The sequence below is a fragment of the Falsiruegeria mediterranea M17 genome, from assembly GCF_900302455.1.
GTDB lineage: Bacteria > Pseudomonadota > Alphaproteobacteria > Rhodobacterales > Rhodobacteraceae > Falsiruegeria > Falsiruegeria mediterranea.
The window spans coordinates 167,730-392,493 of the sequence record NZ_ONZG01000002.1; the positions used below are offsets into that span (position 1 = coordinate 167,730).

Genomic DNA, 224,764 nt, shown 5'->3' on the forward strand with positions numbered 1-224,764 from the left:
CACGGCCTCGGGCAACACTGTCACGGCCGGGGATTCGGGTGAAACCCAAGCCGACCAGGCCGGATCCGTTCTGGTCGAGATCGCGGGCCCCGTCTCGGAAATCGAGATCGTCTATGAAAACGCCCTGTCCGGCACCCAGGCAATCTGGGTCACCGACGTCTTTTTCGAACCCATTCCCCTGACCGGAGGCAACGACACCCTGAACGGCGGCAGCGGCAATGACACCATGTTCGGCGAAGACGGCGACGACGTGCTCAACGGGGGCCGTGGCGCAGATGCCGCTGATGGCGGCGCCGGAGACGACACCTTCAACACCGCTCAGGGAGACACGGTTCAGGGCGGTGAAGGCGACGACACCTTTGTGCTGACCGATCTGGGCGAGGCGGGCAGCGCCAGTATCCAGATTGACGGTGGCGAAGGCGATGAAACCGACGGCGACCTGCTGGACTTCAACGGCCTGGCCGTCGATGGCACACTGAACTTCACCTCGACCACGCCCGGTGATCTGGCCGGTACGGTCGAGATGACCGACGGCTCCATCGTCACCTTCCAGAACATCGAGCGCATCATCTACTTTACCCCAGGCACGTTTATCGACACCATCTACGGCCTGCGCCTGATCGAGGATCTGCGCCCCGGGGATCTGATCGTGACCCGCGACCACGGCCCGCAGCCGCTGCGCTGGATAGGACAAAAGACGGTAGAGGCCACCGGCGCCAACGCGCCCGTCGAATTGCACCAGTCCCTGCTGCAAGGCGCGACCGCACCGCTTTTGGTCTCGCCCCAGCATCGGATGCTGTGGTCAGGTTCACGCGCACAGATGTTGTTTGGAGACAGCGAAGTCCTGGTTGCCGCACAACATCTGCTGAGCAACCCGGGCGCGCGCCGAGTCGAGGGCGGCGACGTCACCTACATGCACTTGATGCTGGACCAGCATGAGGTCATTTATGCCAACGGCGCTCCGACCGAGACCTTTTTTCCCGGCGACGCCGCGCTTGACGCCTTGACCGGCCAGTGCCGGGCCGAGATGTTCTCGATCTTTCCGGAACTGCGCAGCCATCACGGCTCTTTTGGTGAAACCGCCCGGCTGTGCCTGCGAGCGCATGAGGCCCGCGTGCTTGCCGCGTAACTTACGCCGATTTTTGCAGTGACGGCCCCTTGCCCGCGCAGGCCCAGGACCGCACCGCATCCCCAAACGCCTGAAACAGCGGGCGCGACACCGGATCATTGGCCGCGTCCCATTCGGGATGCCATTGCACCGACAGGGTGAACCCCGGCGCGTCCTTGACATAGATCGCCTCGGGCGTGCCGTCGGGCGCGTAGCCGTCGATCACGATCCGCGCGCCAGGGCGCTTGATCCCCTGTCCGTGCAGCGTGTTGGTCATCACCTCTTGCGCGCCAAACAGGCGATGGAATGGGCCGTTCTCGGACATCTCGACCGTGTGGCGCAGCGCAAACTTTTCTTCCAGCGTTCCATCCGGGGGCATCCGGTGGTTCATGCGGCCCGGCAGATCGCGGATTTCGGGATAGAGCGTGCCGCCCATGGCGACGTTCACCTCTTGAAACCCGCGGCAAATACCCAGAAACGGCTGGCCGCGTTCGACACAGGACCGCACCAAAGGCAGCACAATCGCATCGCGTGCCCGGTCAAACGCACCATGCGCCTCGGTCTCGGGCTCGCCGTATTCTTCGGGGTGTACATTGGGCCGACCGCCGGTCAGCAGAAAACCGTCGCATGTGTCCAGCAGCTCGTCCACGGACAGAAACCGTGGATCCGCCGGGATCAGCAAGGGCATACACCCGGCCACATTAGCCACCGCGTCCGAGTTCATCGTCCCCCCCGCGTGGGTGGGATATTGATCATTCATCAGATATGAGTTGCCGATGATACCAACGACCGGTCGCGACATGGGGTCTCCCTAAGCTGAGCGTCACGGGCAAACCTATCGAGCTGATCCAACCTCTGCAACAGCGCACGACCTGCACCATGGCGCAGGTCGTTGTTCAGTGACGCACAGGGCTAGGCTCAAACCTCGCCCGTCAGTCCAACCGCCTCGATCGCAGCCAGAGCGGCTGTCGCGTCGTTGTCCGATGTATCGCCGGTCACACCTACAGCGCCGATCACGGTGCCCTTTTTGTCGCGCACCAGCACGCCGCCCGGCACCGGGATGACCTGACCACCATAGAGGCCGTTCACTGCTGCCATGAAATAGGCCTGCCCTTCGGCCCGCGCCATCTGCGCCGTACCGGCCATGCCCAGCATGACCGAGCCATAGGCCTTGCCATGCGCAATCGCGAACCGCCCCGGTGCCGCGCCATCCTCACGACCCTTTTCCAGCGCCTTGCGAATGATCGTCCGCGCCCGTCTCAGTGAAAGTGCCATCCCTGCTTTTCCTTTGCTTACCTTGTTCAGGGAGCGAGGCTTGGCCTCGTCCCCCCCTTTTGTCTTCACGCGCTCAAGCTGGCCTTCAGCTCCAGACGTCGTGCATGCAATACCGGCTCTGTGTAGCCCGAAGGTTGCACACGCCCCTTGAACACCAGATCGCAAGCCGCCTGAAACGCAATCCCGTCAAAACCGGGCGCCATTGCGCGATATTCCGCGTCACCTGCATTTTGCTCATCGACCACGGCAGCCATCTTCTGCATCGCGTCCATGACCTGACTTTCTTCGATCACACCATGGTGCAGCCAGTTGGCCAACGCCTGAGACGAAATCCGGCAGGTAGCCCGGTCTTCCATTAGACCCACATCGTTGATGTCCGGCACTTTCGAGCAGCCGACGCCCTGATCGACCCAACGCACCACATAGCCCAGGATGCCTTGCGCATTGTTCTCGATCTCGCGCGTGATCTCGTCATCACTCAGGTTGCGCCCACCAAGCAGCGGCACGGTCAACAGATCAGCCAGCGTACCGCGTGCCCCGCCTGCGGCGAGTTCGTCCTGTCGCGCCAACACATCAACCTTGTGATAGTGCGTTGCGTGCAGTGTTGCAGCGGTCGGCGACGGCACCCAGGCGCAGGTTGCACCGGACTGCGGGTGGCCGATCTTGACCTCCAGCATCTCGCCCATGCGATCGGGCATGGCCCACATGCCCTTGCCGATCTGCGCACGGCCTTTCAGGCCACAGGCCAGACCGATGTCGACATTGCGATCCTCATACGACGCGATCCAGGGCGTGTTCTTGATATCACCCTTGGGCAGCATCGGGCCTGCTTCCATCGAGGTATGGATTTCATCCCCGGTGCGATCCAGGAAACCGGTGTTGATAAAGGCAACACGGCTCTTGGCCGCGCGGATACATTCCTTGAGGTTCACAGACGTGCGGCGTTCCTCATCCATGATGCCCAGCTTTACGGTGTTATGCGGCAGGCCCAGGATGTCTTCGACCATGTCAAAGATCTCGACCGAGAAGGCGACCTCTTCGGGGCCATGCATCTTGGGCTTCACCACATAGACCGAGCCATGGACCGAGTTGCCCCCTTCGCGCTGCAGGTCATGCATCGCGATCATAGTGGTGCAGAGAGCGTCCAGCAGCCCCTCGCCGACCTCATTGCCTTCGCTATCCAACACAGCGGGGTTGGTCATCAGGTGGCCCACGTTGCGCACCAGCATCAGCGACCGGCCCTTGAGCAAACCTGCACCGCCATCAGCAGCGGTGTAACTCAGATCGTCAGACAGGGTGCGAGTAAAGGTCGAACCGCCCTTGGTCACCTCTTCGGCCAGATCGCCCTTCATCAGGCCCAGCCAGTTGCCATAGGCCAGCGCCTTGTCTTCGGCATCAACGGCCGCAACCGAGTCTTCGCAATCCATGATGGTCGACAGCGCCGATTCCAAGCGCACGTCGGCAATGCCCGCCGGATCACTGGACCCAATGTTCGAACTTGCATCGATCATGATCTGAATGTGCAACCCGTTGTTCTTGAGCAGAACAAAATCCGGCTTATCCGCCGACCCGCCATGCCCCACAAATGCGCCCGCATCTGTCAAAGCCGGAACCAGCGCGCCATCAACAACGCTCACGCCCCCAACATCGCTCCACGACCCGCTGGCCAATGGTGCTGCATCGTCCAGGAACCGTTTGGCCCAGGCAATGACGCGTGCACCGCGCGCAGTGTCATAGCCACCAGCCGAAGGTAGATCGCCCATGGCGTCGGTGCCATAAAGCGCATCATAAAGGCTGCCCCAGCGGGCGTTGGCCGCGTTCAGAGCAAAGCGCGCATTGGTGATCGGCACCACCAGCTGCGGGCCAGGAATATACGCGATTTCAGGGTCGACATTGGCCGTGTCGATGGAAAAGTCATCACCCTCTTCAACCAAATAGCCAATCTCGCGCAGAAACGCCTCGTATGTAGCGGCATCCGCGTCGCGGTTGGCCTGATGCCAGGCGTCTACACGGCTCTGAATCTCGGCGCGCTTGTCCAGCATGCTGCGGTTCTTTGGCCCAAGCTCGACCATCATGCGCGCCAGACCCGCCCAGAATTCCCCCGCCGGGACACCTGTTCCAGGCAAGGCCTGCGCCTCGATAAACTCCACGAACTCAGGCGCAATCTGCAACCCGGACTTGTCCACTCTTGCTGTCATGTCAGACATCCTCATCCCGACGCGCCACGCCTGTATGCAATGGCATTCAATTCAAAGTTGGACATTAATTAGAACAGTTGTTTCCGATAGGCAACAAAACCGGTAAGATGGCTTTACCAATCCGCCTGAAACTGTTTTCGGGATTTCAAGAAGACCGATTGCGGCGACATCGCTCGGAACAGTAGCGGACGTCATCCCAAACCTTGGCCCATTTCTTGCGCCAGCTGAATGGGCGACCGCAGGTGCGGCACTGTTTTTGCGGCAAATCGGATTTCCTGCGCGATCTGGGCATCAAAAATCAAACCCCAACTGTCTCTGATCAACGCGGGTTTGTCTGGTTTTGGCCGGTCTTGGCGGACGCTTGCGTGATGCGTGACGATCGACCAGCCGGTGGGCCGTATCACGAAAACCCTGCCCCTTCCGCACCGCCCAGATCCCCTCTCGTGCATGGCGTGCAGCTGTCTGCGGCTCGACCAAGGGCTGGGGGTAACGCAAGCGCGTGGCCCCCTCCCATTTCCAGGGCTCTTGCAGAAATTCATCCGGCACCTCACGCAACTCGGGAACCCATCGCCGCGTGAATGCTCCGGTGGGATCCTGATCGTGGCCTTGCTTGACCGGGTTGTAGATCCGGATGGTATTCATACCCGTGGTGCCCGATTGCATCTGCACCTGCGGCCAGTGAATCCCCGGCTCGTAATCGGTGAACATCCGCGCCAGATGCTGCCCCGTGGCGCGCCAGTCCAGCCAGAGATGATACGACGCCACGGCCATCACCATCGACCGCATGCGAAAGTTCAGCCAGCCCGTTGCAGCCAACGAACGCATGCAGGCGTCCACGAACGGCAAGCCGGTCTGCCCTTCGGCCCAGGCCTGTCGACGTGTGGCATCATCTTCGCGCAGCCCCTCATACGCGGGATGAAGGCATTGCCACTCCAGGGGTGGCTCATCTTCGAGCTTCTGTATGAAGTGGTCACGCCAGGCGAGCCGTGCCTGAAATGACTTGAGCGACCCGGACCAGCCGGTGCGCCCTCCCGTGATTTCGCGTTGCCGTACGGCAGTGGCCTGTGCCACCTCGCGCCCCGAGAGGGTACCAAAAGCCAGATGCGGCGAAAGGCGTGAACAGGCCGTCGCCCCCTCGAGTGGTGAAGACATGGCCTTGCGATAGGTCCGCCCGCGCTCAGTCAGAAAGCCACCAAGCAATAGCAGACCCTCTTGTCGCCCGCCCCACTGACGGCTTGGGCAATCGTCCTGCAGCAGATCAGGCCACGGGTGCGAGGTTGCAGTGATGCCCTGTATCGCTGGCAAACTCAGCAAAGGGTTCCGCAGATAAGCGTTGCGTTTTTTGGCCCAACCGTCGCGCCCGTTCATCCGTCGGATCACACCGGATTGGGCCAATTCCTGCCACTGCACCCCTTGGCTACGTGCCCAATCTGCCACCGCGCGATCACGGGCAAAGGTCCAGGCGTTTCCTGTTTCCTCGTGGCTGACCATATGCTGCGCGCCGGTCTCTTGCCGAAGCGCCTCAAGCTCTTGCACCGCATCGCCGACACGCACGCACAGCGTCAGACCCACCTCGGCCAATTCCCGATGCAGATCTCGCAGGCTTTCGCGCAGAAAGGCAAACTGTCGCCCGGACATGTCGGGCTGCTGCCACAGCGCAGGCTCCAGCACATAGACCGGCAACACAGGCCCCAGCTCCGCCGCCCGCGCAAGGGCCGCGTGATCATGAACACGCAAGTCTTTCTTGAACCAACAGATCACCGTCATAGGGGGAGAGCTAGCGGAATAAGCCGCGCGGGAAACCCCGCTTGCAGCCCCCAGCCATTGTTTCTAACGTCACCCCAAATCGGACCAACAGGACCACTCCCATGCGCGACGCTGCCCCCACGACCATTTACCTCAAGGATTACACGCCGTTCGGATTTACCGTCGACGATGTGCATTTGACGTTCGACCTGTCCCCAAATGCCACGCGCGTCACCTCGCGGATCACATTCAGCCCCAACCCTGATGCCGCTGACCACACGTTCTTTTTGCATGGCGAAGAACTGAAGCTCATCCGCGCCAGCATCGACGGCCAACCCGTTTTGCCGAATGTCACCGACAAGGGCCTGACCTGCGACGTCCCCAACGCGCCGTTTGTGTGGGAGGCCGAGGTCGAGGTTGACCCGGCCGGTAACACCGCTCTTGAGGGGCTCTATATGTCGAACGGCATGTATTGCACCCAGTGTGAGGCCGAAGGGTTCCGCAAGATCACTTACTACCCCGACCGTCCAGACGTCATGAGCACATTCACCGTGCGCATCAACGGCACCGAAAAGGTCATGCTGTCGAACGGCAACCCCACCGATCAGGGGGATGGCTTTGCAGAATGGCATGACCCATGGCCGAAACCGGCCTACCTCTTTGCACTTGTGGCCGGAGACCTGATCAACCACCCTGATCGTTTCACCACCAAATCCGGCAAGGATGTCGAGCTGAACATCTGGGTTCGTCCGGGCGATGAAGGCAAATGTGCCTTTGGCATGGAAGCCCTGAAAAAGTCGATGACCTGGGACGAGGATGTCTACGGCCGCGAATACGATCTGGACGTGTTCAACATCGTGGCCGTTGATGACTTCAACATGGGCGCGATGGAGAACAAGGGGCTGAACATCTTCAACTCGTCCTGCGTTCTGGCCTCTCCCGAGACCTCGACCGATGACAACTTCGAACGGATCGAGGCGATCATCGCGCATGAGTATTTCCACAACTGGACCGGCAACCGCATCACCTGCCGCGATTGGTTCCAGCTGTGCCTGAAAGAGGGTCTGACCGTGTTCCGCGACGCGCAATTCACCGCCGACATGCGCAGCGAGCCCGTGAAACGCATCCGCGACGTGATCGACCTGCGCGGACGGCAGTTTCCTGAGGACAACGGCCCGCTGTCGCATCCGGTACGCCCGGAAAGCTTTGTTGAGATCAACAACTTCTACACCGCCACTGTGTATGAAAAAGGCGCCGAGCTGATCGGCATGCTCAAGACGTTGGTGGGGGATGAGGCTTACGCCAAGGCGCTGGATCTCTATTTCGACCGCCACGACGGCGACGCAGCCACGATTGAGGATTGGTTGCAGGTGTTCGCGGATGCAACAGGCCGCGATCTGAGCCAGTTCAAGCGCTGGTATTCTCAGGCGGGCACGCCAAGGGTGGCGGTATCCGAGGACTACTCCGAGGGCATCTACACCCTGACCCTCAAGCAATCGACGCCCGCCACGCCCGGTCAGGATACCAAGCAACCGCAGGTGATCCCGGTCGCTGTGGGGCTGCTAGGACCAAACGGGGATGAGGTGGCCGAGACACGCATTCTGGAGCTGACAGAGGCCGAGCAGTCGTTCACCTTTGATGGGCTGGCCGCAAAACCCACCCCTTCGATCCTGCGCGGCTTTTCTGCGCCTGTGATCCTTGAGCATGACACCAGCAGCGCCCAGCGCGCCTTTTTGCTGTCCCATGACACCGACCCTTTCAACCGGTGGGACGCCGGGCGGTCGCTGGCGCGCGAAACCCTGCTGACCATGATCACCGATGGTGCAGCACCTTCGGGTGCTTATCTCGACGGAGTACAGGCGGTGCTGCGCGATGACACACTCGACCCCGCTTACCGCGCGCTGATGCTGGGCCTGCCGGGGCAGTCGGAACTGGCCGCCGCTTTGCACGATGGCGGCACCACCCCCGATCCGCAGGCGATCTGGTCAGCCACCGAAACCCTGCGCCAGGCACAAGCGCAGCACATGCAGGATCTGCTGCCGCGTCTGCATGGCGAGGCACAGGTTTCGGCCCCTTACCTTCCGGATGCGGACCAATCCGGCCGTCGCGCCTTGGGCAGTGCGGCGCTGTCGCTGATCACTCGTTTGGATGGCGGCGCATTGGCGGCTGCGGAATATGCCAAGGCCGACAACATGACCCTGCAACTGTCGGCGCTTGGGTGTCTGATCCGCGCGGGTAAGGGAGAGGCCGAGCTGCAGGCGTTTTATGATCAATGGAAAGACGACAGGTTGGTGATCGACAAATGGTTCGGGCTGCAGGTTTCACTGGCCGATCCCGAACACACAGCAACGGTCGCCCAGACCTTGACCCAGCATGCCGATTTCAACTGGAAGAACCCCAACCGCTTCCGTGCTGTCTTTGGCGCTTTGGCGATGAACCACGCCGGGTTCCACCACGCCAGCGGCACGGCCTATGAGCTGCTGGCCGAATGGCTGATCCAACTTGACCCGGTCAACCCGCAAACCACCGCGCGCATGTGTTCCGCGTTCCAGACCTGGCGGCGCTATGACGAGGGGTGCCAAACCCTAATCGGCGCGCAGCTCGACCGTATCGCTGCAACACCCCAGCTGTCCCGTGATGTCACCGAAATGATCACCCGCATCCGGGGGGCATGAACCATGCGTAAAACCCTACTCATCACCGGTGCCAGTGCTGGGATTGGTGCAGCCACAGCGCGGCTCGCTGCCGAACGGGGCTATGATCTGGCGCTGAACTATCGCAGCGATCATGCGGGCGCGTCTGCCGTGACTGAGGCTGCGCAAGCGGCAGGCGCGCAAGTTGTACTGTGTCAGGGCGACGTGGCCGAGCCGGACGACATCGCCCGGATCTATGCTCAGGTGGACGAGGCGTTCCCCCGCCTCGACGGGCTGGTGAACAATGCAGGCATTGTCGACATGACCGCCAAGGTCACCAATCTGACCCACGACCGCCTTAGGCGGATGTTCGACATCAACGTGATTGGGGCGATACTGGTCGCGAAAGAGGCCGTGCTGCGGATGCAGGCGCATGGCAACGGTGGGTCCATCGTCAATATCTCATCCGCTGCGGCACGCCTAGGGTCGGCCAACCAATATGTGGACTATGCCGCCTCAAAGGCCGCAATCGACATATTTACCAAAGGGTTGAGCGATGAAGTGGCGGCCGACAACATCCGCGTCAACGCGATCCGCCCCGGCCTGATCGAAACCGACATCCACGCCAAGGGCGGCGAGCCTGGCAGGGCGAAACGTTTGTCGCATATGGTTCCAATGAAACGCACCGGATCTGCGCAAGAGGTCGCCGATGCGGTGCTCTATCTGCTGTCGGATCAGGCGTCATATGTCACCGGCACCTGCCTGGACGTCTCGGGCGGGCGGTGATGGCAGAGCCCTATTCGTTCGAGCGTCATCAGCGGCAACCCAGGACGGTAACGATCCTGATCGCGGTCTATGCCGGTTTGATTGCCTTGATCATCCTGTTCAACGCAGCCTGGTGGATCATGGCCGGGCTGGCGTTGTTCACCCTGCCGACCCTGTGGGATCTGGTCAACGATGCCAAAGCCGGGCTGACATTGGACAACCAAGCCCTGTCCTGGTTCAGCGGTCGCCACTCGGCCGAGGTGCGTCTGGATGAGATCGACTATCTGCGCTTTGACACCCGGTGGGACTTCTCCGTCCGGGTCACCATCTACCTGACCTCTGACAAGCGTGTGCGGCTGCCCTATGACAGCCTGCCGCCGCACCGCGTGTTCGAGGATGTCCTGCAAGCACACGGTTTGCGTGTGGAACGGCATCATTTCACCATTCTTTAGGGAATGTGGCACGTAACTCTGCCCAACTCCCAAAAAGCTGTCCCGAAACATCCCAGCTTGGACACGTTTGTGCCGCAAATTAGCGTCAACTTGAACGGACTAAGGTCAGAGAACCCGTTTCGGAGCTGTAATGTTTTATCGTCCTCGTTTTGTTTCCCGCCACCTACTGCCCCATTTGGCAGGTCTGTTTTCGAACCGACGTCTTGCGCCCGATACAACTCCCCCCATTGCACCAAAGCGCGAGCCTTTCCGGGCGGAAGATTGGCTGAGCATTCCCGTCGCCAACCGCTCGGTCGGCGAAGTCTTTACCCGCGAGCAGCAAAATCGCGGCCAGTTTCTGACCCGCCAGGATCGGTGGGACGAGCTGGCAGCCGAAATGGCCGCAGCTGATACAGCACGAAAGGTCGCGCCCAATGGAACGCCTGTGGCGGATCTGCTGGCCTACGGTGCCCGCTCTGACGTCATCCAGGCCGTTGAGCACGCTCTGGCCGAAGAGGTTCCAGCAAATGCAGCATCGCTGACGGAGGGCATCAGCGGGCTCGAAGAGGTTCTCAAGGATCATCCCGGCGACGCAATGCTGACGGCAGTGGTCGCGCTGACCCATATCGATGTCGGTTGGGCCTGGCGCGGAACGGGTTGGGATTCGATCGTGCCGCGCCTGAACCGCGAGCGTTGCGCCGCGCATTTTGACCGCGCCGCCGATCTGCTGACCCCCTTCGCCGACGAAACCCGCTCCAGCCCGTTTCTGATGGCCGCCCGCTGCGCGCTTTTTGCCGGGCGCCGGATCAAGAACGCGCGGATTGCAGATGAATACGAACGGCTCATTGATCTGGCGCCGAGCAACCAACGCCACATGCGGGCGATGGGGACACAACTCTTGCCGCGCTGGTTCGGGTCTTATGAAGAGTTGGAGCTGGAAGCGCGTCGCACGGCATCACGCACTCAAGACATCTGGGGTGCCGGTGGGTACACTTGGGTCTATTTCGACGCTATCGCCATGGACGAAGAGGCCTGCGCCCGCGTCGATGTTGGGTTTTTCGTCGACGGGTTGCGCGACATCATCAAGGCCCGCCCCGAACAGGAGATGGTCAATTTGTTGGCCGCCTATTGCGCGGTTGCCCTGCGCAACGGCATGGGCCTGGACGAAGGAGCCGATTTTGTCCGCGCTCAAATCTGCAGCAATGACCGCTGGTTGATCCGCGACCACATGACCGAGATCCACCCTCTGATCTGGGCCCACGCGGCCGACGGATTCGACAACAATGCGCGCATCACCTCGCCCAGCCGGTTTGCCGCACGCGGCCGCGCCGATGCCCTGCACGTGATCGCCCACCTGTTCCGGGACGAAATCAGCCGTGGCCTGCGCGTCACCTTTACCCCCGACGGTCCCCGGGTCGAGGCCTGACCACTTACACCGGTTCTGGCTCTTTGCCCTCTTGCCCCCCCAGCCGACCTCCCCTAGAACGCGCTGGATACCTTGCGGACAAGAGGCACACCCATGCTGGACCTGACCTACGAGACACCCAAAGTCAAAACCATCGCCGGAGCCAAGCACGATTGGGAACTGGTGATCGGGATGGAGGTCCATGCCCAGGTTTCATCGAACGCCAAGCTGTTTTCCGGCGCGTCGACCCAATTCGGGGCCGAGCCGAACTCGAACGTGGCGTTTGTGGACGCGGCAATGCCCGGCATGCTGCCCGTGATCAACGAATACTGCGTCGAACAGGCGGTGCGTACCGGTCTTGGGCTGAAGGCCGACATCAACCTGAAATCGGCGTTTGACCGCAAAAACTATTTCTACCCTGACCTGCCGCAGGGCTATCAGATCTCCCAGCTGTATCACCCCATAGTGGGCGAAGGCGAAGTGCTGGTTGAAATGGGCGACGGCACTGCCCGTCTGGTTCGCATCGAGCGTATCCACATGGAGCAGGACGCAGGCAAGTCGATCCACGACATGGACCCCAACATGTCCTTTGTCGATCTCAACCGGACCGGCGTCTGCCTGATGGAGATCGTCAGCCGCCCTGACATTCGTGGCCCTGAAGAGGCTGCCGCCTATATCGCCAAGCTGCGCCAGATCCTGCGCTACCTGGGCACCTGCGACGGCAACATGCAGAACGGCAACCTGCGCGCGGACGTCAACGTCTCGATCTGCCGTCCCGGTCAGTATGAGAAGTACATGGAAACACAGGACTTCTCGCATCTGGGTACCCGTTGCGAAATCAAAAACATGAACTCGATGCGCTTTATCCAGCAAGCGATCGAGGTCGAAGCCCGCCGTCAGATCGCCATCGTCGAAGGTGGTGGCAAGGTCGATCAGGAAACCCGCCTGTATGACCCAGACAAAGGCGAAACCCGCTCGATGCGATCCAAGGAAGAAGCGCATGATTACCGCTACTTCCCCGACCCTGACCTGCTGCCGCTCGAAATTGAGCAGGCCTGGGTCGATGACATCGCGAACACCCTGCCGGAACTGCCGGACGCCAAAAAAGCGCGCTTCATCGCGGACTTTGGCCTGACCGATTATGACGCCTCGGTCCTGACGGCCGAAGTGGAATCGGCAGCCTATTTCGAAGAGGTCGCCAAGGGCCGCTCGGGCAAGCTGGCGGCGAACTGGGTCATCAACGAGCTCTTTGGTCGCCTGAAGAAGGAAGACCACGAGATCACCGACAGCCCCGTGTCCCCTGTCCAGTTGGGCGGCATCATCGATCTGATCAGCTCGGACGCGATTTCAGGCAAGATTGCCAAGGACCTCTTTGAGATCGTCTATACCGAAGGCGGCGATCCAGCGGAAATCGTCGAAGCACGCGGCATGAAACAGGTGACTGATACCGGCGCCATCGAGGCCGCACTGGACGAGATCATCGCGGCCAACCCCGCACAGGTCGAAAAGGCAAAAGTGAACCCCAAGCTGGCAGGCTGGTTCGTCGGCCAGGTGATGAAAGCGACCGGCGGCAAGGCCAACCCCAAGGCGGTCAACCAGCTGGTGGCACAGAAACTGGGCGAGTAACGGCTGCTCAGCGAGAGTGTCAATTTTGGAATGGGCGGCGCATCTGCGCCGCCTTCTTCTTTGCAAGCTGACATCTGAACTTGTTCCATACCGTCGCTGATGCGGCATCTTGGAGGCTTCAGCTCTTTACTGACATATCTAAACCAGTTCACCGCTCTTGGGATCCTCCCCGACACATTGTCCCTAAAGCTGCTGCTCGACCGGCAGCAGCGCGGTGATACCCACTAATAATTGCTTCCAGAATGTGGCGCCCGGCTCTTGCTGTTTCACCGTGATCAGGTCGGGCTGCTCATAGCGCCACTGCAATCGCTCATTGTCGTCCAACGAGATGCGATAGGTATAATCGACAAGCCCTTGTTCCAGGTCGATCAGGATGTCACGCGCGAACCCTTGGCTTGCCATGAAAAGCCCCAACTCGGTGTTCTGCTTGATTGACCGAGGATCCAGGTTCAGCGAGCCGACAAACACGGTATTGTCGATCACCGCCAGCTTGGTGTGCATCACGACGCCGATCTCAGACTCGGCCGGGACCAGCCCCAGTTCTTGCAGCGAATCCGCTCGCAACTCATAAAGCTCAACGCCCGCCTTCAATAGGTCCGCGCGATGTCTGCGGTACCCGGCATGTACATAAGGATGATTGGTCGCCGCCAGCGAATTGGTGACGATCCGCACCCGCACCCCGCGTTGCGCCAGATCGGACAACAGCCGCGCGCCGTAATCTTCGGGCACGAAATAGGGCGTCAGCAGAATAACCTCGCGCTTGGCATCGCGCATCCGCGCCAGCAAGGTCTCGGCCAGGGGCCTGGGGCCTCCGCGCACGGGTTGCTTGAGCTTTTTTGGCGGGTCAACCACCAGCTCGGCCCGCCCGCGATAAAGCGGAACCGCCGACGTGCCGATTTGCCTGATGTAGCGGTTTTCGACTGCATCATCATAGACTTGGCGCGCAGGTTGCAATTCTGCGGTTAATTCTACCCGGGCTTCACGCAGCTCCTGCGCGGTTGCGGGTTGACCGAGGCTGCTCAAGGGCACCGCCCAGCCGTCGTTCCAATACCGGTCGAATGCTTGACCGATTTCCTTGACCGGCGGCCCGACGACCAACAGATCGAAATCGGCAAACTCGGAACTGGTGTTGAGCTGGAAATACTCATCCGCAATATTGCGCCCGCCGATGATGGCAAAGGCCTGATCCGCGGTGAAGGACTTGTTGTGCATTCGCCGGTTCACGCGCGAGAATTCCAACGCCATGCCCACCGGTTTTGGCCAGGGCCGGGCCGCCGGGTTGTAGATACGGACCTGAATGTTGTCATGCGCATCAACAAGGGCAAGGCTGCCGTCATCCACGGTGGTAAAGAAATCATCCAGCAGAAACCGCACCCGTACCCCGCGATCGGCAGCCCTAAGCAGCGCGTCGGCGATCAAGGCGCCCCCTAAATCCGGTTTCATCAGGAAATACTGCAAATCCAGCGTGTCTTGTGCCCCTTCGATCAACCGCAACCGGGCGCCAAGGGCCTGATCCCCATCAGACAACGGCACAAACCCCGCCTGCCCATGAGACAGCTCACGCGCAGCAGTCACAAGAGTGGATTGTGGCGCCAGACGCGCCTGGGTGACGGGCGTGTCCTGATCCAGCGGCGCGCCGGTGCAGGCCTGCAGAAAGAAAAGGACTGCGCCGATCACAACGCTTCGATTGGACCCTGATTTTTGCGCCATGTCCTCGTCCGTCACCCCGCCCTTACTCGTTCGAAGGGATCATTGATGTCACCCTAGACCAGCCCTTTCCCCGCGAACAGGTCTTTTACCTGCGCGTTAACCTGCTAGATTGCCGCGACACGAAGTTCCGGGAAACACCATGCACCGCTACGAATACAAAGTCGTTCCTGCGCCATCCAAAGGCACCAAAGCCAAAGGCGTGAAGACCCCCGAAGGGCGCTTTGCCCTGACCGTCGAACAGTTGCTCAACCAGATGGGCGCCGACGGGTGGGAGTTTCAGCGCGCCGAGTTGCTGCCCAGTGACGAACGCTCGGGCCTGACCGGATCGGTTCAGAACTGGCGCAACATGCTGGTGTTTCGCCGTGTGCTCGGTAGCGATGACACAATCGAAGACATCGTAGCAGACGCTACCACGACCGAAGATGACATGGCCGCTACACCGGTGCCCGACCCAAAGTCTGAACCTGCACCTATAGCCGCCCCCGCGCCAATCTCGGCCGAGGTCAACGATCCACCCATGGCAAGTGGCGCCGAGCGGATGCTCAAGGACAATGGCGTCGAAGAGTTGAGCGACGTGTCAGGCATGACCGAGGCCTTGAAAGCCCGCGCCGAACGTCAGGCCGACGAAGAAGCCGAGCCTGACGAGACAGCCAAACGGGACTAAACGTCGATGTCCAGGGCCAAGGCGTGAATCCGCGGGACAACGTCGCCCAAAGCCGCGTGAACCGCGCGGTGACGCGCCACACGTGACTTTCCTTCGAAAGCCGCGGCCCGGATTCGCACGTTGAAATGGCTTTCCCCGCCTTCTTGGTATCCTGCGTGGCCGCGGTGGCTCTCGCTGTCGTCCACAACCTCCAACTCGGTTGGACTAAAGGCGGTTTCCAGCCGATTGCGGATCTCTTCTGTCATGCTCATTTGCGTCTTCTTTCCTGTTGTCACGGTTTTTTTCACCGTGCCCTCTTCTATCTGCCGCCACTTAGATTAAACTCTGGCCTCCGAGTCGAGAAGTTGCGTTCGAAAGGTATCCATCATGGCTAAGTCAGATCCCTTTGGGTTCGATATGTCTGTCTCCTCCGCAAAGAAAAAGAACCCGCGCGGACGTCGGGGCATGTCGGGCGCATCCGAAACATCGGTGCGCGTCTGCGAACATCCTGGCTGCGAGGAAGCAGGCAAGTTTCGCGCGCCAAAGGCGCCGGACGTCCTGGATGATTTCTACTGGTTCTGCCAGCAGCACGTGCGCGAATACAATCTCAAATGGAACTTCTTTGACGGCACCACCGAAGCCGAACTGAACGCACAGCAATCCAAAGACAAGGTTTGGGAACGCGAGACCAAACCCATGGGTGATCCCGAAGCCCGTGCCTGGGCTCGCCTGGGCATCGAGGACCCGCATCAGGTATTGGGCGCCAACGGCACCCAGAACAAGGGCCGCACATCCGGCGGCGGCGGCAAACGCCTGCCACCCACCGAACGCCGTGCGATCGAAATTCTCGAGGCAAAGGACAGCTGGACCAAGGCCGAGGTGCGCAAGGCCTACAAGAAGCTGATCAAGGTGCTGCACCCGGACATGAACGGCGGCGACCGCAGCCAGGAAGAGCAGCTGCAAGAGGTCGTCTGGGCCTGGGATCAGATCAAGGACAGCCGCAACTTCAAGTAACCGGCTGGGGACTGCGGACCGGTTTTGCATCCCGACGGAACAGGTGTTGACCCTTACCGCCCAAGGGTGGGACGGTGCAGGCACCGCAATGTTCATAGGTCGGGATCTTCGTCACAATGAGAACGCTTGTCTTCTTGGGATCTGTGCGCGAGAGCAGCCCTCCTCAACCCAAGCGCTTAGGTGCCCGCGTGGCGCAGGCCTGTGCGCAAAATTTGGCGGCTGCCGGCATCGAGGCAGAGATCATCGACCCGCTCGATTATGATCTGGCCCAGCGACTCAAACCCCATTTCTCCTATGCGCCCTCACGGGTACCCGGCGATCTGGATGATCTGGCCCAGCGCATTCGGGCGGCGGACAGCTATGTCGCGGTCAGTCCGGAATACAACCACTCCATGAGCCCTGCCCTGGCAGATCTGCTGAACCACTTCGGCAGTTCACTGTTTTCGTTCAAACCAAGCGCGATTGTCACCTATTCCGCCGGCCAATGGGGCGGCACTCGGGCAGCCGTCAACATGCGCACGTTCCTGAGCGAGTTGGGCTGCCTGCCCGTCTCGGCAATGATCCACGTTCCACATGCACAGGACGTGCTTGAATCGAACGGCAACTTCGCCCAAGGCGTCGATGCCGAACGCTGGTCCGGATATTTTGGCCGAACGTTCCAGCAATTGGCCTGGTGGAGCGCGGCCGCCAAGGCGCAGCATCAACTGGCTTCCCCAACCGCGCCGTTCAACCGCGCGCCCTCCCAACGCAACGCGCCCTAGCCCCAGGGGCCCTCCCGCGCCCGAGCAGACCTGACTTCGTCAGCCCCGCCAACGGCCTTGGGCCGGGCGCCTCGCTTAACGCTCGGCGCGGTCGCGCGTGAAACGCCTGTGCTGATAAAAGCGCCAACCGCCGCGCGCCGCGCGGCCGGGCCCAACGGGAGGCGGGCATCCTTGATGCCCAAACGACCGGCGGGAGCGCCCCCTTATCACCCTCCCAAATGACAAAAGGGCGCGCCAGACCACTGCCTGGCACGCCCTGATCTCGTCTCGGACAGAACGTTAGGCTCTACCCGCCCTGGTTCCGTTGCAAGCTCTCTAGAACTTGGTCAATTGAGAAGCTCGCTGGTTTCTGACGTGGCGGGTAGTCCTGGAACGTGGCCAGGAACTGCGCCACGAACGCTTGGGCCGGCACCAGCAGATAGGTGCGATCCAGACGCCATTTCGAGTACCCGATCGACTCATGCTCGGCCCGCTCGAACGGGTCCGTATAGAGATCGATGATCTTGGGCAGCCTCAGGAAGGTCAGTGGCTCCTGCCAAACGTCGAACCCATGTGCCCGCTGTTCGGCGAACACCACTTTCCACCGATTGTAGCGCAGGTTCATCAGATCCCCGCCATCCGAAAAATACAGGAACTCGCGCCGCGGCCCCTCTTCCGCCTCACCCCGGAAGTACGGCATGAAGTCATAGCCATCCAGGTGCACCGGTTCATTCGCCTCACCAAAGGGCGCCTCGGTCAGCATTCGCTCTTTCATGTCACCATCGCCAAGCGCTGACATAAACGTCGGGAACCAATCCAGATGGCTGATGATCTGGTTCGACCGGCTGCCGGGGTCGATCACGCCGGGCCATTTGATCATCATCGGAACGCGGAACCCGCCTTCCCAATTGTCGTTCTTCTCACCCCGGAATGGCGTCGTGCCGCCATCGGGCCAACTGAACACCTCGGCGCCGTTGTCAGTCGAATACATCACCACTGTGTTGTCGGCGATGCCAAGCTCATCCAGCTTGTCGAGCATCTGACCGACCATCTTGTCATGTTCGACCATGCCGTCCGGATAGACGCCCAGACCGGTCACACCCTCGCTCTCTTCCTTGAGATGGGTATGAATGTGCATCCGGGTGGTGTTGTACCACAGGAAGAAGGGCTTCTCCTGATCGGCCGCGCGAACGATGAAATCCAGAGCCCCGGCAGTGACCTCTTCATCAATCGTCTCCATCCGCTTGCGGGTCAGCGGCCCGGTGTCTTCGACACTGCCATCGGCCGAGGATTTGATCACCCCGCGCGGACCGAATTGTTCACGAAAGGCTGGGTCTTGTGGATAGTCCGCGTTTTCCGGCTCTTCTTCGGCATTCAAGTGATAGAGGTTACCAAAGAACTCATCAAACCCGTGATTTGTCGGCAGGTGCTCATCCAGATCGCCCAGATGGTTCTTGCCGTACTGCGCCGTCATGTAGCCCTTGGATTTCATGTATTCGGCAATCGTGGGATCTTTTTCGCTGATCCCCTCTTTGGCGCCGGGTAACCCGACCTTCAGCAACCCGGTGCGAAATCCCGATTGCCCTGTCACAAAAGATGCGCGCCCTGCGGTACACGATTGCTCGCCATACCCGTGGGTGAACAACATCCCCTCCTTAGCGATCCGGTCGATGTTGGGGGTCTCATACCCCATCATGCCCTGATTATACGCGCTGACGTTCCAGTACCCGATGTCATCGCCCCAGATGATCAGGAAATTCATCGGCTTTTCTTGGGCCAAGCCGGCCCCCGTCCCTGCAAGGCCAATGGCACCTGCCAGCAACGTCTTTCTCAAATGGCTTAGTCCAGTCATTTTTCTCCCCAAAAACAACATGTGTTGGAATTCAGGGTCGCCGGCGTAGTCGTATCAAGGCGACCCGGTTCAATATATATAGTATAGCGCGCATCGGGCGAGGCGTCCCATTGTTTTCGCTCGCCATTGGCTGCTCTGGTCCATGCCACGTCAAAACCCGGCAGAATTGGCGCAAATGACGCGCGCCATAAGTCCAGTTCACAACCTTTTTTCAGCACAACTGAAAGGAACGTCCGGTTCCCCTTGCCCTTGCCCCAAAGATGTTGCACCAAACGCAGGTTCATGCCCCGCAGACAGGGGCCGAGAGGATAAGGACGAACGGCATGGCTGACGGTTTGATCGACATCAACGCAAAACCCACCGAAGAAATCTCGGTCCGTGAGGTGTTCGGTATCGACACCAACATGACGATCAAGGGATTTGCCGAGAGCTCGGACCGCGTGCCCGAAATCGACCACACCTACAAGTTCGACCCCGACACCACGATGGCGATCCTGGCCGGATTCAGCCACAACCGTCGTGTCATGGTTCAGGGCTACCACGGTACGGGCAAATCGACCCACATCGAACAGGTCGCCGCGCGCCTGAACTGGCCCGCCGTCCGTGTGAACCTGGACAGCCATATTTCCCGTATCGACCTGATCGGCAAGGACGCGATCAAACTGCGCGACGGCAAGCAGGTCACCGAATTCCACGAGGGCATCCTGCCCTGGGCCCTGCGCAACCCGGTTGCGATCGTGTTCGACGAATACGACGCAGGCCGTGCTGACGTGATGTTCGTGATCCAGCGCGTTCTGGAACATGACGGTAAGCTAACGCTGATGGACCAGAACGAGATCATCACGCCCAACCCGCACTTCCGCCTGTTTGCCACCGCAAACACCGTGGGTCTGGGTGACACCACCGGCCTCTATCACGGTACCCAACAGATCAACCAGGCCCAGATGGACCGCTGGTCGCTGGTCGCGACGCTGAACTACCTCAGCCACGACGCCGAGACGATGATCGTCCTGTCGAAGGCACCGCATTACAACACCGCCGATGGCCGCAAGACCGTCAGCCAGATGGTCACCGTTGCCGACCTGACCCGGACCGCCTTCATGAACGGCGATCTGTCGACCGTCATGTCGCCCCGGACGGTGATCAACTGGGCGCAAAACGCCGAGATCTTCCGCGATGTGGGCTATGCCTTCCGCCTGTCGTTCCTGAACAAATGCGACGAGCTGGAACGTCAGACCGTGGCCGAGTTCTATCAGCGCTGTTTTGACGAAGAGCTCCCCGAAAGCGCCGCCAGCGCGAGCATGGGGTAAGCCCCGCGCTCCCCATACGGCGTTCGCAAAAGGGGGGACGTGATGCACATCGGTTTGATCGGAGGCATTGGCCCGGCAGCCACGGCAGCTTATTACCTAAAGCTGTCGGATCGCTGTCGCGCAGCGGGTGTTCCACTTGACCTGACCATCGTCAACACGGACATTCAGGTGCTTGCGTGCAATGCGCAGGCATACCGTCGCGACGATCAGGCACGCGTCTATGCAGATGTCATCACCCGCCTTGCCGCCTCCGGCGCTGAGGTGGCGGCTATCACCTCGATCGGTGGCAGCTTTTGCGAGGATGAAACCCGCGCAATGTCTTCGCTGCCTTTGATCAGTGCGTTTGGGGCCTTGGACGATCACTTTGCCAATCAGGGGATCGCCAGCGTCGGCATCCTGGGCACCGAGACTGTCATGCAAAGCCACCTTTATGGGCGGATGGAAAAAACCCGCACGGTTGTGCCGGACGGTCAGATCGCCGAGGTCGGCCAGGCCTATGTAGAGACCGCCCTAGCGGGGCGTGCAAACGATGCTCAACGAGACTTGTTTTTCACTGCAGGACGCAGAATGGTTGATGAAATGGGAGCAGATGCCGTGGTGTTGGCTGGCACCGATCTGGGACTGGCCTTTGATGGTCAAGACCCCGGTTATCCGGTCATCGACACGATCGACGTGCATGTCGATCAACTCTTCCTTCTTGCCTCTGGCGCCCTGAAACTGCAGGATTTGTCCCTATGAAAAAGCCCAACGACAACCCCGCCGATCCGTTCAAGAAGGCCCTGGCCGAGGCGACCAAGGTCATGGCCGACGATCCCGAGCTGAACGTCAGCTACACGGTTGATCCCTCGGGCGTCTCGGGCGACTCGATGCGGCTGCCGCAGGTCAGCCGTCGCATGTCCCGCGAAGAGGTTCTGCTGGCCCGCGGCACCGCTGACGCTCTGGCCTTGCAACGCAAGTATCACAACGCCGAAACCCACGCCCGCTATGCCCCTCCGGGCAATATGGCGCGCGATCTCTATGAGGCGATGGAAACCGCCCGGTGCGAGGCCATGGGCGCGCGCGACATGCCGGGCACGGCATCCAACATCGACGTCAAGATCACGCATGAGGCACTTCGCCGGGGCTATGACCAATGCACCCAGGCCGCCGATGCCCCCCTGCCCGTCGCGGCCGGTTACCTGATCCGCCATCTGGCCACCGGGCGCGACTTGCCCCCGGCTGCGGCCAACGTGATGGAACTGTGGCGCGGCTTCATCGAAGAGCAGGCAGGCGGCACGCTGGACAACCTCCAGGACATGCTCAGCGATCAGGCCGAGTTTGCCAAATTCGCCCGCCAGGTGATCGAGGATCTGGGCTATGGCGATCAGCTGGGCGATGACCCCGACGAGCTGGACGAAGACCAGGAGGATCAGGCCGAAGACGACGCCGAAGAGCAGCCCGATCCTGACAGCACCGGTCAAGATGATCAGGATCAGGAAGACGCCGACGCCAACCCCGAGCAGTCTCAGGAAGAGCAGCAGGACCAATCCCAGGCCCAGGTCTCGATGGACGAGATGGCCGATGAGGAGTTGGGTGAAGAGGCCGAAATGCCCGAGGGCGAAGCTCCGCTGGAGCCGCCCGCGCCGCAACCCGTCTCGGACGCGGACCCGGACTATCTGGTTTATCTCTCTGAACACGATGAAGAAATCGCCGCCGAAGATCTGGCCGAACCTGCCGAGCTGGAACGCCTGCGCGCTTATCTGGATCAGCAGCTGGAGCCACTCAAGGGCGCGGTAAGCCGTTTGGCCAACAAGCTGCAGCGCCGCCTGCAGGCACAGCAGAACCGCAGTTGGGAGTTCGACCGCGAAGAGGGCATCCTGGACGCGGGCCGTCTGGCACGTGTTGTGGCCAACCCGACCACGCCGCTCAGCTTCAAGGTGGAAAAAGACACCGAATTCCGCGACACCGTGGTGACGCTCCTGCTGGACAACTCCGGCTCGATGCGCGGCCGCCCGATCTCGATCGCGGCGATCTGTGCCGATGTTCTGGCCCGCACGCTGGAACGCTGCAACGTCAAGGTTGAAATCCTGGGCTTCACCACTCGTGCTTGGAAAGGCGGTCAAGCGCGCGAGGCGTGGCTGAACGACGGCCGCCCACAACAGCCCGGCCGCCTCAATGACCTGCGTCACATCATCTACAAAGGGGCCGACTCGCCCTGGCGTCGTGCCCGTCCCAATCTGGGCCTGATGATGAAAGAGGGTCTCTTGAAGGAAAACATCGACGGCGAGGCGCTGGAATGGGCGCACCGCCGGATGATGGCACGACGCGAGCAGCGCAAGATCCTGATGGTGATCTCGGACGGCGCGCCGGTCGATGACAGCACGCTCAGCGTCAACCCCGCCAACTATCTGGAAAAACACCTGCGCGACGTGATCGCCATGGTGGAAAAGCGCAAGATGGTGGAACTGCTGGCCATCGGCATCGGCCACGACGTGACCCGCTATTATGACCGCGCGGTAACCATCACAGACGTCGAACAGCTGGCAGGTGCAATGACCGAGCAGCTCGCCGCGCTCTTCGACAGCGACCCCCGCGCCCGTGCCCGTGTCATGGGCATGAAGCGCGCAAGTTGATCTGAGCCGGGGCGGCATAGCGTCGCCGCCCTATTTCACCCTATTAAAATACACCGGGGGAGTCGCGCAGCGACGGGGGCAGCGCCCCCTTACTGCTCCAATATCTCGCGGAATGCCTGATAGTCCTCGCCGTAACAGTCCGAGATCAGGCCAGTCACATTGCGGGTGCTCACAACCTCGGTCCCGTCTTCGTTCAGAGTGACCTCCCAATAGGTCCGTCCGATGTAGGTGCCGCCTGCGGTGTGCGAATCCGTCACCGAGCACAGGGTCGGCCGCCCCTCTTTCGAGAACAGCCGTGACACCCCGGCCTGTCCCGGATTGGACGGCTCACTCATGCTCTCGGCTATGGCTTCGGCCGCGGTTTGACGGGCCCGCTCCACAAACTCCGACTGCTCCTGTGCGACGGCGGGACAGGCAAGACATAGGATCGCGGCAAGATATCGTATCATGCGGCCACCTTACCCCAGACCCAGCGATTGCCAAGACCGGGCTTTCCCGTCTGGACTTTTCCCGCCCGCCCCCTCACCTTTCGCCTCGACACACGACAGCACAGAAGAGGCCCCCATGTTTCAAAGCTTTGAGGTCACCGCCCGCCCCGAGCAAGGCCCTCCGCGCCTGAGCGCACTGCGCGCCGAGATCGCCAAACAGGGCTTGAACGGCTTCCTGGTGCCCCGCGCCGATGCGCATCAGGGCGAATACGTCGCGGCCCGCGACGAACGACTGGCTTGGCTGACCGGCTTTACAGGCTCGGCAGGGTTTTGCGTGGTGCTGGAGCAAATCGCAGGCGTTTTCATCGACGGGCGCTATCGCACCCAGGTCAAGGCGCAGGTGGCTGCGGAATACACCCCAGTCCCCTGGCCCGACATTACCCTGTCAGTCTGGTTGAAAGAGAAGTTGCCAAACGGCGGCAAGGTTGGTTACGACGCCTGGCTGCATTCCGCAGGACAGATTGCGCAGGCCGAAAAAGAGCTCAACGGCACGGGCATCGAGCTGATCCGCACGGAAAACCTGGTCGATGCGACTTGGCAGGATCAGCCTGAACCACCCATGAACCCGGTCAAGGCCCATCCGCTTGAGTTTGCCGGCGAAAGTGCAGCTAAGAAAACGACGCGACTGGCCGCAGATCTGGCGAAAGCAGGGCATAGCTCCGCCGTGATCACCTTGCCGGATTCGATCATGTGGCTCTTGAACATCCGCGGCGCCGACATCCCGCGCAACCCGGTGGCGCATGGCTTTGCCATCCTGCACGACACAGGCGCAGTGGATCTGTTCATGGCCGCCGAAAAGCTCAAGGAACTGGGTGATCATTTCCCCGACACGGTGACCATCCAAGATCCGACGGACTTCCTGAATGCTGTCAATACGCTCGCTGGCCAGGTCCAGGTCGACGCGGGAACCGTGCCGCAAAAGGTGGCCGACATCCTGGGCGACCGGATGGTGGATGCGGGCGATCCCTGCGCCCTGCCCAAGGCGCGCAAAAACGCTGCCGAAATCGAAGGCTCGGCCGAGGCGCATTTACGCGACGGGGCGGCCATCGTCGAACTGCTGGCTTGGCTCGACGCGCAAGAACCCGGCACCTTGACCGAGACACAGGTGGTCACCGAGCTTGAGGCCCGTCGCCGCACCGACAACGCTCTGCAGGACATCAGTTTCGAGACGATTTCCGGCACCGGTCCCAATGGCGCGATCATGCATTACCGCGTGACCGAGGAAACCGACAGCACGATCCAGGATGGCCATCTGCTGGTTCTGGACAGCGGCGGTCAGTATCTGGACGGCACCACCGACATCACCCGCACCATTGCGATTGGCGAGGTCGGCGACGAGGAGAGGGCCTGTTTCACCCGTGTCCTCAAAGGCATGATCGCCATGTCGATGCTGCGATGGCCTGCGGGCCTTGCGGGCCGTGACATCGAATGCGTCGCGCGCATGCCGTTGTGGCTGGCGGGGCAGGATTTCAACCACGGGGTCGGTCACGGCGTTGGTGCCTACCTGAGCGTTCACGAAGGCCCGCAGCGTCTGGCCCGCACCAGCCACGTGCCGTTTGAGCCGGGCATGATCCTGTCGAACGAGCCGGGGTATTACCGCGAAGGGGCCTTTGGCATCCGCATCGAAAACCTGGTGGTGGTGCAAGAGGCCCCGGACCTTCCGACCTCGGACCCGGAACGGGCGATGCTGTCGTGGCGGACTTTGACCTTTGCCCCCATTGACCACCGCCTGATCGTCGTGGATATGTTGTCCGCCGAAGAACGGGATTGGCTGAACGCCTATCACCGCGATGTGGCCGACAAGATCGGCCCGCGTGTGGGACCCGAGGCGCGCCAGTGGCTGGAGGCCGCAACCGCGCCAGTTTGACACAAGAGGTCTGACACAAGGCTGTTACACGGGCGGGCGACAAGACCGCCCACCACTAAGACGATGGGGAAGGAGACAATATGACAGATCACATCAAGATCCGAAGACCGGGCGGCAAATGGAGCGTACGTTCCGGTGGGGCCATCCTTGGCGAAAGCAGCGAGGTGCTGGAACTGAGCGAAGGCGACATGGATCCGGTGATCTACTTCCCCCGCAAAGACATCGCCATGGCGTTCCTCGACGCCTCGGACAAGACCACGCACTGCCCCCACAAGGGCGATGCCACCTACTACTCGATCGTAAATCGCTCGTCCGTCACCAAAGACGTGGCCTGGTCCTACGAGGCCCCGATCGAAGCCGTGGCCGAGATCAAGGACTATCTGGCGTTTCACCTGCGCGATGGTGTGACCGTCGAGCAGCTCTAGGAACAGACCTCAAACTGTATTGAAAAAACAAACGGGCGCGTCACATGGATGACGCGCCCGTTTGCAATTTATCCCTGACAGCCCGCCCCGTGGCGATCGGCAGTTGAGCCTATCCGTCAACTTTCGGATAAATGAACCCATTCACCGGATAAAACTTGCCATACCGCCCTGGCTGGCTTTCGACCCGGACCAGCGTCCAGTCGTTGTTTTTCGAAACGTCTTTGACGCCCATTTTCAACGACACCTGATTGCGGTTCCAATTGGCGTGATTGACGATGATCTCGCGGTCGCTGATAACGCCGGCCACAACGGCCACATGGCCCAGGGGCATCCCGCGCGTTGACCGAAACGACATCACCGAACCGACAACTGGTTCAGAACCGCGCTCATATGTGCTGCGGGCCTTGCCCCACCAGTCCTTGGCGTTGCCGCGAATTTGGATCCCGCTGAGGTTACGTGCGTAGGGCACACACCACACCCGTTGTCCCCGCGCCTGCTTTTGCTCAACCTCCAAGAGCGCCATCGACTGACGTTCTGGGTCAAGTGTCAGGTACGTCGGGCCCTTGGCGCAGGCCGCAATAAGACCGACGAACCCCAAAGCAAGCGCGACCCGAACGCTCCCGAACCGGCGTGGTTTGATCGCATCTGTTGTGTAGGCGTTGTCCTGCAAGACACGTCCCCCCCATTTGAACGTTCCCGAGGTTCTACGGCGATATCATTGTTTGTGAAAAGTGGCTTGCCTTACCCGTCGGCAAGATTTCGCCTGTTCCTGCTGCACCACCAGGGCAAAAGGTCAAAAATTGGGCGCCTTTCTACGGCTTGGCTTGGGGAACCAACTAAATGACATCAGCTTTTTGGGCCAGAGCCACCCGGCGATTGTCGCCCACATAGGCCACTTGCCCCATCGGGCACACAGTCACGAATGCTCTTCTGCCGCCGTCGCCGCCAGCGCCCGGTTATATGCCTTGAGCGCGTCTATGTGGAACAAGGCCCCGACGAGCTTGGGTGGCATGTTTTCTTTGTGCACGACAACCGGAACAAACGGCACATCGGCCCGGTCGAAATACGGCATCGCGGCCTCAAGCGTGGCAGTTGCTTCGACACATAGACCCTCGCCGATCAGTTGCTCGCAGGCATCCACATCCGCGCAACGCGGATCATCCAGAGGCCGCATCACGGTCGAGCATCGCATCATCGCCAGCAGGTAAGCCTGTGGTCCGGCGGCAAGGTGGATGTTGCGGCGTTCCAGCTGCGTCAGGAAGAACGAGCGATCCACAAGGCGTGAAGCAAGGGCCGTGGACATCGAGACAGAGACCATCACCGCGATCCCGATCTGCCAATCCCCGGTCAGTTCGAACACGATAAGCGTTGTCGAGATCGGAGCGCCCAAAACGGCAGCGGCCACCGCGCCCATCCCGGCAAAGGCATAGAGCGTATGGGTGCCCGACACATCCGGCAGCAGACCGGTGGCGATCAGGCCAAAAGCCAGACCCGACAGGGCGCCAATCATCAAAGAGGGCGAAAACACCCCTCCCCCCATGCGTCCGCCAAAGGTGATGGCCACAGCAATGGTTTTGAGGACGGCAAAGATGATCGCATTGTGCAAGAGCAGATCACCGCTCAACGCGAGGGTCGTCGTTTCATATCCCACGCCGATAATGTGCGGAAACCAGATCGCCAGCCCGCCCAACATAGCCCCCGAGATCGCGGGACGAATCCAACGCGGGATGGTGAATTTCTCTTGCAGGTGATTGGCCAGATCCTCGGCCAGAAAGATCGACCGCATCAACACGACGGCAATCACACCACACAATAGCCCAAGCAGCAGGAACGCCGGTAACTCGACGTAGAATTGTAGCGAACCCGGGGTATTAAGGACAAATTCGGTGACGTCCCCAAACTCCAAGCGGTTGATCACCGTTCCGGCAACCGAGGCAATCACGATGGGGGCAAAGGCGTGGACCGCAAAATGTCGCAACACGACCTCGAGCGCAAAAAGCGCCCCGGCAATGGGTGCGTTGAAGCTGGCCGAGACGGCCGCAGCCACAGCACACCCCAACAGGTCGCGCCCGGTGATCCCATCGGCATTGATCCGATCGCTGACCCAGGTCGACACCACGCCCGCCATATGCACCACCGGCCCTTCGCGGCCTGTTGAGCCGCCCGAGCTGAGCGTGATGAGCGAGGCAAACATCGAGGCGATCCCGGCCTTGGTTTCGACCCGGCCATCGGTCATCGCCGCCCCCTCGATCACGTCCGCGACCGAGCGCACACGACCATCCTCGGTGAAATTGTGCAGGATGATCCCCACGATCAGCCCACCCGCAATGGGGATGAGAAGCACCCAGTACCACGGCAATTGTTCGGCAAAGCTGTGCAGGAATTGCACATCCTCGGTGCCATAAAGCGCCGCCTGCAGCGCGTGGATGCCTTTGCGGAAGAACAGCGCGGCAAACCCGGCCACGATCCCGATGGCAAGCGCAATGAACCAGAACTGGATCTGGCTGGGGCCGCGATGACGCATCACGCGCCAGCCGTCTTTTACAGCGGCCATGGCCTGGGTGATCTGCTGTCGCAGAAGCGCGCGGGTAGATGGGGTCATGCGTGACCTCGGGTCGTCAGTTTCCCCTGTGTAGGACACTCAAGGTAAACAGAAAAGGCGCATTCCCGCAGGAAGCTGTGGGAAAGGCGTCATATTTTCGCGATGATGCACGCAATACCCGAATTTGTGGATCTCAGCGGTGCGCTGGTTGACGGGGCACTCCCGCCCGTCGGGACATGCATCAAAGATGCATACCCTCCCGTTGGGCCGAGCCTCGCTGCGCTCGGCGGTTGGTACTTGTGGCAAACCAGATGCTCCAAGCGGGACCGCGCCGGGCTTTGCCCGGCGCCCGGCCCAAGGCCGTTGGCGGTGCTGACGCAGTCAGGACCGTCCGGGTGCGGGAGTGCCCCCGCCCCAATGCAGAACATTTCAGGATGTAAGAAGGGCCTTTGCCGCGGCGCGTGCTTCATCGGTGATGGTGTCGCCAGCGACCATGCGGGCGATCTCGTCTACACGGTCGTCCGCTGACAGTGGCACCACCGTCGACAACGTCGTGTTGTCCTCGACCTGTTTCTGCACCCGCCAGTGATGCTGACCCCGTGCCGCGACCTGCGGCGAGTGGGTCACCACCAACACCTGGCCACCGCTTGCAAGAGCCGCCAGACGTCGGCCAACTGCATCTGCCGTTGCTCCACCAACGCCACGGTCAATCTCGTCAAAGATCATCGTGCGGGCACTGTCGTCGCCAGTCAGACACACTTTCAGCGCCAGAAGGAACCGGCTGAGCTCGCCGCCAGAGGCGATCTTGTTGAGCGGACCGGCGGGCGCGCCCGGGTTTGTAGCCACGGTAAAGGCCACCATATCGCGGCCCTCCGGCCCCGCTTCACCCTCGGTCATCTTGGTTTCGAACACCGCGCGCTCCATCTTGAGCGGCGCCAGTTCCGACATCACGGCCGCATCTAGTCGCCCTGCCGCCTCAGACCGGGCCAGGGACAGGGCAGAAGCTGCCGCATCATAGGCCGCTTGCGACGTCGCCAGATCCGCCTGTTGCTGCTCAAAGTCCGCATCGCCTGCGTCCAGAGCAGCCAGCTTGCCGCGCAGAGTGTCGGCGTAGTCGCCAAGTTCGTCGGGTAAAACATCGTGCTTGCGCGCCAAGGCTCGGATCGCAAATAGGCGTTCCTCGGCCGCTTCCAACTCAGCCGGATTGAACTCCAGCGCGTTCAGGCAGCGTTCCACCCCGTTCTGCGCCTCTCCCAGTTCGAGCATCGCCCGCCCAAGGGCCGCAATCGGCTCTTCCAACTGGCCGCCAGCCTCGGTTGTGACCCCTTCGAGCCAGCGCATTGCATCGCCCATGGCACCTTCGGCCCCGTCGCCGCTCAACAGGGCAAAGGCACGGACGACATCGTCACGGATCTTTTCGGCGCCTTGCATCAAGCGGCGGCGGGCGTCCAACTCAGCGTCTTCGCCCGGCATCGGGTCCAGTTGATCCAATTCGGCCACGGCGTGGCGCAAAAACTCTTCTTCGGCGCGCACCGTCTCCAACGCGGCTTGGGTCGCCTCGACCGTTTTGCGCGCCTTGGCAACCTGGACCCAGGCCGCGCGCGTGTCCGCCAGCATCCCATCCAGCCGCGCAAAGGCATCCAGCATCGCCCGATGCCCGCGTGGGTTCAACAAGCCACGGTCGTCGTGCTGCCCGTGCAACTCGATCAGGGTTTCAGACAGGGCGCGCAGCACGTCGCCAGAACAGCGACGGTCATTGACCCAGGCCGTCTTTCGACCATCGGCGCGATTCACCCGGCGCAGTATCAACTCTTCGCCTCCCGGCAGTCCTGCCTCGACGAGAATGCCATGGGCCGGATGCCCCTCTGGCAGATCAAATTCGGCGACCACCTCGCCTTGCTCCGCGCCTTGGCGCACCAGTTCGGCCCGGCCCCGCGAGCCCAGCACAAACCCCAGCGAATCCAACAGGATCGACTTGCCTGCTCCGGTCTCACCCGTCAGCACATTCAAACCCGGCTGGAACATAAGCTCCAGCCGGTCGATGATCAGCATGTCCCGGATATCAAGCGCGCGCAGCATGTTCAGATCCCGTTTGCCCGGGCTTTACAGCCACTCGCCCTTGACCGATTGGCGATAAATCTGGCTCAGCCAGTTGTTGCCGCGATCCTTGAGTTTGAGACCCGCAGCCGTCAGCAGTTTGTAGCTGCTTTCGTACCATTCGGACGACTGATAGTTGTAACCCAAGATGGCCCCCGCGGTCTGCGCCTCGTTCACCAGACCAAGTGAAAGATAAGCCTCGACCAGACGGTGAAGCGCTTCGGCGGTGTGCGACGTGGTCTGGAAGTCCTCGACCACAACGCGGAACCGGTTGATGGCAGCGGTATAGTGATCCCGACGCAGGTAATAGCGTCCGATCTCCATCTCCTTGGCCGCCAAATGATCAAAGGCCAGGTCGAACTTCAAAATCGCCGACGTTGCATACTCGCTGTCCGGATAGACCTCGATCACGGTGCGCAACGCTTGAAGTGCCTGAAAGGTCAGGCCCTGGTCACGTCCCACTTCGTCGATCTGATCATAGTAGCTGAGCGCCAGAAGATACTGGGCATAGGCCGCATCCTCGTCCGCCGGATAAAAGTCGATATAGCGTTGCGCGGCTGCGCGGCTTTCGGGATAGTCCTGGCCTGTGTGATAGGCAAAGGCCTGCATGATCAGCGCGCGTTTAGCCCAGTTCGAATAGGGATAGAGTCGCTCAATTTCCGAGAAATACCAAGCAGCGTCATCTGTCCGCGACTGTGCAAGCTCAAACTCACCCCGTTCAAAGATCTGCTCGGGTGAAAACCCATCCAAGTCCTGGGTTCGATCGGCTGAGTTTCGCAACCCACCGCTACAAGCGGCCAAAAATGCCGCCAGAATAAGTGCACCAACAACCCTGGCCCCCACCTTGCCGCCGATCATACTCGCTCATCCTTGTCGTCTTGCCGTGTCGGTTCCCCCGACTGAGCTTCGGTCTAGCACAATAATTTCCGCTGCAAAACGTCTTAACGACCTGTTGAGAAAAAGAGCCGCGATCCGTGATCAAAACCGGATTGGCGGGTCAAGCGACCTGGGGAATTTCAGCCCAGATCAGACCCTGGCCGGGCAGACGCTCGGCCGTTTCAGGGTCACACAACACCGGGCGCACGGCGCCGGGGGTTGCAAACAGTTCGCGCAGCAGCGTGTTGGTCAGTGAATGACCTGCCCTCTCACCAACGTACCGCCCCAGAAGCGGGCCACCCGCAAGATACAGATCACCAAGCGCGTCCAGCATCTTGTGGCGCACGGCCTCGTCCGCGTGGCGGAACCCACCGGGGCTAAGAACTTCGTCGCCATCCACGACAACAGCGTTGTCCAATGTGCCACCCAGGGCCAGACCGTTTTCATGCATCGCATCCACATCCGCCTGACGGCAGAAAGTGCGGCTGTCGCTCAATTCGCGGGCGAAGGTGCCGTTGCGCATGTCCAGCACCTTGCTCTGACGACCGATTGCGGGGTCGGCAAAATCAATGTGGAATTCAATCTCCAGACAGTCGGACGGCAGCAGCGTTGCCTTGGCACCGTCCTTTTCGACTGTGATCGGCTTGAGCACTTCATAGGCCAGAACAGGAGCCGCCTGCTGGCGTACGCCCTTGGCCATGATACCGCGGACAAACTCGATCGACGAGCCGTCCATGATCGGAACCTCGGGGCCGTCGATCTCGATCAGCGCGTTGTGGATGCCGCAGCCCGCCAGGGCCGCCATGATGTGCTCGACCGTCGAAACGGTGACGCCTGCGCCATTCACCAGCTTGGTGCACAGCGGCGTGCGCTCCACAAGATCATAGATTGCGGGAACCATTGCATCGCCCACCTGGATATCGGTCCGCTTGAACCAGATACCATGCCCTGCTGCCGCGGGCTTCAGAACCATCTTCACCGATGCACCGCCATGCAGGCCAACACCTTTGAAGGTTACCGAGGTTTTGAGCGTATTTTGCAAGCTGTGCCTCATAGAGCAGTGTCCAGCGTCCCCATGCGCTGTGTTGAACCTGAGGTAAGCGAGGCAGGCCTTGGGCTCAACTCAATCTTTGTAACCGAATGAAACATCAATGTAACAGATAGGCGAAACCCTGCTTATTAACCCCTAATAGGCTGTAATAAAAAAGAAAAAGGCCACCCGAAGGTGGCCTGTTTTACCATTTTTGTGACCGCTATCAGTTGGCCTGACGGCGCAGGAAAGCGGGAATTTCGATGCGGTCCTGCTCGGGGTCGTTTTCAACCGGAGCAGGTGCCGTAGCGTCAGCTTGGCGCATCATGGGTTGTTGGCGAACCTGCGCGGCCGGGCGTTCGACCGGCGTGTCAGCGGCGTGTCCGGTCATTCGGTCAATCAGGCGATTAAAGCCGAAACGACCCTTTTCCTGTGCCGGAGCCGCCGCGGGTGCCATACCCTGCTGCGGGGCCGACGGGGCCTTTTGCGCTGCGGCCTGCAGGCGCTGCATCGCTTCGGGCGACGGAGTTCCCGGGGCCGGTGCACGCGGCGCGACAAAGGCTTCGGCCTCGGTTTCCACCTCTTCGTGGCGCGGCTCAAAGGCTGCGACCTGGGGCTGGTACGCCGGGGGCGGCAGACCGTCGTCGTTCTGCAGTTCGGGCTCTTCCGCCTCAAAGATATCCTCCCCCAGGTCTTGGGCGGCCACTTCTTCAACGCCCATACCCGAGAAGAGGCTCGGCTCTTCGGCGGCTTCAGCCACCGGGGCCGGTGCAGGAGTATCCAGTGTCAGCGGAGCTTCGGTCACCGGAGCTGGAGCTGCGGTGGGAACCGGCTCTTCCGCAGAGACTTTTTGCTTGAGCGGTGCAGCCATCGGACGACGCGGAACTGGCATGTCGGCCTGAACATCCGTGGCGTCGATACCGGTTGCAACAACCGAAACGCGCATGCCGCCTTCCATTGCGGTGTCCAGTGTCGAGCCGACGATGATGTTCGCCTCCGGGTCCACCTCTTCGCGGATGCGGTTGGCGGCTTCATCCAGTTCGAACAGGGTCAGGTCGTGCGCACCGGTGATGTTGATCAGCACGCCTTTGGCGCCACGCAGGCTGATTTCGTCCAGCAGCGGGTTTGCAATGGCTTTCTCGGCGGCCTGGATGGCGCGATCTTCGCCCTCGGCCTCGCCGGTGCCCATCATCGCCTTGCCCATCTCGTCCATCACGGCGCGAACGTCCGCAAAGTCGAGGTTGATCAGGCCCGGACGTACCATAAGGTCGGTGACGCCTTTGACACCCTGATACAGAACGTCATCTGCCATCGAAAACGCCTCGGTAAAGGTCGTCTTTTCGTTGGCCAGACGGAACAGGTTCTGGTTCGGAATGATGATCAGCGTGTCGACGACCTTTTGCAGCGCCTCGACGCCATCTTCGGCCTGACGCATACGCTTGGCGCCTTCGAACTGGAACGGCTTGGTCACGACACCAACTGTCAGAACACCCAGTTCACGCGCGGCTTGCGCAATGATCGGGGCTGCGCCGGTTCCGGTGCCACCGCCCATACCGGCGGTGATAAAGCACATGTGTGCGCCCGCCAGGTGATCAACGATCTGTTCGATGCTCTCTTCGGCAGCTGCCGCCCCAACGCTGGCACGGGCGCCTGCACCCAGACCCTCGGTGACTTTCACACCCAGCTGGACGCGGCTTGTCGCCTGGTTCTGCTGCAACGCCTGCGCGTCGGTGTTGGCCACAACGAACTCGACTCCGTCGAGTTCTTTTTCGATCATGTTGTTGACTGCGTTGCCGCCTGCGCCGCCGACGCCAAAGACCGTGATCCGCGGCTTCAAATCGTCCTGACCGGGCATCGAAAGGTTCAATGTCATGCTCTGTCCGCCTGTTTTACGTGCCCGCTTTCGCGCGCTTTTTTCTTACCTATCCACAGACGACTCTACCGTGATCTGTGAAGGGCGTCATTAAAAAAACGTAGAAAAACCCCAAAATATCGAGGGTACGTAAGCGATATCAGCAGCATTTCGCCGGCATCCCCAAGATATTGCGGGCGAACATGCGCACAGCACAAAACACCCCACTCGGCTGCCACAATTACGTCTGAGGCACCGGTGGACGCGTGTAATACTCATTTTGGGCGACTGCTCATCCTGCCGCCGGGTTTCTGATGAACCTTGTGGACAGTTTGGGGGATAACTCTGTGGTCCGCAAGCAGCTTTTTCAACTCATGGGCAGAGTTTCACATGTCAGAGGCTCGTTCGAAATGCCCTCGATCCGCTGCATCCCTCGCGTGAATTCACCGACAGGACGCACGATGATCCCACCGTCATATTCATAAGGCCACCAGCAAGCAGGCATATCGCCACGAATGTCCTCATAGACAAAGCACACGCGCCCGCGATCCACATAGAGCTGCCCGGTGACGCAACCGTTTTCCGGTGTTTTCCAGATGGTCTGTGTTCGGCTTACGAACTGCTCATCTCCGACCAACCTGCCCGAATTCAAGTTTACAAACCGCAAGGTCTTGCCAAGAGCTAAGTCTATGAAGACCTCGGCAGGCATGAGGGTTTGCGCCGACAAAGGCGACGCAAACATCCATGTTGCCAATGCGATGACGCGCCACATCAGCGATCACCAATTGTCGCGGAACCACTTCACCGCCCGCTTGAGCGAACGCCCCGCATAGCGGTCGATCGGGATCTCAAAATCCCACCATTCGTCCTGCGGATGCGCTGCAAAGAGGCTGAGACCCACGGCACTGGAAAAACCCGGCCCGGTCGCCGACTGCGGCAAGCCATGTACGCGCAACGGACGCCCCAAGCGCACACGTTGGCCCAGGATACGGCTTGCCAGCCCATCCAGCCCCATGATCTGGCTACCGCCGCCTGTCAGAACGATCTGCTGGCTGGGCAAATGATCAAAGCCTGCGGCGTCCAGACGGGCACGCACCTCCTCCAGGATCTCTTCGACCCGGGGGCGCATGATACCGATCAACTCGGCCCGGCTGACGGTGCGGCGGTCGTGTTCCCAATCGCCGGTATCTCCGCCAATGTCGATCATGTCACGATCATCGGCGCCGGTTGCATGCACGCCGCCACAGAACGTCTTGATCCGCTCGGCATTGGCCATCGGCACACCCAGCCCCATCGAGATGTCGCTGGTGACGTGATCGCCGCCCATACGCACGCTGTCGGCATAGATCATGTGCTTTTTCAGGAAGATCGAAATGCTGGTCGATCCGCCACCCATGTCGATACAGGCCGCACCCAGTTCCTGCTCATCCTCGACCAGTGACGAGATGCCGGACACATAAGCCGACGAGGCAATGCCCGCGAGTTCCAGATCGCAGCGCTTGATACAGTGGATCAGGTTCTGGATTGCGGCACCATCCACGGTCAGCATATGCATGTCCACGGCCAGGCTCTGCCCCAACTGCCCACGCGGATCGCTTAGGCCCGAGCGGTGATCGAGGGCAAAGTTCACTGGCTGCGCATGCAGCACCTCGCGCCCCTCGCCATATTCCGGCACATCGCAGGCGCTCAGGACACGGGCCACTTCGGCCTCGTTCACCATCTGGCTTTCCAGCTCGATCTGCGCATCCAGGCCATACGAGCGCGGGTTCGCGCCAGAGAAACAGGCGATCACATGGTCAACGCGGATCTCGGCCATCTTTTGCGCCGCCTGCAGCGCGGTGCGGATGGCGCGCTCGGTCTCTTGCATGGCGTTGATCTCGCCAAACTGCACCCCGCGTGAACGCGTCGTGGCGGCCCCGATCACCCGGAACCCGGTCTGCCCCGCCATCGAGCCGATGGAGTTGTCTTCGCTCAACCGCCCCGTGCCGTCAAACCGCAGCACCAGGCAGGAGATTTTGGAACTGCCAACATCCAGAATAGCAACAACACCGCGCTGCATCGCCTGCCGTCGCATCTGCCGCATCGCGCGCTGAGACTGATAAAGATCCGCCATCATGATTTACTGTCCGTTCCCGCTTGCTTTTCTTATCCGCCACCATTCCTCGATGGCGTTTTCCGTCATTCTGATCGTCGGCCGGTTGCCCAGGCGCATGTCCACGGCGGCCACATCGCGTTCGAGCAACTCTTGCACCTCGTTCACCGCCAGCACCCGTTCAAGGGCGCGCACCGGGCGTTCAGTCGGCAGCATGATGCGTTGCCCGCGATCCAGCACCACGTCCCAGCGGCGCTCGCCAATCCGTGCCAGCCCCCGCAGTCGCTTGCCCAAAGGCTGCGCCGCATGCAGCAAGGCCATCGCCTCGGTCACGGATTTGTCCGCCGCGTCGCCCACGATCAGGGGCAGATCGGCACGATCGGACCGCGCCTTCAGGTCGTCAACATGGGCGCCCGTTTCATCCAGAATTTCGATCCCTTCGCGCGTGCGCCAGACCACGACCGGCACCCGCTCGACCACGTCGACCTGTAGGATACCACCGGGCCGAATACGCACAGTCGCCGATTTCACCGGATCAAGGCCCACGACGATCTCGCGGATCTGTTCCACATCCAGATCAAACGAGCTGGTGGGGAAATCAAACGGCACGACCTCACGAATGTCCGCCGACAGGCTGTCGCCTGCCCCGTCGATGGCCATCAGGTTGACCATGAATTCCGGCCGCTCCTGGATCGAGGCGCGAACGTCCGCCACAAACATGTTCAATGCATCACGGCGCTTTTCGCTGGACAGAAATGCACTGCCAATCGCAAAGGCCAGGCAAAACGGCACCCCGATCCGCAAGCCCAGGCGAATACCTGGCGTCAACATCCAGCGTTGCAGACGATAGCTCCACCGCGATGGGGCCGGGTCCGCGCGCTTGCCCGACAGACGAATGCGCCCTGCCCCTTCCAGTGGGATGCCGTGCCCCTGCGGGTCGTGGTCCCCACTGGCAAAGTCCGCGTCCTGTGCGGCAGGCACCTTGGACCGGAACAGCACCGGCAACAGGCGGTTGCGCTTTACCGATTGCACGAGGCATCCTCCACCATCCAGGCGCAGAGCTGACCGAATGTCATACCCAACTCGCCCGCCTGTTCCGGCACCAGCGAGGTCGGCGTCATGCCGGGCTGCGTGTTTGTCTCCAACAGGAACAACCCGTCAGCGCCCTTGCTGTCATCCCAGCGAAAGTCCGTCCGACTGGCACCGCGACAGCCCAAAGCCTGATGGGCGCGCAGGGCATAGTCCAAGCAAAGGTCAAAGATGTCTTGCGGGATGTTGGCGGGCACCTCGTGGCGCGAACCGCCGGGGGAATACTTGGCCTCGTAGTCGTACCACCCATCGGCAAAGATTTCCGTCACGGTCACCGGCTTGTCGCCCACTACCGTGGTCGTCAATTCGCGCCCCGGCACATATTGCTCGACCATCACCTGCTGCGGCATGGTGGATTCCAGTTGTGGCGGGCTGTTGGCGGCCTCGTGCACGATATAGATCCCGACCGAGGACCCTTCGTTGTTGGGTTTGACCACGTAAGGCGGCGCCAGCACATGGCGCTTCTTCACCTCATCGCGATCCGCAATCACGCTCTCGGCCACCGGCAGACCAGACGCGCGAAACATCTCTTTGGCGCGGTCCTTATCCATCGCCAAGGCCGACGACAGCACGCCCGAATGCGTATAGGGGATGCCCAGCCATTCCAGCAAACCCTGGACACAGCCATCTTCGCCCCAGCGGCCATGCAGGGCGTTGAAGACAACATCCGGTTTGATCTTTTGCAGACGTTCGGACAGGTCTGGACCGGCGTCCAGCTCAATCACGTTATATCCTTCGCCCTTCAGCGCGGCGGCGCATTCACGCCCACTGGACAGGGAAACCTCGCGTTCAGCCGAAGGTCCGCCCATCAATACCGCCACTGTCCGGGGTGCCCTGCTCGACTGACCCACAACACGTGCCTCGAATTTTTCGGACCTTATTTGGTGGTCCGTGTCTGCTATTTGCCGCCGTTTCCGCCTGTTTTATTGGCCTGATCAGGTTCGGAAACGGGGTGTTATTTATCCAGCGGCTCACCGACCCGCATGATTTCCCATTCTAGCGTGATCCCGCTGGAATCGTAAACCTTTTTTCGCACCTCTTCGCCAAGGCCCTCGAGGTCTGCGGCAGTTGCGCCACCGGTGTTGATCATGAAATTCGAGTGTTTTTCGCTCATCTGAGCGCCGCCAACCCGTGCTCCACGCATGCCCGCGTTGTCGATCACCTTCCACGCTTTCAGGTCATGCACGTCATCTGCGCGCCCCGTGGATGAGAACCCGGCGGGGTTGCGAAAGGTCGATCCAGCGCTGCGGTCCTTGGTGGGCTGCGTCTCGTCACGCTTTTGCAGCTGCGCCGCCATGCGGGCGTGCAGCTCTTCAGCCTCGCCCGGCACCCCCTTGAGCGTGGCCGTCACCAATACCGCGCCCTCGGGCATATCGGTTTGACGATAGCGAAAGTTCAGCTCGTCAGGCCCAATCTCGCGCAGCTCTCCCTGCCGCGTCACGATAAGACCGGATTGGAACACATCCGCCGTATAGCTGCCATAGCAACCAGCGTTCATCCGCACCGCGCCGCCGATGGAGCCGGGGATGGTGCGCAAGAACGTCAGATCAACCCCCTCATCCGCTGCCTTGCGCGCCACATGCGCATCCAGCGCTGCGGCGCCTGCGGTGACAGTCAGCCCATCAACCTTGATCCCGTTGAACCCGCGCCCCAGACGGATCACCACGGCGCGCAGACCACCGTCGCGCACGATCAGGTTCGAGCCGACACCCATGGGGAATACATCCACATCATCAGGCAGCTGTCGCATGAAATCCCGCAAATCCTCGACATCGGCAGGCTGAAACAGATAGTCCGCCGGACCACCCACCCGCAGCCACGTCAGATCGGAAAGCTCTCGCTGGGGGGTCAGTTTTCCGCGAAGTGCGTCAGGTGAAATCATGGGGACATCCGGTTTGCAAAGTTGCTTGTCGCATCTAGCCCAAGCCGCCCCGATTTCACAATGCCTTCAACGACGGTGAAGCAAGCCCCATAGAAACCCCAAAAGCGTCCCCACACTTAGTCCAGCTATGGAAGGAAAAAGGACAATATAGAACATGGCCGCCATCAGGTAATCTCGTCCAGTTGGCGCACCATCGGACTTGAACGCAAAGATCAACGCGGAAGATACGCCCAAAAGGGCCAATGTCCAAAAGGAACGGCTGTATAGGTTCCGCCTTGCAAATCGGAACCCAACAAAGGCCGTCACTATGAGAACAAACGAGGGTATGAACAGGTAAATGGCCATGTAAGGGTCAGGCGTCAGCTTTTTCCCCGCACCCAACGCCCAAGATAGATCACTGGCCAACGCAGCACGGACATGCCGCCCAGCAACACGAACAACCCGACCCAGGGGCCGTTTTCATAGGTGACGTATCCCAACAGCGGGATGCCGATGGCGATAAGAACATAGGCGTTGCGCCAGTGGTTGTCTTTGCTCGGCGTCATCGCCAGCACGTTGGCAACGATGGCCCAAATGCAAACAAGCGCAATCGACAGCATCAGTCCCGCCCCTTGATCAGTTCCTCGACGTCCCCACCCGTCCATTTGCGCCAAAAATAGCGCAGCGGGTTGCGGAACATCGAGATAAACGCGGCAGCGGCGGCCAAACCAACAACCCAGCCGAACTCGCGCCCCAAAAGGTAAATCAAAACCGGCGCTGCCAGCATTAAGGCAACACCCGGCACGTATTGACGTCGCAGCGGCAACATCGCGACACCTGTAGCGGCCAGAACCCAAAGGGCGGAAACTGCAATCAGCAGGGTCATGCCACCTCTCCTTTTGTCGCGTTAACCCAAACGTGCGGGCAACCCATTGGCCCAGGCACTGATCGTACCTGCGCCCAGGCAGACCACCATATCACCCGGCTTTGCCTGTTCACGTACAAGACGTTCCAGATCATCCTCGTTCAGGATGGCGCGTGCATGACGGTGGCCATGACGAATGAGCCCCTCGACCAGAGCGTCGCGATCCGCGCCCTCGATCGGGTCTTCGCCCGCCGCAAAAACCTCGGCAATCGCCACAACGTCGGCCTCGTTGAAACAGGCGCAGAAATCATCGAACAGGCTGTGCAAACGCGAGTACCGGTGCGGCTGATGGACGGCGATCACCCGCCCCTCGGTCGCCTGACGCGCGGCTTTCAGCACGGCTGCAATCTCGACCGGGTGGTGGCCGTAATCGTCGATGATGGTCACACCGTCGACCTCGCCCACCTTGGTGAAGCGGCGGTTGACGCCCCCGAAGTCGGCCAGCGCCTGCCGGATCTCTTCTGCCTTCATGCCCAGATGACGGGCCACGGCAATGGCTGACAAAGCGTTCGAGACGTTGTGATCGCCCGGCATCGGCAGGGTGCAGCCCTCGATCACCATGTCTTCGTGCTGCAGATGCACATCGAAATGGGCCACCCCGCCTTTGTAGGTCAGGTTGACAGCACGGACATCGGCCTGCGCGTTGAAGCCATAGGTGCGGACGCGGCGATCGGTAATGCGACCCACCAACGACTGCACCTCGGTGTGATCGGTGCAGCAGACGGCCAGCCCATAAAACGGAAGGTTCGAAACGAACTCATAGAACCCATCGCGCAGCGTGTCGAAATCGCCCCAATGCTCCATGTGCTCGGGGTCGATGTTGGTGACAATGGCAATGGTTGCAGGCAGACGGTTGAACGAGCCGTCGCTCTCATCCGCCTCGACCACCATCCATTCGCCCTGTCCCATCCGCGCGTTCGAGCCATAGGCGTGGATGATGCCGCCGTTGATTACGGTGGGGTCAAAGTCCCCGGCCACCATCAACTCGGCCATCATGGTCGTAGTAGTTGTTTTGCCGTGGGTGCCCGCAATCGCGATGTTCGATTTCAACCGCATCAGCTCGGCCAGCATGTCCGCCCGGCGCACCACCGGCAGGCCTTGTGCCCGCGCGCCGTCCAGCTCGGGGTTGCCCGGTTTGATCGCAGTGGACACCACCACAACTGCGGCCCCTTCGAGGTTCTCGGCGCTTTGACCGACAAAGATGCGCGCACCCAGTTCCGTCAGACGGTCGGTGATTTTCGACGCCTTCAAGTCCGAGCCCTGCACACTGTAGCCCAGGTTCAACAGAACCTCGGCAATCCCTGACATGCCAATCCCACCTATACCCACAAAGTGGATCGGTCCGACGTCAGTGGGGAGCTTGGTTGCAGGGGTCATCAGCTATCCTTTCAGGCCGCACCTTGGGCCAGATCTTCGACTAGGGTCACCAGACGCTCGGTTGCGTCCGGGACACCAACGCTCAGCGCGGCATTGGCCATCTGCTGGGCTGCGCCTGGGTTGGTGAGAACCGCCGCCATCTGCTCTGCCAACACGGCAGAGTCAAGGCGGCTTTCGGGGATCATGATCGCGCCACCGGCCTCGACCAGCCCGCGCGCATTGGCGGTCTGTTCGTCGCGAATGGCCGCCGCCAGCGGCACCAGGATCGAGGGACGGCCAATGACCGACAGATCCGCAATGGTGGATGCACCCGCACGGGTCACCACCAGCTGCGCCTCGGACATGCGGCGGGGCACGTCGTTGAAAAACGGTTTCACGTCGGCGCTGATGCCATGTTCGGCGTAGAATGCCGTCACGCGGTCTTCGTCCTCGGGGCGGGCCTGATGGGCCACGCGGATGTATTGGCGCAAATCGTCGGGCAATGCTGCAATGGCGGCGGGCACCACATCCGACAGGATGCGTGCGCCTTGGCTGCCGCCCATGACCAGCACCGACATCGGGTAATCGCCGGGCGTGATGTATCCTGCGCCAGCCCGCTCCAGGATCGCGGCACGTACCGGATTGCCGACGTGACCGGCCTCGACGCCTTCGGGCACTTCGGTCGGCCAGGTGCCACAGGCAATTCCCGCAACCCGCTTGGCAAAGAGCTGATTGACCCGGCCCAGAACGCCGTTCTGCTCGTGGATCATGCGGGGCAACCCCAGCAACGTCGCCGCGCCAAGCGCCGGGATCGACGGGTAACCGCCAAACCCCACGACCACATCCGGCGTATCCCGCTTCATCTGCCAGGCCATGCTGGCGATGCCGGTTGCAATCTTCGGTGCCACCAGCGCCTTGGCCAGCATACCACCCCGCGCAAATGTTGCGCTGGACGCCTCGACAATCTCGGTCGTATGCGGAAAGCCGCCCGTGTATCGCGCACCGCGCGCATCCGTAGACAGGCGCACGCGCCAACCCTTTTTAAGCATCGCTTCGGCAAGCGCCTGCGCGGGGAACATGTGCCCCCCGGTGCCGCCCGCCGCAATCAGCAGATAGTTTTGCGTCATCATCCCCGTCCGCGCAAAATGTCCCCAAACTCACCCTGAGGTCGCGTTCTTGTAAACGCCAGCAGCATCCCCAGAGCAATTCCGCCTGCAATCAGCGACGATCCACCGTAGCTGACAAAGGGCAGTGTCATACCTTTGGCGGGCAGCAATCGCACCGCCACACCCATGTTGATCATCGCCTGAACGCCAAACATGCAGGCCAAACCAGTTCCCGCCAGGCGGATGAACGGATCGCGTTCCCGCATCAAACGCAGAAGCGAGCGCACCACGATCGAGGCATAGAGCAGGATGATGATCATAACCAGGATCAACCCATACTCCTCGGCGGCCACGGCGATGATGAAATCCGTGTGCGCATCCGGCAGCGACCATTTCACCTGCCCCTCACCGACACCCACGCCAAACAAACCGCCCTCGCGGATCGCGTTGGTGGCATAGCCAAGCTGGGTTGTTGGATCCACATCGGGGTTCAGGAACCCATCGATGCGGCGCGCAAAGTGTTCCGAGTTGGAGTAGGCCACCATGCCGCCCAGAACGACAACACCGGCCATGCCCACCAAGAGCAGCATCGGCGCACCGGCTACAAAATACATCACGCCCCAGCCAAAGAGCACGAGGCAGGCCTGACCAAAGTCAGGCTGCATCACCAACATCGCCACAATCGACATGCATAGCGCAAAGGACCACAGTCGCCCCGGCGGGCCGTTGATCTCTTGGCTGGCAGCAAACAGCCAGGCGACAACCACCACAAAGCCTGGCTTCAGAAACTCGGACGGCTGTACCGAGGCAAAGCCCAAAGAATACCAACGCACGGCACCCTTGCCGAAATCGGTGCCAAAGACCGGCAACAGCGCCAACGCCACAAAGGAGCAAAGAAACCCAAGAACAGCCAATCGCCGCACCAAAGTGGGCGACATCATCGACGTCAGCAGCATCGCAACCAGTGCAGCCCCGCCAAAGATCGCCTGCCGTTCGACATAGTGGAACGGATCAAACCCGTTTCGCGCAGCCAGGGGCGGCGACGCCGCCAGCCCCAACAGCAAGCCGATCCCAAACAGGATCAACACACAGGACATCGACCATTTGTCGAGCGTCCGCCACCATTTCGGAAGAATTGGCTCGCCACCCTGCGCGGGCACGGCACCATACACCATCTCAGTCATGAGATTACCGCCACTGATCTGCCTCGTTGATGTCCCTTTTCGGGATCTGAAGCCGACTCTACAGGCAAAAAGGGAATCAGGCCAGCCCTAGTACGGCACAGCAGCGAATACCTGCCCGTATCCAATTTCACTGATTTGCTGTATCGTAGCGCTATTTTGAAACGCATTTTTATTTGGAGTTACTATTATGCCTTCCAATTGGGAGCAGTTGATCCACACCTATGCTCAATCCACAATCCCCGCCCCCGACCTGAAACTCATCACGCTGGCGCAATGGGCGCTGGAATCAAATTTTGGGACCAGCAAACTGGCCACTGAGCACTTGAATTTTGCAGGCCTCAAATTCCGCGCCCGCATCAACCGCGACCAGCACTATGCTGAACCGGTTGATTATCTGGCGCACGATGGGTGGGACACCTATTGCAAATTCGCTTCGCACCAGGACTTGATCGGCGGATACTGGGCCTTCATCAACAATGGCGCCATGTACGATGGGTGGGACGCCTATGCCGAGGATCCGGCAGGCTATATTGGTCATTTACAGCGCGGTGGCTACGCGGAGGATCCCAATTACCTGTCCAAAATTCGAAGTGTTCTGCCACGCATTCGTCAGCAGGTAGATGACCTGGGTCATGCCGCCCTGCTGCAAGCCGGAGCCCTTCAACCGCGAGCCAAGTTCCGTCTGGCAGTTCTGATCGGGCACAACAGCCACGCCAAAGGAGCGCACTCGGACCATCTTATGGTATCGGAATGGCCCTATAACCAGCGGGTCTATCGGCACATGGCCGAACTTGCTCCTGAATTTGAGATCGAACCGAAACAGTTCTTTCGCCACCCCGGCAAACCCTACGAAGACGAGATCAAGGAAGCCTACGCTCTCGTCGATACCTGGGGACCGGACGCCATATTGGAACTCCACTTCAATTCCGGGGGCGGCCGAGGCACCGAAACTCTGTACTGGGGCGGATCGGCCAAGGGCGAGGTTCTGGCTCGCGCCGTGCAACGCGCCCTACTGACAGAGTTGGGCCTCTCCAACCGCGGCATCAAGGATCGCCGGACCGGACGGGGTTCGTCCTCACTGGGTGCTTCAGCCCACCCGACAATTCTCACCGAGCCGTTTTTTGGAGACTCGGCCAATGACTGTGCCAAAATGGTTTCCGTGGGTGAAGACACTCTCGCCCGCGCCTATCTGATCGGTGCGCGCGACGCGATGGAGGAATTCTGACGCCGTGGCGGCGGGCATGTCTCTCACTGCCGGGTCGAACTGAAACTGCTTGCCTTTGCCCCCAAGCTCTGGCTTTGGGGGCATATGGACTTTGACACGATTATACTTGGCGCCGGCGCTGCCGGCATGATGTGCGCCACCCGTACGGGCGGACGAACGCTGGTGGTGGATCACGCCAAAAACCCGGGCGAGAAAATCCGCATCTCGGGCGGCGGGCGGTGCAATTTCACCAATATGTATGCCGAGCCCCGGAACTTCCTGTCGCAGAACCCGCATTTCTGCAAATCTGCGCTGGTGCGCTACACCCAATGGGATTTCATCGAATTGGTGGACCAGCATGGCATCGCCTGGCACGAAAAAACGCTGGGGCAGCTCTTTTGCGATGGCTCGTCCAAACAGATCATCGCCATGCTGGTGAGCGAGATGGAGCGCGCAGGCGCTGAACTCTGGCTGAAAACCGCGCTGGTGGATTTGGCAAAGACCGAAAGCGGCTACCGCCTGACCCTCGACAAGGACGGAAAACGGGTCACGGCCTCTTGCCGCAACTTGGTGCTGGCCACTGGTGGCAAGTCGATCCCCAAGATGGGCGCCACCGGCCTTGCCTATGAGATTGCACGCCAGTTCGACATCCCCGTGACCGAGACCCGTCCCGCTTTGGTCCCCTTCACCTTCCCCGAAGGCCGCTTCAAACCGCTTGCTGGTGTCGCCACACCAACGCGCCTCAGCAACGACCACGCCAGCTTTGACGAGGCACTGCTGTTCACCCATCGGGGCCTCAGCGGGCCTGCCGTGCTGCAGCTGTCGTCCTATTGGCGCGAAGGAGAGGAAATTCACGTCAACCTCGACCCTGAGGGAACCCTGCTCGATGCGCTGCGCAACCAGCGCCAAAAATCCGGCCGCAAGGCACTGACGACGGAATTGTCAAACCACCTGCCCGCCCGCCTGGTCGACGCACTGAAGACAGACATTGAGATGGACGGCAATCTGGCCGATCAGTCCGACGCCAAGCTGCAAGTGCTCTGCGCTGCGCTCGCGGATTGGCGCCTGACCCCTTCGGGCACCGAAGGGTACCGCACCGCCGAGGTGACCTTGGGTGGCATCGACACGAACGCCTTGTCGTCGCGCACGATGGAGGTCACCTCCGTCCCCGGACTCTACGTCATCGGCGAAGCCGTCGATGTCACCGGCTGGCTCGGTGGGTTCAACTTCCAATGGGCATGGTCATCTGGCCATGCAGCCGGAACCGCCATCGCCGCGGCCTGACGCAGGTCTCAGATCGGTTCAAGGAAGCGAGAAAACAACGAGGCAGGAACACCGAAACTGACAACGTCGTCGCCAACACTTGAGAGCTGGGACAAAATCCCGATGACCTTGAGCTTGTCCCCGTCGATCATCAACAGCGGCGCTCCGGAATCTCCGTTCATCGCCGAGCATCGCTGAATGATCAGTTCCTTAAGTCGGCTGGGTTCCGGCGCACCACAGTCCACGGCAAGTGAAAGAACGTTCTTGCGCAACCCAGCATAACCCGCCATCGCGAAGTTCGCTGTCGGGTTTATGTCCGATTGTACGTCCAGATACCCGATGCTCTTTCCGAGTGGCTTGTCCAACACGAGCAGGGCCCAATCAGAGCCCGGGTGTCGTTTGAACACACGCGACTTGGTGTCGTGGATGTCGGGCAGTATGTACCTTGTCACGCTGGCAACAGCTGCGGCCTCACCGCGTTGATACCCCGCAACAAACCGTATCGACGTCGGCGGAATCCAAGATTTGCGAGGCCCGTTAAACAAACAATGCGCTGCAGTCAGGACCAAGTGTTCTGCAACAAGGGTTCCGGTGCAATATCCAAGGATCTGGCGGCTGGCGAAATTGACGCGACCAATGGCGCGCCAGGGGACGCTGGATGCATCCAGTATGTCACGCGCCCGAATTGCGGCGCATCCATGCTCGAGCTTTTGTCCAAGAGCGCAAATCCCATCGAGTTGATCGATATGAAGTTGGGCCTTGATCAGCTGTTCAGATGGACGGGATGCATCATTGGCAACGGCTGCAATCGCCGTACAAAAGACTACCAGAATTGCAAAAGGAAACGCCCGCACAACGAACCCTTATCTGTCAGACAACCTGTCGTGAACTTCGCTTACAAAATCTTCGCCACGTTGCTCGAAATTGTCATATTGATCAAAGCTGGCAGCCGCAGGCGCCAGCAAAACTGTGTCTCCCGGCTGTGCGTCGGACATGGCCCGCTCGACGGCCTGTTCCATAGTTTTGCAGACCTCGGCTTCGACATCCAACTGCATGGCAAAACCAGCCGCTTCACGCCCGATGACATAGGCTTTGATCACGCCCCCCGCCGCGTCGTTCAGCGCAGACAGGCCGCCATCTTTCTCCAATCCGCCACAGATCCAGCGGATCTTCTTGAAGGCACTGAGCGCCTTGACCGCCGCATCCACATTGGTGGCCTTACTGTCATTCACGAACGTCACACCGCTCGCCTCGGCCACGATCTGACTGCGGTGGGGCAGGCCCGGGAAGGTGTGCATCGCATCCTCGATCACCCGCGGCGCCAGCCCCAGCGACCGGCAGGCCGCATAAGCCGAGCAGGCGTTCTGATGGTTGTGTGCGCCTGGCAAACCCTTGACCCCGCGCAGGTCGATCGCTCCTGCTTGCCGCCCCTTGCGGTACTCGCTCAGGAACCCCTTGCGGGCAAAAACCTGCCACCCTGGCCCACTCAGCTTCTGCGCTACAGACACCCTGATCACCCGATCATCCGCAGCGCCTTCCGACAGCTGCCCCGCCAGAAACAGCCCCTCGGGCTCATCAATTCCGATGACAGCACGATCCGGCCCGCCCTCGGAAAACAACCGCCGCTTGGCCGCGAAATACCCGCCCATGCCGCCATGCCGATCCAGATGATCAGGGCTGAGATTGGTGAACACAGCCACATCCGGCGTCAATGAGCGCGCCAGTTCAGTCTGATAGCTCGACAGTTCCAACACGACGACCGATCCATTTTCGGCCGGATCGATGTCCAGAACCCCACGCCCGATATTGCCCGCCAATTGCGAGGGTCGCCCGGCCTCGGTCAAAATGTGATGGATAAGTGCCGCCGTGGTGGACTTCCCGTTGGATCCGGTGACCGCCACCACCCGCGGCAGGGTTTCGAAATTATGCCAAGTGTTGTCCGCAAACGAGCGAAAGAACAAACCGATGTCATTGTCCACCGGCACGCCTGCCTCAAGCGCGGCGCGCACTACCGGGTTCGGCGCAGGATAGAGGTGCGGAATACCGGGGCTGACAATCAGCGAGGCGACACCTTCGAAATCCCCCGCCCGACGCAGCTCGACGCAGTCAAACCCCTCGGCCTCTGCCGCCTCTCTCGCGGCCGGATTGTCATCCCAACAGAGCACATCCGCCCCGCCCGCCAGCAAACTGCGCGCTGCCGACAGCCCAGACCGCCCCAACCCCAGAACGGCCACTTTCTGGCCCTTGCACCCTTTGACCGGGATCATGCGCTACCCTCGTGAAGTCTTGTCATTTGATCGACACCCTGCCCGCAATTCAAGACCCTGTGCAAGCCACCAAATAGGCTCGCGCGTCAGCGGGAGCCGGGCCCAACAGGGTGCAGGCGGGCAAAGCCCACCGTGACCCTGGCGGGAGCGCTTGTTATCTGACTTTCAGGGTCGCCAGTCCGATCATCGCCAGGATCAGAGAAATGATCCAGAAGCGGATCACGATGGTGGGTTCGGCCCAGCCCTTTTTCTCATAGTGGTGGTGGATCGGGGCCATCAGGAACACACGCTTGCCGGTGCGCTTGAAATAGAGCACCTGGATGATCACGCTCAACGCTTCGACCACGAACAAACCACCGACAATGGCAAGTACCAGCTCGTGCTTGGTGGCCACCGCGATGGCTCCCAGAGCACCGCCCAGGGCCAGCGAGCCGGTGTCGCCCATGAAGACGGCCGCAGGCGGGGCGTTGTACCACAGGAAGCCCAGACCGCCGCCAAATAGCGCAGCGGTGAAGATCAGGATCTCACCGGTGCCAGGCACATAATGCACGTCGAGGTATTCGGTAAAGTCGACCCGCCCCACCGCATAGGCGATCACGCCCAGGGTTGAGGCCGCGATCATCGCGGGCATGATGGCCAGCCCGTCCAGGCCGTCGGTCAGGTTCACCGCATTGGCTGCGCCGACAATGACGCAGATCGAGAAGGGAACGTAGAAAAGACCCAAGTTGATAAGGGTATCCTTGAACACCGGCAGAGCCAGTTGGTACTGCAACGCCTCTGGGTGATTGTAGGCCGCCCAAACAGACGCGATCACGGCAATGATGATGCCCAGGGCCAACCGCAGCTTCCCCGGTACGCCCTTGGTGTTCTGTTTCGACACTTTGGCATAATCGTCGGCAAAGCCGATGGCGGCGTAGGACAGTGTCACAAACAGCACCAACCAGACAAACGGGTTGTCGAGCCGCGCCCACATCAGGGTCGACGAGATGAGCGCACCCACAATCAGCAACCCGCCCATCGTGGGCGTGCCCGCCTTTTGGAAATGCCCTTCGGGACCGTCATCGCGGATCGGCTGGCCCTTGCCTTGCTTGCGGCGCAGCACATTGATCAGTGGGCGTCCGAACAGAAAACCAAACAGCAGAGCCGTCATGAATGCCCCGCCCGCGCGGAAGGTGATATAGCGGAAGAGGTTCCAGAAATCCCCTCCGTCCGACAGCGCGGTCAACCAATATAGCATCTGCTCTTGCCCCTACTCGTCCGTGTTCTCTTGCGATCCGGCCCCTTGGCCCATTTCACGCAGCCCGTCAACAACCCGCGCCAATCCCATGCTCAAAGAGCCCTTGGCAAGCACGATATCGCCGGTTTGGATCAGTTCCGGCAGCTTGGCCGCCATTTCAGCGCTAGTCTCAGTCCATGCGCCCCGTTTGCCCTTGGGTAGGGCGTCATGCAACGCCTGCATCAACGGGCCGATACAATGGACCTGCGCGATGGTGTTAATCGCGTCCAGATCGGCCAGGCCCGCATGCAGCGCATCAGCCTGCGGCCCCAGTTCCTTCATGTCGCCGACAAACGCGATCCGGCGTGGCCCTTTGGCCGCCGCGAGCACCGCCAATGCTGCGGCCATCGAGGTCGGATTGGCGTTGTAGCTGTCATCGAGCAACTCGATGGAGCCTCCGGGAACAGCCAGCGTTTCGCGCACGCCTCGTCCTTTGAAGGGGGTCCAGGTGCCAAGCCCCTCGATCGAGGCGTGCAAATCGGCGCCAAGCGCCCTGGCCGCAGCCAAAGCTCCTAAACCATTCATCGCAAAATGCGCACCAGCCGATTGAATTTCAAAGGTAATCTCTTGCCCATCAATTTGCGCGTGCGAAGTTGTCAGATCGCCTTCCAACCCAACGCTCAGCAAGTGATACTCTCGCGCCTTGGTGCCGAAAGACAAGGTTTCCGCCTGAGCAGCGTCCGCAGCATCGCGCAGAACCTGCGCATCATCGATGTCGGCGTTGACGACGGCCACACCGCCCGGTTCCAGCCCTTCGAAAATCGAGGCCTTTTCTCGAGCAATCGCCGTGACACTCTCGAACGCCTCAAGGTGCGCCGCAGCAACGGTGGTCACCATCGCAACATGCGGGCGCGCCTGTTTGGCCAGGGGCGCAATCTCGCCAGGGTGGTTCATGCCGATCTCGATCACGGCAAACTCGGTGTCGCGCGGCATCCGCGCCAACGTCAGCGGCACACCCCAATGGTTGTTGTAGCTGGCGACACTGGCGTGAGTCTTGCCCTGTCTGCCCAGCATCGCAGCCAGCATTTCCTTGGTCGAGGTTTTGCCGACCGAACCGGTCACGGCCACAACACGTGCCTCTGTCCGGGCACGGGCGGCGCGGCCCAGATCCTCAAGCGCGGCTTGCACGTCATCGACCAGCAACAGCGGAGCATCACCGGGCAAACCATTGGGAATATGGGATACCAAGGCCGCTCCGGCCCTTTTTTCAAGAGCCTGCGCTACAAACTCATGCCCGTCGCGCGCCGCCTTCAAGGCCACAAACAGATCGTCGGCTTCAATGGTACGGGTGTCGATGGACACGCCGTTGACCGCCCAATCGCCAATGGCGCGCCCGTTGGTGGCCGCTGCGGCCTCGGTTGCGGTCCAGAGCGTCATGCCAGCCCCCCGTCCAATGCGGCCACGGCGATGCTGGCCTGTTCCACGTCATCAAAAGGAAGCACCTGATCGCCAACGATCTGGCCGGTCTCATGCCCCTTGCCGCAAATCAGCAAGGCGTCACCCGGCTGCAAGGCGTCCACTCCGCGCAAGATGGCTTCGGCCCGGTCGCCCACTTCGGTCGCATCGGGTGCACCACCCATGACAGCGGCCCGGATGGTGGCCGGGTCCTCGCTGCGGGGGTTGTCGTCGGTGACAAAGACGATGTCGGCGTTTTCTGCCGCCGCCTGGCCCATCAGCGGGCGCTTGCCCGCGTCCCGGTCCCCACCCGCACCAACAATGGCAATGAGGCGCCCCATGACATGAGGGCGCAGGGCTTTGAGCGCAGTCGAAACCGCGTCAGGCGTATGCGAGTAGTCGACAAAGACCGAGGCGCCATTGCTGCGGGTCGCGGCCAGCTGCATCCGACCGCGTACAGTGGTCAGATGCTCCAGCGTTTCGAATACGCGCTCAGGCTCATCCCCGCTGGCGATCACCAGGCCACAAGCAAGCAGGATGTTTTCGGCCTGAAACCCGCCAATCAGGTTCAGGCGCGTCTGATAGGGCTTGTCGCGCCACGAAAACCGCAAATCCTGCCCCGTGGCATCGAAGCGTTGATTCAGCAGGCTCAGATCACCGTTTGCGCGACCTACAGTTAGCACCTTTTGGCCCCGTGCCGCTGCAATCGCGCGCATTTCGGTGCCCTTGGGATCGTCCATGTTGATCACTGCGGTGCCGTCTTGGGGCAAGACACGACGAAACAGGCCCGCTTTGGCTGCAAAATACGCCTCGAACGTATCGTGATAGTCCAGATGATCCTGGGTGAAGTTGGAAAACCCGGCAGCTGTCAGATGCACGCCGTCGAGGCGGCGCTGTTCCAGACCGTGGCTGGACGCCTCCATCGCGGCGTGGGTCACCCCGTTCTCTACCGCCTCGGCCAAAGTGCGATGCAGCGTGATCGGTTCGGGCGTGGTATGAGCAAGCGGCGCGGTCCAGGTGCCTTCGACGCCGGTGGTGCCAAGGTTGATGGCGGAATGATCCAGCTCGGCCCAGATCTGACGCACAAAGGTCGAAACGGATGTTTTGCCGTTGGTGCCAGTGACCGCGATCATCGTCCTGGGCTGTTTGCCGAACCAGAGCGCCGCGGCTCCGGCCAAGGCCTGTCGCGGGTCTTCGGCGACAACAACCGCAGCATCTGATTGCGCCAGTTCATCTGCCGCAATCTCGGCTCCTTTGGCGTCGGTCAGGATGGCCGTGGCCCCCATGCGCAGCGCGTATGTGATGAATTCCGCCCCATGCACCCGTGTGCCGGGCATGGCGCCGAACAGAAAGCCGGGTTTGACCTCGCGGCTGTCGACGGCCACGCCTGTGACTTCGGGGTCCAGACCACCACGCGCGGTCAGGGCCAGCTGGCTGAGTTTCTTTGCCGGTGTGCCCATGACGCCCCTGCCCAATTGGTTAGTTTGAGGTCAGCGTTATACCAGCGGTTTCGCCGGGCTCAACCTGTGGCCTGAGGCCCAAGAGCGGCGCGACGCGGCCAATCATCTCGGCCGCCACCGGAACCGCGGTCCAGCCCGCCGTCCGGCGCTTTTCGCCGTAAGCCAGGATCGACGGCTCATCCAGCGTCACCACCAGCACGTATTTCGGGTCGTTTGCCGGGAAAAGCGTTGCGAACGTGGCGATGACCTTGTCCTCGTAATAGCCGCCGCGCGGCTTGGGCTTGTCGGCTGTGCCCGTTTTGCCGCCAACCGCATAGCCCGGAACCTCGCCAAAGCTGGCCGTGCCGCTGGTCACAACCTTGCGCAACATCTTGCGCGCCTGACGCGCCGCTGTCGGCGACATCACGCGCGGGCCATATTGCGGCCCCTTCTGGCGCAGAACCGTCGGGCTGACGTAATGCCCGCCATTGGCGATGGCCGCATACCCCGCTGCCAGATGCATTGGGCTGGTCGACAGCCCGTGCCCATATGAAATGGTGACGGTGCTCAACTCACCCCATTGTTTCGGCAACAGAGGCTGACCGCCTTTGGCCTCGACGATTTCGAACGGTGTCGGATCGAACATGCCCAAAGAGTTCAGGAAGTCCTTTTGCCGCTTGACCCCGATCTGCATCGCCAGCCGACCGGTCCCCCGGTTCGAGCTTTTGACGATGATGTCGGCGACGCTCAGCTTTCCGTAATTCTTGTTGCGGAACTCACCAATCGGAAAGCCCCCCACCCGCATCGGGCCGGATGTGTCGATGATGGTTTCGGAATTGACCAACCCCAGGTCAACCGCCTGCGCAGCCGTAAAGATCTTGTAGACCGAGCCCAATTCATAAACACCCTGCACCGCACGATTGAACAGCGGGCTGTCCGAGGGGTCAAATCCGCTGGTGGGTGGTCGTGGGCGGTCGTTTGGGTCGAATGCGGGCAATGAGGCTACGGAAATAACCTCGCCCGTGTGCACATCCATCAGAACCGACGAGGCCCCTTTGGCATTCATGATCTTCATGCCACCCAGCAGGACACGCTCGGTCGCGGCCTGGACAGTCAAATCCAGTGAAAGCTGCAGCGGCTTGGCCCCATTGGCCGGGTCGCGCAGGTAGCCGTCGAACTGTTTTTCCACGCCAGCGACGCCGATCACTTCGGCGGCGTTCACGCCTTCCTTGCCAAAGCCCGCGCCACCCAACACATGGGCGGCCAGCATGCCGTTGGGGTACAACCGCATTTCGCGCGGTCCAAAGAGCAGACCGGGATCGCCGATGTCATGCACCGCCTGTTTTTGCTCGGGTGAGATGCGTTTCTTGATCCAGATGAATTTGCGCTTGCCGGTGAAGTCCTTGATCAGACGCTCTTTATCCAGGTCCGGGAACACTTGCATCAACCCTTCGGCGGCGGCGATCGGGTCCACCATCAGCGGCGGCTGAGCGTAAAGCGAGTGCGTTTCAAAGTTTGTCGCCAGAATACGCCCCTCGCGGTCGACGATGTCGGCGCGTTGGGTGGCGATGTTGGCACCCGTGGCACTGGCCAGCGGTTCTTGCGCCTCGGATGTGGCCAAGAGCCCCATGCGCGCACCCACGACCGAAAAGGCACAGAAAAAGAAGACACCCAGAACCAAAAGCCGCCCCTCGGCACGGGCGCGGGCACGGTCCTGCATCTCTTCGTGGCGTTGGCGGATGTTCTCACGTTCGATTGCGTCGGGGTTTTCGCCCTTGCTGCGGGCGTCCAGAATGCGGGCCAGCGGGCGCAGAGGGATACGGCTCATGGGAATTGCTCCCCATTCAGGGTGGAAACATCAACTGCATTTGTGATCGGTGGCAGAGGCGCCGGGGGATAGGCCACCTCATCCACGCGGCCGAACTGATCAGGGCGCAGGGGCAAAAGCCCGAGGCGGTCAAAGTTCAGATCGGCCAGCTCGCGCAGCCGGTCGGGACGGTTCAGATAAGCCCATTCGGCCCGCAGAACGCTCAACCGGATCTGAGCGGCACCAATCTCGCGTTGCAAACGCTGGGTGTCCTTCAAAACCTGCTGCGTCTTGTAATTTTCCTGATAGGCCCAGAGGGCAAGGCCAAAGACCGCCAAAGCAGTCAGGACATAAATGATGCTTCTCATCGCTTCCCCCCTTTCAACATCGGCATGCCGATGCTCTTGCCATCGACGGGCCCGGCAGGTGCGTCAGTGCGAATGGCCACACGCAGCTTGGCAGAGCGCGAACGCGGGTTTTCTTCCAGCTCTTGCGCATCGGGTCCAACGGCCTTGCGCGTTTTGATGGTGAACTGCGGCGCACCCTGCGCGATCTCGGGTGCATATCGGTTGGCGCGCCCGGTCTTGCCCGCCCGCGCCTGCAAGAAGCGCTTGACCATCCGGTCTTCGACAGAATGAAACGTGACCACAGCCAATTGCCCGCCGGGCTTCAAAGCCCGTTCAGCTGCCATGAGGCCGCGAAAAAGCTCGCCATATTCGTCATTCACTGCGATCCGCAGCGCCTGAAAACTGCGCGTGGCGGGATGCGATTGGCCGGGCTTGGGGCGCGGCAGGCAGGATTCGATGATCTTTGCCAAATGCAGGGTCGTCGTGATCGCAGCCACTGTCCGCTCTCGCACGATGGCCTTGGCGATCCGACGGCTGGCACGTTCTTCGCCATAGTGGAATAGGATGTCGGCCAGATCCTCTTCGCTGGCCTCGTTCACCAGATCAGCGGCCGAGGGGCCATCCTGCGACATGCGCATGTCCAGCGGGCCATCCTTCATGAAGGAAAACCCACGCTCGGCCAGATCCAGTTGCATCGACGAGACACCCAAATCCAGCACGACGCCATCCAGATCGCTGGCATATTCATCCATGCGCGAGAACACACCGGCCTGCATCACCAGACGATCGCCATAGTCGCCGGCCCAATCGGCGGCCATCTCAAACGCCAGCGGGTCGCGATCGACGCCAATGACCGTGTCCGCGCCTGCGGCCAGCAAACCACGGGTATATCCCCCTGCCCCAAAGGTGCCATCCAGCCACCGCCCCGACACAGGGGACACGGCAGCCAGCAAAGGACGCAACAATACAGGGATGTGAGGGTCTTGATCGGGGTTGGCCGCAGCAGCCATGCCGTTACGCGCCCCCCGCGCCATCAAGGAAGGCCATCGGATCAAAGTCGTCTGGCAGCTCGTCCAGCCACTCTTCGGCCTTGGCCAGTTCTTCGGTCTCGTATGTCTCGGGCTTCCAGATCTGGAAGGTGTCACCGGCCGCGATAAAAAAGGCTTCTTTGTCCAGGTCGATTTTCTTGCGCAGCTTGGCGGGCAGGACCAGACGGCCAGTTTCATCCACGGCTGTGGGAAACGACTGACCGTGGAACATGCGCTGAAGCATCTTGCGCTCCATCGAGCCGCGCGGCAGCGCGTCGATCTTGGCATCGACCTCGTCGATCGCCTCCATCGTGTAGCATTCCAGGAACTTGCGGCGGTGGTCGCCGTAGACAATCACAAGCTCGGGCTGATCGCCCGACTGCCAGTTCGGGTCGCCAGCCTCCAGAACACGACGAAACGAGGCAGGAATCGACACCCTGCCTTTCGTATCCACCTTATTCTGGCTCTCGCCTCTGAACCTGCGCGCCAAAACGACTGTCCCTTTCGCTATGCGCCAACTTGCTTTTCGCCCCCAGAAAGTAGAAACGGCGGGTTGATCTGCTGCCACTGATCAACCCGCCGCCTGATCCCGCTGTGCGGGGATGTCCGACTGCGCGCGCCACCTGGGGGGATGTCTGCTCGCTCGCGCGCCGGATCTCTTGGTTCTGATGAAAGCGAAGCGCCTGTATGAAACCTGCTTATTGTTGGTTTGGGGTCGTTTGCTGCCCCTGCTGTCTCGTTCTCATCCGATGAACAAGGGATGCCATGGGAATTCATGGAAATCAATAGGAAATTTTGGAGGGATTCGGGAAACTGAGTAAAACTGCTTACAGAGTCAATCCCCCAATAGCCAAGTTATCCACAGCATATAGACAATAGTGAAACCAAGGCACCCACATATAGACAAAATGATGCCTTTCAAAAATATCCCATCTATTCCCAAAAAAGTTCTGCCATCGGGGACTGAATAGCAAGAAAGCCACGGCAATCACCGAAAACACGCGAAATCATCTACTTCTCAAACGCCATCCGAGCCTGCGAAAACAAGCCATCCCATGGTTTCCCACAGCTCCCATGCAATCCCGTACCATACATTCCCACCTCTACCCTGGGCAGCTGCATGGCCGGGCGCATCCATCGCCACCGCCCCTAGTAATCGAGTCGACGCCCCCACGCGACCGCGGTTTTTTTCAAGAGCCAAAACCGCGTCACGCTGCGTAAAAAAACGGCGTTCAATCATGTGTGACAAGAATTCGCCCGCCGCAGGAACGTATCAGGCACATCGAAACCCCAATAAAATATGTGTCTTTCGCGAAGTCCGTGATTTTGTGGGACAATCCATGCAATTGCTGCATAGCAGCATTGATCCGGTAAGCTATTGTGCAATTGCAGCATTTGCTTATTTTCAGTCTCAAGCAAACGCCGCACCGACGCGGCAGAGACGATACGACGATAGGTAAAGATCATGGCTGTCACCAGCGACTACACCGCCGCAAAAGGCGCAACATTCTTCGGCTTCTCCTCGCTGATCGAGGCCGCAAAAACTCGCTACATCCGCAACCGGATGTATCGCCAGACTGTAAATGAGCTGAGCGCCCTGTCGGCGCGTGAACTGGCCGATCTGGGCCTGCACCGCTCGATGATCAAGCGCGTAGCACAGCAGGCTTCGGCCGAATACACCGCACGTTAAGCGGAAAAAAGATACTGAATTCAGACTCCTCTCCTCCTCCCTGGGGTCTGAGTTAAGCGGCGGCATCTTCCTCCTCCCTGATGTCGCCGCACCCAAATACCGGCCTTTGATGCCGGAACGCAGATACATCCGGGTCTCTCCTCCTCCCTGACCTTGGATGTTGAAAGCACGCGGTGGCTTCCTCCTCCTCCCTGAAGCCGCCGCGACCTCATACCGGCCTTGGACGCCGGAACGCGGATACATCCAGGTCTCTTCTCCTCCCTGACCCTGGATGTTGAAAGCGCGCGGTGGCTTCGTCCTCCTCCCTGAAGCCGCCGCGACCTCATACCGGGCTCAAACCCGGGTTCGAATACATCGGGGCTCTCCTCCTCCCTGTCTCGATGTTGTCATGAACGGCGGTTCCCCTCCTCCTCCCTGGGAACCGCCGTTTTTTGTTTTTGAGCAAGAGTGGTAGACTGGCGGTATCTGCAGCCAGGGAGTTCAAGATGCCCGCCTATTTCTTTGCACAGCTGAACATCCACGACCCCGAAGGGTACCAGGAGTACCTAAAGGGGTTCATGCCGATCTTTGAGCGACACCAGGGGCGCATGCTTACGGTTTCATCCAAAACCGTCGACCGTGTCGAAGGGGAATGGCCCGAGGGCGGTGTGGTGTTGATGGAGTTTCCAGACCTGGAAACCGCCTATGCGTGGAAAAACGACCCCGAATATGTCAAGCTTGCGCGCATTCGGCACGCAACGGCTTCAACCAACGCAATCATAGTAGACGGGCTTTAGAACGGCACATCGTCGCTGGCGGACAGGAACTTGGCCACGACCTTTTTGGTGCCTGCCTTTTCGAAATCGATCTCAAGCTTGTCGCCCTCAATCCCGATCACCGCGCCGTATCCAAATTTCTGGTGAAACACGCGCTCGCCAAGCGTGAAGCTGGATACCGCGTTCAGATCAATCACCGTGTTACGGCTTTCCTTGGGTTGCGACAGGCCCCGCTGCCCCTGCCGGGCCTGCAGGCGCTTCCAGCCCGGAGAGTTGTAGACATTCGCCTCGGCCGCGCGCGTTTCGATGCCTTGAGAACTGACGCCGCCCGCACCACCACCATACAGGCCGGATGGGGTTAGGACATCAACGTGATCCTCTGGCAGTTCATCGACAAATCGCGATGGCATGGAGTTCTGCCATTGCCCGAACACCCGCCGATTGGCTGCGAAGGAGATCGTGCACAACTCTTCGGCGCGGGTGATGCCCACGTAAGCCAGGCGGCGTTCCTCTTCGAGGCCCTTGAGACCGGATTCGTCCATCGAACGCTGCGAGGGGAACAGGCCATCCTCCCACCCTGGCAAAAAGACGGCCGGGAATTCCAAGCCCTTGGCCGCGTGCAGGGTCATGATCGACACCTTGGCGCCATCTGATTCCTGCTCGTTGTCCATCACCAGGCTGACATGTTCCAGGAACCCTTGCAGGTTCTCGAAATTGTCGAGCTGGTTCACCAGTTCCTTGAGGTTCTCCAGCCGCCCCGGTGCTTCGGGCGTTTTGGTGTTCTGCCACATGGTCGTATAGCCGGATTCGTCCAGGATGATCTGGGCCAGCTCGATGTGGCTGACCTCGGGCTGGCCAAACGCCAACTGCGGCTCGACCCCGTCGTCGATCACCTCATCTTCATTGGCCTCGATCACAGGTCCGCGGGTCATCGACCGCCAGCGGGCCAGATCTTCGACCAGTTTACGCAAGGCACCTGCGCCCTTGCCCTTGATCAACCCTTGCTCCAGCGCAATCCGCGCGCCATCGACCAATGACACCCCGCTTGAGCGCGCTGCAATCTGAATGGTTTGCTGCGCCTTGTCGCCCAGGCCACGCTTGGGTGTGTTGACGATACGTTCGAATGCCAGATCATCGTCGGGCGAGACCACCAACCGGAAATACGCCATGGCATCGCGAATCTCCAACCGCTCATAGAACCGCGGGCCGCCGATCACCCGGTACGGCAGACCAATGGTCAGAAACCGGTCCTCGAACGCGCGCATCTGGTGCGAGGCGCGCACGAGAATCGCAATATCATCCAGGCTGAAAGAGCGCATGCCGCGGGTGCCGCCTTGCATGGCGTCAATCTCTTCGCCAATCCAACGCGCCTCTTCCTCGCCGTCCCAATGGCCGATCAGACGAACCTTTTCGCCCTCATCGGCTTCGGTCCAAAGCTCTTTGCCCAATCGGTCCGCGTTGCCGCGAATGACGTTCGAAGCAGCGGCCAGGATATGCGGGGTCGATCGATAGTTCTGTTCCAGCCGCACCACGTGGGCGCCCGGGAAGTCCTTTTCAAAGCGCAGGATGTTGCCAACCTCGGCCCCACGCCAGCCATAGATCGACTGATCGTCATCGCCGACACAACAGATGTTCTTGTGTGCCCCCGCCAGCAGCCGCAGCCACAGATACTGGGCCACGTTGGTATCCTGATATTCGTCCACCATGATGTAGCGGAACCAGCGCTGATACTGCTCGAGCACGTCCGGATGCGCTTGGAAGATCGTGACGACATGCAAGAGCAGATCGCCGAAATCGACCGCGTTGAGCTCCTTCAGGCGGGTTTGGTACTGCGCGTATAGTTCCACGCCTTTGTTGTTATAGGCCGCGGCATCACCTGCGGGCACCTTGCCCGGTGTCAGTGCGCGGTTCTTCCAGCCGTCGATCACATTCAACAACAGCCGCGCAGGCCAGCGTTTGTCGTCGATCCCTGCCGCCTGCACCAGCTGTTTGATCAGGCGCAGCTGGTCGTCGGTATCCAGAATCGTGAAGTTCGACTTGAGCCCCGCAAGCTCGGCATGGCGGCGCAGCAGCTTGACGCAGATCGAGTGGAACGTGCCCAGCCACGGCATCCCTTCGGCCGGTTGCCCCAGCATACGGCCAACGCGGTTCTTCATCTCGCGCGCGGCTTTATTGGTAAAGGTCACCGCCAGAATCTCGTTCGGGCGCGCCTTGTGCGTGTTGAGCAGATGCACGATGCGCGTGGTCAACGCCTTGGTCTTGCCTGTGCCGGCACCAGCCAGCATCAGCACCGGTCCATCCAGCATCTCGACCGCTTCGCGCTGCGCCGGGTTGAGGTCGTCCAAATACGGCACAGGCCGCGCGGCCATGGCGCGCGCGGACAAGGATGGCTGCTGTGCGGCGCCTTCAAAGGCGTCCATTTCATCGAAACTGCTCATACCCGCAAAGTAATTCGGAATTTACCAGAGGGAAAGGGTTTGTTCACGTCCTGTTCGCAATAACCGTGCAATTTATGCAGAATTTGCACGATCCTGTGTTCCGGTGAGAGCGGGCTACAGGCCGATCGTTAACCTCATATCAATCTCTGTTTCACATGGTCTCAGATGGAAATACGGGAGCGCGGAACGATGACGACGGAATACAAGGCTTTGGCTGCACAGCAGTTGAAGTGGGCCAGCGCGGGCATTTTGCTAATTGCAATGATCGTGACGGCCGCATGGGGTGTCTACACTCTACCAACCCCGATCGTCGACGGCATGCTCGAAGCGGACATTCGCAAACAGTCCGAAATGTGGAAGCGCCGTGTGTTGCTGCATATTGAAAGCCCCGAGGCAACGTTTCAAACCAGTTTGATGGATGCTCATGATCAGGAGTTCCTGGAACTCATGCCCGAAGCTTCGGATGTGTACCGGTTCAAACTCTTCCACGCTGACGGCACTGTATTCTGGTCCACCCGGCCGTCGGACATCGGCTCGACCAACACCAAATCCTACTTTTCCAGCACTTTGAAGAACGGCGAGGTCTACTATACCCATGAGGAGGTACCGGCCTCGGAAATCGACGATTTGATCCTGCATTCCGGCCTGGTTGATACGAGAATGGATCACCATGTGGCCGAAGTGTTCGTTCCAGTCATGCAAAACAACAAATTTCTGGGCGCGATCGAGTTCTACACCGACATCACTGAGCTGCGTGAAACCTTCATCTGGCGGGTTCGATTGCTGCTTGGCGCGTTGTGCGGTGTCGCTCTGACCGCGATGACCATTGTGACTTTGGTGCTGTTTCGCACCAACCGCAATCAGGTCAACGCGCTGCGTGCCCGCTCACAAAACGAACGCGAGCTGATGGACGAGCAACTGCGCCTGGCGCGCGAGGTTCGTCTGTTGGGAGAGTTGAATGAATGGCTGCAATCCAGCCGATCTCTGGAAGAGCTGTTCGACATGGTTGCCAAGTTCATGACGCATATTCTGCCCGATGCCGAGGGGAGTGTTTACGTCTACTCCAACTCACGCGACGTGTTGGACGGCAGCGCCAGTTGGAATGGCGGCACGCATAAGGACCATATCCATCCCGATGGCTGTTGGGGGCTGCGTCGCGGACGGACCTACGAGTATGGCGCCACCGAGGTGGATTTTGTCTGCGAACACGCCGAGCCGCACGATGGTCGACCCTACTTCTGCTTTCCGATCCTGGCGCATGGGGAAACTGTTGGCCTGATGCATTTGCGGTCGCAACATGACAGCGAAGAGCAGTTTGCCCAGAACAAGAAACTGGCCCAGATGTGCGCGGAACAGATCAGCATGGCCATCGCAAATGTGCGGATGCGCGACCAACTGCACGACCAATCCGTGCGGGACCCGCTCACCGGCCTGTACAACCGACGCCACATGACCGATCAACTGCGCAAACTGATTTCGCGCAGCCAGGCCAGCGGAGCGCCGGTCAGCTTGATCGCGGTCGACGTGGATCACTTCAAGAAGTTCAATGACAACCACGGTCACGATGCAGGCGACATGGTGCTGCGCGCCGTGGGATCGGTACTGCAGCAATCCTGTGACGGCGATGAAATTGCGTGCCGCATGGGCGGTGAGGAATTCACCCTGATCTTGCCCGGCAGCAGCCCGTCCGAAGTGCAGGGCCGCGCCGAAAAACTGCGTAAAGCGGTCGAGGACATCGCCGTACGTTACGGAGAGAAGACACTGCCGCGCATCACGATTTCCCTTGGGATCGCGCATTACCCGACCCACGGCACCATGCCTCAGGACCTGATGCGCTCAGCAGATGACGCGCTTTATGACGCCAAGGCCAAAGGGCGCAATCAGGTGCGCATCGCGGCCTTGGCGCATCAGGCCGAAGACAACAAAGAACACCCTCAAATCGCGGCGGAATAAAGCCAGGCGCTTGCAGAATCGCCCGTTGCAGCCGATCAATCGGCATGGATCTGCACAGCACCTATCCCGGCGTCATGGACTTGAAGTGGCGCGCCAAGCGCAGGCTTCCCAAGTTTGTTTGGGAATACCTGGACAGCGGCACGGGGGGCGAAGCCACCAAAGCCCGTAACCGAAAGGCGCTCGACCGGATCGGGTTTGATCCTTCGATCTTGCATGGCGCCCTGGAATGCGACCTGTCGACCCGCCTGCTGGGGCAGGAGTTCCACCTGCCCTTTGGCGTCGCCCCGATCGGCATGTCCGGCCTGATCTGGCCCGGGGCCGAACCGCTGCTGGCGCGGGCCGCCGCCCAGGCCGGGGTGCCCTATACGCTGTCGACCGTGGCCAGCCGCAGCCCCGAAGAGCTGGCGCCGCACCTAGGATCGCATGCCTGGTTCCAACTGTATCCGCCCAAAAGCCCCGAAATCCGCCAAGATGTCTTGAACCGCGCCCGTGATGCAGGGTTTTCTACGCTGGTGCTGACCGTGGACATACCGGTTGCTTCGCGCCGCGAACGTCAGACGCGCTCGGGGCTGACACAGCCGCCCAAGCTGTCCCCGCGCCTGCTGGCCCAGATCGCACGGCGTCCCGCCTGGGCCATAGGCATGATGCAAGAAGTGATCCGGGATGGCATGCCGCGTATGCGAACACTGGACAAATACGTCACCAAGCAGCTGAACCTGCCCCCCACTGCGCACATCGGATACCTGCTGCGCACCTCACCGGACATGGACTACGTCAAATGGCTACGCGATCATTGGGACGGTCCATTTATCATCAAGGGCGTGATGCGCGCCGAGGACGCCGAGCCTCTGGAGCGTGCAGGCATCGATGCCCTATGGGTGTCAAATCATGCGGGCCGTCAGTTTGACGGGGCTCCTGCTTCGATTGAAGCTTTGCCTGCAATCCGGGCCGCGACACAGCTGCCGCTCATCTTTGACAGTGGTGTCGAGAGCGGCTTGGACATCCTGCGCGCCATCGCCTCTGGCGCCGATTTCGTGATGCTGGGGCGAGCGGTTCACTTTGCACTTGCAGCATTGGGCGCATGCGGACCGGCCCATGTGATCGATGTGCTGAAACAGGACCTGATCGCCAATATGGGCCAGATCGGAGCGCCCTCCCTTTCGGATTTGCCACCACACCGAATCCTTCCAGAGCTGACCTGAAGACGAAACCAATCACTGCACTGCAGAAAAAACGGCGTTTGCGAGCGATAACATGCCGGTTCTACCCAGAACTACCCATATACGTATGCTTATTGTCCGCCTAAAACCCACGCCCAACGAAGAGAGCCGGGACTTGCCATGACAGACTTTAGAAAAATCCTGATCGCGAACCGCGGGGAGATTGCGATCCGCGTGATGCGGGCCGCCAATGAGATGGGCAAGAAGACGGTTGCCGTCTTTGCCGAAGAGGACAAGCTGGGCTTGCACCGGTTCAAGGCGGATGAGGCCTATCGCATTGGTGAGGGCATGGGGCCGGTTGCCGCGTACCTGAGCATCGACGAGATTATTCGTGTGGCCAAAGAAAGCGGTGCGGATGCGATCCACCCCGGCTATGGCTTGCTGTCGGAAAACCCCGACTTCGTGGATGCCTGCACAAAGAACGGCATCACCTTCATCGGGCCGAAGGCAGAAACCATGCGCGCGCTTGGGGACAAGGCCAGCGCCCGTCGCGTTGCCATTGAGGCAGGTGTTCCGGTCATCCCGGCGACTGAGGTTCTGGGCGATGACATGAATGCGATCCGGGCCGAGGCGGCCGAGGTTGGCTATCCGCTAATGCTGAAAGCGTCCTGGGGCGGTGGTGGTCGCGGCATGCGTCCGATCCACGGGCCGGATGAGTTGGAAGAAAAGGTGCTTGAGGGCCGCCGCGAGGCTGAAGCCGCCTTTGGCAATGGCGAGGGCTATCTTGAAAAGATGATCACCCGCGCCCGCCACGTCGAAGTGCAGATCCTGGGCGACAAGCATGGCGAGATCTATCACCTTTATGAGCGTGACTGTTCGGTTCAGCGCCGCAACCAGAAGGTGGTTGAGCGCGCACCTGCCCCGTATCTGACCGAAGAGCAACGCGCCGAGATCTGCGAACTGGGCCGCAAAATCTGCGCCCACGTGAACTATGAATGTGCGGGCACTGTAGAATTCCTGATGGATATGGCCTCGGGTAAGTTTTACTTCATCGAAGTAAACCCCCGCGTGCAGGTGGAACATACAGTCACCGAAGAGGTGACCGGCATCGACATCGTGCAGGCACAGATCCTGATTGCCGAGGGCAAACCCCTGGCCGAGGCCACCGGCAAGGCCGCACAGGATGAAGTCCAGTTGAACGGCCATGCCTTGCAGACCCGTGTGACGACCGAAGATCCGCTCAACAACTTCATCCCCGATTATGGCCGCATCACCGCTTATCGCTCGGCCACCGGCATGGGTATTCGCCTGGACGGAGGCACCGCTTACGCGGGCGGCGTGATCACACGGTATTACGACTCGCTGCTGACCAAAGTCACAGCCTGGGCCCCGACGCCAGAAAAGGCGATTGCCCGGATGGACCGCGCGCTGCGCGAATTCCGCGTACGCGGTGTCAGCACCAACATCGCCTTTGTCGAGAACCTGCTGAAGCACCCGACCTTCCTGTCGAACGAATACACCACCAAATTCATCGACGAGACGCCGGATCTGTTCGACTTCAAACGTCGTCGTGACCGGGGCACCAAGGTGCTGACCTACATCGCCGACATCACGGTTAACGGACACCCCGAAACCAAGGACCGCCCTCTGCCCGCCGCCGATCTGAAGATCCCGCGCTCGCCGGAACGCCGTGCCGAGCCGATGATGGGCACCCGCAACCTGCTGGAACAGAAGGGCCCACAGGCGGTGGCCGACTGGATGAAAGCGCAGCGTCAGCTGTTGATCACCGACACCACCATGCGGGACGGGCATCAGTCGCTGCTGGCAACGCGTATGCGGTCGATCGACATGGTCCGTGTGGCGCCGACATATGCCTCGAACCTGCCGCAGCTCTTCTCGGTCGAATGCTGGGGCGGCGCGACCTTCGATGTGGCGTATCGGTTCCTGCAGGAATGCCCCTGGCAGCGTCTGCGCGATCTGCGCGAGGCGATGCCGAACCTGATGACGCAAATGCTGCTGCGCGGGTCAAACGGTGTGGGTTACACCAATTATCCCGACAACGTTGTGCAAGCCTTCGTCAAGGAAGCGGCCAAGAACATTGACGTTTTCCGTGTCTTCGACAGCCTGAACTGGGTCGAGAACATGCGAGTGGCGATGGACGCAGTGATCGAGCAGAACAAGATCTGTGAAGGCACCGTCTGCTACACCGGCGACATCCTGAACCCCGAGCGCTCCAAGTATGACCTGAAATACTATGTCGCCATGGGCAAGGAACTGCGCGATGCCGGGGCGCATGTTCTGGGCCTGAAAGATATGGCCGGTCTCTTGAAGCCCGCCGCTGCCCGCGTGCTCATCAAGGCGCTGAAAGAGGAAGTTGGCCTGCCTATTCACTTCCACACGCACGACACGGCGGGCATCGCCTCCGCGACCATCCTGGCTGCCGCAGAGGCGGGCGTGGATGCGGTCGATTGCGCGATGGACAGCTTCTCGGGCAACACCAGCCAAGCGACGCTGGGATCTGTGGTCGAGGCGCTGCGCAACACCGACCGCGACCCTGGGCTGGACATCAAGGCGATCCGCGAGATCAGCGACTACTTCGAGGCCGTGCGCGGCCAGTACGCGGCCTTCGAGTCGGGACTGCAGGCACCGGCCTCCGAGGTTTATCTGCATGAGATGCCCGGCGGTCAGTTCACCAACCTCAAAGCGCAGGCGCGCTCGCTGGGGCTGGAAGAGCGCTGGCATGAGGTGGCGCAGATGTATGCGGACGTGAACCAGATGTTCGGCGATATCGTCAAGGTAACGCCCTCGTCGAAGGTCGTGGGCGACATGGCACTGATGATGGTGAGCCAGGGGCTGAGCCGCGATGACGTCGAAAACCCCGGCACTGATGTGGCCTTCCCGGATTCGGTGATCGACATGATGCGCGGCAATCTGGGTCAACCTCCGGGTGGCTTCCCCGACGCCATCGTAGGCAAGGCGCTGAAGGGCGAAGCGCCCAACACCGAGCGTCCGGGCAAACATCTAGAGCCCGTCGACCTGGATGCGCTGCGCGCCCAGATCTCGAAAGAACTGGAAGGCAAGGTGGTCGATGACGAGGATCTGAACGGATATCTGATGTATCCCAAGGTCTTCATGGACTACATGGGCCGCCATCGCACCTATGGGCCGGTGCGCGCCCTGCCAACCAAGACCTTCTTCTACGGCATGGAGCCGGGTGAAGAGATCACGGCGGAAATCGATCCGGGCAAGACGCTGGAAATCCGACTGCAAGCCTTGGGCGAGACCGACGAGAACGGCGAAGTGAAGGTGTTCTTTGAACTCAACGGCCAGCCCCGCGTGATCCGGGTGCCGAACCGACTGGTCAAATCCTCGACCATCCAGCGGCCCAAGGCCGAGGCGGGCAATGCCGACCACATCGGCGCGCCAATGCCGGGTGTTGTGGCCAGCGTTGCGGTGCAGGCAGGCCAGCAGGTGAACGAAGGCGATCTGCTGCTGACCATCGAAGCGATGAAGATGGAAACAGGCATCCACGCCGAGCGGTCCGCCACCGTCAAGGCGCTGCATGTACAGCCAGGTGGCCAGATCGACGCAAAGGACCTCCTCATCGAACTGGAGTAATCCAGATCAACTCGATTGCGCGCTGTCCCGGTCTTTGACTGGGGCAGCGTTTTTTGTTTGCGCACTTGAGACTTAGGACAGCACTGAGACCTTGATTGCAACAGGAGGCTGAAGGATCGGCAAATCCTCGGGCTGGGTGGCATCCTGGGCCGGATTGAACGCCGCGAAGGAGCCGATTGCGGCCAACAGCCCCGCTGTCATGAAGAATTTTCCCGAAACCATGGGAGACCTCGTCCAACTGTGAAAGGGGTTGGTTCAGTTTGGGTGAAACGGGTGAACAAAGCCTTTCCGTCGAAACGAATAATTTTGGCTTTTCTTCACTTTTGCTCTTGCGGTGCGGCCCCAGAAATTCTAATTCACGCCTCACTCAAGGAGGCGGGCGTAGCTCAGGGGTAGAGCATAACCTTGCCAAGGTTAGGGTCGGGCGTTCGAATCGCCTCGCCCGCTCCATTGAGAACCGGATCACCCATCCGGGCACAGACTTGATAGTGCGGGCGTAGCTCAGGGGTAGAGCATAACCTTGCCAAGGTTAGGGTCGGGCGTTCGAATCGCCTCGCCCGCTCCATCAAGATCCGGATCACCCATCCGGAGACAAAAGATATAGGTTGCGGGCGTAGCTCAGGGGTAGAGCATAACCTTGCCAAGGTTAGGGTCGGGCGTTCGAATCGCCTCGCCCGCTCCAATATCTTCTCTCTCTTTCACTTGATTGGTGACTTGGCGGCGACAGACGTTTTGCGTCATGCTTGGGGCGTTCAATCCTCAAGGTGCTTTCAATGTCCACAGACTATGCCATCCGCCCCCTTACCCCTGACGAAGTGCTGATCGCCGTGGATTGGGCCGCGCGCGAGGGGTGGAACCCGGGGCTGTCAGATGCTCGGTGTTTTCTGTCCGTAGATGCGGACGGGTTCTGGGGTGGATTTCTGAACGGAGAATTAATCGCCACGATTTCGGTGGTGAATTATGACGCTCAATTCGCCTTTCTGGGTTTCTATATCGTGCACCCCGATCATCGTGGACAAGGGTACGGACTGCGCCTGTGGCAGGCTGCAACAGCGCATGCGGGCGACCGTCTGATTGGCCTGGACGGTGTACAGGAAGAGCAGGCAAACTATGCCAAATCCGGGTTTCAGCTGGCCTATCGCAACATTCGCTTTGGCGGGCCGATCCGAGAGGCGCTGAAGGGCTTACCGGACGGGGAGCAATCAACTTCTTTGAACGAATTGACGGCAGAGGTGGAGGCGTTTGACCGGGCGGCCTTCCCTGCCCCGCGCTCGAAATTCCTGAGCCATTGGCTGACTGCCGAAGGCCATGTTGCACGGGCGCTCTACCTGGATAACGAACTGCGTGGCTATGGCGTCATTCGGCCCTGCCGCAGCGGTTTCAAGATCGGGCCTGTGATTGCGGATGATGCAGAGATCGCGCGCGCGCTTACGAGCGCGCTCCTACGGGCTGTACCTGACACAGTTCACGATCAGGACGTGTTTCTGGACGTGCCGGAACCGAATTCTGCAGCGGGTGAGCTCGCGCGAGACATGGGCCTGACGCCTGTGTTTGAAACCGCGCGCATGTACACAGGTCCGGCCCCAAAGATTGCTGTGGACCGGATCTTTGGTGTGACAACGTTTGAGTTGGGATAAGCCTTAGAACGCTTTGAACGTCATCGTGGTCAGGGACCGTTCGATGTTTGGGATCACCAACAGGTGTTCGTTGATATAGTGGCCCACGTCCTGGTCCTCGGGGATGTAGAGCTTGAGCAGCAAGTCGTATTCGCCGCTGGTCGAATAGAGCTCGGAGTGGATTTCGCGCAGGGCGATATCCTCGGCCACCTTGTAGGTCGAGCCTGGTTTGCAGCGGATCTGGATAAAGACACAAGTGGCCATTTGGGCGCCCTTTTTCGGGGGATTTGTTCTGCCGCCAAGCTGCCATGCGGTGCAGGCAGGCGCAATCCCCTGCTGCCGCGGTGTTTTGCGCAACACTTGTGTCGCAGGTCGCGCGCGCGGGGTGGCAATGCGCGCCCTGTTTTGCCTATAAGCGCCTCTGTGATCATCAGGGAACAAACGCCATGCGCCGCGCTACCATCACCCGCCAGACCGCCGAGACCGAGATTTCGGTCGAGATCAATCTTGACGGCACCGGAGCTTATGACAACCAGACCGGCGTCGGGTTCTTTGATCACATGCTGGATCAGCTGGCGCGTCATTCCCTGATCGACATGACGATCCGCGCCAAGGGTGATTATCACATCGACGATCACCACACGGTCGAAGACACCGGAATTGCCCTGGGTCAGGCTTTGACCGCCGCACTTGGCGACAAGAAGGGCATCAATCGCTATGGCGAATGCCACCTGCCGATGGATGATGCCCAGGTGCGCTGTGCGCTGGATCTGTCGGCGCGCCCCTTTCTGATCTGGAACGTGGACCTGCCAACGCAGAAAATCGGCGCGTTTGATACCGAATTGGTGCGGGAGTTCTTTCAGGCCTTCAGCACCCATGGCGGTATCACGCTGCACATCGATCAGTTGCATGGGTTCAACAGCCACCACATCGCCGAGGCCGCGTTCAAGGCGGTGGCGCGTGCGCTCCGCATCGCAGTCGAGACCGATCCGCGCAAAGCGGATGCGATCCCATCCACCAAAGGTGCGTTGTAAGTGCGCACAGCGCGCTGAATTTGGAACAACAAGAAGAACTGGGACCACGTGATGCTGACCGCGATCATTGATTACGAATCGGGCAACCTGCATTCGGCGGAAAAGGCGTTTCAGCGTATGGCCCGCGAGACGGACGCGGGCGAGGTTGTGGTGACCTCGGACGCCGACGTCGTGGCGCAGGCCGATCGGCTGGTATTGCCCGGCGACGGTGCGTTCCCGGCCTGCGCTGCCGAGCTGCGTGGGCACAAGGGCATCTATGACGCCATGGTCGAAGCGGTCGAGATCAAGGGCCGCCCCTTCCTGGGCATCTGCGTGGGCATGCAACTGATGGCCTCCAAGGGACATGAGTACCGCGAGACCGACGGTCTGGACTGGATCGCAGGCGATGTGGTCAGGATCGAACCTGCGGATGCATCGCTGAAAGTGCCTCACATGGGGTGGAATGATCTGGTCATCGATCATCCCCACCCGGTGTTTGACGGTGTTGAAACCGGCGATCACACCTATTTCGTTCACTCCTACCATTTCCGCGTGACCAACCCGGCCGAGCGTTTGGCCCATGTGGATTATGCGGGCGATGTGACGGCGGTGATCGGTCGGGACACGATGGTGGGCATGCAGTTCCACCCCGAGAAAAGTCAGGCCACAGGCCTGCGCCTGATCGCGAACTTTCTGAACTGGGCGCCTTAAACCCCGACCTGCGTGAACTTTACACTTTGGATGGCGCTGATTCTGCGCCTAGGGTTGCGCATTGGAATGCCCAAGGACCAAAGTCATGTTCAAAAAAGCCATTTTCGCCACCACTTCTGCGGCGTTTCTTGCTGGATGCCAGCCCGATGCCGAAGGGATCGAAGATGTCATCAACGGCTACAACTTCATCAGGCTGAACCCACCCACAACCCTCTATCAACCCGGCAGTCTGGTCCATCGCGTCAACTATGACCCGCGCGACCGCGCGCCGGATGACGCCTCTCTCGGGTTTTTGTGCAATCCCAAGTATTCAACCGATTTGTATGAGGACGCGCCATTGCGCAGCGAGACGGAATCCAAACAGGTTTCGCGCCGCTTGTCGGGCTCATTCTCGGTCTCACCGGTGACTTTGGGCCAGGTGTTCAATCTGGGCGCAACGGCGGCTGCGGCAAAAACGGTCCAAGTCTCGCTCAGGGATGCCACGGTGTCGACCTATGCTCTGGACGATCTCGCCCGCATCAGGGCAGGCCTTGGCCCCCATTGCCAGGCAACCCTGCAAAAGAACATCCGCAAACAGAACGCCTATCAGATCCAGAAGATTCTGACCGCCAATGTCAGCTTCAAGGTCACGTTCGACACCAGCCTGAGTGCCGAGGTTCGCGCCGCCGCGATTGCGGAACTGGGCGAGATCGGCGCCACCCTGGAAAAAAGCGACGAGGTCGAGGTTACGGGTGACGCGCTGATTTATGGGATCCACTGGGAGCACCTGGCCCCGCCAGTGGAGGGGTGAAGGATCACTTCACCCGCTTCCAATCTTGACCGCGGCAGATCAGGCCACCCGCAACGCAACCTTTGACGGTCAGCGTATTACCGCTGAGTGACATCTTGGAACTGTAGGTCTTGTCCGAATCCGGGGCCCAGATCTTGCCACCGGAATATGCGCCGCCACCGTCGGCGGTCATGTCCCAGATGATCTGCTTACCCAGATTTTCATATTCAGGAGACATGTTGCCGTTTGCGTCAAAGGCAGTGTTGATGGTGCCGCAGATGGCGCTGCCACAGGGCGCGATACCGACGTGCAGATATCCGCCCTCTTCGCCCTCGGCGGTTTTCCAGATGCCAGCAACCGGATCAGCTGCGGCCATACCAGCCAGCCCCAGCCCAAGAGCCATGCTCAGGATCAGTTTCTTCATGATGCGTTTCTCCCTGTTTTGCCTGACTGTGGCGCGCCTGCCCTGCGTCTGGCAAGCTTGACTTTGGGTCGCGTTGCATCCACCGGCGGTCTCATGCCATATCGCCGCCAAACGTGATGCGAAAGGCTGCCCTCTCATGATCCTCTACCCTGCCATCGACCTCAAGGACGGCCAGGCCGTGCGCCTGCTGCGCGGCGAAATGGAAAAGGCGACCGTGTTCAACGACGATCCTGCAGCGCAAGCGCGTGCGTTTGTGGACGCGGGCTGTGAATGGCTGCATCTGGTGGACCTGAACGGCGCCTTTGCGGGTGAGCCCGTGAATGCGGCCCCGGTTGAGGCGATCCTGGCCTCTTGCGACGTACCCGCCCAGTTGGGTGGCGGCATCCGCGACATGGCCACCATCGCAACCTGGATCGAAAAGGGGCTGGCCCGCGTGATCCTGGGCACCGTGGCGGTCGAAAACCCCGATCTGGTGCGCGAGGCCGCACGTGAGTTTCCGGGCAAGGTTGCCGTCGGCATCGACGCGCGCAACGGCATGGTTGCAACCAAAGGCTGGGCCGAAGAGACGGACGTGCAAGTGACGGATCTGGCAAAGTCGTTTGAGGACGCGGGCGTGGCCGCCATCATCTACACCGACATCAACCGCGATGGTGCAATGCAGGGTCCAAATATCGACGCCACCGCTGATCTGGCCCGTGCAGTATCGATCCCTGTGATCGCCAGCGGCGGCGTCAGCTCGCTGGCCGATCTCATCGCGTTGCGCGATTGCGGCGTTGAACTGAACGGCGCCATCTCGGGCCGCGCGCTTTACGACGGTGCGCTTGATCTGAAAGAGGCTCTGGCCACGCTCAAGGGTTAACCACCCGCAGGTTCTACAATGGTCCAGACGTTGGGCAGTTTCTGCTGCCCGACATAGGGCTGCAACGTCGTCTCGTCGACGCGCTCAATGCGCCAGCATTCGGACCGGTTGCTCCAACTTTCGCACCACAGGTCCTGCCGGATTGACCAGGAACTGGTATAGACCCGCTCACCGAAGGTGCCCTCTCCTGTCCCGGACGTCTCTCCGGGGTCATAGGTCTGGACCCAGCGGGTGGTGTAATCCTCATTCGAAATCCCTGACAGGGTCGCGCCGGGGATGGTTTGCCTCAGATCTTCGGCGCTCATCATCTCGGCCGCATGACCGGGTACAGCGCAGACCATCAGGGCAAATGTGGTCTCTTTCAACATCGGGTTCCCCCTTCATGCACAGTCTAGCACGAAGGGAGGGTTTGCCCGAATCCCTATCAGCCGGGTTACTCTGCCGCTGCAGTTGTCAGTTTACTCAACGCACCTTGCATCTTTTCGATCACCGGCGCGTCGCTTACGCGATCCAGATCGCTCATCGTGTGCTTTGGGTCCTCATACGCCAGCCAGACCTGACCCTCGGCATCCTGATAGGCTAGCACTTTGAGCGGTAGGAATAGACCGGCCAGCGGATCAACCTGCATCGCTGGCGTGCCCAGCTTGGGACTACCGAACACCAACAGCTGGCTGTCGGCCAGCTCCAGGTCCACCTTAACTGCCCCTGCTGCGTGATCCACGCGCGCAAAGACGGTCGCGCCTGCGTTGCCAACCACGGTTTCCAGCGCATCCATCGCGCCTTGCACCGTTTTGTCGGTCTTTACCTTGATGATGTCCTGAGCCATTGCTGCCCCACCTGTGATTGCCAGAAGTCCTGCCCAAATCAGAGCGCGCATTTTCAAACCTCCTTTGATTGAATTCACGCATCAGATTTCACACCTGCGGCGCTTCATCCAATCACGACTCTGGCATCGGCAGGCCTTTGCCGCTACACGTGCCCCGACCCAGAGGAATGCCCATGCTCAAGACCCGTATCATCCCCTGCCTTGATGTCGCCGACGGCCGTGTGGTCAAGGGCGTAAACTTTGTTGGCCTGCGCGATGCAGGTGATCCGGTGGAATCGGCCAAGGCCTATGATGCGGCCGGCGCCGATGAGCTGTGTTTCCTGGACATTCACGCAACCCATGAAAACCGCGGCACCATGTTCGACGTGGTCCGACGCACGGCCGAGCAATGCTATATCCCGTTGACTGTGGGAGGCGGTGTGCGCACCAAGGAGGACGTGCGCGATCTGTTGCTGGCAGGCGCCGACAAGGTGAGCTTCAACTCCGCCGCCGTGGCCCGCCCGGATGTGGTGGCCGAGGCCGCAGATCAGTTTGGCAGCCAGTGCATTGTCGTGGCCATCGACGCCAAAACCGTAAGCCCCGGCAAATGGGAGATCTTTACCCACGGTGGGCGCAAGGAAACCGGCATCGACGCAGTGGAATTTGCCAAAACCGTGGTCGCCAAAGGCGCAGGAGAGATCCTGTTGACCTCTATGGATCGTGACGGCACCAAGGCGGGTTTCAACCTGCCCTTGACCCGTGCGATCAGCGATGCGGTGGATGTGCCGGTGATTGCCAGCGGCGGTGTCGGCAACCTGGATCACCTTGTCGAGGGCGTGACCAAAGGTGGTGCAAGCGCGGTGCTCGCGGCCTCGATCTTTCACTTTGGCGATTACACCATTCAAGAGGCCAAGGAACACATGGCCGCTGCTGGCATCCCGATGAGGCTGACATGAGCATTCTGCACGACCTGGCTGCGATCATCGACAGCCGCAAAGGCGCGGACCCCGACGGCAGCTGGACCGCCAAACTGCTGGCCAAAGGCCCCGAGAAATGCGCCGAGAAATTCGGCGAAGAAGCGATCGAGGCGATCATCGCCGCCGCCAAGGATGACCGCGAGAACCTGACCTATGAGGCAGCGGATGTGCTCTATCACCTGCTGGTGATGCTGGCCGCGCGCGACATTCCGCTGGATGACGTGCTGAACGAACTGGCCCGGCGCCAAGGCATCAGCGGAATTGCGGAAAAGGCCGCGCGCGATACCTAATCAGGGGTTCTCAGGCCGCTGCGAAGTTTGTTAACGTTTTGCCAGAGTATCCAGTCAACTGCGGGACCGTTTTGACATGAAGACCTTGTTTGCCGTTCTCGCGTGCTGCGCCGGCCTGATCTTGAGCGGCTGCTCGGCGACACCGCCCAGCTACACCCAAAACGATGTGACCAAGCTGGCACAGACCCTGACCGCGCTTGGCCCCGAGGTCGATCCGGCAGAGGCCACCCGCGCCGCCCAGATCGCCTTTTCCTATTCCAAGCAACTGGCCACCGAATATGGTGTGACCACCTCGCCCATCATCCACAATGTGCGCGTCAACGAAGGCGACAAGGAACGTGGCCTGTGTGTGCATTATGCCGAAGACATGCAACGCCGCCTGAACCAGGAAGGGTTCAAGACGTTGCAGATGCACCGCGCGATCGCCTTGCCCAAAACGCCGTTCAACATCGACCACAGCACCGCCATCATCAGCCGTCGGGGGGATGACATGTACGCCGGTGTGATTCTGGACCCATGGCGAAATGGAGGCGATCTGTTCTGGTCACCAACGCAGGACGACACCCGCTACAACTGGCGCCCCCGGATGGAAGTTCTGGAAGAGCTGCATCCCGAAGAGTTCGCAGCAGCACGGGCGGCGGGCCTTTTACCCCAACTTTGACGAGATGATGCCGGTTGCAAAACCACCCATGCGCAGCTCGCCGAACAGGCGCTGATACTCGATCTTGGGACAGCGGTTCTGGATCACATCCACCCCCTGCTCCTCGGCCCTGGCAGCGGCTTCGGCATGTTCCACGCCGATCTGCATCCAGATGGTCTTGAGCTGAGGAAACAACTCCAGTGCCTCATCCACAATCGGCGGCACCGCCTCGGACCGGCGAAAGATGTCGACCATGTCCACAGGTTCGGAAACCTCGCTTAGTCCAGCGCGCACCGTCTGACCAAACAGAACCTTGCCCGCATGGCCGGGATTGACCGGTATCACGGTGTAACCTTTGAGCCCCAGATAGCGCGCCACATAATAGCTGGGTCGAACCGGGTTCATGGAAACACCCACCACGGCGATAACCTTGGTGCGTTTCAGAATGGTGGTGAGATGGTCGTCAGAATAGCTGGTCATGACCGCACCCTAGCCATGTCTCTGGAAAGAAAAAAGCGCCCATGGAACGATGCCATGGGCGCGAGGTATGGAACGAGGGACAGTGAAATGACCCGCGGCAGTTCCGTTCCGCGGTCACTGTGTTATTTAAGCCCGAGTCAAGATAAAAAAAGGGGTAATGGTCAATTTTTTTAGTGACACCGGCATTTTTTAGAAATCTTACGGAAATTCGGCGAGTTTCGGCTAAACCACACAAAAAAAACAAGAACGCCTCTCATGCGCCATTGCAGTGAGGGGTGATTCGCAATCGGAAAGTTTGATTCGGTCAGTCGCGCAGGACCTGAGGCCAATGATCCTCGGCCATTGCGATGTTGCCCTGCACATCCCGTTCCCACATCTTTTCGATGGATGAAGAGTGAACAAGGTACAGTTTGTCGTCCACGATCTGCCACACCATGGGATCGGTACCGACCGTATAGCCGCGCGACACCGCATAGGCACAGTAACCGCCGAACTGCGGCGCATAAGCATGGGGATTGGCCTCAAAGGCTTCGCGGTTCTCGTGGCTGGAGAAATACCAGACCGCCCCTTTCCACATCACGGCAATTTCGGGGTTCCCGCGCATCGGCGCGTCACCCATGAAATAAGAAACAGTGTCATAGCCATCAATCGCCGCGCCATCATCTGCATAGAAAATCTGGATCTGCTCAGCGTGAACCGCCGGGGCAGATAAAGTCAGCGCGCTGATGGCGCATGCAAGGATGGTGCGTCGGTCGAGCATTTCAGTCCGTTTGGTCATGTGTGTGCTGCACAAAATGACCGTAACGCACGCCCGAGCCAAGCCCCCCTGACGGGGATGTGATCAGACTGTGTCATGTGGTTCGCGGTGCCGTGATCCGGGGATCAGTCGAAAATGTCCTCAACCGCGTCCCAGGCCTCGTCCAGAAAGCGGCTCATCAGACCTTTGCGCTTTTTCACCTTCTTGGGTTTGCTGCGCGGCTTCTCGTACCAATCCGACTTGCCTTTTGTCTTTTTAGGCTTCCTGGCCTTGGGCTTGGGCAGATGGCTGACCGCTGCGTCCGGTTTGGCCTGACGCAGCATCTTGAGGTCATGCAAAGGCGCGCCACAGGCAGAACAGCTCAGCTCGTGGCGGCCATCTTGGCGCAGCACCAGCGCCGCCCGTGTCCCGCAGTAACTGCAGGTGGCAATCTTGGTCGGATGGGAAATGGCTGCCTCCTGTCAAACGGGCCTGTGTTAAGTGGCCTGTTCAGTGGGCCTTTGATGCATATAGGGCAATCGCCGCCGCATTTGAGACGTTGAGCGAGCCAAATCCGCCTGCGGCATCAATTTTCACCAACTGATCCACGGTTTCCTTGGTCTTTTGCCGCAAACCCGGCCCCTCGGCCCCCAGTACAAGCGCCACCGGGTGATCCCGACGCCCGTCCAGGGCGGTCTCGATCGTCTCTTCGGCCTCGCCATCCAGCCCCAGCACCAGGAACCCCATCCGTTGCAGTTCAACAATTGTGTCGGCCAGGTTGCGCATTCGCAGATAGGGTTGACGCTCCAATGCCCCACTGGCGGTTTTGGCCAGTGCGCCGGTCTCGGGTGCCGAGTGATGCCGGGTACCGATCACGGCGCTGGCCCCAAGAACCTCGGCCGAGCGCAGAATCGCGCCCACATTGTGCGGATCGGTGACCCTGTCCAACAGAATCACGCGGGGCGATTCTGCTCCGATACAATTTTCCGAGAGGCTCCCCCAGTTGAGCGGCTTCACCTCCATCGCGGCCCCCTGATGCACCGATCCGGAATCGATCGGGGCCGAGAATTTACGCGGATCAACCACCTCGGGTTCAATCCCGCCCTGTGCAATGGCATCGGCCAGCTTGTCGTAGGCGTTTTTGGTCACAATCAAGCGCAATTTCTCGCGTTTCGGGTTCAAAAGCGCGTCTCTGACAGCATGCAATCCGAACAGCCAGACGGTCTCGGACCCCGTTGCCTTGCGCGCCTGTTCCTTTTCAACGACCCATTTGGGTTTCTTCATTTGACCGGCCTCCGGGCCTTGAATTCAGTTTCCTGCGCCCAGGTGATATTTTCCTGTTGACGCTCCTTTGGGGTGCTTGTAATCACGCCTCCACAGCAGGCGCAACGCCTGAAAGTGGGCGACAGGCCGCAAGGTGTGGCAGGGGACTGTAACTCCCTCGCGGAGACGCACGCCTGGTTCGATTCCAGGGTCGCCCACCACTTTCCCAAAACGAAATCGCTTTCAAGTGAGTGGTATAGCAAACCCGCCTGCTCTGCCCAAAGGGTTCTTGTAACCCGCGACCAGAATGCACCCGGAATGTGCGCCACGGAGTGTCTTGTTTCTTAACGCAGGTGGTTCTGTCGGGTTGTTTGGCTATTCACACAGTTCGGTAATCGATTGAAGCCGACATTGGTCAGGGCCAACAAAGGCGCCAGACAGGTCAAGCACGTGTCGCCGCGTTTCAAGTTTGAATGATCAGTTTCCTATCACAGCAGACTGGCAACGGAATGCCTCAGGCATCCCAAGACGTGCAGATGCCAGTCAGAACGCATTTTCTCTGAGCCAGTTGGCTCAAAGGATCAGGTCACCATCCGCGAACTGAAGGATATCGATGTTACCTAGAATGTCCGTGCCGTCGCCAACGCCAGGTCCGATGTACTTGACCACGGCATAACTGGAATTTCCGGTGACTTCATATTGGTCGCGATCGTAGAAATAAACGGCCGTATCCTGCCCTGCCCCCCCATTGAGATAATCATCGCCGGCTGCACCGGTCAGTGTGTCATCACCATGAGCTCCGTAGAGGGCATTTGCCCCGCGGTCACCGATCAACGTATCATCGCCGCTCCCACTGTCGATGCGCTCCACATTGCGAAAGCGATCGCCCGCTGCGTCACCTTCCCATCCACGGCCACGCAAAAGCGACACGTGAATTCCGTCGGTCGATCGAGTGTAATCCAAAACGTCTTTGCCGGCACCGCCGTCAAAGAACCCAGTGCCAGCGTGCATTTTTGCAAAATCTCGCGAGCCGAGGCCCCGGAAATAAAACTCGTCGGTGCTGTTGAACAAATCCGTTTGGCTGGTACCGGTGATCCCCTCGATCCCAAGCAGCACATCATTGAACTGCACCCCACCAGGTGCGAATCTATTCCAAACGCTTGTACCGGCAGCGCTCTGCGCAAAGTAAATGCCCGATGTGGTGATGTTGGCATAGCTGGCAAAATCCCAACCATCACCGCCGTCCAGAGTGTCATCTCCCAGGCTTCCCAGGATCCAGTCGTTGCCGCCAAGTGCAGAGATCTGGTCCAAACCATCCGTGCCGAAGAGAACCTCATTTGCGTCAGTGCCAGTTATCCTTCGGGGGACCATCGCCTCTAGCTCGGCATAACTCAAAAGCGTCGGATTGCGGGAAAACGTATCCAACTCCAGAAACTCCACATCATTCTGCAGAGTGAACTGGTTTCTGCCTGACGACAAAAGCAAACCGTTGACGACTTCGGCGACGGTCAGATTGCCCAGTTCGATACCCTGGTCGGTCCCTTCTGTATTAAATATGTCAGTGCCCGGACCACCGCTGACAAGAACCGGGCCGCTTGATGCTCCGTTGATCGCAAAGAGGCGATCATCGCCGGCTCCACCAAACAAATCGACGTCTCCGCCATAACTTTGAATTGTGTCATTCCCGGCACCGCCATAAATTTCGCCCTGTCCAAATTCCAAAGAAAGAAAATTGTCCTGCGCATCCCCCCGGATCAATGCACGATTGTCGAAATTGATGACATCAACTCTCTCGACACCTGCTATTTCAAACGAGGTCCCAACACCCCCGGGAACCCAATCTCCCGGCTCGACACCCAGACCAATTGCACCAAAACCCGCTTCCAGCTCGACTGCGAAATTGCTTTGGTTCAGCTCGACATAAAGCCCATCTATGCCAACAAGCCCATCTATGCTGTCCATCCCACCTGCGCTGCGCTCAAGCAAAAAGAACCAGTCATTTTCATTTGTTCCGGTGAGCGTGTCATTTCCGCTCGTAAATTCAAATTGTGCCATAGCGATCTCACATAAAAAATTGGATTATTGGTGTTCATAGAAATAGATACTTATGCGTGAATGTTGCCCTTGATTTACAACCCAATCAACCAGTTTGAATAAATCGCGCCAATTCGCGATCATTTCCGCGCTTTCGTTGGACAGCATTACAGGGACTTCCACCTCGGTAGGAAACCGATTTCGTGGCGTTGGCTTCCTTGACCTACGCGGGATGAAAGGTTCGCCTTTCGGCCAATGTGGCCCCTGCGGAACAACGACATGCGCAATCCAACGCACTGTCGTTAGCGCATTTGTGCGCAGAATGGACGTCATCACAGTATCAAAGGAAGAGACCTGAGCCACCAAGCGCCTCTGCGCTCGTTTTTGCTCATGCCTTGGTGCGGTCGAGAAGACTCGAACTTCCACGGGTGTTACCCCACAGCGACCTCAACGCTGCGCGTCTACCAATTCCGCCACGACCGCACTGTCTAGGCTTGGTGAGGCCGGGGTCTAACGTGAAGCGCTGCCGTTGTGAAGAGGGAAATCACAGAAAATTTCAATGCTCGCTGCTTGGTATCTGCTTGACGATATCCTTTGACATTCTGGCGCACGGATTTCGGTTCGATGCCCGCCTGCCCCTTGAATTCGCGCGCAAGACACGCACCTTGGTGGGACAGCAAAACAAGGACGATCAAAATGCCCAACGACCCGACCCGCGCCATCGTTCAGGTCGATATCGTGTCAGATGTAGTCTGTCCTTGGTGCATCGTAGGCTTTCGCCAATTGGATCAGGCGCTGACGCGCTCGGGTTTTCTGGCCAACCTGCGCTGGCATCCATTTGAGCTGAACCCGTCAATGCCACCCGAAGGGCAAAACCTGCGCGAGCATATCACCGAAAAATATGGCACCACCGCCGAGCAGAGCCAACAGGCCCGTGATCGGCTGAGCGCACTTGGGGCTGAATTGGGCTTTGCCTTCAACTTTACTGACGACAGCCGCATGGTGAACACCTTCAAGGCCCATCAACTGTTGGATTGGGCCGAAGATCAGCAGCTTCAACATCCTTTGAAGATGGCGCTGTTTGATGCGTATTTCACCCAAGCCCGCGACGTGTCCGATGCACAAGTGCTTGCCGATGTGGCCCAGTCTGTCGGCTTGGACCGTGATTCTGCCACGCAGGTTCTGGACAGTGGCGAACGTCGGCAACAGGTGCGGGAAAAGCAAGGGTTCTGGACCAGCCGGGGTATCTCGGGCGTGCCTTCGATGGTGTTTGGTGGCAAATATCTGGTGACCGGGGCCCAAGGCGCCGACACCTACGAGCAACTGTTGCGACGCTGCGTGGAAGAAGCCGCCTGAGGCCTCTTCCCCTGCCCCACACAGACACCTATAGAGCACGCCATGGAATGGATCACATCAGACGAGTTGGTCGCCTATCCCGACGCGGTCGCGTTCATGGAGGACCGTGCTGCCCAGATTGCGGCCGGAACAGCGGATGAATGCATCTGGCTGGTCGAGCATCCGCCCTTGTACACCGCGGGTACATCGGCCAAACCCGAAGATCTGACCGATCCCGACCGGTTTGAGGTGCATATCAGCAAACGTGGCGGACAATACACCTATCACGGGCCGGGCCAGCGTGTGGTCTATGTGATGTTGGATGTCGGCAAACGTGGCCGCGACGTACGCAAGTTTGTCGAACAGCTCGAAACATGGGTGATTGCCGCATTGGCCGAGTTCAACGTGCGCGGCGAGATTCGCGAAGGGCGCGTTGGCGTTTGGGTCGAACGCGACGACAAACCGTTGGCCGCATCAGGTGCCCGAGCCGAAGACAAGATTGCCGCGATCGGCATTCGCCTGCGCAAATGGGTCAGCTTTCACGGCATCTCGATCAATGTAGAGCCCGACCTGGACCATTTTGGCGGCATCGTGCCCTGTGGAATTGCGGAACACGGGGTGACATCTCTGGTGGACCTGGGATTGCCTGTGACCATGGATGACGTGGACCTGGCTCTCAAGCGGACCTTTGATCAAGTGTTTGCAGGCAATAGCTGACGGCGTCACCGACACCCTGCCTCGTTTGTTTCAAGCGCCTCGCAGCAACAGTTCCCGCCGCAAACAGTGCCTTCGTTCAGCCAACACCGAGCATTGCCAGATCATCAATTGCGGTCAAAACCGCTTCGGGGCGCTCGTAGATCAGGAACTGACCTGTGTCCTGAAACAGACGAATTGACATGTTGTCATACCCGCTGACGAACTGTTGCGTGGCGCAGGCCGGAATGACCGGGTCCAACTCACCATGCAGGTGATAAATCGGCGTGGTCGTCCCTTGGATCATCGGCAACCAGTTGCGCACCATCAAGTGACCATCCGCCGTGAAACCCGCCGCCCCTGCCTGAGCCGCGAAACGGTATCCGGCGTACATCAGCTCGGCCAAGCCAAGGCGATCGACCACGTGCCGTTCATGGCTGCCCGGTTTGTAAAGTGTATCCATGAATTTGGGCACATCGTCACTGTCGACCAAAGCAATGCCCGCACGCACAAAGAACGGAAGTAGAGCCGGAGCAAACCGCGCAGTATAGGCCATAACCCGCTGGCGTGGTGCCATTTTCGAGATCTGTTTCATCCGCAGCACAGGCCCGCCCCCGGCAACCGCGACCATCCCGCGCACGCGCCCCTGCAAGGAGTTGCAGGCCACATGACCGTGCAATGCGCCAGCCATATGGCCCAGGATCACGGGCTGCTTCAGCCCCATGCAGGCAATCAATTCGTTGATATGGGCCACGCCGGAATTCAACGCCTCTTCGGGACTACCGACCGTTTCGGACTGGCCATAGCCGGGCCTGACCGGCGCAATCACGCGATACCCGCGTAACAGACCTTGCGTTTGCAAGTAATAGAGCGGCGCCATGCCATCCAGCATCCCGTGCAGATAGATCACCGGATACCCATCGGGATCTCCGCACTGAAACAACTGCATTTGCAGCCCGGTCTCCATGGGCCGCAACTCGCTGTGAAGTTCAACAGCGCCCGGGTGATCGGCCATGCTTGGGCCTTCGTTGCCGACGAGAAAGGCCACCAGTCTAATCAGGTCCACCTGCCCCGGCGCCCCTGTCTTTGCCAGCACAGATTTAGCCTGGTTGCGCACCGTGTGCTCGGACCGATCCGACAGAGCAGCCATTTCCCTGAGGCTGCGCCCGGCCATCAAGTTCCGAACCACCTCGACTTCGGCACGGGACAGACCAAACGAGGTGACAAGCAATTGCTCGGCCTCACCGGTCCAACGATAACTCAGCCCCTCGATCACCAAACGCAGTTCGCCGTTGTCTTCGGCAATGCGTGCAATCAAATGGCGCGGCGTGGAATCCGTTGTCAGAACCGCCGCGTCCGAGGCGCCATTCCCCCCTTGGGCGGCGCGCTGCAAGTCGTCGAGCATGCTGACGGATCCAGCCGTCAACCGATCGTTCAATGCGTCAAGCCTGGTCGATTGCTTCAGAAACTCATCCGTTCCCTTGCCCTGCGCCAATATGCGCCCGTCGGGCGTAGCCAAAACAGCAAAACCATCGAGGGCTGCAATCCGGTCCTGCAGTGCTGTCTTTGGCACCTTGCGGCCGATCTGATTCAGAATGTCGTGAGCGCGGGTAAAATGCGCCTGCAGTTCGGGATCAATCTCTATACCGCCCTGAACATCGCGCCCATCCAGGCGCAAGGCCACTTTGGGTTCACTCAGAATCTGGGTGATATGCTCCTCCCAGGCCTCCATGAATGCCTCATAGAGTTCAGGCCGCAGCACCGTTTCATAGATGGCTGCGATGACCTGATCCCGAGTGATCTCGCCCGTGTGATTCAAAACTGTCCCTGCGTCTGGTTGTCGGACCAAGAAATCCGTTTCCCCCAAATTAGGTGAGCGTGCCAACAAATCCAGCCAAAATTGCTAATCAAATGGCACAATTAACCCATCTGGGTCATGTCGCGGTATCGCGTCTGATGCACACAGAACAGGCCGTTCTGTGAGTGAGTGGTACATTTTAGCTATCTGGCGAAGGCGAACTCTGGTTCGTTTTTGCCATTTTTATGTCGATCTGCCGCCCCGGTTCCCATCTCGGGGCGGTAATTTTTTGCCCGCTTTCATGTTGCGAAAGCCGCGCACTGACCCCATCGTGTGATTTCAGCTCAGAACCGCCCTGATCTTGTCCGCATGCTCGGCAATGAGGTCAAAATCGCCCATCTTGCCCGGCGCGCGTACGGAAACGCCCTCATGTCGTGGCAGGACGTGGAAATGCAGGTGAAACACCTCTTGGCCGCCAGCAGCCTCGTTGAACTGCTGAATGGTCACCCCGTCCGCGTCAAAGGCTTCCTTCACCGCCCGGCTTAGTTTCTGCACCGTGGCAATGACGGCGGACAGCTGCGCGGGAGTGGCATCCAACACGTTGCGACAGGGTGTCTTTGGGATCACCAACAAATGCCCATCGGCCCGCGGCATGATGTCCATGAACGCCAAGGTTTCCTCGTCTTCGTAAACTCGGTTCGACGGGATCTCTTCGCGCAGGATCTTTGCAAAGATGTTGTCAGGATCGTATGTCATGGGTGACCTCAAATGCTGCGACTGTCCCGTTTGTTGCGCCCCAAGCGATCCAAGGTCAACCCGACAAAGGGAAAGCCGGCTCACCCACCCGCCTCGAAACGCCCCCGCCCGCGGAATTTGCCCCTTTTGTTCAAGGGGGGTGCGGCTATTTATCTTGACCTAGATCAAACTCCGCCATTGAAGGCGGTCCCGCTGCACTCTAAAACCAGCAGGAATCCGCGCGGCCCGGAGAGGTCCGGCTGCGCGTGCAGTTTCAACAGGAGGCACCTAAATGGCAGACGCAGCCATTCATGGTCACGAGCATGAAGACAACCGCGGTTTCTTTACCCGCTGGTTCATGTCGACCAACCACAAGGACATCGGGATTCTCTACCTGATCGTCTCGGCCCTGGCAGGCCTGATCTCGGTCATGCTGACCGTTTATATGCGACTGGAGCTCATGGAGCCCGGCGTTCAATACATGTGCCTCGAAGGCGCCCGTTTCCTGGCAAGCGACGAAGTTTGTACGCCAAACGGTCACCTTTGGAACGTGATGATCACCTATCACGGCGTTCTGATGATGTTCTTCGTCGTCATTCCGGCACTGTTTGGTGGGTTTGGCAACTACTTCATGCCGTTGCAGATCGGTGCGCCGGACATGGCGTTCCCGCGGATGAACAACCTGTCGTTCTGGCTCTACGTGGCCGGTACGTCGCTGGGTATCGCTTCGATGCTGACCCCGGGCGGCAACGACCAGTTGGGCTCGGGTGTTGGCTGGGTTCTATATCCGCCGCTGTCGACCACCGAAGGTGGCATGTCGATGGACCTCGCAATCTTCGCTGTTCACGTATCGGGCGCCTCCTCGATCCTGGGCGCGATCAACATGATCACCACCTTCCTGAACATGCGTGCCCCCGGCATGACCCTGTTCAAGGTGCCGCTGTTCTCATGGTCGATCTTTGTCACCTCGTGGCTGATCCTGCTGTCCCTGCCGGTTCTGGCGGGCGCGATCACCATGCTGCTGATGGACCGCAATTTTGGCTTTGCGTTCTTTGATCCGGCCGGTGGCGGTGACCCGATCCTGTATCAGCACATCCTTTGGTTCTTTGGTCACCCCGAAGTGTACATCGTGATCCTGCCTGGTTTCGGCATCATCAGCCACGTCATCGCGACCTTCTCGCGCAAGCCTGTCTTCGGCTACCTGCCGATGGTCTGGGCGATCATCGCGATTGGTGTTCTGGGCTTCGTCGTTTGGGCGCACCACATGTACACCGTCGGCATGTCGCTGAACCAGCAGGCCTACTTCATGCTGGCCACAATGGTCATCGCGGTTCCGACAGGCGTTAAGGTCTTCTCGTGGATCGCGACCATGTGGGGCGGCTCGATCGAGTTCAAAACCCCGATGCTCTTTGCCTTTGGCTTCCTCTTCCTGTTCACCGTCGGTGGTGTGACCGGGGTGGTTCTGTCGCAGGCTGGTGTGGACCGGGCGTACCATGACACCTACTACGTGGTTGCACACTTCCACTATGTTATGTCGCTGGGTGCGGTGTTTGCGATCTTTGCCGGTGTTTACTTCTACTTCGGCAAGATGTCGGGCCGTCAGTATTCCGAGTTCTGGGGCAAGATCCACTTCTGGATGTTCTTCATCGGTGCAAACCTGACGTTCTTCCCGCAGCACTTCCTGGGTCGTCAGGGCATGCCGCGTCGTTACATCGACTATCCGGAAGCTTTCGCCTACTGGAACAAGATCTCGTCCTATGGCGCGTTCATCTCGTTCGCTTCGTTCCTGCTGTTCTTCGGCATCATGTTCTTCGCGCTGACACGCGGGGCACGCATCACCCAGAACAACTACTGGAACGAATATGCCGACACGCTGGAGTGGACCCTGCCGTCGCCTCCGCCGGAGCACACGTTCGAGATCCTGCCCAAGCAGGAAGACTGGGACAAAGGCCCCGCGCACTGATCCCGTCTAACTAAGACCTAAGAAAGCCCCGGCATCGTCCGGGGCTTTTTCTTTTGGGCAGTCGGACCAATTGTCACGATGCCGAAGACCAAGGCCAAAAGGTTTTGACCCGATGCCAGAGCCATCCTAGGTAACAGGCCATGCCGTACGACTGGACAGAAAAGGCCGAGCACGCCCACACATTGCGCCTTTGGCCACACAACTCGCTGCCGCCGCGGGGGGCCGCCGCTTGGGTTCTGATGATCTTTGGTTTCGCAACGATCCCGCTGATTGCCGTGCTTGGGTCGGTGCTGCTGTGGGGCCTCTTGCCGTTTGTGCTGCTGGCCGTGGGGGGCATGTGGCTGGCGATCGAGATGAACTATCGCCAACGCCGAATTCTCGAAGTGCTGACGCTGTCAGACACGCAGGCGCATCTGGTGCGGCACAATCCCAAGGGTGCGCCGCAAGAGTGGAGCTGCAACCGCTATTGGGCGCAGATAGAAATGCACCCAGACGGGGGTCCTGTGCCGAACTATGTCACTTTGAAGGGGTCAGGGCGCGAGGTCGAAATCGGAGCATTTCTGTCCGAGGACGAACGCGTCGCGCTTTACGACGAGCTGTCCGTCAAACTGCGCCCGTAGTCGTCAGCACTGACCGCCAGAGGCCGCGCAGAGCTGATCTTTGACCATCGGGCCGACCTTGCCGAAATCCATCTGGCCAGTATAGCGGCCCTTGAGCTCGCCCATGACCTTGCCCATGTCCCGGATCGACGCCGCACCAGTGGCGGTGATCGCCTCGGAAATGGCCTTGGTCACCTCGCCGTCATCCAGAGCCTTGGGCAGGAATTCCGAGATGATCTCGACTTCTTGCTGCTCACGCTCGGCCAGATCCAGACGCCCACCCTCTTCATAGGCGCGCGCGCTTTCCTGGCGTTGCTTGGTCATTTTCCCAAGAATGGCAAGGACTTCGGCATCGCTGATGCAACCTGCCTCTTCGCCGCCCGCCGTGCGCGCCGCGATATCCTTGTCCTTGATCGCAGCATTGATCAGACGCAGGGTCGACAGCCGTTGGGCCGCCTTGTCCTTCATCGCCTGTTTCAGGGCGGTATTGACGCGAGATCTCAGATCCATTTTCTGGTCCATCCCCATGGAAACACAAGTCCCCGAACATACCGAAAGAAAAACCCTGGCACAACAGGGGACGAAACCACCTAAGTTATTGAAAAAAAACAATAGCCCAAAAATTGATCACCCGTGTCCTGCCCTTGACCCAGCGGCCTATCCCTCTTAGGTATGCGCCGGTTTACCCTGCAGGAGAGTCGCGCCATGACACAGTCCGCCCCGTCCAAGCCCACCGCATGTCTGGCGTTGGCAGATGGAACCCTTTTCTACGGCGTGGGATTTGGCGCCACGGGTCAGACCACGGCCGAGTTGTGCTTTAACACCGCGATGACCGGCTATCAGGAAATCATGACCGATCCGTCTTATGCCGGGCAAATCGTGACCTTCACCTTCCCCCACATCGGCAACGTTGGCGTCACGCCCGAAGATGACGAAACCGCAGATCCCGTGGCGGCTGGCATGGTGGTGAAATGGGACCCGACGCTGGCGTCGAACTGGCGCGCGACCGAAGAGCTCAAGACTTGGCTGGAGCGCCGGGGTCGGATCGCCATCGGCGGCATTGACACGCGCCGCCTTACCCGCGCCATCCGCCAACAGGGCGCACCGCATGTGGCACTGGCCCATGACCCCGAAGGCAACTTTGACATCGAGGCTCTGGTCGCCGCAGCGCGCGGCTTTGCGGGTCTGGAGGGCATGGACCTGGCCAAGGAAGTCACCTGCGCCCAAAGCTATCGCTGGGACGAGATGCGGTGGGCTTGGCCCGATGGCTATCCCAAGCAGGATGCCCCTCGTCACAAGGTCGTCGCGCTGGACTATGGCGCGAAGCGCAACATCCTGCGTTGCTTGGCAAGTGCCGGCTGCGATGTGACCGTCCTGCCCGCGACCGCAACCGCAGCCGAAGTGCTGGCCCATAACCCCGATGGTGTGTTCCTGTCCAATGGTCCGGGTGACCCGGCGGCCACTGGCGAATATGCCGTGCCGATGATCAAGGAAATTCTGGACACCACACAGTTGCCGGTTTTCGGCATCTGCCTTGGACACCAGATGCTGGCACTGGCGCTTGGGGGTCAGACCGTCAAGATGAACCACGGCCACCACGGCGCCAACCATCCGGTCAAGGATCTGGATACCGGCAAGGTCGAGATCACCTCGATGAACCACGGCTTTGCGGTCGACGCGCAAAGCCTGCCCGCTGGTGTCGTGGAAACCCACAAATCGCTCTTTGATGGCTCGAACTGCGGTATCCGCATGACAGACCGCCCCGTCTATTCGGTCCAATATCATCCCGAGGCCTCGCCCGGTCCGCAGGACAGCTTCTACCTGTTCGAGCGCTTCTCGGCCGCGATGGATGAACAAAAAGCGCAGGCCTGAACTTATTAAGTGCAAGGTTAACTTTCTATTAACCTTATGATTGCAATCCTGACCCGGTGCTGGACATCGGGCGGGATGCATGAGCGATCAGATTTTACGGTTGACCTCGGCGGCACCGGCTTGGCCGGAGCAGCAACAGCACATGCCGCTTGGCCGTTATCTGGTTCGCAGCGGTATCATTACCCAAGATCAACTGGTTCACGCGTTGCAGATGCAATTGCAGTTGAACGCGCCGATCGGCGAGATCCTGGTGGCCGAAGGCTGGGCCAAACCCGAAGAGATCCTGACCGCCCTTGCCTTGCAAAACGGCGTGCAACTGGCAGACTTGGAAAAACAACTGCCCGAACCGGACCTGTGCGACCTGAAACCCAGCGATTTCTGGCTGTCTCATAACGCCATTCCCTGGGTGCGGCTGGGGCCGATGGTTCTGATCGCCACCTCGCGCCCGGACAAGTTCGATACTATTCGTGCAGAACTATCCGAAAACGGTGTTCTCGTGATCCCCGCACTCGCAAGCGAAGGGCAGATTGACGCGGCCTTGGCCAGGCAATTTGCCCCGACGCTCGCCAAAGCCGCTGAAACGCGCGTGGAGCCCCATTATAGCTGTCGCAACAGGCGCATTATCACGCGCATGTCCGCAGTTTTATGTGCCCTTGCAATCATTGCTATCACAGCCCTTGCGCCGGGATGGTCGCTGGCCCTGATGTTTCTGTTGGCCATCGGCACGCTGTCGCTGTTTGCCGCGCTCAAGTTTGTGGCGTTTATCACCCATCTGCTCAACCAGTCCCACCTGACGGCCCCTCGACCATCTGATCCACCGCCTTCGATCGGGTTCAAATACCCCAAGGTGTCCGTTCTTGTGCCGCTCTACAAAGAGCGCGAGATCGCATCGGCCTTGATCCGCAGGCTCAGCTGCCTGACCTATCCCAAGGCTCTGCTGGATGTCATCCTCGTGCTGGAGGAAGAGGATGAGGTCACCCGCCAGACCGTTGCTGAAACCGATCTGCCGGGATGGATCCGCGTGATCCAGGTGCCCGCGCACGAAGGGTTGACCACAAAGCCGCGCGCGATGAACTATGCGCTGGATTTTTGCCGCGGTGACATCATCGGAGTCTGGGATGCCGAAGACGCACCCATGGCCGATCAGATCGAACATGTGGTGAGCAGGTTCGCCCGCGCGCCTGACGATGTGGTCTGTTTGCAGGGCATTCTGGACTACTACAACCCACGCAGCAGTTGGCGCGCGCGCTGTTTCACCATCGAATACTCCAGCTGGTTCCGCATCATCCTGCCCGGAATTGCCCGCCTGGGCCTTGTGGTTCCGTTGGGTGGCACGACGCTGTTTTTCAAACGCAGGGAACTTGAGGAGCTGGGCGGCTGGGATGCCCACAATGTAACCGAAGATGCCGATCTGGGCGTGCGCCTGTGCCGGGCGGGATATCGCACCGAGCTGATTGATACCGTGACCTATGAAGAGGCAAATTTTCGCGCCTGGCCTTGGGTGAAACAGCGCTCACGCTGGCTCAAGGGTTTCATGGTCACCTACCTGGTGCACATGAGATCGCCCAAGCAGCTGTGGCGTGACTTGGGGCCCGCGCGGTTTCTGGGCGTTCAGGCATTTTTTCTGGGTACCTTGGGGCAGTTCCTGCTCGCCCCGATCCTGTGGTCGTTCTGGCTGGTGTTGCTGGGGTGGTCACACCCAGTGGACACCGTCTTGCCCGCGACCGTCATCGACGCCTGCATCGTGCTCTTTGTGATAACCGAGTGCCTGGCTCTGACGGTTGGCATGGCCTCTGTCTCGCGGCGGGGGCGGCGGTTCCTGATGCCCTGGACCCTTATGATGCCGCTCTATTTCCCGCTCGGCGTGCTCGCCGCCTACAAGGCCCTTTACGAACTCGCCGTGGCCCCATTCTTTTGGGACAAGACGCAACACGGCCAAGTCGACGAAGACCTGGCCACAACGCAAGCCTAGCTGCGCTCGCGAATATCCGCGTCCTGCTTGAGCCGGGTCATGAAAGCGATCGAGATGTGATCCTTGAGCGCGGCCTCAGCCGCGTCCTCGTCCCGCGCCTCGATGGCCTCTACGATACCCTTGTGCTCGCTCTGCGCAATCTCACCTCGTCCCTGCACCGCCAGAGATGTGGTGGCCATCAGTGCCATGGTGCGGTGCACCAGGTCCAGCTGCTGCACCAAATACCGGTTGTGCGACGCCAGATGGATCTGCACATGAAAGCGGCGGTTTGCCCGGCTCAATGCTTGCGGATCATCGACCAGCGCATCATCGGCGGTCACCATGTCGCGCAGCACCTTGACCTCTTCTTCGGTGGCATGGCGCGCTGCCAGCCGCGCGGCCAGCCCCTCCAACTCCCGCCGCACCTGGTACAGTTCAGACATCTGATTGTGATCCAGCGAGGCCACGATCAGCGACCGCCCGTCCCGTTCCAGCAGCGATTGCGTCTCAAGCCGCTGCAATGCCTCGCGGATCGGGGTGCGCGACACGCCAAAGCGCTCGGCCAGATCGCTTTCGACCAGCCTGTCACCGGGTTTGTAAACCCCAACGTCAATCGCCTCGAGGATCAGGTGATAGGCGTCTTTCTGCGATTGCCTGCTTTGGCTCATGTGACCTCTAGGCCTCCCTTGTGTCGGACTTGTCTACCCCTGTGACGCCACAGCAATCAAGTCTGGGCGTTGATTGCTGCTCTCGCCTGCCCTAGATAGCGGATCATGGTCAAAGATGCGTTCACAGAAGTTTCCCAATGGGTGTTCGATCTGGACAACACCTTATACCCACCGCAGATGGGGTTGTTCGATCAAATCGAAGTAAAGATGACCGAATACGTCATGGCCGCACTTGGCCTTAGCCAGGTCGAGGCTGATCGGCTACGCTCAAAGTACTGGCGCGAGCATGGCACCACCCTGGCCGGGTTGATGCGGGAACATGACATCGACCCCAATCCCTATCTGATCGCCGTTCACGATGTGGACATGACCCACATGACGCCGACCCCTGGCCTGGCCGAGCGTATCCACGCCCTGCCCGGCCGCCGCATCGTTTACACCAATGGCTCGGCCCCTTATGCCGAACGTGTTCTTGCCGCGCGGGGATTGAGCGGGCTCTTTGACGCGATCTATGGGGTCGAACACGCGGATTTTCGCCCCAAGCCAGAACGCGCCGCGTTTGAGCAGGTGTTCGACCGTGACGGCATCACGCCCAAGCGAGCCGCGATGTTCGAAGATGATCCCCGAAACCTGGCTGCCCCGCACGCTATGGGAATGCGCACGATCCTGGTCGCACCCGAGCGCCATGACGGCGACCATATCCACCACCAAACCGTTGATCTAAAAGAGTTTCTGGATCTTCTGGATTAGCACGCAAACTGCGACGAAAACGCACCTAAAAGATGCACCATTGACCCCATATATGCGGGTCAGATCCACATCACACAGGAGCGTTTTCCATGGCCGCAATCGACATGCCCCCCCGCCTTCCATTTTGGCAGCGCGCGGTGTTTTCGGTGCCGATCTTCGGCCGAATGGCGCGCGAAGTGGCCTATGGCGACGACGAAAACCTGCTCTATGCCGCCATCGCATTCATCTGCGGTTGGGGTTGTTCGATCATGCTCTTTGGCCTGCCCGGTCTCTACCTGCCCGCCCTGGCGCTGGTGCCGGTGATGTTTCTGGTGCTGATCGTTATCTCGCGGGGGTGATAAAAGACAGGATGTCGCTTGGCCTTCCCCCGGTATCGGCACTAAGTTGCGCCTAAGAACAAGAGGCGCACCATGACTGACACTTGCGACATCCTGATTTCCGGCGGCGGCATCGCAGGTTTGACGGCGGCGGCCGCCTTTGGCCATGCGGGGTTCAACGTTGTCTGCGTCGACCCTGCTCCGCCAATCACCGAGCGTGACGTTGACGGCTCGGACATGCGCACGACGGCCTTTCTGCAACCGGCGCAGACGCTGTTGGAAACTTGCGGCCTGTGGGCGCGCCTGTCGGATCATGCGGCACCCTTGCAAATCATGCGCATCGTGGATGCGGGCGGCGAATTGCCCGAACCGCGTATCGTGCGGGATTTCAACGCTGCCGACATCTCGGACATGCCCTTTGGCTGGAACCTGCCCAACTGGCTGTTGCGACGCGAGATGGTGGCCCGCCTGGCCGAGCTGCCCAATGTCGACTTTCGTCCCGGCACGGGCACGTCCGGCCTGTTCACCCGCACGGGCGAGGCTCGCGTCACACTGTCTGACGGCACCCGCGTGCGCTGCAAACTGGTGCTGGCCGCCGACGGGCGCAATTCCCCCATGCGCGAAGCTGCAGGAATTGACGTCAACACCATACGATATGGCCAAAAGGCGCTGGCCTTTGCTGTCACCCACCCGATCTCACACCAGAACGTCTCGACCGAGATTCACCGCTCGGGCGGCCCGTTCACGCTGGTGCCTCTGCCCGACTGGCAGGGCTCGCCGTCGTCTGCCATCGTCTGGATGGACCGCGGTGCAACCGCGCAAGAGCTGCTGGCGATGGAGCCCGAGGCGTTCGAGGCGGCGATGACCGAACGGTCCTGTGGTCTCTTTGGTCCGCTCAAACTCGCCTCACGTCGCACCATCTGGCCCATCATCAGCCAATCGGCCGAACGGTTGAACGGTGAACGCGTGGCGCTGATGGCCGAAGCTGCCCATGTGGTGCCCCCCATCGGCGCGCAGGGGCTAAACATGTCCTTGGGTGATCTGGGGACCCTGTTGGAGCTGGCACAAACCCGCCCCGAGGGTTTGGGTGATGCTCAGATGCTCGAGGCTTATCACAAGGCCCGTCACAACGAGATTGCGTTGCGGGTCAAGGGCATCGACATTCTCAACCGCGCCTCGATGGTGGAAACCCGTGCGCTGCGCGACGTACGCGCCGCCGGGCTGAATGCGCTTTATTCGCTGGCGCCTGTGCGCAAAACCCTGATGCAGATGGGTCTGGGCGTCCGGTGAGCAGGCTGGTGGCCCATCTGCGTGGCCATTGGCAGTTGATTGTCCTGACCGTGCTGCTGTTCGCCCTTTGGCAAACGTCGGTGGTGGCACCGCTCAGGATCCTGATCGTTTATCTGCACGAGCTGTCCCATGTCATCGCGATCCTGGCCACCGGCGGTTCGGTTGAAGGCCTGACCGTCAACGCAAACGAAGGCGGGTTGGTCATCTCGCGCGGTGGCAACCGCTTCCTGAGCCTTAGCGCAGGTTATTTGGGCTCGCTCTTCATCGGCGCGCTGCTTTTTTTGGCAGCCGTCCGCACCCACGCCGATCGCGCCATCTTGGGAATTCTCGGCGGTATTATCCTGCTGACAACCGCGCTTTACAGTCGAGAGTTGTTTGCTGTGGGGTTTGGCCTGATCACGGGCTTTGCCATGCTCGCCATCGCACGCTTTATGCCGCGCGATTACAGCGATCTGATCCTGCGCGTAATCGGCCTGGCGAGCATGATCTACGTACCCTACGATATCTTTAGCGATACGATCCAACGCTCGTATCTGCGGTCCGACGCCCGCATGCTGGCCGAAGAATTCGGCGGTGCCACAATGATGTGGGGCGGGCTCTGGAACGTGCTCAGTCTTGTCGTGCTGGCGCTCTGCCTGCGCTATGGTCTGGGGGCGGACAGCAACATCCGCCCCGCAAACAAGTCGCGTTACAGAACCTGATCCAGCGCGCGTTTCAGCCGTCGGATGGTGCCGTCGACATCATAAAGCTTGTCCAGACCAAAGAGGCCAAGGCGGAAGGTGCTGAAATCCGCAGGCTCATCACATTGCAGCGGCACACCGGCCGCAATCTGCATCCCCAGGGCCGCAAATTTCTTGCCATTCTGCACTTCGGGGTCATAGGTGTAGCTCACCACCACACCCGGCGCGCCAAAGCCATCAGCTGCAACCGAAACGATCCCCTTGTCAGCCAGCATCGCCCGGACACCGTTGCCAAGCGCCCACTGTGCATCGCGCAGCTTTTCAAAGCCATACTCGCGCGTTTCCACCATCGTATCGCGGAACGCCCGCAGCGCATCTGTTGGCATGGTCGCGTGATAGGCATGGCCGCCGTTCTCATAGGCCTGCATGATCTGGCGCCATTTTTTCAGGTCGATGGCAAAGCTGTCCGAGGTGGTCTCCTCCAGCCGCTGCTCGGCGCGCTCTGACAGCATCACCAGACCGGCGCAGGGCGATGCGCTCCACCCCTTTTGCGGAGCCGAGATCAGCACGTCCACGCCAGTGGCCTTCATGTCGATCCAGGCGCAGCCGCTGGCGATGCAGTCCAGCACCATCAGCGCCCCCACCTCATGTGCGGCAGCCGCCATCGCAGTCACATAGTCATTTGGCAAGATCACACCTGCGGCGGTTTCTACGTGCGGAGCAAAAACGATATCCGGCTTCTGCTCACGGATCGCGGCCACAACCTCGTCAATCGGGGCAGGCGTGAACGGCGACGGGCTGGAATTGCCGGTCTGGCGCGCCTTCATCACCTGGGTGCTCGCGGTCAGATCGCCGGTCTCGAAAATCTGGCTCCAGCGATAGGAAAACCAGCCGTTGCGCACCACCAGCACATTGGCCCCACGCGCGAACTGGCGCGCTACGGCCTCCATCCCATAAGTGCCGCCGCCGGGGATCACGACAACACCATCGGCGCCATAGACGTCTTTCAACATGTCCGAGATGTCGCGCATCACGCCCTGAAAGGTGGCGGACATGTGGTTCAGGGACCGGTCGGTGAAAACCACCGAAAACTCTTCGAGCCCGTTGGGGTCAACTGTTTCTAACAAGGCAGGCATGGGGAGGATCCTTTTGTTCACGTCGAAGGAACCTTGCCGCTCCATACCCGCTCCGTAAAGCGGCAAACCGACACAGAACAGATCAGAATCCGACGCCCCTGCTTCTTCTTTGCACAAATACCCGGTGGTTTGGGGGCAGAGCCCCCATCCCGTCCTTACAATATGCCCGGCAGGTTCAGTTCATGTTCCCGTGCGCAATCCTTTGCGATGTCATACCCCGCATCCGCGTGGCGCATCACACCGGTGGCCGGGTCGTTCCAAAGCACGTTGGCAATCCGGCGATCTGCATCCTCTGTCCCGTCACAGCAGATCACCATGCCCGAATGCTGGCTGAACCCCATGCCGACACCCCCGCCATGGTGCAGCGACACCCAGGTCGCACCCGAGGCGGTGTTCAAGAGCGCGTTGAGAAGTGGCCAGTCCGAAACGGCGTCCGAGCCATCCATCATCGCCTCGGTCTCGCGATTTGGCGAGGCGACAGAGCCGCTGTCGAGGTGATCACGGCCGATGACAACAGGCGCCTTCAGCTCGCCGTTGCGTACCATCTCGTTGAACGCCAGGCCCGCCTTGTGACGGTCGCCCAGGCCGATCCAGCAAATCCGTGCAGGCAAGCCCTGGAACGCGATCCGCTCCTGCGCCATGTCCAGCCACCGGTGCAGGTGCTCGTTCTCAGGGAACAGCTCTTTCATCTTGGCGTCGGTCTTGTAGATATCTTCCGGATCACCGGATAGCGCACACCAGCGGAACGGGCCGATGCCCTTGCAGAACAGCGGCCGGATGTAGGCTGGCACAAAACCGGGGAAGTCGAACGCGTTCTCGAACCCCTCGTCCAGAGCCACCTGTCGGATGTTGTTGCCGTAATCCAGCGTTGGAACACCAGCGTTCCAGAAATCAACCATCGCCTCGACATGCACTTTCATCGACGCACGCGCCGCCGCCTCGACCGCCTTGGGGTCGCTTTCGCGTTTGGCACGCCATTCGCCCATGGTCCAACCCTGAGGCAGGTAGCCATTGATGGGATCGTGGGCCGAGGTCTGGTCGGTGACAATGTCGGGACACGCCTCGCCAGCTTTCATCCGGCGCACCAGTTCGGGGAAGACATCCGCCGCATTGCCCAACAGGCCGACGGACTTGGCTTCGCCCGCTGCCGTCCAGCGCTCGATCATCTCAAGCGCCTCATCTAGCGTCTCAGCTTTCTCATCCAAGTATTTGGTGCGCAATCGGAAATCAATCGAATCCGGGTTGCACTCCACGGCCAGACAGCAGGCCCCGGCGAACACAGCCGCCAGCGGCTGCGCGCCGCCCATGCCGCCCAGACCGCCCGTCAGGATCCACTTGCCGGTCAGGTCCCCGCCAAAGTGCTGACGCCCGGCCTCGGCAAAGGTTTCGTACGTCCCTTGCACGATGCCCTGGGTGCCGATGTAAATCCACGATCCGGCCGTCATCTGGCCGTACATCGCCAAGCCCTTCTTATCCAGCTCGTTAAAGTGGTCCCAATTCGCCCAATGCGGCACCAGGTTCGAGTTTGCGATCAGAACGCGCGGCGCATCAGAATGAGTGCGGAACACGCCCACCGGCTTGCCGGATTGCACCAGAAGCGTCTGATCTTCTTTCAGATCTTTCAGATTGGCTACGATCTTGTCGAAATCCTCCCAGGTGCGCGCAGCGCGGCCAATGCCGCCATAAACCACCAGCTCATGTGGGTTTTCGGCCACATCCGGGTGCAAGTTGTTCATCAGCATCCGCATCGGCGCTTCGGTCATCCAGGACTTGGCCGTGATCTCCGGGCCGGTGGGCGGAAAGACATCGCGGGAGTTTTTGCGGGGATCGGTCATGCGGGGCTCCATTGTTTGAGCAGGGTCAGAATGTCGGAAAGATGGACGCGCAGGGCATCGGCCCTGGCGGGCAGATAGTCCCAAGGCGCGGCCTCGGTCATGTAGGTGGATTGCGCCAGTTCCATCTGGATCGCGTGCAGGTTGTCAGCCGGGCGACCATAGTGGCGCGTCGTCCAACCGCCCTTGAAGCGTCCGTTCAGGATGTGCGTGTAACCCTCTGCTTTTTTGCAGATTTCATAGGTTTCACTTTCAACCCTTGGCGCGCAGGTTTCACCCAAGTTGGTTCCGATGTTGAAATCGGGCAGCACGCCGTCGAACAGAAACGGGATGTGCGAGCGGATAGAGTGGCAGTCATAGAGCACGGCAAACTCATGGATGTCCTTCACACGCTGCAACTCGGCCTCAAGCGCCGCATGATAGGGCGCATGATAGGTGTCACGGCGGCGGGTGATCTCAGCCTCGTCTGGTTCCATCCCTTCGCGGTAAATCGGCAAACCGTCGAAATCGGTTGTCGGGCACAAGGTTGTGGTGTTCTGCCCCGGATAGAGGCTCACCCCGGCAGGGTCTCGGTTCACGTCGATCACGTAGCGATGCACCGGCGTGCGCACGGTGGTGATGTTGTCGACCAGCCCGGCATAGAGATCATGGATGTGCCAATCGGTGTCGGCCAGCGCTTGGCCGGTCTCGTTCAGCGTCTCCCAGATCTCGGGCGGCACATCCGTCCCGGTGTGCGGCAGGCCCAGAACCAGCGGGCTGTTGCCTTGGTTGACTTCGATCATGCTTGCACCTCCAGGCCTGCGACCTGAGCCAGTTCGCCAGAGCGGACCATGGCGGATGCAGCCTCGATATCGGGTGCAAGATAGCGGTCCTCGGCCAGTGTTGGCACCGTGCCGCGCAGATGGGCGATCACCGCTTGCAGGCCGGTCGAGGTGACCAAAGGCGCGCGCGCTTCGACGCCTTGCGCGGCACAGAGCAGTTCGACGCCAAGAATGACCGACAGGTTGTCGTTCATCCGCCGCAGACGCAGCGCACCATGGGCGGCCATGGACACGTGGTCCTCTTGGTTGGCCGAAGTGGGTGTGGAATCCGTGACACAAGGGTTGGCCAAGTGTTTGTTTTCACTCATCAAGGCCGCTGTTGTGACCTCGGCAATCATGAAACCCGAGTTCAGACCCGGATCAGGGGTCAGGAAGGGCGGCAGGTCATAGCTGAGCGTTGGATCAACCATCAGCGCCACCCGGCGTTGTGCAATCGCGCCGATCTCGGCCACGGCCAAGGCAATCTGATCTGCGGCAAAGCCCACGTATTCGGCGTGGAAATTACCACCCGAAACGATCCGCCCCTCGTTCACCAGCACAAGCGGGTTGTCGGTGACGGCGTTTGCCTCAATCTCCAGCGTTTTGGCGGCCATGCGCAGCACGTCCAGCGCCGCGCCAACAACCTGCGGCTGGCAGCGGATGCAATACGGGTCTTGCACGCGGGTGTCATCCTCACGGTGGCTTTCGCGGATCTCGGAGCCGTCCATCAGCGTGCGCATGCCCTGTGCCACATCGATCTGACCGGCATGACCGCGCAGAGTGTGGATGTCGGCCAACAAGGGCGCAGTCGAGCCCATGATCGCATCCGTCGAAAGCGAGGCGATCGTCATCGAGGCTTCGACCATGCGCCAGGCATCGAACAGACCGGCTAGCGCGTTGGCAGTGGAGAACTGTGTGCCATTGATCAGGCCAAGCCCCTCTTTGGGGCCAAGCACAACCGGGGTCAGGCCTGCTTTGGCCAAAGCCTCGGCCGCAGGCATACGCGCGCCTTGATAGGTCGCCTCACCCGCGCCGATCATGGCAGCGGCCATGTGGGCCAGTGGGGCAAGGTCACCGGATGCTCCGACCGAACCCTGTTCGGGGATCACAGGCGTCACGCCTGCTTCGAGCATCGCTTCGATCAGTGCGATTACCTGCCACCGGACGCCAGAGGCGCCGCGCCCCAGCGACAGCAGCTTGAGCACCATCATCAGGCGCGTGCGATCCTCGGCCAGGGGCTGGCCCACGCCGCAGCAGTGCGACAGGATCAGGTTGCGCTGCAAAGTTGCGGTATCCTCGGGCGCGATTTTCTTGCTGGCCAGTTTGCCAAAGCCGGTGTTGATGCCATAAACCGCCGCCTCGCCAGCGGCGGCATCGGCCACCATCTGTGCCGCCGCCTCGACAGCGGGACGCGCCGAGGCGTCCAGTTTGGCGGGTGCCATTTGGCGGTAAATCTCGCGCAGCGTGGCCAGGTTTACGGCCCCGGGGGTGAGAGAAATCATGCAGTATCTCCGTTAAGACGTTCGTGGAGAGGGTTGAAACCAATGCGATAAGACAGCTCCGCTGGTGTTTGGACATCCCAGATCGCCAGATCGGCTATGTACCCCTCACGCAACTGACCGCGATCTGCCAGGCCAAGCGCAGTGGCCGCGTTGCGGGTCACACCTGTCAGCGCCTCAAGCGGGGTCATGCGAAAGAGCGTGCAGGCCATGTTCATCGCCAACAGCAGTGAGGTCAGCGGCGAGGAGCCGGGGTTGCAATCGGTCGCCAAGGCCATCGGCACGCCATGGGCGCGGAAGTGATCAATGGGAGGAGCTTGCGTCTCGCGGATCGTGTAGAATGCGCCTGGCAGGATCACCGCAACCGACCCGCTGGCTGACATGGCCCGCGCGTCCTCTTCGGTGGCATATTCCACGTGATCCACCGACAGTGCGTTATAGCGCGCCGCCAATTGCGTGCCGCCCAGATGGCTGAGCTGTTCGGCGTGCAGTTTGACGGGCAAGCCCAGCTCTTGTGCCACCTTGAACACCCGTTCGATCTGCGTGGGTTGAAACGCGATCCCCTCGCAGAACCCGTCGACCGAATCCACCAGCCCCCCGGCGTGGGCGGCGTGCAGGGCGGGAATGCAAACGTCATCGATATAGGCGTCGTCCTGCCCCGCGTATTCGGCGGGTGTCGCATGCGCTCCCAGAAAGGTTGTCTTGATCAGAACCGGGCGCAGATCCTGCAGCTGCCGTGCGGCGCGCAACATGTTCAGTTCGGTCTCACGATCCAACCCATAGCCGGATTTGACCTCAACCACGCTCACACCCTCGGCCAACAGCGCGTCCAGACGCGGCAGGGCCAGTTGAACCAACTCGTCGACGCTGGCGGTGCGGGTGGCAATGACGGTCGAGACGATGCCGCCCCCGGCACGCGCGACCTCTTCGTAGGATGCACCGTTCAGGCGCATTTCAAACTCCATTGCCCGGTCGCCGCCAAAAACGATATGCGTGTGGCAGTCGATGAACGAAGGCGTCACAAGCCGCCCCCCGGCATCCCGCCTGGGCAGATCGGCATAATCAGCGGGCAGGTCACTGCCAATCCATGCGATTCGACCATCCCGAACCACCACAGAACCTTCAACCAGCCCGTAACCTTCTGAGTTTTCGTCCATTGTCGCCAGTCGGGCGTTCAACAGAACATAATTGAACTTGTCGCTCATCAGCGTCCACTTCCCTCTTGATACGGCAAAACGTATGGGATTATAAAGCTTATGTCTATACATATGAGGAAGCGATGCAGAGAATTTTCGCGAACCGCGCCCGCACCCCCGAAGGTTGGCTTCAGGACGTCATCGTGACTGTCGAAGACGGCCGGATCGCTTCAATCAAGGCGGGCCAATCCCCGCAGGCGCAGGACACACGGGTAGACATTCTGCTACCATCCTTGGGGAACCTGCATTCCCATTCCTTCCAGCGCGCGATGGCGGGCATGACCGAAGTGCGTGCCGCTGGCAAAGACAGCTTCTGGACCTGGCGCACGCTGATGTACCGCTTCATGGAGCGCATAACGCCCGAGCAGTATGAGGCCATCGCGGCCCTGGTGTTCATGGAGATGCTCGAGGCAGGCTATGCGTCTGTCGGCGAATTCCACTATGTGCATCACCAGCCCGGTGGCGCGCGGTTCGACACGATGACCGAGCTGAGCGACCGGGTGTTTGCCGCGTCCCAGACAACCGGCATCGGCCTGACCCATCTGCCAGTGCTTTACACCTATGGCGGTGCGGGCGGGCAGCCACTCAGCGGCGGGCAGACCCGATTTGGCAACACTGTGGACAGCTTTGCCGAGCTGGTGACGCAAGCGCGCGCGCACGCTGCTCGCAGCCTGCCGGGGGACGCCCGCGTCGGTATCGCGCCCCATTCGCTGCGCGCGACCTCTCCTCGGGATCTGGCAGAGGCGCTGATGCTGAAGGATGAAAACCCGGTGCACATCCACATATCGGAACAACCAAAGGAAGTGGCGGATGTTCAAGCCTGGCTCGGTGCGCGACCGGTCGAATGGCTGCTGGACAATGCGCAGTTCGATGCCTCCTGGTGCCTGATCCATGCCACCCACATGACAGACAAGGAAACCCGGGACATGGCCAGATCTGGCGCTGTCGCCGGCCTGTGTCCGATCACCGAGGCAAATCTGGGCGACGGTCCTTTCAATGGCCCGACCTTTTTGGCCGAGGGCGGCGCTTATGGCGTTGGATCGGATTCCAACGTGCGGATCTCGCTGACCGAAGAACTGCGCACGCTGGAGTATTCGCAGCGCCTGCGGGACTTGCAGAGAAACGTGATGATCCCGGGCGAAGGTTCTGTCGGGGCGACGATCTATCTGGACGCAGCCCGAGGAGGGGCACAGGCGCTTGGACGGCTGGCCGGGCAGATCAGCACTGGCAACCTTGCCGATCTGGTGGCCCTGGATGGCGCGGACACGGCGCTGTGCGCTGTAGAGGGTGACCAACTGCTGGATGCTTTGGTGTTTGCCGCAGACGACAACGTTGTCACCGATGTCTGGTCTGCGGGCCGACATATGGTCCAAAATGGGCGCCATCTGGAGCGGGAACAGATCGTTTCGTCATATACTCGGGCCATTCGGTCGCTCATTGACGCCATTTGATGCTAAACCGAGTCAGCTTCCCTTTACTCTTTTGGTTGAATCTGGGCAGATAAACGCACTCACTCAGGAAACAGGAGTCGCTCAGTTTTGCAGACCCCGAAACGAACCACCTTTCACGCCGTGCGTGACGAGGTCAAAAGACGGATCGAGGCGCGGATCTGGCCTCAGGGGGCTTTGCTCCCGACCGAAACCGAATTGGCCGAGGAATTCGGTTGCGCCCGCGCCACGGTGAACCGGGCGCTTCGGGAATTGGCGGATCAGGGCTTTGTCGAGCGGCGGCGCAAAAGCGGGACGCGGGTGAAGACCGCCCCTGTCAAACACGCCAAGATCGAGATTGCGGTCGTTCGCCAGACTGTGGAAGAGCAGAACGCCGTCTACCGCTATGCCCTGGTGGAACGCTCGGTCTCGGAGGCGCCCGCCTGGCTGACGTCCCAGCTGGGGCTCAAGGCCGGGACGCGGGTCCTGCATCTGCTGTGCATGCACTACGCCGACAACCGGCCCTTTCAGTTCGAAGAACGGTGGATCAACATTGCCACCGTGCCGGACATCGAGCATGCGGACCTGACAACGGTCGGACCCAACGAGTGGTTGTTGAACGCGGTGCCGTTCACAGACGCCGAGATTACATTCTCGGCCGTGTCGACGGATACAAAGCTGTCAGATTTCCTGGCCACAGCCGTGGGGACCCCGGTGATTCAACTGGAACGCACAACCTGGCTGCAGGGAGAACCGGTAACCTACGTCCGCATGACCCATCACCCAGGCTATCGGTTCCGCACACAATACTGACCCTTTGATTTCAAAGACGGGGACGCTCCCGCCCGGCGTCAATGCCCCTGACGGGACATCTCCTCCCGTTGGGCCAGGCTCACGCGGGCTTTGCCCGCGTGAGCCTGGCCCCCTGCCGTCCGCAGGACGCAAGGCCGACAGGCCGCGCAGGTGGGTAGCTTTGCTTACCCGATTGGACCCGGCAGCCGCTCTTCACTCAGAAGCACGTTGGCCTCGACATCCCCTGCCCCGGGCAAAGTCATGATCCGCCGTCGCAGCACTCGTTCAAAATCTGGAAGGTCGCGCGCAACCACCCGCAAACGATAGTCATAAAGTCCCAACACATGCTCGACGGTTTGCACCTCAGGGATCGCACTGACAGCGCGCTCGAAATCTTCGAGGCTCACCTGGCCCTTCCGGGCCAGTTTGACTCCCAGAAACACCGTCACCCCAAATCCAAGCATCTCTGCATTCAACCTCAGCCGCCGCCCCTTGATCACTCCTGCCTGTTCCAGGCGCTTGATCCGCCGCCATGTTGCAGGTTGCGACAGACCGAACCGGCGCCCCAAAGCGCCTGCGCTCAAACCCGCGTCCTGCACCAGAGCCCGCAGAAGACTGCGATCCATTTCATCCAGCTCGATCATAGGGGCAGCCCCTCGGCGCTTTTGACGCGCGCGATGTGCATCAGGGCCTCGATGTCGGCGATATGCGGCAAGGTCAGGATGCGATCACGATAGAGTTGCTGATAGTGTGCCATGTCGCGTGCGATCACCGAAAGGCGTACATCGACCCGGCCCAGGAATGTCTGTATCTCGATCACCTCAGCCACCTGGCGCGCCGCTGCCGTGAATTCGTCAAAGGCCCGCGCCTGCGTCTTGTCCAGAGTCACGCGCAACGACACCTCGACCGCATAGCCCAAAGCCCCCCAGTCGATCACCGCCTCTTGGCCTTGGATGATCCCTGCCGTCTGCATCTTTTCAATCCGTCGCCAGCACACGCCCGATGTGATGCGGCACAGGTCCGCCAGATCGGCCGTACTAAGGCTTGGATCAGCCTGGTAATGCCGCAAGATACGGCGGTCGATGTCATCGAGCATGATTCTTCTACCAAACTGAATTTTGACGAATTATCCTTCGCCCAATCCCCAAATACTCGACCTCAAGCCCCTCGCCAATCCCCAAAGCGCCCGGTACAACCAACCCAGTTCAATTCTGCAAAGGACCGCCGACATGCGCGTTTACTATGATCGCGATTGCGACATTAACCTGATCAAAGACAAAAAAGTGGCCATCCTGGGCTATGGCTCGCAAGGTCACGCGCATGCGCTGAACCTGCGCGACTCGGGTGCCAAGAACCTGGTCGTCGCTCTGCGCGAAGGCTCGCCCTCGGCCAAGAAAGCCGAAGGTGAAGGCCTGCAAGTCATGGGCATCGCCGAAGCCGCAGCCTGGTGTGACGTGATCATGTTCACCATGCCCGACGAACTGCAGGCGGAAACCTACAAGAAATACGTCCACGACAACATCAAGCCGGGTGCTGCCATCGCGTTTGCCCACGGCCTGAACGTGCACTTTGGCCTGATCGAGCCCAAAGAAGGCGTCGACGTCATCATGATGGCCCCCAAAGGCCCCGGCCACACCGTACGTGGCGAATACACCAAAGGCGGCGGCGTGCCCTGCCTGGTGGCGGTTGACCGCGACGCATCCGGCAAGGCGCTGGAAATCGGCCTGTCCTACTGCTCGGCCATCGGTGGCGGCCGCTCGGGCATCATCGAGACCAACTTCCGCGAAGAATGCGAAACCGACCTGTTCGGCGAACAGGCCGTTCTGTGCGGTGGCCTGGTGGAACTGATCCGCTGCGGCTTTGAGACCTTGGTCGAAGCGGGTTACGCACCCGAGATGGCCTATTTTGAGTGTCTGCACGAAGTGAAGCTGATCGTTGACCTGATCTATGAAGGCGGCATCGCCAACATGGATTACTCGATCTCCAACACTGCGGAATACGGCCAGTACGTCACCGGCCCGCGCATCCTGAAGTACGACGAAACCAAAGCGCGCATGAAAGAGGTGCTCAACGACATCCAGCAGGGCAAATTCGTCCGCGACTTCATGCTGGAAAACGCTGTGGGTCAGCCGACCATCAAAGCGGCCCGCCGCCACAACGACGAGCACATGATCGAAGAAACCGGCGCCAAGCTGCGTGGCATGATGCCGTGGATCTCGGCTGGAAAGATGGTCGACAAAGAAAAGAACTGATCCTTCAGATCTTTGCCAAATCCGGGGGCGGAGCAGCAATGCTTCGCCCTTTTTCGTTGCGCGAACGCAGGCCCTGTGCATCGTCTCTTGGCCGTGGCATGCTAAGTTTTGAATTCAAGCAATCCGCGTGGAGGATTGAACCGTGGCATGTATACGCGCGTTGATGATCGGACTTTTGGGATTTGTGGCCTCGGGCTGCGAACCACCGCAGAATATTTCGCCAGAACAGCGAGACTATCATAAAGCCAACAGGGCCTCTTACATGTTTCAGGGGCGGTGATATTTAGGCAATGGTCCGCATCGGGTTAAAGTTTCTTGTCGCGCCCCTTTAATTTGTCCTATTGGACAGTTAACTGAGTGCCAGCAAGGAAAGGATTCCCCATGCCAGCGCAAATTCTGCCGAAAGAGGCCTATTATTCGCCCGAGTGGTTTCAGCGGGAACAGGAAACCCTGTTCACCAAAACATGGCAGCTTGTGGCCTATGAGAGCGATTTCAACGACACCGGCGATTATGTCACGGCCCGCATCGGCGTGCAGCCGATCGCCGTGGTTCAGGATGCCGAAGGCAATCTGAACGCATTCAAGAATATCTGCCGCCACCGGGGGACCGAACTGCTGGAGGGGCGCGGCAATGCAGGCAAGACGCTGGTCTGCCCCTATCACCGTTGGACCTTTGGCCTGGACGGCCGGCTGCGCGGCGTGCCGGATCGCTCCGAATGTTTCCCCGACCTGGATCGAAAATCGCTGAACCTGCACGATGCTTCGATCGGGCGCTGGAAGGGGATGATATTTGTCAATCCGGACCCAGATGCCAGTTTTGCAGACTGGATCGCACCGCTGGATGCGGCCCCCTTTCCGCATGACATCACCGACCCCAAGCTGCAGGCCAGCAAAGAGTTTGTCTATAAACTGAAGTGCAATTGGAAGGTGTTCTTCGAGAACGCGATAGACGGATATCACCTGGCCTATCTGCATGAAAACACCCTGGGCGGGCCAAAAGTTGGGGTAAACGTCTGGGACCAGCATGGCCAGCACATGGTCTGGTACTCCACGGAGCGCGACGGGATCAAGAACCGCATCCCGGTCTTTGTAGAACAGCAGACGCGTGGAGCTGGCATGACCAAGATCGAGGGCGCGGGAGATCCCGGGTATGGCGGCGTCTACATGATGTTCCCGACGACGATGATCGTCCCCTCGCCCTGGTCTCTGACCATTTCCACGATGGAGCCAGTGGATGGAGACACCACAATCCTGCGGTCGCGTACCTGGTCGCCCAAAAGCTGGTGGAGCTACAAGGAACCGCTCAAAGGGACTCCTGGATATGACCCCGAGACCGGGCTGATCGAATCCAGGAACTGGACCCAGCACCCGCTTGAAACCGGTGATTTCCAGACCGAAGATGTCTGGGTTTGCGAAAAGATGCAGCGCTCGTTGCGTTCGCCGGATTATTCTGTGTCTGCCCTGGCCGAAGGGTTGGGCGGCGAGGTCATGCTGGCCGAGTTCCAGAAGATGGTCCGCGACGCCTGCGCCTAGGAAACGCATACAAACTCCCGGGGTGCTCCCGCGCCCGAGCAGACCTGACTACGTCAGCCCCGCTAACGGCCTTGGGCCGGGCGCCTCGCTTCGCTCGGCGCGGTCCCGCCTGTGGCACTTGCTGCGGGTGAATCACCACCGACAAAGCAACCGTGTTTCGATGATCGCGAGGTCTGCACCAAGCGCCAACCACCGAGCGAAGCGAGGCCCGGCCCAACGGGAGGTGGCGCCCCGCAAGGGGCGTCTCCGACGGGCGGGAGCGCCCCCTCCTCTTTCTGACACGCGGGCGTATCTTGCGCTTGACCCCGTCGATACTTCGAGGTCAGGTCGCGGAATGACCAATTCTCCTGACATCTCCCGCCGTGATTGGCTCATGGTTGCGGCCTTGGGCGTCATCTGGGGTTCGACCTTTCTGGTGATCGAGATCGCCTTGCGCGGCATCACGCCCTTTTGGCTGGCGTCCGCCCGGATCGTCTTTGCCTCGGGTCTTGTCGGGTTGATCTGGCTTTTCAAGGGCGCGCGCCTGTTCGCGGATCCCGTCAATGCGGGAACCTGGGTGTTGCTGGCCGTTACGGGCGCCCTGTCCACCGCTGTTCCGTTTCTCCTTATCAGTTGGGGACAGCAGTATGTCACCAGCGGCTTTACCGGCGTCTCGATGGCATCCGTTGCCTTGATGGTGCTGCCGCTGGCCCATTTTCTGGTACCAGGGGAGCAACTCAGCTGGCGCAAGGCGCTTGGGTTTGTCGTGGGGTTTGCAGGGGTCGTCGTCCTGATCGGTGGACAGGCCTTTGAAAGCAGCGGCACCGAGGATGAGATCTGGGGCCGCCTCGCCTGCCTGTCGGCCGCGGCCTGCTATGCGGTCAGCTCGGTCATGCTGCGCAAGTTGCCCAAGGCGGACCCAGTGGGCTTGACCGCCGTCACCTTGTTCATCGGCCTGGTCCCAGTGTTGACCGTGGCCCTTGCCATCGAAGGCCTGCCGCCCGCTGTCGATGGCCCCACCTTTGCAGCGCTTGCGGTGCTGGGGCTGATCCCAACGGCCGGAGCCTTTCTTTTGCGCATCATGGTGGTGCTCAGTGCCGGTCCAACCTTCATGAGTCTGACTAACTATCAGGTGCCGATCTGGTCGGTGATCATGGGATGGCTGGTCCTGAGCGAACCCCTGCCCCCATCACTGATCTGGGCGCTTCTGCTGATCCTGGGCGGCGTAGGCCTGAGCCAATATGGTGCGCTGACCCGACTGTTCCGGCGCTAGCGCACGGCCTGCCACAACCGCAGTGCCTGCGCCGTCTCAGCCACATCATGAACGCGCAGGATCTGAACCCCCTGCGCTGCCGCCGCCAAAGCGACCGCAATCGAACCCGGCGCCCGCGCATCCGCCTGCGGCTCCTGCCCGATGGTACCTATGAACCGCTTGCGCGACGCGCCCAGAAGGATCGGGCAGCCAAGCCCGTGAAACATCGACAGGGTCTTGAGCAGAGCCAGATTGTGGTTCTGCGTCTTGCCAAAGCCAATGCCGGGATCAACGATGATCTGACTGCGGTCCAAACCAAGCGCCTCGAGCCGCGTCACCTGCCCATCCAGAAAACGGTAGACGTCCAGCACGACATCCTCGTACTGCGGGTCGTTCTGCATGGTCGCCGGATCGCCTTGGGCATGCATCACGCAAACCGGAACGTTCAGATCGGCACACAACGGGGCCAGTTCCGCGTCAAAGGTAAAGCCAGAGACATCGTTGACGATGGTCGCCCCTGCCGTGACAGCCGCCTGCGCCACAGTTGCCTTGCGGGTGTCGATGGAAATTGCCGTCTGTGTCTCGGCCCGGATCGCCGCGATCACTGGGGCCGTCCGCGCGACCTCTTCTTCAGCGGGGACAAAGGCGGCACCCGGTCGGGTGGATTCGCCCCCCACATCCAGAATTGTCGCGCCCGCAGCCACCATGGACTGCGCGCCCAGAACCGCCGCCTCGGCCCCGGCATGAACGCCGCCGTCCGAGAAGCTGTCGGGCGTGGTGTTCAGAATGCCCATGATATGGGGCTGGTTCATGTCCAACCCCGCCAAGGGCGCGCGCGGGGCGATCAGGCGTGTTGCGACGTCGGCAGGCAGCTCCGCCGCCTTGATCATTGCGGGCGCGCGGCCACGCTCCAGAACCTCAACATCGGTAAACCAGTGATCGGTCCCGACCAAAGGCATCGCGCCATCCGGACGCGACGCGCCCGATTGAGCCAATGGACGATAGCAGAGTGTCACAGGGTCGCCTGCTCCGCCGAAACAGCACGCAGGGGCACGCTGGCGTCATCCGGCAAATCAGCTCCGATCACCAGCATTTCACCCGCCTCGAATGTCGCCGCGAACCAAGCCGCCAGAGCAACGGATTCGGACGGTGCCGCCGACGTGCCATCGACTGCGTCCAGCACAATCTTGGAGGGGGCCCAAACGCAGATCTGGCCGTTCTTCATACCCCAATCCAGCTCGGTCCGAGTCGAAACGACGACGCAGCGGTGATCGCGCGCGGCAAGGGACCAGGCGTTTTGTTCGATGGCCAGCAAGTCAATCCGGCGCTGCGTCATCGCGTGACCGGTTTGCGGTGCAGCCAGATCCGGCGCGCCGACACAAATGATCAGCGGACGCTCGCGGGTTTCAAGTTGGTCGATCCAGCCGCTCAGGTTGTCCGAGGCAATGGCCGTGTTCGACAGATAGGCCAGACGCGGGTGCGGGCGCTCTTCTTCGGTGACCTCGTGATGCAGCATGTCCTTGCCGCGCACGATCTCGACCCCGAGGGCACCGGGACCGCGGTCCAGCTTTTCAATGCGGACAAAGGCGCGCACCGCCTGCGGTTCCAGCAGGATCCGCTCGGCAACGCGTTCGGCCAGTGTCTCCAGCAGGTTCAGGCGTTCCTCGGACAGCTCATGGGCAATGGCTTCGGTCACGCGGTCATAAGACAGGATGCGATCGACGTCGTCGTCGATGGGCCCGGTCAGCGGCTGAACCTCGACCACCACGTTGAAGCAGATGCGCTGCGTGGTCCCCCGTTCAGCCTGGAACGCGCCGATTTCGACCTCGACAGTGTGATCACGCAACGAGATGCGATCCAGCGGACCGCGCGCAGCGGTGGCTTCGGACCGTTCCGAGGGGTGCGCAAAGGCTAGACGGATTTCAGAGCTCATTTGGGTGCCTTCCACGGGGCCGGGACAGTGAGATACCATCATACGCGGCTGACGCGCCCATAACAGAACCGCAAACGCCATACCAGCGGCCGAATGCGTCGCCCAGCGATGTTGAGCGCAAAAAAATGCGCCTTACCCTGATCTCTGCCGTCAAAACATCAGTTGCTGGCGGTGCGATAGTTGTGGCGATAAAAGATGTGCACGCCAATCTTCGCGGTGCGCTTGTAGACCCGCGACCAGCTGGGGCGAACTGCTGTCGTATGATAATGGGTCGCCCCATTGGTCAGCTCTTGCGACACGCCGTCGATGATGACGCGCGCTACCTTGGACACCCGTTCAAACGCCTGCTTCTCGGCAATGACTTCCTTGCGGCCGTCACAGGTGTAGGTGAACTGACACTGGTACTTCTTGCCCGTGCCTTGGCGGATCACACCGCACAGCGAATTGGGAAAGCGGCTGCTTTTGACCCGGTTCATGATCACCTCGGCCACGGCGAATTGGCCTTTGACGGTTTCACCGCGGGCTTCGAAATACAAAGCTTCGGACAAGCAGCGGAAATTCTCGTCGCCTTCCGGCTTGGGCTGATCGTCTAGCCATGCGCGAGAGTAGGTCACCTCGACCGGCTTGGGCTTGGGACGAAACGATTTGAGGTACTGACGGAACCGCGAACCGGGTTGCGCGTTCAGGGATGCCTGCTCGCGTTCAATCACCATGTTCAATCCGGTGTCTGCAATGGCCGATTTCGACCCAAGAGCAGCCAAGATAACGGCTGCAGCCACAAAGAAACGTCTCATATCAAAAACCCCAAACGGCACTCGCACGCCAGACCCTCCCCCGACGGGCGCAGGCTGCCATTTAGCGCAGCTTGCGGCAAAGGTCCAGTTTTTCGCAAAATGCAAGTAGAAATGCGTAGATGTCCGCCAGGTCTTGCAACGGCGTTAACGCATTGAAACACAAGATATAGTGGGTTCAGAGGGGGCTTTCTCCCAGCTTATGGGCGATCGCCAATTGGGCAGCGGCAAGTCGTGCAACCGGCACCCGGAACGGCGAGCACGACACATAATCAAAGCCCGCATCCCGGCAAAAAGCGATTGATTCGGGGTTTCCGCCGTGTTCGCCACAGACCGAAAGTGTCAGACCCGGCTGCGCCGCGCGTGCGCGGGCCGCCCCCAACTGCAAAAGCTCTCCGACCCCGTCGGTATCCAATACGTGGAACGGGTCTTCGTTAAAGACGCCCTGCTGAACATAGGCCGACATGAAACGCCCCGCATCGTCGCGCGACAGTCCATAAGTCATCTGCGTTAGGTCGTTGGTGCCAAAGCTGAGGAACGCGGTGTTCGGCGCGATCTCGTCGGCGCGCAAACAGGCACGCGGAGTTTCCACCATCACCCCTAGGCGATAGTCAAAGTCCTGACCGCGCTCTTGGGCCACAGCAGCTGCCACTGCATCAATGCGCACCTTGACCAACTCAACCTCGCGTTTGGCACTGACCAAGGGGATCATCACTTCTGGAACAACCGGGGCGCCGTCGCGGCTGGCTTCAATCGTGGCCTCGAAAATGGCACGAGCTTGCATGTCGTAGATTTCCGGCACCGTAACACCCAGACGAACGCCACGCAGGCCCAACATGGGGTTGTATTCGCTCATCGCCTCGACCCGCCGGGTCACATCGCTGACGGGAATATCCAGCGCCTCGGCCAGCTCGCGCTGACCGGTTCGGGTGGTGGGCAGAAATTCGTGCAAGGGTGGGTCGAACAGGCGGATGCAGACCGGTTTGCCCTGCATGATACGGAACAGCTGCGTGAAATCCTCGCGCTGCATCGGCAAGAGCCGTTCCAACGCCGCCGCTCGGCCCGAGGGTTCATCGGCAAAGATCATCTCGCGCATCACTGTCAGGCGACCAGGATCAAAAAACATATGCTCGGTTCGACACAGCCCGATGCCCTGCGCATCGAAATTGCGCGCCGTCTGAGCATCTGCAGGCGTGTCCGCATTGGCCCGGATGCCAATGTCGCGGGCTTGGTCTGCCCACCCCATCAACGTCTGAAAACACTCATCCAGCGCCGCCTCGAGCATGGCGGGCTGCCCCGCCAGCACCTGACCCGAGCTGCCGTCGATGGTCAGCGTATCGCCGGTCTTGAATACGCGCCCATCCGGGGCGGTCAGCGTTTTCTTCTTGGTCTGGAACGTCATGTCCGATGCCCCGACGATGCACGGCAGCCCCATACCGCGACCGATCACGGCCGCGTGGCTGGTCATCCCGCCCTTTTCGGTCAACACGGCCACCGCCGCATGCATACCCCGCACATCTTCGGGAGAGGTCTCGCGACGCACCAGAATGCAAGGTTCCGAGCGGGCTGCACTGGCTTGCGCCTCAGCGGCAGTGAAAACGATCTTACCGGTTGCTGCCCCCGGGCTTGCGGCGATACCGGTGGTCAGCACATCGCGCGTCGCTTCTGGGTCCACCTGCCGGTGCAGGAGCTCGTTCAGTGAATGCGGCTCGATCCGCATGACGGCCTCTTCCTGAGGGATGATGCCATCTTCGGCCAGGCGCACAGCAATCCGCACCGACGCGCGTGCACTGCGCGGCACCCGGACACCGTCCAGAATATGCGCGTGTCCGCTTTCGATCACAAATTCGACCTGCATCTCTTCGCGCAGTTTGGCACGCATCAACGCGGCATGCGTCTTGAGCTCTTCAAACGCCTCGGGCGCCAGCTCTTCCAGCGATGGACCACGTGCATCCTTTTCCAGATACAGTGCCCCGGACCCTGCTCCAAGCGCATCACGTCCCTGACTTTGGCTCAGGTAGCGACCAGTGATTTGCGGCATCCCCGTTGATCTGTTGATCAGTTGAAGCACACCCGAACCGCACTCCCCCTGCCCCACACCCGGGATCATCTGCTGCACCACAAGGCCCAGCCCCGCATCCGCTGGCGCCCCCTTGGCCTGCCGCAACAGGCGGGCGGTGGTGCCTTCCCATGCGCGGGCCATCGATTTCAACACCTCTGACAGCTGCTCTGCCGGGTCTTGCGGAAATTGCTCGTCGGTTTCCGCCTCATAGGCATGCAAAACTTCGCTCAGGCCCTGGGGACCTTCATCCACCACGTCCTCGAAGACATCCGGGTCCAGACGTGCGACATGCACGGCATAGTTCTGCACAAACCGCAGATAGAGCGCCGCCGCAGCATCGGCCCCCATGCTGTCGGACAGTTCGACATAGCGGGCGTCGTTCATTCCGATGTTCAGGATCGCCCCCGGACCGCCCCAATCGGGGTCCTCGGAACTGGGCCGCACGCACAACAGATCAGTTTCGTCGAACTGCTCAAGAACCGCTGCAATGTCCGGCATCTGCCCCTCGGCGATGTCATGTACGGCACCAAAGGACAGCGCGACGGTGCGCGGCACAGGCAGCTCCAGACGCACCAGACGTTGTAGGCACTTTGCGCGCCCGCCATGGGTGTTCGCCGCCACAGGGGCGGTTGCCGTGATGAGGGTGGTGTTGGGATTATTCTGCACTGCGGCACCTTTTGGTTTCACCGCAGCATAAGAAGGTTTCGGCGTGGCGCAAGGGTCTCGCCGCCTTAAAAACAGGCATTCAGACCCTTGCCAGGGCTTTAGCCTTCGACCTTTGTCAGGTCCGCCACGCTGGAACAGATGGTGCGGATCTGGCTGAGCAGGTTCAGACGGTTGCGGCGCAGGACATCGTTGTCAGTGTTGACCTGCACCTCTTCAAAAAAGGCATCCACAGGCGCGCGCAATGCTGCCATCGCAGCCATCGCCGCCGGGAAATCCTCGGCCTCCAGCGCCGGAGCGATCTGGCCTTCGGCCTCGCTCAGCGCAGCAAAGAGCGCCTTTTCGCTATCCGTCTCGGCAAACTTCAGGTCCGCACCGTAAGAGTATTCGACGCCATCCTTCTCCTCTGCCTGGGTCAGGATGTTGTTGGCACGTTTGAAGCCCTGCACCAGGTTCTCGCCATCCTCGGTCGCGATCACGGCATTCAGGGCACGGGCACGTTTGACCAGCAGGTTTAGGTCATCGTTGCCCTCCATCGCGATGCAGGCATCGATCACGTCGTGGCGAATGCCTTCGTCACGGAGAAAGACCTTGAGGCGGTCGTGGATGAACGACAGCAGATCGTCAGACAAGCTGGGCAGAGCCTCGCCAACCGCGTGCAACAAAGCATTTTCACCATCTGTGTACTTCTCACGCACAACTCTCAGCGCGGCACCGAACACACCGTGATCCGCGATTTCGTCCAACAGATCAGCCAGTGCTTCGACCTCTTTGCTTTCCGCGTGGCCGTTTTCGTGGATCTTGTGCTTGAGCAGTTGGCTGCCGATGGATTTGCTCAATGGCATCCGCAGATCGTTGGTAAGCACCAGGCGGATCACACCCAAGGCAGCACGTCGCAGTGCAAAGGGATCTTTCGAGCCCGTGGGTTTTTCGTCTATCGCCCAGAAGCCAGTCAGCGTGTCCAGCTTGTCAGCCAGTGCAACAGTCGTTGACAAAGGCGTGGTTGGCACATCGTCGGACGGGCCAAGCGGCGAGTAATGCTCTTCAGCCACGGCGGCCACGGCGGCCTCTTCACCAGCGGCCTCGATGTAGTAGCGGCCCATCAGGCCCTGCAGCTCAGGGAATTCATAGACCATTTCCGAACTCAGGTCGGCCTTGGCCAGCTTCGCGGCCTTCTCGGCCTGATCCACGTCTGCGCCGGTGACAGGTGCCAAGGCGCGTGCCAATGCGGCGATGCGACGGATGCGGTCGCCCTGGCCGCCCAGCTTGTTGTGGAAGGTCACGTTTTCCAGCGACCCGGTCCAGACACTCATGTCCGACTTGGCAATGCGCAGGTCGTTCTCCCAGAAGAACTTGGCATCGGCCAGACGCGCCGACAGAACCTTTTGGTTACCCGCCAGAATGGTCGCGCCGTTATCCGTGGTTTCACGGTTGGCCACAGTGATGAAGCGCTCGATGCGGCCCGTCTTGGGGTTCTTGACTGAGAAGAACTTCTGGTGCTCTTTCATCGAGGTTTGCAGCACCTCAGGCGGTAATTCCAGAAAATCGTCGTCGATCTTGCCCATCAGCACCACGGGCCATTCCACAAGGCCCGCAACCTCGGCCAGCAGGCCCTTGTCGTCGACAACTTCCAGACCGGCAGCAAAGGCCTGATTGGTGGCGTCGTTCCAGATGTGTTCGGCGCGCTCGGACGGGCTCAGCACCACAAAGGCGCGTTTCAGCTTGGCCTCGTAATCCTCGAACGAGGTGACGGCAAAGCGGCCCGGCGCCATGAAGCGGTGGCCCTCGGTTGTGTCCCCGGATGTGATGCCTTCAACGGTGAGCGGCACCACTTCGGTGCCTGCCTCATCGCTCAGGATACACAGGATCGAATGCAGTGGGCGCACCCACCGCATCGCACCACTGCCCCAGCGCATGGATTTCGGCCAGGGGAAGTTGCGGATGGTACCGTCCAGCACCTCGGCAATGATCTCGGCCGCCGGGCGCCCAGCTTTTTCGATGGTGGCGAAATACACGGCCCCCTTGGGCGTGTCGCGCTCTTCGAGCTGGTCGCGGGTGACACCCGCGCCACGCAGGAAGCCCTCGATCGCTTTGTCGGGCGCGCCTACTTTGGGGCCTTTACGCTCTTCGCGCACTGTCGGGCTTTCCGCCAGCAGGCCTTGCACCGTCAACGTCAGACGGCGTGGCGTGGTCAGCACCGCGGCCCCGGCATAGGTCAAACCAGCCTCGACCAAACCATCGGTGATGCGCTTTTTCAGATCCTCACCAGCGCGGGTTTGCATTCGCGCGGGGATTTCCTCGGAAAACAGTTCGATCAGCAGGTCGGGCATGGTCGGTCCTTAGAAGTTCACAATCGTCTGGATGACGATGGCATTGGCGATATCCACGAAGAAAGCGGATACAAGGGGGAGCACGATAAAGGCAATAGGCGAAGGGCCATATCGCTTGGTCACGGCGGTCATATTCGCAATTGCGGTTGGGGTGGCCCCCAAGGCGAAGCCCCCGAAGCCCGCCGCCAGCACAGCGGCGCGATAGCCGCGCCCCATGATGGGGAAGAGGACAAAGATGACAAAGGCCACGGTGAATGTGGTCTGCGCCAGCATCACAACGGCAATCACAGCGCCAAGTTCGGCAATGGTCCACAGTTGCAGCGTCATCAGCGAGATTGCAAGGAACGCGCCAAGCGCGAATTCCGAGATCATCGCCAGCGCAGGCGTGCGCGAGATGGGTTTGGCATTGGGCCGGAATGCGCTGCGGACGTTGGCGATCACGATGGCCATGATCAGGCACGGCACAAAGAGCGGGAGTTTGAGCCCGGCGGCCTCGATCACTTCGGACAGGGCATAGCCCAGGATGATCGCGATGTTCAGGAACAACAAAACACGCATGACCGAGACATGATCGATGGCCCTCTTGTCTTGGGCTTCGCCGTCAGGAACGCCAATTGTGTGGCCTTCGTCGGGTCGGCTTGGGGTCAGGTTGTGCGTTTCGATCAGGTATTTCGCCACCGGACCGCCCACAAGTGCGGCCAGCACCAGCCCCAGGGTCGCAACGGCCACACCCAGTTCGGTGGCACCGATCAAGCCGGTCGCATTGGAAACTTCGGGCGCCCAGGCGATGGCCGTGCCATGCCCGCCAATCAGCGAGGCCGAGCCGAAGAGGACACCGGATTGCCACGGGTAGCCAAAGAAGGAGGCCCCCACCGCGCCGATCACATTCTGGATCAGGATGGTCGCCACCGTCAGGACAAGCAGCAGCAGCAGAGGCTTGCCCCCCGCGATCAGATCCGACAGCCGCGCATTCAGGCCGATGCCTGCAAAGAACAACACCAACAGGAAATCCCGCGTTGCCATTTCGAACGCGAATTCCAGATCAAACCCCAGATAGAGCCCCAGCACCACCAGCGAGGCCAACAGCCCCCCTGTCACCGGCTCGGGGATGTTGAACTGCCTCAGCACTGCGACCCGTCCGTTGATCTCGGCCCCAAGCAGATAGACCGCAAAGCCAAGCGTTGCAGTCACAAAATCCGGTATCACGTATGCTTCGACCATGAGCGGCCTCCTGATTGTGGATCAGTTGGTGGGTCGTTCCGGGCAGGTCTCGCCGACCACGGTGCCGTCATATGCTTTTTCGCCGCAGTCGTTGAATTCGTGCCAGACATAGCCCTTGCCGTCGTCGGTCACCGCAACGATCCGGTCGACGCCGAAATGGATGTTCTTGGCCGCCAGATAGGTGCGCGCGCGCCCTTCGCCGATCGCCGCACCAATGGCCTGCGCATCGAAGCAATCGAACCAATCCGGCGCCACGCGCGGCTCTGTCTTGTCGGATTCGACATAAGCCGCGGACAGATCATCCAGCGACAGATCGGTGCTGAAGCACGCGCGGTAGCGGATTGGCGAGCTGTCGGCGTCGATCGCCTGGAAGTCCGTATAGGCGATCGGCTGCGCCTCGCGCGTGTCCTGCGCCATCACCTGCACGGCCCGGCCCGGCTGATCCTCGACCGTGTAATAGAACCCGTAGATCTGGAGGTAGTAGAGCGCCGCCCCTGCAACCACGGTCGACAGAAGCAAAGCGATCACCAGCAGTTTGCCCGCCATAGATTAAATCTCCTTCATACGGAGAAACACCTCTTTCGCGTGCTCCGTGTTTACGACAGGGTCGTCGTAACAGAGGTCACAGGACAGCGACAACCATGGACACCACATTTATCGTCACCTTTTTCGGCGCCTTGTTCGCGATCATGAACCCGATCAGCAATCTGCCCATTTTTCTGAGCGTCACCGCAGAGGCATCTGTAGCGGATCAACGCAAGATTGCGATCAAGACAGCCTTCTACTGCCTGATCCTGGGGGGGTGTTTTGCAGTCGCAGGCAGCCAAGTGCTGCACCTTTTTGGTATCAGCGTCGACGACTTTCGTGTGGCCGGGGGATTGGTTGTCCTGCTTCTGGCGCTGAACATGCTGAGCGGGAACGAAAGCAGCGCCCATCACGGCACCGAAAGCGAAAAGGCGAACTACCCTGCCCCGGAAACCGTTGCCTTTTATCCCCTGACCTTTCCCATACTTGTCGGTCCCGGAACCATCACGACGCTGATCGTCTATTCACACCAGGTGACGGACACCGCCCATGCGATCGCTTATGCAGGTGTCTTTGCAGGCATGGTGGCGTTGCTGGCGCTGACCTTTTGGAACGCACCACTGCTGGCCAAGCACCTTTCTGGCACGGCCCGCGTGATCATGAGCCGCCTGATGGGCATGATCCTGGCCGCCATTGCAATCGGAATGATCAGTCAGGGATTGAAGTCCCTGTTGCCGGGCCTGGCTTGACGCCTGCCGGACCAAAGGTTCGGACCTCGTTCAAATCCAGTCCAGGTTCACTTTGCTGGTGGAGTATTTCTCGGCCACCCGGGACTTGAGCGCGCGGAACCGCGGACGCAGATTTGGAAATTTGCGTTCGTGGGTTTCAACCAGAGTAACCCGGATCGGATCAAACAAAGCGCGCTGGTCCATCACTTCGATGATGTCCAATTCGGCACCTTCAATGTCCATCTTGAGCATAGCGATATCGCCATGCTCTTTGATCAGGCCATCAAGAAACGCAGGAAAATCAATCACCTCAACGTCGATCACTCCATCGGCTTCGGCACTCATGCCGCGGCCACCCGGCAAGGTCGTACTCATCACCGAATTGCCTTTGGGATCATCGTCGAAACTGGCGGACCGCATCAGACCGATAGTCCCGGCCTCGATCCCAACTGCCTTGTTGTGCATGGTGACATTTGGCGTTTCGGCGAAACGGTTGTGCAGCATGGAAAAGGCATAGGGGTCCGGCTCGAAGCAATGCACCGTTGCGCCGGTCGCTGCGAGTTCTGCGGTCACATCGCCCACATTTGCACCGCAGTCGATAACTACATCCCCGGGGCGCAGCATGGCGGCCGCCCCCAACATGAACCCCTGACTATGAGCATCTCGCACGTGCCGCTTCAGCTTGCGACGCAGTTTCCGCAGCTTTTCTTCATAGCCCTCCTGGGTTGCCTGATCCATTCCGTCGCCCCTGCCTCTTGCCTTTAGGCGGCAGCATAGCCTCCAGCTTCGGTTTGGACAAACGCATCTGCGCATTGCTTGGCCAGCGCCCGGACGCGTCCAATATAGGCCTGACGCTCGGTGACAGAGATCACGCCGCGCGCGTCCAGCAGGTTGAAGATGTGGCTGGCCTTGATGCACTGATCATATGCGGGATGCGCCATCACGATGCGCTTGCCGGTCTTGGGATCGTCTTGCTCTTGCGCCAGGATCGCGGCACATTCGACCTCGGCCTCTTCAAAGTGACGCAGCAGTACTTCGGTGTTTGCCACATCAAAGTTCCAGCGGGCGTATTCCTCTTCGGTCTGTTTGAAGATGTCGCCATAGGTCAGCGGGCTGGGGGATTGCGGGTCGTTGAACGGCATGTCCATGACATGGTCGATGCCCAGGACATACATCGCCAGACGCTCCAGGCCATAGGTCAACTCGCCGGATACAGGCGTGCAATCGTGGCCGCCCACCTGCTGGAAATAGGTGAACTGGCTGACTTCCATCCCGTCGCACCAGACCTCCCAACCCAAACCCCAGGCGCCCAGTGTCGGGCTTTCCCAGTCATCCTCGACAAAACGGATGTCGTGCAGGTTCATGTCGATCCCGATCGCCTGAAGCGAACCCAGATAAAGCTCTTGCAGATCCGGCGGGCTGGGTTTGATCAGAACCTGGTACTGATAGTAGTGCTGCAACCGGTTGGGGTTTTCGCCGTAACGACCATCAGTCGGGCGGCGCGAGGGCTGCACATAAGCCGCTGCCCAGGCCTTTGACCCAAGCGCGCGCAGCGTTGTCGCGGGGTGGAAGGTACCGGCGCCCACTTCCATGTCATAAGGCTGCAGGATCGCGCACCCTTTTGAGGCCCAGTAGGTCTGGAGCCGCAGGATGATCTCCTGGAACGAACGCGGGGCGTTGGTCTGATCGGTCATGGCATTCCCTTCCAGCGCGCGTGCAAGCGCATGGGGTTTTCAACTTGGCTCTTTCCTATGCCGCCCACCCCAAAGGGTCAACGCCACTTGTGCCAGCCGCATTCGCTTTGCCCTGTCGTGTTATCGACACACCTTTGTCATCACCCCTGCGGGGGCATGGCGTTTGCACTGAATTCCTGATTATGCTGCCTCCAGAATACCGATTTCAAAGGCAAGAGACCCGACAATGATAAGAGTCTTCACCGCGTTCATTTTCGCGATCCTATTTTCCCTGAACCCCGCCCACGCACAGCAAGCCGGAGGCGACGTGGTCTGGGTCCAGATCGAAGCGCATCCCAGCCTGCGCGTGGCTCAGCAACGGGCGCAGATCTATGCGGACGCCCTGCCGGATGTGAACGGGTTTTCCCTGGGCGGCAACTGGTATGGAATTGTCCTTGGCCCGTACGCACCCGAAGATGCCGAGCGTGTCTTGCGCGTCTATCGCAACGAACGTCAGATCCCGCGGGACAGTTTTGTGACACAATCCAACGCCCTCGGTCAGCAATACTGGCCCGTGGGTGCCAACATCCTTGACCGGGGCGTGGTCGCGGCGCCGGTTCTGGGCAATGACCGGCCCCAGGTCGCCGAACCCGTGGTGCAACCTGAACCGGCGGATGAAACCCCTGCCGAGGCGCGCCGCAGCGAGCGCCTTTTGTCAGCGCAGGAACGCAAGGACCTGCAGATCGCACTGCAGGCGGCGGGTTTCTACAGCGCCGCTATCGACGGGGCCTTCGGCGCGGGCACGCGTCGGTCGATGGGCGAATGGCAGCTGTTCAACGGGTTCGAGCAGACCGGCACCCTGACAACCAAGCAGCGCAAGGCGCTGATGGATCAATACAACGAGCCTCTGATCAGCACGGGAATGCGCGCTCATAGTGACCGCTCGGCCGGCATCGACATGGATCTGCCGCTGGATGTGGTCCGCTTTTCGCGATACGAGCCGCCGTTTGTGCATTTCGACAGCGCGACCGATCTGGGCGCGCGGGTTCTGCTGATCAGCCAGCCCGGCGATCAGGCAACGCTCTTTGGCCTCTATGACATCATGCAAACACTCGAGATCGTGCCCCTGGAAGGACCACGCGAGCGCAAGAAAGATCGCTTTACACTTGAGGGCCGTGGAAACGGCATCGTTTCCTACACCGAGGCGGCGCTTAAGAATGGCGAGGTCAAAGGCTTCACCCTGATCTGGCCCGAAGGGGACGACGCGCGGCGCGCCCGTGTCCTGGCTGCGATGAAAGCAAGCTTTGCGCGCACCGATGGCGTATTGGATCCTGGCGCAGGTGGCGATGCGGCACAGTCCATCGACCTGATCTCGGGCCTGCAGGTCCGCCGCCCCCGCGTCTCACGCTCCGGTTTCTTTGTGGATGGCAAGGGCACCGTGGTGACCGTTTCGGAGGCCGTCGACGGTTGCACGCGGATCACCCTGGACAATGATTATACCGCCGATCTGATCAGTTCGGATGCTGGCTTGGGCGTTGCAGTGCTGCGGCCCCAACAGTCCCTGGCACCGATGGAGGTGGCCCAACTCAGCGTCGAACCGCTGCGCCTTCAATCAGACGTGACCGTAGCTGGCTACAGCTTCGAGGGTGTTTTGGGCGCCCCGACCCTGACCTTTGGCAAGCTGTCGGACGTCAAGGGGCTGCGGGGAGAGACCGAGCTGTCCCGGTTGGAACTATCGGCGCAATCCGGTGACGCCGGTGGCCCGGTGTTTGATCCGGCTGGTTCGGTTGTGGGCATGCTGTTGCCAGCGGCCCAATCGGGTCAGCAACTGCCCCGAGGCGTCAGCTTTGCCGCCGATGCCCAGGCCCTGCGTGACGTCCTGCAAGCCGCCGGTCTGCGTGTCGCAGATGCCGATGGTGCACAGGGCGTATCGCCGAATGAGCTGTCACGCCGCGCCAATGGCATGACCGTTCTGGTAAGCTGCTGGAACTGAACGGACGGGGTGCGGGAGCCTGCAAGCGCTCCCGCCAATCGTCGATGATCCTGGCGGAACATCTCCTCTTGTTGGGCGTGGCACCGGGAGCGGTTACAGGATGTCCGGTGTCAGATAGATCAACGTCGGCCCATCGGCTGTGAACGCCGCCTGAACCGCCGCCTGCATCTCGGCAAGATCCTTGGGCGCTGCGGAATGCGCGCCAAAGGCCTCGGCCAGTTTGCAGAAATCCGGATTGCGCGCGATCACCGCATTTGGCGCAATCTGGGCCCGCGTCATACTGTCTTCGATCTCTTTGAGCTTGCCGTTGTCCCACAAGATGATTGGCAGCGGCAGGCCCAGCTCCACCGCAACGCCCAACTCGGGCAACGTGTAATGGAGGCCATAGTCCCCGATGATCACCGCCGTCGGTTGCCCGCGCCGCGCCACGGCCCCGCCAATGCCCGCTGGCAGGGCATAGCCCAGGGTGCCGAAACCATACGGGTGATGCCAATGATAGGGGCGATGCATTTCCCAGACCTCTTTCGCCACATAGGCAAATTGGGTCATGTCGGAAAAGATCATCGTGTCCGTTGGCATCGCATCACGCAGCGCATCTGCCACCGGGATGATGCCGGGACGCTCGGCTTCTGTTTCGGCGTGCCACCGCGTGCGGGTTGCGGAGACTTCTTCGGCGCTCCAACCCGTTTTGGGTGTTGCCGCCTCGGTTGCCTCCCACAGGGCATAGGCAAAACTTTCCGCGTCCATCTGAAGCTTGATGGCTGCGCGCTGAGGATCGGCCAGAACGCTGGGGTCGATGTCGACCCGAACCAGGTTCGCGGTATGTCCCAAATCCGCGCGCCACAGATCGACCTCGGCCAGTTCAGTCCCAATGGCCACAACAAGATCAGCAGAGGCAATCACATCCGCACTGCCGGGACGCGCAAGCCCTGCCCCGTAATCCAGCGCATAGCCCGCCCCCACCATACCGCGCCCGGCATAGGTGGTCAGACAAGCCGCCCCGATCTGCGTCAGAACTTGCCGCCAGAGGTTGGATTTGGCACCGCCGCCCAGAATGAACAGTGGCCGCTGCGCAATGTTCAGCAGAGACAGCACCGACCCGATATCCGGCTCTTTGGCCTTGAGTGTCAGGGCCGACTGGTTCGGGAACGGCGCAGGCTCGGCGTCAGCTTCAAGCTGTGCAATCGGCACCTGTATGTGCTTGGGTCGCGGGCGCTGTGTTTCGAATTCTTCAAACGCGCGTTCGATCAGGCCATAAGCCGCCTGCGCGGTATGAGCCGTATGAGACCAATCACAGACGGTCGCCGCCGCGCCCTCCTGGTCCTTCATTTGGTGTAGCTGGCCCTTACGGGCCGCCGTTTCATCCAGGCAGGACGACAACACGAGCATCGACACGGAATCCGAGTATGCCTGCCCCATCGGCGTCATGATGTTGCACAACCCCGGTCCGGTGATGACATAGGCCACACCAGGCTTGCCACTGGCCCGGGCATAGCCATCAGCCATGAACCCTGCCCCCTGCTCGTGGCGCGCCAGAACATGGGTGATCCCGGCCTCTTCGATGCCGCGATACATCTCCTGGTTATGCACTCCCGGGATACCAAAGATCACGTCCACGCCGCGGTCTTTCAACATGTGGGAAATCTGCGCACCCAACGGTCTTTTCATCATGCTCTCCAAAATTGCACGGTGAGGATGGCGTATACCGCCAACAGTTCCAGCCGCCCGATCAGCATCGCGGCGACCAATATCCATTTCGACGTGTCGTTGAGACCACCGAAATTACCGGCCGGACCAATCTCTTGCCCCAGTCCAGGTCCAATGTTGGCCAAGGCCGCCGCCGCGCCCGAGACAGATGTTGTCAGGTCCAAGCCCGTCAGCCCCAGCATCCAGGCCACCGCCCCCATCGTGACGATGAAAAAGACAAAGAAGCTCATCACCGAACTCAGAACATCCGGCCCCACAGGGCGCCCGGCATAGCGGGGGGTGAATATCCCATGCGGTGAGCGGATGCGCTGCAACTGCGCCTTGATCGACGCAAAAAGCAGCTGGTATCGGAATATCTTGATCGAGCAGGCGGTTGAGCCCGCACAGCCCCCGATCAGCCCAACAAAGAACAACAGCGTCACCGGAAACCCGCCCCAGGTCATGTAGTCCTCGCTGGCGTAACCTGTACCAGTCATCAGCGAGACAGTGTTGAACAACGTCTTGCGCACGGCTGGTTCGCCGGTGGCGCCGGTATAAGCCAAGTTCCAAACGGTCAGGACCAGCACCAGAACCAGCGCCGTGGCCAGGAAGGCGCGGATCTGGGTATCCTCGAACAGCGGGCGTGCGCTCCCGGCGGTGATCTGCACAAACCGCACAAAGGGCAGAGCCGCCAGCAACATGAAGATCACGGCTACATATTCTGAAGCACCCGAAAATGCCCCGAAAGAGGCGTCATAATTGGCAAATCCGCCCGTCGCCACGGTGGTCATCGCATGGACCGAGGCGTCAAAGGCGCTCATTCCCGCTGCCGCATAGGCCAGCGCGCAGGTCATCGTCAACGTGATGTAGATCACCGAAATCCGCGACGAAATCTCGGTCGCGCGCGGCAGGATCTTGCCAAAGGTGTCAAACCCTTCCGAGCGGAAGATCTGCATACCGCCAACGCGCAGCTCGGGCAGGAAAACCATCGCCACAACGATGATGCCGATCCCGCCCAGCCATTGCAGCAACCCACGCCACAGCAGCAGCCCGCGTGGCAATTGGTCCAGGCCAGAAATGACGGTCGATCCTGTCGTCGTCAGGCCCGACATCGATTCGAAAAAGGCGTCGACAAACCGCAGCTCGGTCTCACCGAACATGAACGGCAGCGCGCCAAAAATCGGCAGCGCCACCCAAACCCCGGTGGTGAGCAGGAAGGTCTGCTGAATGGTCAGCCCCTCGCGCAAACCGTTCGAGCAGCTGAGCGCGATCAAACCGCCCACAAGGACGGTGATCACACTGCTTTGCAGAAATACGTGCCACTCGCCCCGCCCTTCGACGAGGTCGGCCAGCATCGGCAGCATCATGGTCGCACCCAGAATGGCAACCAAGAGTCCGATCACATATCCAACGGGGCGCATATCCAACATGACGCGCAGGGTTGGCTTGCGCGCCATGGACTGTCAAGCCGAAGGCGACGCCTTAGTCGTCAGATTGCGACTTGGCCTGCGGCATGCTGGGCGGGCGTGACGGGGCACGGCGCGCGCGCGTCGAGGTGGTGGATGCTGTCTCAACCGTCTTTACGGCCGGTGTCGCGGCTTTCGCTACGGTGGCCGGGGCCGTGGGCTTCGTGGGTTTGGTGGTCGCTTTGATCGTGGCCGTTTTGGCCACCGGCGCGGCCTTGGCCGGTTTGGCCGTCGCCGCGTTTGTGCGTTCAGCCGGTTTACGTTTGGGTGCGGCAGCCTTCGCCGGAGTTGGCTTGGGGGCCTGAACCTTGGCTGCCGTGCGCGCCGCCGCAGGTTTCGCAGCCGGTTTTGCTTGTGGCACCGGGGTCTGCGAGGCCGGAACGGTTGACACAGGCGTCAGCGTTGCCAGGCGTGACATCGCCTGAAACAGCTCGATCTGTTTGGTCAGGGCATAGCCTGCCATGCGGATGGCTGCCGTTTGTGCATGAATTGGATAGAGAAATGGGGTCATGTTCGGGGGTCCCAAGTCAGAATGAAAAGATCAACGAAAGCAGTCGCCAACGGCGCACCCTGCCCTGCAAGGGGATCAAGATAGGTCTTGTTTGGGTCTCGCATGACGGCCCCGTTCATCTGACCGCAAGGAGCGTGTTCCCCGCGCAGGTGATGCTTTCAGTCTCAATATAAGAGGTCTTTTCGCGTTTGCAGCAAAATTTATGCCGCAACTGCAAAATAGCGGCAGATTTCTGCTTGAGCTCCCGTTTTTTGGGCAAATGTCCGAGCATACGGATCGACCTCAGCCCATTGCCCCATGATCCGGAACCAGATGAGGGGTCAAAACCGCCAGCCGCAAACGCAACTGCGCCGCGCATCAGCGCGGCGCCCGGCCCAACGGGAGTAGGTGTCCCGCAAGGGACATCGACGACGGGCGGGAGTGCCCCGCCTCCAATCAGACGATGGTTCGAGATTAGCCTTCAGCCGACGTGGAACAGCGTGTTGAACAGTTTGGGGTCCAGACTGTCGGCCGCAAAGGTCGGCCCCTCGGTCAGAACCGACACCGCATCATGGCTGTGCAGGCTTTCTTGGTGGCTTGCGATGATCCGAAAATCGCCAACGTGATGGTCCGCCAGCAGCTCGGCACAGAACGATCGCGCAGCGTCTTCGACAAAGATCGGGTTGGCCGCATTCAATTCGGCAAAGGCCTGCTCGTCTTCGCGCTTGACCATGACCTGCGTCTCGGTCGGCACTGCCCGGCGGCATAGCGCGATCAGGTCCTCGAACCACAAACAGTCAGCATCACAATCCACAACCACCGAAACCCGCGCGACCGAGCGTTGCGAGTGTGGCGTTGCCAGCTGGCCCCGACTCATTCGCGCATGCTCGCTCAGTTCCAGCGAACAGGGACACGTCGACGAGTAAACATAGTCCAGGTGCATGATCTTCTGACGCACGCCGTTCTGTTCCACCAACTCCAGCGCGATGTCGTAGTATTGATATCCAGACAGGCCTGAGCGCAGGCTTTCAACCTTCACCGGATAGGAAAACCGCATCTGAATACGGGCATCAAAGCTTTCCAGATCGCTTTTGTAGTCATCCAGCGCCGCCTCGATCACCTCGAATGAAAACGTCCGTTCCGCGTGTTTGTAAAACGAGCGCATGATCCGGGACATGTTGATGCCCTTCTTCTCGGCCTCAAGGCTCACGGTGCCGGTGACCGAGGTTTCCAGGGTGAGATCCTCGCCTTCCTTGCGGTGAAACCGGATCGGCAGGCGAAAGTTGGAAATCCCCACATGCTGAATCTGCTGCTTAGCCCCACGGATCAGGCTCGAAGGGCCGTTTTGGAGGTCGGGCAGCGCGGCTTTGTAATCAGCGTCGACTGTGAAATCAGCCGGGTATTCCCGCGACAACGTCGGATAGTCCTCGGGCACCAGGCCAGGAACCAGCCGGGCCACGCTGGGATCGAGCTGTGAAATTTCCGCCTCACTCGCAGTTTTCGCCCAGGCGCGCAAAACATCGAGCGCCGCAGCAGCGTCTTCGCGGTCAGGGGTCTCGTTCAGGTCACGAGTATGAAAGTTCATCTGCGCAGTTCCTTTGCATGGTCCCACCCATCTAAGGGCGGTCACGGGCCATTTGAACATCTAGCCCATTTTCGCGTCATTTAGCAGTCCAAACAAAAAAGCAACGTGGAATTTTCGTCGTTTTTCATCAGAAAGCGTCAGTAGAGGGACAAATAGGTAACCTTTCGGAAAATTTAATGACCGTTCACTAATTTTTCTTCCACTTACGTTTTGTCACCCCTTATCAAGCGCCTTTTGAAAATCCATCAACCGTCGCGACTTTGCTTTGTAGTGTGCATGAATCATTACGTAGGGACGCGGCATCTGGATCGTTCGCGGATCACATTTTCTGACACGCCCGGATTCCAGGGCCTCTGCCACCACGGTTTCCGGCAACAAAGCAGCCCCGATCCCAGAGGCACAAAGCGCCAGCGCCTCGGGCACCGACGCCGCTGCTATGGGCGCTACGTCCGATGGAGATGCGCCATATCGCTCACCCCATTGCCGCCACCCTGGCACCGACAGGATGCGGCTGCCCCAATTCACGTCAATCCGTCGAAAATCCTCAAGCCTGCCCTCACCGGCAACAACCGGCACCAATTGGTCCGTGAAAACGGCGCGGCTGGCATAGTCCGGCAGTTCCCCGCCATAGCTCAACCGCACATCAATGCCATGCAATTCCAAATCCAGATCTTCAACCTCTGACCGCAATTCCAGGCGCATATCGGGGCGCAGCTGCGCAAATGCCGACAACCGTTGCGGCAACCAAAGCTGTGCCAAAGCGGGCGTTGCACTGATCACGAAGGGGCGGCTTTGATCCCTTTGGGTCAAGACATCCGTAAAGCGCGCGATCTCGGCCAGGGCCGAGGCGGCGTTCTGGTAATAATCGCGCCCGGCATCCGTGATCCGCAGCTGGTTGGCCTTGCGCACAAAGAGCTGTAGGTTCAGCCAGTCTTCCAGATTGCGCACCTGCAGGCTGACGGCTGCAGCGGTCACGCCCAGCTCGGCCCCCGCAGCAGAAAAACTGCCCGTCCGGGCGGCACATTCGAAAGCTCGCAAAGCGTTCAGCGGTGGTAGATTCATGTTAGCCTCAAGTTTTCCTTATGCTCACCAAGATTTTTCATAGTGGTCAAGCCCCACCTGGACCGGGCAGGGTTTCGTCAGCCCGCAGCCAATGAGGTTTCCCATGCGCGACATTCTCGATCTTGACCGCTTTCCCCTCGACCGCCCCCACACGCCGGAATGGCAAGCTCTCGTTGACCGCTGCAAGGCCGACCTCGATGCCGAGGGCATGTTCAATCTGGACGGGCTGATGCTGCCGGACGTTGCAGCCCGAGCGGTTGACGCGATGTCCGCCCCCTTTGCGACTGACGCGTTCCTGCACGAGCGGATGCACAACATCTATTTCAAACCCATCGATGGGCTGGAAGAAGATCACCCTGCCCTGCGCCAATTCCAAACCTCGAACCGGACGCTGTGCGCCGATCGGATCACAGGCTCGCCCCTGCTGCGCCTTTACGAATGGCCCGAATTCGCAACCTTCTTGGCGGCCACGATGGAAATGCCCGAACTGCACGTGATGGAGGACCCGCTGGCCCGGGTAAATGTCATGTCGTATCAGGAAGGTCAGGCATTGAACTGGCATTTTGACCGGTCCGAGTTTACCACCACCCTGCTGCTGCAAGCCCCCGATCAAGGCGGCGGGTTCGAATACCGCACCGATTTGCGCAGTGAGGGCGATCCCAACTATGACGGAGTGGCCAGGCTGCTGAATGGCGAGGACCCGGACGCGAAGGTCATAACCCTCAGCCCTGGCACGTTGAATGTCTTCAAGGGCAAGAACACCGCCCATCGGGTAACCCCAGTATCGGGCAACAAGGAGCGCGTGATTTCGGTCTTTTCCTTCTACGAGAAGCCGGGCGTGCAATTCTCGGACGCCGAGCGCATTGGTTTTTATGGGCGCGCATCATGAACGCACCGTTCAAGGATGATCGCAAACTGGCTTACCTGAATTCGGAAGGCGCCGACAAACCGCTCAAGAGCCCGGTTCGCCAAGAGGTGCTGGACCGCGCCCGCGCCTATCGCCTGTCGCGGTTCCGCGCGCTGATGGATGCACATGATGTGGCAGGGTTGTTGCTCTATGATCCGGTCAACATCCGCTATGCGTTTGACAGCTCCAACATGGGCGTCTGGACCAGCCACAACCCGATCCGCTACGCGATGATCCTGAATGGCGGGCCGGGGATCATGTTCGAATTCAAAGGCTGCGAGCATCTGAACGACGGTTTGCCCGGCATTGACGAGTTGCGCAATTCCATTGGCTGGATGTTCATGGCCGCGGGCGACCGCGCAGATGAGAGGCTGAACCTTTGGGCCGATGAGATCGCCGCCGAATTGCGCACGCACGGTGGTGGCAACATGCGGCTTGCGGTGGACCGGATGGAGCCGGAAGGCGTCGCAGCGCTCACCGCGCGCGGCGTGCAGATCATTGAGGGCGGCCAGATCACCGAGATCGCCCGCTCGATCAAATCCGCTGACGAGATTGAACTGATGCGCTGGACCATCCGCGTCTGTGAGGCAGGCATGGCCCGCATCTATCAGCACTCGGACCCTGGTGTAACCGAGCGCGAGTTGTGGGCCCATCTGCACTTCGAGAACGCGCGCTCAGGTGGCGAGTGGCTGGAGACAAAGCTGCTCACGTGTGGGCCGAACACCAATCCCTGGTACAAGGAATGCTCGGACAGGGAATGTCAGTTGGGCGAGATGATCAGTTTCGACACGGACATGATCGGCCCCTATGGCTATTGCGCAGACCTGAGCCGATCGTGGACCTGCGGCGATGCCGAAATGACTGACACGCAAAAGCGGCTGTATTCAGCAGCGCGCTCTCAGATCGAGCACAACATGGCACTGATACAACCGGGGCTGAGCTTTGCCGAGTTCAACACCAAAAGCTGGCAGATCCCGGAAGGCTATCAACCCTACCGTTATTCGCTGGCCGCACACGGCGTGGGCATGGCGGATGAATGGCCCGTGGTCCTGCTCCACCCCGATTTCGAGGCCAGCCATGGCGGCGTTTTCGAGGTTGGTCAGGTGATCTGTGTCGAAAGCTTGATCGGAGAGAAGGGTTCAGAAAGCGTCAAGCTGGAAACACAAGTACTGATAACAAACGACGGGCCGGAGAGGCTGGACAGTTTCCCTTGGGAGATGTGAGGCCGAAAACATTGGGGTCGCTAGGGATGCTGCGGCATTTAATGGAAGTACCCGAGTGCCTTTGTCGTACGTCCCTGAAGAGAAACTAGTTGGCGCCACCTTTGACTTCATACTTCAGGCCCTTAGCCGTGCCGTTCGCAAAACCATGCCAATAGGTGTGGTCTTCCTTCGGGGTGCCGTCGTCATTCATGGACCACACGCCGACATTGGACTCTGTAACCAAATCAAGATAAGCGCCTTTTTCCGATTCACCTTTCAAATGACTGTCCATCCAAGCGGTGACAAAATGCTGCGCAATGTTGTTCATGCGCGCAGTGTCCCAAACCTGATCAGAATAGTGCTCTGAAATGTTGAACCCCTTGTCTTCGCTGAAGTAGTAGCTTTCTTTTGGGGCTGGAATTGGTGCTGCAGTGTTGTGACCACCGTTCACATATGTCAGCAAAGCATGGGACATGTCCGAGGCCTGCTCCCAGATCGCGCGCACACCATTTTCATACAGCGACGTTTCATCCTGCGAGCCTGCGATAAACATCATCGGGATCTGGATACCTGCTAAGCCTTCGGCATTCCAGAAGCCGGTATTCATTCCCCACGGACCTATTGCTATGGCTGTTTTCACGCGAGCATCCGGCAATGATCTGTGTGTTTCGCTGCCCGCCAGATGGATGCCAAGCGTGCCATGTGGCGCACCCCAGGGATAGGCAACAGATGCTTCTGTTACGCCACCACCAGCCGTGATGATCGCCCCATACCCCCCCATGGAATAACCAATGATCCCGGTTCTATTCGCATCATAAAGCCCGGCAAAGACTCCACCTTCATCAGCCATACCAGCCATTTCATTGAGAACAAAAAGCTGATCAAGCGAGCGGTTCACCAGCGTAGATCCAAACGCGGCTTGTGTTCGGTACGTGCTATCCGTGTGGTCAATCGAAGCCACCACATAGCCTTTGGATGCCAAGTTTTCTGCCAGATGCGACATCAAAAACCGGTTGCCGGGATACCCATGGCTGATCAAGACAAGTGGATATCCCTGACCTGCGGGCGCCGCATCCCGTATGGCTCGGCCGACCAGTGTTACCTCTGTGATGCCATCGCGCAGGAAAGCGTTGAAACCAGTATCTCCTGTCGCGCCAGCCTCGGCAGGATACCACATTTCGACTGTCAGAGGTCGATCATAAGTGGGGAGTTCGGCTGGTTTGTCTGCGGCCGGGTCAATTGCCAGGATGTCAATCTGATCGGGATTAACCAGCTCGAATTGACGCACACCCACGGTCAATTCGCCATATGCGGCCAATTCAGGTGCGTTCGGCAATTGAGTATCAATCCGGTTTTCAGCCATCAGAGCGCTCCCTGCAATTGCGGTCACAAGAGCAAACGGCAACGTCCTGGAAATATTACGTGTCAAAACCATTATCCTCCACAGAAAGCCCCAGCCTAACGAAAGAATCTCGCCGCTCAAGTAACATCGGAAAATTCGGGCAAGTTATTCGGGCTTTAGTATTTCGTTCATTTCGACTGGAGCGCTGGCCTGCCGTGTGACCGTTGGAAGAGCTACTCCGTATCGACGTTGTTAGAATGCCGCGCTCCAATGCCACTGCACGAGGTGTTTTGGTCCGCAGCCCGCCTTCAGTAGCAAGGAGTGGCCGCATCGATGATGTCTTTTCAATCATGATCAGTATGAGCCAAATGCTGCCATCCCGGACTTTTCCACGTCCGGTCTGCGCAATCTGTGCTACACTTCAGCAGAGGTAGATCAAGCAGGAGATGTGTCAGTGTTGTCGCATTCACGTCGTCTCGCCATTGCAGCAATGATCCTGATCCCGATGGCGGGTAGTCTTTCCACACAAGCGTCCGCGCAAAGTTCGGAGATTCCGAACTGGCTGCGCAAACATATGGGCACCGGCGAGGGGCAGATCGCCCCCGTGGTCCTGACTCGCGCACGGGCGCTATACTACGAAAAGCTACGGCAGGGAGAGGTGAGCAACCCCTGCTATCTGGCCAAGGACGCCACCCGCCCCAGCACGGTCAATGGTCGGCCCGGGCGGCGGTTCTATGTGATCTGCGAAGGCAATCGGACGTTCCGCTCGGTGTCCTCGGGCTATGGCAACGGGCGCAAACTGCAAAAAGCGAATTTCTCCAACGGGCGCCAATGCGCCAGAAACTTCAGCAACGCCGAAGGCTCCAAGCTGACGATGGGCGGGAACTATGTGACGGCGGAATCGCGGACATCATTCAAGGGCTATTACTCCCAGTCCGGCCAGCGGAAACCGTTCTATCGCACCTTCCTGCTGTTTGATGGTGAGGGCGAGACGTCAAATGCCCGCGAACGCGCGATTGGCGGGCATCCAGCGGTGTTTCTGAAATGGCAGTGTCGGCTCAAGAACCCGCGAAGTCCGCATGCCGACAAGGACGGCTATGTCCCCTATGGCCGGTTGGTGAATTACACGGGCGGGCGCAGCAACGGGTGTACGACCTGGTCGCCAGCGGAATCACGCGACATCCTGGAGTTGACGGAAGGCAACCCGACGACACTGTATATCTATCCCGAAGGCAAGGACATCAACGCCGTGGCCAAAGCCGTGCAGAGGGGCAGATCTGTGTCCGGTGCCGGACTGTACTGGAACGCGGCCTGCCTTAAAACCATCGGCATGCCGAAATTCTGGCCGAAACGTACCCTGCAACCCGTCATTAACCAATGGCGCCAATCGCTGCCCAAGCGTCCCCCGCTGGAGTTGCCGATCTGCAATTGATTGGACCGTCGATGAAAGGGAAAGGGACGGCTCCCGCCCGTCGTTCGTGCATCAAAGATGCCCTCCTCCCGTTGGGCCGGGCCTCGCTGCGCTCGGCGGTTACGCCAAGAAGAGACCCCGCGGCCTTAACTGGTACGTGGTCGCGCTTGTTGTGAAAGACGCCACAAGCGCCCGCGCCGGGCATCGCCCGGCGCTACGCCCAAGGCCGTTCGCCGAGCTGACGAAGTCAGATTGGCGCGGGCGCGGGAGCCCCCCGAGATCAGCGACCTTACCTTGCTATGCTGTCCAACGCCTGCTTGACATCTGCCAGCAGGTCATCAGCGTCTTCGAGGCCAACCGAAAAGCGGATCAGACCGGCGGTGATACCAAGCTCATCGCGCTGCTCTTCGCTCAGGCGTTGATGCGTCGTGGTCGCCGGGTGGGTCACGATGGACTTTGCGTCGCCCAAATTGTTCGAGATCACCGGGATGGTCAGCGCATTGAGAAACGCAAAGGCCGCCTCTTTGCCGCCTTTGATATCCAGCGACAGAACCGTGCCACCCTTGCCGCCCAACTGGCGCTGCACCAGGTCGCTTTGCGCATGGGTCGCCAGCCCGGGATATAGGGTACGCTCCAGCACCGAATGCCCTTCGAGCGCCTCGGCGATCTTCTGTGCAGTCGCCGCCTGGGCATTCACGCGCAGCGCCATGGTTTCGATCCCCTTGAGCATGACCCAGGCATTGAACGGGCTGAGCGCCCCGCCGGTGTGCTTGAGATAGGGCTCGACCGTGCCGCGAATAAACTCTTTGGTGCCGATGATCACCCCGCCCAGCGCACGGCCCTGACCGTCGATGTGCTTGGTCGCCGAATAAACCACGACATCAGCCCCCTGCTCAATCGCACATGAGAAGACAGGGGTGGAAAAGACGTTGTCGACGATCACGGTTGCGCCAACCGCATGGGCCAGTTTCGCAACGGCTTCGATATCGATTACCTCAAGCGTGGGGTTCGACATGGATTCGAAGAACACCGCTTTGGTGTCCGGGCGGATGGCTGCTTTCCACTCTACGAGGTTGGTGCCGTCGACAAAGGTCACCTCGACGCCATAGCGGGCCAAGATGTTTTCCAGAATGTAAAGACAGGACCCAAAGAGCGCCTTCGCCGAAACCACATGATCGCCCGCCTTGAGCATCGAGGTCAGCGCCCCGTTGACAGCCGCCATGCCCGAGGCCGTGGCAAAGGCGTCTTCGCCCCCTTCCAGCGCCGCAATGCGCTGTTCGAACATGGACACAGTGGGGTTGCCGTAGCGGGCATAGATGAATTCATCCTCGCCGCATTCGATGAACCGTGCCTCGGCGGCCTCGGCGTTTTCATACACAAACCCCTGGGTCAGAAAAATCGCTTCGCTGACTTCGTTGTACTGGCTGCGGCGTGTGCCGCCGTGAACGGCCTGGGTGCGTTTGTTCCAGTTGTCGCTCATGTCTTCGTTCCTTTCCATGCTTCCCGGCGGAAAGCCCAAAATAAAAAAACCCCTGCGCGGTCAAGCGAAAGGGGGCTTTCATCCTGACCTTTTAGCGGTGTTGTTTAGCGTGGCCCGCAATCCGGTATCAAATCACCACGTGGTAAGGTTGATGTCTAAGGTAACTCATTGACTTGAGAAAGAATTCGCCCACTACCAGCCAATCGCTTGCCTCACACAACCGACCTATTTTAGTCTCGCGTTTCCAAACGTCTTCCTTGGTCTGTATGCCCTTTGGACGGCAGCTCACGGGCAGCGTTCCATCGGACATACAATCTCGCGAACACGTTCAGAAGGTCGCAGTTTGTATAAGGCTTAGATCATTGCAAAACGCAAGGGGGAAGTGTTCGTCCAATCCAGACAATTTCCGGGACGAACCAACGAACCGATTTGCAGCGCAGCCCGCTAAAAGCAACAGGAACGCCCATGAAATCTGGGCTTCATCGGTACACAGAATCCGCCCCGGAAACGAGAATTTCGCATACTTCCATAACCATGGAATGACCTGATCACCCCCACTTGAATGGGAGCGATCACATGCACGTCCACCAGGTTCGCGACAAAGGATCCCTGGCAATGGCTTCGAACCCGATCTTTGTCCGCGCGCCCCTTGAGACCCTCGCTAGACGATAGAGAACTCCCAGATGTTCGATGTTGTATCGTCGAACACAAAATACTGAACGTTTATCAGGCTGTCCGTGCCATCAAGACCATCCACAGTCACTTCGGTCGAAGAGGTTCTGGTAATCGTATAATCCGCGCGGTCGCCAGAGAAGATCGCGAAGTCCGATCCTGCGCCACCGTTGATCGTGTCATTCCCAGCACCGCCCTTCATCCGGTCGTTGCCACCATACCCGAATATGAAGTCATCCCCGGCGAGGCCATTCAACTGGTTGACCAAGTTGTTTCCGGTGAGGCTGTCATCGTGATTTGATCCGATGAAATTCTCGATCGAGAAATACAGATCTCGCGCGGCATCACCTCGCGTGCCGTATCCGGCCTGCTCTCCGTCAATGATCGGGCCGTTCCGGATCGAGGCACTCACACCCGACGTCGATTGGAAATAGGACACGGTGTCGATACCAGCGCCCCCGAAGTAACGCTCGCGTCCACCGGCAGATCCCACGAAGAAGTCATAGCCGCCCAAGCCCCTGAAATCATTTTCGTTTCCGTCACCAAAGAAGATATCTTGATAAGATGACCCGGTAATGCGCTCAATGCTTATAAAGGTTTGGCCTGCGGCGAGGTTGGTGTTGTTCGAGGGGTCATTTAGATCCACACGCACGCCATTGAAGTCAATTGAGCTGATATTGAAGATGTCCGTGGTCACGGGCCTTGCGTTGCCGCCCCATCCTGTGAAGCTGACCATGTCCTTGCCGTTGCCGCCCTCAAGGGTGTCATTGCCTTCGGTTGCCAGGAACCAGTCATAGTCGCCCTGACCCCGCAGATGGTTGTCGTTTGCATCGCCCTTCATGACGTCGGCGAAAATTGTGCCTGTGGCTCTTTCGATGTTGGTCAACGTATTGACGTCACCATTGAACAGGCTGGCACGACCGGCACTCAGGTCGAGGTCCAGCATGAAGTCCAGGTTGGTTCTGCCCGGCACCTCTGGCTGGCTCAGGAAATCGACCATGTCGTTGCCATCGCCGCCATCAATTGTATCATTGCCCTCGCCCGGTCTGATCCAGTCATTTCCGGCAAAGCCGTTGAACTGTTCGGCAGCGGAAGTGCCTTCGAGCAGATTGGAGCCACTGGTGCCGTCGAAGATCGGGACGATCAACGCCATGACCTCTGCATAGGTCATCGTTTGGCCCCTAAAGTCAAAGTTCTCGACATCGTTGAAAACGACATCGACACCATCGGCTGATGTAACTGTCAAAGAACTCGCGTCTCCGGCCACCGAAACACTGGTGCTCGATACCGAAAAGACCGCTGTGTCCGTGCCACTTTGACCTCTTAGCGTATCGTCGCCGCCGCCCCCTTCAAGCCGATCGTCTCCATCGCCACCATCGAGACTGTCGTTCCCTGCACCTCCCGACAACGAATCGAAGTCTGCTCCTCCAAACAGGCTGTCGTTCCCGTCGCCACCCGAAAGCGTATCATTGCCCTCTTCGCCAAAGAGCGTGTCATCATCATCTTCGCCAAGAAGCAGATCATTGCCCAGACCAGCGGTCAGACTGTCGTTGCCCCATTGGCCGTAAAGGCTGTCATCACCTGCGGCGCCCAACAACGTATCGTTGCCTTGTCCCCCAACAAGATTCTCAGAGAAGGCTTCGGTCCTGTGATCTGCAGCGCCCCGGAGGATGTCATCGCCGTTGCCGCCGTAAACTGCATCAGATCCTTCCTGACCATTGATCGTGTCGTTCCCATCGCCGCCGAATAGGGTGTTGTCACCGCTGTTCCCAAAGATCACATTGTCGCCGGAGTTGCCCCGTCCCGTCAGGTTGGCAGTCCCCAACAGTTCGAGATCTTCGACCGAAGAGTACTGCACATCGCTCAAATTGATGTTGAAGGTCGCGGCCACCCGGTCATTGTCACCCTGGTTTCCCGATTCCTGAATGACGTCTCCGGCCTCGCTGAGGAAATACAGGTCATTGCCGGCTCCACCGATCAGCGTATCCGCACCAAGCCCCCCATCAAGGCGATCATCGCCATCCCCACCTTCAAGCCTGTCATCTGCATCACCGGCCAACAGAGTATCATTGCCACCCAAGCCACGCAGTGTTTTGGCCAGGTTTGTGTTTGTGGACCGATCTCCGAAGATAAAGTTGCCCAGGTCATTGCCGGTTGCTGTGTGCGCGTTGATACCGCTTAGAACAATGTGTTCCACATGCTGGCTCAGCGTGTAAGTCTCGCTGCGTTGCGAGACAGTGTCCGTGCCTTCACCGGCCTGCTCGACGATAACATCCCCCGCATCGTCGACGGTGTATTGGTCATCTCCGAGCCCGCCAAACATCTGATCAACTCCGGAACCACCGTCCAGGAAGTCGTTTCCGGCTTCACCAAACAGCGTGTCGTTGCCTTCCGCGCCGTACAGAACGTCCCTGTCGGCACCGCCGCGCAGAATATCGTTTCCATCACCGCCATCTAAAATGTCCACGCCACCATCACCAAGCAGCGAGTCTGCGCCATCAGCCCCCAGCAAGCTGTCATTCCCTTCGCCGCCGGCAATCGTGTCATCGCCGTCGCGCCCAAGCAGGGTATCGTTGCCCGGCGTACCCACGATCGTATTCGCCGTATCATCTGCTGACGACACGAACTGCCCCCGGATCTCACCTCCGGGATTTGTCGTAGTATGAATATTGAAATACAGCGGCATATCGGTGCCGGGCATCGTGGTGCCCAGCGCCGTCGCAAAGGGGTCAATCCCTTCGCTGCTGTCCCAGATACCGGACATTGTCCAGGATCCATCCGCGTTCAATGTGGCCGCCAGATCGTTGTCGTTCAGGAAATTGAACGCAACGCCGCCGTTTGTGCCGCGCGCGCCAGTGTGGATATGGGCGGCGGTCACATCATCTGCAGTGTCCGCGGTCTCGCGAGTGTTGAAACCCGGCAACCTGGAGCCAAAATCCAGGCCCGAGACCGTCAAGCTGTACGTCAGATTCCCCGAGGTGGGGTCGAAAATCCCGTAGCCCGTACCCGTTGCCGAACTTCCTGTCCCGGCGCCACCATTGGCTTGCGCACCATTCAGTGCAAACTGATAAACCCGTTCCACCGGCGGCGGCACCATCGCCATGACCTGCGCATAGCTTAGCGTTTGATCAGCGAACTCTACGCTTTCGACGTCATCCATGATGGTGTCCACACCACGAGAGGACGTCACGATCACCGAGTTTGTCCCCAATGCAACCGTTGCGTCAGTGCTGGCGACAGCAATTGTTGCCGTATCCGTACCATCGCCGCCAATCAGAAGATCGTCCCCGTGTCCCCCGCTCAAGGAGTCATCACCAGCGCCGCCATCAAGTGTGTCATCGCCAGCTTGCGCAACAATCGTATCGTTGCCACCGAGACCCGAAATCCGGTTGGCCCCGAAATTCCCGCTCATAGAGTTGTTGCCCGCGTTTCCCGTTCCGTCGATGTCCTTGACGTCGGTTACACTGAAGGTGTCACCCTGAAGACTGAGGCCTTCAACGTGATCCCCCAAGGTGTACGTAATCGCCGAAAAGACATGGTCGTCATTTGATCCACTGGCATCTTCAACGACTGTATCACCCGCGGAGTCCACGTAATACCAATCAGCATCGGCACCGCCGGCCATGGTGTCATCTCCGGGGCCACCATTTAGAGTGTCTTGGCCCGCACCACCGGTCAGCGAGTCATTCCCTTCGCCACCGCTTATCGTGTCATTGCCGTCACGCCCAAGCAGGGTATCGTTGCCCGGCGTACCCACGATCGTATTCGCAGTATCATCTGCTGACGACACGAACTGCCCCCGGATCTCACCTCCGGGATTTGTCGTAGTATGAATATTGAAATACAGCGGCATATCGGTGCCGGGCATCGTGGTGCCCAGCGCCGTCGCAAAGGGGTCAATCCCTTCGCTGCTGTCCCAGATACCGGACATTGTCCAGGATCCATCCGCGTTCAATGTGGCCGCCAGATCGTTGTCGTTCAGGAAATTGAACGCAACGCCGCCGTTTGTGCCGCGCGCGCCAGTGTGGATATGGGCGGCGGTCACATCATCCGTAGTGTCCGTGGTCTCGCGATTGTTGAACCCCGGCAGCCTGGAACCAAAGTCCAAGCCCGAGACCGTCAAGCTGTACGTCAGATTTCCCGTGGTAGGGTCGAAGATCCCGTAGCCCGTACCCGTTGCCGAACTTCCTGTCCCGGCGCCACCATTGGCCTGCGCACCATTCAGTGCAAACTGATAAACCCGTTCCACCGGCGGCGGCACCATCGCCACGAGTTGCGCATAACTTAGTGCTTGATCGTTGAACTGAACACTTTCGACGTCATCCATGATCGTATCCACGCCACGAGCGGACGTCACAATCACCGAGTTTGTCCCCATTGCCACGGTCGCGTCAGTGCTGACGACAGCAATTGATGCGATATCCGTGCCATCGCCGCCAATCAGAAGGTTGTCCCCAATTCCCACAAACAAAGAATCATCACCATCGCCACCATCAAGCGTGTCGTCACCCGCTAGCCCCGCAATCGAATCGTTGCCACCGAGACCTGAAAGCCGGTTGGCCCCATAATTCCCCTGCAAAAAGTTGTTGCCCGCGTTGCCCGTTCCATCAATATCGGAGACGTCGAATCCACTTGGGGTATCCCGCCAAAGCCTGAGGTTTTCAACGTGGTCCCCCAAGGTGTACGTAATCGCCGAAACGACACGGTCGCTATTTGATCCACTGGCATCTTCAACGACCGTATCGCCCGCGGAGCCCACGTAATAAGAATCGTCACCGGCCCCTCCGGCCATGGTGTCGTCACCGGCGCCCCCGTCCAGAGTGTCGCCATCTGCTCCGCCTGTCAGAGAGTCGTTGCCATCACCGCCCGAAAGCGAGTCTTCCCCGGCGTCGCCACTGATCGTGTCATTGCCCCCGAGACCAAACAGCGTGTCATCGCCCGTGGTACCGTTTACGGTGTTGGCGTTTTCATCCGACATCCCAAGGATTTGCCCGCGGATCTCTCCGCCTCCGTTGCCCGCCGTGTGGAAATTGAAATACAGGCCGGTATCACTGCCCGGGGTCGAATTGCCAAAGATCGTGGAATATGTCGGATCGATCGACGGCGTGTCCGTCGTGTCCCAGATGCCGCTGATCGTTCGCGAGCCATCCGCATTGTGTGTCTGTGTAAGGTCGCCATCGTTGAGGAAGGCAAACGCCACACCGCCGCTTGCGCCGGTCGCGCCCTGATGGATGTGGGCGGTCGTGACGTCGTCGCTCGTATCTGCTGTTTCCGCTACGCCGCTGTCAAAGAGGTTTCCAAAATCCAGTTGACTGATGCGAACAGTGTAAGAAAACGTATCATTTACAGTGTCGTAGATCCCGTACCCAATACCATTGGCCGTTGTTGTAACCGGCGTCGTAACTTGGGATCCATCAAGTGAGATTTGAAAAGCAATGGACATTGGCAGCTCCAGCTATGTCGCGTGTTTAGCTGCAAAAATCTCCCTCACCTTTCAGAACATTGCCTTGGCGAGGGTCATACAGAAAAATTGACGCGAGGAAACATTCAAAAAATTGTGCCTCATTCCTATAACATAAAACCCGATTTACAAAATAAAACTTGCCGACAGCCCGTCAGGCGGGGGCCGGGCTTCAACTTGCAGAGCCCTCCGAATACAGTTTCGTATAACGGCGACGGGATTTGGGGTGCTCAAGTGCCTCGCATTCTCTTTTGCATCACGCATCAGATCGATGCGTCCAGCCCGACATCAAGAAACAATAGGCCCGCTGGATACGTCCGCGCCTGGCAACAGACCGCATCAAGTCTGCAACACTCGCGCGCCAACGTTCCAGGCAACACAGACCGTCACGGAGCTGTAACCGGGGCTTCATCCAACCGTCATAGCGTCATGCCAAGGAGCCCGTAAACATCTGGATTGGGGCAGCTGGATGACGATACTTCGGATCAACGCGCAAGGAACGCAACCAACAATACATGACAGTCCGCAGTCGGTTGAGAGTGTGATCCGGCAAACGCGCGACTTACCCGGGCCAGTTGTCATCATGACCCATGGGTATTCCTATCGCACCCATGACCCTGTCGACTGCCCTCATGATCTGGTGCTTTCAATGGCCCCCAAGGCGCGCCCCAAGCGGGTCAAGAGTTGGCCGCGTGCGCTTGGCCTTGACCGTCCGGACCGCCTGTCCATCGCATTCGGTTGGGATGCGCATGGTACCCTTTGGGCGGCTCGGCGGCGCGCTTTGCAGGCGGGCCAGGCGCTGGCCCGTGTCATTTGTTGCCTGAAACAAGTGAACCCCAATCGTCCGGTTCACTTCATCGGCCATTCTCTTGGAATTGAAGTGGCGCTGGAGGCCTTGCATCACTTGGAACCCGGACAACTCGCGCGGATCATTTCCCTGACCGGCGCCGCTTACCGGATGCGTACGCTCGATGCGCTGTCTACACGAGCCGGCAAGTCGGCAGAGTTCATAAACGTGACCGCGCGGGAAAATGATCTTTTCGATTTCCTGTTCGAGCGGGTCATCGCGCCCTCGGCCCCAAGCGACTGTGCCATCGGCCAAGGCATTGCCGCCCCAAACGCAGTCACGCTTCAGTTGGATTGCAGCCACAGCCTGAATGCTCTTGCCGCGCTCGGTGTGCCGATCGAGGCCCCGAACCGGCGTATCTGCCATTGGTCCAGCTATATGCGCCCCGGTGTATTCAACCTCTATGACCGTCTGCTGTGCTCCGACAGGCCACTGTCGCTTGCCGCCTTGCAGGACGCCCTGCCCGACCAGACAGCGGCGCGTTGGTCACGTTTGTTTGCACTGCCCCGGTATGACTTTCCCTTGCCGTTTGCGCAGAATACCCCATGATCCGCTTCTGAACATTGCGCCAGAGGTGCGCGCCAGAGGGGGACAGGCATGCCGAAACCAATCGACCTTTATTATTGGCCGACACCCAACGGGTGGAAGGTGTCCATCGCGCTGGAAGAGATGGGGCTGCCCTATAACCTTCACCTGATCAACATCGGCAAGGGCGATCAGTTCGATCCTGAATTTTTGAAGATCGCCCCCAACAACCGAATGCCTGCCATCACCGATCCCGATGGACCGGGTGACGCACCGGTCTCGCTTTTCGAAAGCGGGGCGATCCTGATGTATCTGGCGCGCAAGACCGGGCGGTTCTATGGCGAAACCGAGCGGGACCGCTTGACGGTCGAACAATGGCTCATGTGGCAGATGGGCGGCGTTGGCCCGATGGCGGGACAGGCGCATCACTTTCTGAAATATGCGCCCAACATGGACCCGCCGCAGGATCTGCCCTATCCCAAGGACCGCTATCGCGCCGAGGTTGCGCGTCTCTATGGTGTGCTGGATCGGCGTCTGGCCGACAATGAATTTGTGGCCGGCGGGTTCTACTCGATCGCGGATATGGCAATCTGGCCCTGGGCTTGCCTGTGGGAGGGACAGCAGCAGACGCTGGACGACAAGCCACATTTCGCACGCTGGCTGGAACAGGTTGGCAGCCGTCCCGGGGTGCAGGCGGGTCAGTCGCTCAAGATCGAGCTGCGCGGCGATCACCGCAGCAAACAGGCGCAGGATACCCTGTTCAAACGGAAATAGTGCTGCGCGGAACCTCTGTCAGCGCTCAGATGTCTTCCTGCTGGACTTTGTCCGGTTCAAGATCTGCCTCGACGCCGTCAAGCTGAACAGCGACCAGCCCCATCTTGCGAGCAGCGGCGAGGCTCAGGATGCCGGAATCCAGGCCTTCGGGCTTTTGGTACCGGCGTACGGCAGCCCGTGTGCGCGCGTCCATCTCGCCATTGATTGGCCCGCGATACAGATAGCGCGCAGCCAGGGCGCGTTGAACTGACGAGACAAACTCGGGCGTCATCTCGTGTGCGCAGGGCGTCTGGAACCAGGTTTCCTGGCGCGGGCGGACAATCTGCTGCTGGGTTTCGGTCTTGAAGATGGCAGGCTGTTGCACGGTGCCATCGGCCAGGACTTCGGCCGGTTGCAGCATCACCTGATTGGTGACGGTTTCGATGATGGCAGGCGTCACGTCCTTGCCCCAACAGGTGTTGGGCGCAGCACCCGGAGGGGCCTCGGCGTTGAAGCGTGTGACCTCAGGCTCGTTCAAGGCCCCCAGATCGGGCACGGCCGAGGCGCAGGCGCCAAGACCGATCAGCGCAAGCGCGCTCAGGGTGATACGAAACTGGGTCATGCTCGGGCCTCTGTGGGCGTTTGGCGTGATCTTATCGCAAAATCACACCTCGCGCAAAGGGAGACATCAGGGCGCACCTTGCGGGGCCAGCAAATGATCCAGCATGGGCGAGATATCCTCGATCTCTTCGGCAATCACATGGGTCACGGAATGGGCCCGCTGCATCCGGCCCGTAACCCGCAAGAGCCGCCCGGCAATGACTGCACGGCGGAAACGTTCATAGATCTTGCGCCAGACCACGATGTTGACCACCCCGGTCTCATCCTCGAGCGTGAGAAAGATCACCCCCTTGGCGGTTCCGGGCCTTTGCCGCAGGATCACCAGCCCCGCCACCGTGATCCGCGCGCCCTCTGGCGGTTCCTCCAGCCGGGCGGCCACCAGACAGGCCGGCGGGCGGGGCCAGCCGCCTGTACCAGTGGTTTGGTGAATCGGTGTCACGAACATCACGGCCCTGCCCTGTTTTGAGGTAACAATTACAAGAACAAAGATAGAACATACGCTACGAAAGTCCAGACGCGTCCCCCGGGGTCGCAAATGACACTGGCATCGCCCATGTCCCTTGTCTAAGGAGTTTGCGGAACATCGCAAAGGAAGACGTGAGCAATGGCAAAGATCACTTACATCGAGCACGGTGGCAAAGAGCATACCGTCAATGTCGCCAACGGCCTGACCGTGATGGAAGGCGCACGGGACAACAACATTCCCGGCATCGAGGCAGACTGTGGCGGCGCCTGCGCCTGTTCGACCTGCCACGTCTATGTGCACCCCGACTGGGTTGAGAAACTGCCTGCCAAGGATGACATGGAAGAGGACATGCTGGACTTTGCGTTCGAGCCCGACGCCGACCGCTCGCGCCTGACCTGCCAGGTCAAGGTGACCGATGCCCTGGACGGCCTGATCGTGCAAATGCCCGAGAAACAGATCTGATGCTGCGGGGGGCGCCGCGCCACCCGTCGCGCCCCTGGCCCGCGCCCATCCGCGGCGCGGTGATGGCTTTGTGTCTGTGGCCAATGTCGCAAGCAGCCACGTCACAAACCACACAACCAGCAGTCACCGCCGAATATGACGAGCCGACCCGGCGCTATCCTCATGGTGTGTTGGGAGACGACGTGGAATACGGCGCATTGGTGATCCGGTCAGCCGGTCAGACCATCACTGTGCGCCTCCCCCAGGACCGAGTGTTTGAGGACCTTGCCCCCCGGCTTGCCGATCTGGACGGCGACGACGTGCCCGAAATCGTCACCATCGAAAGCCAGGCGCAAACCGGTGCGCAACTGGCTGTTTATGATCTGACCGGCCAAAAGATCGCCTCCACCCCCCATATCGGCACCCGCAACCGTTGGCTGGCCCCGGCTGGCATCGGCGACTTGGACGGCGACGGGTTTGTAGAGATCGCCTATGTCGACCGCCCACACCTGGCCAAAACACTGCGCATCTGGCGGTACAGGGACGGCACATTGACCGAGATTGCCACCCTCCCCGGCCTGACCAACCACCGGATTGGCGAGGACTTTATCTCGGGCGGGCTGCGCGCGTGTGGGGACACACCAGAGCTGATCCTCGCCTCGGGCAATTGGCGGCGTATCATTTCCGTCCGCTATGACGGCCAAGGCTGGACCCAAAGCGACCTCGGACCTTTCAACGGGCGCCAAAGCCTGGACGTTGCACGCAACTGTTAATCCTGGACGCAACCGCGCCGCGCATCAGCGCGGCGCCCGGCCCAACCTGAGGCGGCGCCGCCAGGCGTCAACGATGGGCGGGAGCATCTCGCCCCTCCAGCCACTCCCAAGGTTCGCTGAACAGGACAGACTTGTCGTTCAAAGAGGTTACTGGGTGACCTGCACTTCCAGATATCGAAAGTTCTGCGGTACAACTTCGCCACCATAGGAAAAGCACTCAAGAGTAACTTCGTCCTTTTCAACAAATGCGACAAATCCGGTCAGCAAATCACCGACGGTTCCCGAGATGATTGGATGGTTTAGAACGCGTCGATCCAGAACCAAACTGTTGTGCCGCACAGTTAACAGGTACCCGCTCCCGCAGAAGTCCAGAGATACCAATTCACCTTCCTTGCTCAATTGTATGATCTGGCGTTCTGAAAGCACCCCTTCACCAAGACGCACGAGAACATCAATCTCAAAATCCTCGAAAGTACTCATCTAGTACGGTCTGCAAAGCGGATGCTCACCGATAGACAGACCGATGGCCAAATACCAATTTGGGCTCATTCTTGACACTTGAAGGTAGATTAAACACCCACTTCACATTGGACGCGCCTGGGCTTCCCAAAATCAAAAAAGGCCCCTCACGGGACCTTCTCCAGTCAATGTTCAAAGCCAAACTTGGCTCACAGCGCGCGCCAGCCGATGTCGCGGCGATAGAACCCACCGGGCCAGTCGATGGCCTCGACCATCTCATAGGCTCGATCCCGTGCCTCTTGCAGCGAAGCCCCCCGCGCCGTCACGTTCAGAACGCGCCCGCCCGAGGCCAGCACTGCGCCGCTCTCGGCTTTGGTGCCCGCATGGAACACCATGTTCGAGCTGTCCTCGGGCAGCGCCTCCAACCCCTTGATCTCGGTACCCTTCTCATAGGAACCCGGATAGCCCTTGGCCGCCATCACCACGGTGATTGCGTGATCGTCGGCCCAGTTCACCTGCGCCTCGCCCAAGCGCCCCTGCGCCGCGGCATGCATCAGGTCCATCACCTGTGCCCCCAAACGCATCATCAGCACCTGGCATTCGGGATCGCCAAAGCGCACGTTGTATTCCACCAGACGCGGCTGGCCGTCCTTGATCATCAGCCCAACATACAGCACGCCCTGAAACGGCATGCCGCGCTCGGCCATCTCGGCCATGGTCGGGCGCACGATCTGATCCATCGCGAGCGCCTCGATCTTGTCACTCAGCACCGGGGCCGGAGAATAGGCCCCCATGCCGCCGGTGTTCAGACCTGTGTCGCCTTCGCCCACGCGCTTGTGGTCTTGCGCGGTGCCGATAGACAGGATGTCCTCGCCATCGCAGAGCACGAACAGCGAGGCCTCTTCGCCTTCCATGAACTCTTCGATCACCACTTCAGCACCCGCTCCGCCAAAGGCACCGCCGAACATGTCGTCGATGGCATCCAGCGCGGTCTGCTCGTCCATTGCCACGATCACACCCTTGCCTGCGGCCAGACCGTCAGCCTTGACCACGATCGGCGCGCCTTGGTCGCGGATATAGGCCTTGGCGGCGTCGGCCTCGGTGAAATGCCCATAGCCTGCCGTCGGCGCATTGGCCGCATCGCAGATTTCCTTGGTGAAGCTCTTGGATGCCTCAAGCTGGGCCGCGGCCGCCGAAGGGCCAAAGACCAGAATGCCCGCCTCGCGCAGGCGATCCGCAACACCGGCTGCCAGCGGCGCCTCAGGGCCGACAATGACAAAATCAATCGCGTTCTCTTCGGCAAAGCTGACCACCACGCCGCCACTTTCGATGTCGATGGTCGCGCAATCGGCGATCTGCGCGATACCTGCGTTGCCCGGCGCCACGATCAGCTTGTCGCATTTGGGGTTCTGCAGCACAGCCCAGGCCAGGGCATGCTCACGCCCACCACTGCCGAGAATGAGGATGTTCATGAGGGGTCTCCAACGCAAGAATGTCCCGCGCGGTCTAGCCCTCCAAGGCCCGCCCCGCAAGAGGAGCGCGGCCATTCACCACGCCCATCGTTCAGATGTTCTGAAAATCTCCGTGTCGTCCCGCGCCCGAGTTGAACCGCTCAGCCCCTGCCGTGCCCTCTTCCTCGATGGCACCCTGGCCGTGCGCCCATTCATGTTCCAAGGCTTCGTGCACCGGCATGCCCCACGTCGCAATGATCGGGCGCGGTCCGCGCCCTCGGGCACGACCCTTTCCGCCAAACCGATCTGCCAGCACTCCTCAGCAGGGACTTTTCGACCTGTCGTGGCAAGTTCCAACACCTTGCCCTACCCCACCAGACGCTGCAGCCGAACGGTGCCACCGTCCATCAGTGTGATCCCCATCGACGTCAAAAGACGCCAAATGGGCAGTGCCAGCCATCACCCGGTTGTCGCACCACATGGCCAGTTCCATGCCCCACACAACCGTCAGCCTCTCAATTGCACCTCAAACAGCCGGTCAGCGCAGTAGGTGTAAAACCCGCGAACCTAGGTTTGGGCCCACCCCATCGGTGCTTTTTGCTTTCGTTACCTGCGTGACCCCATGTGCGTTCAAAGGTTCCAGGGATTCAGCCAGCAGTGCACCACAAAGATCATACTTGCCGTCGAACATGGAATAGATCGCGCCGAAGGTCACACCTGCTGCCCTGGCAATCGCGCGCCTCGAACTCGGCCATTGCGGCATCCAGAACGATACACCGTTTGAGTTCGGCAAAAGCCTGAGGTTTCCCGGTCTTCATGGCTTTGACCTTTGGCCTTGGGGTCAGATGCAGGTAAATGAGGGCCGCATCGGCTTGGCCTTGCGCGCACGACAGATTAAGCTGTGCTTACAGGCAAGACAGGGCGCAGGAATGGACCTTCTCGACGATCCCACACCGGGGCAGAACATGCCCGAATACAGCGTTTCCGAGCTCTCCGGCGAGGTAAAGCGTACGCTCGAGGGCACATTCGGGCGGATTCGCGTGCGTGGCGAAGTGGGGCGCGTGTTCAAGGCGCGCTCGGGCCACCTGTACTATGACGTCAAGGACGATCGCAGCGTGCTCGCCTGCACCACCTGGAAGGGTCAGATCAGTGGCCTGTCGGTGGTGCCCGAAGAAGGGCTCGAGGTCGTGGTAACCGGGCGGCTTACGGCCTTTGGTGCGCAATCGAAATACAACATGAACGTGGATGAGGTCGCAGTGGCCGGCCAAGGCGCGCTGATGGCGCTCTTGGAAAAGCGCAAGAAACAGCTTGAGGCTGAAGGGCTCTTTGCGTCTGAGCGCAAAAAGCCGCTGCCATATCTGCCGCAAATCATCGGCGTCGTGACCTCGCCCTCGGGGGCTGTGATCCGGGACATCCTGCACCGATTGCGTGACCGCTTTCCGCGCAAGGTGCTGATCTGGCCTGTCGCCGTGCAAGGTGCGAACTGCGCCCCCGAAGTCGCCCGCGCCATCGATGGTTTCAACCAGCTGACCCCCGGCGGTTCTCTGCCCCGACCCGATCTTTTGATCGTGGCGCGCGGCGGTGGCTCGGTCGAAGATCTGTGGGGCTTCAATGAAGAGGTGGTCGCGCGCGCCGCCGCCGCCAGCGACATCCCCCTGATTTCTGCCGTGGGACACGAGACAGACACCACGCTCATCGACTATGTCTCGGATCGGCGGGCCCCCACGCCGACAGCAGCCGCCGAGCTTGCCGTGCCGGTGCGCCTGGAACTCGCTGCCTGGATCGAAGAACAAGGCGCCCGCCTGTCGCGCGCCACCACGGACGGCGTGCAGCGTCGCTCGCAACGCCTGCGCGATCTGTCCCGCGCCCTGCCCCGCGCAGAGACCCTGTTGGACACACCACGGCAACGGTTGGATCAGGCTGCTGAACGCCTGCCCAATGCGCTGATCCGGGGGGTGCAGAACCGGCGGGTGAAACTGCTGGATGCCTCGGCGCACCTGCGCCCGTCCACATTGCGCGCGTTAGTCGAAGGACGCCGGGATCGCTGTCACAACCTGTCCTCTCGCCTGTCGTTGCGGCCCATTCAGCGGGAGCTTACAGTTCGGAAAGATCAGCTGACACGTCTGACCGAGCGTATGAACACAACCCAAACCGCGCGCCTGGACCGGTTGCGTCAACAGATCGAGGCCACAGATCGGCTGCGCGAGACACTCAGCTACAAGGCAACGCTCAAACGCGGCTATGCCGTGGTGCGCGGCGATGGGCAGGTGGTAACAACCAAGGCGCAGGCCGAACAACACAGCGCGCTGGAGATCGAGTTCGCAGATGGGGTTTTGAGTACCGGCGCCTCCGCGACAAACGATGTTAAACCAACGCCGAAACCCGCGTCGAAAAAGGCAAAACCCACCCCGCCCAACCAGGGTTCCCTGTTCTGAGATGCTGACGATCTGGGGCCGCAAGACGTCGTCGAATGTACAGGCCCTGATGTGGTGCGTCGGAGAGTTGGGCCTGCCTTATACGCGTCACGACGCGGGCCTTATCCACGGCGGGTTGGACACGGATGCTTTTGGCGCGCTCAACCCCAACCGCACGGTTCCGGTGCTGCAGGACGGGGACGGCGCGCCGATCTGGGAAACCGGCGCAATTCTGCGGTATCTGGCGGCGACCTACGGCGACGACGGCTTTTGGCCGCAAGATTCGCACCCGCGCGCACAGGTCGACAAATGGGCCGAGTGGGCCAAGATCAACATCGCGATGGAGTTCACCGTTCCGGTGTTCTGGCGCGTGATCAGAACCGCGCCGCAGGATCAGGACACCGACGCAATTCGGACAGCGGTTCGAGAATTGGAACACAAGCTGATGATTGCGGACAGACAGCTTTCGCATGCACCCTTCTTGGCAGGTCCCGAGCTTACACTGGCCGATATTCAGCTGGGTCATGTCCTGCATCGCTACTACGACATCGAGATTGTGCGCGCTGATTTCATGCACCTGCGCCAATATTACGACGACCTGTGCCAACGTCCGGCTTACCGGGAACACGTGATGGTGTCATACGACTCACTGCGTATCCGTTAAAAAGATCCAAGACGGGGGCACTCCCGCCCGTCGTCGATGCCCCTTGCGGGACACCTCCTCCCGTTGGGCCGGGCCGCGCTGCGCGCGGCGGGGCGGTTGGCGCTTGTGGTTGAACGACTGCCACACGCGGGACCGCGCCGAGCGACAAGCGAGGCGCGCGGCCCAAGGCCGCTAGCGGTGCTGGCGAAGCCAGGACCGCTCGGGCGCGGGAGCACCCCGAGATATGTATCCCCTACACAGAAATGAGATCGCTTTTGCGCCGCACCTGACCATCGGACCTCTCGGGACCTTTGTGTTTGATCCGAGGGTTGCATAGTCTGATTTTTTGGTTGGAATGGAAGGGAGCACCATGGGACTGGTTCGTCATGGCAGTACCACGTCCTGTTCCCCGGCAGTTGATTTGCATAGCAAACCTGCCCAGAGGGCACGCACGCAGTCAGAGCAGCAATGCAGCGATCCATGGCCTTGCAGGCGATAGCAGAGTTGAGCCAGGAACTTGGCATCAATCCCAAGACCGTTGCCAAATTGCCCAAGCGACAATGTCCACTGGATGTCTCGTCTTCCAGACATGACCGCACGATCAAGGGCGCGACAGGAAAGCGGTACGACATCGACAACCACCTTCGCCTGCGCTGGCATCTCGCTGACGTTCTGAACGCCAACAATCGCGCGTGACGTTTGAAGTTGCTCAACCGTCCCATTCCTTGCGAATGCATCCACAAAACCCGGACGCCAGAGCCGGAACGCATCATCCCGCATCCAATCCACCAGATCCCGCGAGCGAACGCCTAGACCCCGACGTCCGGCCCATAACAGATCATCTCTTCGTCGAGGTCTTCTGCCTCATAGAGCTCGGTGCCCTCTGGGTCATCCTCGAACCGGGCGATCAGGCCGCGGGATGTCTGCTCAAAGCTCCAGCATTGTGGATCAAGGCGTTCCTCGTAGATGAAACATATCTGCCCGCCTTGTTCATACCAGACGCCTTCCTTGCAATCTCCATCCAGAAAGGACCAGACCACCCGGCGCCCCGCCATATAGCGTTCGACGCCATAGACCTCACCTCCGTTACCGTAAAACAGTGTCTTGCCTTGGGTGTAGGCATCGAACTCTTCGGCCGTCATAAGGCCTTGGGCCGCGACCGGGGCCGCACACAGCGACAGGAGAATCATCAGGCGCATCATCATGAGCACAAGTCTCGCAAATTGCGTCAGCTCTTGCCACGCCCCGCAGACCATTGATCCACGCGTGGATCCATGATCCGGCGCCAAAGGGGCGGCACCAGCGCCAGTACGGCCATCACAGGCATGGCATGGGGCCAGGTCGGCATGTCCTCTTGCAGCTCGAGCGTCGCAAAAATGCGACCGGGGTGCATGTGGTGATCAGAATGGCGTGGCGCGTTCAGCATCATCGCGCCCGAATACCACTGTGGCGCGTTCCACGAATGCGCAGGCCCCGCAGGTTCCAGTCGGCCGCCGGGCCGTTGGACACGACGCAGACCATAGTGCTGGATGTAGTCCGCAAGCAACAGCTGCGTCTGCGCGAACCCCGCCAATCCCACCCAGATCAAAACGCCCTTGTGGCCCCACAACAGCGCAGCCAGCGCCAGACAGAACAACGCCCCACCAACATAGACCCGATAAGGATGCCCACCCCGCCCTTGCCGGGCAACGGTTTCAGCTTCGTATCCGGCCAGAAACGAACCGACCCAGGCCCGCGGCCAGAACCGATAGAACCCCTGGCCTCGCCGCGCCGAATTTGGGTCCTGATCCGTGGCCACATGCACATGGTGGACCCGCCGGTGCGCGGATACGTGGTGACCAAACAAGAGCGACACATAGACCGCCGTCCCCAACGCCCGCTCAAACCGGCCCGCGCGGTGGATCAGCTCATGCGCGTTGGAATTGGACACCTGTCCCAGAAACAGCCCGGCGGCCGCGGCCAAGCCGATCTTGCTGCCCAGCGTCAACTCTGCCGAGGTCAAAGCCTGCACCGCCCCAATCAGCACCGCAAAATGCGCGATCCCCAGGGCAACGCTCAACAGACGGGCAGTGCCCGCGTTGTCACCCTCGCTCGGCAGCGGTCTGGACGTCAGGCGATCCATCAAAACCACAAACACCGTCATGTGCAGCAACGCCAGAAAGCTCCACCCGCCACCCCATTGGGCGGCGAGCCCTAATGTCACAACAGGGGAAAGGCTGGCAAAGGCAAACCAGAACATGAATCACGGTCCATTTTGCGCCACGAGCAGTGCAGCGGTCTGGCGATAACTTGGCGTCAGCCATGCGGAATTGTCAAACGCCAGAGGTTGCGCCCAACTGTGATTTCAGTGCCTTCTTGTCGAAACGTTTCACCACCCCGAGGCCCCATGACCCAAGTTCTGTTCTGGTTTGCCGCCGCAAACGCCCTAGCCTACCTGTTCCTGACGGCCCGACATGCAAGCACCCTGAGAACGGTCACCAAAACCCTGTCGGTGGCGGCTCTTGCCGTGATCGCCGGGCTGGCTGGCCTTTGGGTTCTGTGTTTGGCGCTCGCACTTTGTGCGGCGGGCGATGCGCTTTTGTCTCGGGAAACGGACCAGACGTTCATGGCCGGGATCGGAGCTTTTGCCCTAGGGCATCTGGCCTACATCGCCGTGTTCCTGTCGCATCCGGCAAGCGATCTGGCTCTGATCAGTGCGCAGATCCTGCCATTGGTTATGTTGATCGGCCTTGGCGTCGTGATGGCGATCCTGCTCCCGCCCCGAGCAGGTGAGTTGAAGGGGCCTGTCCTGGCCTATATCCCCATCATCCTGGGGATGGGCATCGCCGCGCTTGCGCTGCCCCAGAGCGGCGCGCTGATCTGGGTGTTCCCGGCCGCGATGTCGTTTGTCGCCTCGGACCTGATCCTGGCGACCGAGAAATTCCTGCTGCGCCCGGGCCACCCCCTGTTGCGGGCAACGCCTTATGCGGTGTGGCCTCTTTACTGGGGTGCGCAGGCCGGGTTTGTCATTGCGTTCGTGTGACCCTTTGCAACCGGCTTGAATAGGCATTAGGTGGGGACAGCACTTTGCGGAGACCACGATGGCGTTTTTTTCCAAGCTCAAAGACCGGTTGTTCAAATCCTCGTCCAAGCTCGAACAGGGGCTGGATGCGATTGTCGAGGATGGCGGCGAAGAAGAGACGCTGACGCCCGACCCTCAGCCCGCTCCGGAAGCGGAAGCACCAGCGCCAACCCCTGCGGCAACGACACCTGAACCCGAGGTCACACCTGCACCTGCGCCGCAGCCCAAGGAACCGGAAGCAACCCCGGTTGAACCCGCAAAACCAGTTGCCGCACCAAGCCCAGAACCCGTAGCCCAAGCGCAAGAAACCAAGGGCATCCTGGGTCGCCTCTTCAAACGTGACGAAGCCCGCACCGTCACCCGCCGGGTGCTGGATGACGACATGATCGAACAGCTCGAAGAGCTGCTGATCGCCTCGGACATGGGCGTCGACACGGCGCTTCGCGTGACCTCGAACATGGCCGAGGGGCGCTTTGGCAAGAAGCTGTCGACAGATGAGATCAAGCAGATGCTGGCCGACGAGGTCACTCGCGTGATGGAGCCCGTGGCCAAACCGCTACCGCTTTATTCCAAGCGCCCGCAGGTGGTGCTGGTGGTGGGTGTAAACGGCTCGGGCAAGACCACGACCATCGGCAAACTGGCAAGCCAGTTCAAATCCGCAGGCAAAAAGGTGGTGATCGCCGCAGGCGACACATTCCGCGCAGCGGCTGTGGAACAGTTGCAGGTCTGGGGCGAACGCGCGGGCGTCCCCGTGCTCACCGCCCCCGAAGGATCCGACCCCGCCAGCCTGGCGTTCGACGCCATGACACGCGCACAAGAGGACGGTGCTGACCTCTTGATGATCGACACCGCAGGCCGCTTGCAGAACCGCGCCGACCTGATGGAGGAACTGGCCAAAATCGTTCGCGTCATCCGCAAAAAGGACGAGACCGCGCCGCATAACACGCTACTGGTTCTGGACGCCACAACCGGCCAGAACGCGCTGAACCAGGTCGAGGTGTTCCGCAATATCTCGGACGTTTCGGGCCTGGTGATGACCAAGCTCGACGGCACCGCCAAGGGCGGCGTTCTGGTGGCGCTGGCCGACAAGTTTGGCCTGCCGATCCATGCCATCGGCGTCGGCGAACAGATCGACGACCTGGCCCCGTTTGACCCCAAAGACTTTGCCAAGGCCCTGACCGGGGTGGGGTCCTCCTGACCTCCTTTTTCTTTTTGTCTCAAATGCGGTCAGGGGCCTTGGGGCAGACAGCCCCCAGCCGCTCAACTGAGAAAGACCCCTCACCTTGAGCGACTGGCTGATCTCACTGGAAGGCACCGAAGCCGGTCATCAGATGGCCCTGGCGTTGGCCCTGCTTGCGGCCTTTCTGCATGCGGTCTTTGGCGCCCTGCAAAAAGGCCGTCACGATCCTTGGCTGACACGCGGGGCGATTGATTTCTCGTACTGCCTGATGGCTGCGCCTTTTGCCCTGTTTGTGGTGCCCTGGCCCGAGCCGCATATGTGGGTGATCTTTGCCACCGTCTGGGCCATCCACATCGCCTATAAGGTGCTGCAATCCATGGCCTACACCCGTGGTGCCTATACTGTGGTCTATCCGGTGGTGCGCGGCACCGGGCCGTTGTTCACGGTGATCGGTGCCTATCTGCTGTTTGGCGAGACCTTCACGATCGCCCAATGGACGGGTGTTGCGGTCCTATTGGGCGGCATCTTCGGGCTGGCGATCTACAATCTACGAAACCTGGATACTGACCGCGCCACCCTGAAAGCCGCCCTTGGACTGGCCTTCTTCACCGGCCTTTTTGTGGCGCTTTATACGACCTATGACGCCTATGGCATCCGCGCCACTGCCGACCCGTTCACTTTTCTGGCGTGGTTTTTCATGATCGACGGGGCGACCTTTCCCTTCATCGCCTACGCCCGCTGGCGCAAGATGCCCGACCGCCCAACGCCCGGCCCTCTGATGCTGCGCGGGTTTGTAGGCGGGCTGGTGGCCTTCATGTCTTTCGGCTCGGTGATGCTGGCGACGCGCCTGGACAAAGTGGGGGAGGCCGCCGTTTTGCGCGAAACCTCCACCGTTTTCGCTGCCCTGATTGGCTGGCTGGTGCTGAAAGAAACCGTTGGTCCGCGTCGCATCGCACTTATGGCGTTGATTGCGCTCGGGGCCGTGATAGTTGAGGTGGGCGGATAAATGACGGAACACACGAGCATGGCCGAAAAAATGGACATCAACCCGATCCTGAAACAGGTGCTGGAACTGGGCCCGACAGTGGCGTTTTTCCTGATTTATCTGCGGATCCGGGATGAGAGTTATCAGATCGCGGGCACAGAGTATTCGGGCTTCATCGTCGCCACGCTGATCTTTGTGCCGATCCTGCTTGCTGCCATGGGCGTGCTGTGGTTCCTGACAGGCAAACTCAGCCGGATGCAGATTTTCACCGCCTTCATGGTGATCTTCTTTGGCGGGTTGACGGCCTGGTTCAACGACGAGCGTTTCTTCAAGATGAAAACCACGCTTGTATATGGCTGTTTCTCGGTCATCCTGGGGATCGGTCTGTTGCAGGGGCGCAGCTATCTGGCGTTCATCCTGAACGAGATGCTGCCCATGCGCGACGAGGGTTGGATGATCCTAACCCGACGGCTCTGTGCCGCCTTCGCCCTTTTGGCCGTCGCCAACGAATTCGTCTGGCGCACAATGTCCACCGACCTGTGGGTCAAGATCGAGACCTTTGGTTTTCCCATCGCGCTGATGGCGTTCCTGATGATGCAGTTCAGCCTGTTGCAACAGTATCTGATCGAACCCGATCAAGACGAAGACGCCTGAGAAACAGCTCCGAGGGCGCTCCCGCCAGTCGTCGCGGTTCCTGACGGAACCTCTCCTCCTGTTGGGCGTGGCACCTTGTGGGCCTCGCCCACAAGGTGCCACGCCCCCCGCCGTCCGCAGGACGCGCAGCCCAAAGGCTGTGCAATCAACACCCGCCTAAAGCGTTGCATTGAAAATTTACTGCCCCTAGACCTGAAACAGGGGGGCATTGCATGACATCACTACCTGAGACCGGCTTTCTGGCGCAGGCGTCCGATCGCCTCAAGGCCATGCTGTCCTCGCAAGCGACCGAAATCGACCTGGAGCGCGGCGCCGTGCTGTTCGAGCAAGGCGATGACGGGGATGCGCTTTATGCCATCACGCAAGGGTCGCTCGAGTTTTCGATCCTGTCCCAGAACGGGCGCAAGCTGTCGCTCGACCTGATGGGGCCTGGAGCCATCTTTGGCGAGATCGCCCTGTTCGATCCCGGCCCCCGCACAGCGACCGTCACCGCCATCGACCCCGCAAAGGTCCTGCGTGTGCGCAGTTCGGATGTTCTGGCCCAGATCCAGGAGCACCCCGAGCTGGCAGGTGATCTGATCCGGCTGGCCGGGCAGCGCATGCGATGGATGGGGCAACAGCACAACGAACAGGTTTTCCTGTCCGTTCCCACCCGCCTGGCCCGCAAACTGCTCCACCTCGCCTCGGTCGATGCGGCTTGCCCCGAGACGATCAACCTGTCGCAGACCGAACTGGCCGAATATGTGGGCGCCACGCGCGAGGCGGTGTCAAAGACCATTTCCGGCTGGAAGCGCATGGGCGTGCTCGAGGCCACACGCGGCGCGTTGATCATCCGCGATTTTGATGCGCTGCGAGATCTGGCCGAGCCCGAGCAGATCTGAAACGGTTCCCCGCCGTGTGACATGGTTCACAGACGCCCATGCCCATCCGTGCAAGGCTGTCCTTGGTAACCGTACCAGGGGGGCGCAGGAACATCCCCAGTGTTCTGTCCCAATGCACCCCGCACCACATGAGAAGCCATGCGCCCTCGAGATGCATGGCTTCTTTTTTTGCCGCAGACATGAAAAAAGGCCGCAACCGTCCCCGGCTGCGACCTTCAATGAAACATCCCATCTGGGGTGCGGTCTGTTTACTCGTCCAGTGTCAACGCCACGAACCGTGGCTCCCCTGCCCGGCGCACCAGCAGCAGCAGCGACTTGCGCCCTGCCTCGGTGGCCTCTTCGATGCGGTCATCCAGATCCGCCAGCGAGGTGACTTTCTGCTGACCGGCTTCGGTGATCAGATCCCCGGCGCGCAGACCTTTCTCAAAGGCCTCTGACGTCTCGTCGATGTCCATCACCACCAAGCCTGTGGCATCATCATCAAGCCCCAGCTCGGACCGCAGATCAGAGGTCAGGGCACCAAGGGACAGGCCCAGGACGTCCTTCTGAGCAGCTTCGGGTTCGGACGTGCCTTCCTCCTCACCATCGGATGCACGCTCGGCATCTTCGCGGCGACCCAAGGTCACCAGTACAGTCTGGGTGCCACCGTCGCGATAGACAACGACACGTACAGCCTTGCCGACGGTGGTTTCACCGACCTGACGCACCAGCGCGCGGGTGTCTTTCACATCCACCCCGTCAAAGGTGACGATCACGTCGCCCGACAACAGGCCCGCCTCTTTCGCGGGACCATCCGGCACATCGGTGATCAATGCGCCTGTGGCTTTGCTCAGTCCCATGGCCTCGGCCACATCATCGGTCACGTCCTGAATGCGCACGCCCAGCCAGCCGCGGCGCGTCTCGCCGAACTCCTTGAGCTGATCGACCACCTTGGTCACCACGTTTGAGGCCATCGAGAAGCCGATCCCGATCGAGCCGCCATTGGGCGAAAGAATCGCGGTGTTCACGCCAACGACCTGGCCGTCCATGTTAAAGAGCGGGCCACCCGAGTTGCCCCGGTTGATGGCCGCGTCAGTCTGGATGTAGTCGTCATACGAGCCGCTGAGCGCCCGGTTGCGGGCTGAAACGATGCCGGCACTGACCGAAAAGCCCTGTCCCAGCGGGTTGCCCATGGCAATCACCCAATCGCCCACGCGGGCGGTGTCACTGTCGCCGAACTTGACGAATTTCAGCGGGCCATTGGCCTCGACCTTCAACAGCGCAATGTCGGTTTTCTCGTCGGTGCCGATCACCTTGGCGACCAGTTCCTTGGCAGGTTGGCCTTCGCCTGGGAAGAACTCGATCAGGATCTCATCGGCTTCGGCAATCACGTGATTGTTGGTGACGATGAACCCATCCTCGGAAATCACAAAGCCCGACCCCAGGGCCGAGCTGCGACGCGGACGGTCACCGTTGCCGTTGTTGTTGCGGTCCTGGAACTCGCGAAAGAAATCTTCGAACGGCGAGCCTTCGGGCACGATGCCTTGCGGGCCTGCGCGCCCCTCGACCAGGGTCGAGGTGGTGATGTTGACTACCGCCGGGCTGATCTTCTGGGCCAATGGCGCCAGGCTCTCGGGACGGGCTTGGGCCACAAGGGCCTGCGCCAGCACGAACAGCGCCGACAGGGCCACAAGCCACATCAGGCGCACCTGCGACATCCATGTGTCACGGGCCTTTGTGATGGAAATTGCACGTGCTTTGGACTGCACTGGAAGCCTCCTTGGAACAAATCTGTATTGGGCGCCCGTTTGGTCGGACACCTGCATTTGCATCTAATGTAGTCAGAAAGTGCGCCCCCGCAACGTCAGATCGCAGTCAATTCAACCGCTCGTGACCTCAGACGCCCAATTGATGGGCCAACCAGACCAGAATAAGCCCGCTGACCAGCGCCAGAAGACCCACTTGCCGCCGTGCGACTTCAGGGATTTGTCGGAGCGCTTCGAGCATACGCTCGATAAGCGAAGGGGCCAGCGCGTACGCCAGCCCCTCGACAATCAGTACCAGCCCAAGGGCCAGAAGGATCGTTGCCATCATTCAGACGCCGCCGCGCCTTCGGACGACTTGAGATAGTTGAAGAACTCGGAATCCGGGCTCATCACCAAGGAGCTGTTTTCGCCTTTCAAAGCACGCGCATAAGCGGTCAGTGAACGGTAGAATTCAAAGAACTCCGCATCCTTGCCATAAGCTTCGGCGAAAATGCCGTTCCGCTCGGCGTCAGCCTCACCGCGAGTGACCTCGGCTTCACGCTTCGCCTCGGACACCAGCTCTACCACGGTCCGGTCGGCTTGCGCGCGAACGCGCTGCGCCGCCTCGTTACCGCGGGCGCGTTCGTCCGTCGCTTCACGCTCACGTTCGGCACGCATCCGGTCGAATGTCGCCTCAAGGTTCTGGCTCGGCAGGTCGGTGGCTTTCAAACGCACGTCGATGACTTCAAGGCCCAGAGCCATAGCCTCGGCAATGGCCGCATTACGGATGCGCAGCATCAGCGCGGCACGGTCCGAACTCAGGATGTCCTTGGAGCTGACAGAACCCAGAACTTCGCGCGTTTCAGCACGCAAGATGCTGTCCAGGCGATCCTCGGCCGTGGCCAATCCGCCAACACCAACAGCCTGACGGAACTGTTTGACGTCGCGGATCCGGTACCGGGCAAAGGCGTCAACCACGAGACGGCGATCATCCAGCGGTGTCACTTCGAGCGGCTGAACGTCGATCGAAAGAATACGGCTGTCATAGCGCACGACCTCTTGGATCAGCGGGATCTTGAACGCCAGACCCGGTTCTTCCTTGACGTCGATCACACGACCAAATTGCAGAACCAGCGCTTTTTCACGCTCGTCCACGATGAAAAGTGCCGACAGGGCCACCACAACGGCGACCACGATTACTGGCAGAACAAAAGTTGTTTTCCGCATCAGTTCGACCCCTCGCTGGATTTGCGCTGCAGTTCGTTAAGCGGCAGGTATGGGACAACACCTTGACCGTCGCCACCGGTGTTGGGATCGAGAATGACTTTGTTCACGTCACCCAAAACCTGTTCCATGGTTTCCAGATACAGACGCTTGCGGGTTACTTCGGGTGCCTTGGAATATTCTTCCAAAACGGCCGAGAAACGGCTGGCTTCACCTTCGGCCTCGTTCACGACGCGAGCGCGATACCCTTCGGCTTCTTCCAGCAGCTGCGCGGCTTCACCGCGTGCTTCGGCGAGAACCCGGTTGGCGTAAGCATCCGCCACGTTTTGCAGACGGTCACGTTCCTGTGCGGCGGCCTGAACGTCGCGGAAAGCGTCGATCACGGTTGGGGGCGGGTCGGCCTTGTCAAAGTTGACGCGGATGATGTTCACACCTGAATCGTAACTGTCCAATGTCGACTGGATCAGATCCTGCAGACGATCACCGATAACACCACGATCCCTGTTCAAGATCGGCGCCAGATCAGATTGAGCAATAATTTCACGCATCGCTGATTCCGATACCGCACGGATGGTCGGACGCGGGTCGCGCAGGTTGAACAGATATTTGGCCGGGTCGTTGATGTTCCAAACCACCTGATAGTCGATGTCGACGACGTTCTCGTCGCCGGTCAGCATCAGGCCGTCATTGCCACCACGGGCGCCGCCCATGTCCTCGGTCTGTTCGCGGGTGACCGGGATAACCTCGGCAGTGACCAGCGGCCACGGTGCGAAGTTCAGGCCCGGTTCACCGATGGCCGAGAACTTGCCAAGAAACAGCTCGACCGATTGTTCTTCAGGCTTGACGGTATAGATGCTGGCAAAGCCCCACAGGACCGCCGCCGCAACAAGGCCCAAGCCAATGGTACCGCGGGTAAAAAGCGGACCGCCGCCCCCACCTTGGCCAGAACCGCCGCTGCCGCCACGGTTGTCGCCACGACCACCCATCAGCACGCGCAGCTGTTCCTGACCTTTTTTCATCAGGTCATCGATCTCGGGGATCTGGGGTTTGTCACCTTCGGGAGGGCGTTGCCCGTTCCCATTGTTCCCGCCATTGCCCCGGTTGCCGCCGCCACCGGAAGAGCCTCCGCCCCCCCAGGGGCCACCGTTATTGCCCGCCATATGTTGTTATCCCTTCGTCAGACCGCACATTGCGGCGTCAACCTAAACCTGTGTGTTCCTGCTTGCAAATCAAGCGCTGCGCACAGGCTGCTTCATTGTGACCAGTTCTTCGGACATGGTCGGGTGCACCGCCACTGTCCGGTCGAAATCTTCTTTGGTCGCGCCCATTTTGACCGCGATACCGGCCAACTGGATCATCTCGCCCGCGCCGGGGGCAACGATGTGACAGCCCAGCACCTTGCGCGTGGCCTTAGACACGATCAGCTTCATCAAAACCCGGGCCGACCGGCCAGCAAAACTCTGCTGCATCGGCTTGAACGAGGTTGCGTAAACTTCGACCGGCTCCTGTTCGGCGGCCTCTTCTTCGCTCAGGCCCACGGTGCCCATCTCGGGCTGGGTGAAGATCGCGGTCGGGATCAGGTCATGATCGGGCGATGTCGGATTGCCCTTGAACACGGTTTCCACAAAGGCCATGCCTTCGCGGATCGCAACCGGCGTCAGGTTCACCCGGTCGGTGACATCACCGATGGCATAGATCGATGGCACGCCCGTTTGGCTGTGTTGATCGACCTTGACTTCACCCTTACGGCCCAGCTCAACGCCCAGCGCCTCAAGCCCCAGACCGGTGGAGTTCGGGTTGCGGCCGGTGGCGTACATCACCTGATCAAAGAGGTTTTCGTCGCCATTGGTCGCCTTGACCCGGATCTGTTCGCCCTCTTTGCGCATCTCCAGCACGTTGGTGCCCAGATGCAGATCGATGCCGTTCTGGCACATCTCTTCGCTGACCAGACCACGCGCCTCGTCATCGAAACCGCGCAGGATCTGCGCCCCGCGATAGTACTGCGTCACCTCGACACCCAGGCCGTTCATGATGCCCGCAAACTCGCAAGCGATGTAGCCGCCACCGACGATCAGCATCTTTTGGGGCAGCTCATCGAGATGGAAAATCTCGTTCGAGGTAATCGCCAGATCGGAACCCGGAAAATCAGGAACCGTCGGCCAGCCGCCCGTTGCGACCAGGATATGTTTCGCGGTCTTGCGGGTGCCATCAGCCAGTTCAACCGTGTGTGGATCAACCACGATGGCGCGCTGATCAAAGCTCTCGACGCCGTTGTTCTTCAGGATGTTGCGATAGATGCCTTCCAGACGGTCCAGTTCGGCGTGCAGTTTGCCCTTGAACGCGTCCCAGTTGAAGGCGCCCGGCTGGATGTCCCAACCATAGCTTTGCGCGTCTTCGACCATGCCGGAATACTCGCTGGCAAAAACCATCAGCTTTTTGGGCACACAGCCCCGGATCACGCAGGTGCCGCCATAGCGGTCCTCTTCGGCCAGCGCCACCTTGGCCCCGGTGTCGCCCGCAGCCACCCGCGCCGCGCGCACGCCGCCCGAACCGCCGCCAATCACGAAGAGATCATAGTCAAAGCTCATGAGTTTCCGCCTCATCTGTCTACCTGCACCGCTTTCGCGGCTCAGAAGGGGTGTACCTTATCCCGCGCTGCTGTCCAGCCTGTTCAAACCGCCCACATGATAGGCCAATTGCTGTTGCCAGGGTGCGGTCACATCCAAACGATACGTCTGAATAGCGGCGATGAGTTGGTCACATATGTCCGGATCAAGCGATTGCAACGGGATGCGCAAGCTGTGGCGGCCTTTGTCCGGGTCATCAAGATTGATCCAACTTTTGCCAAACACCGAACTCTTGTTGCGCCGATTCAATTCAAAAGACCGCACCAATGACCAAAATACATTCACCCGAGTCCCATCTGGTGCCTGAAACCTTATCCCTTCAGGCCCGACTGTGAAAATCAAAGGCCGGCGGGACAGGTTACGCAAGAGATCGAGAACGCCCCAACCCGCCAGAATGATCAGAAGAACCAGATTGGGGTTCGGCAAGGTATACAGCCAAGCAGACATCCCCACCATTGCCGCGCTCTTGAGAGCCGACTGCAACAAACGGAGCGCCCGACGTGATTTGCTCTCATAATAAAGCGTTCGGCCTTTATGCCTATGCATCAATCCGCCAGGTCCGTGAACAGGTTATCGCTTTCGACAAAATCCAACCGGTCGTGTTCCACCGTGCCCTGATTGATGTCGCGCAGTTCTACCCTTCCGTCGCCAAAGCCGATCACCACCGTATCGCAGATGTCGATAAAGAGACCATTTTCCACAACACCCGGCATCTGGTTGATCACCAACGCCAGTTGGCGCGCATTGCCGATCCTGTTGAGGTGCAGATCCAGGATGTGATTGCCCTCGTCCGTGATGAACGGCGTGTCGCCATTCATGCGCAGGGTTGAGGTGCGGCCAAGAACATCCATCGAGATCAGGGTCTCCTCGATCAGCGCCTGAGTGGTCTGCCAACCAAAGGGGATCACCTCAACCGGCAGTGGGAAATTGCCAAGGGTTTCGACCTCTTTGCCCACATCCGCAATCACGACCATTTGATCCGACGCGGTCGCCACGATCTTTTCCTGCAGCAAAGCACCACCGCCGCCCTTGATCAGGTTCAGATCACCGTCGAATTCATCTGCGCCATCAATCGTCAGGTCCAACCAGCGCGCCTCGTCCAGGCTGATTACCTCGATCCCAACGTCACGGGCCAGTTCCGCCGTGCGGGTCGACGTGGGCACGCCCTTGATCTTGAGCCCCTCGTCGCGCACCATCTCTCCTAGACAGCGCACCAGCCAGGCAGCGGTCGAACCGGTGCCCAAACCCACGCGCATCCCGTCCTCGACAAAATCTGCAGCCCGTTTAGCAGCCACGAATTTGGCCTTGTCGATCGGCGACAATTCTCCGGTCATGGCAGCTCTCCCCCTCATAGTTGGGAACTGGTATAGGTCAGTTCCGCCGCCGGTGCGAGGTTCTTTTGTCTGCAAATGTTCCTGCATCCTCCTGCCGGTTTCGCGGCAGTTTTTGCCCAGCAAGCCAGAACAGCGAAACTGTGGTAGGATCATCCATCCCCACCCTTAACGGAAGGAGGCATCTGGATGCTGGTTTTCGACGAGGAAACAACCCGGGTATTGGACAATGCCTATCGCGGCCGCGAAATCACAACCCGGCGGTTGGCCAATCTGGATGCGCTTGCGCCTGCCCCCGGTGACAAGATCCTTGATCTGGGCTGTGGCAACGGGTTGATGACGTCCGAGCTGTCGAGGGCCGTAGGTCCAAGGGGCCATGTCACCGGCCTGGATCCAAGCACAGACATGCGCACATCTGCCGCAAAACATTGCGCTGGTCAGACAAATGTCACCTTCGTCGAAGGTATGGCCGATGACATGCCGTTCGAGGATCAGAGCTTTGACGGGGCGGTTTCGGTCCAGGTATTCGAATATATTCCAGACATCCCGGCCGCGCTTGCCGAAGTGCAGCGCGTTCTGAAACCCGGCGGACGTCTGGTGATCGGTGATATGCATTGGGACACGCTGGCGTGGTACAGCCCTCATCGCGAACGAATGCAACATGTTCTGGGCATCTGGGACGGCCATCTGGCCCATCGCGAAACCCCGGCGCATTTACCGCAAATGATGCGGGATGCGGGTTTCACCTTTGACGGCGTGCATCAAATTCCATTCTGGGACACGCGGCTGAAACCCGATGGCACCACAATGATGCTGCTGAATCTGATCGAAGCCTTTGTAGGGCAAACCGGCGCGCTGACGGAACAAGAAGCTCACGACTGGGCGCAGGAGCAACATGACCTTGCAGAGCAGGGGCGTTTCTTTTTCAGCATCAGCCACTTTATCTGTATCGCGCATAAACCTTAGTCTTGGACACAACATTGCGCGTTTCTTATTGGAAACGTCGCAATCGAACCCACCTGTTTGGCCCGTCAACGATAGGACAAAGTCATGTCACAGGACCTGCGCCTTCATTACGCCCCTGACAACGCCTCGCTGGTGATCCGGCTGGCGTTGCTTGAGATGGGTGTGCCGTTTGACGCCGTGTTGGTGGATCGCAAAGCCCGCGCACAGGACAGCACGGCCTATCGCGCGCTCAATCCCAACGGATTGATCCCGGTTCTGGAAACGCCGCAGGGGCCACTGTTTGAAACCGCAGCGATCCTGTTGTGGCTGGTCGAAACATTCGACCAGTTGAAACCTGCAGACGCAGAGCGCGGCGCGTTCCTCAAATGGCTGTTCTTTGCTTCGAACACCTTGCATGCCGATTTGCGCATCCTGTTCTACGCGGAAAAATACATCGACGCGTCCCAGGCCGAAACCTTGCGCGCAGGCATTCGCCCGCGCCTGCGGCAGCATCTTGGTCTGCTGGATGCGATCGCCCAACAGTCGCCATCCTGGTTCAGCGCGGACAAGCCGTCGGTGATGACCTTCTATGTCGCATGCATGATGCGGTGGATGGCGCTCTACCCCGCGCGCAGTGATCGCAGTTGGTACAACATCAGCGATACACCCCATTTGCAGCGTATCCTGCAAGCGCTGGAAACCCGCCCCGCCGTACGCGCCGCCGTTGAGGCCGAAGGTCTGGGCGCCACGCCGTTCACGTCACCCATCTACGCCAATCCTCCAGAAGGCTCAGCTCAGTAATATGTTTCTCTCTGTCTTCGACATTTTCAAAGTGGGCGTTGGCCCGTCGTCCTCTCATACAATGGGTCCGATGGTGGCCGCCGCGCGGTTCCTTGACTTGATGCGCGCCTCACCGTTTGAATTCCACGGGCTCAAGGGGTCGCTGCATGGCTCGCTGGCCTTTACCGGCGTGGGTCACGCCACCGACCGCGCCACCATTCTGGGTCTCGCGGGGTTCCTGCCTGACAGTTATGATCACGACAAGGCCGAGGCGGCGCTTGCCGCAATTGTCGAGACGCACACGGTATCGCCCGAGGGGCTGCCTGAGCTGCACTTTGACCCAAAGACCGATCTGATCTTTGACTACGACAACACCCTGCCCGGCCACGCCAACGGCATGGCGCTGATGGCGACGGACGCGCAGGGCGACGTGATCCTGCGACAGGTCTACTACTCCATCGGTGGTGGTTTTGTCCTGACCGAAGAGGAACTGGCCGAGGGCAAGGCCACGGACGAGGGTGATCCGGTGCCCTACCCGTTCAAATCCGCCGCCGAGATGCTGGAGATGGCCGGCGAAAGCGGCAAGTCGATTGCCGAGATGAAGCGCGAGAACGAGATTTCGCGCGGCTGCGCCGTCAGCTTTGCCAAAGGCTCTGCCCGGATTTGGGAGGTCATGAATGGCTGTATCGAGCGTGGGCTGGTCACCGACGGGATCCTGCCCGGCGGGCTGAGCGTGCGCCGTCGCGCCAAGGGCATCCATGATGCGTTGCAGGCCGAACGGGGCATGAACCTGAATGCGCCGCACACCATCAATGACTGGATGAGCGTCTACGCCATGGCAGTGAACGAGGAAAACGCCGCCGGTGGTCAGGTTGTCACCGCGCCCACCAATGGCGCGGCCGGCACACTGCCCGCTGTGATCCGCTATTACCTCGACCATGTGCCCGGCGCGTCTGAGTCCCACATCGAGGATTTCCTGCTCACCGCTGCCGCCATCGGTGGTCTGGTCAAGTTCAACGCCTCGATCTCTGGCGCCGAGGCGGGATGCCAGGCCGAGGTCGGCAGTGCTGCTGCGATGGCGGCGGCTGGCCTGTGTGCCGTGATGGGCGGAACACCGCAGCAAGTGGAAAACGCCGCCGAGATTGCGCTGGAGCATCATCTGGGCATGACCTGCGACCCGGTTAAAGGGCTGGTCCAGGTCCCGTGCATCGAACGCAACGGACTGGCCGCGATCAAGGCGGTCTCGGCCGCCTCGCTTGCCTTGCGCGGCGACGGGCAGCATTTCGTGCCGTTGGACGCCTGTATCGAGACCATGCGCCAGACCGGCCATGACATGCACGAGAAGTACAAAGAAACCTCGCTCGGCGGGTTGGCGGTCAACGTTCCGAACTGCTGATCACGGGTGCTGACCCTAGGTCAGCTCTAGGGTGGGTTGATCCCCGTTCTACCATTCCCTAGCGTGGCGGCATGTCGCATGATCGCCCCGTTCTGGGTATCCTTTTGATGTTGGGATTTTGTGTCGTCGCCCCCATGGGCGACGCAGTGGCCAAGCTATTGAGCGGCGCAATTCCACTGGGAGAACTGTTGTTGGTACGCTTTGCCGTTCAGGCGGCGGTCCTGATCCCGCTGGTGATCGTGACGCGGCGCCCCTGGCGCATCCGTGGTCGGCTGTTGCGACTGACGGCCCTGCGCACGGTTCTGCACATCGTCGGCATCGGCGCAATGTTCACGGCGCTGCAATACCTGCCGCTGGCCGATGCCGTGGCGATTGCCTTTGTCATGCCTTTCATCATGTTGCTTCTGGGTAAATACGTCCTGGACGAAGAAGTGGGCGCGCGGCGCCTTGGGGCTTGCATCGTTGGCTTCATCGGCACGCTTCTGGTGATCCAGCCCAGCTTTGTCGAGGTTGGCTGGCCTGCCCTGCTGCCTCTGGTGGTGGCCGTCGTCTTTTCGCTCTTCATGTTGGTGACCCGCCAATTGGCCAAAGACACCGATCCCGTTGGCCTGCAGGCGGTTTCCGGAGTGATGGCCTCGGTCGTGCTCTTGCCCGCTCTGCTAGTCGGTCAGAACATGGGGGTCGAGCCGCTGACGCTGGTGATGCCAGACGTGACAACCAGTTGGCTGATGCTGGCGATCGGGCTTCTGGGCACGCTGGCGCATCTGCTGATGACCTGGTCGCTGCGCTATGCGCCCTCGGCCACATTGGCCCCGATGCAGTATCTCGAAATCCCTGTGGCTACGGTCATCGGCTGGCTGATTTTCAGCGATCTGCCCAATGGCCTGGCCAGTGTCGGCATCTGCATCACGATTGCAGCCGGCCTTTACATCATCCTGCGTGAGCGGGCCACGGCACGTGCCGAGTTGAACGAAACGCCTGCATGACCAGATCAAAGGCGCCGCGTGGCACCATGACCAAAAGCCCCGGCTGGTCCATTTCCAACGTCACCGGCCCTGTGCTGCGGTTCGACGTGCCGATCTGCCCCGAGGGGTCAAACGTCAGCTGATCAATCGACCATTCCAGCCCTGCCGACCTCCCCTTTACGCGCGCCAAAGGAAACAATGACACCACGCCGCCGGGCTCCAATGCCAGCTCGATCCGGGGTGGAGCATGAAACAGAACCTCATGCGCTCCCAACAGGACACAAGGCGTCGCAGCCTTGCGCACCAATGTGTTGAGCACCGCCAACTGATGGTCAACACGCCCGCCCAAGAACCCCACCCCCACCACGAGCGGGGCACGAACGTAACGCAACGCCTTGTCGAAATCGGTGGTTTCTTGTTCTCGCACCGGAAACAGCCGCTCGGATGGGATCTGACGCCGAACGTCGTCCGAGATGGAGTCGAAATCCCCGATCACGGCCTGAGGCATATGTCCCCGGGCCAAGGCCTGATCAGCCCCACCATCGGCTGCCACAAGCGTCGGGGCGACCGGTAAAACAAGGTTAAGGTCGTTTTCCCCGACATCTCCGCCGCCAATCAGCGTGATTGGTTCAGATTGCTCAACAATGGGGGGTTTCATATGTCGATTTAGCCTTATTTAGGAAACGAGACACAATCTGGTCACAAAATGATACGCTCAATTGCACAGATTCGGGCCGAAATTGACGCCTCGGGAATGGTAAACGGGTTGCCATAAGTATGTAGAGGACGAGCATCCCATGGTACAGAACAACAAGGTATTGACCGTCTCATACGGGACATTTTCCTGCACGTTGGAGGGGTTTGACGACTCTTTCGACACCATGAAAGCCATTGCCGAGTACTTTAGGGATTTGGCTGCAGACGATCGCTATTTCGGGGCGGAACCACCCCAGCCCGACGCTGACATGCTGGCGCGGATCGCCCAGCGCGAGATTTCTCGACAAGTTGAGGCTCACACCGACGCCAAGGGGATTGTCCTGCGCGCCGCCGAAGCCGCACCCGTTACTGCCCCAGCCGCAGCCGCACCCGTTGCTCCCCCAGCCGCAGCCGCAGTGGTCGAGGCCCAGCCCGAGCCCACACCAGCCCCCGTTGTCGAGCCCGAAGTGGCCCCGGTCGAGGCGGCCCCTGTTGCCGAAGCCGAGCCCGAGGAAGCTCCAGCCGTTGCCGAGAAAAGCCCCGATGACGCGCCTGCCGCGGAAGCTGTTGAAGAGGTTGTGGAAGAGGTTTCTGCCGAAGAACCTACCGAGGCACCACGTTCAGAAGAGACCCCTGTCGAAGCACCGGTTGCAGGTATCAACGCCGAAGCATCGGTTGCTGAGATTGCCGAGGACACAGTCCAGGACGACGACGCAGAGGAAATGGACGACCAGCGCGAGGAAGAGCCTGTTGCTGAAGCCCAGCCCGAGGCAGATGACCAGCAAGACGACGTGGAGCTCGAAGCTGTTGCTGATGAGGCCCCGATCACTGCTGAGGTTGAAGACGCACCCAAGGTCGAGATCGAAGACGCGGCTGACGAAGATACCGCAGATGAGGTCGCCGAAGCCGTCACCGATACGGCAGATGACAACGACGAAGACGCCGCCCTGGCTGCGATTGCCGCCCGCGTGGCCGACCCCGAGGCCGACGTTCCCGTAGTCGAAGCCGAGCCGGTTGAAAAAGACGACACCGTCCCGGCCGCCGACAGCATCGCCGCAAAACTTCAGCGGATCCGCGCCGTGGTGTCCCGCAACGAAAAAGCCGCCAAAACCGAGACCTACGCCGAAGATGAGCACGCCGAAGACGTGGTCACTGCCGCAGCGTCCGGTTTGAATGCTGCGCTGCAGGCAGACGACGAAGCCAAGGCCGAAGAGGAGGAGGAAGACGATGTTTCCGCCATCTTGGGCAAGCTGGATGCCGAAGAGGAGGTCGAAGCCGATGGGGCAGCGCAAGAGGACGCCCTGTTCTCCGATCTGGACGATGACGCTGATGACGCCGAGGACGAGCTGGACAATATCCTGAGCTCGGACGAACCCGCTGAAAAGCCTGCGCACCCCAAGGCCCGCGTGCTGAAGGTCAAGCGCAGCGATCTTGAGGCGGCGATTGCCGCAGGCGAGTTGCAGGCTGCAGACGATGACAGCGATGCAGACGACGTAGAGGTCGAAGCCGCACAAGATGACGCGGCAAGCGGCAGTTCGCTTTTGCCCGAAGACGAGGCCGACCTGATGCGGGAACTGGCTGCAGTCGAAGCAGAGCTGAACGCGCAATCCAAAGACGAGGAAGATGAGCTTCCTTCGATGGAAGCTGCGCCCGAAAAGATGGCCCAGGATGCGACCGAAGCACAGGAAGCAGAGTTCGACGACGGGGACGATAACGCCGAAGACCCTGCCATCGTGCCTGTTGCCGTTTCGCAGGACGACGCGCCCAAGCTGGAGGCCGACGACGATGACCTGTCCCGCCTGATGGCAACCGCTGACGAAAAACTGGACGATCCCGACACGTCATCCTCGCGCGAAGCTTACACGCATCTGCGTGCTGCCGTTGCGGCTGCCCATGCGGAACGCTCTGCTGGCGGTACCGTTGGCACCCACACCAGCGACGATGACTATCGCGAAGATCTGGCGAGTGTCGTGCGCCCCCGTCGTCCCACGGCCAAGGCATCCAGCCCCCGCCCGCGCGCAGGTGGCGAACGTCCGGCACCGCTCAAACTTGTGGCCGAACAGCGGATTGACGTTCCGAGCGAGAGCCAGAATCGTGGTGCTGTTCGCCCGCGCCGCGTGGCTTCGGTAGTCGCAGATGAGACGACAGGAGAGACCGGCAAAGGATTTGCTGAATACGCATCGGAAAAAGGCGCCGTGACCCTGCCCGATCTGTTGGAGGCGGCGGCCGCCTACATGTCGTTTGTCGAAGGTCGCGAGCAGTTTTCGCGCCCGCAGCTGATGAACAAGGTGCGGCAGTTGGACAATCAAAGCTTCAACCGCGAAGACGGCCTGCGGTCGTTTGGTCAGCTGCTCCGTGACGGCAAGATCGAGAAAGCAGGCGGGGGGCGCTTTGTGGCCTCGGGTGACATCGGGTTCCATCCAAACAAACGCGCTGCTGGGTAAACCCCTGAAATTTGCAAAAAAGAGCCGCTCCATTGAGCGGCTCTTTTTGCATTTTTTCACGCACAATCGGCGCCACGCCGGTCTTTCATCAAGGTCGGCCATGTGTTTTTAGCGCCATCCCCTCCAAAACCACAAAACACAGAAACCAAGGAAATCAACGTGTCCACGCCTCTTGGGACGGTACAATCGCCACAAGCCCTCCCGCCCGTCGTCGATGCCCCTTGCGGGGCACCTCCTCCCGTTGGGCCGGGCCTCGCTTCGCTCGGCAGGTATTTCTGGGCGCGACCGTCACTCGCCGCATCCGACGAAAGCGTGCGTCTTGAAGGGACCGCGCCGCGCGCAGCGCGGCGCCTGGCCCAAAGCCGTTCGCTGAGCTGACGCAGTCAGGTTGGCCCGGGTGCGGGAGCGCCCCCGGAGCGTCGCCTGACCGCTGGGTGGGAGCGCATCTATTCACACAAAAAAGGCACCAGATAATCAGGGGCCTTTTGGGATCAACGCGCCAAAGTCACGTTTTGTGATCATCCTGTGCGTCCGGATCAGCTTGCCCTACCCCACGGAACACCGCCTTGAAGGGCAACACCCATGCAATCCCCAAGCCAATGTAGACCAACAACTCCAACCAGATCGGCGGACGGTTCAGCAAGCTCAGGACAAACACCACCATGATGATGTAGATCGGCATCCCAAGCAAAAGGATCACAAGGGCCCACCGACGGCGGGCCTTGTAGCTTAGTCCGGGTTTCTTTTGATCAGCCATCAGTCTGCAAAGGGGTCCGTGACAAGAATGGTGTCCTCACGTTCGGGCGAGGTAGAGAGTAGCGCAACAGGGCAGTCGATCAACTCTTCGACCCTGCGCACATACTTGATCGCGTTCGCAGGCAGCTCGGCCCAGCTGCGTGCCCCTTCGGTGGATTCGCTCCATCCTGGCATCTCTTCGTAGATGGGCGTGCAGCGCGCTTGCTGATCCGCAGCGGTCGGCAGATAGTCCAGACGCTCACCGTCCAGATCATAGCCCACGCAGATTTTCAGTGTCTCGAACCCGTCGAGCACGTCCAGCTTGGTCAGGGCAATACCGCTCACACCGCTGGTGGCGCAGGTTTGGCGCAGCAGAGCTGCGTCGAACCAGCCACAGCGACGCTTGCGGCCCGTGGTGGTGCCAAACTCATGTCCGCGCTCGCCCAACCGCTGACCGTCGTCATCATGCAGCTCGGTCGGAAACGGGCCTTCCCCCACGCGGGTGGTATAGGCTTTGACGATGCCCAGAACAAAGTCGATCGAATTCGGGCCAATGCCCACACCCGTGGCGGCCTGACCCGAGATCACATTGGACGAGGTGACAAACGGATAAGTGCCAAAGTCGATGTCCAGCAAAGCACCCTGCGCGCCTTCGAACAGGATCCGCTTGCCTGCTTTGCGTTTATCATTCAGCACCTTCCAGACAGGTGCAGCAAAGGGCAGGATTTTCGGCGCGATTTCCATGAGTTGCGCGATCAGCGCATCGCGATCCACCGCTTCGATGCCCAGGCCCTTGCGCAGCGGGTCGTGGTGCTGCAGCGCGCGGTCGACGCGCGCCTCAAGTGTTGCCTCGTCCGCCAGGTCGGCAACGCGTATCGCACGACGCCCGACCTTGTCCTCGTAGCACGGGCCGATACCGCGACCGGTGGTGCCGATCTTGGTGCCCTTGCTGGCAGCTTCTTCCCGCGCGCGATCAAGCTCGCCATGGATCGGCAGAATCAGCGGCGTGTTCTCGGCAATCATCAGCGTCTCGGGCGTGATCTCGACACCCTGCGCCTGCACGGTTTCGATTTCCTTGATCAGGTGCCAGGGATCAAGCACCACACCGTTGCCGATCACGCTCAGCTTGCCGCCACGCACGACGCCGGACGGCAAAGCGTGCAGCTTGTAGACCTTGCTGTCGATCACAAGGGTATGACCGGCGTTGTGACCGCCCTGGAACCGCGCAATCACATCAGCACGTTCGCTGAGCCAATCCACGATCTTGCCCTTACCCTCGTCGCCCCACTGGGCGCCGACTACTACGACATTGGCCATATCCGGTCCTTTGCTGCGAAGTATCAAACCCGCGTTCATATACATAGGCGCATGCAACAGTGAAACCGCAAATTCGCCGCAGGGTCGCCGAAACACTGGACAGCTGCGTCCATTTCAGCGATTCTGCGCGACAAAAAAGATGTGGCGGTGATTTTTTATGGGCATGTTTCTGCGATGGCTGTTTGCGTTCGCGCTGCTGACGCTGACCTATAATCCGACGGACTGGAACTATGTCCGCTGGACCATCGAGAATTATCAGGCGCATTTGTCCGTGGCGGTCCTGCTCGGGCTGATCCTGACAATCGGTTACATCATATACATCCGGGCCACCCTGCGCTCGATCGGCGGGTTTGGCATGGTTCTTGTCACTGCCGTTGTCGCAGCCCTGCTTTGGGTGCTCTACGATTTCGGTCTGCTGCAGCTGGATAACAAGAATGTGCAGGTCTGGCTGGGCATCCTGGCCCTGTCCATCGTTCTGGGAATCGGTCTAAGCTGGAGCCACGTCCGGCGCCAACTGGCCGGGCAGAGCGATGTGGATGATGTGGATGAGTAAGTCTGAGCAAAACTTCGAACAGTTCTACTACACCAAGGTCGGCCTAGGCGAAGGCTGCGGCTGTGCTGAAAAGATCATCGACGTGCACGAGTTCAACCGGCTGGCAGGCAAACCCCGGCTGCGCGCGCCGCGCCTGGCCTTGCCCACCCGCGCCGGTTTGCGCCGGTTCCTGCAAAAGGCAGGGCTGACCTCACGGCCCCGTTCCCGCGACTGAACCCGGCGGATGACACGTATCATCAAGGCAGCTGATCTTGTGCCAACGCCGTGGAAGAACGGCGGCGGCATCACGCACGAGATCGCCAGCCATGCTAGCAGTGGTGACGTGCACTGGCGCCTGAGCATTGCTGACGTGGATCGGGACGGTCCCTTTTCGTCTTTTCCGGGCCTGTCGCGCATCCTGACCGTGATTGAAGGGCGTGGTATGACGCTCCACGCGGCCAAGACGACGCTGCACGCCCTGCCCCACCAACCACTAGCCTTCGCCGGGGATCTACCGGTCGAGGGGCGCCTGAACGATGGCCCGGTCCGAAACTTCAACCTCATCTTCAACTCGCAGCAGGTCACACCGTCCGTAAGGCTTCACCAAGGGCCGCAAACACTGGCGCTGGCGCCAACAGATCATGCCATTCACGGACTCACCGGGGCGGTCGATTTGAACGGATCCACCCTTCACCCCGGAGATACCGCATTGATCACGGGTGGCGACATGCACCTCACTTACCAAACCCAAATCATCTGCGTGACGTTCTGAGCACGCCCGCGTGGCCGCTGGCCACGCCGCGGTGTTCGCCCCTCGATGGGGCGGACAGCGCGCCCGCCTAACGGCCCAGCGACACCGGTGCGCCGTGCGGCGTGGTCAGATAGGCCTCTTCCCAGGCGTCCTTGACCGGGGAAACCTCGCCCCTCAACGCCCCGCCATCTTCGTCCAGAACCGCCTCCAGCGTTTCAAGCCAGGCGTAAAAGTAATCATCGCCCCCATCCAACTCGCGCGACAATCCGTGCCGTTTCAAGGTGGCAGAAAACCGTTCCGCCCAGTCGGGCCAGGCAAACCTCCCGGTCTCGTTCAGATGTACTGTCAGAGCAAAGACCTGCGCATGCCAGGGCTCAGCAAAAACCGGCTCGGGTGCACTGTGTGTCACGCAGTCACTCATACCGGCTCCAGATAGCTTTGCCACAAATCCAGCACCACCTCGTCATCCGGGCTTTCCGCATCGGCCCAAAGCTCGGTTGCCGGAAACACCACCGCATAAAGCGGTTCAGGGGCCTCTCCCAGTCCATGCGCATTGCTGTCGGGCAAAACATGAGCGCCATGCCTCAGCAACACGCGCCCCAATGCCCCTTGGGCATACGCAGGCAACCGCGTGTGCCCACCATCTACAAATCTGTTCGCCGCAGGCCGCGTGGTTCGAACCTCCTGCCCTACGACAAAGGCCGGAGCCACATTCGACGGACGATCCGCCGGGCCGCCCTTGGCCAGGACACTCGGCACGGCCTCTGCCGTCATCGCCTTATGCGCCAGGGGGTGTGGGGCATCTCCACCCTCTCCCTTCAAGTCCTCCAGTGTCAGAACTCCGGTTTCCACCAGCAGATCCGCAAGCCCCGAGATCCATTTCTCGTAATAACTAAAGCGCGTGTAATCCTTGGGCGACAGCCGCTCTCGCGCATGGCGCGAAACATCGATGTTCCACTTGCCCAACGCGCCCGAAGCCAGCGTCACCGCCAACGCCCGTGCGTGCCAGTCCTTTTCGAACACCGGATCACCTTTGGCATCCGGCACCACAGGTCCATCGCCGAACCGTCCACCCATGTCATGCACGCGAGTCATGACGGGCCCCCTGCCAAGCCTGTGCCGATCATGCTGTCGCGGGTCACCAGTTCGGCAAGCTCGTCCTCCGACAGGCCCTCCGTGCCGTCTGGGCGCATAGGCAGCACCAGATACCGCACCTCGGCCGTTGAATCCCACACCCGCACGGATGTGCCCTTGGGCAGGGTCACCCCAAAATCCGCCAACACCTTGCGCGGCTCGCGCACCGCGCGGGCGCGGTAGGCGTCGGATTTGTACCAGCCCGGCGGGATGCCCAGCAAAGGCCACGGGTAACAACTGCACAAGGTACACACGACCATGTTGTGCTGCTCAGGCGTGTTTTCGACCACCACCATGTGTTCGCCCTGACGCCCATAATACCCTAGGTCGGCCACCACCGGCGTGGCATCTGCCAGCAACGCGGCCTTGAACTCCGGGTCCGTCCAGGCTCGCGCAACAACGCGTGCACCGTTCTTGGGACCGATGCGATTTTCGTAAGTATCGATCAACTCATCCAAAGCAGCCGGGTCAATGAGCCCTTTGCGGGTGAGAATCGTTTCCAGCGCCTTGACCCGCAGGGCGGGCTCGGGCGGCAACAGGGCGTGCGGGTGGTCGTGATCATCATGTGGCATACGTCGCATGATTGAACCACCATCGCCCCAAGTCCAGTGTCAAATCCGTGATAGGGTTGATCACGCCACGTGATGGCAAACTCCTCCCTTGCCCCTGACCGCAAACTTGCCTACATACCGCGCGGTACATACCACGCTCTGCAGGGTCTCCATGGAAAACGTCGTCCTCATCATTCACCTTCTCCTGGCTCTTGGCCTGATCGCCGTCGTTTTGATGCAGCGGTCCGAGGGCGGGGGTCTGGGCATGGGCGGCGGTGGCGGCGGTGCCGTTTCGGGTCGCGCAGCGGCCACGGCGCTTGGAAAGTTGACCTGGATTCTGGCAGCGGCCTTCATCGTGACTTCGATCACGCTGACCATCCTGGCCGCGCAGAAGTCCGCAGGCTCGTCGGTTATCGACCGTCTGGGCGTTCCCGCACCTGCATCCGAGCAGAGCACACCTGACGTTCCGGCAGGGTCCGACCTGTTGCCGCCCACACAAGGCGACAACGCACCGCTGGTTCCCAAAGCCGACTGAACCACTACACCTTGAATTATGGATGAGAACCGCAACAGCATCTTGCGGTTCTCTTGCGTTAGGCGCGCGAATCCTTTATGTGTGAAGTCCCGTGATGCAGTGGTTTTTGAGCATGTGTTCGAGGCCACCGGGCACCTGAATTTTGACCACTCACGGGGGCAGCCGAAAACTCATGGCGCGTTTTATCTTCATCACTGGCGGTGTTGTTTCTTCGCTTGGCAAGGGTCTGGCGTCAGCCGCCCTGGGATCGCTGCTGCAAGCACGTGGCTATTCAGTCCGCCTGCGCAAGCTGGACCCCTATCTGAACGTTGACCCTGGCACGATGTCGCCCTTTGAGCATGGCGAAGTGTTCGTGACCGACGATGGCGCGGAAACCGACCTGGACCTGGGCCATTACGAGCGTTTCACCGGTGTGCCTGCCCGCAAGACCGACTCGGTGTCGTCGGGTCGGATCTATTCCAACGTGCTCGAGAAAGAGCGCCGCGGTGATTACCTGGGCAAGACGATCCAGGTGGTTCCGCATGTCACCAACGAGATCAAGGACTTCATCTCGATCGGCGAGGATGAGGTCGATTTCATGCTGTGCGAGATCGGCGGCACCGTTGGCGATATCGAAGGCCTGCCGTTTTTCGAAGCCATCCGTCAGTTCAGCCACGACAAACCGCGCGGCCAGTGCATTTTCATGCACCTGACCCTGCTGCCCTATTTGGCAGCCTCGGGTGAGTTGAAAACAAAACCCACCCAGCACTCGGTCAAGGAACTGCAATCCATCGGTATCGCGCCCGACATTCTGGTCTGCCGCTCGGAACAGCCGATCCCGGACAAGGAGCGTGAGAAAATCGCGCTCTTCTGTAACGTTCGGAAAGAAGCCGTAGTGGCGGCCTATGACTTGGGTTCGATCTATGAAGCGCCGCTGGCCTATCATGAGCAGGGATTGGATCAGGCGGTCTTGGACGCCTTCAACATCTCGCCCGCACCCAAGCCCGATCTGGCCACCTGGAACGACGTCAAGGACCGCATCCACAACACCGATGGTGAAGTGAACGTTGCCATCGTCGGCAAATACACGCAGCTCGAAGATGCCTATAAGTCGATCAAAGAGGCGCTGACCCATGGTGGGATGGCCAACCGGGTCAAGGTGAACGTGTCCTGGGTGGATGCCGAAGTGTTCGACCAAAGCGACGCGGCACCCCATCTGGAAGGGTTCCATGCAATCCTGGTGCCCGGTGGTTTTGGCGAACGTGGCACCGAAGGCAAGATCAAAGCGGCCGAGTTTGCCCGCAGCCGAAAGATCCCCTACCTGGGCATCTGCCTGGGCATGCAGATGGCCGTTATCGAGGCCGCGCGCAATGTGGCGGGAATCAAGACCGCAGGGTCCGAGGAATTCGACCACGAAGCGGGCGAGAAACGATTCGAGCCCGTGGTTTATCACCTGAAGGAATGGGTACAGGGCAACCACACCGTTCAGCGCAAGGCCAATGACGACAAGGGCGGGACCATGCGCCTTGGGGCCTATGACGCGGCCCTGTCCGAAAGCTCGAAAGTGGCCGAAGTTTACGGGACCACCAGCATCGAGGAGCGTCACCGCCACCGCTATGAGGTGGACATCAAATACCGCGAGAAGCTGGAAGCTGCCGGCCTGAAATTCTCGGGGATGTCCCCCGACGGTCGCCTGCCCGAGATTGTGGAATGGGCAGACCATCCGTGGTTCATCGGGGTGCAGTTCCACCCCGAGCTGAAATCCAAACCCTTTGCGCCTCATCCTCTGTTTGCGGATTTTGTACGCGCAGCCAAGGACACCTCGCGTCTGGTTTGATCTGTTGACGGGGCGCGCGCGCCCCATCGCATCGGCCTTCCCCAGGGGATGTTCGAAAGAGCGAACCGCCTTGTCCCGTGGGACAAGAGCGGTTGCCATTTGACCACCCTCACGCCACTCTGCGCCTGATTGCATCAGGGAGCTTGAGATGGCCAAAGGGTATTGGGTGGCGCATGTCGATGTGGACGACATGGAGACTTACAAGAATTATATCGCGGCAAACGCCGCGCCGTTTGCGGAATATGGCGCCAGATTTCTGGTGCGTGGCGGCGACCAGCAAGTCCGCGAAGGTCACGCACGCGCGCGCACCGTCGTGTTGGAATTCGAAAGCTATGAAAAGGCGATCGAGTGTTATGAGAGTATCGGTTATCAAGCCGCCAAGGACATTCGCGATCCGGTTTCAACGGGCGATCTTGTCATCATCAAAGGCTACACCGGGTAGTTCACGCTTGGCGAGACGCAAAATATGGGGTAATTTCAGATCATGCTGAAGAAGTTTTTCCAGGCGTTTCGCCCATCTGACCCTGCCCCGTTGCCCGACCCGGATGCCGAGTTGGCCTTGGGGGCCTTGCTTGTGCGCGTGGCGCAGTCCGACCGGGATTACCAGCTCGAAGAGATCAGCCTGATCGACCGCATTCTGGCCCGTCTTTATCAGCACAACGCGATCGAGGCCGCAAAAGTGCGTGCCACTTGCGAAAAACTGCATGCCGCAGCCCCCGAAACCGACACCTTTGGCCGCCTGATCCGCGAGACCACGGGACTTGAGGAACGTATGGCCGCACTGGACGCCCTGTGGGAGGTTGTTCTGGCCGACGGGGAGCAGCAGGAAGGCGAGATCAAGATCGTCGAAGAGGCGCGAATCGCCATGGGGTTGAGCTTCAAGGACAGCGAAGCAGCCCGCCGCCGCGCGATGGAAAAAGTCTGAGCGCGAACCACGGTCCCTCTTGGCGCAGCGCAATAGCGCACCTATACCTTTCAACATGTTTCGTGATTTTCTGACGCGGCTGACGCAGCCGGAGCCCGCCCAACTTCCTGACGAAGATGCCCGCCTTGCGCTGACCGCGCTTTTGGTGCGCATTGCCAAGTCGGACAATGATTACGCCCCCGAAGAGATGGCCCGCATCGACCGCATCACCGCGGCGCGCTATGGCATGTCTCCGTTCGAGGCGGCAGGTCTGCGCTCGCAGGCCGAAGGGTTGGAGTCCGAAGCCCCTGACACCGTGCGATTTACCCGCGCGATCAAGGATGCAGTGGCTTATGAGGACCGTCGCGCCGTGGTCGAGGCGCTGTGGTCAGTGGTTCTGGCCGATGGCGAACGAGCCGAGGAAGAAGACGCGCTGCTACGCCTGGTGGCCAACCTGCTGGGTGTGAATGACCGCGATTCGGCGCTTGCCCGGCAAAAAGCGGCCCGTTCATGACCGCGATGCTCGGCATGTATGACATGCCCGCCCTGCAAGACGCCAATGACACCTTTTGGGCCGCGATCCGCGCGCATTTGGGGGACGGCCCCGAGACCCTGGACCGGAACCGGGACTTCTGGGACATCTGGCATGACCCAAGCATGGTGTTTTCACAGACCTGCGGTATGCCCTATCGCACCAAGCTGCATGGCACGGTTACCTTGATCGGTACGCCGGATTATGGCCTGCCCGACTGCCCACCCGGCTACTACTACTCGACCTTTGTGGCGCGCTCGGATGATCCCCGTCCGCTGGACGAATTGGTGACCGGCACATTCGCCTATAACGAGCCGTTGTCGCAATCGGGATGGGCGGCGCCAACGACACATCTGCACTCTCTGGGATTGACGGTGGACACTCTACTGCAATCAGGTGGCCATGCCCTGTCGGCTCAGGCGGTGGCCGATGAGCGCGCGGACCTTGCCGCCTTGGATGCGCTGACATGGGTTCTGCTAACCGAACATCAACCGGATCTGGCGGGCAAACTGCGCGTTGTGACCAGCACGGACCCCACGCCAACCTTGCCTTACGTCACCGCCCAATCCCGCGATCCGGCCCCGATCGCGGCCGCCGTTCGGGCCGCGATTGCCGCGATGGATGAGGACACGCGGCAGTTGCTGCACATCCGGGGGCTGATCGACATACCCGCAGAGGTGTATTTGGCTGTCCCAACACCGCCTTCGCCCGACTAAAAAGACAGTTCCGTATGGTCAATTCGGCGCTTTCCGGGGCGAAACATTCGTTTTGCAAGTTGCATTGCGACAAAAATTCAGCCCTATTAGCCCATCAAAACCGGTACAAACCTTCGGATTCCACGTGTCAGACACACCTCCTGTCATCCAGATCAAGAACCTGCACAAAAGCTTTGGCCAGCTCGAAGTGCTCAAAGGTGTCGATATCACGGCCCACCGGGGCGACGTTGTTTCACTGATCGGATCGTCAGGCTCGGGAAAGTCCACACTGCTGCGCTGCTGCAACCTGTTGGAAGACAGCCAACAGGGCGAGATCCTGTTCAAGGGCGAGCCGGTCGCATGGAAGGGTGAACACCACGGGCGTCGCCCTGCCGATCCCAAACAGGTTCTGCGCATCCGCACAAACCTGTCGATGGTGTTCCAGCAGTTCAACCTGTGGGCTCATATGACCATCCTGCAAAACGTGATGGAGGCGCCGGTCACAGTACTGGGCCGCGACAAAGCCGAGGTCGAGGAAAGCGCGCGCAAGTACCTGCATCAGGTGGGCATTGGCGACAAATGCGACGTCTATCCGGCACAGCTGTCGGGTGGCCAGCAACAGCGTGCCGCCATCGCGCGCGGCTTGTGCATGGAGCCAGAGGCGCTGCTCTTTGACGAGCCCACATCGGCGCTTGACCCCGAGCTGGAACAGGAAGTGATCAAGGTTATCAAGGATCTGGCGGCCGAGGGGCGCACGATGATCATCGTGACCCATGACATGAAAATGGCCGCTGATATTTCCAGCCACGTGGTGTTCCTGCACCAGGGGCTGATCGAAGAAGAGGGCACGCCGGACGAGTTGTTCGGCGCACCCAAATCCGAACGCCTGCAGGGCTTTCTTTCCGCCACGCAGGCTGCATAAACTGTAAAAACAACCACCAACGGGGAGCTACAGATGAAAAAACTGATCCTGACCACGGCTGCACTGGCACTGACTGCCGGTATGGCGATGGCCGACACCGTCCGCATGGGCACCGAAGGCGCCTACCCTCCGTACAACTTCATCAATGACGCCGGCGAGATCGACGGCTTTGAGCGTGAGTTGGGCGATGAGATGTGCAAACGCGCCGGTCTGACCTGCGAGTGGGTCAAGAACGACTGGGATTCGATCATTCCGAACCTGGTCTCGGGCAACTACGACACCATCATCGCCGGCATGTCGATCACCGCCGAGCGTGACGAAGTCATCGACTTCACTCAGAACTATCAGCCCCCCGCGGCGTCGGCCTATGTTGCCGCGGCCGAAGGTGCTGACGTGACCGGTGGCGTTGTGGCTGCTCAGACCGCAACCATCCAGGCGGGTCACGTGGCCGAATCCGGTGCAACTCTGGTTGAGTTTGCAACTCCGGAAGAAACAATCGCAGCCGTACGCAACGGCGAAGCAGATGCCGTTCTGGCCGACCGTGACTATCTGACCCCGTTGGTCGAAGAATCGAACGGCGAGCTGGTCTTTGTTGGCGACCCGGTTCCGCTGGGCGGTGGCGTTGGCATGGGCCTGCGTGAATCCGACGGCGAACTGCGCGGCAAGTTTGACGCAGCCATCACCTCGATGAAAGAGGACGGCTCGCTGAACGCATTGCTGATCAAGTGGTTCGGCGAAGACACCCGCACCTACTGATCTTTGCGTCTTGCGGTCCCGCACATCATGTGCGGGACCGTTTCTTTGGCTGATCGTGCCCGATCGCCAAACCTGCCCCGCCCAAGGCTGACTTGATGTTTTCCTACTGCGCCGATCCTGACACGCTTGGCACCTTTCGTTGGTTCTCGTGCTATCTGACCAACGGCGTGCACATGTCGTTCTACCTGTCCTTCATCAAGGTTCTGGCCCTTCTGGCCATCACCGCGCCCGTGGCGCTGGCCTTTGGCTTTGCGGGGGCCATGTCGGCCCGGTCGCATATTCCGCCCGTAAGCTGGCTGGGCAAGGGGTACATCGCCATCGTGCGCGGTGTGCCGGACATTGCGTTTTTCCTGTTCTTTGTCATCGCATTGGATCAGGCATTCGAATGGACGCGGCACCAAATCCTCTGCCCCGATTGGACTGACCCGATCCGGCAAGGCAACGATTTTCTGGTCTGCGCGCAGGCCAAACTGCCCCTGGGCACCTCGCCCGAATGGGTCCATGAAACATACGGCTTTTTCCTCGCCGTCATCACCTTTGCCATCGTCTTTGGCGCCTTTGCTGCCAACGTGCTCTTTGGCGGCATGCGTGCCGTGCCCCATGCCCAACTGGAAACGGCTGAGGCTTACGGCATGTCCCGCCGCCAGACGTTCTGGCGCGTTCTGGTACCACAGATGTGGGTCTATGCCCTGCCCGGTCTGTCGAACCTCTGGATGGTGTTGATCAAAGCCACGCCGCTGTTGTTCCTGCTGGGCGTCGAAGACATCGTCTATTGGGCGCGCGAGCTGGGTGGCACCAAGACATCCAAGTTCACCGCGTACCCGCATGGTGACTGGCGCATGTGGTACTTCTTGTTCCTGCTGGTGTTCTACCTGGCCTTCACCCGTGTGTCCGAGATCGCGCTGGAGCGTCTGATGCAAAAGCTCAGCCACGGACAGGCCACCACAGGCGGAGAAGCGCAACGCAAGGAGGCCGTGGCATGAGCTGTCTTCAGACCATCCAGGACTATGGCCTGCGTTCCCTTGGCTATGGCGAGCGCCTGCTGCCCAAGACCGACTTTACCTTATGCGAACAGTTCACCCTGATCGGGTCAGGCATGATCTGGAACGTCTATTTCGGCGTGATGGCACTGGTGACCGGGTTTTTCTTTGCCACCGCCCTGGCGCTTGGCAAGGCATCGAGCAACATCTGGCTGCGTAAACCGTCGGAATGGTTCATCTTCATCTTCCGAGGCTCGCCGCTCTTTATTCAGTTCTTCTTTGCCTACTTCTTCTTCCTGTCTCTGAAGAAGGCTTATCCGATGTTTGACGCCTTCACCTCGGCCTGGCTGGGGGCGCTGATTGTGCTGTTCTTCAACACTGCTGCCTATTCGGGTGAGATCTTTTACGGCGCGCTGCGCTCGATCCCCAAGGGCGACGTCGAGGCGGCGGATGCCTATGGCATGTCGGGCTGGGCGCGGTTCCGCCGCATCATCTGGCCCACCATGCTGCGTCTGGCCTGGCCTGCCTACACGAACGAGGCGATCTTTCTGTTCCACGCCACGACGCTCGTGTTCTTTTCGGCTTTCCCGGCCTGGCGGCAAAAGGGCGATGCGCTGTATTACGCCAGCTATTTTGCGGACAAGACGTTCAACCCGTTTGTGCCCTACCCTATTCTCGCCTTCTACTTCATCCTGCTCACGCTGGTGATCGTGGGCATCTTTGGCATGATCAACACGCGGCTGAACCGGCATCTGCCCAAAGCCAGGAAGGCCAAGATGCGCTTTCGCCCCAACCTGGCGCGCTAAGAGGTCAGCGTGACCTCAGCGGCGAACTCTGCCCGCACAACGTCGCGGATCAGATCTGCAAAGCGCGCAAAAGCTGGTGGTTCGCCGCTGGCTGCGCGCCAGGCCAACCCAATCTGCCGATAAAGCGGCGGGCGCAGATCCAAGACCGAGACATCGGGATCACGCAGGTTGACCTCGGACCGCACGTAGAGCGCAGGCAGCAGCGTCACCCCCATGCCCAACGACACCATCTGGCGCAGCGCATCTAGGCTCGTGCCCTCGAAATCATTCCGCAAGGTGGCGCCGGTATCGACGCCCAACCCCGTGACCTGAGTATGCAGCGCAAACGCCGGACTGAGGCTGAGCAGGCTCTCCCCCGACAGATCCGCCCGCACCGCCTGTTTGCGCTCGGCCAACGGATGCTCTCGCGCCACTGCCAGGCTGAGCGGTTCGCGAAAAAGGGTGCGCAGCCGAAGGTTATCACCGGGCACCGGCAGCTGTGTCAGAATCATGTCGTGACGCCCTGCGATCAGATCCTCAACCAATTCCTTGGGGGTGCTGTCGCGGATCACCAGCTTGAGGTCAGGATAGCTCTGATGCAACTGCCGCAGCACCCGCGGCAGCAGGTAAGGCCCGATCGTTGGTGACGACCCCAAACGAAGCGTGCCCGACATCTCGGACCGCGACGGGCCCGCGACATGCACCAACCTGTCGACCTCGCGCAGGACCCGTTCGGCCTGCGCCGCCGCCTCTCGACCGGTGGGGGTCAGGATCAAACCGCTGCGCTTGCGCTCGATCAATCTGGCGCCAAGGGCCTCTTCCAGCGCAGCGATCTGCAGGCTGAGCGACGGTTGACTGATCCCCAGCTGTTGCGCCGCGCGACGGTATTGGAGCGTGGAACTGAGCACGGCAAAGTACCGGATCTGGCGCAGGGTGATGTTGGACACGCGAATTCCCCCTCTCCCCATAGATAGATATTTCCTATCTTACTTTCCATTATCATTGCCTTCATCCCGCATGAAACAAACCCATCTTTGTCTTGTGATCTTCACCGGTCACACCGTTTCATGCAGTAAGGAGGCTTTCATGAAGACCAGTCCAAAGGTCAGCAAGTTCTCACTCGGGATCAACGTGGCGCGGTTGCGCAAAAGCCACCGAGACCTGAAATCCCAGATCGCCCGAGAACTGCGCCGACCCGCGCCGTGTACCTTGGCCCTGCAGCAACTCAAACGTCGACGCCTGCAGATCAAGGACGAGATCGCGCGCTGCCTCGACCGTTTGCGCCGCCTCGAAGCGTCCTCGACCCTCCCGCCACATATGGCATAAGGAACCAAAGATGTTCTTTCCCTTCGTTTACCGCCGCTCCGGCCTCAACCCGATGCACAGCCCGGACCTGACCGACATGCGCCGCGCCATTCTGGAAGAGGATGATGATGGGCCCGACGGTGGCTTCTACCTGTCCCAGCATGCAGACCCAAAAAACGCGAATGCGACACAGGCGGACCTGCGCCGTCCGATGTAACGCCAAGTCGGTCCCAGGGCGCGCGCCGGGACCGGTTTTTAGCTAGGCGTCGTGTATCGGAACCTGCCATACTGCTGTGGCACTATCGAGCAGGGACGAGAAAGACATGGATCGCCGAACCTTTATCGCGCAGGCCTGCGCGACAGCTCTTGCCGGGTTCACACCGCTTGCCGGGACTGCGGCCGAGGGCCGCCGCCCAAACGGGTTTATCCGCACCAATTGGAGCCGCGATCCCTATAGCCGGGGGGCCTATTCCTTTTTTGCCAAGGGATCGAAGCGACGCCATACAAGGGACCTCGCAGAGCCCGTGGGCGCCCGTGTCTTCTTTGCCGGAGAGGCCGCGCATCCGGACTACAACAGCACCGTTCACGCGGCTTTGGAATCAGGACAATTGGCCGCGCGGGCTGTGCGACGCGCCAAGCACAAACGCGTCATTGTCATTGGGGCCGGCATCAGCGGCCTTGCGGCAGCACGGCAGCTTGCCGACGCCGGTTTCGATGTCGTGGTGCTTGAGGCTCGGGGCCGCATAGGCGGACGGATCTGGACCGACAGGCGATTGCGGCAGCCCCTTGATCTGGGGGCCAGCTGGCTGCACGGCACGCGCGGCAATCCATTGACCGGTCTCACCCGGTCTCAGGGCATGCCCCACCGCGTCACTGGCGACAGCTATGTCATCCGGGGCAAGGATGGGCGCCGTATGCGGGACGCCGACGCACCCGATTGGCTGGACCAGGTGGCTGAGGTGCAGCACGACGCCGGGGCCAGCCTGAACGAATTGAACCTGAGCGCCTATCTGACAGATAACGACTATGACGGCGACGAGTGGATTTTCCCCAAAGGCTATGACGCAGTGTTGCGCGCCTTTAACCGCGGTCTCGACATCCGCCTGAAAACGGATGTGCGCCAGATCCAGATGACATCAACCGGTGTGCAGCTGCGGGATGCCGCAGGCACAGAGTTCGCAGCGGACGCGGTCATCGTTTCGGTCCCCTTGGGCGTTCTGAAAACCGATCACATCCGCTTTGAGCCCGCCCTGCCCAAGCCAAAGAGGCAGGCGATCGCCAAGCTTGGCATGGGACTGTTGGACAAGGTCTATCTGCGCTATGACGCCGTGTTCTGGGACGCTGACACCACTTGGATCATGACGCCCGAGAACGGCCTGCCAAAGGGGCAATTCAACCAATGGCTTAACCTAGCGCCTTACATCGGCGCGCCCCTTCTTGTGGCCTTCAACGGAGCACAGCCTGCCCGCGACCTTGCTCGCGCATCGGACAAGCAGATCCTGAATATGGCGCAACAGACCCTGGATCGGGCCTATCCGGGATGAGGTTGAAAAACGACCGCTCGCAAAATTTGATCAAATCTAGTGACAAGACCCCATCGGCTCGGCTATCTCTCGGGAAACGAGATTGGAGCGTCCCATGGACCTTGCACAGTTTGACACCTTTCGCGTCGCCGCCGTTGACCTGAACGGGCAACTTCGGGGCAAACGTGTTCCCGCAATTTACGCCGGAAAGCTGGACAAAGGCGCCGTACGCATCCCGTTCTCGGCGCTGAATGTGGACCTGTGGGGGGCGGATATCGAAAACAGCCCCCTGGTCTTTGAAAGCGGTGATGCCGACGGCGTTCTGCGCCCGACCGAACGGGGAGCCGTGCCGACGCCCTGGCTGGCGCAGCCTTCGGCGATGGTGCCGATGGCGCTCTATCACGATGACGGCGCGCGCTTTGACGGTGACCCGCGCCATGCTTTGGCCGATGTGCTGGATCGCTACGCCGCGCGCGGGTGGACCGTGATCGCGGCAACCGAGTTGGAATTCACCCTGATCGACGACAGTGGTGATACCCCGCAACCACCCCACAGCCCAGTGACGGGACGCGCGCTTGAAGATATGGCGGTGCTGTCCATGGCCGAGCTTGACGCTTTTGACGAGTTCTTTTCCGACCTCTACGCAGGGTGCGCCGATATGGGCATCCCGGCGCAGACCGCGATATCCGAATCCGGGATCGGCCAGTTCGAGGTCAACCTGAACCATCAGGACGCGATGCGATGCGCCGATGATACCCTGTTGTTCAAGGTTTTGGTGCGCGGCTTGGCCCGCAAACACGGGTTTGCCGCCACCTTCATGGCCAAACCCTATGACGACGATGCGGGCAACGGAATGCATGTGCATTACTCCGTTGTTGATGCGGATGGCGTGAATGTCTTTGACAATGGCGGCCCTGACGGCACCGACCTGCTGCGCCAAGCCGTGGCTGGATGTCTGGCCGCAATGCCCGATTGTACGCTGATCTTTGCGCCCCATGGCAATTCCTACACGCGGCTGGTTCCTGGCGCGCATGCCCCAACCGGGGCGTGCTGGGCCTATGAAAACCGCACCGCAGCCCTGCGCATTCCCGGCGGCCCGTCTGCTGCACGTCGGATCGAGCACCGCGTCGCAGGCGGTGACACCAACCCCTATCTGATGCTGGCCGCCGTGTTGGGGGCCGCGATGGTCGGGATTGAGGACGCAATGGAGCCCCCCACCCCAATCTCTGGCAATGCCTATGCCCTGGATGGCGTGCCACAATTGGCTCCTGACTGGCCCTCGGCGGTTTCGCGCTTTGAGGACAGCGATTTAGTGGCACGCATCTTTTCCGCCGACCTGATCCGCAACTTGGCGATGACCAAACGGCAAGAGATCACGCTCTTTGCCGAACGTCCGACGGAACGTCACTGGCTCAGCTACCTGGAAACCGTCTGACGCCCTTGCGAGCAATGCCTTGCTCGGGTAACGTAGAATTTGATCAAATTTGGTGACCCATGAAAATCGGTATTCTGATAACCGGCCACGCCCCGGATGCCCTGATCGGCAAAACGGGCGACTATGACAAGATCTTTGCCCGGCTTCTGAGCGGTCACGGACATGACTTCGACTTTGCCGCCTATGCGGTTGTCGACAATGAATTCCCCGATGGCGCCGAGGATTGCGACGGGTGGCTGCTGACTGGTTCAAAACATGGCGCCTACGAAGACCACGACTGGATCCCGCCGCTGGAACAGCTGATCCGCGACATCCACGCCCGCGGACTGCCCATGATCGGCGTCTGTTTTGGCCATCAGATCATTGCCCAGGCACTAGGTGGCAAAGTCGAGAAGTTCAGCGGCGGATGGGCCATCGGCCCCACCGAGTATGACTATGGCGACCGTCAGATGACCATGAACGCCTGGCATCAGGATCAGGTGACCGAATTGCCCGACGGGGCAAAGGTGCTTGCAGGCAACGATTTTTGCAAGAACGCGGTGCTGGCCTATGGCGACACCACCTGGACCGTGCAGCCGCACCCTGAGTTCGACAACGGATTTGTCGACGGCCTGATCAAGGCGCGCGGGCGCGGGCTGGTTCCCGACACCATTCTCAACGCCGCCGAAACCCGGTTGGCAGATACCATCGACAGCCCGCAGATCGCGCGCGAGATGGCCGTTTTTTTTGCAAAAGCAGGTGCAGCATGACCGATTGGAAAGACAATCTCCCCGAAGCCGCAAAAACCTATCTGGACGGGAGGCGCCTAGATGAGGTCGAATGCGTGATCTCGGACTTGCCCGGCATCGCGCGTGGCAAAGCGGTGCCTGCCAGCAAATTTGCCAAACAGGACTATTTCCACCTGCCCGACAGCATCTTCTACCAGACCATCACTGGCGACTGGGGAGAGGCCGCTGGCGACGACGGCTTCATTGAAAAAGACATGATCCTGAAGCCCGACATGTCTACTGCAACCGCTGCGCCCTGGACCGGCGATTGGACGTTGCAAGTGATCCACGATGCCTATGATCGCGACGGCGAGGCGATCCCGTACTCGCCGCGCAACGTGCTCAAACGCGTCGTGCAGCTCTATCGGGACCAAGGATGGGAGCCGATCGTGGCCCCTGAGATGGAGTTCTTCCTGGTCGCCCGCAACGTGGATCCGGCCAAAGAGATCGAGCCGATGATGGGCCGTTCGGGTCGCCCGGCGGCGGCGCGACAGGCCTATTCGATGACGGCCGTGGACGAGTTTGGTCCGGTGATCGACGACATCTATGACTTTGCCGAACACCAGGGGTTTGAGATTGACGGCATCACACAGGAAGGCGGCGCCGGTCAGCTGGAGATCAACCTGCTGCACGGCGATCCGGTCAAGCTGGCGGATGAGGTGTTCTATTTCAAGCGCCTGATCCGCGAGGCAGCCTTGCGCCACGACTGCTTTGCCACATTCATGGCCAAACCGATCGAGGATGAGCCCGGCAGCGCCATGCACATTCACCATTCGATCCTGGACATTGAAACGGGCCAGAACATCTTTGTCGGGCCACAATGTGGCGAGACCGACGCCTTTTATCATTTCATCGCCGGGCTGCAGAACCACCTGCCCTCTGGCCTTGCGGTCATGGCGCCATATGTGAACTCTTACCGTCGCTACGTGAAAGACCATGCCGCGCCGATCAACCTGGAATGGGCGCGTGACAACCGCACAACCGGCATTCGAGTGCCCTTGTCCGGCCCGGCAGCGCGCCGGGTCGAAAACCGGATCGCGGGCATGGACTGCAACCCTTACCTGGGCATCGCGGTCTCGCTGGCGTGCGGTTATCTAGGCCTGACCGAGCAACTGCGCCCGCGTCGGCAATTCTATGGCGATGCCTATGAGGGCGAAGGCGACATCCCACAGGTTCTTGGCCAAGCTCTGGACATGTTCGACGGCGCCAAGGCCCTGCATGAGGTGCTGGGCCCTGAATTTGCGCGGGTCTTTTCCATCGTCAAACGCGCCGAATACGAAGAGTTTTTGCAAGTGATCTCGCCCTGGGAGCGCGAACACTTGCTGCTGAACGTCTGATCCCGATCAGCCTTTGATGGCTGTTGGTATCGAACTGACCCGCCCCGGATCGCTCCGGTGGCGGGTTTCTTTTTGCGGTGTCATAGAACTTTGGCTTGGCAGGGGGAGGGCTTTGTTTTAGATTTCCCAAAGGGAACCTGTAGGAATTTGAAATATGAAGACTCCCCCAAACGTCCATGCGGCTGAACCCATTCCCGCCGCAGCCCGCGAAGCCATCGACACATTGCTGACCTCTGGCGACCTGTTTCGCTATACCGCGCCCCAAGACGCGCCCGTTGCGTTGCTGGAACGTGAGTTTGCCGATCTTTTGGGGTCCAGATACGCGCTTGCCGTGTCGTCCTGCTCGGCTGCGCTGTTCCTGTCCCTCAAGGCTCTGGATCTGCCGCGTGACGCCCGTGTTCTGATCCCTGGCTTCACCTTTGCCGCTGTGCCATCATCGGTCGTGCATGCCGATTGCGTGCCTGTCCTATGCGAAGTGGGCGACAACTATCGCATCGACTTGGATGATTTTGCAGCCAAGCTCGACAGTGTTCAGGCGGTGATCATCAGCCACATGCGTGGCCATACCTCAGACATGGACGCGATCATGGACCTGTGCCAGGCACGCGATATCCCGGTGATCGAGGATGCTGCCCATTCGCTGGGGACCACCTGGAACGGGCGGAACATCGGGACCATCGGCAAGATCGGTTGCTTCAGCTTTCAATCCTACAAGATGATCAACGCAGGCGAAGGTGGCATCCTGATCACCGACGACGCCGATCTAGTGGCGCGTGCCATCATCATGTCTGGCGCTTACGAGCACAATTGGAAAAAACACCCCGTTCTGCAAGACAGCTTTGCCAAATGGCAGAACCAGTTGCCGCTCTATAACCTGCGGATGAGCAACCTGAGTGCCGCTGTGATCCGCCCGCAGCTGCCCGAACTGGCGCGCCGGGTGCGCGACGGGCTGACCAATCACGACTACGTCGCCGCGCGGCTCACCACCTCAGCCTACATCGACGTGCCCGCACCGCTGCCCGCAGAACGCCGCGCCCCGGATTCGATCCAGTTCAACCTGCAAGGATTGGACGAGGCCGAAATCCGGCAATTTGCCCAAGCTGCCGAAGCGCGTGGGGTCAAGGTGCAGGTGTTCGGGCTGAGCGATGACAACGCCCGCGCCTTTTGGAACTGGCAATTCATCCCCGACCTACCCGAGCTGCCGCAGACCCGCGCCATGCTGATGCGCGCCTGCGACGTCCGCTTGCCAGTGGCACTGACACGCGACGATCTCGATGCCGTCGCCGATATCCTGCTCGAGGCAATGGCCGAGGCCGTCGGCCCCGTGCGCAGCTACGGCACCTGAGAGTCCGACACATCAGCACGATCGGTGCCGCGCCGGGCGCAGCCCGGCGCCCGGCCCAACGGGAGGCGGAGTTTCGTCAGAAACTCTGCCGACGGGCGGGAGCACCCCGAGCAGCAAAAAGCCGCGCTTGTTCATCAAGCGCGACTGGCAATATCTCTATATATCGATGGGGTTGTCAGCTCAGCTTGGAGAGCTTGTTCTGCAAATCGGCCAGCTGTTTCTTGATCTCGTCCAGATCTTCACCGCCCTCATCCGACTTGGCGCTCTCAGACGGGTCTGGGGCTGACCAGTTCGAGGACAACCCACCGGTCATCGCCTTCAGAAACGCCTCTTGCTGCGCCTGCATGGCCTCAAAGCCCGGGATCTGGGCCATCGGGTTCATGGCGTTCATGTTTTCCATCATCTTCGACTGGCTTTCGCGCAGCATCTCAAACGAGGATTGCAGGAACTGGGGCATCATGCCCCCGCCAGGCACCATATAGCTGCGGACCAGATCGTTGAGCACATTCACTGGCAGCACGTTCTCGCCACGGCTTTCATGTTCAGCGATGATCTGCAGCAGATATTGCCGGGTCAAATCATCACCTGTCTTCAAGTCCACGATCTGAACCTCGCGGCCATCCCGGATGAACCCGGCGATATCCTCAAGCGTCACGTAATCGCTGGTTTCGGTGTTATAGAGCCGTCGGCTGGCATAGCGCTTGATCAGCAGTGGTTTTTCTTGTTCTGCCACCGAGTTTCCTCCCCAGGAATGATGCATTGCAGCAGCGAGACTATGCGAGCGCAGAACAAAAGAAAAGAGGTCAGGTCTTGACCAGGACTTCGACACCTTGGGCTTAGGCAAAAAGAAAGGGCAGGTCGTTTGACCTGCCCTGCACGGGATGCACCAAAAAGATGGGAGGAGAGGGTTCGGTGCGACCCGCTCTGTCGCTTACTTGGCAGCTGCTTTTTTGGCTGCGGCGGTCACGTCGTTGGTGGCCTTTTTCACAGCGGCAGTTGCGTCTTCGGTGATGTCTTTGCCGGCAGCCATGAACAGCTCAACGGTGTCCATCTGAACTTTTTTCGCGATTTCAGCAAAAGCAGCCATGTTTTCAGCAGCAACTTCGGCCGAAGCGGATGCGAAATCGGTTGCCGCTTTGGCATAGTCGGCCGGGTCGGTTTTTGCTTTCGAAACTTCGGTCAGCTTGGCCAGGGTGTCCTTGGTCCATTTGTTCGAAATCTCGGCCGATTTCTCAGCGGCTTCCAGAGCAACGTTCGACAGCTTTTCGTTCAGGGTCGCGGTCGACTTGAACGCGTCTTCCATTGCGGTGGTGTCGACGGGGAATGCGCCCATGACGTCTTTCATGATCGCGGTAAAGTCTTGGGTCTTTGCCATTGTACTAATCCTCTTTGCTGTCCGGGCCCACCCCGGTGTTCGTCAGCTTGAGAGGAATATGCTTTCTGCATTGCAGCATTTCAAGAATTTTCTTGCTGCAATGCAGAAAAAACTTCACTTACACAATAAAATCAACCACTTGCCTTCACGGAAACATAAGTTCCAGGCGCAGGCGACAGTGGGGGATGCTTCGAATCGCCCGGTTCACGCGCCGGGACCTGCTTGCCCGAGCGCTTCTTCAACCAAGCCTCCCACATCGGCCACCAGGATCCTGCGTGGTAATCTGCTTCGTTCATCCAGGTCTCGGCATCCCCTTTCAGATCGGGGTTCAGGTAGTGACCGTATTTTTTCTTGCTGGGCGGGTTCACGATGCCCGCGATGTGACCCGACTCTGAAACCACGAAGGTCTTGGACCGCGACCCCGCTTTCTGAACGCCGCGATAACAGTCCTTCCAAGCGGCGATGTGGTCGGTCTGACAGGTGATCGCCACTAACGGCACATCCACGTCACTGATATGCAGCTTGTGCCCCATCAGCTCATAGCCATCGGTCACAAACTCGTTGCGTTGGCACAGGCCACGCAGATATTGCATCGCCATCTTCGCCGGCAGGTTCGACCCATCCCCATTCCAATAAAGCAGATCAAAGGCGGGCGGTGTCTCGCCCAACATGTAGCTGCGAATGGCCGGCGTATAGATCAGGTCATTGGACCGCAGGAACGACATGGTGCGCCCGATCACCCAGGACCGCAGTATGCCATCCTTGCCCACCTGTTCCTCGATCCCGTCGATAAAATCATCCTGCAGGAAGGGCGTGAATTCCCCCTGCTCCGAGAAATCGGTCAAAGTGGTGAAGAACGTTGCCGACTTGATCGACTTGTCTCCGCGCTGTTTCAACAAAGAAAGCGTCAGGTTCAGCGTTGTGCCCGCGATGCAGTACCCTACGGCGTTGACCTGCTTGACCTTGCAGATCTCCTTTGCTGTTTCGATGGCTGTCAGGAAACCGTCCTGGATGTAGTCTTCCATTCCAACATCAGCCAGCTCTGCCTTGGGATTGACCCAGCTGACCACAAACAGGGTATACCCCTGCTCGGTCACCCATTTGATCAGGCTGTTCTGGGCCTTGAGGTCGAGAATATAGAATTTGTTGATCCAGGGCGGGAACAGAACGATGGGGGTTTCATGAACCGTCTCGGTAACCGGGCTGTATTGGATCAGCTCCATCATCCGGTTGCGGTACACTACCTCGCCCGGCGTCGTTGCGACATTGCTCCCCAATTCAAACGCGCTTTCATCCGCAAGGCGCACAACCAGTTCACCATCATTGGCCTCAAGATCGGCGACAAGGTTCTCCAACCCTTTGACCAGAGACTGGCCTTCGGTTTCAACCGCACGCTCCAACGCGTCGGGGTTGGTCGCCAGGAAATTCGTGGGCGCCATCATGTCGATGATCTGTTGCGAGAAATAGGCCAGACGGCGCTGATCATTGGGCTCCAAATCGTGTTTGGCCGTTTCGACCGCCTGCGCGATGGCCTTGGCGTTGGTCTGGTACTGCTGCTTGACGAAATGGAAATACGGGTTGTTGTCCCACATGGGGTTGGAAAAGCGGCGATCCCTCGGGGTGTCTTCGTCTGCCTCGACGCCGCCCTTGGCGAGCGCTTGCTGCGCTTCGGCAAAATTCATCACCGATTTGCCCCAAAACTCGATCTGCTGCTCCCACAGCTTGGCGGGGTTATGAATGGCGTCATTCCAATAGGCCGTTGCTGCTCTTGCAAAAAGCTCTTGATTCGGACCATCCAAAGCAGGCGAATGAGGCGTCTTATGCGCCATGACCTCGACCAGGCGTTTCGACAGGATTTCGACTTTGGCCATATTTTCCTTAAGCCGATCAATGTGTTCGCCGGTCAATTCCGGTGCGGTGTCTTGGCTAGTTGTCATTTTAAGGAAACCCTCTTAATCTCGCTGCTATGCAGAATAACGTCGTGGGTTTGCGGGGACAAAGCGACGAATGGTCCGAACTGTTCGGTGCTATCAATTAGGAGACCCATTTATGCGCTATATGATGACCTACGACTTCATGGAAACCATGCGCAACACCAACCAATGGCTTGGCGCATCGGCAAATTCTCTGGCATCGTACCCGGTCTTTTCCATGATGCCAAACCCTGCGTTGAGTTGGATGGCAGCCTGGGGCGAAGTGACGGAACGCACTTACCAGCGTATGGTCGTCAAGCCCGATTGGGGCATCCGCACCTTTACCTGCGAAGACGGCAAGGACCACCTGGTCGACATTTCTACCGTGGTGGAACGCCCCTTTGGCGATCTGGTGCATTTCAAGGTGAACGGGCGCGAAGAACAGCCCCGCAAGGTCTTGCTGGTGGCACCGATGTCCGGGCACTATGCCACGCTGCTGCGATCCACGGTCAAGAGCCTGATCGTCAACTGCGAAGTTTACGTCACCGACTGGCACAACGCGCGTGACATCCCAGTCTCGGCCGGCAAATTCGACGTCGAAGACTACACCCAGTACCTGGTTGATTTCATGCGCGAAATGGGCCCAGACACCCATGTGATCGCCGTTTGCCAGCCCGCGCCGCTGACACTGGCGGCAACCGCATTTCTGGCCGAACAGGACCCCGATGCACAGCCCCTGTCCCTGACCCTGATCGGCGGCCCAGTCGACCCGGACGCAACGCCCACCGAGGTGACCGATTTTGGCCGCCGCGTGACCATGGGGCAGCTCGAAGAGACGATGATCCAGCGCGTCGGGTTCAAATACAAAGGTGTGGGGCGCATGGTCTATCCCGGCCTGTTGCAGCTGACCTCGTTCATGTCGATGAATGCCGAGCGCCATTCCAAAGCGTTCTCGGACCAGATCCAGCGCGTGATGCGCGGCGAAGCGTCGGATCACGATGCCCACAACCGTTTCTATGACGAGTATCTGGCCGTCATGGACATGCCCGCAGAATTCTATCTGTCGACCGTCGAGCGTGTCTTCAAGAACCGCGAGATCGCCAAGAACGAATTTGTGGTGAACGGCCACAAGGTCGACATGAGCAAGATCACCAAGGTCGCGGTGAAGACCGTCGAAGGGGCAAATGACGACATCTCGGCTCCCGGTCAGTGCATTGCAGCATTGGACCTGTGCACCGGCCTGCCGGACAGCAAAAAGGCAAGCCATGTTGAGCCCGGCGCGGGTCACTATGGCATTTTCGCAGGCCGCAGCTGGCGCGACAACATCCGCCCTCTGGTCATCGACTTCATGAACGCCAATGCCAAGCGCACCCCAGCGCGCAAACCGGCGCAAAAGGCTGCCAACAAGAACACGGCGGCCTGATTGTGGCCCGGGGGATGGATCCCTTGGGCTTTTCCTGCGGCTGTGGCGCGCTCAAGGGGCACGTCACGGCCGAGGGTGTGCGCTCTGGCAGCCATGTTCTCTGCTACTGTCCCGACTGCCGGGCGGGTGAGCTTTATTTTCAGCAACCAGACCCCGCTCCTGGCCCGGTCGACATCTTTCAGCTGAGCCCTGATACGGTGGTCATCGATCAAGGGGCCGAGCATCTGGCCGCGATCCGGCTCAGCCCCAACGGCATGTTTCGCTGGTATGCCAAGTGTTGTGACACGCCGCTGTGCACCACGATGAAATCTGCCAAGACGCCCTTTGCCGGGATGAGCGTCGACCGCTTTGACGATCCAGACCGTTTGGGACCGGTTGTGTCCAAAGGGTTTGTCCCTGCCCCGGACGGCAGCCGGAAACACGAAACCGCCTATCGGGCGGCGTGGCCTTTGATCAAGCGAATGGCTGTTGCGCGCCTGTCTGGGCGCTGGAAGCAAACCCCGTTCTTTGACGCGAAGACGAATGCGCCGGTTGTAGAACCGCGCGTCATCGACAAATCGGAACGCGCCCCACTCTATCGCTGACCTCATTTCATGCGCGGCCTGTCAGCCTTGCGTCCTGCGGACGGACCAGTTGCAAGGCAGGGGCCAGGCTCAGGCGGGCTGTGCCCGCCTGAGCCTGGCCCAACGGGAGGAGATGTTTCGCCAGAAACATTGACGACGGGCGGGAGTGCTTGGTCCTTATGCGGTGCGCGCCAGCCAGTCGACCAAGGCTTGTGTGACAGCATCCGGCGCTTCCAGAGTTGGCAGATGCCCTGCATTGTCCAGAACTTGAAGCTCGGCCCCCGGGATCAATCCGGCCATGAACGTGTGTCGCTTTACCGGGGTCAACCCGTCGTGCGCGCCGCATAATACCAAGGTTGGAACCTTGATCTTGCGCAGCGTGCCCTGCTGATCCGGCCGCCGCTGCAACGCGCGCGACTGGCGCACGAACACATCGCTGCCCATGTCCCGCGCCATGGCATAGACCTGATCCAGGATCTGCATGCGGTTGGGGTTGGGCGCCAGAAACTCGGGCCGCATCGCCTGGCGCATCACCTCATCCAACCGCCCTGCCTTGGCACCCACGATCATCGGCTCACGCGCGGCCGCAACCTGGGGCGTATCTGCCTGCACATCCGTATCCATCAGACACAGCCGCGTGACACGCTCCGGGGCGCGGCGAAAGATCTCCATCGCGACGATGCCACCCATGCTGAGCCCGGCCAGGGCAAACCGCTGCGGCAACTGATCCAGCAGGCCTGATGCGATCTCTTCGATTCTTTCGCCGATGTGGATGGGCGCCACCATGACCGCTCGATCTCGGCCCAGCTTCAGCAGCTGATGCGCATACAGCCGGGCATCACTCATCATGCCCGGCAACAGGACCAAAGGTTCAACCAAGACTTTCCCCTTTGCCCAAATCCCACTTTGTCGACTGGCTCACTGCATACCCTCATGCGTTTGATTTGTCGGCAGAATGCCCAACCTTTACCCCTCGGGCAAGGGTGACATCACGGATAGCGGATACCGCGAAACGGCGGAAAATCCACATAGCGCGCCTTACGTTTTGCCAATGGCTCCTCAGGCTCGGTTCCCGCGATCAGCAACCGGCCGCGCGGCGCGATATAACTGTCGATCCGACGCAGCGGCTTGGGTCGCCACACCAGGTTGAAGGCGCAGAGCTTTGGAAAGAACCAGATCTCGGAATAATCAAGATGGTCATGCATCCACCACGCCAGATCGCGCCAATCCCGACCTTGATCATACTCATCGGTAAACCAGGGAATTACGACCGAAGCGCCTGCGATCCTGTCGTCGCCCAGCCCCCGATCCCAGATGTGGCATTCCAAAGGATGCGTGTTGCGCGCGCAGTTGAGCTTGTTGTCGTTGCCAAACTGGTTGAGCGAGGGCGAGCGATAGCCCGACCGCACCGCAACCCGTCCAAATGTCTCCTCGAGCGGGTCCATCAGTGTCTGACAGAACGCCTGCCCTGTCTCGATCGCCAGATCGGGGTTTTCCGGGATGTTTTGCATCGCGTGAAAATTTCCAATCTCGGAGTACAGAAAATCCCGCATGTAGAAATGCCGAGACAACCGCACGCGCCCCAGCGTTTCAAGGCTCCACATGCTGCCGGGTTTACGCATCGCTTAGTACCCGTTCCAACAGAACGCGCCGTCTTCGCGCAGGGTCGAGAACGGGTTATGCGCGACCTCCCATATGGTTCCGTCAGGCGCACGGAAATACCCATGATGCCCGCCCCAGAACACGTCTTGCGCAGGTTTGAGTACCTCGGCGCCAGCACTTTGGGCCGCAGTCAGCACCTCGGCCACCTCGCCTTTGGTCCGGCAGTTGTAGCTGAGCGTGATTGCCCCCTGCCCCAAGGCCTCGGCATCCAACCCCATCTCATCCGCCAAAGCTTCGAGCTGGTACAAACCCAACACCTGTCCGATCAGGTCAAAGGCGATGACGCCATCGGGGCTGTCGACCCGTGTCCACCCCATCGCCTCATAAAACACAGCCGCACGGGCCGGGTTGCGCACGCCAAGGGTGATCAGGCTGACCCGCTGTTCCATCACTCGACCCCTTGCGATTTGAGCCAGGCCAGAACGTCCCGCACGGTGCCCTCGGTCTGCCCTGGAGACATGATGTCCCCCGTGATCACATGCGAGGACGGGTCATCGCCCGGCCCCATGGTCACCGGCTGCAGCTCGACCGGGCCACCCCACCCAGCGGCAATCTGGCGGGTGATGTCCGCGCGCACGACCCGGTCATCATCCGAGAAGCGGAACAAGGCAGGGATTGATGTGGTGCCAAAATCCTGGGCCACGACCGCCTGGACCAGCGCCGTCAACGGTACGATTGCTTCCCAGGAATAGTCGACGCTCCAATAGGCGTCCTTGTCCGGGTTGCCGCTGGCAGTTTCACGATTTCCACCCATCAATGGTGGGAACCAGATGCGCGCTGCCGGCAAGCCCGGGATCCAAGCCGCCGACGCATTGACGCCAAAGTTCGGCGAGACAAAGACCATCGCCGCCACATCCTGAGCCATCTCTGGGTTCACTGCGGCTGCTGCCGCCAGTGTTCCTCCGGTTGAGGTGCTGATGACCACCACCTTGTCCCCTACCGCGCGTGCTGCCGCCAGCCCTTCGGCCGCGTCCTGCATCCAGCCCGAGGCGGTCCCTTCGGCCATGGCGTCGCTGCCGCGTCCATGCCCCTGCAAGCGGGTGTAAACCAGATTGGCCCCCAAGGCATCGGCAATCCTGTCGGGCACCGGGCGGATTTCCTCGGACGACGCGGAAAAGCCATGAATGTAAAGTACCGAATAGGGCGTGCGCTGTTCTTTGGCGCCATCCTGCCAAATCACCCGCTTTTCCGTTCCGGATACGATGTCATCGAACCGGGATTCGATACTTTCGAAATAGACCTGTACGCCCTCACCGAATTTGCGCGGCTCAAACGTGGGGTTCAGGTTCACCTCTTCGCGCGGACCAAAGATCCACAGGCCTGCCCCCAGAACCACCAGGACCAGCAGCAGACGCCCCAGGAGCTTACCAAGCGTCCTCATGCTGCGGTCTCCATGACATCCGATACGGCCTGCTCGATCAGACCGAGGCACGGCCCGTCCGAGAACCGATGGTCCGCGTCCTTGACCAGCAGCAACCGCATGTCGTCACACGTGGCATGTTCCAACAGCTGCACGGCGGTTTCGGTCGTTACCGCCGTGTCCGCCGTCCCTTGCAAGCAGCGGACCGGGAAGGGCAGCGACAGGGGGGCGCGCAGCACCAACCGGTTGCGACCATCCTCGATCATGCGTTTGGTCACGATGTAGGGCTCCATGTAGTCCGACGGCAAAGCCACCTGCCCCTCGGCCTCGAGCATCCTACGCTGTGCGTCGTCAAACCCAGCCCACCACCCGTCTTCGGTGAAATCGGGTGCTGCGGCGATGGTCACCATCCCGGCAATCCGTTCGGCCCTTTCACGGGCCAGCAGCAGTGCTTGCCAGCCACCCATGGACGAGCCGACAACAATCAGTGGCCCATCGGTCAGCGCGTCAATCGCGGCCAGCGTATCCTCGTGCCAATCTCCGATGCTACCCTCATCAAATACGCCAGAGCTTTCGCCGTGCCCGGAGTAGTCGAACCGCAGAAACGCCTGCCCGCGTGCGCGGCACCAGGCCTCAAGATGTACCGCCTTGGTGCCTTCCATGTCGGATTTCAGTCCGCCCAGAAACACCACTGTCGGCCCCTGCCCATCGGATTTGTGATAGGCCAACGACCGGCCTTGCGCTGTCTTCAGAAAATCTGTTGCTGGCACGTCGGCCTCCCAATCTTTTGCCCGATCATGCAAAGCCACGGCAGCGGCTGCAATCAGCTTTTATAGGTGACCACCTTGTCACGTGACTATTTAATCACGTATAACTGATTCCATGGACATGATCTTCAAGGCTCTTGCTGATCCGACCCGGCGCGAATTGCTGGATCGGTTACGCGCCCAGGACGGACAAAGCCTGCAACAACTGCAGGACGATCTGGACATGACCCGCTTCGGCGTCATGAAACATCTGGGTGTGTTGGAAGAGGCCGGGCTGATCGTGACCCGCAAGCAGGGACGGTTCAAACATCATTACCTGAACGCCGTGCCCCTGCAGGAAGCCATAGACCGGTGGATCGAACCTTTGATCGTCAAATCGGCAGCGCGAGCAGTGATCGACTTGAAAGCGAAACTGGAAGGACACGGCCCAATGGCAAAACCCGATTTCATGATGCAGACCTTTATCGAAACAACCCATGACCAGCTGTGGGACGCGCTGACGAAAGGCGAGCTTGCAGCGCAGTATCACTTCGCCTGCCAAAACGTTGACGGCGACCTGGCACCGGGCGGCGGGCAAAAATACATTCTGCCGGATGGCAACCCGATGCTGGAACTTGATGTGCTCGACATCTCTCCCAAGGATCGGATTGAAATGACCTTTACACCTCATTTCTTTGGCCCGGATGCTCCGACCTCGCGGTGCGTCTATCTTCTGGAACCTTCGGGCAGCGCTATGAAGCTGACGATCGAACATTATGATGTTCCGGCCGGTCACGAAGGGGTCGGCGAAGGATGGGCACGACTGGCATCAGCGCTCAAATCCTTCCTCGAGGTTGGACCATCCGACACCAAACGCTTTGGTTTTGCGTAAGGAGGTCACGTCATGAGCACCGAACTTGGTATTCTCACCTGCCTGATGATCCTCGCCGCCTCGATGTGGATTCCATATGTCGTCGGCATCAGTTCTGATCCGTCCAAGGAAGACGCCTTTGACAGCCCCGCGGACATCAAGCGCCTGCGACCTTGGGTTCAACGGGCGCATCGCGCACATCTGAACCTGCTGGAACAAGCCATTCCTTTTGCCATCCTAGTTCTTATCATCGACCGGGTTGGCGGCTACAGCAGCCTGACATATTGGGCCGCCATCGACTTTTTCTGGATTCGGGTCGCCCACGCTTTGGGCATGATTAGCGGTTATGCCAAGACGCCGCTGCGCCCAATCCTGTTTACGGCAGGATGGATCTGTACCTTGCTGATGGCCTACGCCGTATTCAGCGCAGCGTGATCCGAAATAGTGTCGCTGAAGTTTCGCAGCACGCGCGAGGGGGCGCCCCCCCCTCGCCAGACACTTGACACTGCGCGCACTCCTTGCCATGTGAGCCCTACACCATAACCCGCAACCGGGCGTTCTGTGGGCGCCAAACCGACGAGGAGAGCCAAATCATGGCCTTGGATTCAAAATCCGTCTCTCTCACCTTTCCCGATGGCAATGCACGTTCCTACGACGCAGGCGTAACCCCTGCACAGGTGGCTGCCGATATCTCCACCTCTCTGGCGAAAAAGGCCATCTCGGCCACTGTCGACGGCCAGCATTGGGACCTGCAATGGCCCATCAACGCCGACGCGCAGATCGCCATTCACACCATGAAGGATGAGGCGCAGGCCAACGAGCTGATCCGCCACGATCTGGCGCACATCATGGCGCGCGCGGTGCAGGAAATCTGGCCAGACACCAAGGTCACCATCGGCCCGGTGATCGATAACGGCTGGTATTACGACTTTGACCGCGCCGAGCCGTTCACCCCCGAAGACCTGGGTGCGATCGAAAAAAAGATGAAAGAAATCATCAACAAGCGTGACGCCGTGACCACCGAGGTCTGGGACCGTCAGCGCGCGATTGATTTCTACACTGAAAACAACGAGCCCTATAAGGTCGAGCTGATTGACGCCATTCCGGGTGATGAGCCGCTGCGCATGTACTGGCACGGCGACTGGCAGGACCTGTGCCGCGGGCCGCACCTGCAGCACACCGGCCAGGTGCCGGGTGACGCCTTCAAGCTGATGAGCATTGCAGGCGCCTATTGGCGTGGTGACAGTGATCGCGCCATGTTGCAGCGCATCTATGGTGTGGCCTTCACCGGCAAGGAAAAGCTCAAGGCGCACCTGCATATGCTGGAAGAGGCCGCCAAACGCGATCACCGCAAGCTGGGCCGCGAGATGAACCTGTATCACATGCAGGAAGAGGCGCCCGGTCAGGTGTTTTGGCACCCCAACGGCTGGAAGATCTATACCACCCTGCAGGACTACATGCGTCGGATGCAGGAGCGTGACGACTATGTCGAAGTGAACACTCCGCAAGTTGTGGATCGCAAACTGTGGGAGGCCTCGGGCCACTGGGACAAGTACCAGGAAAACATGTTCATCGTCGAAGTGGACGAGGATCATGCCCGCGAAAAGGCAATCAATGCGCTGAAGCCAATGAACTGCCCCTGCCACGTTCAGGTGTTCAACCAGGGTCTGAAATCCTATCGTGATCTGCCGTTGCGCATGGCCGAGTTCGGGTCCTGCGCCCGGTATGAACCATCGGGCGCCCTGCACGGCATCATGCGGGTGCGCGGCTTCACTCAGGACGATGGACACATCTTCTGTGCAGAGGATCAGATCGAACCGGAAACTGCCAAGTTCATCGCTTTCCTGTCCAAGGTCTATGCTGATCTGGGCTTTCACGACTGGACCATCAAGCTGTCCACGCGCCCTGAAAAGCGGATCGGCAGCGATGAAAGCTGGGACTTCTTGGAGAAAGCACTGGGTGAGGCTTGTAAGGCTGCGGGCTATGAGTACGAGATCCTCGAAGGCGAAGGCGCGTTTTATGGCCCCAAGCTCGAATTCACTCTGACCGACGCGATTGGTCGGACCTGGCAGTGCGGCACCCTGCAAGTTGATTCCAACCTGCCTGAACGGCTGGACGCGAATTTCATCGGGGCAGACGGATCGAAACACCGACCTTATATGCTGCACCGCGCTTGCCTGGGATCGTTCGAGCGTTTCATCGGCATCCTGATCGAAGAGCACGCAGGCAAGCTGCCGTTCTGGCTGGCGCCGCGCCAGGTCGTTGTCGCCTCGATCACGTCCGAAGCGGATGATTATGTGAACGAAGTTGTTGAAACTCTACGCTCGGCTGGTGTCCGCGCCGAAGCAGACATCCGCAACGAAAAGATCAATTACAAGGTTCGCGAACATTCGGTTGGCAAGGTTCCGGTCATTCTGGCCGTGGGTCACCGCGAAGTTGAAGAGCGCACCGTGTCGGTTCGTCGCCTGGGCGATAAGCGCACCAGCGTCGAAGGCTTGAGCGATGTAACAAAAGCCCTCGCGACCGAGGCAACACCGCCCGATCTTCTGTAACAATCGGCGCAAAAACTTATGCAATCCGGCCCTGATTTGAGGGCCGGATTGTAACATTTCAAAAATTCCCTTATAAAAACATGATATTAACAGGTGCGCTGCCATGACATGGGCTGACGGGCGCGTGAGACACGGGCTCGTGAATTCAAACCCGGCTGACGAGGGGCTACCTTGTCAGTGTCAACAACAGACACACCGAAATCACCAAGAGGATTTACCGAGATGTCGAACACCGTCAAAACCCTTGCCGTTGCAGGCGCCGTTGCCGCAGCTCTGACCGCGACCACCACCACCGTGAGCGCTCAGGCCAAAGAGAAATGCTATGGCGTTTCGCTGGCTGGCGAGAATGACTGCGCCGCAGGCCCCGGCACCACTTGCGCGGGCACCTCGACTGTCGACTATCAGGGCAACGCATGGACCCTGGTTGACGCAGGCACCTGTGAAACCATGGACCTGCCTACAAAGGCCGACGGCTCTGCCCGCAAAGGGTCGCTGGAAGCACAAGAGCGTGACCTGCCGGCATAAGCCGCACAGCTTACCAAGACGAATTCTGGGGGCGGGTGGCGCGAATCGCCCGCCCCTTTACCAATCTTTTCAAGCCTTTCCCTGAGGTCCTGACATGCTGGACGATACCCGCAAATCAAACCACCTGCCCCTGACGGCCGGGGTCGGGTACAAGCCGCAGCATTTCTCGGACATCCTTGAAAATGCCGGTCCCGTGGGCTGGCTGGAAATTCACGCGGAAAACTACATGGGGGATGGCGGACGCCCGCTGGCGCAATTGCGCCACATGGCGGAGCGGTTCCCGATCTCGGTCCACGGCGTGGGCCTGTCCATCGGTGGAGAAGGGCCGCTGGATGCCGACCATCTGGATCGGCTCAAGCAACTGATCGGCTGGTTGAACCCGGCAAGTTTCTCGGAACACCTGGCTTGGTCCACTCACGGAGCAGAGTTTCTGAACGATCTGTTGCCCCTTCCTTATACCGACGCCTCGCTTGCCCGGATCTGCGACCACATTGATCAGGTCCAGACCCACGTCGGGCGGCAGATGCTGTTGGAAAACCCGTCAAGCTATCTGGCCTTTGCCGAAAGCACCTGGTCCGAACCCGGTTTCCTGCACGAAGTTGCGCAGCGCACCGGCTGTGGTTTGCTGCTGGATGTGAACAACGTCTTTGTCTCGGCCACCAATCTCGAGTTTTCACCCCAAGGCTACATCGACGCCTACCCGCTTGACCTGGTTGGGGAAATCCACCTGGGCGGGCATGACGAGGATGAAGACGACCATGGCAAGCCTCTGCTGATCGACAGCCACGGGCGCGAAGTGGTTGATCCGGTCTGGTCCCTGCTCGATTATGTGCTGGAACGCTCGGGCCCCAAACCATTGCTCATCGAATGGGACACCGATGTCCCCGACTGGCCGATCTTGCGAGCCGAGGCCGAGCGCGGTCAGGCTGCGCTGGAACGGGTACCGGCATGACAGTCACCCAGGATCAATTCCGCGCGGCGCTGCTGGATTCAGCGCAGGCTGTACCGGAAGGATTGTTGGATGCAAATCATGGCCCGGCCGGTCGCCGGTTCAACGTCTATCGTAACAACGTCGCCGTCTCGCTGACCGAGGCGATGCATCAGGCCTTTCCGGTGGTCACCAAGCTTCTGGGTGCCCAAAACATGGACGGCTTGGCGGGCATCTTCCTGCGCCAGCATCCACCATCGTCGCCGCTGATGATGCACTACGGCGAAGCGTTTCCCGAATTTCTGACCGGCATGCAGCAGCTGTCGCATCTGGGCTATCTGCCGGATGTCGCCCGGTTGGAGCTAGCCCTGCGCCGCTCATACCACGCCGCCGACAGCACCCCGATTTCACCTGAGGCGCTGGCCATCGACCCTGAGATGCTCATGGAGGCCACGATCGAATTTGCGCCCGCGATGCAGTTGGTCCGCTCTGAGTGGCCGATCGCCAGCATCTGGACGTTCAACACCCAAGACGGCAGCCCCAAGCCGCAGGCGGTGACCGAAGATGTACTGATTACCCGGGTCGAGTTTGACCCCGAGCCCCATGTCCTCCCCTCCGGCGGTGCCGAATGGATAGACGCGCTGATGGCAGGCAAAACCATTGGCGAAGCTCATGAAATTGCTGAAGGTCTCTCTCCTGGTTTCGACCTTGGCGCAACGCTGGCCTTGCTGTTGCAGGGCGGTGCAATCATCACACTCACGACCAAAGGATAAGGCCATGCACGCACTTGTCTCGCGCTACACAACAGCGCTCAACTCATTGGACCGCATGTCAGATTTCATGGTGCCGACCCTGGCCCGGCTGACATTCGTCGCCGTTTTGCTGTTCTACTACTGGAACTCGGCCATGCTGAAAATTGACGGGTCGATCTTTTCGGCCTCGGCGGGCGCATTTGGCCAGATCTTTCCCAAAGCCGCCGAAGAGGTTCTGTGGGACGTGAGCCAGATGAACATCTTTCAGCGTCTGGTGATCTTCTTTGGCACCGTGGCCGAATTTGTTCTACCCGCCCTGATCCTTGTTGGGTTGCTCACCCGCCTGGCCGCATTGGGCATGATCGGTTTCATTTGGGTTCAGACAATCGTCGACATCACGGGTCACGGCGTGAAGCTGGGCAGCCTGTTCGACAACACGCTGACACTGGTCGATCAACGCGTGATGTGGACCTTCCTGATGCTGGTCCTGGTCTTCAAGGGCGCTGGCGCCCTGTCCGTGGACGCCCTGTTCCGCAAGCGCGCGGAACCTGCGATCGCCTGATCCGTACATCGCTTTTGAGTAATGAGTGGTATGCACCGCCCCCATGGGGCGGTGTTTTTTGTTCAGAAATGGGCCTTTGGTTCGTCCGGCTTGCCCGCGCCAACGGCCAGCAGGCCACCCACAGCTGCAAAAGCAACCGGAAACATGGTGAACACGTTGAATCCAAAGGCATAGTACATGCCACCCGCCGAAATCAGCAGCAGGACCCCACCCCATAAGGCCCGCGACCGGGCCATGGCCCCGCCTGCAATTGCCAGCATCGGCGCAATGATCGAAGTGATCTGAACGAGGTCCGAGTTTTCGACCTGCTCAAAATACCCGTCCACTTCGCCGTAATATTGGATGGCTTCGATGTAACCGAAGCTGAAAAACCCGACGATCATACCGATCAGACCGGCGATGATTCCCAAAACAAGGGCTGCGTTGCGCATCTGTTGCTCCTCGCTTTTTGTAGCTCAGGCCAAACCCAGAGCGGTCCGCGTCGCCGCGGTCCAGCCAAGGTACAGCTGCCCATCCGCCTCGATCAGCGGTCGTTTCATCAGCGTTGGGTGATCTGCCAACAGCTCGACCGGAGGGCGCGCGCGCTCTGATTCATCCAGCCCGCGCCACGTTGTCGAGCGCGTGTTGAGCAAACTGTCGCCAAACTGCGTCAGAGCACTATCTCGGACGTCATTGGGCAACCCCTCGACTCGAACATCAACAAATTCAATATTGTTTATCTCTTTCAATGCCTTACGGCATGTATCGCAGGTTTTGATCCCAAAAAGTCGCATTTTCACTCCATCTTTGGATGCTGAAATATCTATCAATCGACAGAATTTCACCCCCTTGAGCTTGATTTTTGAACGCACCGTGCGATCTTGTCGTCGGTGTAACAGCCCATCAGACTTCCGCCTTGACGTGTATGAGCCGGTCGCCTGTCGGTCGGTTATGCTGTTCGCACCCCCGAGAAATTAGGGGAAACGTGGAAAGTAGAAGGAGACACGGGAGATGCCTACCGGCACCGTGAAATGGTTTAATACGACTAAAGGGTACGGCTTTATCGCACCTGACGAAGGCGGAAAGGATGTTTTTGTCCATATTTCCGCTGTTGAACGTTCGGGCCTGACGGGCCTCGCAGACAACCAAAAGGTTGCTTACGAGCTGCAGGATGGACGCGACGGACGCCAGATGGCATCTGATTTGAAGCCATTGTAAGTTTCACGCAAGACGCGCCTTCCCGGACGATGCGGGGCGGCGCACAAACCGGCGGCTGAGGTGTGCGGCCGCCGGTAGACTGCACCAAGCGATTTGCTGTCCATTTTGCAGCCCGACTTGAGTTCAGTCGCCTTAAACCCGGTTCAAACCGCTGCCCCGACCCCAGATTGATTGCGGGATCGGAACAGATATTGTGTTCTGGGCTTCCGGATCACTCGGCCCTGATCACATCCTCGAACTCGCGCCATTCGCGAGCGGACATGCCGGAGTTTTCCTGGTTGACCTGCTCGCCCTTCACCATCCGGCGAACGCAATCCACCATCTGTGCCGACATGGACACCGACCCCAACCGATAGTCTTCGAACGCCTTGTAAGCCGCTGGCACCCAATCCGCGACAATGTCGCAGATCGCATCGGCATAAACCCGGATTTCATACTGAGCATGGGAATCTGCGCGCAACCGCAGGAAATGGAACAGGTTGTGCAGGTCCACCTTCCAGTACCATTGGGTGTAAATGTTCGCAGGCAGGTTCATCCGCGCCAGTTCACGCGCCAGCCCCTGCTGACCGTCCTGGCTGATCATTTCTTCATAGTGATCATAGGCGCGCATGGAATCCCCCTTGAGAATGTCCAGCACTCGTGCGGCCTCTTCTCCTTGCAGCGCCTCGCCGCGGCCCTGGTTGTTGATAACCGATTGCGCCGCCATTTGATCTGGTGCCGGGATATAGAACTCGCGATCCAGGATCGAGTAGCGCGCCGAATACTCGTTGACGTTGGCCGTGCGATGGCGAATCCACTGTCGCGCCACAAAGACCGGAAGTTTGACGTGCAGCTTCAGTTCGCACATCTCGAACGGAGTCGAATGCCAGTGGCGCATCAGATAGCGGATCAACCCTTCATCGTTCTGGACCGACTTGGTGCCCTTGCCATAAGACACACGCGCCGCCTGGCAGATCGCGGCATCATCGCCCATATAGTCGATGACCCGGACAAACCCGTGATCCAGAACCGGCTTTGCCGAATAAAGATGCTGCTCGATCCCCGGTGCAACAGTGCGCAACGTTGTCTGAGACTGCGTGCGCTGCTCTTCGATTTCGGCAAGTTGCTCGGGCGATAGAGGCATGAGGGGGAACTCCTTGGTGGGCTCAGAGAATCTGTTTGTTCAAACTATATATGGGCGCGTGTTCGGCGTGAACCGCAATATCAAGGTCACACATAGGTCACGCTTTACAATCATCAGGCGCAGAAAGATTGACTTCTTCCCGCAAAAGACGGACGTTGCAGAAAAACCTACAAAAAACAGAGGTTGAGGCAGATGAAGCGGTTTTGGCTTGGTATCGCGGCGGTCGTCGCGGTGTCGGCGTGTGGTGGCGATGTATTCACTGAAACGGGCACGCCCGTGCAGCCAGTTGAGCCCACCCCGACAGTCCCCGAAGCGATTGCTGGCAACGTGACCAGTGTGGAATACAACCAGGCAAACCAGACCCTGACGGTGACGGGCAGCCAGTTGGACAACACCCCATTCGAGGCGGTCTACACACGGAACGCTGCCCTGGATGTGCCAGGATACGAAGCCTACACATCGCAAGCCAGTTCACTCGATCGTCACTTTACAGCCTTTGTTCAAGAGCGAGACGGCGTCTATGCAGCCGTCGTCGGTGGTGGACCGCAGTTCAATTCGGTCATCATGGGGTCAACCTATGGCCGCGACGGGACCTTTACGGCGCCGGACACAACTCCGGCCGGTTCGGGCCTTGTGAGCTATGGGGGCAACTACGTCGGCGTCTTGAACGCTTCAGGCGATGGCAACGATCTGCTCCCCGTGACCCCGGGCACCGCAACCGAAATTCGCCCCACACAAACTGCCGAAGTCACCGGATTGGTATTTATCAACGCTGACTTTGCCGACAATGCGATCAACGGCATCGTCTATGACCGAGTGCTCGCCGATGACCCCGGCTCTCTCACTCTGACTGATCTATCGCTATTCCCGGGCACAATTGACAGCAACGGGGCATTCAACGGTGAAGTGCGGAGAGGGTCCACACAGACCGTCGGAACCTATGCCGGTCTCTTCGGCGGAACGGATGCCACGGCTGTAGCAGGGGCTTTGACCGCGTCGAACCACATCGACGGGTCGGGCGGTGATGCGCTGGAGTATGGTGTATTCGTCTTGGCGCAATGCGGAACCGCAAATGCCGATCCAATCTGCAACCAACCGCGGCCGTAACAGGCTGGTGCTGGCTCCGCTCCAGGCGGTTTTGGCCTCTGCCGCTCTGGCTCTTGGTCTGGCGAACGCTGGTCAGGCCGAGGAAACGTCGCACAACCTAACTCTCGATCAGGCATATCGGGCGGCCATCGAAGCGCTCCGTATCGGTCAACCTGACGTGACCGTTGCCCTGACGTACGGGCTTTTGCAGGCCGATCCCAAGAACCCTGTGTTTCACTACATGCAAGCCGCAGCATATGCCCGCATGAACGAACCCGAAGAAGGGCGGCAGGCGGCAGCCTTGGCCTATCGAAATTCGAGCGAGCAAGGACTGCAGTTTCAATCTGCGCAACTTGCCGCGCGATTGTCGTTGCAGGCCGGGCGCCCAACCATGGCGCAGTTTTGGCTAAGACGTACAGCCATTCATGCCCCAGATGAAAAGACGGAAGAGCAGATTGCAAGAGACTACAAGCAGCTCCGCCGGATCAACCCCTGGGCCTTTCGCATACGCGCCGAAATCAAGCCAACCGACAACGTCAACAACGGGGCAGACACTGCCTTGCAGATCATCGATGGCGTGCCCGTCGTCGGTCAACTCAGCGGGTCTGCCCAGGCCTTGTCGGGCGCATATGGCATCCTGGATATCACAACCGCCCATCGATTGAGACAATCAGCCGACAGCATGACCTCGGTTGGCGGGCGCCTGTATGTGCAACGCGTTTCGCTGTCGTCCGAGGCCAAGGCGCAGGCACCCAACGTCACCGGATCGCAATTTGCCTCCACCTATGGCGAAGTGTCGATCCGGCACGCCATGATTGTGGGCCCTGCTGAAAACCTCGGCTCGGCGGCTGTGGAGGCCGCCACGGGCACCTCTTGGTTTGGCGGCGAGCGAAGCTACAATTTCGCGCGGCTTGGAGGTGAACGCACCTGGCGCATGGCTGCAGGCGCACAATTGCGGATAAACGCCACGTTCGAAACACGGTTTGCCGAACGTTATGGCACAAATGATGCCAACATCGTGGGCTTTGGCGCATTGTATCATCGCCCTGTGGGCAACGGTGACCGGATTTCGGTCTCGATGGCATATCGCGACGCCCGCGCCCGTTGGTTCACTGGCACCTATCGTTCTGCTTCGGTTCGGGTCAGCTATGATCTGGGCCGGGCAATCGGCCCTGCAAAGCTCAGTGCGGGTCTGGTTCTTGGGTATTCCGACTACCCCGAATACGCCGTAAGCATTTTCAATGTTCCCGGGGGGCGGCAGGACAAGTCGATCTATGGCGACCTCAGCCTGTTTTTCGACGAATACGACTATGCCGGTTTTGCCCCGATGCTAAGGGTGCGCACGGGCAAGAAGGACTCGAATGTCAGCCGCTTCGACATTCGCGAGTTCTCGGTCTCGCTGGGGATTGAATCAAAATTCTGAAATCACGCATCGCGCCACTGGCGCTTGGCTGACTTACAGCTAGAGTCTGTCTCGGAGACAACGGAGACTGACATGAGCTTGAAATACCTGCACGTCATGGTGCGCGTGAAAGACCTGGAAAAATCCATGGCATTTTATGAACTGCTGGGCCTGCGCGAAATCCGCCGTTACGAGAGTGAACAGGGCCGATTCACCCTGCTCTACCTCGCCGCGCCTGGTCAGGACGAAACCCCGCTCGAGCTGACCTACAACTGGGATGGTGACGACGAACTGCCCGCCGACAGCCGCCACTTTGGTCATCTGGCCTATGGCGTCGACGACATCTATGGCATGTGCCAGATGCTGCAGGACAACGGCGTGGTCATCAACCGGCCGCCGCGCGATGGTCGCATGGCCTTTGTCCGCTCCCCTGACAATATCTCGATCGAGCTGCTGCAAAACGGCGAAGCCCTGGCCCCGGCCGAACCCTGGGTCAGCATGGACAGCACCGGTCACTGGTGATCAAGCACCTGCGCCTAGCCCTTACTCTTGCGGTGTCGCTGTGCAGCAGCATCGCAGGACCTGGCGAGGCGTCCGCCTGCAGGCAAGCGCTGGCTTTGGGTCTAGACGTTTCAGGTTCGGTAAGTCGGCAAGAATATCGCCTGCAAATCGAGGGACTCGCAGGCGCCTTGCAGGATTCAGAGGTCAAACGCGCCCTGCTTTCAACACCTGAACTGCCTGTTCACCTGATGGTCTTTGAGTGGAGTGCCCCTGAATTTCAGCGGGTTTTGCTGAACTGGACCCCTGTAGATTCCCCTCAAACCCTAGAACGGATCACACAAACCCTGGCCTTAACACGGCGCGCGCCTGCCCCACCGGGAACAGCTGTTGGCACCGCCATGCAATTTGGGGTTGCTCAATTTGCGCAAGTGCCCAGTTGTTGGAAGCACACCCTGGATCTGTCAGGGGACGGCCTGCACAACATGGGCCCGTCCCCGCACATCATCAAAGCCGGGCTTGATCAGTCCGCGATCACGATCAACGGGCTTGTCATCGGCGCAGATACTCAGGACAGCACCGACACGCGCATGGCCCAGATCGGCGAACTGGTCGCCTATTTCCAAGCCCGCGTGATCCACGGCGCTGACGCCTTTGTGGAAACCGCATTGGGTTTCGAGGATTTTCAAGCCGCGATGACCCGCAAACTGTTGCGAGAATTGGCGGTTGTTGTGCTCTCCCAAAACCCGCCAAGCCATCGCAAACCAGCTCAATAGATGTATCGGATCTGATCGGTCCAATACCGCTCGACCCGCTTCAACGACCGGGTGATGTCCTCGATGCCCTCCGCGTCGATCACCGACCGCTCTTCCAGCCCCTCGGCATGGCGCAGGAACAGGTCCGTCACCACATCACGCACATCACGTCCCTTGGCCGTCAGACGCACCCGCACCGAGCGGCGGTCGATCTCGCACCGTTGGTGGTGCATATAGCCCATTTCGACCAACTTTTTCAGGTTATAGCTGACGTTGCTGCCTTGGTAATAGCCACGGCTTTTCAGCTCGCCTGCCGTCACCTCATTGTCGCCGATATTGAAAAGCAACAGGGCCTGAACCGCATTGATTTCCAGCACGCCGACACGCTCGAATTCATCCTTGATGACGTCCAGCAGCAGACGGTGCAGACGTTCAACAAGCGCCAGCGTCTCAAGATAGCTGGTCATGAACCCTTTGGTGCCGGTCGGGGTAACTTGCATTTCCATACTCATCCGTCTCTCCGACTCGCTTTTCTTCAGTAGAAAATGCGCCCAAAAGCCGAAGAATCAGTTAAGCAGAAAACTGTGTTATTTTTGAAACGTTTGCGCGATATCCGCAATCAGGGTGCCATAGGGATCAGGCGTTTCGACCTGACCCGTGACCCATTGATAGAGATCCTGATCGTTTTCATGCAGCAGCGCCTCGTACAGATCCAGGCCTGCTGCATCCATGTCGTGCAGATTGTGATCCGCATAGGCTGTCAGGATGATGTCCATCTCTTTGATGCCCCGACGCATCGACCGCATCTTAAGCCGTTTGAGACGGTGTTCCAAAAGTTCAGCCATCAAGGTTGCCCCAGCATCTGGCGCAGACGTTTTTCCAGACGTGCGGCGCGTTCTGCATTGGCGCGCATATCTGCCCGGATGGCGCGCAGTTCCATCACAACATCAGACAGACCCTCAATCGGCGTAACCTCTCCAGCGGGTTCTTCCATCCCCTCGCCTTCACCGGTCAACAGCCACATGATCGAGACATTGAGCAGCCCCGCCATCATCGACAGCTTGTTGGCGCGCGGCTCGGACAGATCCTGCTCCCAACCGGACACGGTGGCTTTTTTGACGCCCAAGCGGCGGGCCAGCTGCGCCTGCGTCATTCCTGCGGCTTCGCGAGCCCCTGCAACGCGGTCTCCAAAGGTTGCCGATTCCGGTCCAAACCAATCGTTGTCACTGCTCATCTGGGCTCTCCTGCCGCTCTATCTGTATATCACTTGATCGTCATTCGGGCGCACCCTATGACAGGTTTGATCAACATACAAACCGAGGCCGCCCATGAGTTTCCTGTCTGCGACATTGTCCCGCGTCAAACCTTCGCCCACAATCGCAATGACAGCCAAGGCCGCCGAGTTGAAGGCCGCCGGGCGCGACGTTATTGGCCTGAGCGCGGGCGAGCCGGATTTTGACACGCCCCAGAACATCAAGGACGCCGCCGTCGCCGCGATTGCCGCGGGTAAGACGAAATACACCGCCCCTGATGGCATCCCTGAATTGAAGCAGGCTGTCTGCGCCAAGATGAAGCGCGATCACGGGCTGGAGTACACTCCCGCGCAGGTTTCGGTCGGAACGGGTGGCAAGCAGACGCTCTATAACGCGCTGATGGCGACGCTTAACGAAGGCGACGAGGTGGTCATCCCTGCGCCCTATTGGGTCAGCTACCCGGATATGGTGCTGCTGGCGGGTGGTACGCCAGTCGTGGCCGAAACCTCGATCCAGACGAACTTCAAACTGACCGCCGATCAGCTTGAGGCCGCGATCACCCCTAAGACCAAATGGTTCATCTTCAATTCGCCCTCGAACCCGACGGGCGCGGGATACAGCCGGGAAGAGCTGAAAGAGCTGACCGATGTGCTGCTACGCCATCCGCATGTCTGGATCATGACCGACGACATGTATGAACACCTGGCTTACGACGGGTTCGAATTCTGCACCCCGGCCCAGATCGAGCCGCAGCTTTATGACCGTACGCTGACCTGCAACGGCGTCTCCAAAGCCTATGCCATGACCGGTTGGCGCATTGGTTATGCAGCGGGCCCGGTTGAGCTGATTGCGGCGATGCGTAAGGTGCAATCACAATCCACTTCGAACCCCTGTTCGGTCAGCCAATGGGCGGCGGTCGAGGCGCTTAACGGCACGCAGGACTTCTTGGCCCCCAACAACGAAAAATTCGTGCGGCGCCGGGATCTGGTGGTGCGCATGCTCAACGAAATCGACGGTATTTCCTGCCCGACGCCCGAAGGCGCGTTCTATGTCTACCCCTCGATCGCCGGTCTGATGGGCAAGACCACGCCCCAGGGCACTGTCATCGACAGTGACGAGGCTTTTGCCATCGCTTTGCTGGAAGAGGCTGATGTGGCGGTTGTTTTTGGCGCGGCCTTCGGGCTTTCGCCAAACTTCCGGGTAAGCTACGCTACGTCTGACGAGGCCCTGAAAGAGGCCTGCACGCGCATTCAACGGTTCTGTGCGTCGCTGACATAGAAGACAAAGGAACAGGCATGGCCCCCGAGTTGCCCGAATACTACTTTCGCGTCCGCGACAACGGCGCCTTTGTCTTTCGCGTGGACACCGAAAACCGGCAACGCCGGATCGAGATGGAGCAGATTGCCGTCGTCAACATCCGCAACGGCGAGATCAAGCCGCATGGCGGGCGTAAGCTGACCAAGGCGGACATGCGCGAGATCGAGCATTGGATGGAACATCGTATCGCGCTTTTGGCAGAGCGCGATATCGACGACATCTTTCGGGCTGTTGATTACCTGAACCAGGTGACGCACTGGTCGCACTCCAAGGCCAGCGACAAGCAATTGGAAGAGGTGACGGACGACCTGCTGCTGGCCATGCATGACCTCCGCTCGGTTCTGGTGCGCAAAAAGGCGGATCGACTTCTCAAGAAGTAGGCGAATTTGGGCGTGCTATGCGCCCCGCCCGACCAACCGTACACAGTTGCGGCCCGCCGCCTTGGCGTCATAAAGCGCGCGGTCGGCGGCATTCAACAGATCCTGCGGCAGGTTGCCGTGATCCGGATAGACGGCGACCCCGATCGAGATTGTCACGCGCGGCAGCTCTTCTGCGCCGTAGCGGATGCGGGTGTCTTCGATACCTGCGCGCAACACCTCGGCCACCCCCATGGCAATGTCCGCGTCAACACATGGCAGAAGAACGGAAAACTCCTCTCCTCCGAAACGGCAGGGCGTCTCGCCATGCTGGAACAGCTCGTGCATTCGGTCTCCGATGGCGCGCAGCACCATATCGCCTGCATCATGTCCGTGATTGTCGTTGAACGCCTTGAATTTATCCGCATCAAACGACAGCACCGCAAAGCGTTGATCCTTGCGCGCGGCTGTCGCGTGCTCAGCGCGCATCGCTTCCAGAAAGTAACGCCGATTGTAGAGCCGCGTGAGCGGATCGCGTGTGCTCTGATCGTGCAGCTCGTCCCGTAACTTGACGTTGGCGATGGCCAGGCTGATGTGTTCGCCGCATTGCAGGGCGAAGTCGTATCCATCCTTGGCAACCTGCGCGTCCGTTCCCGGCGGATAGGTCACATGCAACAAGCCCACCGTGTCGCCGTGGGCCACGATGGGAATGCACATGGCATCCTCTACGTCCGCCGTTGTCGGGTGGTCGTTTACATGGCCACAGCGGAAGCTGATGCCGCGCGCATCGAACCGATAACCGCGTCCCCGCCGCAATGCCCAACAACTGTCCGGCGCGATATGGTCATGGGCCTGCCCCCCGCCCCACGCGCAGGCCCCATCCAGCACATCGCGGGAATTGGAGTAGATATAAAGCTCTCCCTGCGTTTCCGGCAGCATGCTGGTCATGAATTTGGCCACAACGTCAAAGACGTTCCGACAAGGTCTTGCAGCTTTGCAGCCATTCATCGAGATCCGCGAGCAACTTGGCCTCGGCCCGCCAGGCCTGCTCCTTGGCCAACATCGACTTGGCCTTGGATTCCGCGATTTCCGCCTGTTGCTTGGCCACCGCCAGATCAGCTGCATCGCGGCGAAATTGCGTGACATCAGTAAACGTGACGACGTAGCCATCATGGCGCAAGGGACGCGCAAAGGACGAGATCACCTTGCCTGATGGCATGTCCCGGTCAAAATGGAACGGTTGCCCGGTTTCAAACAACTCAAGCACCTCGGCCTTTCGCTCGGCCGTAATGACACCCTGGGCCACCGTGATGCTCAGAAACGTTTCACGCGTCATCCCCACCTGCAAGTCCCGAGGCCCCAGTTCAAGCACTTCGAAGATGCGTTCATTGTGCAGAACGCACACACCATCAGGGGACCAGACCAGGATACCCTGCTCCATCTGGTTGATCACATCCAGCATCTGCTCTTGTTCGGTTGGCTCATAAGCCAGGGACCGGTCGACGGCTTGCCCTGCCTTCAGCTGTTTGTTGATCTCGCCCACGCGGCATCCCCCAAAACTCCTGTTGGGAGCCTAGCGGCAAAACTTGTCCAAATGTTAAAGTCGCTGCACCCAAGTGCTTAAATCACTTGGCGTTTTTTCACTGTATTTTCTGAAGAATTGCCGTGAACGGGCGCGCTTTACCCCGTATGTGCCGCCCCGACCCGTTTGATCGAACGCCCCCAGAACCGCGCCATCAAAAGCACCGCGGCACAGGCAAGTCCAAGCACAAGTCCCAGCCACACGCCGATCCCTTCAAGCCCGAACACAAAGCCAAAGACATAGGATGCCGGGATCCCCACCGCCCAATAGCTGAGTGCGGCCATCACCATCGGAACTGCGGTATCCTGAACGCCGCGCAGCACGCCAAGCGCAATGGCCTGAACCCCGTCTACCAGCTGGAACAACGCGGCCATGCCAAGCAGCCCTGTGCCAATGGCCAGAATCGCCACCAGATCGGGCTCATCATCTTCGACGAACAATCCGATAAGTGGCTCGGCAAAGGTCAGGAACACCACCATCGAAATTGCCGATACGGCCAGCGACATCACGGTCACAACCACGGCCCCTTTGGCCATATGCGGCCGGTCCTGCCGACCAAATGCGTTGCCCGCCCGGATGGTCGCAGCGCTGCTTAGCCCCAGATGCACCATGAAGGTGGCCGAGGCGAGTTGCACTGCAATTCCGTGCGCGGCCAGCGGTACCGTGCCCAGCCAACCCATCATCATGGCCGAGGCGCCGAACATCGACACCTCGGACAGGTTGGTCAGACCGATGGGCACGCCGATCTTGTACACCCTGCCGAACATCTCCCAATCGGGACGCCAAAAGCGTTGGAACAAGGCATGCTGCGGCAGCACCTTGAGCGCATAGACAATCACCGCGATCAACGACACCACTTGTGTCACGACCGAGGCGATGCCCGCGCCGATGATTCCCAACTCAGGCGCGCCCCAGTTGCCGAAAATCAGGGCGTAATTCCCGATGGCGTTCACGATGGCGGCCAGAACGGTGATCCACAGCACGATCTGTGTGCGCTCCAACCCCGCCAGATACGACTTGAGCACCATGACCCAAAGCGCCGGGAACATGCCCCAGCCCGCGACCCGCAGATACTCTGCCGCCAACCCTGCCACGTCAGGCTTTTGTCCCAGCAGCAACAGGATTGGTTCGGACCACCACAGCATTCCCATGGCCATCAGGCCAAACATGGCAGTCTGCCACAACCCCATGCGAGTCACTCGGCGGATCGACGTGTCATCGCCTTGGGCATCAGACGCCGCGACCAGTGGCATGATCGCCATGGCCAAGCCACCGCCGACCATGAAGAGGATGAAGAAATAACTGCCCGCGAGCGTGACGGCCGCCAACTCCTCGACGCCGTACCAGCCCAACATGACGGTATCCGTCAGACCAATGGCAAACTGCGCCAGATGCCCACCAATGAGTGGCAAGCCCAGGATCGCGATCGCGCGGGCATGCCCGCCATATGTCATCATTTTGCTCACCAGACAGGCTTAGGGTTCGGGAATTGCACACGCAAGAGGCAGTCCGCACCTTTCCCGAAAATATCGTTGTGATACCTTGATCGCGACAGCAGGAGGTCGCTTATGTCTGATCCGTTTTCCCAACTTATTCCCGAGGCACGTGCATTCCTGACAGACCTGTCGCAAAACAACTCTCGCGACTGGTTCAACGACAACAAACCCCGGTACGAGGCGCAGCTGAAAAAACCAGCGCTGCATCTGCTGGATCAGATCGCGGCGCAGGTGGGCGGCGGTGTCACCACCAAGCTCTTTCGCCCGCAACGCGACGTGCGGTTTTCCAAAGACAAGACACCCTACAACACCCACCTGCACATGCTGTGGATGATGCCCGGCAAAGGCACTCGGCCTGCGCTCTTTTTTGGGATCGGGCTTGACTATGTCAGTGTCGGTGGCGGGATCATGGGGTTCGACAAAACGACACTCACAGATTGGCGCAGCAGCGTTGATGGGCCCACGGGGTCTGAATTGGCAGGTGTTATCAATGCATTGGTCGCACAAGGGTTTCGCCTGTCCGAACCCGAGCTGAATCGCGTTCCGACCCCATATGACAAAGAGCATCCACATGGGGATCTGCTGCGACGAAAGTCACTGACCCTGTGGAATGACCTGCCTGACACCCGGTTCGATGCCCCTACAGACGCAATCACCGAAACACTGAACAACCTTCGGCCTTTGTTCGACGTCTTGAACCGCGCGGTATAGCCAAACAGGCGACCGAAGCCGCCTGTTTCGAGGGTCCTATCACTTCTGCCGCTGATCCGGATGCAGCGCGGTGCCCAGGATGTGGTCCGAGCGTTGGATGACGTGATGCGCCTGCCCCACGATCAAGGGATCGGGCTGACCAACAACGTCGAGATCCTTGTCCGGATAATCCAACGTTGACAGGAAATGGCGCATGCAGTTCAGCCGCGCGCGTTTCTTGTCGTTCGATTTGATGATGGTCCAGGGCGCGTCGGCGGTGTCGGTGTAAAAGAACATCGCTTCTTTCGCCTCGGTATAGTCATCCCATTTGTCCAGCGACGCCTTGTCGATCGGGCTGAGCTTCCATTGCTTGAGCGGGTCGGTGGCGCGGGAATCAAAGCGACGTCGCTGCTCGGGCCGGGTGACCGAGAACCAATATTTGTAGAACCGGATACCCGACCGCACCAGCATCCGTTCGAGCTCGGGTGCCTGGCGCATGAACTCCAGATACTCGGTCGGCTCGCAGAACCCCATCACCCGCTCGACACCCGCGCGGTTGTACCAGGAGCGGTCGTAGAACACCATTTCACCGGTCGTTGGCAGCTCTTGCACATAGCGCTGGAAGTACCATTGGCCCTTCTCCTCCCAAGAGGGTTTGTTCAACGCGACGACACGCGCCTGACGCGGGTTGAGGTGCTCCATAAACCGTTTGATGGTGCCACCTTTGCCTGCGGCATCACGACCTTCGAAGAGCAGAACAAAACGTTCCCCGGTTTCCTGCGCCCAATGCTGCACCTTGAGCAGCTCTGCCTGAAGCTTGGCCTTTTCAGCCTCATACGCGCGGCGTGGCATCTTGCGCGCATAGGGATAATGGCCGCTTTCGAACGCCTTGCGGATCTTTTCCGCCTCGGACTCGACCGGCTTTTTGGGCGGTGTCTTCACCGTTTCCTGCGCCTTTGCGGTGATGGGTTCTGGGGTCTGTTTTGTTGTTTCAATCGAAGTCACTGTCGCCATAATTCGGTCCTTTGTTTTGTCCCCTTTCGCCTAGCAGACCGCCCTGATTTCTGCCTTGATCGGTGTCAAAGTTTGATCAATCCCGCATGTTTTGCAGACAGGTATGTCGAGTAACCAGACGGATACGCACTGCAATTGACGAAAGGTCATTGCAAAGTATCGTTCCAAAGCTGTGCCAAGCCTGTTTCACTGGGTCATGAGCACCTGAAGGGAGGCCCCAATGCGCAGCGAGTTCGCGGACCTGAACGGACAGACATTCTTTGTGCGCAGCTGGGGTGATCCGTCCTTGCCGACATTGTTGATGCTGCATGGGTTTCCCGAATACGGCGGGGCCTGGGGGGATCTGGCGCCGCATCTATTGCAGCATTTTCACTGTGTTGCCCCGGATCAGCGTGGCTATGGTCAAAGCTGGGTGCCCGAGGGAGTCGAGAACTATGTGACCTCGGCCTTGATCAGCGACATGGTTGCCCTGATCGAACGCCTCGGCGCACCGGTGACGGTCATGGGGCATGACTGGGGCGCGGCGGTGGCTTATGGGCTGGCGATGTTCAAGCCCAAGCTGGTCGACCGGCTGATCATTGCCAATGGTGTACACCCGGTTCCGTTCCAGCGCGAGATGGCGGCAGGTGGCGCGCAATCGGAAGCGTCGCAGTACATCAACATGCTGCGCGCGCCAGAGTCCGCGGACGTCATGAGCGCCAATGATTATGCCGGGATCGAAAAGTTCTTTCGCCGTCATCTGGGCCAGGATTGGCTGGATGAGGCGACGCTGACCAAATACAAGACCGAATGGGCGCGTCCCGGCCGGTTGAACGCCATGTTGAACTGGTACCGCGCCTCGCCCCTGCAAGTGGCCGCCCCGGGAAAACCGATAACGGACCTGCCCGCCCTGCCCCTGGACCGTCTGCGCGTGCACTGCCCGCATCTGCTGCTTTGGGGGCCGGACGACAAGGCGTTGCTGCCACAATCGACCGAAGGGTTGGAAGACTTTGCCGCTGACCTGACACGGGTTACCATTCCAGACACAGACCATTGGCTGATCCATCAGGATCCGCAGGCGGTGGCGCAGGCCATTCTCGACTGGATGCCCAACACTGGAGAGACATCATGATCAAGGTTCATCATCTCAACCGTTCACGCTCGCTGCGCATCCTGTGGCTGCTCGAAGAGCTGGGGGTTGATTATGAGGTCATCCGCTATGAACGGGACGCCAAAACCAACCTGGCCCCACCTGAGTTGCTGACAGTACATCCTTTGGGCAAATCGCCGGTGGTGGAGATCGACGGGCAGATGGTGTCGGAATCGGCGGCCATCGTTGAAGTGCTCTGCGCGCTTTATGGCCCCCATCTGATACCGGATGCAGGCTCGCCGGAGCATTGGCATCATCTGGAGCTGATGCATTTCGCCGAAGGCTCGGTGATGACCCCGATCCTGTTGAATTTGTATGTCGGGATGCTGGGGGATGCGGGCGCTCCGCTGCACCCGCGCATCCAGAACGAGCTGACCAACCACTTCGACTACATGGAAAGCGTCCTGCGCCCCTCGGGCCATTTTGTGCTGGATGATCTGTCAGCCGCCGACATCATGTTGAGCTTTCCCGCCAGTATCGTTGGGCGCCTGGGTCGCAGCAGCGAATACCCGGGTCTCACAAGCTTTGCCCAGATGATCGAAGCCCGCCCGGCCTATGTTCGCGCATTGGAAGCAGGCGGCGGATCCTGATCCGGAAGCGCTCCCGCCCCCGCTGCATGCCCTGACGGGCCCTGGCGGCGTTGGGCCAGGCGCCTCGCCTGCGGCGAGGCGCGGCACCGCAGAACGAGGGCGAGAGCTTTGTTGCAGCCATGGCGACAGGCCGCTGGTGACCATCACCCATGTGCCACCCAGCTTAGGTGTGCCCCCAATCGTCCGGGTCATCCGAGTTGTTCGGCGACAGCCCCAGCACATCGCCCTTGGTCGAGCATCCCAGTCCCAGAACCGTCCGGTTGGCGTAAGAAAAATACGAGCTGACCTGGTTGATCTCGAGAATACAGCCGTCGTCCCAGCTCACATTGCGCAGAGCGATCACATCCGCCTCGACCATTTCGGCCGGAGCCTCTGTCAGCTTGCGGGCATAGAGCATCGCCGCCACTTGTGCCTCATCCAGTGGGACGTCGGTCAGGTCACGCGCCTCAATCCCTGCGCGGATCGCCAAGCCGCGCGTTTCATCCCCCAGCAGGCGTTGCATCCCCTGAAAGTGATGTTCGACGCAATATGCACAGCCATTCAGCGAACTGACCCAGACCCCAAGCGTTTCCAGAAACCACTTCGGGATCTTGTTGCCCGTGTGGTGCAGCACGTTCTTGTAGAGCACCATGTGCCCTTCCATCGAGTGGGGCCGCAGGGAATGGGACATCATGATGTTGTCCACGTTGTTGTCTGGGCCCGTCACCCGCTGATAGAGCTTTTTCAGCTTGCCTGTTGCCTGCTCGAACGGAACGGTTTCAATCCAGCTCATGTCGCCTCCTCACCTGACAGAATTCTGATTGGGCGAACCCTAGCGGCATATCCTGCGGGCTGCGAGGCGCAATTTCCGGACCCTGCCTCAGGCCGCCCCGGTCAGGTCCTGCGCCAACATCAACGCATTGCCGTCAGGGTCATAGAACGTGGCAGTCTTGACCATGCCCTCGATCACATCCGTCGGACCGTCAAAGATTACATTCGCGCCTTCCAACGCCTGCCGCGCACTGTCCATGTCAGCGACACCAAACACAGGCACGCAATTGCCCGGCGCCGGTTCGGCCTGCTCGCCAAAGCCGATTGTCACGCCCGTGGTCTTGGTCTGGATCTCTGACCACCCAGCCTCATCGGCATGATAGATCACCTCAAACCCCAGCATGTCGTGATACCAACGGGCGCTTACGTGGCGGTCCCTGACTGACATGGCGAGGGTAATGGTGTTTTCCAATGAAACGAGCGACATCAACTTTCCTTTCGACGCAAAATATACTAACTATATTTTATGGACATAAAGTTACTTGTCAACATCACCTCTCGGGCTTGGGCATTGCCCATTCTGGCGCATCTTCACGACGGTGTTCCGGGGCGCCAAGCGCCGCTGCTGTCTGCAACTGGCGCCAGCAGGACTGCTTTTGCGCAAAGCCTGGCCCACCTGATCGAAATCGCGTTGCTGGAGCGGAACCCAGGGCACGGCCACCCATTGCGACCTGAGTTCCGATTGACGCCAGAGGGAGAAATAGCAGCGCAGCTGGCGCATAGGGTTCATGCGGTGCCTGGTGAGCACAAGGCGCTGCTGCGCCGATCGTGGACCTTGCCGATCTTGACGACGCTGAACCGACCCAGCCGCTTTAACGTCGTCAAACATCAGCTCGGGAGGATAACGGATCGTGCGTTGTCACAGTCGTTGCAAACGCTGGAAGAGCATGACTGGATCAGCCGAACCGTGGACGGCACCAGCAGGCCACCGCATTCGATCTATCACGCGATCAACACCGGGCATGCGATCAGCGAGATGGCCTGTCCGCTTATCACGCTGCGCTGACATGCGGCCAAACGCTTCAGAACTCGTACGTGCCGGTTCGCCACCAGGTTTTGACGCGGCCCACGCTTGTGACATCGACGCATCCGCAGGCCTCGAAAGTGTTGTACGGCCTCATCTTTTCCAAACGACCCGGCCATT

Annotated in this window: 221 protein-coding genes, 5 tRNA genes, 1 pseudogene and 1 riboswitch (2 of these 228 only partly in view); of the genes and pseudogenes, 110 read left to right on the forward strand and 117 right to left on the reverse strand. The window is 60.0% G+C overall.

From position 1 onward, the window contains the following. Window positions 1-1,129: the 3' portion of a Hint domain-containing protein gene (locus TRM7615_RS04125; protein WP_108785649.1), read on the forward strand. The gene continues 959 nt to the left of window position 1, outside the view; the window shows 1,129 of its 2,088 coding nt (coding positions 960-2,088); its start codon lies off the left edge, out of view; it ends in the stop codon at window positions 1,127-1,129. A 1-nt stretch (window position 1,130) separates the two neighbouring features. Here TRM7615_RS04125 and TRM7615_RS04130 read toward each other — a convergent pair whose 3' ends face one another. The 5 genes from TRM7615_RS04130 to TRM7615_RS04150 all read right to left on the reverse strand — a co-directional run bounded on the left by TRM7615_RS04130 (window position 1,131) and on the right by TRM7615_RS04150 (window position 6,348). Then, window positions 1,131-1,910, reverse strand: a complete 780-nt coding sequence (locus TRM7615_RS04130; protein WP_108785650.1) for a gamma-glutamyl-gamma-aminobutyrate hydrolase family protein — start codon at window positions 1,908-1,910, stop codon at window positions 1,131-1,133. A 116-nt stretch (window positions 1,911-2,026) separates the two neighbouring features. Further along, window positions 2,027-2,383, reverse strand: coding sequence for a GlcG/HbpS family heme-binding protein (locus TRM7615_RS04135; protein WP_108785651.1), 357 nt, complete (start codon window positions 2,381-2,383; stop codon window positions 2,027-2,029). Window positions 2,384-2,448: 65 nt separating this feature from the next. Continuing rightward, window positions 2,449-4,581, reverse strand: a complete 2,133-nt coding sequence (locus tag TRM7615_RS04140) for a malate synthase G (RefSeq protein WP_108785652.1) — start codon at window positions 4,579-4,581, stop codon at window positions 2,449-2,451. A 145-nt stretch (window positions 4,582-4,726) separates the two neighbouring features. Continuing rightward, window positions 4,727-4,873, reverse strand: a complete 147-nt coding sequence (locus TRM7615_RS04145) for a DUF2256 domain-containing protein (RefSeq protein ID WP_108785653.1) — start codon at window positions 4,871-4,873, stop codon at window positions 4,727-4,729. After that, on the reverse strand, window positions 4,873-6,348 hold the full coding sequence (locus TRM7615_RS04150) for an FAD-binding domain-containing protein (RefSeq protein WP_108785654.1): 1,476 nt from the start codon (window positions 6,346-6,348) through the stop codon (window positions 4,873-4,875). Before TRM7615_RS04150 ends, TRM7615_RS04145 begins: the two co-directional genes overlap by 1 nt. Window positions 6,349-6,449: 101 nt before the next feature. On the opposite strand from TRM7615_RS04150, the gene pepN reads away from it, so the two are divergent. The 5 genes from pepN (at window position 6,450) to gatB (ending at window position 13,187) form a co-directional block, all read left to right on the forward strand. Continuing rightward, window positions 6,450-9,002 carry an aminopeptidase N gene (gene pepN / locus TRM7615_RS04155; protein WP_108785655.1) on the forward strand — a complete coding sequence of 851 codons (2,553 nt, stop codon included), beginning with the start codon at window positions 6,450-6,452 and terminating at the stop codon, window positions 9,000-9,002. A 3-nt stretch (window positions 9,003-9,005) separates the two neighbouring features. Then, entirely contained in the window at window positions 9,006-9,746 is a 741-nt protein-coding gene (locus TRM7615_RS04160) for an SDR family oxidoreductase (protein ID WP_108785656.1), read from the forward strand. Further along, entirely contained in the window at window positions 9,746-10,177 is a 432-nt protein-coding gene (locus TRM7615_RS04165; protein WP_108785657.1) for a hypothetical protein, read from the forward strand. The genes TRM7615_RS04160 and TRM7615_RS04165 overlap by 1 nt, the downstream gene beginning before the upstream one ends. A gap of 130 nt (window positions 10,178-10,307) precedes the next feature. Then, window positions 10,308-11,582 carry a hypothetical protein gene (locus TRM7615_RS04170; protein ID WP_108785658.1) on the forward strand — a complete coding sequence of 425 codons (1,275 nt, stop codon included), beginning with the start codon at window positions 10,308-10,310 and terminating at the stop codon, window positions 11,580-11,582. A gap of 93 nt (window positions 11,583-11,675) precedes the next feature. Next, a complete protein-coding gene (gatB, locus tag TRM7615_RS04175; protein WP_108785659.1) occupies window positions 11,676-13,187 on the forward strand; it encodes an Asp-tRNA(Asn)/Glu-tRNA(Gln) amidotransferase subunit GatB in 1,512 nt (503 codons plus the stop codon). Between the two features lie 183 nt (window positions 13,188-13,370). Here gatB and TRM7615_RS04180 read toward each other — a convergent pair whose 3' ends face one another. Continuing rightward, a complete protein-coding gene (locus TRM7615_RS04180; protein WP_108785660.1) occupies window positions 13,371-14,897 on the reverse strand; it encodes a phospholipase D-like domain-containing protein in 1,527 nt (508 codons plus the stop codon). Between the two features lie 139 nt (window positions 14,898-15,036). Here TRM7615_RS04180 and TRM7615_RS04185 point away from each other — a divergent pair, with 139 nt between their 5' ends. Then, window positions 15,037-15,561 carry a DUF4177 domain-containing protein gene (locus TRM7615_RS04185; RefSeq protein ID WP_108785661.1) on the forward strand — a complete coding sequence of 175 codons (525 nt, stop codon included), beginning with the start codon at window positions 15,037-15,039 and terminating at the stop codon, window positions 15,559-15,561. On the opposite strand, the gene TRM7615_RS04190 is transcribed toward TRM7615_RS04185, so the two are convergent. After that, window positions 15,558-15,812 (reverse strand): BolA family protein, encoded by a 255-nt coding sequence (locus TRM7615_RS04190; RefSeq protein WP_108785662.1) that lies wholly within the window; start codon window positions 15,810-15,812, stop codon window positions 15,558-15,560. The two genes, TRM7615_RS04185 and TRM7615_RS04190, sit on opposite strands and share 4 nt — an antisense overlap. A 115-nt stretch (window positions 15,813-15,927) precedes the next feature. Here TRM7615_RS04190 and TRM7615_RS04195 point away from each other — a divergent pair, with 115 nt between their 5' ends. Then, a complete protein-coding gene (locus tag TRM7615_RS04195) occupies window positions 15,928-16,554 on the forward strand; it encodes a J domain-containing protein (protein ID WP_108785663.1) in 627 nt (208 codons plus the stop codon). Between the two features lie 116 nt (window positions 16,555-16,670). After that, a complete protein-coding gene (locus TRM7615_RS04200) occupies window positions 16,671-17,315 on the forward strand; it encodes an NADPH-dependent FMN reductase (RefSeq protein ID WP_108785664.1) in 645 nt (214 codons plus the stop codon). 286 nt (window positions 17,316-17,601) lie between these two features. Here TRM7615_RS04200 and TRM7615_RS04205 read toward each other — a convergent pair whose 3' ends face one another. Continuing rightward, complete coding sequence (locus TRM7615_RS04205; protein ID WP_108785665.1) at window positions 17,602-19,146, reverse strand: arylsulfatase; 1,545 nt, start codon at window positions 19,144-19,146, stop codon at window positions 17,602-17,604. Beyond that, complete coding sequence (locus TRM7615_RS25300; protein WP_125133638.1) at window positions 19,143-19,430, reverse strand: hypothetical protein; 288 nt, start codon at window positions 19,428-19,430, stop codon at window positions 19,143-19,145. Before TRM7615_RS25300 ends, TRM7615_RS04205 begins: the two co-directional genes overlap by 4 nt. A gap of 39 nt (window positions 19,431-19,469) precedes the next feature. Here TRM7615_RS25300 and cobS point away from each other — a divergent pair, with 39 nt between their 5' ends. From cobS to cobT, 3 genes are read left to right on the forward strand one after another with little or no spacing between them, the layout of a single operon-like run. Next, on the forward strand, window positions 19,470-20,456 hold the full coding sequence (gene cobS, locus TRM7615_RS04210; protein WP_108785666.1) for a cobaltochelatase subunit CobS: 987 nt from the start codon (window positions 19,470-19,472) through the stop codon (window positions 20,454-20,456). 42 nt (window positions 20,457-20,498) lie between these two features. Continuing rightward, window positions 20,499-21,194, forward strand: a complete 696-nt coding sequence (locus TRM7615_RS04215; protein ID WP_108785667.1) for an aspartate/glutamate racemase family protein — start codon at window positions 20,499-20,501, stop codon at window positions 21,192-21,194. Further along, entirely contained in the window at window positions 21,191-23,068 is a 1,878-nt protein-coding gene (cobT, locus tag TRM7615_RS04220; protein ID WP_108785668.1) for a cobaltochelatase subunit CobT, read from the forward strand. Before TRM7615_RS04215 ends, cobT begins: the two co-directional genes overlap by 4 nt. An 89-nt stretch (window positions 23,069-23,157) precedes the next feature. On the opposite strand, the gene TRM7615_RS04225 is transcribed toward cobT, so the two are convergent. Further along, window positions 23,158-23,517 carry a hypothetical protein gene (locus TRM7615_RS04225; RefSeq protein ID WP_108785669.1) on the reverse strand — a complete coding sequence of 120 codons (360 nt, stop codon included), beginning with the start codon at window positions 23,515-23,517 and terminating at the stop codon, window positions 23,158-23,160. Window positions 23,518-23,632: 115 nt separating this feature from the next. On the opposite strand from TRM7615_RS04225, the gene TRM7615_RS04230 reads away from it, so the two are divergent. Together TRM7615_RS04230 and TRM7615_RS04235 are read left to right on the forward strand one after the other, a co-directional pair. Next, window positions 23,633-25,423, forward strand: coding sequence for an aminopeptidase P family protein (locus TRM7615_RS04230; protein WP_108785670.1), 1,791 nt, complete (start codon window positions 23,633-23,635; stop codon window positions 25,421-25,423). An 80-nt stretch (window positions 25,424-25,503) separates the two neighbouring features. Next, the gene (locus tag TRM7615_RS04235) at window positions 25,504-25,848 is read left to right on the forward strand and encodes a DUF427 domain-containing protein (RefSeq protein ID WP_108785671.1); all 345 of its coding nucleotides are present in this window, start codon (window positions 25,504-25,506) and stop codon (window positions 25,846-25,848) included. 109 nt (window positions 25,849-25,957) lie between these two features. Here TRM7615_RS04235 and TRM7615_RS04240 read toward each other — a convergent pair whose 3' ends face one another. The 16 genes from TRM7615_RS04240 to ftsW all read right to left on the reverse strand — a co-directional run bounded on the left by TRM7615_RS04240 (window position 25,958) and on the right by ftsW (window position 43,858). Continuing rightward, the gene (locus tag TRM7615_RS04240; RefSeq protein ID WP_306417711.1) at window positions 25,958-26,518 is read right to left on the reverse strand and encodes a CHAP domain-containing protein; all 561 of its coding nucleotides are present in this window, start codon (window positions 26,516-26,518) and stop codon (window positions 25,958-25,960) included. Window positions 26,519-26,764: 246 nt separating this feature from the next. Then, window positions 26,765-28,450 carry a chloride channel protein gene (locus tag TRM7615_RS04245; RefSeq protein WP_108785672.1) on the reverse strand — a complete coding sequence of 562 codons (1,686 nt, stop codon included), beginning with the start codon at window positions 28,448-28,450 and terminating at the stop codon, window positions 26,765-26,767. Between the two features lie 369 nt (window positions 28,451-28,819). Beyond that, the gene (gene recN, locus TRM7615_RS04250; protein WP_108785673.1) at window positions 28,820-30,469 is read right to left on the reverse strand and encodes a DNA repair protein RecN; all 1,650 of its coding nucleotides are present in this window, start codon (window positions 30,467-30,469) and stop codon (window positions 28,820-28,822) included. A 24-nt stretch (window positions 30,470-30,493) separates the two neighbouring features. Continuing rightward, window positions 30,494-31,345, reverse strand: coding sequence for an outer membrane protein assembly factor BamD (locus TRM7615_RS04255; RefSeq protein WP_108785674.1), 852 nt, complete (start codon window positions 31,343-31,345; stop codon window positions 30,494-30,496). A 139-nt stretch (window positions 31,346-31,484) separates the two neighbouring features. Beyond that, on the reverse strand, window positions 31,485-32,417 hold the full coding sequence (gene lpxC, locus TRM7615_RS04260) for a UDP-3-O-acyl-N-acetylglucosamine deacetylase (protein WP_108785675.1): 933 nt from the start codon (window positions 32,415-32,417) through the stop codon (window positions 31,485-31,487). Window positions 32,418-32,619: 202 nt separating this feature from the next. After that, the gene (gene ftsZ / locus TRM7615_RS04265; RefSeq protein WP_108785676.1) at window positions 32,620-34,266 is read right to left on the reverse strand and encodes a cell division protein FtsZ; all 1,647 of its coding nucleotides are present in this window, start codon (window positions 34,264-34,266) and stop codon (window positions 32,620-32,622) included. Window positions 34,267-34,612: 346 nt separating this feature from the next. Further along, window positions 34,613-35,017 carry a hypothetical protein gene (locus TRM7615_RS04270; protein WP_108785677.1) on the reverse strand — a complete coding sequence of 135 codons (405 nt, stop codon included), beginning with the start codon at window positions 35,015-35,017 and terminating at the stop codon, window positions 34,613-34,615. Window positions 35,018-35,023: 6 nt separating this feature from the next. Then, entirely contained in the window at window positions 35,024-36,358 is a 1,335-nt protein-coding gene (gene ftsA / locus TRM7615_RS04275; RefSeq protein WP_108785985.1) for a cell division protein FtsA, read from the reverse strand. Window positions 36,359-36,364: 6 nt separating this feature from the next. Further along, a complete protein-coding gene (locus TRM7615_RS04280; RefSeq protein WP_370739779.1) occupies window positions 36,365-37,252 on the reverse strand; it encodes a cell division protein FtsQ/DivIB in 888 nt (295 codons plus the stop codon). A gap of 104 nt (window positions 37,253-37,356) precedes the next feature. Next, complete coding sequence (locus tag TRM7615_RS04285) at window positions 37,357-38,235, reverse strand: D-alanine--D-alanine ligase (RefSeq protein ID WP_235824015.1); 879 nt, start codon at window positions 38,233-38,235, stop codon at window positions 37,357-37,359. 146 nt (window positions 38,236-38,381) lie between these two features. Further along, window positions 38,382-39,308: a UDP-N-acetylmuramate dehydrogenase gene (gene murB, locus TRM7615_RS04290; RefSeq protein ID WP_108785679.1), complete on the reverse strand. Its 927-nt coding sequence runs from the start codon at window positions 39,306-39,308 to the stop codon at window positions 38,382-38,384. A gap of 359 nt (window positions 39,309-39,667) precedes the next feature. Next, window positions 39,668-39,907, reverse strand: a complete 240-nt coding sequence (locus TRM7615_RS04300; protein ID WP_370739771.1) for a DUF2484 family protein — start codon at window positions 39,905-39,907, stop codon at window positions 39,668-39,670. After that, window positions 39,907-40,173: a DUF2484 family protein gene (locus TRM7615_RS04305; RefSeq protein WP_108785681.1), complete on the reverse strand. Its 267-nt coding sequence runs from the start codon at window positions 40,171-40,173 to the stop codon at window positions 39,907-39,909. The genes TRM7615_RS04300 and TRM7615_RS04305 overlap by 1 nt, the downstream gene beginning before the upstream one ends. Window positions 40,174-40,194: 21 nt before the next feature. Further along, the gene (gene murC / locus TRM7615_RS04310; RefSeq protein WP_108785682.1) at window positions 40,195-41,589 is read right to left on the reverse strand and encodes a UDP-N-acetylmuramate--L-alanine ligase; all 1,395 of its coding nucleotides are present in this window, start codon (window positions 41,587-41,589) and stop codon (window positions 40,195-40,197) included. Window positions 41,590-41,600: 11 nt separating this feature from the next. Beyond that, window positions 41,601-42,695, reverse strand: a complete 1,095-nt coding sequence (locus TRM7615_RS04315; protein ID WP_108785988.1) for a UDP-N-acetylglucosamine--N-acetylmuramyl-(pentapeptide) pyrophosphoryl-undecaprenol N-acetylglucosamine transferase — start codon at window positions 42,693-42,695, stop codon at window positions 41,601-41,603. Continuing rightward, complete coding sequence (gene ftsW, locus TRM7615_RS04320) at window positions 42,695-43,858, reverse strand: putative lipid II flippase FtsW (protein WP_108785683.1); 1,164 nt, start codon at window positions 43,856-43,858, stop codon at window positions 42,695-42,697. Before ftsW ends, TRM7615_RS04315 begins: the two co-directional genes overlap by 1 nt. Window positions 43,859-44,045: 187 nt before the next feature. On the opposite strand from ftsW, the gene TRM7615_RS04325 reads away from it, so the two are divergent. Then, window positions 44,046-45,083, forward strand: a complete 1,038-nt coding sequence (locus TRM7615_RS04325) for a glucosaminidase domain-containing protein (RefSeq protein WP_108785684.1) — start codon at window positions 44,046-44,048, stop codon at window positions 45,081-45,083. A gap of 84 nt (window positions 45,084-45,167) precedes the next feature. Continuing rightward, window positions 45,168-46,346: a BaiN/RdsA family NAD(P)/FAD-dependent oxidoreductase gene (locus TRM7615_RS04330; protein ID WP_108785685.1), complete on the forward strand. Its 1,179-nt coding sequence runs from the start codon at window positions 45,168-45,170 to the stop codon at window positions 46,344-46,346. Window positions 46,347-46,354: 8 nt separating this feature from the next. Here the strand turns inward: TRM7615_RS04330 and TRM7615_RS04335 are convergent, their stop codons facing one another. From TRM7615_RS04335 to mraZ, 9 genes are all read right to left on the reverse strand, one after another. Continuing rightward, window positions 46,355-47,179, reverse strand: coding sequence for a trypsin-like serine peptidase (locus TRM7615_RS04335; protein WP_108785686.1), 825 nt, complete (start codon window positions 47,177-47,179; stop codon window positions 46,355-46,357). 9 nt (window positions 47,180-47,188) lie between these two features. Continuing rightward, window positions 47,189-48,592 (reverse strand): UDP-N-acetylmuramoyl-L-alanine--D-glutamate ligase, encoded by a 1,404-nt coding sequence (gene murD / locus TRM7615_RS04340; RefSeq protein WP_108785687.1) that lies wholly within the window; start codon window positions 48,590-48,592, stop codon window positions 47,189-47,191. A 154-nt stretch (window positions 48,593-48,746) separates the two neighbouring features. After that, window positions 48,747-49,829, reverse strand: a complete 1,083-nt coding sequence (gene mraY / locus TRM7615_RS04345) for a phospho-N-acetylmuramoyl-pentapeptide-transferase (RefSeq protein WP_108785688.1) — start codon at window positions 49,827-49,829, stop codon at window positions 48,747-48,749. A gap of 12 nt (window positions 49,830-49,841) precedes the next feature. Further along, a complete protein-coding gene (locus tag TRM7615_RS04350) occupies window positions 49,842-51,245 on the reverse strand; it encodes a UDP-N-acetylmuramoyl-tripeptide--D-alanyl-D-alanine ligase (RefSeq protein WP_108785689.1) in 1,404 nt (467 codons plus the stop codon). Then, window positions 51,242-52,723 carry a UDP-N-acetylmuramoyl-L-alanyl-D-glutamate--2,6-diaminopimelate ligase gene (locus TRM7615_RS04355; protein ID WP_108785690.1) on the reverse strand — a complete coding sequence of 494 codons (1,482 nt, stop codon included), beginning with the start codon at window positions 52,721-52,723 and terminating at the stop codon, window positions 51,242-51,244. Before TRM7615_RS04355 ends, TRM7615_RS04350 begins: the two co-directional genes overlap by 4 nt. Before the next feature lie 19 nt (window positions 52,724-52,742). Continuing rightward, window positions 52,743-54,530 (reverse strand): peptidoglycan D,D-transpeptidase FtsI family protein, encoded by a 1,788-nt coding sequence (locus TRM7615_RS04360; RefSeq protein ID WP_108785691.1) that lies wholly within the window; start codon window positions 54,528-54,530, stop codon window positions 52,743-52,745. Beyond that, entirely contained in the window at window positions 54,527-54,877 is a 351-nt protein-coding gene (ftsL, locus tag TRM7615_RS04365; protein WP_108785692.1) for a cell division protein FtsL, read from the reverse strand. Before ftsL ends, TRM7615_RS04360 begins: the two co-directional genes overlap by 4 nt. After that, on the reverse strand, window positions 54,874-55,866 hold the full coding sequence (rsmH, locus tag TRM7615_RS04370; RefSeq protein WP_108785989.1) for a 16S rRNA (cytosine(1402)-N(4))-methyltransferase RsmH: 993 nt from the start codon (window positions 55,864-55,866) through the stop codon (window positions 54,874-54,876). The genes ftsL and rsmH overlap by 4 nt, the downstream gene beginning before the upstream one ends. A 4-nt stretch (window positions 55,867-55,870) precedes the next feature. Continuing rightward, entirely contained in the window at window positions 55,871-56,374 is a 504-nt protein-coding gene (mraZ, locus tag TRM7615_RS04375) for a division/cell wall cluster transcriptional repressor MraZ (protein WP_108785693.1), read from the reverse strand. Window positions 56,375-57,349: 975 nt separating this feature from the next. On the opposite strand from mraZ, the gene TRM7615_RS04380 reads away from it, so the two are divergent. Next, on the forward strand, window positions 57,350-57,574 hold the full coding sequence (locus tag TRM7615_RS04380; protein WP_108785694.1) for a DUF1127 domain-containing protein: 225 nt from the start codon (window positions 57,350-57,352) through the stop codon (window positions 57,572-57,574). Between the two features lie 485 nt (window positions 57,575-58,059). Then, window positions 58,060-58,350: a DUF1330 domain-containing protein gene (locus TRM7615_RS04385; protein ID WP_108785695.1), complete on the forward strand. Its 291-nt coding sequence runs from the start codon at window positions 58,060-58,062 to the stop codon at window positions 58,348-58,350. On the opposite strand, the gene TRM7615_RS04390 is transcribed toward TRM7615_RS04385, so the two are convergent. Then, on the reverse strand, window positions 58,347-60,767 hold the full coding sequence (locus TRM7615_RS04390; protein ID WP_108785696.1) for an ATP-dependent helicase: 2,421 nt from the start codon (window positions 60,765-60,767) through the stop codon (window positions 58,347-58,349). The two genes, TRM7615_RS04385 and TRM7615_RS04390, sit on opposite strands and share 4 nt — an antisense overlap. Before the next feature lie 189 nt (window positions 60,768-60,956). Here TRM7615_RS04390 and TRM7615_RS04395 point away from each other — a divergent pair, with 189 nt between their 5' ends. The 3 genes from TRM7615_RS04395 to TRM7615_RS04405 all read left to right on the forward strand — a co-directional run bounded on the left by TRM7615_RS04395 (window position 60,957) and on the right by TRM7615_RS04405 (window position 67,498). Further along, window positions 60,957-62,720 (forward strand): sensor domain-containing diguanylate cyclase, encoded by a 1,764-nt coding sequence (locus TRM7615_RS04395; protein ID WP_108785697.1) that lies wholly within the window; start codon window positions 60,957-60,959, stop codon window positions 62,718-62,720. Window positions 62,721-62,764: 44 nt separating this feature from the next. After that, window positions 62,765-63,922, forward strand: coding sequence for an alpha-hydroxy acid oxidase (locus TRM7615_RS04400; RefSeq protein WP_108785698.1), 1,158 nt, complete (start codon window positions 62,765-62,767; stop codon window positions 63,920-63,922). A 138-nt stretch (window positions 63,923-64,060) separates the two neighbouring features. Next, on the forward strand, window positions 64,061-67,498 hold the full coding sequence (locus tag TRM7615_RS04405; protein ID WP_108785699.1) for a pyruvate carboxylase: 3,438 nt from the start codon (window positions 64,061-64,063) through the stop codon (window positions 67,496-67,498). 72 nt (window positions 67,499-67,570) lie between these two features. Here TRM7615_RS04405 and TRM7615_RS25460 read toward each other — a convergent pair whose 3' ends face one another. Further along, a complete protein-coding gene (locus TRM7615_RS25460; protein WP_165821363.1) occupies window positions 67,571-67,720 on the reverse strand; it encodes a hypothetical protein in 150 nt (49 codons plus the stop codon). 153 nt (window positions 67,721-67,873) lie between these two features. Here TRM7615_RS25460 and TRM7615_RS04410 point away from each other — a divergent pair. The 4 genes from TRM7615_RS04410 (at window position 67,874) to TRM7615_RS04425 (ending at window position 69,135) form a co-directional block, all read left to right on the forward strand. Continuing rightward, window positions 67,874-67,948 (forward strand) — tRNA-Gly (locus tag TRM7615_RS04410). Window positions 67,949-67,988: 40 nt separating this feature from the next. Next, a tRNA-Gly gene (locus TRM7615_RS04415) sits at window positions 67,989-68,063 on the forward strand. A 42-nt stretch (window positions 68,064-68,105) separates the two neighbouring features. After that, window positions 68,106-68,180 (forward strand) — tRNA-Gly (locus TRM7615_RS04420). A gap of 91 nt (window positions 68,181-68,271) precedes the next feature. Continuing rightward, window positions 68,272-69,135 (forward strand): GNAT family N-acetyltransferase, encoded by an 864-nt coding sequence (locus TRM7615_RS04425; RefSeq protein ID WP_108785700.1) that lies wholly within the window; start codon window positions 68,272-68,274, stop codon window positions 69,133-69,135. 3 nt (window positions 69,136-69,138) lie between these two features. Here the strand turns inward: TRM7615_RS04425 and TRM7615_RS04430 are convergent, their stop codons facing one another. Further along, on the reverse strand, window positions 69,139-69,378 hold the full coding sequence (locus TRM7615_RS04430) for an Lrp/AsnC ligand binding domain-containing protein (protein WP_085795040.1): 240 nt from the start codon (window positions 69,376-69,378) through the stop codon (window positions 69,139-69,141). A gap of 182 nt (window positions 69,379-69,560) precedes the next feature. On the opposite strand from TRM7615_RS04430, the gene hisB reads away from it, so the two are divergent. The 3 genes from hisB to TRM7615_RS04445 all read left to right on the forward strand — a co-directional run bounded on the left by hisB (window position 69,561) and on the right by TRM7615_RS04445 (window position 71,628). Continuing rightward, a complete protein-coding gene (gene hisB, locus TRM7615_RS04435) occupies window positions 69,561-70,148 on the forward strand; it encodes an imidazoleglycerol-phosphate dehydratase HisB (RefSeq protein WP_108785701.1) in 588 nt (195 codons plus the stop codon). A 51-nt stretch (window positions 70,149-70,199) separates the two neighbouring features. Beyond that, window positions 70,200-70,838, forward strand: a complete 639-nt coding sequence (gene hisH, locus TRM7615_RS04440) for an imidazole glycerol phosphate synthase subunit HisH (RefSeq protein WP_108785702.1) — start codon at window positions 70,200-70,202, stop codon at window positions 70,836-70,838. Window positions 70,839-70,923: 85 nt separating this feature from the next. Then, complete coding sequence (locus TRM7615_RS04445) at window positions 70,924-71,628, forward strand: hypothetical protein (RefSeq protein WP_108785703.1); 705 nt, start codon at window positions 70,924-70,926, stop codon at window positions 71,626-71,628. A 4-nt stretch (window positions 71,629-71,632) separates the two neighbouring features. On the opposite strand, the gene TRM7615_RS04450 is transcribed toward TRM7615_RS04445, so the two are convergent. Continuing rightward, window positions 71,633-72,031 carry a DUF2147 domain-containing protein gene (locus TRM7615_RS04450; RefSeq protein WP_108785704.1) on the reverse strand — a complete coding sequence of 133 codons (399 nt, stop codon included), beginning with the start codon at window positions 72,029-72,031 and terminating at the stop codon, window positions 71,633-71,635. A 136-nt stretch (window positions 72,032-72,167) separates the two neighbouring features. Between TRM7615_RS04450 and hisA the strand changes: the two genes are divergently transcribed. Beyond that, window positions 72,168-72,890, forward strand: a complete 723-nt coding sequence (hisA, locus tag TRM7615_RS04455) for a 1-(5-phosphoribosyl)-5-[(5-phosphoribosylamino)methylideneamino]imidazole-4-carboxamide isomerase (RefSeq protein ID WP_108785705.1) — start codon at window positions 72,168-72,170, stop codon at window positions 72,888-72,890. Here hisA and TRM7615_RS04460 read toward each other — a convergent pair. Next, window positions 72,887-73,258, reverse strand: a complete 372-nt coding sequence (locus tag TRM7615_RS04460; protein ID WP_108785706.1) for a hypothetical protein — start codon at window positions 73,256-73,258, stop codon at window positions 72,887-72,889. The two genes, hisA and TRM7615_RS04460, sit on opposite strands and share 4 nt — an antisense overlap. A 65-nt stretch (window positions 73,259-73,323) precedes the next feature. Further along, complete coding sequence (locus TRM7615_RS04465; RefSeq protein WP_235824016.1) at window positions 73,324-73,767, reverse strand: DUF302 domain-containing protein; 444 nt, start codon at window positions 73,765-73,767, stop codon at window positions 73,324-73,326. A gap of 122 nt (window positions 73,768-73,889) precedes the next feature. Here TRM7615_RS04465 and hisF point away from each other — a divergent pair, with 122 nt between their 5' ends. The 3 genes from hisF to TRM7615_RS04480 all read left to right on the forward strand — a co-directional run bounded on the left by hisF (window position 73,890) and on the right by TRM7615_RS04480 (window position 75,623). Then, on the forward strand, window positions 73,890-74,651 hold the full coding sequence (gene hisF, locus TRM7615_RS04470) for an imidazole glycerol phosphate synthase subunit HisF (protein ID WP_108785991.1): 762 nt from the start codon (window positions 73,890-73,892) through the stop codon (window positions 74,649-74,651). Beyond that, a complete protein-coding gene (locus TRM7615_RS04475) occupies window positions 74,648-74,962 on the forward strand; it encodes a phosphoribosyl-ATP diphosphatase (protein WP_108785707.1) in 315 nt (104 codons plus the stop codon). Before hisF ends, TRM7615_RS04475 begins: the two co-directional genes overlap by 4 nt. A 76-nt stretch (window positions 74,963-75,038) precedes the next feature. After that, window positions 75,039-75,623 carry a putative periplasmic lipoprotein gene (locus TRM7615_RS04480; protein WP_108785708.1) on the forward strand — a complete coding sequence of 195 codons (585 nt, stop codon included), beginning with the start codon at window positions 75,039-75,041 and terminating at the stop codon, window positions 75,621-75,623. On the opposite strand, the gene TRM7615_RS04485 is transcribed toward TRM7615_RS04480, so the two are convergent. From TRM7615_RS04485 to rlmB, 4 genes are all read right to left on the reverse strand, one after another. Further along, on the reverse strand, window positions 75,609-76,082 hold the full coding sequence (locus TRM7615_RS04485; RefSeq protein WP_108785709.1) for a CoA-binding protein: 474 nt from the start codon (window positions 76,080-76,082) through the stop codon (window positions 75,609-75,611). The genes TRM7615_RS04480 and TRM7615_RS04485 overlap by 15 nt on opposite strands. 304 nt (window positions 76,083-76,386) lie before the next feature. Next, window positions 76,387-76,860, reverse strand: coding sequence for a YHS domain-containing (seleno)protein (locus tag TRM7615_RS04490; RefSeq protein WP_235824017.1), 474 nt, complete (start codon window positions 76,858-76,860; stop codon window positions 76,387-76,389). A 104-nt stretch (window positions 76,861-76,964) separates the two neighbouring features. Beyond that, the gene (locus TRM7615_RS04495) at window positions 76,965-77,288 is read right to left on the reverse strand and encodes a hypothetical protein (RefSeq protein ID WP_108785710.1); all 324 of its coding nucleotides are present in this window, start codon (window positions 77,286-77,288) and stop codon (window positions 76,965-76,967) included. A gap of 40 nt (window positions 77,289-77,328) precedes the next feature. Next, complete coding sequence (gene rlmB / locus TRM7615_RS04500; protein ID WP_108785711.1) at window positions 77,329-78,102, reverse strand: 23S rRNA (guanosine(2251)-2'-O)-methyltransferase RlmB; 774 nt, start codon at window positions 78,100-78,102, stop codon at window positions 77,329-77,331. Between the two features lie 116 nt (window positions 78,103-78,218). On the opposite strand from rlmB, the gene TRM7615_RS25465 reads away from it, so the two are divergent. Continuing rightward, a tRNA-Tyr gene (locus TRM7615_RS25465) sits at window positions 78,219-78,302 on the forward strand. Between the two features lie 352 nt (window positions 78,303-78,654). Here the strand turns inward: TRM7615_RS25465 and TRM7615_RS04505 are convergent. Continuing rightward, the gene (locus tag TRM7615_RS04505; protein WP_108785712.1) at window positions 78,655-80,136 is read right to left on the reverse strand and encodes a calcium-binding protein; all 1,482 of its coding nucleotides are present in this window, start codon (window positions 80,134-80,136) and stop codon (window positions 78,655-78,657) included. Between the two features lie 375 nt (window positions 80,137-80,511). After that, window positions 80,512-80,598: transfer RNA gene (locus TRM7615_RS04510), tRNA-Leu, on the reverse strand. 213 nt (window positions 80,599-80,811) lie between these two features. Between TRM7615_RS04510 and TRM7615_RS04515 the strand changes: the two genes are divergently transcribed. Both TRM7615_RS04515 and lipB read left to right on the forward strand, forming a co-directional pair. Next, complete coding sequence (locus TRM7615_RS04515; RefSeq protein ID WP_108785713.1) at window positions 80,812-81,471, forward strand: DsbA family oxidoreductase; 660 nt, start codon at window positions 80,812-80,814, stop codon at window positions 81,469-81,471. Window positions 81,472-81,513: 42 nt separating this feature from the next. Further along, a complete protein-coding gene (lipB, locus tag TRM7615_RS04520) occupies window positions 81,514-82,167 on the forward strand; it encodes a lipoyl(octanoyl) transferase LipB (protein ID WP_108785714.1) in 654 nt (217 codons plus the stop codon). A 76-nt stretch (window positions 82,168-82,243) separates the two neighbouring features. Here the strand turns inward: lipB and TRM7615_RS04525 are convergent, their stop codons facing one another. Both TRM7615_RS04525 and TRM7615_RS04530 read right to left on the reverse strand, forming a co-directional pair. Then, entirely contained in the window at window positions 82,244-83,992 is a 1,749-nt protein-coding gene (locus tag TRM7615_RS04525; RefSeq protein WP_125133639.1) for a bifunctional helix-turn-helix transcriptional regulator/alpha/beta hydrolase, read from the reverse strand. 288 nt (window positions 83,993-84,280) lie between these two features. Beyond that, window positions 84,281-84,697 (reverse strand): HIT family protein, encoded by a 417-nt coding sequence (locus TRM7615_RS04530; protein WP_108785716.1) that lies wholly within the window; start codon window positions 84,695-84,697, stop codon window positions 84,281-84,283. A gap of 271 nt (window positions 84,698-84,968) precedes the next feature. On the opposite strand from TRM7615_RS04530, the gene ctaD reads away from it, so the two are divergent. Both ctaD and TRM7615_RS04540 read left to right on the forward strand, forming a co-directional pair. Then, window positions 84,969-86,639, forward strand: a complete 1,671-nt coding sequence (gene ctaD / locus TRM7615_RS04535; protein WP_108785717.1) for a cytochrome c oxidase subunit I — start codon at window positions 84,969-84,971, stop codon at window positions 86,637-86,639. A 140-nt stretch (window positions 86,640-86,779) separates the two neighbouring features. Next, a complete protein-coding gene (locus TRM7615_RS04540; RefSeq protein ID WP_108785718.1) occupies window positions 86,780-87,259 on the forward strand; it encodes a DUF2244 domain-containing protein in 480 nt (159 codons plus the stop codon). A gap of 3 nt (window positions 87,260-87,262) precedes the next feature. Here TRM7615_RS04540 and TRM7615_RS04545 read toward each other — a convergent pair whose 3' ends face one another. Continuing rightward, a complete protein-coding gene (locus tag TRM7615_RS04545; protein WP_108785719.1) occupies window positions 87,263-87,748 on the reverse strand; it encodes a GatB/YqeY domain-containing protein in 486 nt (161 codons plus the stop codon). A gap of 195 nt (window positions 87,749-87,943) precedes the next feature. Between TRM7615_RS04545 and carA the strand changes: the two genes are divergently transcribed. Then, a complete protein-coding gene (carA, locus tag TRM7615_RS04550; protein ID WP_108785720.1) occupies window positions 87,944-89,110 on the forward strand; it encodes a glutamine-hydrolyzing carbamoyl-phosphate synthase small subunit in 1,167 nt (388 codons plus the stop codon). A 79-nt stretch (window positions 89,111-89,189) separates the two neighbouring features. Beyond that, a complete protein-coding gene (locus tag TRM7615_RS04555; protein WP_108785721.1) occupies window positions 89,190-91,082 on the forward strand; it encodes a glycosyltransferase in 1,893 nt (630 codons plus the stop codon). On the opposite strand, the gene TRM7615_RS04560 is transcribed toward TRM7615_RS04555, so the two are convergent. After that, a complete protein-coding gene (locus tag TRM7615_RS04560) occupies window positions 91,079-91,729 on the reverse strand; it encodes a GntR family transcriptional regulator (protein ID WP_108785722.1) in 651 nt (216 codons plus the stop codon). The genes TRM7615_RS04555 and TRM7615_RS04560 overlap by 4 nt on opposite strands. 105 nt (window positions 91,730-91,834) lie before the next feature. Between TRM7615_RS04560 and TRM7615_RS04565 the strand changes: the two genes are divergently transcribed. The 4 genes from TRM7615_RS04565 (at window position 91,835) to TRM7615_RS04580 (ending at window position 94,787) form a co-directional block, all read left to right on the forward strand. Beyond that, window positions 91,835-92,479, forward strand: coding sequence for a pyrimidine 5'-nucleotidase (locus TRM7615_RS04565; RefSeq protein ID WP_108785723.1), 645 nt, complete (start codon window positions 91,835-91,837; stop codon window positions 92,477-92,479). 89 nt (window positions 92,480-92,568) lie between these two features. Then, window positions 92,569-92,817: a hypothetical protein gene (locus TRM7615_RS04570; protein WP_108785724.1), complete on the forward strand. Its 249-nt coding sequence runs from the start codon at window positions 92,569-92,571 to the stop codon at window positions 92,815-92,817. 72 nt (window positions 92,818-92,889) lie between these two features. Beyond that, window positions 92,890-94,086 carry a UbiH/UbiF family hydroxylase gene (locus tag TRM7615_RS04575; RefSeq protein WP_108785725.1) on the forward strand — a complete coding sequence of 399 codons (1,197 nt, stop codon included), beginning with the start codon at window positions 92,890-92,892 and terminating at the stop codon, window positions 94,084-94,086. Window positions 94,087-94,094: 8 nt separating this feature from the next. Then, complete coding sequence (locus tag TRM7615_RS04580; protein WP_108785993.1) at window positions 94,095-94,787, forward strand: M50 family metallopeptidase; 693 nt, start codon at window positions 94,095-94,097, stop codon at window positions 94,785-94,787. On the opposite strand, the gene TRM7615_RS04585 is transcribed toward TRM7615_RS04580, so the two are convergent. From TRM7615_RS04585 to hutI, 5 genes are all read right to left on the reverse strand, one after another. Next, window positions 94,775-95,902, reverse strand: a complete 1,128-nt coding sequence (locus TRM7615_RS04585; protein ID WP_108785994.1) for an aminotransferase class V-fold PLP-dependent enzyme — start codon at window positions 95,900-95,902, stop codon at window positions 94,775-94,777. The genes TRM7615_RS04580 and TRM7615_RS04585 overlap by 13 nt on opposite strands. A gap of 155 nt (window positions 95,903-96,057) precedes the next feature. Further along, complete coding sequence (gene hutU, locus TRM7615_RS04590) at window positions 96,058-97,737, reverse strand: urocanate hydratase (RefSeq protein WP_108785995.1); 1,680 nt, start codon at window positions 97,735-97,737, stop codon at window positions 96,058-96,060. Continuing rightward, entirely contained in the window at window positions 97,734-98,516 is a 783-nt protein-coding gene (hutG, locus tag TRM7615_RS04595) for an N-formylglutamate deformylase (RefSeq protein WP_108785726.1), read from the reverse strand. Before hutG ends, hutU begins: the two co-directional genes overlap by 4 nt. Further along, window positions 98,513-100,036 (reverse strand): histidine ammonia-lyase, encoded by a 1,524-nt coding sequence (gene hutH, locus TRM7615_RS04600; protein ID WP_108785727.1) that lies wholly within the window; start codon window positions 100,034-100,036, stop codon window positions 98,513-98,515. Before hutH ends, hutG begins: the two co-directional genes overlap by 4 nt. Continuing rightward, window positions 100,033-101,238 (reverse strand): imidazolonepropionase, encoded by a 1,206-nt coding sequence (hutI, locus tag TRM7615_RS04605; RefSeq protein ID WP_108785728.1) that lies wholly within the window; start codon window positions 101,236-101,238, stop codon window positions 100,033-100,035. Before hutI ends, hutH begins: the two co-directional genes overlap by 4 nt. A 74-nt stretch (window positions 101,239-101,312) precedes the next feature. Between hutI and TRM7615_RS04610 the strand changes: the two genes are divergently transcribed. Next, a complete protein-coding gene (locus TRM7615_RS04610) occupies window positions 101,313-102,680 on the forward strand; it encodes a formimidoylglutamate deiminase (protein WP_108785729.1) in 1,368 nt (455 codons plus the stop codon). 87 nt (window positions 102,681-102,767) lie between these two features. Further along, on the forward strand, window positions 102,768-103,469 hold the full coding sequence (gene hutC, locus TRM7615_RS04615) for a histidine utilization transcriptional repressor HutC (protein ID WP_181892992.1): 702 nt from the start codon (window positions 102,768-102,770) through the stop codon (window positions 103,467-103,469). A 164-nt stretch (window positions 103,470-103,633) separates the two neighbouring features. On the opposite strand, the gene TRM7615_RS04620 is transcribed toward hutC, so the two are convergent. Both TRM7615_RS04620 and TRM7615_RS04625 read right to left on the reverse strand, forming a co-directional pair. Next, window positions 103,634-104,092: an Lrp/AsnC family transcriptional regulator gene (locus TRM7615_RS04620; protein WP_108785731.1), complete on the reverse strand. Its 459-nt coding sequence runs from the start codon at window positions 104,090-104,092 to the stop codon at window positions 103,634-103,636. Continuing rightward, on the reverse strand, window positions 104,089-104,544 hold the full coding sequence (locus tag TRM7615_RS04625; RefSeq protein WP_108785732.1) for an Lrp/AsnC family transcriptional regulator: 456 nt from the start codon (window positions 104,542-104,544) through the stop codon (window positions 104,089-104,091). The genes TRM7615_RS04620 and TRM7615_RS04625 overlap by 4 nt, the downstream gene beginning before the upstream one ends. A gap of 133 nt (window positions 104,545-104,677) precedes the next feature. Here TRM7615_RS04625 and ilvC point away from each other — a divergent pair, with 133 nt between their 5' ends. The 3 genes from ilvC (at window position 104,678) to TRM7615_RS04640 (ending at window position 108,485) form a co-directional block, all read left to right on the forward strand. Then, window positions 104,678-105,700: a ketol-acid reductoisomerase gene (gene ilvC, locus TRM7615_RS04630; RefSeq protein WP_108785733.1), complete on the forward strand. Its 1,023-nt coding sequence runs from the start codon at window positions 104,678-104,680 to the stop codon at window positions 105,698-105,700. Between the two features lie 381 nt (window positions 105,701-106,081). Beyond that, a complete protein-coding gene (locus tag TRM7615_RS04635) occupies window positions 106,082-107,233 on the forward strand; it encodes an aromatic ring-hydroxylating oxygenase subunit alpha (protein WP_108785734.1) in 1,152 nt (383 codons plus the stop codon). A 334-nt stretch (window positions 107,234-107,567) separates the two neighbouring features. Beyond that, the gene (locus TRM7615_RS04640; protein WP_108785735.1) at window positions 107,568-108,485 is read left to right on the forward strand and encodes a DMT family transporter; all 918 of its coding nucleotides are present in this window, start codon (window positions 107,568-107,570) and stop codon (window positions 108,483-108,485) included. Here the strand turns inward: TRM7615_RS04640 and folP are convergent. From folP to TRM7615_RS04675, 7 genes are all read right to left on the reverse strand, one after another. Beyond that, complete coding sequence (gene folP / locus TRM7615_RS04645; protein ID WP_108785996.1) at window positions 108,482-109,423, reverse strand: dihydropteroate synthase; 942 nt, start codon at window positions 109,421-109,423, stop codon at window positions 108,482-108,484. The genes TRM7615_RS04640 and folP overlap by 4 nt on opposite strands. 53 nt (window positions 109,424-109,476) lie before the next feature. After that, complete coding sequence (locus tag TRM7615_RS04650) at window positions 109,477-110,397, reverse strand: dihydroneopterin aldolase (protein WP_108785736.1); 921 nt, start codon at window positions 110,395-110,397, stop codon at window positions 109,477-109,479. Between the two features lie 158 nt (window positions 110,398-110,555). After that, window positions 110,556-111,191 carry a cell wall hydrolase gene (locus TRM7615_RS04655; protein ID WP_108785737.1) on the reverse strand — a complete coding sequence of 212 codons (636 nt, stop codon included), beginning with the start codon at window positions 111,189-111,191 and terminating at the stop codon, window positions 110,556-110,558. Window positions 111,192-111,366: 175 nt separating this feature from the next. Further along, window positions 111,367-113,937: a pyruvate, phosphate dikinase gene (gene ppdK / locus TRM7615_RS04660; protein ID WP_181892993.1), complete on the reverse strand. Its 2,571-nt coding sequence runs from the start codon at window positions 113,935-113,937 to the stop codon at window positions 111,367-111,369. Window positions 113,938-114,014: 77 nt separating this feature from the next. Further along, the gene (gene glyS, locus TRM7615_RS04665) at window positions 114,015-116,243 is read right to left on the reverse strand and encodes a glycine--tRNA ligase subunit beta (protein ID WP_108785739.1); all 2,229 of its coding nucleotides are present in this window, start codon (window positions 116,241-116,243) and stop codon (window positions 114,015-114,017) included. 9 nt (window positions 116,244-116,252) lie between these two features. Further along, window positions 116,253-117,464 (reverse strand): sodium/glutamate symporter, encoded by a 1,212-nt coding sequence (gene gltS, locus TRM7615_RS04670; protein ID WP_108785740.1) that lies wholly within the window; start codon window positions 117,462-117,464, stop codon window positions 116,253-116,255. A 21-nt stretch (window positions 117,465-117,485) separates the two neighbouring features. Next, on the reverse strand, window positions 117,486-118,010 hold the full coding sequence (locus tag TRM7615_RS04675) for a DUF6446 family protein (protein WP_108785741.1): 525 nt from the start codon (window positions 118,008-118,010) through the stop codon (window positions 117,486-117,488). Window positions 118,011-118,105: 95 nt separating this feature from the next. Between TRM7615_RS04675 and TRM7615_RS04680 the strand changes: the two genes are divergently transcribed. Then, on the forward strand, window positions 118,106-118,738 hold the full coding sequence (locus TRM7615_RS04680) for a MarC family protein (protein WP_108785742.1): 633 nt from the start codon (window positions 118,106-118,108) through the stop codon (window positions 118,736-118,738). A 30-nt stretch (window positions 118,739-118,768) separates the two neighbouring features. On the opposite strand, the gene TRM7615_RS04685 is transcribed toward TRM7615_RS04680, so the two are convergent. Continuing rightward, a complete protein-coding gene (locus tag TRM7615_RS04685) occupies window positions 118,769-119,455 on the reverse strand; it encodes an FkbM family methyltransferase (protein WP_108785743.1) in 687 nt (228 codons plus the stop codon). 23 nt (window positions 119,456-119,478) lie between these two features. Next, complete coding sequence (locus tag TRM7615_RS04690; RefSeq protein ID WP_108785744.1) at window positions 119,479-120,411, reverse strand: glycine--tRNA ligase subunit alpha; 933 nt, start codon at window positions 120,409-120,411, stop codon at window positions 119,479-119,481. Window positions 120,412-120,637: 226 nt separating this feature from the next. On the opposite strand from TRM7615_RS04690, the gene TRM7615_RS04695 reads away from it, so the two are divergent. Next, window positions 120,638-122,383 (forward strand): serine protease, encoded by a 1,746-nt coding sequence (locus TRM7615_RS04695; protein WP_108785745.1) that lies wholly within the window; start codon window positions 120,638-120,640, stop codon window positions 122,381-122,383. A 93-nt stretch (window positions 122,384-122,476) separates the two neighbouring features. Here TRM7615_RS04695 and TRM7615_RS04700 read toward each other — a convergent pair whose 3' ends face one another. From TRM7615_RS04700 to TRM7615_RS04720, 5 genes are all read right to left on the reverse strand, one after another. Further along, entirely contained in the window at window positions 122,477-124,051 is a 1,575-nt protein-coding gene (locus TRM7615_RS04700) for a thiamine pyrophosphate-binding protein (protein ID WP_108785746.1), read from the reverse strand. Then, window positions 124,051-125,499, reverse strand: a complete 1,449-nt coding sequence (locus TRM7615_RS04705; RefSeq protein ID WP_108785997.1) for a TrkH family potassium uptake protein — start codon at window positions 125,497-125,499, stop codon at window positions 124,051-124,053. Before TRM7615_RS04705 ends, TRM7615_RS04700 begins: the two co-directional genes overlap by 1 nt. A 52-nt stretch (window positions 125,500-125,551) precedes the next feature. Beyond that, entirely contained in the window at window positions 125,552-126,046 is a 495-nt protein-coding gene (locus TRM7615_RS04710; RefSeq protein ID WP_108785747.1) for a hypothetical protein, read from the reverse strand. 460 nt (window positions 126,047-126,506) lie between these two features. Then, window positions 126,507-127,610: a GTP cyclohydrolase FolE2 gene (gene folE2, locus TRM7615_RS04715; protein ID WP_108785748.1), complete on the reverse strand. Its 1,104-nt coding sequence runs from the start codon at window positions 127,608-127,610 to the stop codon at window positions 126,507-126,509. Window positions 127,611-127,823: 213 nt separating this feature from the next. Continuing rightward, entirely contained in the window at window positions 127,824-128,672 is an 849-nt protein-coding gene (locus tag TRM7615_RS04720; protein WP_108785749.1) for a LysR substrate-binding domain-containing protein, read from the reverse strand. A 103-nt stretch (window positions 128,673-128,775) separates the two neighbouring features. Between TRM7615_RS04720 and TRM7615_RS04725 the strand changes: the two genes are divergently transcribed. Both TRM7615_RS04725 and TRM7615_RS04730 read left to right on the forward strand, forming a co-directional pair. Beyond that, entirely contained in the window at window positions 128,776-129,561 is a 786-nt protein-coding gene (locus TRM7615_RS04725; RefSeq protein ID WP_108785750.1) for a HalD/BesD family halogenase, read from the forward strand. Further along, complete coding sequence (locus tag TRM7615_RS04730) at window positions 129,558-130,802, forward strand: M24 family metallopeptidase (RefSeq protein WP_108785751.1); 1,245 nt, start codon at window positions 129,558-129,560, stop codon at window positions 130,800-130,802. Before TRM7615_RS04725 ends, TRM7615_RS04730 begins: the two co-directional genes overlap by 4 nt. A gap of 85 nt (window positions 130,803-130,887) precedes the next feature. Here the strand turns inward: TRM7615_RS04730 and TRM7615_RS04735 are convergent, their stop codons facing one another. Further along, window positions 130,888-132,144: an alpha/beta hydrolase family protein gene (locus TRM7615_RS04735; RefSeq protein ID WP_207775219.1), complete on the reverse strand. Its 1,257-nt coding sequence runs from the start codon at window positions 132,142-132,144 to the stop codon at window positions 130,888-130,890. Between the two features lie 436 nt (window positions 132,145-132,580). Here TRM7615_RS04735 and TRM7615_RS04740 point away from each other — a divergent pair, with 436 nt between their 5' ends. Continuing rightward, on the forward strand, window positions 132,581-133,555 hold the full coding sequence (locus TRM7615_RS04740; RefSeq protein WP_108785998.1) for a hypothetical protein: 975 nt from the start codon (window positions 132,581-132,583) through the stop codon (window positions 133,553-133,555). 268 nt (window positions 133,556-133,823) lie between these two features. On the opposite strand, the gene metZ is transcribed toward TRM7615_RS04740, so the two are convergent. After that, a complete protein-coding gene (metZ, locus tag TRM7615_RS04745; RefSeq protein WP_108785753.1) occupies window positions 133,824-135,014 on the reverse strand; it encodes an O-succinylhomoserine sulfhydrylase in 1,191 nt (396 codons plus the stop codon). A 71-nt stretch (window positions 135,015-135,085) separates the two neighbouring features. Continuing rightward, window positions 135,086-135,163, reverse strand: a riboswitch (SAM riboswitch). Window positions 135,164-135,675: 512 nt separating this feature from the next. Beyond that, window positions 135,676-141,129 carry a CHRD domain-containing protein gene (locus tag TRM7615_RS04750; protein ID WP_108785754.1) on the reverse strand — a complete coding sequence of 1,818 codons (5,454 nt, stop codon included), beginning with the start codon at window positions 141,127-141,129 and terminating at the stop codon, window positions 135,676-135,678. A 487-nt stretch (window positions 141,130-141,616) separates the two neighbouring features. Here TRM7615_RS04750 and TRM7615_RS04755 point away from each other — a divergent pair, with 487 nt between their 5' ends. Next, window positions 141,617-142,543 carry a DUF726 domain-containing protein gene (locus TRM7615_RS04755; RefSeq protein WP_108785755.1) on the forward strand — a complete coding sequence of 309 codons (927 nt, stop codon included), beginning with the start codon at window positions 141,617-141,619 and terminating at the stop codon, window positions 142,541-142,543. Between the two features lie 48 nt (window positions 142,544-142,591). Next, window positions 142,592-143,293: a glutathione S-transferase N-terminal domain-containing protein gene (locus TRM7615_RS04760; RefSeq protein ID WP_108785756.1), complete on the forward strand. Its 702-nt coding sequence runs from the start codon at window positions 142,592-142,594 to the stop codon at window positions 143,291-143,293. Between the two features lie 25 nt (window positions 143,294-143,318). On the opposite strand, the gene TRM7615_RS04765 is transcribed toward TRM7615_RS04760, so the two are convergent. Further along, on the reverse strand, window positions 143,319-143,894 hold the full coding sequence (locus TRM7615_RS04765; RefSeq protein WP_108785757.1) for a peptidoglycan-binding domain-containing protein: 576 nt from the start codon (window positions 143,892-143,894) through the stop codon (window positions 143,319-143,321). A 66-nt stretch (window positions 143,895-143,960) separates the two neighbouring features. Beyond that, window positions 143,961-144,338, reverse strand: a complete 378-nt coding sequence (locus TRM7615_RS04770; protein WP_108785758.1) for an OB-fold nucleic acid binding domain-containing protein — start codon at window positions 144,336-144,338, stop codon at window positions 143,961-143,963. Window positions 144,339-144,497: 159 nt separating this feature from the next. Here TRM7615_RS04770 and TRM7615_RS04775 point away from each other — a divergent pair, with 159 nt between their 5' ends. Beyond that, window positions 144,498-144,821, forward strand: a complete 324-nt coding sequence (locus tag TRM7615_RS04775; RefSeq protein WP_108785759.1) for a 2Fe-2S iron-sulfur cluster-binding protein — start codon at window positions 144,498-144,500, stop codon at window positions 144,819-144,821. After that, window positions 144,821-145,573, forward strand: coding sequence for an FG-GAP repeat domain-containing protein (locus TRM7615_RS04780; protein WP_370739772.1), 753 nt, complete (start codon window positions 144,821-144,823; stop codon window positions 145,571-145,573). The genes TRM7615_RS04775 and TRM7615_RS04780 overlap by 1 nt, the downstream gene beginning before the upstream one ends. A gap of 147 nt (window positions 145,574-145,720) precedes the next feature. On the opposite strand, the gene TRM7615_RS04785 is transcribed toward TRM7615_RS04780, so the two are convergent. From TRM7615_RS04785 to TRM7615_RS26105, 3 genes are all read right to left on the reverse strand, one after another. After that, a complete protein-coding gene (locus TRM7615_RS04785) occupies window positions 145,721-146,053 on the reverse strand; it encodes a hypothetical protein (RefSeq protein ID WP_108785760.1) in 333 nt (110 codons plus the stop codon). A gap of 188 nt (window positions 146,054-146,241) precedes the next feature. Next, window positions 146,242-147,504, reverse strand: a complete 1,263-nt coding sequence (purD, locus tag TRM7615_RS04790) for a phosphoribosylamine--glycine ligase (protein ID WP_108785761.1) — start codon at window positions 147,502-147,504, stop codon at window positions 146,242-146,244. A 91-nt stretch (window positions 147,505-147,595) separates the two neighbouring features. Next, complete coding sequence (locus TRM7615_RS26105) at window positions 147,596-147,724, reverse strand: hypothetical protein (RefSeq protein ID WP_268877543.1); 129 nt, start codon at window positions 147,722-147,724, stop codon at window positions 147,596-147,598. Between the two features lie 688 nt (window positions 147,725-148,412). On the opposite strand from TRM7615_RS26105, the gene xseA reads away from it, so the two are divergent. The 3 genes and pseudogenes from xseA to TRM7615_RS26295 all read left to right on the forward strand — a co-directional run. After that, entirely contained in the window at window positions 148,413-149,918 is a 1,506-nt protein-coding gene (gene xseA / locus TRM7615_RS04805; RefSeq protein WP_108785764.1) for an exodeoxyribonuclease VII large subunit, read from the forward strand. 1 nt (window position 149,919) lies between these two features. Further along, on the forward strand, window positions 149,920-150,561 hold the full coding sequence (locus TRM7615_RS04810; protein WP_108785765.1) for a glutathione S-transferase family protein: 642 nt from the start codon (window positions 149,920-149,922) through the stop codon (window positions 150,559-150,561). A gap of 447 nt (window positions 150,562-151,008) precedes the next feature. Next, a pseudogene (locus TRM7615_RS26295) lies at window positions 151,009-151,122 on the forward strand (IS481 family transposase); the annotation flags it as partial. 227 nt (window positions 151,123-151,349) lie between these two features. On the opposite strand, the gene TRM7615_RS04820 reads toward TRM7615_RS26295, so the two are convergent. Together TRM7615_RS04820 and TRM7615_RS04825 are read right to left on the reverse strand one after the other, a co-directional pair. Then, window positions 151,350-151,730: a hypothetical protein gene (locus tag TRM7615_RS04820; protein ID WP_235824019.1), complete on the reverse strand. Its 381-nt coding sequence runs from the start codon at window positions 151,728-151,730 to the stop codon at window positions 151,350-151,352. A gap of 38 nt (window positions 151,731-151,768) precedes the next feature. Further along, the gene (locus TRM7615_RS04825) at window positions 151,769-152,779 is read right to left on the reverse strand and encodes an alkane 1-monooxygenase (RefSeq protein ID WP_108785766.1); all 1,011 of its coding nucleotides are present in this window, start codon (window positions 152,777-152,779) and stop codon (window positions 151,769-151,771) included. A 147-nt stretch (window positions 152,780-152,926) separates the two neighbouring features. Here TRM7615_RS04825 and TRM7615_RS04830 point away from each other — a divergent pair, with 147 nt between their 5' ends. From TRM7615_RS04830 to TRM7615_RS04850, 5 genes are all read left to right on the forward strand, one after another. After that, on the forward strand, window positions 152,927-153,562 hold the full coding sequence (locus TRM7615_RS04830; protein WP_108785767.1) for a lysoplasmalogenase family protein: 636 nt from the start codon (window positions 152,927-152,929) through the stop codon (window positions 153,560-153,562). 58 nt (window positions 153,563-153,620) lie between these two features. Beyond that, complete coding sequence (gene ftsY / locus TRM7615_RS04835; RefSeq protein ID WP_108785768.1) at window positions 153,621-154,799, forward strand: signal recognition particle-docking protein FtsY; 1,179 nt, start codon at window positions 153,621-153,623, stop codon at window positions 154,797-154,799. A gap of 85 nt (window positions 154,800-154,884) precedes the next feature. After that, window positions 154,885-155,787 carry a DMT family transporter gene (locus TRM7615_RS04840; RefSeq protein ID WP_108785769.1) on the forward strand — a complete coding sequence of 301 codons (903 nt, stop codon included), beginning with the start codon at window positions 154,885-154,887 and terminating at the stop codon, window positions 155,785-155,787. Between the two features lie 18 nt (window positions 155,788-155,805). Next, window positions 155,806-156,420 carry an inner membrane-spanning protein YciB gene (locus TRM7615_RS04845; protein ID WP_108786001.1) on the forward strand — a complete coding sequence of 205 codons (615 nt, stop codon included), beginning with the start codon at window positions 155,806-155,808 and terminating at the stop codon, window positions 156,418-156,420. A 212-nt stretch (window positions 156,421-156,632) separates the two neighbouring features. Beyond that, entirely contained in the window at window positions 156,633-157,301 is a 669-nt protein-coding gene (locus tag TRM7615_RS04850; protein ID WP_108785770.1) for a Crp/Fnr family transcriptional regulator, read from the forward strand. A 248-nt stretch (window positions 157,302-157,549) separates the two neighbouring features. Here the strand turns inward: TRM7615_RS04850 and TRM7615_RS04855 are convergent, their stop codons facing one another. From TRM7615_RS04855 to rpiA, 7 genes are all read right to left on the reverse strand, one after another. Next, window positions 157,550-158,998 (reverse strand): Do family serine endopeptidase, encoded by a 1,449-nt coding sequence (locus TRM7615_RS04855; RefSeq protein ID WP_181893009.1) that lies wholly within the window; start codon window positions 158,996-158,998, stop codon window positions 157,550-157,552. A 178-nt stretch (window positions 158,999-159,176) separates the two neighbouring features. After that, complete coding sequence (locus TRM7615_RS04860; RefSeq protein ID WP_108786003.1) at window positions 159,177-159,371, reverse strand: DUF2065 domain-containing protein; 195 nt, start codon at window positions 159,369-159,371, stop codon at window positions 159,177-159,179. Then, window positions 159,371-160,252 carry a protease modulator HflC gene (gene hflC / locus TRM7615_RS04865; RefSeq protein ID WP_108785771.1) on the reverse strand — a complete coding sequence of 294 codons (882 nt, stop codon included), beginning with the start codon at window positions 160,250-160,252 and terminating at the stop codon, window positions 159,371-159,373. The genes TRM7615_RS04860 and hflC overlap by 1 nt, the downstream gene beginning before the upstream one ends. Beyond that, window positions 160,252-161,409: an FtsH protease activity modulator HflK gene (gene hflK, locus TRM7615_RS04870; RefSeq protein WP_108785772.1), complete on the reverse strand. Its 1,158-nt coding sequence runs from the start codon at window positions 161,407-161,409 to the stop codon at window positions 160,252-160,254. The genes hflC and hflK overlap by 1 nt, the downstream gene beginning before the upstream one ends. 69 nt (window positions 161,410-161,478) lie before the next feature. After that, window positions 161,479-162,837 carry a glutathione-disulfide reductase gene (gene gor / locus TRM7615_RS04875; protein ID WP_108785773.1) on the reverse strand — a complete coding sequence of 453 codons (1,359 nt, stop codon included), beginning with the start codon at window positions 162,835-162,837 and terminating at the stop codon, window positions 161,479-161,481. A 57-nt stretch (window positions 162,838-162,894) separates the two neighbouring features. Next, the gene (locus tag TRM7615_RS25470) at window positions 162,895-163,101 is read right to left on the reverse strand and encodes a hypothetical protein (RefSeq protein WP_165821364.1); all 207 of its coding nucleotides are present in this window, start codon (window positions 163,099-163,101) and stop codon (window positions 162,895-162,897) included. 320 nt (window positions 163,102-163,421) lie between these two features. Continuing rightward, the gene (gene rpiA / locus TRM7615_RS04885; protein ID WP_108785775.1) at window positions 163,422-164,210 is read right to left on the reverse strand and encodes a ribose-5-phosphate isomerase RpiA; all 789 of its coding nucleotides are present in this window, start codon (window positions 164,208-164,210) and stop codon (window positions 163,422-163,424) included. 186 nt (window positions 164,211-164,396) lie between these two features. Here rpiA and TRM7615_RS04890 point away from each other — a divergent pair, with 186 nt between their 5' ends. From TRM7615_RS04890 to TRM7615_RS04905, 4 genes are all read left to right on the forward strand, one after another. After that, window positions 164,397-165,173, forward strand: a complete 777-nt coding sequence (locus tag TRM7615_RS04890; protein WP_108785776.1) for a methyltransferase domain-containing protein — start codon at window positions 164,397-164,399, stop codon at window positions 165,171-165,173. Window positions 165,174-165,257: 84 nt separating this feature from the next. After that, entirely contained in the window at window positions 165,258-165,953 is a 696-nt protein-coding gene (locus TRM7615_RS04895; RefSeq protein WP_108785777.1) for a glutathione S-transferase family protein, read from the forward strand. A gap of 1 nt (window position 165,954) precedes the next feature. After that, window positions 165,955-167,328, forward strand: a complete 1,374-nt coding sequence (locus TRM7615_RS04900; protein ID WP_108785778.1) for an L-serine ammonia-lyase — start codon at window positions 165,955-165,957, stop codon at window positions 167,326-167,328. Between the two features lie 71 nt (window positions 167,329-167,399). Continuing rightward, window positions 167,400-168,314 (forward strand): DMT family transporter, encoded by a 915-nt coding sequence (locus TRM7615_RS04905; RefSeq protein ID WP_108785779.1) that lies wholly within the window; start codon window positions 167,400-167,402, stop codon window positions 168,312-168,314. Here TRM7615_RS04905 and TRM7615_RS04910 read toward each other — a convergent pair. Next, window positions 168,259-168,951, reverse strand: a complete 693-nt coding sequence (locus TRM7615_RS04910; RefSeq protein ID WP_108785780.1) for a thiamine diphosphokinase — start codon at window positions 168,949-168,951, stop codon at window positions 168,259-168,261. The two genes, TRM7615_RS04905 and TRM7615_RS04910, sit on opposite strands and share 56 nt — an antisense overlap. Window positions 168,952-169,090: 139 nt before the next feature. Here TRM7615_RS04910 and TRM7615_RS04915 point away from each other — a divergent pair, with 139 nt between their 5' ends. Continuing rightward, window positions 169,091-171,433 (forward strand): chemotaxis protein CheA, encoded by a 2,343-nt coding sequence (locus TRM7615_RS04915; RefSeq protein WP_108785781.1) that lies wholly within the window; start codon window positions 169,091-169,093, stop codon window positions 171,431-171,433. A 505-nt stretch (window positions 171,434-171,938) separates the two neighbouring features. Here the strand turns inward: TRM7615_RS04915 and TRM7615_RS04920 are convergent. Continuing rightward, a complete protein-coding gene (locus tag TRM7615_RS04920; RefSeq protein WP_108785782.1) occupies window positions 171,939-172,190 on the reverse strand; it encodes a DUF2842 domain-containing protein in 252 nt (83 codons plus the stop codon). Beyond that, entirely contained in the window at window positions 172,190-173,485 is a 1,296-nt protein-coding gene (locus TRM7615_RS04925; RefSeq protein ID WP_108785783.1) for an adenylosuccinate synthase, read from the reverse strand. The genes TRM7615_RS04920 and TRM7615_RS04925 overlap by 1 nt, the downstream gene beginning before the upstream one ends. A 157-nt stretch (window positions 173,486-173,642) precedes the next feature. On the opposite strand from TRM7615_RS04925, the gene TRM7615_RS04930 reads away from it, so the two are divergent. The 3 genes from TRM7615_RS04930 to TRM7615_RS04940 are packed head-to-tail and all read left to right on the forward strand — an operon-like array spanning window position 173,643 to window position 174,789. After that, entirely contained in the window at window positions 173,643-174,038 is a 396-nt protein-coding gene (locus TRM7615_RS04930) for a DUF6524 family protein (protein WP_108785784.1), read from the forward strand. Next, window positions 174,031-174,252, forward strand: a complete 222-nt coding sequence (locus tag TRM7615_RS04935; protein ID WP_108785785.1) for a hypothetical protein — start codon at window positions 174,031-174,033, stop codon at window positions 174,250-174,252. The genes TRM7615_RS04930 and TRM7615_RS04935 overlap by 8 nt, the downstream gene beginning before the upstream one ends. A 9-nt stretch (window positions 174,253-174,261) precedes the next feature. Continuing rightward, entirely contained in the window at window positions 174,262-174,789 is a 528-nt protein-coding gene (locus tag TRM7615_RS04940; RefSeq protein ID WP_108785786.1) for a HutD/Ves family protein, read from the forward strand. Window positions 174,790-174,856: 67 nt separating this feature from the next. Here the strand turns inward: TRM7615_RS04940 and TRM7615_RS04945 are convergent, their stop codons facing one another. The 3 genes from TRM7615_RS04945 to nthA are packed head-to-tail and all read right to left on the reverse strand — an operon-like array spanning window position 174,857 to window position 176,474. Further along, window positions 174,857-175,189, reverse strand: coding sequence for a nitrile hydratase accessory protein (locus TRM7615_RS04945; RefSeq protein WP_108785787.1), 333 nt, complete (start codon window positions 175,187-175,189; stop codon window positions 174,857-174,859). Then, window positions 175,186-175,863, reverse strand: a complete 678-nt coding sequence (gene nthB, locus TRM7615_RS04950) for a nitrile hydratase subunit beta (RefSeq protein ID WP_108785788.1) — start codon at window positions 175,861-175,863, stop codon at window positions 175,186-175,188. Before nthB ends, TRM7615_RS04945 begins: the two co-directional genes overlap by 4 nt. Next, window positions 175,860-176,474, reverse strand: coding sequence for a nitrile hydratase subunit alpha (gene nthA / locus TRM7615_RS04955; protein ID WP_108785789.1), 615 nt, complete (start codon window positions 176,472-176,474; stop codon window positions 175,860-175,862). Before nthA ends, nthB begins: the two co-directional genes overlap by 4 nt. A gap of 151 nt (window positions 176,475-176,625) precedes the next feature. On the opposite strand from nthA, the gene secG reads away from it, so the two are divergent. From secG to TRM7615_RS05005, 10 genes are all read left to right on the forward strand, one after another. Continuing rightward, window positions 176,626-176,988: a preprotein translocase subunit SecG gene (gene secG, locus TRM7615_RS04960; protein WP_085796781.1), complete on the forward strand. Its 363-nt coding sequence runs from the start codon at window positions 176,626-176,628 to the stop codon at window positions 176,986-176,988. A gap of 172 nt (window positions 176,989-177,160) precedes the next feature. Continuing rightward, window positions 177,161-178,804 (forward strand): CTP synthase, encoded by a 1,644-nt coding sequence (gene pyrG / locus TRM7615_RS04965; protein ID WP_108785790.1) that lies wholly within the window; start codon window positions 177,161-177,163, stop codon window positions 178,802-178,804. A 148-nt stretch (window positions 178,805-178,952) separates the two neighbouring features. Beyond that, complete coding sequence (locus tag TRM7615_RS04970; protein ID WP_108785791.1) at window positions 178,953-179,246, forward strand: DUF1330 domain-containing protein; 294 nt, start codon at window positions 178,953-178,955, stop codon at window positions 179,244-179,246. 42 nt (window positions 179,247-179,288) lie between these two features. After that, window positions 179,289-179,729, forward strand: a complete 441-nt coding sequence (locus TRM7615_RS04975; protein WP_108785792.1) for a tellurite resistance TerB family protein — start codon at window positions 179,289-179,291, stop codon at window positions 179,727-179,729. A gap of 55 nt (window positions 179,730-179,784) precedes the next feature. Beyond that, window positions 179,785-180,222: a tellurite resistance TerB family protein gene (locus tag TRM7615_RS04980; protein WP_108785793.1), complete on the forward strand. Its 438-nt coding sequence runs from the start codon at window positions 179,785-179,787 to the stop codon at window positions 180,220-180,222. Beyond that, the gene (locus TRM7615_RS04985; protein ID WP_108785794.1) at window positions 180,219-180,956 is read left to right on the forward strand and encodes a phosphate/phosphite/phosphonate ABC transporter substrate-binding protein; all 738 of its coding nucleotides are present in this window, start codon (window positions 180,219-180,221) and stop codon (window positions 180,954-180,956) included. Before TRM7615_RS04980 ends, TRM7615_RS04985 begins: the two co-directional genes overlap by 4 nt. Before the next feature lie 124 nt (window positions 180,957-181,080). After that, window positions 181,081-181,857 (forward strand): ABC transporter ATP-binding protein, encoded by a 777-nt coding sequence (locus TRM7615_RS04990; RefSeq protein WP_108785795.1) that lies wholly within the window; start codon window positions 181,081-181,083, stop codon window positions 181,855-181,857. A 33-nt stretch (window positions 181,858-181,890) separates the two neighbouring features. Beyond that, the gene (locus tag TRM7615_RS04995) at window positions 181,891-182,613 is read left to right on the forward strand and encodes a transporter substrate-binding domain-containing protein (protein ID WP_108785796.1); all 723 of its coding nucleotides are present in this window, start codon (window positions 181,891-181,893) and stop codon (window positions 182,611-182,613) included. A 95-nt stretch (window positions 182,614-182,708) separates the two neighbouring features. Then, window positions 182,709-183,596, forward strand: a complete 888-nt coding sequence (locus TRM7615_RS05000) for an ABC transporter permease (RefSeq protein WP_108785797.1) — start codon at window positions 182,709-182,711, stop codon at window positions 183,594-183,596. After that, entirely contained in the window at window positions 183,593-184,399 is an 807-nt protein-coding gene (locus TRM7615_RS05005) for an ABC transporter permease (RefSeq protein ID WP_108785798.1), read from the forward strand. The genes TRM7615_RS05000 and TRM7615_RS05005 overlap by 4 nt, the downstream gene beginning before the upstream one ends. On the opposite strand, the gene TRM7615_RS05010 is transcribed toward TRM7615_RS05005, so the two are convergent. Next, on the reverse strand, window positions 184,396-185,325 hold the full coding sequence (locus tag TRM7615_RS05010; RefSeq protein WP_108785799.1) for a hydrogen peroxide-inducible genes activator: 930 nt from the start codon (window positions 185,323-185,325) through the stop codon (window positions 184,396-184,398). The two genes, TRM7615_RS05005 and TRM7615_RS05010, sit on opposite strands and share 4 nt — an antisense overlap. Window positions 185,326-185,464: 139 nt before the next feature. Between TRM7615_RS05010 and TRM7615_RS05015 the strand changes: the two genes are divergently transcribed. The 7 genes from TRM7615_RS05015 to TRM7615_RS05045 all read left to right on the forward strand — a co-directional run bounded on the left by TRM7615_RS05015 (window position 185,465) and on the right by TRM7615_RS05045 (window position 192,090). Next, window positions 185,465-185,704 carry a YdcH family protein gene (locus tag TRM7615_RS05015; RefSeq protein WP_108785800.1) on the forward strand — a complete coding sequence of 80 codons (240 nt, stop codon included), beginning with the start codon at window positions 185,465-185,467 and terminating at the stop codon, window positions 185,702-185,704. Window positions 185,705-185,714: 10 nt separating this feature from the next. Continuing rightward, window positions 185,715-185,900: a hypothetical protein gene (locus TRM7615_RS05020; protein ID WP_108785801.1), complete on the forward strand. Its 186-nt coding sequence runs from the start codon at window positions 185,715-185,717 to the stop codon at window positions 185,898-185,900. A gap of 106 nt (window positions 185,901-186,006) precedes the next feature. Then, window positions 186,007-187,227, forward strand: a complete 1,221-nt coding sequence (locus TRM7615_RS05025; RefSeq protein WP_108785802.1) for an FAD-dependent oxidoreductase — start codon at window positions 186,007-186,009, stop codon at window positions 187,225-187,227. A 94-nt stretch (window positions 187,228-187,321) separates the two neighbouring features. Further along, window positions 187,322-188,641, forward strand: coding sequence for a glutamine synthetase family protein (locus TRM7615_RS05030; RefSeq protein ID WP_108785803.1), 1,320 nt, complete (start codon window positions 187,322-187,324; stop codon window positions 188,639-188,641). A 59-nt stretch (window positions 188,642-188,700) separates the two neighbouring features. Then, window positions 188,701-189,390 (forward strand): type 1 glutamine amidotransferase, encoded by a 690-nt coding sequence (locus TRM7615_RS05035; RefSeq protein WP_108785804.1) that lies wholly within the window; start codon window positions 188,701-188,703, stop codon window positions 189,388-189,390. Beyond that, window positions 189,387-190,745 (forward strand): glutamine synthetase family protein, encoded by a 1,359-nt coding sequence (locus TRM7615_RS05040; RefSeq protein WP_108785805.1) that lies wholly within the window; start codon window positions 189,387-189,389, stop codon window positions 190,743-190,745. Before TRM7615_RS05035 ends, TRM7615_RS05040 begins: the two co-directional genes overlap by 4 nt. A 154-nt stretch (window positions 190,746-190,899) precedes the next feature. Further along, on the forward strand, window positions 190,900-192,090 hold the full coding sequence (locus TRM7615_RS05045) for a DegT/DnrJ/EryC1/StrS family aminotransferase (RefSeq protein WP_108785806.1): 1,191 nt from the start codon (window positions 190,900-190,902) through the stop codon (window positions 192,088-192,090). Window positions 192,091-192,265: 175 nt separating this feature from the next. Here the strand turns inward: TRM7615_RS05045 and phaR are convergent, their stop codons facing one another. The 3 genes from phaR to TRM7615_RS05060 all read right to left on the reverse strand — a co-directional run bounded on the left by phaR (window position 192,266) and on the right by TRM7615_RS05060 (window position 195,402). After that, window positions 192,266-192,823 (reverse strand): polyhydroxyalkanoate synthesis repressor PhaR, encoded by a 558-nt coding sequence (phaR, locus tag TRM7615_RS05050; protein WP_108785807.1) that lies wholly within the window; start codon window positions 192,821-192,823, stop codon window positions 192,266-192,268. Between the two features lie 198 nt (window positions 192,824-193,021). Then, entirely contained in the window at window positions 193,022-193,465 is a 444-nt protein-coding gene (locus TRM7615_RS05055; RefSeq protein ID WP_108785808.1) for a phasin family protein, read from the reverse strand. Between the two features lie 131 nt (window positions 193,466-193,596). Beyond that, entirely contained in the window at window positions 193,597-195,402 is a 1,806-nt protein-coding gene (locus TRM7615_RS05060; protein ID WP_108785809.1) for a PHA/PHB synthase family protein, read from the reverse strand. Between the two features lie 112 nt (window positions 195,403-195,514). Between TRM7615_RS05060 and phaZ the strand changes: the two genes are divergently transcribed. Continuing rightward, entirely contained in the window at window positions 195,515-196,801 is a 1,287-nt protein-coding gene (gene phaZ / locus TRM7615_RS05065) for a polyhydroxyalkanoate depolymerase (RefSeq protein ID WP_108785810.1), read from the forward strand. Window positions 196,802-196,815: 14 nt separating this feature from the next. Next, window positions 196,816-197,385 carry a DUF6151 family protein gene (locus TRM7615_RS05070; protein WP_108786004.1) on the forward strand — a complete coding sequence of 190 codons (570 nt, stop codon included), beginning with the start codon at window positions 196,816-196,818 and terminating at the stop codon, window positions 197,383-197,385. 156 nt (window positions 197,386-197,541) lie between these two features. Here TRM7615_RS05070 and TRM7615_RS05075 read toward each other — a convergent pair whose 3' ends face one another. The 5 genes from TRM7615_RS05075 to TRM7615_RS05095 form a co-directional block, all read right to left on the reverse strand. Continuing rightward, window positions 197,542-198,243 carry an alpha/beta fold hydrolase gene (locus TRM7615_RS05075; RefSeq protein ID WP_108785811.1) on the reverse strand — a complete coding sequence of 234 codons (702 nt, stop codon included), beginning with the start codon at window positions 198,241-198,243 and terminating at the stop codon, window positions 197,542-197,544. A gap of 110 nt (window positions 198,244-198,353) precedes the next feature. Further along, window positions 198,354-198,968: a hypothetical protein gene (locus TRM7615_RS05080; protein WP_108785812.1), complete on the reverse strand. Its 615-nt coding sequence runs from the start codon at window positions 198,966-198,968 to the stop codon at window positions 198,354-198,356. Window positions 198,969-198,989: 21 nt separating this feature from the next. Continuing rightward, on the reverse strand, window positions 198,990-199,415 hold the full coding sequence (locus TRM7615_RS05085; RefSeq protein WP_108785813.1) for a VOC family protein: 426 nt from the start codon (window positions 199,413-199,415) through the stop codon (window positions 198,990-198,992). Continuing rightward, a complete protein-coding gene (locus TRM7615_RS05090; RefSeq protein ID WP_108785814.1) occupies window positions 199,415-200,407 on the reverse strand; it encodes an alpha/beta hydrolase in 993 nt (330 codons plus the stop codon). The genes TRM7615_RS05085 and TRM7615_RS05090 overlap by 1 nt, the downstream gene beginning before the upstream one ends. After that, on the reverse strand, window positions 200,404-201,156 hold the full coding sequence (locus TRM7615_RS05095; protein ID WP_108786005.1) for an alpha/beta fold hydrolase: 753 nt from the start codon (window positions 201,154-201,156) through the stop codon (window positions 200,404-200,406). The genes TRM7615_RS05090 and TRM7615_RS05095 overlap by 4 nt, the downstream gene beginning before the upstream one ends. A 112-nt stretch (window positions 201,157-201,268) precedes the next feature. On the opposite strand from TRM7615_RS05095, the gene TRM7615_RS05100 reads away from it, so the two are divergent. The 7 genes from TRM7615_RS05100 to TRM7615_RS05130 all read left to right on the forward strand — a co-directional run bounded on the left by TRM7615_RS05100 (window position 201,269) and on the right by TRM7615_RS05130 (window position 207,322). Continuing rightward, the gene (locus tag TRM7615_RS05100; protein WP_108785815.1) at window positions 201,269-202,024 is read left to right on the forward strand and encodes an ArsR/SmtB family transcription factor; all 756 of its coding nucleotides are present in this window, start codon (window positions 201,269-201,271) and stop codon (window positions 202,022-202,024) included. A 12-nt stretch (window positions 202,025-202,036) separates the two neighbouring features. Then, window positions 202,037-202,438 (forward strand): MAPEG family protein, encoded by a 402-nt coding sequence (locus TRM7615_RS05105; protein WP_108785816.1) that lies wholly within the window; start codon window positions 202,037-202,039, stop codon window positions 202,436-202,438. Window positions 202,439-202,596: 158 nt separating this feature from the next. Beyond that, window positions 202,597-204,555 carry a threonine--tRNA ligase gene (gene thrS, locus TRM7615_RS05110; RefSeq protein ID WP_108785817.1) on the forward strand — a complete coding sequence of 653 codons (1,959 nt, stop codon included), beginning with the start codon at window positions 202,597-202,599 and terminating at the stop codon, window positions 204,553-204,555. A gap of 222 nt (window positions 204,556-204,777) precedes the next feature. Next, window positions 204,778-205,080, forward strand: a complete 303-nt coding sequence (locus TRM7615_RS05115) for a BufA1 family periplasmic bufferin-type metallophore (RefSeq protein ID WP_108785818.1) — start codon at window positions 204,778-204,780, stop codon at window positions 205,078-205,080. A 94-nt stretch (window positions 205,081-205,174) separates the two neighbouring features. Further along, on the forward strand, window positions 205,175-206,032 hold the full coding sequence (gene bufB, locus TRM7615_RS05120; RefSeq protein ID WP_108785819.1) for an MNIO family bufferin maturase: 858 nt from the start codon (window positions 205,175-205,177) through the stop codon (window positions 206,030-206,032). Beyond that, on the forward strand, window positions 206,029-206,781 hold the full coding sequence (locus TRM7615_RS05125; protein WP_108785820.1) for an HvfC/BufC N-terminal domain-containing protein: 753 nt from the start codon (window positions 206,029-206,031) through the stop codon (window positions 206,779-206,781). Before bufB ends, TRM7615_RS05125 begins: the two co-directional genes overlap by 4 nt. A 4-nt stretch (window positions 206,782-206,785) precedes the next feature. Next, a complete protein-coding gene (locus TRM7615_RS05130) occupies window positions 206,786-207,322 on the forward strand; it encodes a DoxX family protein (protein WP_108785821.1) in 537 nt (178 codons plus the stop codon). A 62-nt stretch (window positions 207,323-207,384) separates the two neighbouring features. Here the strand turns inward: TRM7615_RS05130 and TRM7615_RS05135 are convergent, their stop codons facing one another. Both TRM7615_RS05135 and TRM7615_RS05140 read right to left on the reverse strand, forming a co-directional pair. Continuing rightward, window positions 207,385-207,753, reverse strand: coding sequence for a hypothetical protein (locus tag TRM7615_RS05135; protein WP_108785822.1), 369 nt, complete (start codon window positions 207,751-207,753; stop codon window positions 207,385-207,387). Window positions 207,754-207,777: 24 nt separating this feature from the next. Then, on the reverse strand, window positions 207,778-208,095 hold the full coding sequence (locus tag TRM7615_RS05140) for an ArsC/Spx/MgsR family protein (protein WP_108785823.1): 318 nt from the start codon (window positions 208,093-208,095) through the stop codon (window positions 207,778-207,780). Between the two features lie 217 nt (window positions 208,096-208,312). Between TRM7615_RS05140 and TRM7615_RS05145 the strand changes: the two genes are divergently transcribed. Then, window positions 208,313-208,519, forward strand: coding sequence for a cold-shock protein (locus tag TRM7615_RS05145; RefSeq protein WP_085796749.1), 207 nt, complete (start codon window positions 208,313-208,315; stop codon window positions 208,517-208,519). A gap of 211 nt (window positions 208,520-208,730) precedes the next feature. On the opposite strand, the gene thyX is transcribed toward TRM7615_RS05145, so the two are convergent. Continuing rightward, window positions 208,731-209,642 carry an FAD-dependent thymidylate synthase gene (gene thyX, locus TRM7615_RS05150; RefSeq protein ID WP_108785824.1) on the reverse strand — a complete coding sequence of 304 codons (912 nt, stop codon included), beginning with the start codon at window positions 209,640-209,642 and terminating at the stop codon, window positions 208,731-208,733. 192 nt (window positions 209,643-209,834) lie between these two features. Here thyX and TRM7615_RS05155 point away from each other — a divergent pair, with 192 nt between their 5' ends. The 4 genes from TRM7615_RS05155 to TRM7615_RS05170 all read left to right on the forward strand — a co-directional run bounded on the left by TRM7615_RS05155 (window position 209,835) and on the right by TRM7615_RS05170 (window position 213,404). Further along, a complete protein-coding gene (locus tag TRM7615_RS05155; protein WP_108785825.1) occupies window positions 209,835-210,749 on the forward strand; it encodes a thymidylate synthase in 915 nt (304 codons plus the stop codon). Then, window positions 210,715-212,151 (forward strand): hypothetical protein, encoded by a 1,437-nt coding sequence (locus TRM7615_RS05160; RefSeq protein ID WP_108785826.1) that lies wholly within the window; start codon window positions 210,715-210,717, stop codon window positions 212,149-212,151. Before TRM7615_RS05155 ends, TRM7615_RS05160 begins: the two co-directional genes overlap by 35 nt. Window positions 212,152-212,223: 72 nt before the next feature. After that, a complete protein-coding gene (locus TRM7615_RS05165) occupies window positions 212,224-212,652 on the forward strand; it encodes a VOC family protein (protein ID WP_108785827.1) in 429 nt (142 codons plus the stop codon). After that, on the forward strand, window positions 212,649-213,404 hold the full coding sequence (locus tag TRM7615_RS05170) for a DUF1194 domain-containing protein (protein WP_306417715.1): 756 nt from the start codon (window positions 212,649-212,651) through the stop codon (window positions 213,402-213,404). The genes TRM7615_RS05165 and TRM7615_RS05170 overlap by 4 nt, the downstream gene beginning before the upstream one ends. Here TRM7615_RS05170 and TRM7615_RS05175 read toward each other — a convergent pair. The 3 genes from TRM7615_RS05175 to TRM7615_RS05185 form a co-directional block, all read right to left on the reverse strand. Next, window positions 213,398-213,895 carry a MarR family winged helix-turn-helix transcriptional regulator gene (locus tag TRM7615_RS05175; protein ID WP_181892999.1) on the reverse strand — a complete coding sequence of 166 codons (498 nt, stop codon included), beginning with the start codon at window positions 213,893-213,895 and terminating at the stop codon, window positions 213,398-213,400. The genes TRM7615_RS05170 and TRM7615_RS05175 overlap by 7 nt on opposite strands. Before the next feature lie 75 nt (window positions 213,896-213,970). After that, the gene (locus TRM7615_RS05180; RefSeq protein ID WP_108785829.1) at window positions 213,971-214,228 is read right to left on the reverse strand and encodes an FAD assembly factor SdhE; all 258 of its coding nucleotides are present in this window, start codon (window positions 214,226-214,228) and stop codon (window positions 213,971-213,973) included. Then, window positions 214,228-214,617, reverse strand: a complete 390-nt coding sequence (locus tag TRM7615_RS05185) for a helix-turn-helix domain-containing protein (RefSeq protein WP_108785830.1) — start codon at window positions 214,615-214,617, stop codon at window positions 214,228-214,230. Before TRM7615_RS05185 ends, TRM7615_RS05180 begins: the two co-directional genes overlap by 1 nt. A gap of 94 nt (window positions 214,618-214,711) precedes the next feature. Between TRM7615_RS05185 and TRM7615_RS05190 the strand changes: the two genes are divergently transcribed. Further along, on the forward strand, window positions 214,712-215,914 hold the full coding sequence (locus TRM7615_RS05190) for a pyridoxal phosphate-dependent aminotransferase (RefSeq protein WP_108785831.1): 1,203 nt from the start codon (window positions 214,712-214,714) through the stop codon (window positions 215,912-215,914). Window positions 215,915-215,931: 17 nt separating this feature from the next. After that, window positions 215,932-216,333 carry a hypothetical protein gene (locus TRM7615_RS05195; RefSeq protein ID WP_108785832.1) on the forward strand — a complete coding sequence of 134 codons (402 nt, stop codon included), beginning with the start codon at window positions 215,932-215,934 and terminating at the stop codon, window positions 216,331-216,333. Window positions 216,334-216,348: 15 nt separating this feature from the next. On the opposite strand, the gene TRM7615_RS25870 is transcribed toward TRM7615_RS05195, so the two are convergent. The 3 genes from TRM7615_RS25870 to TRM7615_RS05205 all read right to left on the reverse strand — a co-directional run bounded on the left by TRM7615_RS25870 (window position 216,349) and on the right by TRM7615_RS05205 (window position 219,345). Beyond that, complete coding sequence (locus tag TRM7615_RS25870; RefSeq protein ID WP_235824020.1) at window positions 216,349-217,257, reverse strand: GGDEF domain-containing protein; 909 nt, start codon at window positions 217,255-217,257, stop codon at window positions 216,349-216,351. 16 nt (window positions 217,258-217,273) lie between these two features. Beyond that, the gene (locus tag TRM7615_RS25875) at window positions 217,274-217,852 is read right to left on the reverse strand and encodes a PAS-domain containing protein (RefSeq protein WP_235824021.1); all 579 of its coding nucleotides are present in this window, start codon (window positions 217,850-217,852) and stop codon (window positions 217,274-217,276) included. 137 nt (window positions 217,853-217,989) lie between these two features. Next, complete coding sequence (locus TRM7615_RS05205) at window positions 217,990-219,345, reverse strand: MATE family efflux transporter (RefSeq protein ID WP_108785833.1); 1,356 nt, start codon at window positions 219,343-219,345, stop codon at window positions 217,990-217,992. A 114-nt stretch (window positions 219,346-219,459) separates the two neighbouring features. Between TRM7615_RS05205 and TRM7615_RS05210 the strand changes: the two genes are divergently transcribed. Next, entirely contained in the window at window positions 219,460-220,098 is a 639-nt protein-coding gene (locus TRM7615_RS05210) for a TIGR02453 family protein (protein WP_108785834.1), read from the forward strand. 39 nt (window positions 220,099-220,137) lie between these two features. Here the strand turns inward: TRM7615_RS05210 and ppk2 are convergent, their stop codons facing one another. Beyond that, window positions 220,138-221,091, reverse strand: a complete 954-nt coding sequence (ppk2, locus tag TRM7615_RS05215; protein WP_108785835.1) for a polyphosphate kinase 2 — start codon at window positions 221,089-221,091, stop codon at window positions 220,138-220,140. A gap of 220 nt (window positions 221,092-221,311) precedes the next feature. On the opposite strand from ppk2, the gene TRM7615_RS05220 reads away from it, so the two are divergent. Further along, the gene (locus TRM7615_RS05220) at window positions 221,312-222,202 is read left to right on the forward strand and encodes an alpha/beta fold hydrolase (RefSeq protein ID WP_108785836.1); all 891 of its coding nucleotides are present in this window, start codon (window positions 221,312-221,314) and stop codon (window positions 222,200-222,202) included. Continuing rightward, entirely contained in the window at window positions 222,199-222,810 is a 612-nt protein-coding gene (locus TRM7615_RS05225; RefSeq protein ID WP_108785837.1) for a glutathione S-transferase family protein, read from the forward strand. The genes TRM7615_RS05220 and TRM7615_RS05225 overlap by 4 nt, the downstream gene beginning before the upstream one ends. Window positions 222,811-222,973: 163 nt before the next feature. Here TRM7615_RS05225 and TRM7615_RS05230 read toward each other — a convergent pair whose 3' ends face one another. Together TRM7615_RS05230 and TRM7615_RS05235 are read right to left on the reverse strand one after the other, a co-directional pair. Further along, window positions 222,974-223,582: a carboxymuconolactone decarboxylase family protein gene (locus tag TRM7615_RS05230; protein ID WP_108785838.1), complete on the reverse strand. Its 609-nt coding sequence runs from the start codon at window positions 223,580-223,582 to the stop codon at window positions 222,974-222,976. A gap of 87 nt (window positions 223,583-223,669) precedes the next feature. After that, window positions 223,670-224,047, reverse strand: coding sequence for a VOC family protein (locus TRM7615_RS05235; RefSeq protein ID WP_108785839.1), 378 nt, complete (start codon window positions 224,045-224,047; stop codon window positions 223,670-223,672). A 39-nt stretch (window positions 224,048-224,086) separates the two neighbouring features. Between TRM7615_RS05235 and TRM7615_RS05240 the strand changes: the two genes are divergently transcribed. Then, a complete protein-coding gene (locus TRM7615_RS05240; RefSeq protein WP_108785840.1) occupies window positions 224,087-224,626 on the forward strand; it encodes a winged helix-turn-helix transcriptional regulator in 540 nt (179 codons plus the stop codon). 137 nt (window positions 224,627-224,763) lie between these two features. Here the strand turns inward: TRM7615_RS05240 and TRM7615_RS05245 are convergent, their stop codons facing one another. Next, window position 224,764: a 1-nt sliver of an adenylate/guanylate cyclase domain-containing protein gene (locus tag TRM7615_RS05245; RefSeq protein ID WP_165821366.1), read on the reverse strand. Its footprint extends 707 nt past the window's final position; a 1-nt sliver of its 708-nt coding sequence is all that appears in the window; its start codon lies beyond the right edge, outside the window; its stop codon straddles the right edge of the window (only 1 of its three bases is visible, at window position 224,764).

What these genes read in the sequence shown, in the direction of transcription:
- TRM7615_RS04135 (WP_108785651.1), bottom strand. Translation starts at nt 2,383, where the DNA reads ATGGCACTTTCACTGAGACGGGCGCGGACGATCATTCGCAAGGCGCTG.
- TRM7615_RS04775 (WP_108785759.1), top strand. Translation starts at nt 144,498, where the DNA reads ATGGCAAAGATCACTTACATCGAGCACGGTGGCAAAGAGCATACCGTC.
- TRM7615_RS04330 (WP_108785685.1), top strand. Translation starts at nt 45,168, where the DNA reads ATGGACTTTGACACGATTATACTTGGCGCCGGCGCTGCCGGCATGATG.
- TRM7615_RS04480 (WP_108785708.1), top strand. Translation starts at nt 75,039, where the DNA reads ATGAAGACCTTGTTTGCCGTTCTCGCGTGCTGCGCCGGCCTGATCTTG.
- xseA (WP_108785764.1), top strand. Translation starts at nt 148,413, where the DNA reads ATGGACCTTCTCGACGATCCCACACCGGGGCAGAACATGCCCGAATAC.
- TRM7615_RS04475 (WP_108785707.1), top strand. Translation starts at nt 74,648, where the DNA reads ATGAGCATTCTGCACGACCTGGCTGCGATCATCGACAGCCGCAAAGGC.
- TRM7615_RS05045 (WP_108785806.1), top strand. Translation starts at nt 190,900, where the DNA reads ATGAAGACTCCCCCAAACGTCCATGCGGCTGAACCCATTCCCGCCGCA.
- TRM7615_RS04460 (WP_108785706.1), bottom strand. Translation starts at nt 73,258, where the DNA reads ATGTTGAAAGAGACCACATTTGCCCTGATGGTCTGCGCTGTACCCGGT.
- hflK (WP_108785772.1), bottom strand. Translation starts at nt 161,409, where the DNA reads ATGGCGGGCAATAACGGTGGCCCCTGGGGGGGCGGAGGCTCTTCCGGT.
- TRM7615_RS04325 (WP_108785684.1), top strand. Translation starts at nt 44,046, where the DNA reads ATGCCTTCCAATTGGGAGCAGTTGATCCACACCTATGCTCAATCCACA.
- murD (WP_108785687.1), bottom strand. Translation starts at nt 48,592, where the DNA reads ATGATCCCGGTCAAAGGGTGCAAGGGCCAGAAAGTGGCCGTTCTGGGG.
- TRM7615_RS04755 (WP_108785755.1), top strand. Translation starts at nt 141,617, where the DNA reads ATGACGATACTTCGGATCAACGCGCAAGGAACGCAACCAACAATACAT.
- TRM7615_RS04180 (WP_108785660.1), bottom strand. Translation starts at nt 14,897, where the DNA reads ATGGCGCAAAAATCAGGGTCCAATCGAAGCGTTGTGATCGGCGCAGTC.
- TRM7615_RS04685 (WP_108785743.1), bottom strand. Translation starts at nt 119,455, where the DNA reads ATGGATCAGGCAACCCAGGAGGGCTATGAAGAAAAGCTGCGGAAACTG.
- TRM7615_RS04395 (WP_108785697.1), top strand. Translation starts at nt 60,957, where the DNA reads ATGACGACGGAATACAAGGCTTTGGCTGCACAGCAGTTGAAGTGGGCC.
- thrS (WP_108785817.1), top strand. Translation starts at nt 202,597, where the DNA reads ATGGCCTTGGATTCAAAATCCGTCTCTCTCACCTTTCCCGATGGCAAT.
- TRM7615_RS05145 (WP_085796749.1), top strand. Translation starts at nt 208,313, where the DNA reads ATGCCTACCGGCACCGTGAAATGGTTTAATACGACTAAAGGGTACGGC.
- TRM7615_RS04725 (WP_108785750.1), top strand. Translation starts at nt 128,776, where the DNA reads ATGCGCGACATTCTCGATCTTGACCGCTTTCCCCTCGACCGCCCCCAC.
- TRM7615_RS04300 (WP_370739771.1), bottom strand. Translation starts at nt 39,907, where the DNA reads ATGCTGTCGATTGCGCTTGTTTGCATTTGGGCCATCGTTGCCAACGTG.
- TRM7615_RS05160 (WP_108785826.1), top strand. Translation starts at nt 210,715, where the DNA reads ATGCCGATCCAATCTGCAACCAACCGCGGCCGTAACAGGCTGGTGCTG.
- TRM7615_RS04730 (WP_108785751.1), top strand. Translation starts at nt 129,558, where the DNA reads ATGAACGCACCGTTCAAGGATGATCGCAAACTGGCTTACCTGAATTCG.
- secG (WP_085796781.1), top strand. Translation starts at nt 176,626, where the DNA reads ATGGAAAACGTCGTCCTCATCATTCACCTTCTCCTGGCTCTTGGCCTG.
- TRM7615_RS04430 (WP_085795040.1), bottom strand. Translation starts at nt 69,378, where the DNA reads ATGGCCACTTGTGTCTTTATCCAGATCCGCTGCAAACCAGGCTCGACC.
- TRM7615_RS05080 (WP_108785812.1), bottom strand. Translation starts at nt 198,968, where the DNA reads ATGTGGAGCCTTGAAACGCTGGGGCGCGTGCGGTTGTCTCGGCATTTC.
- TRM7615_RS05035 (WP_108785804.1), top strand. Translation starts at nt 188,701, where the DNA reads ATGAAAATCGGTATTCTGATAACCGGCCACGCCCCGGATGCCCTGATC.
- TRM7615_RS05210 (WP_108785834.1), top strand. Translation starts at nt 219,460, where the DNA reads ATGTCTGATCCGTTTTCCCAACTTATTCCCGAGGCACGTGCATTCCTG.
- TRM7615_RS05070 (WP_108786004.1), top strand. Translation starts at nt 196,816, where the DNA reads ATGGATCCCTTGGGCTTTTCCTGCGGCTGTGGCGCGCTCAAGGGGCAC.
- TRM7615_RS04750 (WP_108785754.1), bottom strand. Translation starts at nt 141,129, where the DNA reads ATGTCCATTGCTTTTCAAATCTCACTTGATGGATCCCAAGTTACGACG.
- TRM7615_RS04540 (WP_108785718.1), top strand. Translation starts at nt 86,780, where the DNA reads ATGCCGTACGACTGGACAGAAAAGGCCGAGCACGCCCACACATTGCGC.
- TRM7615_RS05015 (WP_108785800.1), top strand. Translation starts at nt 185,465, where the DNA reads ATGAAGACCAGTCCAAAGGTCAGCAAGTTCTCACTCGGGATCAACGTG.
- TRM7615_RS05125 (WP_108785820.1), top strand. Translation starts at nt 206,029, where the DNA reads ATGACAGTCACCCAGGATCAATTCCGCGCGGCGCTGCTGGATTCAGCG.
- phaZ (WP_108785810.1), top strand. Translation starts at nt 195,515, where the DNA reads ATGCGCTATATGATGACCTACGACTTCATGGAAACCATGCGCAACACC.
- TRM7615_RS04360 (WP_108785691.1), bottom strand. Translation starts at nt 54,530, where the DNA reads ATGAGCCGTATCCCTCTGCGCCCGCTGGCCCGCATTCTGGACGCCCGC.
- ctaD (WP_108785717.1), top strand. Translation starts at nt 84,969, where the DNA reads ATGGCAGACGCAGCCATTCATGGTCACGAGCATGAAGACAACCGCGGT.
- TRM7615_RS05020 (WP_108785801.1), top strand. Translation starts at nt 185,715, where the DNA reads ATGTTCTTTCCCTTCGTTTACCGCCGCTCCGGCCTCAACCCGATGCAC.
- folP (WP_108785996.1), bottom strand. Translation starts at nt 109,423, where the DNA reads ATGCCTTTGGTCGGGACCGATCACTGGTTTACCGATGTTGAGGTTCTG.
- recN (WP_108785673.1), bottom strand. Translation starts at nt 30,469, where the DNA reads ATGCTGCGCGCGCTTGATATCCGGGACATGCTGATCATCGACCGGCTG.
- TRM7615_RS04205 (WP_108785665.1), bottom strand. Translation starts at nt 19,146, where the DNA reads ATGACTGGACTAAGCCATTTGAGAAAGACGTTGCTGGCAGGTGCCATT.
- TRM7615_RS05090 (WP_108785814.1), bottom strand. Translation starts at nt 200,407, where the DNA reads ATGAGGACGCTTGGTAAGCTCCTGGGGCGTCTGCTGCTGGTCCTGGTG.
- ftsL (WP_108785692.1), bottom strand. Translation starts at nt 54,877, where the DNA reads ATGAGAAGCATCATTTATGTCCTGACTGCTTTGGCGGTCTTTGGCCTT.
- TRM7615_RS05190 (WP_108785831.1), top strand. Translation starts at nt 214,712, where the DNA reads ATGAGTTTCCTGTCTGCGACATTGTCCCGCGTCAAACCTTCGCCCACA.
- TRM7615_RS04570 (WP_108785724.1), top strand. Translation starts at nt 92,569, where the DNA reads ATGGCCGCAATCGACATGCCCCCCCGCCTTCCATTTTGGCAGCGCGCG.
- ppk2 (WP_108785835.1), bottom strand. Translation starts at nt 221,091, where the DNA reads ATGGCGACAGTGACTTCGATTGAAACAACAAAACAGACCCCAGAACCC.
- TRM7615_RS04970 (WP_108785791.1), top strand. Translation starts at nt 178,953, where the DNA reads ATGGCCAAAGGGTATTGGGTGGCGCATGTCGATGTGGACGACATGGAG.
- TRM7615_RS04705 (WP_108785997.1), bottom strand. Translation starts at nt 125,499, where the DNA reads ATGTTGGATATGCGCCCCGTTGGATATGTGATCGGACTCTTGGTTGCC.
- TRM7615_RS04285 (WP_235824015.1), bottom strand. Translation starts at nt 38,235, where the DNA reads ATGGGCGGACCTTCGGCTGAACGCGAGGTTTCCCTGTCCAGTGGGCGT.
- ilvC (WP_108785733.1), top strand. Translation starts at nt 104,678, where the DNA reads ATGCGCGTTTACTATGATCGCGATTGCGACATTAACCTGATCAAAGAC.
- TRM7615_RS04940 (WP_108785786.1), top strand. Translation starts at nt 174,262, where the DNA reads ATGACACGTATCATCAAGGCAGCTGATCTTGTGCCAACGCCGTGGAAG.
- TRM7615_RS04380 (WP_108785694.1), top strand. Translation starts at nt 57,350, where the DNA reads ATGGCTGTCACCAGCGACTACACCGCCGCAAAAGGCGCAACATTCTTC.
- TRM7615_RS04855 (WP_181893009.1), bottom strand. Translation starts at nt 158,998, where the DNA reads ATGTCGCAGGTGCGCCTGATGTGGCTTGTGGCCCTGTCGGCGCTGTTC.
- TRM7615_RS04230 (WP_108785670.1), top strand. Translation starts at nt 23,633, where the DNA reads ATGTTTCAAAGCTTTGAGGTCACCGCCCGCCCCGAGCAAGGCCCTCCG.
- TRM7615_RS25870 (WP_235824020.1), bottom strand. Translation starts at nt 217,257, where the DNA reads ATGACCAGCATGCTGCCGGAAACGCAGGGAGAGCTTTATATCTACTCC.
- TRM7615_RS04585 (WP_108785994.1), bottom strand. Translation starts at nt 95,902, where the DNA reads ATGCCTGCCTTGTTAGAAACAGTTGACCCCAACGGGCTCGAAGAGTTT.
- TRM7615_RS04925 (WP_108785783.1), bottom strand. Translation starts at nt 173,485, where the DNA reads ATGGCCAATGTCGTAGTAGTCGGCGCCCAGTGGGGCGACGAGGGTAAG.
- TRM7615_RS04980 (WP_108785793.1), top strand. Translation starts at nt 179,785, where the DNA reads ATGTTTCGTGATTTTCTGACGCGGCTGACGCAGCCGGAGCCCGCCCAA.
- TRM7615_RS04610 (WP_108785729.1), top strand. Translation starts at nt 101,313, where the DNA reads ATGCAGAGAATTTTCGCGAACCGCGCCCGCACCCCCGAAGGTTGGCTT.
- metZ (WP_108785753.1), bottom strand. Translation starts at nt 135,014, where the DNA reads ATGAGCGACAACTGGAACAAACGCACCCAGGCCGTTCACGGCGGCACA.
- nthB (WP_108785788.1), bottom strand. Translation starts at nt 175,863, where the DNA reads ATGACTCGCGTGCATGACATGGGTGGACGGTTCGGCGATGGACCTGTG.
- TRM7615_RS04680 (WP_108785742.1), top strand. Translation starts at nt 118,106, where the DNA reads ATGGACACCACATTTATCGTCACCTTTTTCGGCGCCTTGTTCGCGATC.
- TRM7615_RS05180 (WP_108785829.1), bottom strand. Translation starts at nt 214,228, where the DNA reads ATGGCTGAACTTTTGGAACACCGTCTCAAACGGCTTAAGATGCGGTCG.
- TRM7615_RS04860 (WP_108786003.1), bottom strand. Translation starts at nt 159,371, where the DNA reads ATGGCAACGATCCTTCTGGCCCTTGGGCTGGTACTGATTGTCGAGGGG.
- TRM7615_RS04185 (WP_108785661.1), top strand. Translation starts at nt 15,037, where the DNA reads ATGCACCGCTACGAATACAAAGTCGTTCCTGCGCCATCCAAAGGCACC.
- TRM7615_RS04565 (WP_108785723.1), top strand. Translation starts at nt 91,835, where the DNA reads ATGGTCAAAGATGCGTTCACAGAAGTTTCCCAATGGGTGTTCGATCTG.
- TRM7615_RS04425 (WP_108785700.1), top strand. Translation starts at nt 68,272, where the DNA reads ATGTCCACAGACTATGCCATCCGCCCCCTTACCCCTGACGAAGTGCTG.
- ftsW (WP_108785683.1), bottom strand. Translation starts at nt 43,858, where the DNA reads ATGACTGAGATGGTGTATGGTGCCGTGCCCGCGCAGGGTGGCGAGCCA.
- cobS (WP_108785666.1), top strand. Translation starts at nt 19,470, where the DNA reads ATGGCTGACGGTTTGATCGACATCAACGCAAAACCCACCGAAGAAATC.
- TRM7615_RS04935 (WP_108785785.1), top strand. Translation starts at nt 174,031, where the DNA reads ATGAGTAAGTCTGAGCAAAACTTCGAACAGTTCTACTACACCAAGGTC.
- TRM7615_RS04400 (WP_108785698.1), top strand. Translation starts at nt 62,765, where the DNA reads ATGGATCTGCACAGCACCTATCCCGGCGTCATGGACTTGAAGTGGCGC.
- pyrG (WP_108785790.1), top strand. Translation starts at nt 177,161, where the DNA reads ATGGCGCGTTTTATCTTCATCACTGGCGGTGTTGTTTCTTCGCTTGGC.
- TRM7615_RS04975 (WP_108785792.1), top strand. Translation starts at nt 179,289, where the DNA reads ATGCTGAAGAAGTTTTTCCAGGCGTTTCGCCCATCTGACCCTGCCCCG.
- murC (WP_108785682.1), bottom strand. Translation starts at nt 41,589, where the DNA reads ATGACCCCTGCAACCAAGCTCCCCACTGACGTCGGACCGATCCACTTT.
- TRM7615_RS04695 (WP_108785745.1), top strand. Translation starts at nt 120,638, where the DNA reads ATGATAAGAGTCTTCACCGCGTTCATTTTCGCGATCCTATTTTCCCTG.
- TRM7615_RS05195 (WP_108785832.1), top strand. Translation starts at nt 215,932, where the DNA reads ATGGCCCCCGAGTTGCCCGAATACTACTTTCGCGTCCGCGACAACGGC.
- hutU (WP_108785995.1), bottom strand. Translation starts at nt 97,737, where the DNA reads ATGACCGATCCCCGCAAAAACTCCCGCGATGTCTTTCCGCCCACCGGC.
- TRM7615_RS04485 (WP_108785709.1), bottom strand. Translation starts at nt 76,082, where the DNA reads ATGACCAGCTATTCTGACGACCATCTCACCACCATTCTGAAACGCACC.
- TRM7615_RS04385 (WP_108785695.1), top strand. Translation starts at nt 58,060, where the DNA reads ATGCCCGCCTATTTCTTTGCACAGCTGAACATCCACGACCCCGAAGGG.
- TRM7615_RS04350 (WP_108785689.1), bottom strand. Translation starts at nt 51,245, where the DNA reads ATGACGCTCTGGACCGCAACCGAGGCCGCAGCGGCCACCAACGGGCGC.
- glyS (WP_108785739.1), bottom strand. Translation starts at nt 116,243, where the DNA reads ATGCCCGACCTGCTGATCGAACTGTTTTCCGAGGAAATCCCCGCGCGA.
- TRM7615_RS04560 (WP_108785722.1), bottom strand. Translation starts at nt 91,729, where the DNA reads ATGAGCCAAAGCAGGCAATCGCAGAAAGACGCCTATCACCTGATCCTC.
- TRM7615_RS05235 (WP_108785839.1), bottom strand. Translation starts at nt 224,047, where the DNA reads ATGTCGCTCGTTTCATTGGAAAACACCATTACCCTCGCCATGTCAGTC.
- TRM7615_RS04820 (WP_235824019.1), bottom strand. Translation starts at nt 151,730, where the DNA reads ATGATTCTCCTGTCGCTGTGTGCGGCCCCGGTCGCGGCCCAAGGCCTT.
- TRM7615_RS05000 (WP_108785797.1), top strand. Translation starts at nt 182,709, where the DNA reads ATGTTTTCCTACTGCGCCGATCCTGACACGCTTGGCACCTTTCGTTGG.
- TRM7615_RS04530 (WP_108785716.1), bottom strand. Translation starts at nt 84,697, where the DNA reads ATGACATACGATCCTGACAACATCTTTGCAAAGATCCTGCGCGAAGAG.
- TRM7615_RS04315 (WP_108785988.1), bottom strand. Translation starts at nt 42,695, where the DNA reads ATGACGCAAAACTATCTGCTGATTGCGGCGGGCGGCACCGGGGGGCAC.
- TRM7615_RS05185 (WP_108785830.1), bottom strand. Translation starts at nt 214,617, where the DNA reads ATGAGCAGTGACAACGATTGGTTTGGACCGGAATCGGCAACCTTTGGA.
- TRM7615_RS26105 (WP_268877543.1), bottom strand. Translation starts at nt 147,724, where the DNA reads ATGCCGGTGCACGAAGCCTTGGAACATGAATGGGCGCACGGCCAGGGT.
- TRM7615_RS04620 (WP_108785731.1), bottom strand. Translation starts at nt 104,092, where the DNA reads ATGATCGAGCTGGATGAAATGGATCGCAGTCTTCTGCGGGCTCTGGTG.
- TRM7615_RS05040 (WP_108785805.1), top strand. Translation starts at nt 189,387, where the DNA reads ATGACCGATTGGAAAGACAATCTCCCCGAAGCCGCAAAAACCTATCTG.
- TRM7615_RS05155 (WP_108785825.1), top strand. Translation starts at nt 209,835, where the DNA reads ATGAAGCGGTTTTGGCTTGGTATCGCGGCGGTCGTCGCGGTGTCGGCG.
- TRM7615_RS04160 (WP_108785656.1), top strand. Translation starts at nt 9,006, where the DNA reads ATGCGTAAAACCCTACTCATCACCGGTGCCAGTGCTGGGATTGGTGCA.
- TRM7615_RS25300 (WP_125133638.1), bottom strand. Translation starts at nt 19,430, where the DNA reads ATGAACCTGCGTTTGGTGCAACATCTTTGGGGCAAGGGCAAGGGGAAC.
- TRM7615_RS05030 (WP_108785803.1), top strand. Translation starts at nt 187,322, where the DNA reads ATGGACCTTGCACAGTTTGACACCTTTCGCGTCGCCGCCGTTGACCTG.
- TRM7615_RS04780 (WP_370739772.1), top strand. Translation starts at nt 144,821, where the DNA reads ATGCTGCGGGGGGCGCCGCGCCACCCGTCGCGCCCCTGGCCCGCGCCC.
- TRM7615_RS05140 (WP_108785823.1), bottom strand. Translation starts at nt 208,095, where the DNA reads ATGCGACTTTTTGGGATCAAAACCTGCGATACATGCCGTAAGGCATTG.
- TRM7615_RS05225 (WP_108785837.1), top strand. Translation starts at nt 222,199, where the DNA reads ATGATCAAGGTTCATCATCTCAACCGTTCACGCTCGCTGCGCATCCTG.
- TRM7615_RS05130 (WP_108785821.1), top strand. Translation starts at nt 206,786, where the DNA reads ATGCACGCACTTGTCTCGCGCTACACAACAGCGCTCAACTCATTGGAC.
- hisA (WP_108785705.1), top strand. Translation starts at nt 72,168, where the DNA reads ATGATCCTCTACCCTGCCATCGACCTCAAGGACGGCCAGGCCGTGCGC.
- TRM7615_RS04640 (WP_108785735.1), top strand. Translation starts at nt 107,568, where the DNA reads ATGACCAATTCTCCTGACATCTCCCGCCGTGATTGGCTCATGGTTGCG.
- TRM7615_RS04140 (WP_108785652.1), bottom strand. Translation starts at nt 4,581, where the DNA reads ATGACAGCAAGAGTGGACAAGTCCGGGTTGCAGATTGCGCCTGAGTTC.
- TRM7615_RS04200 (WP_108785664.1), top strand. Translation starts at nt 16,671, where the DNA reads ATGAGAACGCTTGTCTTCTTGGGATCTGTGCGCGAGAGCAGCCCTCCT.
- TRM7615_RS04785 (WP_108785760.1), bottom strand. Translation starts at nt 146,053, where the DNA reads ATGAGTACTTTCGAGGATTTTGAGATTGATGTTCTCGTGCGTCTTGGT.
- TRM7615_RS04505 (WP_108785712.1), bottom strand. Translation starts at nt 80,136, where the DNA reads ATGGCACAATTTGAATTTACGAGCGGAAATGACACGCTCACCGGAACA.
- TRM7615_RS04145 (WP_108785653.1), bottom strand. Translation starts at nt 4,873, where the DNA reads ATGCCCAGATCGCGCAGGAAATCCGATTTGCCGCAAAAACAGTGCCGC.
- TRM7615_RS05105 (WP_108785816.1), top strand. Translation starts at nt 202,037, where the DNA reads ATGAGCACCGAACTTGGTATTCTCACCTGCCTGATGATCCTCGCCGCC.
- hutI (WP_108785728.1), bottom strand. Translation starts at nt 101,238, where the DNA reads ATGAGCGACAAGTTCAATTATGTTCTGTTGAACGCCCGACTGGCGACA.
- lipB (WP_108785714.1), top strand. Translation starts at nt 81,514, where the DNA reads ATGGAATGGATCACATCAGACGAGTTGGTCGCCTATCCCGACGCGGTC.
- TRM7615_RS05115 (WP_108785818.1), top strand. Translation starts at nt 204,778, where the DNA reads ATGTCGAACACCGTCAAAACCCTTGCCGTTGCAGGCGCCGTTGCCGCA.
- rsmH (WP_108785989.1), bottom strand. Translation starts at nt 55,866, where the DNA reads ATGGCTGCTGCGGCCAACCCCGATCAAGACCCTCACATCCCTGTATTG.
- hutH (WP_108785727.1), bottom strand. Translation starts at nt 100,036, where the DNA reads ATGATTTCTCTCACCCCCGGGGCCGTAAACCTGGCCACGCTGCGCGAG.
- hflC (WP_108785771.1), bottom strand. Translation starts at nt 160,252, where the DNA reads ATGCGGAAAACAACTTTTGTTCTGCCAGTAATCGTGGTCGCCGTTGTG.
- ftsA (WP_108785985.1), bottom strand. Translation starts at nt 36,358, where the DNA reads ATGGCGGATCTTTATCAGTCTCAGCGCGCGATGCGGCAGATGCGACGG.
- TRM7615_RS04930 (WP_108785784.1), top strand. Translation starts at nt 173,643, where the DNA reads ATGGGCATGTTTCTGCGATGGCTGTTTGCGTTCGCGCTGCTGACGCTG.
- cobT (WP_108785668.1), top strand. Translation starts at nt 21,191, where the DNA reads ATGAAAAAGCCCAACGACAACCCCGCCGATCCGTTCAAGAAGGCCCTG.
- TRM7615_RS04465 (WP_235824016.1), bottom strand. Translation starts at nt 73,767, where the DNA reads ATGCGCGCTCTGATTTGGGCAGGACTTCTGGCAATCACAGGTGGGGCA.
- TRM7615_RS04735 (WP_207775219.1), bottom strand. Translation starts at nt 132,144, where the DNA reads ATGGCTGAAAACCGGATTGATACTCAATTGCCGAACGCACCTGAATTG.
- TRM7615_RS04225 (WP_108785669.1), bottom strand. Translation starts at nt 23,517, where the DNA reads ATGATACGATATCTTGCCGCGATCCTATGTCTTGCCTGTCCCGCCGTC.
- TRM7615_RS04985 (WP_108785794.1), top strand. Translation starts at nt 180,219, where the DNA reads ATGACCGCGATGCTCGGCATGTATGACATGCCCGCCCTGCAAGACGCC.
- TRM7615_RS04390 (WP_108785696.1), bottom strand. Translation starts at nt 60,767, where the DNA reads ATGAGCAGTTTCGATGAAATGGACGCCTTTGAAGGCGCCGCACAGCAG.
- TRM7615_RS04825 (WP_108785766.1), bottom strand. Translation starts at nt 152,779, where the DNA reads ATGTTCTGGTTTGCCTTTGCCAGCCTTTCCCCTGTTGTGACATTAGGG.
- ftsZ (WP_108785676.1), bottom strand. Translation starts at nt 34,266, where the DNA reads ATGACATTGAACCTTTCGATGCCCGGTCAGGACGATTTGAAGCCGCGG.
- TRM7615_RS04245 (WP_108785672.1), bottom strand. Translation starts at nt 28,450, where the DNA reads ATGACCCCATCTACCCGCGCGCTTCTGCGACAGCAGATCACCCAGGCC.
- folE2 (WP_108785748.1), bottom strand. Translation starts at nt 127,610, where the DNA reads ATGAACTTTCATACTCGTGACCTGAACGAGACCCCTGACCGCGAAGAC.
- gor (WP_108785773.1), bottom strand. Translation starts at nt 162,837, where the DNA reads ATGAGCTTTGACTATGATCTCTTCGTGATTGGCGGCGGTTCGGGCGGC.
- TRM7615_RS04765 (WP_108785757.1), bottom strand. Translation starts at nt 143,894, where the DNA reads ATGACCCAGTTTCGTATCACCCTGAGCGCGCTTGCGCTGATCGGTCTT.
- TRM7615_RS04900 (WP_108785778.1), top strand. Translation starts at nt 165,955, where the DNA reads ATGTTTCTCTCTGTCTTCGACATTTTCAAAGTGGGCGTTGGCCCGTCG.
- TRM7615_RS04195 (WP_108785663.1), top strand. Translation starts at nt 15,928, where the DNA reads ATGGCTAAGTCAGATCCCTTTGGGTTCGATATGTCTGTCTCCTCCGCA.
- TRM7615_RS04845 (WP_108786001.1), top strand. Translation starts at nt 155,806, where the DNA reads ATGGCCGAAAAAATGGACATCAACCCGATCCTGAAACAGGTGCTGGAA.
- TRM7615_RS04305 (WP_108785681.1), bottom strand. Translation starts at nt 40,173, where the DNA reads ATGACCCTGCTGATTGCAGTTTCCGCCCTTTGGGTTCTGGCCGCTACA.
- TRM7615_RS04515 (WP_108785713.1), top strand. Translation starts at nt 80,812, where the DNA reads ATGCCCAACGACCCGACCCGCGCCATCGTTCAGGTCGATATCGTGTCA.
- TRM7615_RS05220 (WP_108785836.1), top strand. Translation starts at nt 221,312, where the DNA reads ATGCGCAGCGAGTTCGCGGACCTGAACGGACAGACATTCTTTGTGCGC.
- TRM7615_RS04760 (WP_108785756.1), top strand. Translation starts at nt 142,592, where the DNA reads ATGCCGAAACCAATCGACCTTTATTATTGGCCGACACCCAACGGGTGG.
- TRM7615_RS05005 (WP_108785798.1), top strand. Translation starts at nt 183,593, where the DNA reads ATGAGCTGTCTTCAGACCATCCAGGACTATGGCCTGCGTTCCCTTGGC.
- rlmB (WP_108785711.1), bottom strand. Translation starts at nt 78,102, where the DNA reads ATGAAGAAACCCAAATGGGTCGTTGAAAAGGAACAGGCGCGCAAGGCA.
- TRM7615_RS04255 (WP_108785674.1), bottom strand. Translation starts at nt 31,345, where the DNA reads ATGATCGGCGGCAAGGTGGGGGCCAGGGTTGTTGGTGCACTTATTCTG.
- TRM7615_RS05240 (WP_108785840.1), top strand. Translation starts at nt 224,087, where the DNA reads ATGGACATAAAGTTACTTGTCAACATCACCTCTCGGGCTTGGGCATTG.
- TRM7615_RS04655 (WP_108785737.1), bottom strand. Translation starts at nt 111,191, where the DNA reads ATGAGACGTTTCTTTGTGGCTGCAGCCGTTATCTTGGCTGCTCTTGGG.
- carA (WP_108785720.1), top strand. Translation starts at nt 87,944, where the DNA reads ATGACACAGTCCGCCCCGTCCAAGCCCACCGCATGTCTGGCGTTGGCA.
- nthA (WP_108785789.1), bottom strand. Translation starts at nt 176,474, where the DNA reads ATGCCACATGATGATCACGACCACCCGCACGCCCTGTTGCCGCCCGAG.
- TRM7615_RS04905 (WP_108785779.1), top strand. Translation starts at nt 167,400, where the DNA reads ATGTCGCATGATCGCCCCGTTCTGGGTATCCTTTTGATGTTGGGATTT.
- hisB (WP_108785701.1), top strand. Translation starts at nt 69,561, where the DNA reads ATGCGCCGCGCTACCATCACCCGCCAGACCGCCGAGACCGAGATTTCG.
- TRM7615_RS04215 (WP_108785667.1), top strand. Translation starts at nt 20,499, where the DNA reads ATGCACATCGGTTTGATCGGAGGCATTGGCCCGGCAGCCACGGCAGCT.
- murB (WP_108785679.1), bottom strand. Translation starts at nt 39,308, where the DNA reads ATGATTTCACCTGACGCACTTCGCGGAAAACTGACCCCCCAGCGAGAG.
- TRM7615_RS04810 (WP_108785765.1), top strand. Translation starts at nt 149,920, where the DNA reads ATGCTGACGATCTGGGGCCGCAAGACGTCGTCGAATGTACAGGCCCTG.
- TRM7615_RS04635 (WP_108785734.1), top strand. Translation starts at nt 106,082, where the DNA reads ATGCCAGCGCAAATTCTGCCGAAAGAGGCCTATTATTCGCCCGAGTGG.
- TRM7615_RS04890 (WP_108785776.1), top strand. Translation starts at nt 164,397, where the DNA reads ATGCTGGTTTTCGACGAGGAAACAACCCGGGTATTGGACAATGCCTAT.
- TRM7615_RS05100 (WP_108785815.1), top strand. Translation starts at nt 201,269, where the DNA reads ATGGACATGATCTTCAAGGCTCTTGCTGATCCGACCCGGCGCGAATTG.
- TRM7615_RS04625 (WP_108785732.1), bottom strand. Translation starts at nt 104,544, where the DNA reads ATGCTCGATGACATCGACCGCCGTATCTTGCGGCATTACCAGGCTGAT.
- hisF (WP_108785991.1), top strand. Translation starts at nt 73,890, where the DNA reads ATGCTCAAGACCCGTATCATCCCCTGCCTTGATGTCGCCGACGGCCGT.
- TRM7615_RS04555 (WP_108785721.1), top strand. Translation starts at nt 89,190, where the DNA reads ATGAGCGATCAGATTTTACGGTTGACCTCGGCGGCACCGGCTTGGCCG.
- TRM7615_RS04270 (WP_108785677.1), bottom strand. Translation starts at nt 35,017, where the DNA reads ATGTGGCGCGTCATCGCATTGGCAACATGGATGTTTGCGTCGCCTTTG.
- TRM7615_RS05025 (WP_108785802.1), top strand. Translation starts at nt 186,007, where the DNA reads ATGGATCGCCGAACCTTTATCGCGCAGGCCTGCGCGACAGCTCTTGCC.
- TRM7615_RS04830 (WP_108785767.1), top strand. Translation starts at nt 152,927, where the DNA reads ATGACCCAAGTTCTGTTCTGGTTTGCCGCCGCAAACGCCCTAGCCTAC.
- TRM7615_RS05135 (WP_108785822.1), bottom strand. Translation starts at nt 207,753, where the DNA reads ATGCGCAACGCAGCCCTTGTTTTGGGAATCATCGCCGGTCTGATCGGT.
- gatB (WP_108785659.1), top strand. Translation starts at nt 11,676, where the DNA reads ATGCTGGACCTGACCTACGAGACACCCAAAGTCAAAACCATCGCCGGA.
- TRM7615_RS04915 (WP_108785781.1), top strand. Translation starts at nt 169,091, where the DNA reads ATGGTACAGAACAACAAGGTATTGACCGTCTCATACGGGACATTTTCC.
- TRM7615_RS04445 (WP_108785703.1), top strand. Translation starts at nt 70,924, where the DNA reads ATGTTCAAAAAAGCCATTTTCGCCACCACTTCTGCGGCGTTTCTTGCT.
- TRM7615_RS05230 (WP_108785838.1), bottom strand. Translation starts at nt 223,582, where the DNA reads ATGAGCTGGATTGAAACCGTTCCGTTCGAGCAGGCAACAGGCAAGCTG.
- TRM7615_RS05175 (WP_181892999.1), bottom strand. Translation starts at nt 213,895, where the DNA reads ATGAGTATGGAAATGCAAGTTACCCCGACCGGCACCAAAGGGTTCATG.
- TRM7615_RS04910 (WP_108785780.1), bottom strand. Translation starts at nt 168,951, where the DNA reads ATGAAACCCCCCATTGTTGAGCAATCTGAACCAATCACGCTGATTGGC.
- TRM7615_RS04575 (WP_108785725.1), top strand. Translation starts at nt 92,890, where the DNA reads ATGACTGACACTTGCGACATCCTGATTTCCGGCGGCGGCATCGCAGGT.
- TRM7615_RS04235 (WP_108785671.1), top strand. Translation starts at nt 25,504, where the DNA reads ATGACAGATCACATCAAGATCCGAAGACCGGGCGGCAAATGGAGCGTA.
- TRM7615_RS04720 (WP_108785749.1), bottom strand. Translation starts at nt 128,672, where the DNA reads ATGAATCTACCACCGCTGAACGCTTTGCGAGCTTTCGAATGTGCCGCC.
- TRM7615_RS04850 (WP_108785770.1), top strand. Translation starts at nt 156,633, where the DNA reads ATGACATCACTACCTGAGACCGGCTTTCTGGCGCAGGCGTCCGATCGC.
- TRM7615_RS05085 (WP_108785813.1), bottom strand. Translation starts at nt 199,415, where the DNA reads ATGGAACAGCGGGTCAGCCTGATCACCCTTGGCGTGCGCAACCCGGCC.
- TRM7615_RS04130 (WP_108785650.1), bottom strand. Translation starts at nt 1,910, where the DNA reads ATGTCGCGACCGGTCGTTGGTATCATCGGCAACTCATATCTGATGAAT.
- TRM7615_RS04995 (WP_108785796.1), top strand. Translation starts at nt 181,891, where the DNA reads ATGAAAAAACTGATCCTGACCACGGCTGCACTGGCACTGACTGCCGGT.
- TRM7615_RS04770 (WP_108785758.1), bottom strand. Translation starts at nt 144,338, where the DNA reads ATGTTCGTGACACCGATTCACCAAACCACTGGTACAGGCGGCTGGCCC.
- mraY (WP_108785688.1), bottom strand. Translation starts at nt 49,829, where the DNA reads ATGCTATATTGGTTGACCGCGCTGTCGGACGGAGGGGATTTCTGGAAC.
- purD (WP_108785761.1), bottom strand. Translation starts at nt 147,504, where the DNA reads ATGAACATCCTCATTCTCGGCAGTGGTGGGCGTGAGCATGCCCTGGCC.
- hisH (WP_108785702.1), top strand. Translation starts at nt 70,200, where the DNA reads ATGCTGACCGCGATCATTGATTACGAATCGGGCAACCTGCATTCGGCG.
- TRM7615_RS04355 (WP_108785690.1), bottom strand. Translation starts at nt 52,723, where the DNA reads ATGGGCACACCGGCAAAGAAACTCAGCCAGCTGGCCCTGACCGCGCGT.
- lpxC (WP_108785675.1), bottom strand. Translation starts at nt 32,417, where the DNA reads ATGAGGCACAGCTTGCAAAATACGCTCAAAACCTCGGTAACCTTCAAA.
- TRM7615_RS04690 (WP_108785744.1), bottom strand. Translation starts at nt 120,411, where the DNA reads ATGACCGATCAGACCAACGCCCCGCGTTCGTTCCAGGAGATCATCCTG.
- rpiA (WP_108785775.1), bottom strand. Translation starts at nt 164,210, where the DNA reads ATGACCGGAGAATTGTCGCCGATCGACAAGGCCAAATTCGTGGCTGCT.
- pepN (WP_108785655.1), top strand. Translation starts at nt 6,450, where the DNA reads ATGCGCGACGCTGCCCCCACGACCATTTACCTCAAGGATTACACGCCG.
- TRM7615_RS04405 (WP_108785699.1), top strand. Translation starts at nt 64,061, where the DNA reads ATGACAGACTTTAGAAAAATCCTGATCGCGAACCGCGGGGAGATTGCG.
- TRM7615_RS04675 (WP_108785741.1), bottom strand. Translation starts at nt 118,010, where the DNA reads ATGGCGGGCAAACTGCTGGTGATCGCTTTGCTTCTGTCGACCGTGGTT.
- TRM7615_RS04545 (WP_108785719.1), bottom strand. Translation starts at nt 87,748, where the DNA reads ATGGATCTGAGATCTCGCGTCAATACCGCCCTGAAACAGGCGATGAAG.
- gltS (WP_108785740.1), bottom strand. Translation starts at nt 117,464, where the DNA reads ATGGTCGAAGCATACGTGATACCGGATTTTGTGACTGCAACGCTTGGC.
- TRM7615_RS04920 (WP_108785782.1), bottom strand. Translation starts at nt 172,190, where the DNA reads ATGGCTGATCAAAAGAAACCCGGACTAAGCTACAAGGCCCGCCGTCGG.
- TRM7615_RS04700 (WP_108785746.1), bottom strand. Translation starts at nt 124,051, where the DNA reads ATGAAAAGACCGTTGGGTGCGCAGATTTCCCACATGTTGAAAGACCGC.
- TRM7615_RS05205 (WP_108785833.1), bottom strand. Translation starts at nt 219,345, where the DNA reads ATGACATATGGCGGGCATGCCCGCGCGATCGCGATCCTGGGCTTGCCA.
- hutG (WP_108785726.1), bottom strand. Translation starts at nt 98,516, where the DNA reads ATGATCGAAGTCAACCAAGGCAACAGCCCGCTGGTTCTGGGCCTGCCG.
- TRM7615_RS04650 (WP_108785736.1), bottom strand. Translation starts at nt 110,397, where the DNA reads ATGAGCTCTGAAATCCGTCTAGCCTTTGCGCACCCCTCGGAACGGTCC.
- TRM7615_RS04170 (WP_108785658.1), top strand. Translation starts at nt 10,308, where the DNA reads ATGTTTTATCGTCCTCGTTTTGTTTCCCGCCACCTACTGCCCCATTTG.
- thyX (WP_108785824.1), bottom strand. Translation starts at nt 209,642, where the DNA reads ATGCCTCTATCGCCCGAGCAACTTGCCGAAATCGAAGAGCAGCGCACG.
- TRM7615_RS04710 (WP_108785747.1), bottom strand. Translation starts at nt 126,046, where the DNA reads ATGACCCCATTTCTCTATCCAATTCATGCACAAACGGCAGCCATCCGC.
- TRM7615_RS25460 (WP_165821363.1), bottom strand. Translation starts at nt 67,720, where the DNA reads ATGGTTTCGGGAAAATTCTTCATGACAGCGGGGCTGTTGGCCGCAATC.
- TRM7615_RS04945 (WP_108785787.1), bottom strand. Translation starts at nt 175,189, where the DNA reads ATGAGTGACTGCGTGACACACAGTGCACCCGAGCCGGTTTTTGCTGAG.
- TRM7615_RS05165 (WP_108785827.1), top strand. Translation starts at nt 212,224, where the DNA reads ATGAGCTTGAAATACCTGCACGTCATGGTGCGCGTGAAAGACCTGGAA.
- TRM7615_RS04450 (WP_108785704.1), bottom strand. Translation starts at nt 72,031, where the DNA reads ATGAAGAAACTGATCCTGAGCATGGCTCTTGGGCTGGGGCTGGCTGGT.
- TRM7615_RS04490 (WP_235824017.1), bottom strand. Translation starts at nt 76,860, where the DNA reads ATGACCAAACGGACTGAAATGCTCGACCGACGCACCATCCTTGCATGC.
- TRM7615_RS05060 (WP_108785809.1), bottom strand. Translation starts at nt 195,402, where the DNA reads ATGACAACTAGCCAAGACACCGCACCGGAATTGACCGGCGAACACATT.
- bufB (WP_108785819.1), top strand. Translation starts at nt 205,175, where the DNA reads ATGCTGGACGATACCCGCAAATCAAACCACCTGCCCCTGACGGCCGGG.
- TRM7615_RS05055 (WP_108785808.1), bottom strand. Translation starts at nt 193,465, where the DNA reads ATGGCAAAGACCCAAGACTTTACCGCGATCATGAAAGACGTCATGGGC.
- TRM7615_RS04150 (WP_108785654.1), bottom strand. Translation starts at nt 6,348, where the DNA reads ATGACGGTGATCTGTTGGTTCAAGAAAGACTTGCGTGTTCATGATCAC.
- TRM7615_RS04165 (WP_108785657.1), top strand. Translation starts at nt 9,746, where the DNA reads ATGGCAGAGCCCTATTCGTTCGAGCGTCATCAGCGGCAACCCAGGACG.
- ftsY (WP_108785768.1), top strand. Translation starts at nt 153,621, where the DNA reads ATGGCGTTTTTTTCCAAGCTCAAAGACCGGTTGTTCAAATCCTCGTCC.
- TRM7615_RS04190 (WP_108785662.1), bottom strand. Translation starts at nt 15,812, where the DNA reads ATGAGCATGACAGAAGAGATCCGCAATCGGCTGGAAACCGCCTTTAGT.
- TRM7615_RS04895 (WP_108785777.1), top strand. Translation starts at nt 165,258, where the DNA reads ATGTCACAGGACCTGCGCCTTCATTACGCCCCTGACAACGCCTCGCTG.